This is a genomic window from Halomonas qaidamensis, assembly GCF_025917315.1.
Lineage (GTDB): Bacteria > Pseudomonadota > Gammaproteobacteria > Pseudomonadales > Halomonadaceae > Vreelandella > Vreelandella qaidamensis.
The window spans coordinates 1,095,758-1,326,443 of sequence record NZ_CP080627.1 but is presented as its reverse complement, the minus strand read 5'-3'; the positions used below and the strand labels follow the sequence as shown (position 1 = coordinate 1,326,443).

Sequence of the window (230,686 nt, the reverse complement as noted above, 5' to 3'; positions counted from 1 at the left end):
AATGGCCTATTTTAATGCTTGTTTTTAATATCTGTTTTTAATAAAAATTTAAACGTAAAAACGGCACCGTGTGGGTGCCGTTTTAAAAGCGAGTGCTTTGCGATTTAACTATATAGCGTGCTTATTTAAGACGTTCAAATACCGTCGCAACCCCTTGCCCCATACCGATACACATCGTTGCAAGACCAAGGGTGGTATCACGCTGTTGCATGACGTTAAGCAGTGTCGTACAGATGCGCGATCCCGAACAGCCCAGCGGGTGGCCAAGTGCAATAGCACCACCGTGTAAGTTTACCTTTTCATCCATAGCATCTAAGAAGCCAAGATCTTTCAATACGGGCAAACCTTGGGCTGCGAACGCTTCGTTAAGCTCGACTGTTTGAATATCTGCAGCCGATAAGCCAGCGGCTTTCAGTGCCTTTTTAGACGCAGGCACCGGGCCGTAACCCATAATAGAGGCATCACAACCTGCCACACCGGTGGAAAGCACTTTCGCAATTGGCTCAAGCCCTAACGCTTGAGCGCGCTCGTAGCTCATCACGGCCATGGCTGACGCACCGACCGACAATGCAGATGACGTGCCAGCAGTAACGGTACCGTTACGCGGATCAAACACCGGCTTAAGACTGGCCATTGATTCAAGACTCGCCTCAGGACGGATGACTTCATCATGCTTGAATAGCACTTTAAAGCCGCGCTGATCGTGACCTTCGACACCGATAATTTCGTTATCGAAATAGCCCTTTTCCATGGCGGCCTGGGCACGCTGGTGGGAACGCACGCCAAACTTATCCTGATCTTCACGGGAAATACCGTGCATTTTACCCAGCAGCTCAGCGGTTAGTCCCATCATCATAGCGGCTTTCGCGGCGTACTTACTGGCAGCGGGGTTAACGTCAACACCGTGAGCCATGGGCACGTGCTCCATGTGCTCTACCCCACCAATCACGTAAAAATCGCCCATGCCCGCTTTAATGTTAGCCGCCGCAATGTGTAGCGCGGTCATCGAAGATCCGCACAAACGGTTAACCGTTTGCGCAGGCACCGAGCGGGGAATACCAGTCATAATCGCCGCATTACGCGCGATGTTCATGGACTGCTCAAGGGTCTGGTTAACGCAACCCCAGATCACATCGTCCACTTCGGATGGGTCTAGATTGGCGTTACGATCAAACAGCGCCTGCATGACGGCTGCTGATAAGTTTTCAGCACGCACGTTGCGGAACGCACCATTTTTAGCTTTCGCCATGGCGGTACGTACACCGTCAACCACCACGATATCTCTTGGGTTCAAACTCATCTTCTATCTCCTATGCGTGGTGGTTAGGCCTGAGTGCCAGAATAAAATTGCTCATTATTTTGAGCCATCTGACGCAGTTTCTCAGTGGGCGCGTAAAGCGGGCCTAACTCATTGGCAAGGTTTTCGGCTAGCTTCACGAACTCGGCAACGCCCATCGCGTCAATGTAGCGCAGCGCGCCACCGCGGAAGGGAGGGAAACCAATGCCGTAGATCAGCGCCATATCAGCTTCAGCAGGGGTTTCCACAATGCCATCTTCAAGGCAACGCACCGTTTCCAGACAAAGCGGTACCATCATGCGAGCGATAATGTCTTCATCAGAAAACTCTTTCTGCTCTTTCACGACGTCTTTCACCAGCGCGTAGGCTTGTTCGTCGGTAACTTTCTTAGGTTTGCCTTTCTTATCTTCTTCATAGGCATAGAAGCCTTTATCGTTCTTCTGGCCCAGGCGCTTATTGTCGTACATCACCTGAATAGCGGTTTTGCCGTCACGCGCCATGCGATCCGGGAAGCCTTCCGCCATCACTTCGTTAGCGTGTACTGCGGTATCTAGACCCACTACGTCCAGCAGGTAAGCAGGCCCCATGGGCCAGCCAAATTTTTCCATCACTTTGTCAACGCGTTGGAAATCAGCGCCCTGCTCTACTAGGAAGCTAAAGCCACCGAAATATGGGAACAGTACGCGGTTGACCAAAAAGCCGGGGCAGTCGTTCACCACGATCGGAGTTTTGCCCATTGCACGTGCGTAGGCGACCGTTGCGGCTACCGCTGCATCTGAGGTCTTCTCGCCACGAATAACTTCCACCAGCGGCATACGGTGCACAGGGTTGAAAAAGTGCATACCGCAGAAGTTTTCAGGACGTTTAAGATTCTTAGCCAGACGATTGATAGAAATCGTTGAGGTGTTAGAGGTAAGGATGGTGTTTTCGCTCACCATGCCTTCCACTTCGGTCAGTACAGCGTCTTTAACCTTTGGATTTTCAACGACTGCCTCAACCACTAGGTCAACATTGCCGAAATCACCGTAGGAAAGCGTAGGTCGAATGTTGGTCAGTTTTTCGGCCATCTGCTCGGTGGTCAGCTTTTTACGCTCTACCTGCTTAGCAAATAGCTTACGCGCTTCCTTCAGGCCTAGCTCGATAGCCTCATCGTTAATATCCTTCATTACGATGGGCGTGCCTTTGCTGGCGCTCTGATAGGCGATACCACCGCCCATAATGCCTGCGCCTAGCACGGCGGTTTGCTTAACTGGCTGCGACTGCTTCTCGTACTTGCTACCTTTTTTCTTCACGACTTGGTCGTTAAGGAACAGGCCAACCAAATTAAAGGCAACGCTGCTGAGCGCTAGCTTCGCGAATGCTTTTGCTTCAATCGCCTGGGCACGGTCACGAGTTTCGCCAGCGCCTTTTTGAATCACTTTGATGGCTTCAACCGGCGCCGGGTAGTGAGGGCCAGCCTTGCCAGCGACGAACCCTTTGGCCGTTTCAAAGGCCATCATCTGTTCAATAGCGTTCAGCTTAAGGGGTGTTTTCTTCTCTTCGCGGCGTGCTTGGTAATCCAGCTCACCGGCATTGGCACGATCCAACATGTCCAACGCGGCTTCTTCAAGATGCTCGTGGCTTACCACTGCATCAACAGCGCCGACTTTTAGTGCAGCGTTAGCACGGTTTTCAGTGCCGCCCGCAATCCACTCAACGGCATTATCAGCACCAATTAAGCGGGGTAAACGTACACAGCCGCCCCAACCTGGCAAAATACCCAGCTTGGTTTCCGGCAAGCCAATTTTGGCTTTTTCACTCATTACTCGGAAATCAGTGGTCAGCAGTACTTCGCAGCCGCCACCAAGTGCTAAGCCATTAATAGCCGTCACGGTTGGAAAAGGCAGATCTTCAATCGCATTGAAAATGTCGTGAACCTTAAGGTTCATCTCGACGAGATACTCTTCACCTTTGTCAAAAAGGCTGTGAAATTCAGTAATATCAGCGCCGACAATAAACGCATCTTTACCGCTGCTAATTATCAGGCCCTGCAGGCCACTTTCCGCTTGAAGCGCTTTTACTGCTTCACCTAGCTCTGCCACAACGGCGCTGGATAGCTTATTAACGGACTCATCTTTCAGATCGAAAGTGAGCTTAGCGATGTCATTGCCACCTTGGGTGTCACGACGCTCCACCGTGATGGCATTGCCTTGATAGATCATCCGCGCTCTCTCCACAAGTTCGGGCTGGCGCCTTGAATCGGGCCCGCCACGCATTCATACGGTCGTTTGATTGCTTAAGCTTGGTTGAGATACAGCAGAACGTCAAGCCCTGACTTTTGGCTAATACGCTTATCTCATAAATGAACGTACACGATGAAACTAGGAACCGCCTAACTGCTCTCACATTTCTTGCGTATTTTTACGGCATAGTGGGCACACATCGACTTTGCCGATAAATCCAACCATCATGCCGTTTTCATTTATGAGCCAACATCGTTATGGGTAGTTTCTTTACTCCCGCTCGTATCTCGGCCCTACAAGTACGGGTTGAGAGTGCCGTCGAACGTCTAAAACCCTGGAGCTGGCTGTGGCCACCTATCGCTTTTGGCGCAGGGCTGGGTAGTTTTTTTCTAGTGGATCGCCAACAGTGGTTGGGCGCCGCATTGGCGTTAGGGCTACTTTTTGCCTGGCTGCTATTGCTCACTGAGAGCCTTATGGGGCGCTGGCTTGCTAAACGTGGCCACCCCACCTTGCCCCGCGGGGTCACCACCTTTATCGCCCAAATGATTCACCAGGAAACCCTGTTCTTTACGTTACCGTTCATTCTGGTTACTACCGTGTGGAATAGCGGGCAGACACTCTTTGCATTGTTAGTGATCGCAATGGCAATACTGTCCATCATAGATCCGCTCTACTATAAGCTCGCTGGGCGCTGGCGAAGTCTCTACTTCATTTTTCATGCTCAGTGTGTCTTTTTAGTGGTGCTGGTCATTCTGCCTATTATGCTGCAACTGACAACGGGCCAAAGCTTAATCCTTGCGCTGTTGATTACCGTATTTATCGCACTGCCTAGTTTTTGGCATTTATTAAAAAAGCGTTCGCTAGCGCGCTGGTGCGGTTTCTTTGGGCTCACTATTGTATTGGCCTATGCGGCATGGCTTGGCAAAATTTGGGTGCCTCCCGCCAGTCTATGGATGACAAATAGTGCACTCTCTCCAGCTCTAGATATTCAGAGCCGTGAACCGCAAGGGTCCATGGCGCTTACGCCAGACGCGATTCGCTCTAAAGGTCTTTACGTTTACACCGCTATTAGAGCACCCCGTGGATTAAGCGAGACGATTCATCATGTATGGCACCACAACGGTGAATTGTTAGATGAAGTAGAGCTTGCTATCAACGGAGGACGAGAACAGGGATACCGTGCGTGGAGCCATAAGCAAAATTTCCCTGAATCTCCGTCGGGAGAGTGGCGTATCGATATTATGACGGATAGCGGACAACGGCTGGGGCTGATCCGCTTTACTGTTTCGGAAGATTTGGAAAAAGCCACGATAGCGGACAGTAAGATCCAACCAAGCGGCTTGAGCGCGCTAAATTTGCGCCGCTTTGTACCTGGAAACAACAGCTCTGAAAACGATTCATCAACGGATGAATAACATAACGCCTTGCATTCAGCGCCGCAGCTTATGACAATTCGCCTACTTACACTTTTCGGTAGCTGTTTATTATGCCTTCAACAATTGGTTTTCGCATTGCACGCCTGCCCCACCTGTGGCGCTCTATTATTGACCGAAGGCTTGCCCCGTTAGGGCTAACCCAGACACGCTGGGTGACGCTTTATCATCTTTGGAAATTAGGCGAAGGCAACCCACAGTGTGATTTAGCAAGGGCAATTGGCGTAGAAGCTCCGTCATTAGTACGAACACTGGGACAACTCGAAGCGCAAGGGCTAGTCGAACGACGAGCCTGTGATAATGACCGCCGTAGCAAGCGGCTTTACCTAACGCCCGCTGCAATGCCGCTGCTTGAGCAAATTGATAGCGTTGTCCAAGCGGCGCGCAAAGAGATGCTGGCTGGGCTCAGCGAGAGTGATTTAGACCAGTTAGATAAGTGGCTAGCGCTAATAGAGTCTAATGGCATGGCGATTCAAGCAAGAGACCAAGACGGTCCCTCGGCATAAGATTTCCTATAGTGCCCTGCTGTTTTAATGCCCTGCTGTTTCGCCAGCCCCATTTAGCGGCCTTGCAGCAGGGCGGTCTGATAACCCACCTAGTGCTTCTTTTAGTGCCTGAAAATCTTTTATATAAGTAGAGAACCGCTCGGCAGCTTGCGACTCCCACCACCAAAGCGTTAGCGCCGTAGAGTTTGACTCAATCACCAATGCATCTTGTGGAAGGCGCTCTAGCAGGGCTTTCAAAGAGACGCTTGCCATTTCTGGCAGCGGCCGTAATGGCGCAATACGCCAACGCCACCCGGCATGATAAAGCTCCAGCGCTTCACTTGCGTTTGACTCACGCACCAACACAAAATCAGGCCCTGGCTGCTGCTGGGAAAAATACCAACGATAGGCGGGCATCGTTCCTCTAAAATGATGCAGCGGGGGCTTTTCCATCTTGATCGTTACCCCTTGTTTCGTGGCGCTAGTCCGCAGCGCCATTTGGCGCTTTTGCTGTGGGCTGGGTTTCAACCACATCACCGGCGCAATAACAAACATCAAAATAAAAATGATAATTAACCATTCCATCTAGGCAGCTCTCCTGATTCTAAATACGATTTGTAAACACGGGCTGTAAGTACGAACTATGAGCACCAGCATATAAGTGCCGGTATAAGTGCCGGGCGTAAATACCAGCCATCTTCATGAGCCATCAAAACGGGTTTAACTTAAAAAAGCATGACACAGATCGTTGTTAAGATTGCGCTTGCAACCTAAAGTAGAGGTCATCTAACAAAGCTTTTTGTTAACTATCACCAAGGAGATAAGCCATGAGCTATCACCACATCTTAGTCGCCGTTGATCTGACCAAAGACTCTCATAGAATCTTAGAGCGCGCAGTCGCTATTGCTGAACGTAATAACGACGCAAAGATTTCTATCATGCACACTCTCGAACCTTTGGGCTTCGCTTACGGCGGCGATATTCCGATGGATCTTACCAGTATTCAAGACCAGCTAGATGACCACGCTAAAAAACGACTAGCAGAAATTTCTGCACCCCACGTCGCCCCTGCCGACCAACACGTTGTGGTCGGTATGCCGGACACTGAAATTCACCGCTTTGCAGAAGAGCATAACGTCGATCTCATCGTGGTTGGCTCCCATGGGCGTCACGGCTTTGCTCTGCTGCTTGGCTCTACTTCTACCGGCGTACTACATGGCGCGCAGTGTGACGTTTTAGCCGTTCGGGTCGGCAAAAAAGGCGAAAAGAGCGACGAATAAGTCGTGAAGAAGGCACCCTAAGGGGTGCCTTAATTCATTGGCGACCGTCGCTATTCACCGTTGGCCATTGCTTCTAACTCCATCCAGCGCTCCATTGCTTCTTCAAGCGTCTTCTGTACTTCCTCCAGCGCTTGCAGCTTGGCATTTACCGCTTCGGCTTCTTGCTGATAGAAGGCTGGATCGCCAATTTCTTGCTCTAACGCCTCTACTTCATTCTCAAGGCGTTCAATCTGAGCGGGTAATGCGTCTAATTCCCGCTGCACTTTGTAAGAGAGCTTGACGGTTTTTTTAGCGGGCTCGGCAACCGGCTTCTCTGGCGTTTTTTCAACCGAAACGCTGGTCGGCTCAGTATTCTGGCGAGCAGCACCTTCCCATGGGGCAGGCGGTAACTTCCCCCCCTGACGAATCCAGTCCGTATAGCCACCCACATACTCACGCACACAGCCTTCGCCTTCAAAGGCCAGCATGCTGGTCACGACGTTATCCATAAATGTTCGGTCGTGGGAAACCAGCAGCAGCGTCCCATCAAAGTCCAGCAGCAGCTCTTCAAGCAGCTCTAGGGTTTCCATGTCCAGGTCGTTAGTCGGCTCATCCAGCACCAGTACGTTGGCCGGCTGGGTAAACAGCTTGGCTAACAGCAGGCGGTTAGACTCACCGCCGGAAAGTGCTTTTACCGGCTGTCGAACGCGGTCAGGGGTGAACAGAAAATCCTGAAGATAGCTCATCACGTGGCGATCTTTGCCGCCTACGGTTACCCGGTCACTGCCCTGAGCGACGTTGTCATAGACGGTTTTTTCAAGCTCCAGGCCAGCGCGTAACTGGTCGAAGTAAGCCACCTTCAAATTGGTACCCAGCTGAACACTGCCTTCGGTTGGGGCAAGCTCGCCTAGCAGAATTTTCAGCAGCGTTGTTTTACCGGCACCGTTGCGGCCAAGGAAACCGATGCGGTCGCCACGCATCACTTCAAGGTTCACATCACGCAGAATGACATCACTGCCAAAGCGCTGGGTGACACCTTTTAGCTCGACCACTCGCTTACCAGTACGCTCGCCGCTGTCGACAGTGAGGTTAGCAGTCCCTTGGCGCTCACGGCGCTGGCTGCGCTCTACGCGCATCTGCTCAAGTTCCCGCACACGCCCTTCGTTGCGGGTACGCCGCGCCTTAACGCCTTGCCGTATCCAAACTTCTTCTTGGGCCAGTTTTTTGTCAAAAAGCGCATGTTCACGGGCTTCTACTTCCAGCTCGTGCTGTTTACGCTCTTGATACTCGGCGTAGTTACCGGGGTAACGGCCTAGCTTGCCGCGGTCTAGCTCAAGGATCGTGGTGGCCAGTTTAGATAAAAAGGCCCGATCGTGGGTAATTAGTAATACCGCGCCGTTGAAGGCCAGCAGTTGCTCTTCCAACCAAGCAATGGTGTCCAGGTCAAGATGGTTAGTAGGCTCATCAAGAAGCAATAAGTCAGGTTCAGACACCAATGCTCGCGCCAATGCAACACGACGGCGCCAGCCGCCGGAAAGCGCGCTCATTTCGGCTTCAGGGGGCAAACCTAAGCGAGTAAGTACAACATCAATACTCTGATGGAAAGACCAGCCGTCGATGGCCTCGATGCGCGTTTGCAGCTTGGCCATGCGATTCATATCGGGGTCGGGGTCATTGATCAGGTGCTGGTATTCGGAAAGCAGCTCCCCCGCTTCCGGCAGCCCTTGAGCGACCATATCAAAAATCGTCATGCCTGAAGAGGATTCAGGCAGCTCCTGAGACAATACGCCGATCTTCAAGCCAGGCGCTCGCCAAATAGTGCCGTCATCAGCATGAATGTCACCCGCTACTAATTTTAATAGCGTTGACTTACCGGTGCCGTTGCGCCCGACCAGCGCCAGCCGCTCGCCTTTTTCAACCGTCAGGTCGGCGCGGTTAAGCAGTACTTGGGTGCCGTAAGCAAGTTGCAGCTGTTCTAGTCGTAACAAGGTCACGCAGTGTCCTCCTTCATCATGAGGCGCACAGTGTAACGCATGCGCTCGTGTTAAGGAGGCCCCTTATAGTGCCAAACGACACATCGTGCTAACGTCTCTTCATCACGTGATAATAACAAGGTAGTGCCAAGCTACACGTTTAGGGCTGACATCGTGACTGTTACCGTCTCAATGCACTTTGTGAACGAGCTATTATGTGGTTTACCTGCCACCGAACTCGCTCCTACCCGTTATTTAGAACAGGCAGGGATTTCTCCCTTTCTGCTGAGCGCGCCTAATGGGCGGGTCACGGTTGAGCAGTTTGCCGAGCTTTACCGCTTACTGGCCCTTGAGTTGGATGATGAAACACCGGGGTTTTTCTCCAGGCCGCTACGCTGTGGAACGCTAAAGCTACTGTGCCTAAGCTTGCTAGACGCGCCCACTCTGCAGATTGCGCTTCACCGCTATACGCAGTTTTTCCGCATTCTGTTAGATGATTTTAGCTATTGCTTTACGATTGAAGGTGAGTTGGCCCGCATGGCGCTAGAAGAACATGCGCCACTTCAAGGAAGCCGAATATTAATTCATGAGCTAATGTTGAAGCTTTTTCACGGTATCGCCTCATGGATGATAGCGCGCAAAATTCCACCTATTCTAATGGAATGTGGCTACGACCAACCCGCCCACAGCGCTGACTACCTCTACTTTTACCCTGGCAAAGTAAGGTTTGACCAACCACAAACGGCTGTTTATTTTGATAAAACGTTTCTAGACCATCCTATCCGTCAAACTAAACAGCATTTGGGCGCATTTTTACAGCGCGCTCCAGCGGATTGGTTTTATGTCTCTTTTGAGGATCGCTTGATCACCCATCGTGTTCGCGAACACCTTAGCCGCCACTTACCCACCTCATGTACTGTTCAACATGTCGCAGACGCTGTCCATATGTCCGTTCGTACACTCTCAAGACACTTGAAAATTGAAGGTACCCATTTCCAAGCGGTTAAAGACGAATACCGTCGCGACTATGCTATTCAAGCACTCACTCGCAGCACACAACCACTGACCACAATTGCAGAAAAACTGGGCTTTGAAGACCTAGCGTGTTTTAGCCGAGCGTTCAAACAGTGGACAGGGAACTCGCCCGCCGCCTACCGAAAGGCTCAAACGGCGGGCATTAAACGCTAGCGTTTAGATCTCAGTGCGAATACGTTTTTTATCCAGTTTACCCACACTGGTTTTAGGAATTTCATCTACAAAGCGAATCATCGATGGTATGCCCCATCGGTTGATACTGCCCTGCTCTACGAACTGCTCCATAAAATTCTGCACGTCTTCTGCCGTGGGTGGGTTATTTACATCGCTGGGGACGACGAGTGCCGCCGGCCGCTCGCCCCATTTATCATCCGCAACGCCAATCACCGCCACTTCCGCCACGCCTGGGCATTGGCTGATATAGCTTTCTATTTCTAGCGAAGAGAGCCACTCTCCGCCGGTTTTGATAACGTCTTTGATACGGTCGCTAATAGTCAGGAAGCCATGCTCATCAATCGAACCAACGTCACCGGTATGAAGCCAGCCATCCCGCCAAAGCTCTTCACTGCGCTTCTCTTCTTTGTAATAGGCTTGGGTTAGCCAAGGTGCCTGGGCACGCACTTCTCCCACGCTAACACCATCATGGGGTAACGGCTCTCCATTGGCATCAACCACCTGTAACTTCACCAGAGGCACGGGCAAACCAGCCTTACACCGCCAAGGAAGCTGTTCTTCAAAATTAGCTTCTGTGACATCCCGAGGTAAGATATCGGCCGTTAATAGTGGGCAAGTTTCTGACATGCCGTAGGCACTGCGCGTATCGATTCCGAGTGACCAAGCACGGCTGGCCAACGCCTGAGTAAGCGCACTTCCGCCCACCAGCACCTTCCAACCGGTTAAATCAATTTTTTTCGATGCAACGGCGTCAGCGCTCACCACCATATTTAACAGCGTTGGCACGCAGTGAGAAAAATCGACCTTTTCGTTTACCAGCAGCTTCACCAACATTTCCGGCTCATAGCGGCCAGGATATACCTGGGTCGCTCCCATCAAGGTGGCGGTGTAAGGCACGCCCCAGGCATGCACATGAAACATCGGCGTGATAGGCATATATACCTTGTCACGGTTGAGCAACTCAAAGCCCGGTGCTTGGAAGGTACTAGCTTCACCGAGTGTATGCAGGACTAATTGGCGGTGGGTAAAAAATACCCCTTTTGGGTTGCCGGTGGTGCCTGTGGTGTAAAACAGCGTGGCCACTGCGTTTTCATCAAACACAGGAAACTCGTAATGAGTTGGCTGCTCACTTAACAGCGCTTCAAACTCCCCCACTAACGGCAGCGACGTATTAACCGTGCTAGCCGTTTCTTGGCAAAGCAGATAACCGCGTATGTTAGGTAGTTGGTCAGCAAGTGGTTCTAATAGCGGCACGAAATCCTCATGCACCAGCACAAAGACATCTTCAGCGTGTTCCATCGTGTAGTGAATTTGCTCAGGTGCCAAACGCACATTGACGGTATGCAGCACGGCACCAATCATGGGAATGGCGAAAAAGCACTCTAAATAGCGATGGCTGTCCCAGTCCAACACCGCCACCACATCACCTGCCTGAACGCCTTGTGCGGTGAGCGCATGGGCAAGCTGGTGTACCCGCTCACGAAAACGCCGATAGTCATGACGGCTCTGGTCTCGATAAACAATCTGATTGTTTCCCGCCATTCGAACACCAGACTCCAGCAAGTCTCTGATTAACAGAGGCGAGTTCGTCGCTGACGGCGTAGAAGAAAGTATTTTTGGCGTTATCGTAGACATAAAACACACCTGTCGATTGTTATTGGAAACCGTTTGTTACTCGCGTTCGATTAACAACGCAATGCCCTGACCACCGCCGATACACAGCGTGATCAAGCCATAGCGGCCCTGGCATCGCTCCAGTTCATGCAAGGCTTTCAGGATCAAGATAGCACCGGTCGCACCGACAGGATGCCCAAGCGCCACCGCACCGCCGTTCGGGTTTAGTTTTTCCAATGGGAATCCTAGCGTATCGGCAACCGCCATTGCTTGTGCTGCAAACGCTTCGTTGGACTCAATCACATCAATATCATTGATCGTCAGCCCTGCCTGTTGGAGGCAGCGTTTCACCGCAGGGATTGGCCCTAATCCCATTACCGAAGGCTCCACACCGGCGGTGGTTGCCACACGAAGTCGCGCCCTCACCGTTAAATTGCGTTGCTGTGCTTCATCGGCATGCGCCAGCACCAAGGTCGCTGCGCCGTCGTTGATCCCCGAGGCGTTTCCTGCCGTTACTACTCCCTCTTTTTTAAAGGCCGGTTTAAGCCGGGCTAGATCACTTAACTCAACGCCTTCACGCACATGTTCATCACGGGCAAAGGAAACCGTCTGCTTACCTTTTGTCACTTCAACAGGCACGATTTGCTCGTCAAAACGCCCTTCTGCAATGGCTTTAGCCGCCTTACGGTGGCTATCCACCGCAAACTGATCCAGCTGCTCGCGGCTTAAGCCATACTGCTTGGCGATATTTTCAGCAGTCATCCCCATGTGCCCGCTGCCAAAGGGGTCACTAAGAATGCCGAGGGTAAGATCTTGGATATTGGCATCGCCCAGGCGTATGCCATTGCGTGCTTGGGGCGGCAGTAGATAAGCACCTCGTGACATCGACTCAGCCCCACCCGCCAATGCCAGTCGGCTGTCCCCCAGCGCGATTTGCTGCGCCGCCGATACCACCGCCTGCACGCCGGAACCACATAGCCGGTTAACATTAAAAGCACCCGCTTCTTTCGGCACGCCCGCATTCAGTGCGATATGACGGGCAAGGTAGGCATCTTCGGGGCCGGTAGTAATAATATGTCCATACACCGAGTGGTCGATATCAGCGCCAGTAATGCCCCCACGACGTAGTGCTTCCTGGGCCGTGATGGTGCCTAACTCATGGGGTGCGAAAGATGAGAGGGACCCACCAAACCCACCAATGGCGGTGCGAGCACCGCTTACAATCACAACGCTATCCAGCTGCATAGTCTCTCCTTAGTAATGGCACACGGCAGGTAAGAGCTTAAGAAACGGGCTTAAAAAAGCTTAAGCCACTTTGCCCAACAGCGAGCGTGCGACCACTTCTTTCATAATCTCAGAACTACCGGCGTAAATCGTCTGTACACGTGCATCTAAATAGAACCGTGAAATCGGGTATTCATGGGTGTAGCCATAACCGCCAAACAGCTGAAGGCACCGATCAACAGCGCGACACTGAAGCTCGCTGAGCTGTAATTTGAGTATCGCCGCATCGGTACTTGTCATCGTGCCCTGACGATACTTATTAACGCACTGATCAAAGTAGGCTCGCGCGACATCCAGCTGTGCCTTGATCTCAGCCAGCGTAAAGCGGGTATTTTGAAAATCGGCCACGCGCTGGCCAAATGCGTGACGCTGGGTGACATAATCAAGGGTTAATGCCAACGCGCCCTCTACTGCGCCAAGCGCTTGCGCACCTACGCCTAGGCGTTCCCGAGGAAGTTCTTGCATGAGATAGCGAAACCCAGCGCCCTCTTCACCTAGCAGTGCGCTCGCTGGCAGATGCAACTGATCAAACGCCAGCTCTGCTGTATCGCTGGCGTGCTGGCCAATTTTCTTAATCGGCTTGCCACGGGAAAAACCAGGGAGTGACGTATCGACCAAAAACAGTGAGACCCCTTTTGCACCGGCACTGGGGTCTGTTTTTGCACAGACAATCACGAGATCTGCTACTTGGCCATTGGTAATAAACAGTTTGCTGCCGTTGAGCATCCACCCATCGGCTGTTTTGGTGGCACGGGTTTTCATGGCTGCCAAGTCACTGCCAGCATGAGGCTCGCTCATGGCAATCGCTCCCAACCATTCACCGCTTGCCATGCGGGGTAGCCACGTTTCGCGCTGTTCATCAGTGCCTAAATTTTGCAGGTAAGGCATGACAATATTGGCGTGAATATTGTAAGCGCTGGCTAGCCCACCAAACCCTTGCCGAGACATCTCCTCCAGTGCCAGTTGGGTGATGGCAATATCGGCACCGGAGCCACCATAGGTTTCATCAAGGTCAATCCCCAATAGGCCAGCGGCACCCAACGCTTTCCATAAAGAGCGTGGTATTTCACCGGCCGCTTCCCACTGTTCGTAGAAAGGGGTCACTTCCTGCGCTAAGCAGCGGGAGATCATGTCATGAAATAGCGCCTGTGTTTGCTCGTCCATGCTCACTCCTTTAGGTCTTGGCGCAGGTGGCGTTTAAGAATTTTACCGGCGGTGCTCTTTGGCAGTGTCTCTGCGAATACCACGCGTTTAGGAACCTTGTAGGGTGCAATCAAGCTTTTTGCATGATGGATAAGCGCATCCTCACTCACCGCTTGCCCCTCTTTCAGCACCACCACAGCGGTAATCGCTTCAATCCACTTTTCATCAGGCAGCCCCACTACCGCCACTTCCGAAATGGCCGAGTGCTTAAACAGCGCCTCTTCCACTTCACGGCTGGCTACCAGTACTCCCCCCGTGTTGATAACGTCTTTAATCCGGTCCACAACATATAAGTAGCCAGCTTCATCGAAGTAGCCCACATCGCCAGAATGGAACCAGCCGCCCTGGAACGATTCAGCGGTCATCTCAGGCTTATCCCAGTAGCCCGTCATTAGCTGCGGCGAACGGTGAACAATCTCACCGTGCTCACCAGGGGCAACGTCGTTCATTTCCAAATCAACAATGCGCGTTTCTACCGTAAGTATCGGCCGCCCCGCCGATGCGGGACGTTCAGCATGCTCTTCTGGGCGTAACACCGTTGCCAAAGGAGCAATTTCACTCTGCCCATAGCAGTTATATAAACCCACGCCTAAGAAACGCTGCTGCATCTCTTCCAAAACAGGCACCGGCATGATTGAAGCGCCGTAGTACGCTTTCTTGAGCGTAGTCAAATCGAACTGATCAAAGTCAGCATGGCGCAGCAAGCTAATCCACACCGTGGGTGGTGCAAAAAACGATACGATTTTTTGTTCGGCAATGGCCGCGAGGCAGCTATCTGGCAGCGGCGCTTCCAGCAGGTGAACGGGAGCACCCAGTAGCAGAGCGGGCATTAAAAACACATGCATTTGTGCAGAGTGGTAAAGCGGAAGAGCAGCCAACATGGCGTCGCCTCCCTTGATATCCAACTCCACCATGCAGGCCATATATTCTGCCATCAGCGCTTGATGGCTCATCATTGCCGCTTTAGGTGCTGCCGTTGTGCCAGAGGTATAGAGCAGCTGTGCAAGACTGCTTCCCTCTAAAGCAACCGCTGGTTCACTTGTTGATGGCGAAGAACGTACACAAGTTAAAACATCGAAACTGCCTGATTGACTACCTTGTTGATCAGCATGCAGGGTTCCACTGACCGTTAATGCTAATCCTTGGGTTGCTTCCTCTACTTTGCCAGCTAATGCGATATCGCTTAGCAGCCCTTTCGCCCCAGATTGCTCAAGGATATAGCGCAGCTCGTCGCTACTTAGCGCGAAATTAATAGGCACATGTACTAAGCCTGCTTTGGTGGAGGCAAGCCAGGCGATGACATAAGCATCTGAGTTTTTACCGTATACCGCCAACCGGTCTCCAGGCGAAAGACCGGCCGCTAACAAGCCGTTGGCCACTCGGTTAGCAGCGTCATTAAGCGACTGATAGCTCCATGTTCGCTCACCAAACGTTAGCGCAAGCTGGTCAGAATATTTTCGGGCGCTGCGATTTAACGCAGCGCCAATCGTATTACGGTGAATGGTAGAGATGTGTTCCATGCCAAGTCCTTATTGTTATGTTTGTTGATAAGGCGTCAGCGTTTTATCCCTGGTTAACGAGTGGGCAGACGCTTTCAGACAGTGGCCGGAACGCTTCCTCGGCGGGAATAGTGCGCACAATTCTGAAAAGATCATCTTCATCAACAGATTCTTCTGGCGTTTTTACTTCCACGAGGTACATGTCATGCACCATACGACCGTCCTCACGGATATAGCCGCCCGTTGCAAACACGTCATTAATCGGGGTATCGACCATCTGCTGACGAACAGTTTGCGTATCGTCTGTTCCCGTTGCCTCAATGGCTTCTAGGTAGTGGCGGGTACTGGAATAAAGACCTGCGTGTACCATGGTAGGCATGCTGCCGGTACGCTCACGGAAACGCTCTGCCCACGCACGGGTCTCATCATTTAAGTCGTAATACCATGCTTTGGTGAACTGCAGCCCTTGGGCATTTTCGAGACCAATGCTGCGTATATCGGTGCTGAACAGCACCATACCCGCTAGAATCTGACCCGCTTGGGTAATACCGAACTCGCCAGCCGTTTGTACGGCATTGATGGTGTCTCCACCGGCATTATTGAGGGCAATTACATCAGCACCCGATGCCTGGGCTTGCAGCATGAAGGAGGAGAAATCGTTGTTCGGGAAGGGATGGCGCGCGCTACCGACTATCGTTCCACCATTTTCAGTGACCACACGTTCAACATCTGCTTCAAGCGCATGGCCAAATGAGTAGTCGGCACTGAGCAAATACCAATTTTTATGGCCTTCTTGCGTGATGGCTTTGGCCGTACCGTTAGACATCGCCCAGGTATCATATACCCAGTGAATATGGTTGGGAGAGCAGTGTTCGTTAGTAACGCTAGAGGAAACAGCGCCATTTACCAAACCAAGTTTATCCGCATCTTCTAGCAAGCCTACTGCTGCCAAAGTAACCGATGACGCCACTAGCCCCGTGACCATGTCGACATTGCGTTCATCAATCCACTCGCGCACAACGCTTGAGCCAACATCTGGGCTGTTACGATCATCCGCGCTAAAGACCACCACCTCAGCGCCGTGGACGCTGCCACCCATATCTTCAATCGCCATTTCAATGGCATCTTGCCCTAACGGCCCTATCGGATCACGATAAACGCCTGACATATCAGCCAGATAGCCAATACGAATCTCATTATCTGAAATACCATCATTGGCGGCCACGCTGGGTGCATAGCCAGCGGCAATAACCGCCGCTGCTAGTGTAGAAATAGCGAAATGACGTGATAGCTGCATATTTTTCACCCGTCTATTGTTGTTATTAAAAGAGCCTTTAGCCCGATTTATTGCATACTGCATCTTCATGTTAAGAGTAAAAACCGCATTGCTGTTTACCTTTCGAGCCAGTTTTTTTGCAATTCATGCCATTCGATTAAGCTACTCAACCAAGCCAGACCATTAGTTGTTGTTACTTACCGGCGTTACAATAGTGTTCTGCAGCTAGCTAACCCATTGACGAATGCCTGGCTGTTATCGATTATTTAATTGGCGCTGGAGGGTATGACGTTTGACAACAAGTGCTGTGGATAGCTTTTTACCAGAAGCGCTGCAATTTCGTTCCGGTGCTCCCTTAGTCGATATTGGAGCTAACCTGACTCATGAAAGTTTTCAGCGCGATTTAGTAGATGTCATTGCCAGAGCAAAAGCGGCTAATGTAACAACTCTTATCGTGACGGGTACTGATATTGAACATGCTGAGCTAGCCGTTAAGATGGCTCAGCAGGTCCCTGGCATATATGCCACTGCGGGGGTTCATCCGCATGATGCTAGCGGGTGGAATAGCGATGTGGCGAACCAGTTGAAAGCACTGCACCAACAACCCGAAGTGGTTGCCGTTGGCGAGTGTGGGCTGGATTTTAATCGCAATTTCTCGACACCTGCTGAGCAAGAACGAGCGTTTGAGGCTCAGCTGGCGCTCGCCATTGAAAGTGGCTTGCCGCTCTTTTTACATGAGCGGGACGCTGGACAGCGAATGCGTGAGATACTGCATAGCTGGCGCGATGATATCAGCGAAGCCGTTATTCACTGTTTCACCGCTGACCGAGAGACACTCCACGGCTATCTTGATTTAGATCTTCATATTGGTTTAACCGGCTGGATTTGTGATGAGCGCAGAGGCCACCACCTTCGCTCAATCGTGAAGGATATTCCCTTAGAAAGGCTCATGGTGGAAACCGACTGCCCCTACTTACTACCCCGCAACCTTCCAGCAAAGCTGAAAGGGCGCCGTCACGAGCCAGCCTTGCTACCATGGATTGTCAGAGAGATTGCCCAGTGGCATAACGTGACTGAAACCGAGCTGGGGGCCGCAACCACTCGAACTGCCCAGCGTTTTTTTCGCCTTGATGCGGAAACTTAAAAGGAGCACAGCGTGGCTGATTACCCAGGATTTATTGCCATTGAGACGGGCGAAGAAGACGGCTTGCCGCTGGCTATTGCCTGGTCGTTACCCGATGGGCGTATTAAGCAGACCCTTATTCAACCTGACGACAGCTGGATCACTGAAGATACCAACGTGATGGGGGCTTACAGCATTGAAGAGCTGGAAAGTCTGGGCGTCAGTCCTTTAGATGTCATACGTGAATTAGAAACCGATCACTTTTCAGCTACGTTGTACACTAGCGATAATGGTGAAGATGAAGCAGCGCTAGCCCGTCTGTTTGATACTTACGGTCTTGACCCTTTTGTGGAACTAGCACCTGCACAAGTGCTCTATGAAACAATTAGCGCAAATCAGTGGCACCGCCTGCGTAGCGATACGTTTAACGATTTAGGGTTCGAGCCGATGCGGCCTGAACATGAAATTGAGGTCATGCTGACGCTACACAAGCAACTTACCGAAAAAGACTAAGCCGTTTCGAGCGATACAACATCCAGTGCTTCCAGCCCCTGCTTAACGGCCTGTGCCAGAGTCGCTTGGTGCTGATAATAGTGTGTCAACGCCACTAAAAAAGCGTTGGCACGCAGCGGCAGCCCGATTTCCAAGTAGTTGTTAGCTTTGGCGGCGACGCTGTTAGCAAATGCCTCACGATCCACCTCAACGTTCCCACCCAAGTTATCCACACTTACGTGAAACGTGCGCCCACAGGCGTGGGTAAACAGCTGCTCCAGCGCCTGTGGTGCGATTTCCGCTTTTTCGAAGGCGAGTTGCTGCTGTGCGTCGCGTCCATCAGGTAGGTACCAGTAACCGTAATCTTCCAGCTGTCGACGCTTTTCACCAGCAATACACCAGTGGCTAATCTCATGCAAAGCACTGGCGAAAAAACCGCGCGCAAAAATCACTTGGTGATATGGCGTATCAACGTTGCTAGGGCGATAAACAGGCTCGTCTCCGCCCCTGATCAAACGTGTCTGGTAATGCTCAAAAAACACACCATCAAATAGCGCCGTAATATCGTTAAGCGTCCAGTGCTGCTGTTTATTTTTCACCATAGAACCAATTCACCAACTGTTTCACATAATCTATTGATGGGTAATGCCCAATCCTCACAGTATACCCGTAGCGCACCTGCGAACCAAAGAATAGCCTGCTTACTAAATGGCTACCGAAACAACAGTAACTCCTGCTATTCTAAAGGCTTTTCTTAGGTCTCTTTGCTGAATAGGAACCACACCTTGGGCGGCTTTACTAGCAATACCAAATCGATTTATTGGCCAGAAACACGCACGTTAATAGCGTTAGCGTTACCCATCTGCGGTGCTCAGTTAGCGCAAGCGGGTATGAGTGTGGTCGACGTTATTATGACCGGACGACACAACGCCACTGATCTCGCTGCAGTCTCGGTTGGTTCAAGCCTGTGGATGCCGCTGATGCTGTTTATGACCGGCACGTTAATGGGCCTTACCCCTATTGTGGCGCACCTGTTAGGTGGCCAACGAAATACTGACATCCGTCCTGCGGTTCACCAGGCATTGTGGGTTGCATTAGTGCTCGGGATTATTGCAGCTGTGCTGCTGTGGACAGTCGTCACACCGATATTCGAGCTTATGCAGGTGCCTCCTGCAGTCGCACGCGAGTCTGCTGCCTACCTAACTGCCGTTGCCTTTGGTATGCCGGGAATTGCTCTTTTTCAGGCACTTAGAGCCTTCTCAGATGGTATGAACCACACCCGCCCCGCCTTATGGATAAGCTTAGTAGGACTAGCCGTTAATATTCCTAGCAATTATTTGCTTATCTACGGTGGTGACGGACTTGTTAGTTTATTTGGTAACGGGCTGCCCGGCAGCCTGCAACAACTGCCTGCGTTAGGTGCATTCGGCTGTGGCATAGCCACTGCACTATCAATGTGGACAATGGCCGTTTCGATGGCGCTCTATACCCGTAAAGGCCGCACCTACCGTAGTGTTTCTATTTGGAAAACATTTACGCCACCAAAGCTATCCGGTATCCGCGAACTTGTGGTGGTGGGCGTGCCCATCGGGGTAGCCATTTTTGTCGAAGTGACACTATTTACGTTAATAGCCCTGTTTATTGCCAGCTTTGGAGAGGTCACAGTAGGGGCTCACCAAATCGCACTAAGCTTCACGACGATTCTGTTTATGCTACCTATGTCATTAAGCATGGCACTTACCGTACGTGTAGGTAATACATTAGGCCAACAGCGTTTCGCCATGGCACGTACCGTGGCTTGGAACGGTATTGTCATCAGCGTTATTGTCGCCGCCATTAACAGTACCTTGCTGTGGGTTACCGCGGTACCGGTGATTTCGCTGTACACCTCTAATGCTGACATTCAAGCACTAGCACTTACTATCATATCCCTAGCGGTGATTTTCCAACTCTCAGACTCACTTCAAGTCAACTTGGCAGGGGCGTTAAGAGGTTATAAAGACACAAGAATTGTGATGGTTATCACGGTGCTTTCTTATTGGATTGTCGGTTTAGGCGGTGGTCACTGGCTAGGAGCTCATGGGATTGGTAACCTGTCAGAACCAATGGGTGTGCACGGTTACTGGATAGGCCTGATTGCTGGACTCAGCACGGCCGCACTATTACTTGCTTGGCGGTTAACGTGGATCAGTCGACAGGAGTAATCAATGACACCCTACCCACAACGTCTGTTATGGCTGGCCGTTAGTGCCAGCTTATTCCTCGCGGGCTGCAATAATAGTAGTGCTGAACAACCCTGGATAGAGTATCACCAACAGCTTACCAGCGATCTTTCAATTGCTACTATTGAGCGTTACTCTCCATCTAATGTTGGTGAGTTTCCTGAACGTCGAGAGCGACTATTCGATATTCCAGAAACCCGTGAAGGCATGCTCAACGTATATGCATTACGTGAGTGTCAGATAACATCACTCATCGCAGCACGGAACAATCAATTAGGTCGTGTCGCTCCCCCTAGCCAACAGTGGCTATATGAGCGTGAATTATGGCAACGCTTAAGTGCTTGCTGGAACAGCGACGTGCCTGACAGCTTAAGTGATGACAATAAAGCTCGATTAGCCCAGTTAACTGAACTCAAAACTGAGCAGCTTCCAGCGGTCAGTTGGAATGCCATTTTTGATTCCGAAGAGTGGGAAAAAAGCTTTTCCAGAGCTAGCGATCCTTTAGATAGTGCCAGCCTACCCAATATCAATAAGCATTTAGCAGCGGTGGCTTATCTTGAACAGATGGTAGTTCACCAATTCAACAGCAACTGGCAACAAGATTCTGCGACGCTTGAAAACCACCTGAAGACACTACAAGAGCGCCCGTTAACAGCAGAAGTATTAAGGACTGTACTACTTGCCTACCAACGCCTGACAGAAGCCAATGAAGCTCTCGAGTCAACGCAGCCAAAAGCTAGTGTATGCTTGCAGGACGATTTTCCAGCATGGCTTGCTCCTGTCGAACAAATTTCTTTACAGTGGCTGACGGCGATTAATCAACTAATTAATATTCACGAAATAACGCCGCCAGAAGCGGTTAAAAACTATCAGAACACTTGGTTGTCGCTGCGCAATCCCCAGGCTCCCTGGCAGCAACTGCAACGAGTAAAAATTGAACACCAAGCGCTACGAGATCAATTTAATCGCTGTTCTGATAATTAAAAATCACATACCCTCTTAACCTTCTGAGCAACCTGTGCTATTGGTGAACTAAGTGGTGGGCAAGCATACGCTACTCACCGATGTCGTGACCACGCAGCACAAGGAGGGACATTATGGGCGCAACCCTGTCACCCCGCTCTGCCCAGGTCATCGACCTGGAAACCGTGCGTCAGCGTCAGCAGGCGCAGAAATGTTTAATCCGTTTAGCACCAGAGCTAGATGGCTTAGAGATGGTCTACCAGCTCGCTGCGAGTCCCGACACGTATTACGGCCTGCCTGTATTGGCCTGGGGGCTACAAGAGAATGGTAACGTGATTGGCTTGGTCCCGTGGATGGAGACACTCGCTGCTTGTCACGAACTTGACAGTCATGAAAATGGCCAATTTATTGGCTACCGTGATCCAGAAACAGAAGAGATTTTTGCCCTCCCCCCCGACCACAAATACGATGAACTGACTGCATCCGCTAGCTACTTCGAATATGAAGCGTCTGGGGAGATCACACTGATCCAGCAACTTCCAGATACTCTTGGTACTCATGCTTTGTGCATGAATCATCCCAACGCACCTTGGAATATGAAGCAGGTCTACGGATGGCGTCTCTATAGCGATGGCAGCGTTGAAGCAGTACTTGCCGATGAGCAACAAGCTACAATGTCCCCCATCCTTCTTGGAGATAAGTGCCTTTATGATGCTCATTCCAGACATCGCACGGTTTACTTTTTTCAACGACATATTGCTAGCCGCATAATGGATGAAGACCCTGCGACATTGGAAGCTCTGGCGATGATGGTTGTTCCAAACAAAGAGGATGATCTTAAATAAACACTTGCGAGGCGATCCACCAAAACCGAATCTCGGAGGGTTAGCCTCGCACAGCTGCACATTGTCACGCTAAGCGAATAAAATACACATAATGGTCACCGGACTCATCTTGCTGCAACAGTTGATGTCCCAAAAATTGACAAAATTTTGGGACATCCCGCGTCGTAGCAGGGTCGGTTGCTATTACTTTCAACACCTGCCCAGGCGTCATGTCACGCACCTTGTTATGCATCAGCATGATTGGTTCAGGGCAATATAACCCCGTAGTGTCTAACGATGTATCAAAGGCACATGGGTCATACGTATTATCAGTCATCTACAATCTCGTTTAGGAAACAGACAGCATGATCAAAGTAATCATTGAACGGCGTATTATGCCTGGCCTGGAAGAAGAGTATGAACTAGCTGCCCGCGAAGCTATGCGTGTTTCACTCGGCGTGCGAGGGTTTGTCGGTGGTGAAACACTTGTTGAACTCGGCCATACTGATCGCCGCCTTATGATTACTAAATGGCGCGATCTTCGCGCTTGGAAAGAGTGGCATTCAAGTGACGCACGTGCAACGGCCATGCAACGTATTCTACCTCTATTAACAGAAGACGAAACAATTCGTGTATACGAGCCTGGCTGTTAACACTGTGACGCTAGCTTAGCTGCCCTTAAATTAAGGCGCCATTAAATTAGTGATCAAGCCTCACATGCACCGTCACTTCTTCCCTATCGTGGTAGAGGTGACGACACGTGATCTTAGCCCTCACACCCGCCGCTTCCAACGCTTCTTCTAGGGTGTTAATACAGCGAGTAACTTCATCCCAGCGTTTCTTCATAGGTAGCTTTAGATTAAAAATTGCCTCTCGGCACCATTTGCGAGTTAACCACCTTTCTACCATTGCTAACACGCGCACAGGCTTATCGACGATATCGCAAACTAGCCAATCCATTCGTTGCGGCGGCTCCCAAACAAAACCGTCTTCTTTAAGATGGTCTATCTGCCCTGTAGCCATTAGCTGCTTGTCCATTGGCCCATTATCAATGGCATAAACATACATACCACGCTGCACTAACTGCCATGTCCAGCCACCTGGGGCGGCTCCTAGATCTGCTGCCTGCATGTGGGCGGAAAGCCGCGTATCCCACTCTTCTCGGGGAATAAATTCATGCCATGCCTCTTCTAACTTCAGCGTTGATCGGCTTGGCGCTCGAGAAGGAAAACGCAACCGGCGAATACCATTAAGCAGTTCACTCCGATTATCAGGAAAGCTCATGCCCAGTTGAACACGATCGCCATCTGTCCAGAAAATATGCAGCCGACGAGCCCCTGCTTTACCGCGCAGGGCACCACGTTTTTTTAACATACTCTGTAATGGTTTTGTCAGCGCTTTAATTAAGCCCGCTAATGCTTTGCCATCATTAGTATCTGGCGTTTCATGCCAGATTTCTTCAAAACTCCACCGACTTGCCTTCACCTGATCTAGAATAGCAGTAAGCCGATCGTCTCGGGACAATGTTAGAGCTGGCATAGCGGCTAAACTTTGACGAGCAAAAATAAGCCGCTTAAATGCCGCTTTACGATGCAAATCATTAATAGGTTCGTCATCCAAGCGCGTTAAGCTCGCCCACCCTTCCCCTTGCGCAGCTTCGCAACTTACCTCTTGCTGCTTAGCATGGTGCTGCATTTCAGCAAGTGCGTCACTTTCAAACCCTGGGCGGCAATAGACAAGCCACGACGTGGGTACTGTTTCACTCACCCTTTCACCTCTAAAGTAATTTCATGTCATAAGTGAACATATATTCAAAAGAAAATGCCCCCATTAATCGCCGCATCATAGCACTTTCTGTCTAATGCTTTCTAAGTAGTGAGAATAGTAGCGATAATTTATCTGCTTGATGCGCTTAAAACATTATCAGCGGCCAACAAAAAACCCCAGCTTCAACTGAAGGTGGGGTTTTTCTTAATAAATGCCTGACGATAACTCGCCCCAGCCCTCCGAGCCGCTCTTGTCATTCCCGCAGCCCCTTAGCGGGAACCCATGTTGAGTTGGGGTTTTGGGCTGCTGCAAGCCAAGGTCAAGGTGGATTCCCGATAACCTCACTCGGGAATGACGGTGCAGTGACTCGGCAATGACGTACGGTGCACGCGTCGGGAGGGGGCCACGTTGTTAGAGAAGGCTAGGGGTGTTTTTTCTTTCTGAACGCAAAAAACCCAGCCGGGTGGCTGGGTTTTTTGTTTAATAAGTGCCTGACGATGACCTACTCTCGCATGGGGAGACCCCACACTACCATCGGCGCTAAGCGGTTTCACTGCTGAGTTCGGCATGGGATCAGGTGGTTCACGCTCGCTATGGTCGTCAGGCGTAACAGGTAATGCATATCATGCTGACAGTGTTTTGTGGCGTCTCTTTCGTCTTAAGCCTGTCGTGTATCACGGTGGGCTTAATCCGCGTATCCGGTTTTCTAAGTGTTGTCACACTCGTTTCGTTATCACTACGACCAGACCCCTTGGGTGTTATAGGGTCAAGCCTCACGGGCCATTAGTACACGTTAGCTCAACGCCTTGCAGCGCTTCCACACCGTGCCTATCAACCAGCTGGTCTCGCTGGGCCCTTCAGGAGGCTCTAGGCCTCAGGGATGTCTCATCTTGAAGGGGGCTTCCCGCTTAGATGCTTTCAGCGGTTATCCCGTCCGCACATAGCTACCCGGCAATGCCACTGGCGTGACAACCGGAACACCAGAGGTGCGTCCACTCCGGTCCTCTCGTACTAGGAGCAGCCCTTCTCAAACATCCAACGCCCACGGCAGATAGGGACCGAACTGTCTCACGACGTTCTAAACCCAGCTCGCGTACCACTTTAAATGGCGAACAGCCATACCCTTGGGACCGACTTCAGCCCCAGGATGTGATGAGCCGACATCGAGGTGCCAAACACCGCCGTCGATGTGAACTCTTGGGCGGTATCAGCCTGTTATCCCCGGAGTACCTTTTATCCGTTGAGCGATGGCCCTTCCATACAGAACCACCGGATCACTAGAACCTGCTTTCGCACCTGCTCGACGTGTCTGTCTCGCAGTCAAGCACCCTTATGCTCTTGCACTCACTGCACGATGTCCGACCGTGCTGAGGGTACCTTCGTGCTCCTCCGTTACTCTTTGGGAGGAGACCGCCCCAGTCAAACTACCCACCACACACTGTCCTCGATCCGGATAACGGACCTGAGTGAGAACGCCAATGATGCCAGGCTGGTATTTCAAGGTTGGCTCCGCTCGAACTGGCGTCCGAGGTTCAAAGCCTCCCAGCTATCCTACACAGGCAACATCAGCGTCCAGTGTGAAGCTATAGTAAAGGTTCACGGGGTCTTTCCGTCTAGCCGCGGGTACACCGCATCTTCACGGCGATTTCAATTTCACTGAGTCTCGGGTGGAGACAGCGTGGCCATCATTACGCCATTCGTGCAGGTCGGAACTTACCCGACAAGGAATTTCGCTACCTTAGGACCGTTATAGTTACGGCCGCCGTTTACCGGGGCTTCAATCAAGAGCTTCGGCCGAAGCCTAACACCATCATTTAACCTTCCGGCACCGGGCAGGCGTCACACCCTATACGTCCGCTTGCGCGTTAGCAGAGTGCTGTGTTTTTACTAAACAGTTGCAGCCACCTGGTATCTTCGACCGGTTCGGGCTTGGAGAGCAAGTCTCGTCACCCTACGCCGGCGTGCCTTCTCCCGAAGTTACGGCACCATTTTGCCTAGTTCCTTCACCCGAGTTCTCTCAAGCGCCTTGGGATTCTCACCCTGACCACCTGTGTCGGTTTGGGGTACGGTCGCACATGATCTGAAGCTTAGAGGCTTTTCCTGGAAGCGTGGCATCAATGACTTCCTGACCGTAGTCAGTTCGTTTCGTGTCTCGGCCTTAGAGCATCCCGGATTTACCTAGGACACCAGCCTACTCACTTTCACCAGGACAACCAACGCCTGGCTCACCTAGCCTTCTCCGTCCCCCCATCGCAATCATGTCCGGTACGGGAATATTGACCCGTTTCCCATCGACTACGCCTTTCGGCCTCGCCTTAGGGGCCGACTCACTCTGCTCCGATTAGCGTCGAACAGAAACCCTTGGTCTTCCGGCGAGGGAGTTTTTCACTCCCTTTATCGTTACTCATGTCAGCATTCGCACTCGTGATACCTCCAGCGAACTTCTCAATTCACCTTCATTGGCTTACACGACGCTCCTCTACCGCTCATCCAGAGGATGAACCCGTAGCTTCGGTACCTGGTTTAGCCCCGTTACATCTTCCGCGCAGGCCGACTCGACTAGTGAGCTATTACGCTTTCTTTAAAGGATGGCTGCTTCTAAGCCAACCTCCTAGCTGTCTGAGCCTTCCCACATCGTTTCCCACTTAACCAGGATTTCGGGACCTTAGCTGACGGTCTGGGTTGTTTCCCTTTTCACGACGGACGTTAGCACCCGCCGTGTGTCTCCCACGCTTGCACTCGCCGGTATTCGGAGTTTGCCTCGGGTTGGTAAGTCGGGATGACCCCCTAGCCGAAACAGTGCTCTACCCCCGGTGGTGATACGTGAGGCGCTACCTAAATAGCTTTCGAGGAGAACCAGCTATCTCCGAGCTTGATTAGCCTTTCACTCCGATCCACAAGTCATCCAAATCTTTTTCAACAGATCCTGGTTCGGGCCTCCAGTTGATGTTACTCAACCTTCACCCTGCTCATGGATAGATCGCTCGGTTTCGGGTCTATATCCAGCGACTGTGTCGCCCAGTTAAGACTCGGTTTCCCTACGGCTCCCCTAAACGGTTAACCTCGCCACTGAATATAAGTCGCTGACCCATTATACAAAAGGTACGCAGTCACAGAACAAGTCTGCTCCTACTGCTTGTACGCACACGGTTTCAGGATCTATTTCACTCCCCTCTCCGGGGTTCTTTTCGCCTTTCCCTCACGGTACTGGTTCACTATCGGTCAGCCAGGAGTATTTAGCCTTGGAGGATGGTCCCCCCGTCTTCAGTCAAGGTTTCTCGTGCCCCGACCTACTCGATTTCACATGATCAGATTTTCGACTACGGGGCTATCACCCGCTGCGGCCGAGCTTCCCAGCTCGTTCGTCTAATCAGTCACATGCTTAAGGGCTGGTCCCCGTTCGCTCGCCGCTACTAGGGGAATCTCGGTTGATTTCTTTTCCTCAGGGTACTTAGATGTTTCAGTTCCCCTGGTTCGCCTCTTACGCCTATATATTCAGCGTAAGATACTCATCTTATGATGAGTGGGTTTCCCCATTCAGAGATGCCCGGGTCACAGGTTGTTTGCCACCTCGCCGAGCCTTATCGCAGGCTACCACGTCTTTCATCGCCTCTGGCTGCCTAGGCATCCACCGTGTGCGCTTCATTGCTTGACCCTATAACCCGAAGGAGTCTGGGGTTCGCAATGATAACGATTGCCGGATACGCTTGAGACGTATCACAAAACAATTACGTATAAACGTTTTAAAACGTTTATGTCAGCATGATATACATTGTTAAAGAGCGACTGCTATGCGCAGTGATAAGCGGTTGCTTTTTTCACGTTAAAAAAAGAAGGGTCTTTAAAACAAAGCTCTTTAAAAGAACTCTTTAAAAAAAGATCTTTTCTCTTTTTCCAATAGGAAGAAAACGCTTATCACTGCGTATCAACAGCATTCTGATCAGGTAATTCATTGTGAGCGCTTACCGCGAGGGATGATGCATCGTTTAAGGAGGTGATCCAGCCGCAGGTTCCCCTACGGCTACCTTGTTACGACTTCACCCCAGTCATGAACCACACCGTGGTGATCGCCCTCTTGCGTTAGGCTAACCACTTCTGGTGCAGTCCACTCCCATGGTGTGACGGGCGGTGTGTACAAGGCCCGGGAACGTATTCACCGTGACATTCTGATTCACGATTACTAGCGATTCCGACTTCACGGAGTCGAGTTGCAGACTCCGATCCGGACTGAGACCGGCTTTTCGGGATTAGCTGACTCTCGCGAGCTCGCAACCCTTTGTACCGGCCATTGTAGCACGTGTGTAGCCCTACTCGTAAGGGCCATGATGACTTGACGTCGTCCCCACCTTCCTCCGGTTTGTCACCGGCAGTCTCCTTAGAGTTCCCGGCATTACCCGCTGGCAAATAAGGACAAGGGTTGCGCTCGTTACGGGACTTAACCCAACATTTCACAACACGAGCTGACGACAGCCATGCAGCACCTGTCTCTGCGTTCCCGAAGGCACCAAGTGATCTCTCACAAGTTCGCAGGATGTCAAGAGTAGGTAAGGTTCTTCGCGTTGCATCGAATTAAACCACATGCTCCACCGCTTGTGCGGGCCCCCGTCAATTCATTTGAGTTTTAACCTTGCGGCCGTACTCCCCAGGCGGTCGACTTATCGCGTTAACTTCGCCACAAAGTGCGCTAGGCACCCAACGGCTGGTCGACATCGTTTACGGCGTGGACTACCAGGGTATCTAATCCTGTTTGCTACCCACGCTTTCGCACCTCAGTGTCAGTGTCAGTCCAGAAGGCCGCCTTCGCCACTGGTATTCCTCCCGATCTCTACGCATTTCACCGCTACACCGGGAATTCTACCTTCCTCTCCTGCACTCTAGCTTGACAGTTCCGGATGCCGTTCCCAGGTTGAGCCCGGGGCTTTCACAACCGGCTTATCAAGCCACCTACGCGCGCTTTACGCCCAGTAATTCCGATTAACGCTTGCACCCTCCGTATTACCGCGGCTGCTGGCACGGAGTTAGCCGGTGCTTCTTCTGCGAGTGATGTCTTTCCTAATGGGTATTAACCACTAGGCGTTCTTCCTCGCTGAAAGTGCTTTACAACCCGAAGGCCTTCTTCACACACGCGGCATGGCTGGATCAGGGTTCCCCCCATTGTCCAATATTCCCCACTGCTGCCTCCCGTAGGAGTTCGGGCCGTGTCTCAGTCCCGATGTGGCTGATCATCCTCTCAGACCAGCTACGGATCGTTGCCTTGGTGAGCCATTACCTCACCAACTAGCTAATCCGACATAGGCTCATCCGATAGCGGGAGCCGGAGCCCCCTTTCTCCCGTAGGACGTATGCGGTATTAGCCTGGGTTTCCCCAGGTTATCCCCCACTACCGGGTAGATTCCTATGCATTACTCACCCGTCCGCCGCTCGTCAGCATCTAGCAAGCTAGATCTGTTACCGCTCGACTTGCATGTGTTAGGCCTGCCGCCAGCGTTCAATCTGAGCCATGATCAAACTCTTCAGTTTAAAATCATTGTGATGCTTACTCGTCATCCAACAACATAATGTTGACGAACAACAAAAGCGCATCAAACTTGGCTCAAGGTTCAAACGAATTCATTTCAATTTACATTGTCATGACCGCTTGCCTTGATATTTGGTGATTTATCACCCTCATCGGCAAGCGCCCACATGAATTACCTGATCAAATTGTTAAAGAGCTGTTTCGCTGCGAGGCTGTCTTATCAGCCGGCTAACCGATGAACTGGTTTGCCTCAGCGAGGAAGGCGTATTCTACGCATTTCCTGGTGTTTGTCAATCACTGTTTTCAGTGAGTGAAGCGAGCGGGTTAAGAAAGCGAGATAACGATGCCTTCTCTTTTATTGCGCTAACTTCCTGACAAACCAAAGGTTTTCACCTTCCATCACCGCTGGTAACGCTGTGCGTCCCCGGCAGCGGATGCGTACTTTACGGATTCGCTGCCGTCTTGGCAAGAGGGTTTATCAAAAAAACATAAAAAAAGCGGCAGGCGTTGTTCATAGAACAATCCTGCCGCAAACCACCGATCAGAACGCCTGACCAGAGAGTGCTCGGTTACCCATACAGATTTATCTGTGTCACTGGAATTTCAAAAGCCGTATTTCTCACTGCGTACTTCGAAACCTAAATTTCAAATCCTAAGCCAAAGTCTTCACTCGACATCGCCATAAGACTTCCCGCACCGGACTGGATCATTTGCGCGTGAGCCTTTGTACGCGGCAGCAAGCGCTGATAGTAAAAGCGGGCAGTGTTCAATTTAGCGGCATAAAACGCTTTGTCATCACCCTCTAATGCCACCGATGCTTGCTTAGCTGCGCGGGCAAAGAGGTAGGCCAACGTGACATAACCGGAGTACATTAGGTAATCGACGCTTGCCGCCCCAACCTCTTCGCGATCCTGCATCGCTTTCATGCCCACGCCCATGGTCAACTCGCCCCACTCAGCGTTTAGCTTCGCTAGCGGCTCAACAAACTCTTTTAACGCAGGGTTATCAGCTTCCGTCTTACAGAACTTATGGATTTCTTTGGTGAACACTTTTAGCGACTCACCCTGGCTCATCAACACCTTGCGGCCAAGCAGGTCTAGCGCCTGAATACCAGTGGTACCCTCATAGAGACGGGTAATACGCGCATCACGCACTAACTGTTCCATCCCCCACTCTTTAATGAAGCCGTGCCCACCAAAAATCTGCACGCCTTCATTGGTGCACTCAAAACCGACTTCAGTGAGAAACGCTTTCACAATAGGTGTTAGTAGGCCGAGCAAGGTTTCAGCCTGCTCTTTCTCTTCGCCAGGCTTACCATGCTCAACAATGTCGAGCATCTGAGCGGTGTAAAGCACTAACATGCGGCCACCCTCGGCGAATGCCTTCTGGGTCAGCAGCATACGGCGTACATCCGGATGCACAATAATCGGGTCTGCTGGCTTCTCAGGGGCCTGGGCTCCAGAAAGCGCACGCATTTGCAACCGGTCTCGGGCGTAACTCAGCGAGTTTTGGAAACTGGCTTCAATTAAACCTAGCCCTTGAATACCTACCCCAAGGCGCGCTGCGTTCATCATAGTGAACATGCACGCCAAACCTTTATTGGGCGTACCAACCAAATAGCCCGTTGCAGCGTCAAAGTTCATCACGCAGGTAGCATTGCCATGGATGCCCATCTTGTGCTCAAGCGAACCGCACGTTACGCCATTACGCTCGCCTGGGTTACCTTGAGCATCGGGCATAAACTTGGGCACGACAAATAGAGAAATACCCTTCGAGCCTTCAGGAGCGTCAGGCAGTTTAGCCAACACAAGGTGTACGATGTTCTCTGCTAGATCATGGTCACCGGCAGAGATAAAGATTTTGGTACCAGTAATTGAATAAGCGCCGCTTTCATCAGGCACTGCACGTGTTTTAATCAACCCAAGGTCAGTACCACAGTGTGGTTCGGTGAGACACATCGTGCCTGTCCAAACACCCTCTACCAGCTTGGTAAGGTAAGTTTCTTTCTGCTCATCGGTACCGTGATGCCTAAGCGCATCGGCAGCACCATGAGAAAGCCCTGGATACATACCCCACGCTAAGTTAGTTGCGCAAATCATTTCAGAGAGCATCATCGCCAACGAATGAGGCAAGCCCTGCCCCCCCTGTTCCGGGTCTGCCGCTAGGCTTGGCCAGCCACCTTCTACATATTGCTGATAGGCTTCTTTAAAGCCCTTCGGTGCTTTAACGTCACCACCCTCAAGCAAACACCCCTCTTTGTCACCGCTTTGGTTAATCGGCAACAACACGTCGCGGGCAAAACGCGCGCCCTCTTCCAAAATCGCATTCACAACGTCTGGAGATGCATCATCGCCATTGGGTAGCGCAGCGTAATGGCTGGGGTAGTCAAACATTTCGTCCATAACGAAACGCATGTCACGTAGAGGGGCTTGATAGCTGGGCATGTCACTTCTCCTAAACAAGGGGCTGAAAGCAGTCATAAACGTCAATCACATTGAGTTTTAATAACCACTTTCAAACACATGTTTGAAAGTTAGCGCGCGCACCGCCTATAGTCAAGCGGTCGTTTTAATACACCCCCTAAAACAGCTACAACTTTGGTCGCCCATACAGTAGCTTTCTGATTTATAAAATAAAAAAACCTGCCAGCAAAAATGCTGACAGGTTAATAAACGACGCCTATGTCCCAACCCAATTACTGCATTCGAATGCCTCCATCCAGCCGAATCACTTCACCGTTCAACATTGGGTTAGTGATAATGTGTTCAGCCAGCTGGGCAAATTCACCAGGCTTACCCAATCGCTTGGGAAAAGGCACCGCAGCCGCTAACGCTTGGGCCGCTTCATCAGGAATCTCACTCATCATAGGGGTTTCAAACACACCCGGCGCAATCGCCATAACGCGAATAGCATGACGAGAAAGCTCTCTAGCCGCAGGCAAACTCATGCCCACTACGCCAGCCTTGGAAGCACTGTAAGCACACTGGCCAACCTGCCCATCGAATGCGGCTATAGAAGCCGTATTAATAATTACGCCCCTCTCGCCGCTTTCATTAGGGGCATTTTTAGCCATGGCTGCGGCCGCTAATCGCATCACATTAAACGTGCCGATTAGATTGATGTTGATCGTTTTTGCATAGCTTTCCAGGTCTGCAGGATTACCATTACGATCCACAAGCTTGGCTACACTTACCACGCCAGCACAGTGAATAACGCCAGAAAGACCGCTTTCACCACCCATTGCAACCGCTTCGTCAATCGCCTGCTGCATTTCATCAGCAGAAGTAATATCAGCCATGCAGGCCTTTGCACGATCACCTAAGCGCTTGGCGTGATCCACCACGCTGTTGTTCATATCGCAAAGTACAACCTTCCCACCGGCAGCCACTAAACGCTCTGCAGTTGCCGCACCTAAACCTGAAGCAGCCCCTGTAATTAAAAACGTACAATCCTTTACCTGCATTTCAACTTTCCTTTAATTATTTGTCGTTGCGTGCTTGCTCAGTGGCTTGGGCACGAAGTTTAAAGCGCTGAATTTTACCACTAGGCGTTTTTGGCAGCTCATCGACAAACTCAATTACCCTAGGGAACGCATGGGTGGAAAGACGCTCACGCACCTGCTGGCGGATTTCATCGGCAAGCGCCTCGCTAGCTTCATACCCATCACGCAGCACGATGTAAGATTTAATCACCTCACCGCGAATCTCGTCCGGCTGCCCAACCGCCGCAGACTCTGCAACCGCTGGGTGTGTCATCACGCTGTTTTCAACGTCCGTGGGGCCGACCCGATAGCCTGCAGTGGTGATAATGTCGTCATCACGTCCGGCAAATTGGAATGAGCCGTCTTCATTGCGAATAACCACATCACCAGTTAGGTAGTAACCATTTACAAAGGGGTCTTTTTCTTGCCAGGTATAACCCTGGAAGAAGTGGGCTGGTGAGTTTTTAATGTCAACCGCAAGCACACCCGGCTCACCAGGTGGCAGCTCGTTATACTCTGCGTCCAAAATGGCTAGACGGTAACCCGGCATCGGCACACCCATAGCGCCTACATGCTTGGGGTGATCAAGGGAGTGATGGTTATTACAGGTCATGCCGGTTTCTGTTTGGCCATAGTGATCCATGACCGGACAACCCAACGACTTCTCCACCCAGGTCACTACTTCCGTATTGAGCGGCTCGCCTGCTGAGCTTGCCGCGCGAAGCTCAAGCGTTTGGTGGGCATCATCGAACAGCCCTGATGCTTTCATTAAACGGTATGCCGTAGGAGCTGCCGCGAAATTAGTAATATGGTGGCGCTTCATAAACGCCAATGCACCTTCTGCACTGAAGCCCGCCTCGCAGAAGTGCGTGGTAACACCGAGCAGCAGCGGTCCGGCAATCGCATAATAAAGCCCGTATGCCCAACCAGGATCCGCCATATTCCAAAAGCGGTCATCGTCACGAAGATCGACTGCCAGCTCCATATAGAGAGCAAACGCTGTCATCCCGGAAAGCGGCACTGCCACGCCTTTTGGCTTGCCCACTGTGCCTGAGGTAAACATCTGAAGAAAAGGTTTTTCAGGGGCAAGCCGGGGTGGCTTTTCGCTCATTGACGTATGCGTCAATGCAGCCTGCCAGTCATGGTCATTAGGGTGTTCGCTGGTAGAACCACCTACCGCCAAAACAGGTGGGCACTGACTTAGCCCGTCAAACTTATAGCGGTTAGCGTGATCAGTAATCACCAGCTTGGTATCAGCGCGCCCCAAGCGATAATCCACCGCATCGGGGCCAAACGCGGTAAACAACGGCTGGTAGACCGCACCAATTCGCCAAGTAGCAAGCACAGCTACTAGCAGCGCTGGTGAGCGCGGCAGCATACAGGCTATGCGATCGCCCTCGCCAAGCCCCTGCGTCTTAAACCAGCCAGCAAGCTTGCCACTCTGCTCGTCTAGCTCTGCGTAAGTCAGGGTATGCGTTTCCCCATTGATATCTTCCTGTACCAGCGCAAGCACATCTCCCCGCCCCTGGCGCACATGACGGCCACAGCATGCTTCAAAGGCATTAAGGTAACCATCTTGATGGTCATCTAGCCTGGCAATCATACTGTCAACCGTAAAGCTTTCCAGGAAGGTCGAATAGGTGGGTAATGAGGCTGATGTTGCTGTCATGATGGCTCTCTTATGTTGTTAGTCGTGAGCAGTGGTACGCAAACAGACAGGCCAGGGTTCCGAGCTTACGCATTATTATTGTCCGTTTACGTTAACGGAAACCTTGCAGTTGAGCTAACGCTAAAAGCATTTACGCGGGAGCGCAAGCAATCAGCGTTCTAAATAGATTAGACGTTGGTCGATCGAAAGGGTTAACGCGCCATAATCATAGCGACCAGTTCATCGGCTAAATCGTCGGGGGTTCGCGGCCCGCTGGGGTCGTACCAACGCACCGTCCAGTTCAGCGCCCCCAAGATAAACCGCGACACCAGAAAGCGGTCACCGTGAATAAGCTCTGCTGCCAGCGCATCGTCAATAACGTCTACCCAGAGTGCTTCGTAGGCATCCCGCAGGTGGCTTAGGTGGGCACTCGCATCAGGATCTAATCGCCGCCATTCAAATAATGCGACCACATGGGCATTGCGATCAGCAAACAGCGTTTCCAAATGCGCTCGTGCCATAGCATGCAGGCGCGCCTCAGGATCATCGTCGCATTTCTGAAGCGCTGCTTTGGCAATGCTAAGCGCATTCTGAGTGCCCTCCTCTATCACCGCAGCCAATATCTCCTGCTTATCTTTAAAGTGATGAAACAGGCTGCCAGACTTAATGCCCATTTCTTGCGCCAGCATACGCACTGTGGTGCGGTCAAAGCCTTCTTGGACGAATAGCTGAGCGGCTAAACGTGTCAATTCCTTGCGGCGAGGAGATGCATTCATTACATTCATATTATTTACACTAGCGCTTGCTTGGTTACTTAGGAGAAGACCACAGCCCTGCCAACGGGTCAACGCATCCCTAGCCACTCTGCAAGATAATCACAATAAATCTGTCAGGAGACGTACCAATGAGTAATGCCACCGACGTTGTATTTTTATCCGCGACCCGCACGCCTATGGGCGGAATGATGGGTAGCCTTTCCAGCATGACCGCCCCAGAGCTTGCAGCCGTTGCAATCCGCGCAGCCATAGAGCGCGCCGGTATCGAGCCAGAGACTGTTGAAGAAGGCATCATCGGCTGTGTACTACCTGCTGGGGTAAAACAAGGACCAGCCCGCCAAGCTATGCGCCAGGCAGGCATTCCCGATGCCAATGGTGCCACCACCATCAATAAACTGTGCGGTTCTGGCATGAAAGCTACCATGCTGGCCCACGATTTGATTAAAGCAGGTACCGGCGAAATCCTGCTCGCGGGTGGCATGGAGTCGATGTCTAATGCCCCTCACGTACTCACTAAAGCACGCGGCGGCTACCGTTTAGGTCATGGTGAACTGAAAGACCACATGTTCCTTGACGGCCTAGAAGATGCCGAAACGGGCAAGTTGATGGGCGTTTTCGCCCAAGATGTTGCGTCAGAACGTGGCTACACCCGCGAACGTCTAGACGATTTTGCCATTGCGTCTTTAGAGCGCGCCATGGACGCCACCAATAAAGGCCACTTAGCGGCTGAAATGGCTCCCGTAACAGTGACTACCCGCCAAGGTGAAACGCTGGTCGAGCATGACGAACAGCCTTTCCAAGCCAAACTGGATAAAATTCGCCAGCTGCGCCCAGCATTTGCCAAAGACGGTACTATTACTGCTGCCAACGCCAGCTCCATTTCTGACGGCGCCTCGGCGCTTATTTTGGCCAGTCATGAAGCCGCTAAACGGCACGGCGTAAAGCCGCTTGCGAAAATGCTTGGCCATACCACCCACTCTCGTCATCCTAGCGAATTCACTATTGCGCCAGTAGGGGCCATTGAAAAGCTGATGAAAAAGCTTGGCTGGGGCGTTAACGACGTTGATCTGTTTGAGATTAACGAAGCGTTTGCTGTCGTCACGTTAATGGCAATGGATGACCTGGGGCTGCCCCACGAGAAAGTCAACGTGTTTGGCGGCGCTTGCGCCCAAGGGCATCCGATTGGTTCGACCGGTTCACGGGTAATTGCAACACTTATTCATGCCCTACGTACCAAAGGCTGCAAACGCGGTATTGCTAGTCTTTGTATTGGTGGCGGCGAAGCCACCGCAGTAGCGGTTGAGCTTATCGACTAATACGACTTACCAACCTACCCGCGTCTTGGCGCACTAATCATGCCAAGGCGCGATACTCATTCTGTACTTCACGCGCGTCTAAAGTTGCCAAGGTCTCCCAATCTGGTGATTTTACCGTCACCAAAGCCTCTGCTTCTTTTTTAAGCTCTTCAGCCATACGGAACTGACCGGCATATTCACGCATCTGCAAGGCTTCCTGCGCTAGCCCTTCGGCGCTTTGTGCTGCCTGATTAACAAGCCTTAACGTATCTTGGGTCGTCATATCAATTTGCGCCACAGCACTATTTACCTCGTCGATACCCCGTCGCTGCTCTTCAGAAGCACGGGCCATTTGCGCCATTAACTGCTCTACCTGAGTGGCCGCCTGCATAATATCGCGCGTATGCTCGCCCGCTTGATGGGACAGTTTGCTACCCTTTTCGACGCTTTGACGTGATGCTTCAATACGTGACCGGATCTCATGTGCAGCATTTGCACTGCGCGTTGCTAGCGCCCGCACTTCACTGGCGACTACCGCAAAACCTCGTCCGTGCTCACCCGCACGCGCTGCTTCAACTGAAGCGTTCAAAGCAAGAATATTCGTTTGGAAAGCGATGCTTTCAATCATTGAAATAATGCTTTGTATTTCTTCAGAATGGTCATTGATGGCCTGCATCGTAGCAATAAACTGGGCGATTATCTGGTCTCCCTGCTGTGCTTTGTATGAAACATCAGTGGTTGCATGATTCACATGCGCAGCACTCTCTGCATTCTGGCTTACCGTGGCGGTTAACTGCTCAAGACTTGCCGCCATTTGTATAAGCGCAGCCGCCTGGGAATCAGTTTGCCCTGCCAATTGCAGACTTTGGGCCTTCATTACCTGGCTATCGGTATAAACCTGCTGACTGCTGTTGTTGAGGTGGTTAACTGTCGTCTTCAACGCATTCTGCATACTTGCCAATTCGCTAAACAGGCGGCCGATTTCATTCGCAGCATGAGCTTCTACTGGCGTTGATAGGTCGCCCTTAGCGATACGCCTAAAATGTTGCGTTATGGTATTTAGAGGCCGAAGGACGTTTTTACGTACGCCCCACACCACAAACGCAACGGTTAGTAGCGCCAAACAAACAACCCCAAGCACTCCCCAAAAAAGTAGTGATGATACTTTTTGAAAACGATTGAGCAACCCAGCACCACGGGCAACGGAGTAATCATAAAAAGCATCGGCAGTACTCACGAATTTCTGGCTGCTCTCATCCACTCGGGATTCACCAGAAAGGAAGCCACGAACATCGCGCTCTTCCAACATCATCATTTGCAAACTTAAATTATTATTAACCAATGAGCGGAAATCATTCGCTAACTGATCCACTAGCTCAAGTCGCTCTTCCTCAGAAAAACTCGAGTGGAAAGCATTAAACCGGGCTGAAGCCGCACTCAATAAACTTTCTGCTTCTTCTAGTAAAGGTTCTGGACGATCAAACGATGGGGTGCGAATTAGTTCTGCAGCTCGGTTCATTTGTATGCGAGCACGCAGCAGCTGAGTATAGGCACCGTTCAGCTCGCGCACCTGCGCCATATCTCGCTGCTGTAATGATGTGAATGCCTCTCGGCCGAAATGATTGGCAAATAGGCCTAAGCTACCGATTGCTAGCACTAAAAAGCTAAAGGTAACTAATACCAGCGCCCAGCTCGCTTTAACGCTTAGATTATTGATCATGCGCATATAAGGCTCTCAACAAAAGCTTTCCAACTAAGGCTTTCCAACTAAGGCTTTTAACCACGTGATTGGCGGTTAGCGTGCAGTGGCAACCAAAGCTGCAGACGTCGACGGATCTCTAATAGCGCTTGTTCATATGCATCTAATTTACTAATTAACCTTGGATCACGAATATCCCAGAAGAGCACTTCTTCCGCATGCCCCTGCCAATCTCTACACACCTGTTGCGCCTTGTCGCAAAGCACAATAACAAAATCAAAGTACTCATCCTCAAACTCATCCAGTGACTTACTACGCAACCCTTCCGTAGAAAGCCCTTGTTTACGTAGCGCCTCTAACGTTAGCGCATGGGGTTCGTCTGGCTCGGAACCTGCACTAAAAGCATCAAAATGATCACTTGCCATCTGGCGAAGCAGCGCCTCCCCCATCAAAGACCGTGCAGAATTGGCATTACAAAGAAACAGCACGCGACGCTTTGGCATAAATAAAAGACCTCTTGATGAGTTTAATTTCAGCAATTTACGCTCTCAAGATGACGCATTTATTGCAGCCTACTGGTTACTAGTACAAATATACGAAAAAACATATATCATAAGTATTAATAATCACTCTTACGATGTAAAAGGAACACCACTAATGGCATTGCTTGATGACTTACCAAACGTGGACAGCAGTATGTTTAAAGCGCCTACTCCTGAAACATTGATGCTCCCTCCTAGCGACCAGCCTACGCCTAACATCTTATTGCTCTACGGTTCACTGCGAGCGCGTTCATTCAGCCGATTGGTGGTTGAAGAAGCCGCTCGGCTACTCACTGCAATGGGGGCTAATGCAAAAATTTTTGATCCTCGTGGCTTACCCTTGCCGGATGCGGAAGATGCAAGCCACCCGAAAGTGGATGAGCTGAGGACACTGGCACAGTGGTCTGACGGCATGGTGTGGTGCTCGCCTGAGCGCCACGGCGCAATGACTGGCATTATGAAAGCACAAATTGACTGGATCCCGCTTGCGCTAGGCGGCGTTCGCCCTACCCAGGGTAAAACCCTTGCCGTGATGCAAGTATGCGGCGGCTCCCAGTCATTCAACACGGTAAATCAGTTGCGCATTTTAGGTCGCTGGATGCGCATGGTGACGATCCCCAATCAGTCATCAGTGCCTAAGGCCTTTATGGAATTTGATGACAATGACCGTATGAAACCTTCGCCGTTTTATGACCGCATTGTTGATGTCATGGAAGAGCTGGTGAAATTCACCCTGCTGGTTCATGAGCGTAGCGACCTGCTAACCGACCGCTACTCTGAACGCAAAGAGAGCGCCGAAGAAGTCTCTAAACGCGTCAACCAGCGCGCCATTTAAGAAAGGAGTGATCTTATGACAACTCAGAGCAATGCTTCCCCCACTAGTGCTGATATGGGACTGTTTGAACGCTACCTTTCTGTATGGGTAGCGATTGCCATTGTCGCTGGGATTGCACTTGGGCAGTTCGCTCCTGCCGTGCCAGAGGTGTTATCGCGGTTTGAGTATGCCCAGGTATCAATTCCGATTGCGGTATTAATCTGGGCGATGATTTTCCCCATGATGGCACAAATTGACTTCAGCGCGATTGCAGGGGTGCGTCGCCAGCCAAAGGGCTTGACCATTACCACCACGGTCAACTGGCTAATTAAGCCTTTCACCATGTTCGCCTTAGCTTGGCTGTTTTTCATGGTGATATTTCGGCCCTTTATTCCTGAAGAACTGGCCAGTCAATATCTAGCGGGTGCCATATTATTAGGCGCAGCACCTTGCACCGCGATGGTATTTGTATGGAGCTACCTCACCCGTGGTGATGCGGCCTACACCCTCGTTCAGGTGGCTTTGAATGATCTGATCATGCTGTTTGCCTTTGCACCGCTGGTGGTTTTTTTACTCGGCATCTCGAATATCCAGGTACCGTGGGATACGGTTATTTTATCCGTGGTGCTATACATTGTGATTCCACTTGCGGCGGGCTATTTCACCCGTAAAACACTGATCACCAAGTATGGCACCGAGTGGTACGACAACGTGTTTATGAAGCGTGTCGGCCCTATCACGCCCATCGGGCTAATCATTACCCTGGTGCTGCTATTCGCCTTCCAAGGCGACGTCATTCTGAATAATCCGCTGCATATCGTGCTAATCGCCATTCCGCTGATTATCCAAACATTTTTGATCTTCTTTATTGCCTATGGCTGGGCTAAAGCGTGGCGTGTGCCACACAACATCGCAGCTCCTGGTGCAATGATTGGAGCCAGCAACTTTTTTGAACTGGCGGTCGCAGCGGCCATTGCCCTGTTTGGCTTACAGTCAGGTGCCGCGCTCGCTACGGTGGTGGGTGTTCTAGTAGAAGTACCACTTATGCTCGCGCTAGTGCGCATTGCTAACAAAACGCGTCAGCATTTTCCTGAAAACGCACCGTAAAGAGGCACTTGAATGGCCCATTACTTAATTTTCCTTGGTTCAACACGAACCTCCACACCGCCCGCCCCCGCCCGCTTAGGCGAGCGGGTATCCAAGGCGTGCAAACGTCTACTTAGCTCGCTACCCGATACAACGGCAGAGGTCATAGACCCGCTAACGTTAGATCTTAACGGCCCTTTTAAGCCGCATTTTGCTTACGCAAAAAAAGCGGTTCCCACAGACCTTGACGCCCTTGCGGGTAAAATTGAGCACGCCGATGGCTACGTGATGGTCAGTCCTGAATACAACCACACCATGAGCCCGGCACTAAGCCATTTGCTGAATCATTTTGGCGCGTCACTGTTTGCCTTTAAGCCCAGCGCCATCGTGACTTACTCCATGGGACAATGGGGAGGCGCGCGTGCTGCGGTTAGCATGCGCGCATTTCTCTCTGAGTTGGGGTGCCTGCCAGTGTCCGCCATGATTCATATACCCAAAGCCCAGGAAGCGCTGAGCGACGATGGGCAATTTGTACAGGAACAGGAGCGCTGGGAAAGCTATTTTGGCCGTACGTTAGGCCAATTAACCTGGTGGGCAGAGGCAGCCAAAGCGCAAAAAGCCGAGCAAGATCCTGCAACGCTATCGCCTACGTTTAATACGTCGCCCGCTCAGCGCAATGCACCTACGGAGTGAGCGATGAAGCATGTGATTGAAATAGACAGCGACGCCATCGACTTCATCAAACAACAAGGCAGCGCCGTCACTGTTCGTCTTTCCCCTCGCCACGGCTGCTGCGGAGGGCTTGCCAACCTAGCGGTAGCCGAAGCGCAATCCCCAAATGCCACCCAACACTACCAACATCATGTTCAAGAGAATATTTCGATCTACATTGCCCCTGAACTGGCTCATCAAGGGCTGCGCATTAGCGTTGAAGGCTGGTGGAAATTTCGCCATCTTTATGTGGATGGCACCGTTATTCAATCAAAATAGATGACACAAAACATAAAGGCAGGATTGCCTTAACGAAAGCATTGACTAGATAATATACGCATAAACATATATTGTTATAATCATATTTCATTTAGACCTATGCGAGGTATCCCGTGACGGAATCTAGTCCTACCTCAACTTCCTCCTTTGCCGGTCGCTTGCTTTATCTCGCCAAGGAGAACCCCAACCAAGTACGCTGGCTCGCTGCCGTAGTGGGAATTTTTCTGCTGATCTATTTCCTGCCCGCTGGAACAGCGCGCTTCGACAACGCCGTGTTGGAAGGCATTCGATTGACACACTGGTACGCACAGGAACACGTCATTCTCTGCCTACTGCCAGCCTTTCTGATCGCTGGCGCTATGGCTGCCTATCTAAACGAAGGCGCCGTGATGCGCTACCTAGGGCCTAACGCCTCAAAGCCTGTCGCTTTTGGCATGGCTTCGGTTTCTGGCACGCTGCTGGCCGTTTGTTCTTGCACCGTACTACCGCTTTTCGGCGGCATTTATCGTCGGGGCGCAGGTCTGGGGCCTGCCATTGCCTTTCTTTATTCAGGACCCGCCATCAATATTATGGCGATTGTGGTAACCGCCAAAGTACTTGGCTTGGAGCTGGGGTTAGCCAGAGCTATCGGCGCGATTGTATTTGCCGTGGTAATTGGCGTCATCATGCACCTAATTTACCGCCGCGAAGAGCAGGCCCGTGCCACTAAAAATAGCCGCGGCTTCAGTGGTGAGCTCTCTCGCCCTTTAAGCCAAATCGGGATGTTTTTTGGGCTGATGGTGGGCATCCTGGTCTTCGCTAACTGGGCGGCAGCCGACAGCGCTGTCTGGATGACCATTCATGCCTATAAATGGCATATCACTGCCGTACTTTCCGGGCTTTTCGCACTGCTACTGATTCGCCGCTGGAACTGGCCGCTTCATCAAGTAGCGGTACTGGCAAGTGCCGTCGCCATCGCCGCCGTACTAGTACCCAGCGTACCTGAACTGGCGTTCGCGGTCGGTATTATCGGCCTTATGCTGATTGCCACTCTGCGTGACGAAGACCGTGAATGGGCAGAGCAGAGCTGGGAGTTCACCAAACTGATCATGCCACTGCTACTGGTGGGGGTATTCGTGGCTGGTCTGCTGTTAGGCCGCCCCGGTGAGGAAGGCCTCATCCCTTCAGAGTGGGTGGTACTGGCGGTAGGAGATAACGGCTTGCGCTCTACCTTCCTTGCCTCGTTACTGGGCGGCTTTATGTATTTCTCGACCCTTACCGAAGTGCCCATCGTTCAAGGCCTGATTGGTAACGGGATGGGCAAGGGCCCAGCGTTAGCCCTGTTGCTGGCAGGGCCTGCCCTGTCGTTACCCAACATGCTAGTGATTCGCACCATCATAGGTACGCAAAAAACCCTGGTTTACTGCACACTGGTTGTCGTAATGGCAACACTATCAGGCTATTTATATGGCCAGTTTTGGCCTTAACTAACAAGTACTACCGCAACGATGTTGTGGTAAGAAAACGCTCAAACTGACAGGAGTGATGTCATGAAACTCAAGATATACGGTAGCGGCTGCAAAAAGTGCCAACAACTGACCGACAACGCACAGGAAGCGGCCAATGCCCTCGGCTTAACGGTGGATATCGAGAAAATTACTGATGTGAACGCCATTATTGACGAAGGCATTATGCGCACGCCTGCGCTAAGCATCGAGGACGATATCGTCATTGAGGGTAAAGTAGCCAGCGCAGAAGATATTCAGAAACTGCTCAAAGCATCATAATGTGTCGATGATACAATCCTACTGACTAGGCACACGGATAAGCAGTAACACTAGCGTCGCTCCGAGCATTAACAGTGCCGTCAGCCACAGCGCACTGGCACCACTGTGCTCAATCAGCAGGCCAAATAGCAGTGGTGCGAGTGCTTGAGACGCACGTGCGGGGGCAATAATAAGCCCTTGCCGCCGACCGAACCCTTTAGGGCCAAATAACGCTAGCGGCAACGTGCCGGAAGCAATGGTCATCATACCGTTGCCCGCACCATGCAGTAACGCAAAACCGGCAGCAGGCATACCAACGGCTGTTAACAGTGCGGCACCTAACGGATGCAGCGTTGTTGCCACGCGTGCCGCCACTAACGGATGGCAGTGCCTGAGCAGTATAAACTCTCCCATGCGCGCTGCTACCTGCGCAGGCCCCACAAGCGCGGAAGCAGCAATTGCGACTGAAAGTGACGCACCACTCTCCTGCAGAAGCCTTGGAAGATGCGCCGCCATCGCCGTCGACACAAACCACCCAGCCGCAAACACATAGGCTAGTAGCAGCATAGTTAAGCGGGGACGGTCTGGCCTTGGCGCTCGTTGATCGGCCTCACTAAAAACGGCGTTGCTAGCCACTTTAGGCAGGCTGAAATTCAAGGGCATACCGATCAACACATGCGCTAATGCCCAGCTAGCGCAGGCCACGCGCCAGCCCCATTCGTTTTCCAACCATGCGGTAAGCGGCCACCCCACCGTGCTGGCAAATCCAGCAACCAGCGTAACACCGGTAATCGATGCCCTCGCTTGACGCCCTAATAATCGGCCTAAGGTGGCAAAGGCAGCATCGTATAGCCCCATCGCCATCCCAATCCCCGTCACCAACCAAGCAAGTATTAGCGAGGGTAAACCCTGGGACACGGCCATTATGCCAAGACCCAGTGCCAATACCCCATTAGAGGCCATCAACACGCCTCGCCCGCCTTGCCTATCGATCCATCGGCCAACGGAAGGCCCGAGCACTGCCGTCAGCAGTAAGGCTGCTGAAAAAGCGCCAAATACCCAGCTAGTTGAGACACCTAACTCTTTTGCTATTGGGACTGCAAGAATAGCGGGCAGATAATAGCTGGAAGCCCAGGCGAGGGTTTGCGCACTGCCTAATGTGAGCGTTAAACCAACCCTGGGCGAGCGAATCATGCGGTTTGTTTAGGCAACGCCAGTGCCATCAATGAACTGGCTGCCACTAAGGCCGCCGATACCCAAAGACAGGCACTCAGCCCATACGCCATATATAGCCAGCCTGATAGCAAGGTTCCCACCAACCGCCCCATGGCATTGGCCATATAGTAGAAGCCAACGTCCATCGAGACGCCATCGGCACGGGCATAATGAACGATCAGGTAACTGTGCCAGCTGGAATTAATCGCAAACAGCACACCAAACGCTAAAAGCCCGACCACTAGCCAAGCCACCTGCTCTAGCGGTAGCAACGCCAATAAAATTGCCAACACTGCTAGAGCAGCTGCCCAGCCTGCGGTTAGCGCGCGAGCATCCCCCTTAATCAGCCGAGTTAGCTTAGGTGCCTGGGTTTGGACCCCGCCGTAGCCAATAATCCATGCTGCCAGTAATCCCCCCACCGTCCAGTGGGTCCAGCCGTGCTGGTCATATAAAAACACCGGCAACGCCACTACGAACCAGACATCCCTTGATGCAAACAGGCAAAAACGCGCCGCTGAAAGCACATTAATCGCGCGGGACTTGGAGAAAATTTCCGAAAACTTAGGCTTTACCTTCTGGCGCCCTAAATCAGCCTTCAAGCGCCAAAAAGAGAGTAAGAGCACCCCACTAAGCATAACCGCCATGGCAATCACCGCACCACGGAAACCAATCAGCGTTAGCAACACCCCGCCAATAAAAAAGCCGAGACCTTTCAATGCATTTTTAGAGCCGGTCAGCATCGCTACCCAACGGTAAAGCGCGCTATTGGCATTGGCACTCTCTTTAGGTACCAGCACTTTAACCGCACTTTTAGCGCTCATTTTGTTTAGGTCTTTGGCGATCCCAGACAACGCCTGAGCCGCCATGACCCAAACAACCGTAAGCATTCCTGCGGGCACCATCAGCATAGCAAGGGCGATAATTTGCAACCCAAGCCCCACATTCATCGTGCGGTTCAAGCCTAACCGCGCACCCAGCCAGCCGCCCACCAAGTTGGTCACTACGCCAAAGGCTTCGTAGAACAGAAACAGCATGGCAATTTGCAGCGGCGAGTAGCCCAACTGGTGAAAATACATCACTACCAACATGCGCAGCGCGCCATCGGTAATGGTAAATGCCCAGTAGTTACCGGTGATTAGCATGTATTGGCGCACCTCGAAAGGCAGCGCTCGAACCCGGCTCAGCAGGGAATCACTCACCCCCATCGGCTCCACCCACTTTCATAGCGAGTTCAGCGGTACGGTTGGCATAACCCCACTCGTTGTCATACCAGGCGTAAAGCTTAAGCTGGGTGCCGTTGACCACCATGGTGGAAAGCGCATCGATAATGGAGCTGCGTGGGTCAGTGCGATAATCAATCGATACCAGCGGGCGTTCTTCATAACCCAAAATACCGGCAAGCTCTCCCTCCGCGGCTGTCTTCAGCGCTAGATTAACTTCTTCCGCCGTGACCACGCGCTCAAGCTCAAACACCATATCAGTGAGCGATGCGTTGGCTAGCGGCACGCGAATGGCATGGCCATTTAGCTTGCCTTCCAGCTCGGGGAAAATTGCGGTAATCGCTTTCGCAGAGCCGGTCGTTGTCGGAATCAGACTCATGCCACAAGCACGAGCACGACGCAGGTCTTTATGCGGCGCATCCAGAATGGTTTGAGTGTTGGTAATGTCGTGTACCGTGGTCATCGAGCCATGGCGAATGCCAAAGGTTTCCTGAATCACTTTCACCACCGGTGCCAAGCAGTTAGTGGTACAACTAGCGGCGGTCACAATTCGATGCTGAGCAGGATCGTAAAGGTGATCATTAACGCCTACCACCACGTTCAGCACGCTGGCATCTTTAATTGGTGCACTCACCACCACCCGCGCAACCCCTTGGTCAAGGTATGCTTGAAGTGTGGCGGTTTCTTTCATTTTACCCGAGCACTCAATGACCACGTCACACGCCGACCAGTCACTGTCGGCAATCATTTTATTGGCACTAAATGAAACAGATTTACCATCTAAAACAATCGTATTGTTAGAGGTGGTGATCCCATTACCAGGCGACCAGTGACCATGTACCGAGTCAAATTCAAGCAGGTGGGCAAACGTTGCCGCATCGCCGCCGGGGTCATTAATACGGATAAGTTCTACCGCCCCAGTTTCAACCCCAGCCCAGAGACTGCGCAGCGCCAGCCGACCAATACGACCAAACCCGTTAATACCAATACGTAATGCCATGAGGCCTCCTGTTTAGTTAAACATATGGATGAATGGCTAGATAAGCGAATAGGTGAACAGTACAAAAATCGTAATGCAAACATACGAAAAAACATATATAAAAAACTAAAAAAATGCCTGCAGGTTAGCTTAGCGCTAGCTTGCAGGCAGTACTTAGTTAACCGTAGCGACCAGAGATATAGTCTTCGGTTTTCTTCTGTGCAGGGGTTGAGAACATTACTTTGGTATCGTTGTACTCGATGATTTCCCCTAAATGGAAAAACGCCGTGTAGTCAGCTACCCGTGCAGCCTGCTGCATATTATGCGTGACTGTCACGATGGTGAACTGCTCTTTCAGTTTATCCATCAGATCTTCAATCGTTGCTGTAGAGATCGGATCTAACGCAGAAGTAGGTTCATCCATTAAAATGACATCCGGCTGAACCGCAATTGCTCGTGCAATACACAGGCGCTGTTGCTGACCACCGGATAAGGAAGTACCTGGTTCCTGTAGCTTATCTTTCACTTCATTCCATAGGCCTGCATCGCGCAACGCTTTCTCAACAAGCTCATCTTGATCTGCTTTACGACTTACTAAGTCATGCATGCGCGGTGCGTAAGCAATATTTTCGTAGATCGACTTAGGAAAAGGATTCGGCTTCTGAAATACCATGCCGACGCGACGGCGCAACGCTACTTCATCCATCTTTGCGGCGTTAACGTCCCGGCCGTCCATTTCCACCAATCCTTCCGTACGAACACTAGGAATAAGATCATTCATGCGGTTAAGGCAGCGCAAGAAGGTCGATTTACCGCACCCCGAAGGGCCAATCAGCGCGGTTACATTCTTCTGAAAAAGATCAATATTCAATCCTTTTAACGCCTGGGTTTTGCCGTACCACAGGTTCAAATCACGAACTCGGATACTTAAATCATGGCAAGCCTTCTCATTACGCGTATAGGGCTGCCCCACGTCGGGCAGAGTCTGCTGGTTCATTACAGGTGCATGGCTATTCATAGTAATGTCCTCTATGACGTGCTGGCCTACCAGCGACGCTCAAATTTCTTACGTAGTACAACGGCAAAGGCGTTGAGTGAGATGAGTATGGTGAGCAGCACTAAAATACCACCGGCAGTTTTTTCCACAAACGCCTGCTCTGGCTCACCTGACCAAGTAAATATTTGAGCGGGCATTACTGTTGCTGCATTAGTAAATGAGGCTCCCACATCAGGAATAAATGCCACCATACCGACAATAATCAGCGGTGCTGTTTCACCCATTGCCTGTGCCAGACCAATAATGGAACCCGTCATAATGCCAGGCATCGCCAAAGGAAGAACATGGTCACGCACTACCTGCCAGCGTGAGCACCCTACTCCAAACGCCGCATGACGAATGGAATCCGGCACACTGCGTAGCGCTGTGCGGGTAGAGATAATAATCACCGGCAGCGTCATCAGCGCCAGGGTCATACCGCCTGCCAGTGGCGAAGAGCGCGGCACCCCAAAAAAGTTAATAAAAATCGCCAAGCCCAACAAACCGAATAGAATTGAAGGTATTGCCGCTAGGTTATTAATGTTGATTTCAATTGCTTGGGTAAAGCGGTTATCTGGGGCAAATTCTTCTAGATAGATCGCAGTCATTACACCGATGGGAAACGCAATCAATAGGGTGACAATCATTGTCATCACCGTACCGACGACAGCCGACAAAATACCAGCATTCTCGGCAATTTTTGAATCACCAGAACCGAAGAACGTTTTATTGAAGCGCAAATCAACCTGTCCGGCCGCGACACGCTCATCAATCTCAGCTTTTTCTTGCTCGCTAAGGCGATTACGGTGCCCTTTCAGGTATTGGTCCACCGCACTATTTGCCAGCATCCAACGCTGCTCTGATGTGCCGATTAATTCAGGGTTATCGCGCAACTGAAGCGGGATAACGCGTACCACGGTGCGACTAATCAGTGGGATCAAGTCTTCATCAAACGCTTGACGCCCATCGCGACTAGCTTCTTCTGAATAACGAATTTCGGTATTGATGTATGCTTGCTGAAAAGCTGGCAACCCTTTGCTTAACATATCAGCAAAGAACAGCACCAAAAACAGACCCGCTAATCCCAGCGCCCCCATGGATACCCACTTTAGGCGTGACGACTTACGGTGACGCCGCTTAAGCTGCTGGCTGATCTCGTCAAAAGTATGGCTCATCGAATCAGTTCCTCGGCGTTACAGGTTATTAACGCGGTATTTTTCACGGAAGCGGCGAATCATTAGCACTGACACCAGATTGAGCGTCAGCGTCACTGCGAATAGAACCAAGCCCAGAGCAAATGCTGAAAGCGTTTCGGCACTTTCGAATTCCTGGTCACCCGTGAGCGCCGCAACAATTCGAACAGTCACCGTCGTCATGTCCTCTAAAGGATTGGCGGTTAGGTTGGGTCGCATACCCGCTGCCATCACAACAATCATCGTTTCGCCCAGCGCCCGGGACATACCCAGTAATGAAGCAGAAATAATCCCAGGTAAGGCAGCGGGTATTACCACGTCACGAATCGTTTCGCCTTTGGTCATACCCAATGCGAGAGACCCTTGGCGCATGCTGTCTGGTACAGAGTTAATGACGTCATCAGAAAGCGAGGAGATAAACGGGATAATCATGATCCCCATTACAACCCCGGGAGCGACGGCATTGTTATAAGAGGCATCTAAACCAAAAAAGCCTGCGATATTGACAATAATGGGCGCAACCGTGATGGCGGCAAAGAAGCCATATACCACAGTTGGAATACCTGCCAACACTTCAAGTACAGGCTTAGCAATAGTGCGAACCCTGGTAGGCGCGTATTCCGACATATAAATAGCGGAGAGCAGTCCTACCGGCACTGCCACCAACATCGCAATAGCAGTGATCATAAAGGTGCCCGCAAATAGCGGCACTGAACCAAACTCTGCACCGCTGCCGTCACCACGGCCTGCCGATGCTAAAAAACTCGCCCCGGGATTCCAGTTGGTGCCAGTAATAAATTCCCAAAAGCTATGCATCTGAAAAAAACGCAATGCTTCTGAAATAATTGAAAAAAGTATTCCAAAGGTTGTGAAAATCGAAATCAACGCCGCGCCAGCTAGTATCCATCGAATAACGCGTTCAATGGCTTGGCGTGCATGGAACTCAGGTTTAACCTGGGTAATGCCCACAGCAAGGCCCGCGGCAGCCACCACCAGACTAGCAGCAAGTAAATATAGTGGCGGAATATCAGCGCCTAGCAACAGTAACAGCAAAGAACCGACGGCCCCCACTAACACTGCCGGCCCTGCCGTTGATAGAACCGCAAACCACGCATACTGGTCTGGCTGCGCAAACATTGCGGCTCCTGATGCGCGCACACGGGAAGCCTTTGCACGGCCAACAAAGTAAGCCACTAGCCCAAGCAGCAAGAGCACAGTGCAAAAGAGTAAAAGTAGCTGGTTAGTTTGCATCGAATTTCTCTCGCATCACTTAATGAGATCGTATTGGCGACCACTTTGGAGCAAAAACATGACAGTAATGTGACAAATGCCAAGATAAAGCCAACTCAAAATAAGAGGCCGGTAGCTTGTGGCTACCGGCCTCTTGTATCAAAAGTTGTTAACTTACTTCAGATCTTCGACCGTTAACTGTGCACGGTCAGCAACACGCTGACGAGCCTGTTCACGCTCAGCTTCAGGCAACGGAATCAAACCAATATCAACCAAATAGCCATCATTGCCAATCATCAGCTCTTCCATAAACATATTGGCATAGTCGTACATTGGTGGTACTTCGTCAGCATGCTGATTCTTGAGGTAGAACCACAGCGAGCGAGCAACCGGGTATTCGCCAGAACTAATCGCTTCAACTTCTGGTTCAACGCCACCAATAGAAGCACCTTGAATAGTATCCGGATTTTCCGTCAAGAAAGAGTATCCAAAAATACCGAACGCTTTAGTGTCTTCTGACAAACGCTGAACAATCAAATTATCGTTTTCACCTGCATCGATATAGACACCGTCGGAGCGAATTTCGGTATAACCTTCGCCACCGTAGACATCCATTTCTTCAGAGACAACTTCCATTACCAGCTCTTCAAACGCATCGCGGGTACCAGAGGTCGTGGGCGGCCCATAAATAGAAATCTCACGGTCCGGTAAAGAGTCGTCAATTTCGCTCCAGTTGGTATAGGGGTTATCAACCAACTCACCATCAACGGGAACCTGGGCGGCTACGGCAAGGAAAATATGTTCCAAGGTAAAATCTGCCGCATCGTTATCAACAGATTGTCCAAGGACGATACCGTCAGAACCGATTTTAGCTTCGGTGATATCAGTCACGCCGTTCTCTTCACAGCGCTCAAATTCAGACGGTTTCATACGACGTGACGCATTGGTGATATCGGGCGTGCCTTCGCCAACACCATTACAGAACAGACGCAAACCACCACCCGACCCTGTTGATTCAATAACAGGGGTAGGGTTACCGGTAGTGGCACCGAACTCTTCAGTAACGTAGCTGGCAAACGGGTAAACGGTACTGGAACCTACGATACGGATCTGATCACGTGCCTGGGCAACACCGGCAACGCTCATTACGGCAGCCGCGATCACGGTCGTTTTTAGAATACGGTTCATGCGAAATACTCCTGTCGATGTAAGGTTTTGGCCTTCGCAGGTCGTACTTTGCACCGCTTCGATGACAACTTTGTGACACAGCATGACTTAACAGAAAAATTTTAGTCCGAAATACCGCATACCCCGTACTAAATTAACAGCCCCAACGCCGCTAGCGTGCATAGCCCAAGCGAAGCTCCCTGCAACAATCGCCTATCCAACCGATGAGCAATCGTATCTGCCAACGCGTTACCAACTAGCACTGCAGGTAGAAATGTTAAAGCCAATTTAAAATGCCAAGCAGACACCTGACCTGCTAACCCTAGCGTTGCCAGCGTTAAAAGAGACGTCAAAATAAAGAAAGCAGCTAAATTGCCGCGTAGACGATCCGCTGGGAAGCCATGCATTAGCAGGACAATAGGAGGGCCACCGATGGCAGCCACCGTGCCGAAGATACCTGATAGAACGCCAGCTAGGAACAACGTCACACGGTTCACAGGGGGATGGAAACGAAACAGTGTTACTGCTACAGCAAACAGCACGATAGCAGCGATCAGCTTTTCCAATATTACTAACGGAGCAGCCAACAATAACCAAATACCCAATGCGTTCCCCGGCAAGCGGCCAATTAATGCAACGCCTATCGCATCAAGGCGTACTTCTTGCCAATAGTGGCGCACCATTAGTAATGAAACGGTGAATCCAAACAGCACTAAAACAACCGGCACCAAGCGAGGCTCTAGCATTAGTAGTAGCGGCGCCCCTACCACTGCCAAACCGAAACCTGTGGCACGCTGTACGAAAGCTCCCAGCATCAATACGGCTGAGCAAGAAAGCCATATATCAAGCGGCATATCCATCCATGACAACAGGTTATTCATTAAATCGACCATCTTGCCCTTACGCTAGAATCATTCAACAGAACAACATTAGTACGAAACATCGTACGTAGGCTTACTTGTCAGTTTTCTAACGCCGATGTTACCTAGCAGCGCGGCTCCCAACATTGTGAGCACCATTGGCCACAAGTGCTCTACTTGGAATAAGCCCACCATCACCCCAGCAATAGCCCCACAGCTAAACTGGATGCCGCCCAGCAAGGCAGTTGCTGTGGCACTAATATGTCCGAAATGATCGAGTAGCGCAGAGATGGCATTTGGCGTGATCAAGCCAATCATGCCGGTAAACAGCATGATCAGCGGAACCACTACATAAAGCGACGCGAGATTAAGGGCTGTCACTGTTACCAGCCCTAGCGCTGCAATGAGCTGAATGGTTAACCCAAGTCTTAAATTCTGCTGAGGCGAGCGCTTACGCAGCAAATGAATATTGACGCGATTAGATAACGCAATCACAAGGACATTGACGCCAAATACTAGTGGGTAAACGCTAGGCGATAACGAGAAGTAGTCTAAGTATAAAAATGGAGAAGCCGTTACAAAAGCAAACAGCCCAGCGAATGAGGCTGCGACGGCGCATATATAGCCCATCCCCTCTTTATGACGCAGCACGCTAGCGTAGTTACGTATAACTTGGCGCGGCGAAGCAGCGGGCAGGTTCGTATCTCGCGTCTCGGGTAAACGCGTGCCTAACAGCCAAAGCAAAAATCCTGCATAAGCGGCCAAAAATACAAAGATCAACCACCACCCGGCAACGTGTAGCAAGAGACTGCCCACCGCAGGAGCGACCAATGGTGCTAGCATCATAATCATCGCCATTGTTGACATGACCTTAGCGGCTTCACGTCCGCTAAAGCAGTCGCGCACAATCGCTGCTGAATTCACCACACAGGCACCGCCGCCCAGTGCTTGAATAAATCGCCATGCTAACAAGGAAGACAAACTATCCACGGTAGTGATCATTAGGCTTGCAAGCATAAACACCACCAAACCGCTGAGTAAAACAGGCTTACGCCCAATCCGATCTGACAGTGGTCCAAAGCACAGCTGACCTATTGCAAAACCAAATAAGAACATACTGATAGAGAGTTCAGTATGATGAATACTCGCATTGATATTTTCAGCCAGTATCCCCATGGCAGGTAAATAAGCATCAATTGCAAACGGCGCAAGCGCTGTATTGGCCGCCACCAACAGCGCCACCCGACGAGGATCAAGTTCCATAAATATCCTTGAAGTGGGCACTAAACAGCAGAGAATGCCGCTGAATAGATAGGACGCTAATTATAATCGATTTCAATTCGTTTGTCGGTCTCTGTTCGCTGAGCAATGGCCTTGCTAAAGTAGTCCGATGATTACTATTTCAACCATTACGATCTCAACGACAGCTATCTAAAAGACAACTAAGGAGCGGTGCATGGCTACTAGCCTACTAACTCAATTAAAAAAGATGACTACGGTGGTCGCTGACACCGGCGACCTTGAGGCTATCCGCCGTTTTCAGCCGCAAGATGCCACCACCAATCCATCACTTATCCTGCAAGCGGCTCAGCAAGAAGATCGACGCGCACGCCTGGCTAGCATTGCTAAAGAAAGCATCAATCTCGAAGATGCAGTAGATCGTGTCGCTGTTGATATCGGTAGCGAAATCAGCGAGCTGGTACCCGGCTATGTATCAACTGAAGTCAGTGCCCGACTATCGTTTGATCGTGATGCCACTATTGCCAAGGCGCACTCACTGATTGAGCGCTATGCACAGCATGGAGTGGGACCTGAGCGTATTTTGATCAAAATGGCCTCGACCTGGGAGGGCATCCAAGCCGCTCGTCAACTTGAGCGTGATGGTATTCGTACAAACTTGACCTTGTTATTTGGCTTTGCCCAGGCGCAAGCCTGTGCAGATGCTGGTGCAACGCTTATTTCACCATTTGTAGGCCGTATTCTTGACTGGCATAAAGCTAAACATCCTGACACTGATTTTAGCGGTGCCAATGATCCGGGCGTGCAGTCTGTTAAGCGTATTTATGACTACTACAAGAGTCACGGCTACCCCACCATTGTGATGGGCGCAAGCTTCAGAAACGTGGGGGAGATTCAGGCACTGGCAGGCTGTGATCGTTTAACGATCTCTCCTGCACTACTTAATGAACTAGATGAACTTCAGGGTGAGCTACCGCAACAGCTCATCGCCCAAACGGCCAGCAGCACGCCGAGTGAGGCATTAACACAGACAGATTTCCGTTGGGCGATGAACGAAGACGAAATGGCAACGGATAAACTGGCAGAAGGTATTCGCAAATTTATGGCTGACCAACGCAAACTTGAAGAGCTGCTCAGCACGCTGCGTAATGGCTAATGCACCTACTTGCTGTCTTGTGGAACTAGAAGCTACTGAGACAAAAATAGGCGACTGAGATAAAACAGAAGACAACAAAGTCAAAAAGGCCCTCTAGGAATATTTTCTTAGAGGGCACTTCCTTGATAAAGATCGCATTTTTGCAACATGTACGCTGATGACGTGTTAATGGGCTGTGGTGTTTTGCGCTTCGAGCATTTCCACAAGCGGTTGAAACTGTTCGCGGTTGTGCTCGTTCATATGCATCAAAATTCGATGGGCCTCTAAAATACGCTCACGCAATCCTTCCTCATCAGCTGGCTCAGCAGGCAAGTCTTCGAGTGCCGACGTTAATTTTGACGCTTGCTGCAAAGGTGCTTCCATCAACGTAAAAAAGCGTGCAAACCCCATCACATCAAGCATTTGCCGCACGTCAGGGTTATCAGCAATGATGGTGGGAGGTTGCTCTAAACGCCCTTTTACTGCCATTGCCACTTTGGCAAGAAAACCCAACGCTGTCGAATCAACATTCGTTGCTTCTCGCAGGTCAATTAGCACCGCCGTCAGCCCTGGCGTTTCCGCAAGGCGTTGAGCTTGGGTATCAAGGGTAGCGCACAGCGTTAAGCGTACATCACCGCATAATTTTAAAACAAAAACACCGGAATCGAACGCCGCTTTAATGCGGCCTTCTTCAATCAGCATGACCAAATCCGCTCACCATCATGATTGTCAGGTCATCGGGTAAAGCATCGCGGTCCTGGTTCGCCTCATCATCCGCATCGCCTTCTATAAGAAGCGAGTTGGTATTAGCTAACCGATCGCGCAACTGCTCAAGCGTGACACTTTCGCTTACTAATTGCTCAAGTTCCTTGAGCCGCGTGTCGAGCGTCTTACCCGGCAAGCATTCCAATACACCATCTGAACACAGCCATAAATGAAAATCGGCCGGTAAAGCACAGCTGAGCGAAGGATACTCTACATCTGGAAAAAGACCTACTGGCATTCCCTCACCTTCCAGACGCGCTAGTTTACCACCCGATACCAGCAACGGCATAGGAAGCTGCGCGCCAAGCGAATAGTGAAGCTTACGAGCCTCATGGTCAATAACACCAACAAATAAGGTCGCGTGTTTACCAATATCCGTGTCCTGCAATTCTCGGTTTAATGCCGCCAACCAATTTGGCGCCAGCTGTTCTGGCGATTGCCCATCCCACTCATTCAACCAACGGTTACACAGATATTTGAGCAGCACAGTAACGAACGCAGATGACGCGCCATGGCCTGACACATCGGCAAAATAAAACGCGCTGTAGCGGTCGTTATAACGCTGATAGTCAAGGAAATCACCTGATAAATACAGCGAAGGCGCAAACCAATAATCGTAATACACTCCGTTGATGACTTTGGGATGAATCGGCAGTAAACGCCGCTGAATATGTCCGCCGCTCTGCTGATCCATTCGCAGCAAGGCCAAGTGCGTTTCCAGGCTTTCGTTTAGTTCCGCCAACCGCTCTCGGTCTCGATCTCGCTCCTGAGCCAGAGTGTGAAGCTCAATGGCTTTGCGAATCATCCGACGCAACAGTTCCGCGTGACGTAGTGGATGAACAATATAATCCACTAAACCAACGTCAACTGCCTTAATCAAATCAGCATCTTGACGAGAATCGCTAACAACCAGAGTGGGCAAGCGATTGGTAAGCTGCGACCAGTGTTGGCGCGGCACTGCCCTTGCATGAGCAACAATCAGTGCAGTATCAGCGGGCAAATTATCAATATTCTCCGCTGCAAATACCCATAGGCCATCACATGTGATCGCTTCCGCTAACGCATCACGCTCTTGCCCCGGCTCATCGATCACCGCGATCAACTGCTTAGAATGATCCATATTAAGCCTCAATCGGCGAAATCGTCGTCACCAAAATCGGTATCATCGAATTCAAAATCGTCCATGGCAAATGGGTCATCCCCAAGTTCACCATCATTAATTTCAAATTGACGGCGTTGTAAGAAGGCATCGCGAATAAAGCGGTAACGGTCGCCACTAATCAATGCTTCTTGGTCAAGCAACCCAGCACGAATATGGATAATATCCAGTGCCGTCAAGCCAGCTCTAAGCGTATGGTCATCCATATAGGTAATAGGATGGGCAGCAATATCAAACGGCAACCCGGTGGTGTCTCTTAATGTGCGAGGACCTAGCAGTGGCAGCACTAAATAGCGCGAGTCCTCCCAGCCCCATACCGCCAGCGTCTGACCAAAATCTTCTTTATCAGCGTTGATTTCCATCAACGTAGCGTAATCTAACAGCCCGCCTATACCAACGGTCGAGTTAATTAAAAAGCGTGAAGTAGCTAAACCTGCATTAGCAGGCTTGCCCTGGAGCAAACTGTTTAATGCAGTGCGTACTTCACTTAGGTTAGAGAAAAAATTACCGACACCAGTTTGTATAGGGCCAGGAGTAACCGTTTGATAACCTTGTGCTAACGGCTTGAGTGTATAACGATCTAAAACGTCGTTAAAAACAAACACCCGACGGTTAAACCCTTCCCAGGGATCTTCGGGATGAGCTTGTTCACTAACATTAGGTCCTGAACTGGCGCATCCGCTCATGCTTAATATGGCTAGTAGCAAGACAGGCAATCCCTTGTAGCGCCAACTAAGTGCGCGTTTATGCTTTGCTAATAACCCAAGCATGACAATTCCTCTTTCAGCATATGGAGCGTGTTGTTGGTAGCGATTCACGCCTAAAACAATGAATAAAACACCACTATCAGTGACGACGTAACACAACGCTACCGGCACTGTAGCCGGCGCCAAACGAACAAATCACCCCAATATCACCGCTTTCAAACTGATCACGATGCAGGTGAAAGGCAATAATTGACCCCGCTGAGCTGGTATTAGCATAGCGATCCAGAATAATCGGCGCTTGTGCTTCACTGGGTTCAACGCCCAATACTTTACGCGCAATTAGGTCATTCATATGACGGTTAGCTTGGTGTAGCCACATGCGTTTCAAATCGCTTCCAGACAACTCTAGAGAAGCTAAATGACTTGAAATCAATTGAGCTACCATAGGGCACACTTCGCGGAAAACCCGTCGCCCTTCTTGTACAAACAGCTTATCTAGCGCCAGCGGATCACTGTCGGTAACGCGATTCAAAAAGCCCGCGTTGTTACGGATCGCGTTAGAGAACTTAGTCACCAAACGCGTACCCAATATTTCATACTGCTCATTTGCCACCGCACAGTCACTACTTTCTAGCACCATAGCTGTACAAGCATCACCAAAAATAAAGTGGCTGTCTCGATCTGTAAAGTTGAGATGGGCTGAACAAATTTCTGGGTTTACAATGAGTGCCCGTTTAACGCTACCTGATGCAATGGCATTGGCCGCTGTTTCCAGTGCAAAGGTGGCAGAACTACATGCTACGTTCATATCAAAACCATAACCACCTGCACCAAGCGCTTGCTGTACTTCGACGGCTACGGCTGGATAGGCACGCTCCAGGTTTGAACACGCCACAATAACAAGCTCAATATCAGCAGCATCAACTTTGGCTGCGGCCAACGCTTGACGTGCCGCTTGAATCGCCATATCACACTGCAGAGACGGCTCGTCATTACTACGCTGTGGCAGTTTAGGCCGCATACGCACCGGGTCAAGAATTCCCGAGGCGTCCAACACGTAACGGCTTTTTATACCGGAAGCTTTTTCAATAAACTCGCTGCTTGAATGTGACAACGGCTCTCGTTCACCACGTGCAATTGCATCAGCATAATGAGCATTCTGGCTGTCCACCCACGCGTTAAATGCTTTCACCAACGACGCGTTATCAATGGCGTGTTCCGGTGTGTAGAGTCCAGTACCGGTAATCACCACATGTGTCATGCCTTTCTCCTTTTAGCAGCTTGCTGAGAGTCGCTGGCTGTCAAACAATATTGCTATCTTGGTACATCAGCTTAATGCACAGCCCTATTATCGTATTACGGCAGGCGTTAAACGCTAACAATCTCTTCCCAACGCTTTTCAAGGCGTTTTACCGATACCGGCATTTTAGTGCCTAACTGCTGAGCAAATAGAGACACTCTTAACTCCTGAATCCACCAGCCGAAGGCCACTAACTCAGGGTCTTCCGCATCGCCTCGACGTTCGCTTTTACGGCGCGCATCAAAGCGTGTTTCTAATGCTTGGACATCATGCATTAACATTTGGTCGCGCCCTCGCTCTCGTGCTGCTTTTTCAAGCCGGATCAACGCAGCCTCGGTATAGCGAGGATACTCCGTTAACCACTCGCCTGCATCGCGAATAAAACCAGGGTAAACCAAGCGCTGCATCTGCGCGCTGACATCACTGTAAACAAGCGCCAACGCAAAGTTGAGCTTGCCTTTTAAAATTTTAGTTACTGCCAGATGCCCTTTAAGCGCTGCCTCGACATGGGTCAACAACATCTGCGCATGCGCTAGCAAACTTGCTTCTGAAGCTTGCATACGTTCTTTAAGAGCTCTCTCAGAACGTGGCAGGGGATGTTGAGCCACTACTTGAGTAAACACTGCTAGCAGAAGATCATCAACCAACGCGTTCTTGCTTCCTACCTTGGCAAACAACAATGCGCATTTTTCCACGCCAGGCAAGCGTTTAATCGCTTTAACCTGATCCGGCTGTTGTGCGATCGCTAAACGTGCCACACCCATTTGATGGGCCGCCGCAGCTTTCGCAGGATGGTCAAAAAGCGCTACTTTGAAACGCGACTCTTCAGCCACCAGCGCCGGGTAAGCTTCAACACGTATACCCGCCTGGGTCGTCACTCGAGATTCAGGCAGCGGCTCACTAGGCAAACCTTCAAGCGTCGGGGCCTGATTAGCCTGCTCTGCTAACGCCTGGGCCCCCATACTGGCGGCTTCTTCAAAGCGTCTTTCCAGGGCGCGCACGTCACGCCCCTGGCCTAGCGTTTTACCAGCGTGATCGACAACGCGCACATTCATGATTAAATGGGGTGCTAGCAGGTCTAAGCGCCAGTCATCAGGGTGTACCCGTGTGCCCGTTCGACGCCGAATAAACTCACCCAATGCCTCAGTTAGCGGGCGCTGGTCCGGTGTCAGCGTCTCCAGCGCAGCATCCACCCAATCGGGAATAGGCACCACCTGCCGACGGATGCTTTTTGGCAGTGATTTAAGTAGTGCAATACACTTTTCGCGCAGCAGCCCGGGCACTAACCATTCAAGGGCATACACAGGCAACTGCGGCAACATGGCAGCGGGCACTGTCAGCGTCACCCCGTCATCTTCTGCATCAGGATCAAAGTGATAGCTGACTGGGTAGGCAACACCTGCCAGTGTTAGATGATCGGGATATTGCGCCTGAGTAACGTCGTTAGCATCGCGCGCTTTCAGCGCCTCGATATCAAATTTTAGTAAATCTGGAGACTCACGCTCTGCCTGCTTACGCCAGTGTTCAAACCCTTTGCCATTAACGATATCGTGAGGAATGCGTTCGTCATAAAAAGCAAACAACGTCTCTTCATCGACCAGAATATCGCGCCGACGTGCACGATTCTCAAGCGCCTCAACTTCTTCAACCAGCGCTCGGTTATGGGCAAAAAACTCTCCCTTTGTCTGAAATTCGCCCTCCACTAGCGCTCGGCGAATAAACAGCTCCCGCGACTCTTGAGGCGCAATAGGGCCGTAATGCACCCGGCGGCGAGCAACAATGGGTAGGCCGAACAGCGTTACTTGCTCGAACGCAACTACCTGGGCACGTTTCATTTCCCAGTGAGGCTCGCTGTAGCTGCTTTTCACTAAGTGTTGGGCTTGAGGCTCAATCCACTGGGGGTCAATTTTCGCCACTGTACGGGCGAACAATTTAGTAGTTTCAATCAGTTCAAACGCCATTATCCACTTAGGCGTTTTTTTCGCCAGCCCTGAACCGGGGTGAATCATAAACTTACGATTACGCGCCCCCAAGTACTCGCGGTTTTCCAGCAGCGTACCCAGGTTAGACAGCAGCCCAGATAGCAGTGCTTGGTGCAGCTTGCCAGACGTTTTGCGACGCACTTGCTTGGCCTGCTCTTCACTTTCGTCTTCATCTTTGGGTGGCGGAGCAGGTACCACAATCTCCATATCGCGCAGCAGCTGTCGCAACTGACGGAACGTATCATGCCATTCGCGCATACGCAGGTAGTTAATATAGTGCTCACGGCACCAGCGACGCAGTTGGTTACCCGAAAGCGTCTCGCGGGCATTTTCGATGCCGTGCCACAGATTGAGTAGCGCGACAAAATCAGAATCCGGGTCATGCCAGCGCTGATGCGCCTGATCTGCCGCTTGGCGTTTGTCGGCCGGTCGATCCCTAGGATCTTGTATCGCCAGGGCTGAGACCACAATCAGCACATCCCGCAGGCTACCCCGCTCAGCACCCGCCAGCACCATGCGCGCTAGGCGTGGGTCAATGGGTAGCTTAGCTAGCTTGCGCCCCAGCGGGCTCAGGCGCTGCTGGTTGTCTACCGCCCCTAGTTCAAACAGCAAACGAAAGCCATCTTTTACGAACCGGCTATCGGGTGGGTCAACAAAGGGGAATGCTTCAATACTACCAAGCTTCAGCGCCAGCATAGAAAGAATGACCGACGCTAAATTGGTGCGCTGAATTTCTGGGTCGGTAAACCCTGGCCGCGACAAGAAGTCTTCTTCATCATAAAGACGAATGCACACTCCTTCCGCAACACGGCCGCAGCGCCCTTTACGCTGATTGGCACTGGCCTGGCTAATCGGCTCAATCGGCAAGCGCTGTATTTTTGCACGGTAGCTATAGCGGCTGATACGCACCAAGCCTGGGTCAATCACATAGCGAATCCCCGGCACAGTGAGTGACGTTTCAGCCACATTAGTAGCCAACACAATGCGCCGCCCACGATGGGAAGCGAAGACGCGATTTTGCTCTTCATTAGAGAGCCGAGCGTATAGCGGCAGAATTTCAGTACCGGTTAAGTCAGCCCGTCGCAGGGTATCGGCGGTCTCACGAATTTCCCGCTCCCCTGGTAGAAACACCAGCACGTCCCGTGGGCCATGCAGCCAGCCTTTTTCACGTTCAATGGATTCGATTTCACGCACTGCATGCAAAATGCCCTCTTGCAATGTGCGATCCTCTTCATCCTCTTCGCTGCGCGCCAGCGGGCGGTAGTGAACCTCTACAGGAAAGGTACGCCCGGAGACTTCTACCACTGGTGCAGGCGTCTTAACACTGCCAAAGTGGGCGGCGAAGCGGTTCACATCAATGGTGGCAGAGGTAATAATGACTTTTAAATCTGGACGTTTCGGCAGCAGGCGCTTTAGATAACCTAACAAAAAATCGATATTAAGGCTGCGCTCATGCGCTTCATCAATAATCAGCGTGTCATAACGCAGCAGCAAGGGATCATGCTGGGTTTCTGCTAGCAAGATCCCATCCGTCATCAGCTTGACGAGCGTATTAGGAGAGCTTTGGTCATTAAAGCGCACTTGGTAGCCCACCTGCTCACCAAGCGCTACGCTCATTTCTTCCGCTAACCGTCCGGCCACACTGCGTGCCGCCAAGCGCCGGGGCTGAGTATGTCCAATAATGCCTTTTCGCCCACGTCCAAGCTCTAGGCACATCTTAGGCAGCTGAGTGGTTTTCCCTGAGCCCGTTTCCCCCGCCACGACCACTACCTGATGGTCGCGAATGGCCGTTAAGATATCCTCACGCCGCTCTACCACGGGCAGTTCTGCAGGATAATCCAGCGCCACCTTCAATGCTTCACGATTAGCCAGCAGACGTTTAGCTTTCTCTAGGTCACGCTGAATCTCCTGTACGCCGCGGTCAATCGGCTTGTTATCCCGCTGACGCCTTTTAAGGCCATCCACACGGCGTGCTAACCGCTGAGCGTCACGCAGCATCACCTCACTTAGCGCTTTTTCTAAAACAGCGTTTTCTAAAAAAGCAAGTTGGGGCACTGGTTGGCTTTCAGCATGTTGTTGGGTTTCTGCGTGGGGAGAGTGCGTGTCGGTGGTCACGTTAGGCTCGGCTTCCATCTCAGAATAAAATCGGCCCACTGCATGAGTGGGCCGACCATTGTAACGCTTTCACTAACAGGACACCTAACCGCAGCGATTAGCCAGTGCAACAGGTGCTTAAGCGTCGTTAGTTTCCTGATCGCGGAGCTGGCGACGCAGCACCTTACCAACGTTGGTTTTAGGAAGCTCATCACGAAACTCGACAAACTTCGGCACTTTGTAGCCGGTCAGCTCTTTTTTACACCACTTACGCAACGTCTCGGCGTCTAACTCACTGTTTTTGGAAACAACAAACAGTTTAATCGCTTCTCCTGAATCTTCATCCGGCACGCCAACTGCCGCAGATTCCAGAATGTCAGGGTGAGCAGCGACCACATCTTCTACTTCATTTGGGTATACATTAAAACCAGATACCAGAATCATATCTTTTTTGCGATCAACAATTTTGATGTAACCGTCGTCTTGCAATATGGCGATATCACCTGTGTGAAACCAGCCATCTTCATCAATGGAGTTACGCGTTTCATCTTCCCGCTGCCAATAGCCTTTCATCACCTGCGGCCCTTTCACGCAGAGCTCACCGGGTTCACCTAACGCCAACACATCATTTCCATCCGCATCAACCACTTTAACAGCAGTACCTGCAACAGGCTTACCGATGGTGCCAAGCTGGATAGCGTTGGTCGGATTAAAGCTAACAATGGGCGATGTTTCCGTTAGCCCGTAGCCTTCCGCAATTGGACAACCTGTCGTTTCTTCCCAGCGTTTAGCAGCCGCTTTGGTAAGCGCCATGCCGCCTGAAATGGTCAGCTTTAGCTTTGAAAAATCGAGCTGTTTAAAGTCATCTCGGTTACACAGCGCATTAAACAGCGTATTCAGACCAATAAAACCGGTAAATGGCAACCCCTTAAGCTCTTTAACAAAGCTCGGTAAATCGCGAGGGTTAGTAATCAATAGCGAGTGATTGCCTGTTTCCATGAGGAACAAACAGTTAACGGTAAACGTATAGATGTGATAAACCGGCAATGGTGCAACTACGAGTTCTTCACCGTCAGTTAAGTGTTCACCAATGGCGGCACGGGCCTGAAGCATATTGGCCACTAAGTTACAGTGGGTCAGCATAGCGCCTTTAGGCATGCCGGTGGTGCCACCAGTGTATTGCAGTGCTGCTACATCATCCATGGTGCGTTGCACCTCGGTATGGTGTAACGACGCGCCTTTTTTCAGTGCATCACGAAAGCCAACAGCGCTAGGTAACGAATAGGCAGGCACCATTTTTTTGACGTGTTTAACAACGGCGTTGATTAGCCAACGCTTCGGCACGTCGTGCAGATCGGCAAGTTGAGTCACCAATACGTGTTGGAGATCTGTTCTATCCAACACTTTCTCAAGTTTATCTGCCATGTTGGCTAAAATCACAATGGCCTTGGCATTTGAGTCTTTAAACTGGTGCGCCATCTCACGCTCAGTGTAAAGCGGGTTGGTATTGACAACCACTAGGCCCGCTCTTAATGCACCAAACACCGCCACTGGAAACTGCAGCACATTAGGCAGTTGAATAGCTATCCGATCCCCAGGAACCAGATCGGTTTCATGCTGCAACCAAGCTGCAAAATTGGCAGAAAGTCGATCAAGATCGGCAAATGTTAAGGTTTTTCCCATGCAGCTAAAGGCTGGTTTGCTGGCAAAACGTTTAACCGCTGAGTGAAAGACATCCGTAACTGAATTGTACTGTTCCAAGCCTTCAAGCGCTGGACCACGTAGTACGTGGGCATTGGCGTGTTCGCTCATGGGCAATCTCCGCTATCCGTGTCGATATTTGACCGACTTGTTATTGTTACGTGACAAAGTGGCAAGCCTAAAAAAGCCAACCATATACGACAGGCAGCATGCTGTAAAACGATCGATTGAAACTGGCGTTTCAACTTTAGCTTAAAACGTACCTTCGCTACTGTCGCTCACGCTGTGTCGACCTCCTATTTGCTATGACCATAACGCGCGTAGATTTCTCCTTCACGCCATACCAATAATTCACCAGGCACCATACGCTGCCACGCTTCATTTTGAGTAAGCGGCTCAGTGGCGATCACAGAGACAATATCGTTAGGCGTCGTATGTTCGATAAAGTTAACCGTCAACTCCGCATCAGATAGCTCTGCCTCACCAAAGGGCGCGCGGCGGGTAATGTGTGCCAGTTTGGTTGAGCAATAGCTGTATAGGTAAACCCCATCAGATAACAGTAGGTTAAAAACACCTAACCCGCGCAACTCTTCGCACAACTCGTGCAGCCGCGACCATAATAGTTGTGGAGACGCTGGCGGTATGGGAAAGCAGCGACGTAGCTCCCCCATTAGCCAGCAAAAAGCGTGCTCACTGTCAGTAGTACCTACCGGGGTATACACGCCTAGCGGCAGCTGTTGCCAATCACTTAACTGGCCATTATGAGCGTAACACCAGGGCCGCCCCCACATTTCACGAGTGAACGGATGCGTATTTGCCAGCCGCACACCACCTACATTCGCTTGGCGAATATGGCTGATCACTACATTAGATTTGATAGGATATTCACAGATTAAGCGGGCAATTGGAGAGTCAACAGAAGGATGAGGATCACGAAATTCCCGGTAACCTCCCTCTTCATAAAACGCAATACCCCACCCATCGCGATGGGGGCCTGTACCCCCACCACGATGCAAAAATCCGGAAAAGCTGAAACAAATATCGGTAGGCACATTGGCGCTCATGCCCAGTAACTCACACATCGGCTGGCTCCACCATCGCGCCTTGAACACGCATTAGTTAATGACTGGTTCTCGGCGGCGAGTCGGTTGCGGATCTTCTTCTACATCGCGACGTGAATTGGCCTCTTCAACTAACTGGGGCCTACGCCACCACCACAGAGCAACCCCCACACATCCACCTAAACCAACACCCAGAATTAACCAAAGCAAACCACCGCGTAACGCACTCATGCTACCCTCTAAAAAGGCAACTGCAGACACCATGGCTGCCGGCGCCCAGCCGGTATAAAACTCACCCTCTTCTATCAATGGCAACCGATATCCTGCTGGTATCCACATCGCCCCCGCCACACACCAGGTGATGAGCAAGCGTGGTAGACGAGGCAAGAACGCCATCGCAAAGTAAACAGCGACTAGCACTAGCAGTGAAAGGACGTAATAACTTAACCACAACAGTGACATTGAGTCTTCAAACAGCATAATACCCCTCATGTGGGTGGAGACACCCGACGTTGATTTCCCGCTATGGTACCTATCAATTTATGAAAGCACAGCCTGGTATGCACGAAGGCTCGCCTGTCGCACATTATTATCGCGCTAATTCTCCAGAATGGCACTGGCTTGAAGAGCGTGAAACGCCCGATGTAAGACTTTTTTTGGACGCTGCAAACCATCAGCATGCTGAATGGTTTGCTCCTTTACGGCCGCTTGCTGAAACACTTTATCAAAGCCACTTAGAGCGCCGCGAGCTAGCGATCACCAGTCTTAAGACAGCGCTGGACCATTTTACGTTCTGGAACAACACTGCCGCCGAGGATGATTACCCTTGCTGGTGGCGACATCCTAACGGCCAGCCTGATGCACACGAGTGCTTTCTTGACGTGCGCGATCGTGCCGCTGACCAGCCGTTTTATGATATGGGCGATATGGCGCTTTCTCCTGATGAGCAATGGCTCGCCTGGACAGAAGACACTCAAGGAGATGAGCGCTTTACCCTGTGGCTAAAAGCATTGCCAAGCGGAAAACCACAACAGTTACTTAGTGACATCGGCGCAAGTGTTTGCTGGGCTGAAGACCAGGCGGCTAATGGTGCAACATTGCTATTTACCCGTTTTGACGATACTCAGCGACCAGACTCTATCTGGCGTGTATGGATACCGTTTTCAACGCCAGAGCGCCTTGCCGAACCAACCTTAATCATGCGAGAAAACGATCCAGAATTCTGGATTGGGATTGGCAAAACGCGTTCGAAAGCATGGCTTCTGATTGAAAGCGGTTCAAAAGATACAACAGAAATTCATGCGGTGCCTGCAAACCAACCCCAGGCTTCACCACTATGCTTACACGCCCGCCAAGCAGGTGTTGAAGTAAGCATTGAACATCGCCCTGGTACGTTTTATCGCTTACAAAACCTTGCAGGCCCTCATTTTCAGCTCGACTTCATGCATATTACCCAGCACAGTGCCGATGCTCCTGAGTGGCAGCCACTGATAGCCCACCGTGAAGCTACCACCTTAGAAGGAATCGATGCGTTTGACTGGGGTTTAATCATCGCCGAGCGAAGCCATCACGATGCCCAGGTCATGTTACGTCGCTTAGTGCTAGATAAAGATCACAACCTCTCACTGGATAAGCATATAGAACTACCTGAAACACCCTGCTCGCAGCTGCTAGAAGATTCGCCACACTTCAATGCAAATACAGTACATCTACGTGAAGAGTCATTCACTCGCCCCCCCAGCTGGTATGCGCTAAACCTTGATAGCGGTGAACGCACGCTGCTAAAGCAAGTCCCTGTTTACGGCCAACTGCTGCCTGAACAACTAGTCAGCCAGCGCATATGGGCAACCAGCGCTGACGGCGAACGCGTACCGGTATCCATCGTTATGCGTGCTGACTTAATTGGCCAACCACTCCCAACGCTGCTGTATGGTTACGGCGCTTATGGTGAAGCGCTTGACCCCTGGTTCTCAATTGCCCGGCTTGAACTACTCGAACGTGGCGCAGCATTTGCAGTAGCCCACGTACGCGGCGGCGGTGAGCGAGGCGAACCGTGGTATCTCAACGGCAAAATGGCCCACAAAGAGAACAGTTTTAATGACTTTTTAGCGGCCCGCGATGCGTTAGTAAACGCAGGATTTAGTCGGCCAGAAAGGATCGTGGCCTGCGGAGCAAGTGCAGGCGGCTTGTTAGTTGGCACCTGCATCAATCGCAGGCCTGAGGCGTTTTGCGCAGCGGTGTTAGAGGTGCCATTTTTAGATGTATTACGTACCATGCAGAACCCAGAATTACCCCTAACTACCGCCGAATATAGTGAGTGGGGTAACCCTGAAGACCCAGAAGTGGCCGAACGTATCCGTGGCTACTCGCCTATCGACAACATTCGCTCTCAGCACTACCCAGCGCTGTGGATAGAGGGCAGTTGGTTTGATACTCGCGTCAGTTACTGGGAGCCCGCTAAATTTTATGCCCGCGTTACCGAGGCACAGCAAGGCAGCTCGCCTGTATTGCTACATACCGACATGACCAGCGGCCACGGTGGTGCATCAGGTAGGTTCAAAGCTTGGCGAGATACTGCCCGCCAAGACGCGTTTATTCTCTGGGCTCTTGGGTTAGCCTCTGTGGATACGACACACCAGCAACCCTAACGCTGTTCCAAAGCGCCACAGGTATTTGACCTAGCGGAGGCCTTTAGCACTAGAAAAATATCAAGACTTAACCTAGATAACGTGTAAAGCAGCGCTTAGGCGCTGCTTTTTTGTCAGCAAATTATTTTATGGAAATACTTTCCATAAAATAATTTTTACGCCATACTACCCATATGCTCATTAGACAAATGTCTAATGCACAATTTGATCTAACACGTAATTAGGAGAACACCATGAACTATAAAGAACAGTTTCCAACGATTTGGGATACTTCGCCAAAAACACGCGCGTCTACACAGCAGCTGGCTACGTTAAAAACAGCAAAAGCACCACAGCCTTTGCCGTTTAAAGAAGCATTTTTAACCATTTGGGATAGCACAAAAACCAAAACCGCCAGCTAACATGTTGGTTAGCCAGCGGTCAGACACGTGCCAGGGAGGGCGACTTATGGATTTAAGTCATCGGCAACACTGCGATAATATGATCTTCTAGTTGGCGCTCAGGTACATCGTCCTGGGAAACCGCAAAGCTTCTTACGCTAACGCCTTTTCTGTGAACGCGCTCCGCATCATTACTAAGTAATGGATGCCATCCTGCTAGTTTGCGCCCTTCAGCAACACGCCGATAGCCACATGTGTGCGGCAGCCAAGTAAACTCTTTGACAAGTTCAGGCGTCAGTTGCGTACAGTCGGGTACGCTATCGAAGCGATTTTCATAGTCACTGCACTGACAGCTGTGAATATCCAGTAACCGACAGGCAACGTTAAGCACTGCCAATTCTTGCGTTTCATCGTCGTGGAGCTTCAACAAGCAACATTGGCCACAGCCATCGCATAACGCCTCCCACTCTTGGGGCGTTAATTCTTCTAGCGAGTATCTTTCCCAGAAGCGCTCACGCATAGCCGCCACCATCATTGATTCCCTTTACTTTCACCATCTTTAAATAATCTCCACCCTCCGTAGTACCACCACTGCTGGTTAGCGTGGCACGGCACTCTTGCCATAACACTGAGAAGTCGGCTGCTAAGCATGGGTAGTCTTCGTAAAGCCAAGGCACTAACTCTGCTAAACGGTTAGGCCCCGATAGCCGTTGACCAACGCCTGCTACTGCACGACAGGTAAAGTCAAAATCAGCGTATCGGTGCAACCAGTCATGCTTAATCATGAGTGGCATCATGGTAGACAGGCGTTGCGGCGCAGGCCAAGCCTGTAACAGCTGATAGCAGCGCTCAATTAACTGATGCTGCTGCTCTCCCGCCTGTTGACGAGCAAGAAAATGATCCCACACGATATCTAACGCGATACCAACATAACGCCGCTGAGCGCTTGGCGCGCGCCGCTTTGCCTTTAAAACGTTTGGGTGCCGGTCAATCCAAGCATCCACGCGGCGATGATGACGTATGCCACTAGCAACTTCTGGCGACCAAGCCGTGAGGTCTTGCCCCTTCACACCGTCAGCAATCAGATTTCCGTAAAGGAACTCATCACTTCCAGCATGGGCAAGCCAAGCATGGGCAAGAAAGTTCATAACAAAAGGTTCATAACAAAACGTTCATAGCAAAACATTCATTCGCGGTTAGCCGCTTGCGCACGGTGAACATCCAGCAAATAGGCTTCTTTCGCAGGCGGCATTTGTAGATAAAAGCCTTGCTCTTGGATGGCGGACATCACATCGGCTGCGTTCACCCGAGCCAGCTTTTTGTCGGCGGTCAATATCATTGTCAGTACCGGCACTGGCTTACCAAAGGTTTCCATTAGCGCCTCGGGTACGGATGACAACCCTTTCTGCTTGTCTATATAGAGGTACATCTCGTCTTTACGTGAGCTTTTTAAAATTTCACAAAGCAGTTTCTCGCTCATTGCGATGACTCCTCAAGCGCCTGATAAATTTCTTGAGTTAGGTAAGTATGACGCCAGCCACCAGGAGGCGTTAGCGGCTGATTAGCGAGCCGCTGCATCACCAGCCCCTCAATATCTCGCCGCCGCAATAGCATTTCCGGCGCTATTTGCAATTCAGCCGCCTTATCAACCACCACTTTTTTTAGTGCTTTAAAGCGCCGCTTAAACGCAGGATGCATTGGATCTGGCCAACGCGCAGGCAGATTATCTTCAGGGCAGTGCTGAGCCTGCTTCACCAGCGCTAACAACGTGTCGCCCTCTTTTTTAATCAGCGGCGGTTTGACTCCCTCAATCTCGGCCAACTCATAGCGGTTTTTGGGCATTTTTTCCGCTACCGCAAACAATAGTTTATCGCTGACTAACCAGTTACGCGGTAAATCACGGCGCCGGGTTTCCCCTTCCCGCCAAATGGTCATTAAACGGTAGGCCTCAAGCTGATGGGGATCAAGACGCCATAACTGCCGCTGGCGCGTATACCACTGGCCGTCGCTTTCAACACTGCGTCCCGCCTGCTCAATCAGGCTGGCACACTCATCGTCAAGCCATTCACGTCGACCTAGTTGCTCAAGCTTTTCAGCTTGTAATCTCCACACTTTCAGCAAATAAATAACATCTAACGCCGCGTATTCACACTGAGAGGGCGTCAAGGGACGTTCTAACCAGTTGGAACGCGTTTCTTCTTTAGGCAGCGTTTCTCCCATCCAATGCTCTACCAGTTTTTGATAGCCCATGCCGGGGGTTTCACCTAAAAAAGCCTGCGCAACCTGTGTATCGATAAGTGGTGTTGGTAATACGCCTGCCCAATGCTGGAAAACCTCTAAATCTTCACTGCACGCGTGCAGTAGTTTAATGGCGCTATTTTGCAGCAAGTCACGAAAGGCAGCAGTACAGGGCGTGCTCAACGGATCGACTAAATAAGCCGTATCACCCGTGGTGAATTGAACAAGCGCTGGCACCGGAAAAAATGTATTTTCGCGGAAAAATTCAGTGTCGAGGGCAATGACACTGGCACCGGCGACTTGCTCGCAAGCAGCATCTAAGGCGTCAGCACTATCAATCCATTGATACAACGGGGGGGCTAAAGAGGACAAAGCACACTTCCGGGTTGGCACAAGCGCATAAGCGTTTGCGTTTTTTGTAAGGGTCAATCGCTGGCAAAAGGCTGGCGACCATTAAAGGCGCGGCTTAGCGTACCACCGTCGACATACTCAAGTTCCCCCCCCATGGGCACACCATAGGCGAGCCGAGAGAAAGAGACACCGTAATGAGAAAGTTGGGCAGCAATAAAGTGTGCTGTCGCCTCGCCTTCCACAGTGGGATTGGTGGCAAGCACTACTTCACGGATGTTGCCCTCTGCGATGAGGCTTTCCAATAAATCTAAGCCGATGGCATCAGGGCCAATACCATCCAGAGGAGAGAGATGGCCATGTAACACAAAATAACGACCATGGAAGCCGCCCGCCTCCTCAATAGCAAGTTGATCAGCAGGTGACTCCACAACGCACAGGAGTGAATCATCACGACGGCTACTTTCGCACAGCACGCAGATATCCGCTTCGGTCAATGTACGGCAGCGCTGACAATAACCTACTTCTTCAATGGCCTGCTGAATTACCGCCGCCAACCGCTGTCCACCTGGGCGTTCGCGCTCTAGTAAATGCATAGCCATACGTTGAGCCGTTTTCGGCCCAACGCCTGGCAATACGCGAAAAGCGTCCATCAGTTGCTCAACAAGCGGGGAAAAACGCATGGTTTAGAACGGCATCTTAAAGCCGGGTGGCAAGTTTAAGCCTGCCGTTGCTTCTTCCATCTTCGCCTTGGAATTTGCTTCTACTTTGCGAACAGCGTCATTCACGGCCGCGGCAAGCAAATCTTCCAGAAGCTCTTTATCTTCTTCAAGAACACTGGGGTCAATGTTGACATCGATGACATCATGGCGACCATTCATGGTGATTTTCACCATACCCGCGCCCGCTTCGCCATGTACTTCTGCTTTCGCAGCTTCTTCTTGAACCTGCTGCATCTTCTCCTGCATTTCTTGGGCTTGCTTCATTATGTTGCCCATTCCACCTTTAAACATGCGCTTATCTCCTTAAGGAACAAAAATATGAACATTGCGAGTCAACCATCGCGGCTAAGCACGTTTGTCAGACGCAGGTTTAACGGTTGACTCAATGAGCGTAGCCCCAAATGCCTGCTGTAGCTTATGTATATTGGGGTCGCGGTGTAATAGATCAACTGCTAATAAGTGACGCTCTTTCTGCTGACGCTCTTCCTGCTGACGTGGCGTTTCAAGCTCTGGCGCCAAATCAGCCACTGTAAATTCGACACGCCGCGGTAACCCATAGCTGCTTAGCGCGCGCTCAATACGGCTATTGTGTACATCAGCTTGCATAGCAGACTGACTGGGATCAAGCCGTAGCACTACCTTCTGACCATCATCACTTTCAAGCTGACAGTGTGCTGCCAAATTACGCGTAAGACCGCCCAACCCAAGCGCACTAAAGCATGCCAGCCACCCAGCATGATCGAGACAATCACCATCCGTATCCTGGGAATTGGCAGCATTAACAGGTACATCAGAGGAAACTGGCTCTGGCTCTGGCTCTGGCTCTGGCTCTGGCTCTGGCTCTGGCTCTGGCTCTGGCTCTGGCTCTGGCTCTGGCTCTGGCTCTGGCTCTGGCTCTGGCGCAAGCATAGCCGCACTCTCTACCTCATCAAGCGACCATGGCGGCGCCTGGTCTGACGAAAGAGCATCTAGCGCGCTGGATGCCTCATCAGTGGCTGGCTTATCAATGTCTGATTCAGCATTCGCCTGCGCAGCAGCGGGGTCAGGTGCGTTAACCTGACCCATTGGCGACGCAGGCTCAAACTTTTTTGCCACAGGCTCTGCAGCAGCACTTGCCTGTGTCGCAGGAGGGACATCCGACACGTCAGACGCTGGCGGCTCGCGACGCAGCGGTAGCGGTGTGGTAGGCGGTTTTGGCACTCCCTGAGGACGAAATGCCAACATACGCAGTAAGGTCATCTCCAAGGCACTACGTAGATCAGGCGCATGCACCATATCGCCACGCCCCTGAATACCAATCTGGTAGTAAAGCTGAATATCTTCAGCGGTAAAACGGTTTGCTAACTGTTGAATAAGCGCTCGATCACCGTGGCTATTATCCACGGCATCAGGCACCATCTGCGCTACCGCCAAACGATGCAATACCGCGCTTAACTCATCCAATACGGCTGCAAAATCAGGCCCTTGCTCCGATAACTGCGCAACCTCAGCTAGCAGTCGCTGAACATCCACATCTGCCAAGGCTTCCACCAGTGCCAATACGTGGCGATGATCCAAGGTACCCAGCATGGCAGCAACATCTGCATGGCGAATCGCACCTTGGCCAAAGGCAATAGCCTGATCGGTTAAGCTCATGGCATCGCGCATTGAACCTTCTGCGGCTTTACCTAACAGCCACAAAGCACTTTCGTCATACTCAACGCCTTCCTCACCCAGAACATAGGTTAGGTGTTCCACCACCCGCTCTGGGGGCATATGTTTCAAGGTGAATTGAAGGCAGCGTGAGAGTACGGTGGCAGGCAACTTCTGCGGATCAGTAGTGGCCAGCAAGAACTTCACATGGGGCGGCGGCTCTTCCAACGTTTTTAACAGCGCGTTAAAACTACTGGTCGACAGCATGTGTACCTCGTCAATCAGGTACACCTTGTAGCGCCCTTGAGTTGGCGCATACTGCACGTTATCAAGCAACTCGCGGGTATCTTCAACTTTTGTTCGCGAAGCAGCGTCAACCTCAATCAAGTCAACAAACCGACCTTCATCTATCGCCTGGCAGCTGTCGCACTGACCGCAGGGCGTCGAGGTAATGCCTTCATCGCCGCGACCATTAGCGGTGCAGTTGAGGCATTTAGCAAGAATACGCGCAAGGGTTGTTTTACCCACACCTCGGGTGCCGGTAAATAGATAAGCGTGGTGAAGACGGCCCTGGTCAAGGGCATTGACTAAGGCGCGTTGAACATGGGCCTGGCCCACGAGCTCGTGGAATGTACGCGGCCGCCATTTGCGGGCCAGAACCTGATAGCTCATTGAGCACTACTTCCTTTGGCGGGCTAACTGTCGATGCGAAAAGAGCACCATTCTAGCGGCTGCGCTGCAGCCCGCCAACCGCCCAGCTTATAGACTGGTAAACCAACAGTCTCATAGACTAGCAGCTCTAACGACTGAGCGGCATGGGGCACTAATCGTTAAGCGTTGTCGCCGCTCTCAGCAGCGCCAACGCGTTGGGCAGCTTCTTTAATCAGCTTCTCAAGTTCACCGCTTTGATGCATCTCGACTACGATGTCGCAACCGCCTACCAGCTCGCCTTCGACCCATAGTTGCGGAAAGGTTGGCCAGTTAGCAATTTTCGGCAGTTCAGCGCGAACGTCTGGATTATCCAACACGTTAACAAAGGCAAAACGTTCGCCGCAGCTCATCAACGCCTGTACTGTTTGCGCGGAAAAACCGCACTGCGGTAGTTGTGGCGTGCCCTTCATGTAGATGAGGATAGGGTTTTCGCTAATTTGGCGCTGAATATTTTCGGCAGTCGTGCTCATGATGTGCTCCTAGAAACAAGGAATGTTATGGCGCCAGTTTACGCAATTCGTTAACTGGCTTTAACCCTTTAGCCGAAGATTACCTTTTATTGCTGTGCAAGTTAATACTTGAGCAAACTACTCGGCCTTACATATAGCGACTCATTCTACGCATGCCAGGCGCGTTGCGCATCCCCCCTAGCATCGCTAGGATAGTGTTTTTGCGCGGAGAGATACCATCATGGCGACACGCCATTTCTTAACCTTGCTGGATTTAACCCCAGATGAGCTGGCGTACCTGATTCAGCGTGCGATTAAGATCAAAACCGAGCTAAAGGCTAACGGCCCGGTGTACACACCGCTGCCTAACCGCACGCTGGCGATGATTTTTGAAAAATCATCCACCCGCACCCGCGTATCGTTTGAAACCGGCATGGCACAGTTCGGCGGCCATGCGCTCTTTCTCTCCCCCCGCGACACACAGTTAGGGCGCGGCGAGCCTATCGAAGATACTGCCCGAGTGCTGTCTGAAATGGTCGATGCGGTAATGATCCGCACCTTCTCCCACGCGGGACTAGAGGCTTACGCAAGCGCCAGCAGCGTGCCTGTCATTAATGCCTTGAGTGACGACTATCACCCCTGCCAACTATTGGCGGATGTGATGACCTGGACCGAACTACGCGGCAGTGTAAAAGGGCGCACGGCGGTTTGGGTGGGGGATGGCAATAACATGTGCCACTCTTGGATTAATGCTGCTCGCCAATTTGGCTTCCATCTGCGCATTTGCTGCCCGAAAGGGTATGAACCTCGCGCTGACATCATGGAAGCGGCCAGCGACTGCATCACACTGCTGCACGACCCACAAGAAGCCGTCAAAGGGGCCGACTTGATTACTACAGATGTGTGGGCATCCATGGGGCAGGAAGAAGAACAGGCTAAGCGTGAAACCGATTTTGCCGGATTCCAAGTCACCGAAGCGATGCTCGACAGCGCACAACCTGACGTGCTTTTCCTACACTGCTTACCTGCTCACCGCGGTGAAGAGATTAGCACCACTCTGCTAGATGACCCGCGCGCTGTCGTATGGCAAGAAGCAGGCAACCGTCTGCACGCTCAAAAAGCCCTGATTGAGTTTTTACTGCTCGGTAAAATTACTGACGAATAGCCAGAAAACCCAAACGTTCATTTGACGAATAAATAGTTAAAAAAAAGCGCCCATTACCATGGGCGCTTTTTTGGATTCTATCAACAATGTCAGTAATGCCAACAATATTATTAACAATAACAAATTGGTGGAGCCTAGCGGGATCGAACCGCTGACCTCAACACTGCCAGTGTTGCGCTCTCCCAGCTGAGCTAAGGCCCCACATACTTTTAAGCGACGTTTTCAAATCGCTTCCTATAACGGCGAAAAATAGTACGCTGACAGATCGCTTAACGTCAAGCTAATGATGAACAACGATCAACTAAATTCTCCTTTGATAAGAGCTGTGGCACTCTATACCTTGCAACCGTGGCTTTCGCCCACCACTACGATGATTTTATGCAGGAGCCAGCACCTTGATCAAAATTTTAATCGCCGATGATCATCACCTGGTGAGAACCAGTATTGCTCACCTGCTTAACGAAGAGTGCGATATCAAGATCGTAGGCGAAGTTGACGATGGTGAAAGCGCAGTCACTGAATGCCGTCGCTTAAAACCTGACATTGTTGTGATGGATATTCGCATGCCTGGCATCGGAGGCCTTGAAGCAACTCGACGTATTCATAGAACAATGGAAGACGTTAGGGTACTGATCTTAACCGCGCATATGGAAGATAGCGCATTACGACTTATGCTAGAAGCAGGAGCAATCGGCTTCCTTAGCAAAGGCGCTGACGCAACTGAAATGACCGATGCTATTCGTCAAGTCTTTCACGGAAGGCGCTATGTTAGTAAAGAGATCGCTCAGCGACTGGCGCTTTCCCATTTTACTGATGAGGACAACCCCTTTCAGCACTTGTCGCACCGAGAGCTACAAATTGCCCTTATGATTGTAAATTGTCAGCGCGTTCAGGATATTTCTGACCGTTTGCACCTTAGCCCCAAAACGGTTAACACTTACCGCTATCGGCTATTTGACAAACTACAGGTAGCCACTGATGTAGAGCTTACCCACTTGGCACTGCGCTATGGTTTAGTCGAGGGCTTTGACGCCATCATGGGATAGTCCTACCATCGCAACTTCTGTTGATTAGAAGCGCCGATGCCAGCTATGACTTTTGATGCTAAGCAGTTTTTAAGTTCTGTTAGCACCTCCCCAGGTGTTTATAGAATGCTGGATGAGCACACCAACACCTTATACGTTGGTAAAGCTAAGCGCCTAAAAGCGCGCCTTGCTAGCTATTTTCGCGGCCAGCTTAACGCCAAAACTCAGGCAATGGTGGCACGCATTGCTGATATCCAAATCACTGTTACTCGCAGCGAAACCGAAGCATTGCTTCTAGAGCAGACGCTCATAAAGGAACTACGCCCACCGTATAACATCCTGTTAAGAGACGATAAGTCATACCCTTTCATCTTTGTTACTGATCGGCACGCCTACCCCGCACTTGAATACAAGCGAGCACGGCAGCGCAAGGGAGATGGACGCTATTTAGGGCCCTATCCAAGTAGTGGGGCAGTGAAAGAAAGCCTAGCGCTCATGCAGAAAATCTTCCGCATCCGCAACTGCGAAGACAGCGTATTTGCCCACCGCTCTCGCCCTTGCCTGCAATACCAAATTCAGCGCTGTAGCGCGCCTTGTGTCGACTACATTTCGGAAGCGGATTACCGACGCGATGTAGAGCATGCCGTTATGTGCCTTGAAGGCAAAAGCGAACATGTCACCCAACTACTTAGCGAGGAGATGGAAACAGCCAGCCGTGCCTTAAATTTTGAAGAAGCAGCAAGGTTACGTGATCAGATACAGCAGCTGCGCCAGCTGCAGCAACGGCAGTTTGTCGATAATGAACATGGCGATGCCGACGTTTTTGCACTTGCCCAACGTCCTGGCGTGCTTGGCATATCAATCCTTAGCGTACGCGATGGACGTTTACTGGGCGCTCGCCATCATACGCCCAAAAACGACCTAGATTTGCCGCCTGACATGCTGTTGACAGAGGTCGTTAGCCAGTACTACTTCGGACAGCCTCATAACGTACCAAGTGAAGTTATTACCAGTCATCCACTTGAAGACAGCACACTGATTGCTGAAGCCCTTTCTCAGCAAGCAGGAAAACGCGTTCGCGTTACCAGCCAAGTTAGGGGCCATCGCGCTCAGTGGCAGCACCTAGCAATGACTAATGCTGAGCAACAGCTTTCTTCGCAGCTGGCTAATAAAACCCAACTTACTCAGCGATTTGAAGCCCTTCAGAAAGCTCTCTCACTAGACAAAATACCCGAGCGCCTAGAGTGCTTTGACATCAGCCACAGCCATGGGGAAGCAACCGTGGCTTCCTGTGTAGTGTTTGACCATCAGGGTCCACGCAAGAGCGATTACCGTCATTTCCGCATAGAGGGCGTTGCCGCAGGCGATGACTATGCAGCCATGCAGCAAGCCTTAACACGTCGACTCAAACGTGTGAAAAGTGGCGAAGCCGTGGCACCTGACATTTTAATCATTGATGGGGGCAAAGGTCAGCTCAACATGGCCCGCGGCGTACTAACCGACCTAGCGGTTACCAATGTCATTTTGCTCGGCGTTGCCAAAGGCACTACTCGTAAAGCAGGCCTTGAAACGCTCTTTCTGGAAACCACCGACAACCCACTCCCCCTTGACCCAGCTTCGCCGGCACTGCACCTGATTCAGCATATTCGTGACGAGTCACACCGCTTTGCTATTGCCGGCCATCGGGCCCAACGTGACAAGGCACGACGCACCTCAACACTTCAGGATATACCCGGCATCGGCCCTAAAAGACGGCGCGAACTGCTACGCTTCTTCGGTGGCTTACAGGGCGTTCAAAAGGCCAGTCGCGATGAACTAGCACGTGTACCCGGCATTAATGCCTCGCTTGCCGAGACTATTTACCAATCTCTCAACGGATAAACCTGTTGTTAACGTGGATGCTAGGCACTAAGGGGGATAGAATGTTCTCCACTACTTCGTCTTCTATGATTCTCCGGCAAGGATCGCGCCCTGCGATGAATATACCTAACATACTGACTCTGGCAAGAATCGCCTTCATTCCACTACTGGTAGTACTTTTTTACTTACCTTTTAGCTGGAGCATGCCTGTGGCTGCAGGCCTATTTGCGCTAGCCTCCGTAACTGACTGGCTGGATGGCTACCTAGCCCGCCGCTGGAATCAATCCACGCCATTTGGCGCGTTTCTCGATCCCGTGGCTGATAAGTTAATGGTCGCGGTTGCCTTAGCGCTGCTTATCGAGCGCTTTGACACTCTGGTATTAACTCTACCCGCGCTGGTCATTATTGGTCGTGAAATCGTCATTTCAGCACTTCGCGAGTGGATGGCGGAAATGGGCAAGCGCGGAATGGTCGCGGTTTCTTGGATCGGCAAGCTTAAAACAACGCTACAGATGGTTGCTCTCCTCATACTATTGGCCTTCCCACCAGGGCATGAGCTTGCACTCATTGGCGTTGTTGTTCTCTACGCCGCCGCCATTCTTACGCTTTGGTCAATGGCCCAATACCTCAAAGCAGCCTGGCCACACTTGAGTCGCTCTATGTAATGACTTGTTGCATAACAGAGGCTTCAGATAAATTCATTAATTGACAAGTGCGCAGCAATGCGTATAATTCGCCCTCGAGTCAAGCGGGAATAGCTCAGTGGTAGAGCATCGCCTTGCCAAGGCGAGGGTCGGGAGTTCGAATCTCCTTTCCCGCTCCAACTTGGATAATGTGGTAAAGCAAGAGAGGGTCGTGAGCTGGAACGCCAGTCCGATCAAATCTACTTTTCCGCTCCAATGACTTGTAAGGCTGGATGGCAGAGTGGTTATGCAGCGGACTGCAACTCCGTGTACGCCGGTTCGATTCCGACTCCAGCCTCCATTTTAAGTGTGACGACGAATAGCAATCTTTCATCGATACACTGCCCGGATGGCGAAATTGGTAGACGCAAGAGACTTAAAATCTCTCGGAGGTAACTCCGTGCCGGTTCAAGTCCGGCTCCGGGCACCATATACTGCAACACCCCTTCCTACTTGTTTCCAGTTTATTTATTCATCGCACGTTTGGTCAGCCTATTAGGCGATAGCAAACTATCAGTTGTCTTAGCCTATAAAGAACGTATCCAGTAGCTTCTATTGGTCACTTTTTAGCATCTGTTAGCCAGGCTGGTAGCTCTGCCTCATAAGCCCATCCCCCTATCTATTGCATGCCAGTCTTTCGCCTCTATCTATATGCACTGAAAGCAATTTTTCGCGCCCACTCATCGCCAAGCGAAAGCAGTCACGCTATGATGCCACTTCTGTTATCTATCGCGTAAAAGGCGTTTAGCGTTTAGCACCTACCGCGTTATGAATGTGAAAAGAGGATCGGGTCCCATGAGCACGCCAACATCCGACGTACTTATTATCGGCGGCGGCGTCGCCGGCCTAACCCTAGCACTTGAAGTTGCCGATCATCTCTCGGTGACGTTAGTGAGACCCGCCCTGGACGACCAAGGAGCCAGCCGCTGGGCGCAAGGGGGAATAGCCGCCGTTCTCTCACCGGATGACGACCTAGAGGCACATATACGAGATACACTCATTGCTGGCGATGGCCTGTGCGATGAAGATGCAGTCCGCTTTACTGTCACTCATGGCCCAGACGCCATTCAGTGGCTAATCAACAACGGCGTACCCTTTACTCCAGACCCAGACCCCAGCGCTCGCTACCCCTTCCATTTAACCCGCGAGGGAGGCCATAACGCACGCCGCATTATTCATGCGGATGACGCGACTGGTCGCGCGGTAGTCGATACGTTATACGAAAAAGTAGCTGCACATCCCAACATTATTCAGCGCAGTGACTTGACCATCTTGCATTTGATTAGCGATACCGAAGGACGCTGCATTGGCGCGGAAGGCGTCGATCGACAGCAGCACCAACAGATGCTGTTTGCTAAGCACGTTGCTCTGGCAACCGGTGGTGCAAGCGGCCTTTATCGCCATACCACTACCCCCTCGCCAAGTAGTGGAGAAGGTATGGTAATGGCGGCTGAGTTGGGCGCGAAACTAATGAATCTTGAGTTTCAGCAGTTTCATCCTACTTGCCTGTTTGACCCAGAAGGGCCTGCTTTTTTGATTAGCGAAGCCGTTCGAGGAGAGGGTGGGCGTTTGCTAAATGAAGCTGGGCATCGGTTTATGCCCGATATCGATTCTCGCGCCGAGCTAGCCCCTAGAGACGTGGTTGCCCGAGCTATCGATTCACAAATTCAACAAAGTCACCAAGGGCATGTCTGGCTAGACATCAGCCACCTTGGAGAAACGGCTATCCGTCATCACTTTCCTACCATTTTGGCTCATTGCGCCTCTCGGGGAATTGATATTACCTGCCAGCCCATTCCAGTCGTCCCTGCTGCTCATTACAGCTGTGGTGGTGTTGCTACCGATCATCACGGCGCAACTCACGTCACCAATCTCTATGCTGTTGGTGAAATTGCTTATACGGGACTGCATGGCGCCAATCGTATGGCCAGTAATTCATTACTAGAATGCCTGGTGTACGCAAGAAGCTGTGCAAAGCACTTGCTAGCACAGTCACAGAAAACACAGACACAGAAAACTCAGTGCAAAAATTTGCCAGGCGATCACACTGATGCATCACAACGATCAGAGCAGTTGCCAGACCAGCAAGAGATCTCAATTCCAATGTCAGCACTCACTGCTTTACGCAGCGAGATGCGCGCCATTATGAGCCAATATGTTTCAATTGTTCGTAGCAATCACGGTTTAAGTATCGCTTACGATAAGCTAAGCGACCTTGAAATGCAGCTTGACGATATAGATGAAAAGCGCAGACATCCGGAAAGTGTGCGCTTGCAACAAGCGCTCTGGCTAGCGCAGTTAACGGTATTAGCAGCGCTTCAAAGGCATGAATCACGTGGGTTGCATTACTCAATTGACTGGCCTAAACACCAACAAGACACCATGGCATCCGAGTCGTCACTTAAGCAACTATCGCCCAGGACGATGGCATAAGCGCCTCAGCGCTCGTTGGCTATGGGCTGGCAAGCTATCAGGCCATAGCCAAAGTCTCTGTGGCCCAACTCGAAGTCCGATTAACCAAGGTCCTACGTAGTCCGCATTAACCGGTTGTTCGTTTTCAAGCTCACCTTCTTCTGACAACCACTGAGCACTAAGTTGATAGTCGCTTTTTACAACCCTCAGCCCGCCCGTAGGTTGATAGCGATACTCTCGGCTTAGCAACAGCAAGGCGACTAAAGCCGATAGTATCGCGACCCATAAGCCTATCAGCCATGCCGCCATTGCACATAACCCAACAGCCAGCAAAGCGTGGAAAGCGCTCTGTATTTTAGAGCGTGCGATAAGCAGAGTTATCGGTAGTTTCTGCATGGTCCACAATCATCTTCACGATGCGCTTTAACGATGGCTCCTCGGGCCACTCACGACGCATCAGCCATCCAAAGAGGTCTTGATCCTCTTCTTCAATTAAACGCTGATAGGCTAGCTGTTCGTCCTCACTCAGCCCATCAAAACGGTGCTCGAGAAAAGGAATCAGCAATAAATCTAGCTCCCACATGCCACGACGGGAATGCCAATAAAGGCGCTTGCGCAGTATGGCTGCAGGGGAAGTATCGTCGTTCAACGTCAGCCTCTCCAGTTACAAAATGAGTTGTCAGTATACCTAAGCCACGGGGTCGCGCCAGCGCCTTGCTTCGCCTATGCTGATATTCATTCTAGTACCTTGTTTTATCTGAATTGTTTTATGCTGCCATGCGCAGTATGCTGACCTTGCTGTTATCGAGGTCGCACGTGCGTCACGGCCTTTAAAGTTCGCAGGGAGCCAACCGATGACCAAATCTGAATTAATCGAACAAATTGCGATGCGTCAACCGGAGCTATCCGCCAAAGAAGTGGAAACGGCGGTGCGTATTATTTTAGACGACATGACCGATGCGCTTGCAAGTGGAGGGCGTGTTGAAATCCGAGGGTTCGGCAGCTTTTCATTACACTACCGAGAGCCGCGTACTGGGCGCAACCCAAAAACGGGAGACCCAGTCGACTTGGATGGTAAGTACGTGCCGCACTTTAAACCTGGCAAGGAGCTTCGTGAGCAGGTAGATGCTAGCCGAGCACTAGGCTATTAGTAAGCTTACCAAGGTTATGCAACGTTGGCGTCGTCAATAGCAAGAGTGTTGATATGATCGGGCTATCCTACTTTATGCGGGATGACGCCACGCCACGACTAATACACAATAGAGCCATTATGAATGTCACTGACTAGGAAACTCTCATGCGTTGGATCAAAGGGCTGATTCTGGCCATCATATTGCTGGTTGTTCTGCTGATAGGTATTTTATTTGCCGTCAACAACCAACAAACTATCGCCTTAAACCTGATCTGGGCAGAACTACCGCCTGTGTCCCTCTCGGTTTGGTTACTGGCTACGTTAGCTCTTGGCGTCATTTTAGGCATGCTCGCCATGCTAGGCGTTTATATACGGCTTAAAGCGCAATTAGCTCGAAGCGAGCGCCATAATAAGCAGCAGCAAAAAGAGCTGGATCGCTTGCGTACCCAGGAGCTTAAGGAACTGGCATAAATGTTCGATGTCGTGCTGCTAAGCGTTCTATTGGCAGCCATCGCCATCGGTTTTGGCCTGGGTGTTCGTTATACATCCCGCCGCTTGCGCCCCCCTTCCTCGCGCACGATAGGCTTATCGAAAGAGTACTTCGTCGGGCTTAACTATCTGCTTAACGAGCAGCCCGACGAAGCGATCAACACGTTCATCAACGCACTAGATGTCAACAGCGACACGGTAGAAACCCATATCGCGCTAGGCAAGCTGTTTCGTGCACGTGGTGAAGCCGACAAGGCCGTAAGGATTCATCAAAACCTGCTGGCTCGCCCTGCCCTTTCCACTATAACGAACGAACATGTGCAGCTTGAACTAGCGCGCGATTTTATGGCGTTAGGCGTTCATGACCGTGCCCAGCGACTGCTGAGAGCGCTTCTCGACAAATCACTCAGTGACCTCTATCGTCAGGAAGCCAAACGATTATTGATTGATTTACTTGAGCGCGAAAAAGAGTGGCAAGAAGCCTTCGACGTGGCGCAATCATTGATAAAGCAACAACCTGGCATGCGTCGCCCGGCTGCTCACTGGCTATGTGAGCTCGCTCAGGAAGAGATACAACAAGCAAGTAGAGCGCTCGCCCGCAAACACTTAAAAAAAGCACTACAACTCGATGAGCGATGCGTCCGCGCAACATTACTGCTTGCCGAGCTAGAGATGGATAATGGGCATTACACGCGTGCCATTGAACGACTGAGCCATATTCCCCAACAGGATATTGCTCACATTCCCACCATGCTACCCGCCCTTCAGCATGCCTATGAGCGTAATAACGACATTCAGGGCTTTGAAACGCATCTTTATCGGCTGCTGGGGCAAGCACCGTACACCAGCATCATTATCGCTTTAGGAGAACTCGTTCATCAACGAGATGGCGTAGATAGCGCTATTGAACGAACGGGCGAATGGTTAAGGGAGGCACCCAGTCTAGGAGGGCTCGATTACTTAATCGACCTTTATCATGAAAGCCAACGTCTAAGTGGAAAAACACCGCCAGACACCCGCTTATTGCTTTTAAAGCACCATACCGACGCTCTTTTAGAGGGCAAGCCTCGCCATCGTTGCCGCCGATGTGGCTTTGCAAGCGATAACTTGGCTTGGCAGTGCCCGAGCTGCCGACGCTGGGGCACCATTAAACCTATTACAGGTGTCGATGGCGAGTAATGAATCAGCCCTCCAGCTCAGCTTCTATAGCTGCAAGCGCCACCATAGGTTCTTCTGCTTGAGTGACTGGCCGTCCAATCACTAAGTGAGTACTGCCAACGCGCATTGCATCACTGGGTGTCATAATTCGCTGTTGATCATTAGCCGCAGCAAAGCTAGGCCGAATACCTGGCGTTACTTTCAAGAAATCGTTACCACAAAGCGACTTAATTTGCGCCGCCTCTTGAGCTGAACACACTACCCCACCTAATCCGCTCTGCTGCGTTAAGGATGCTAAACGTAAGACATGCTCTTCTGGCGTATCATCGATGCCCGTCTCACTTAAATCCTCAGCTTGCATACTGGTAAGCACAGTAACGGCAATAAGATGCGTGTTTAAGCCATGGTCATCTAAGCGCTTAGCGGCCGCCTCCATCATTTTACGGCCACCGGACGCATGCACGTTAACCATCCAGACACCTTGCTCTGCCGCTGCCTGTACCGCACCTGCTACGGTATTCGGAATATCATGAAATTTTAAGTCTAGGAAAATTTCAAAACCACGGCCATGCAAGGCTTCTAACACCGCAGGGCCACTACGCGTAAACAGCTCTTTACCGACCTTCACCCGGCAGCGCTTAGGATCAAGCTGATCTGCCATGCACAAAGCCGCGTCAAGAGAGCAGTAATCCAAAGCAATAATCAAAGGGGAATCAGTAGACACTGCGTTTAACTCCATTTTTCATTTCCCAACATTATAACAGCCAATTTCACCTTGCTGTGTAGGCGATTGACCATTATCAGATAGCAAAAATCTTACAAAAATCATCGTTAATGTCTTACAGCACTCATCCTATAAACGTATTAATTTAGTCAAGGCAAAGAGAACTAGAAGTAACAGGAAATAGATGGGATAGGAAATAGATGGGATAGGGAATAGAAGCAACAGGGAATGTTTTGCGTATGCAAACCACCGCAACATTTCACTGCCTAACATAATTACCTATGGTAAGGCGACTCCAGGGAAAACAAGAGGATACTAATAATGCCAATAACTCTCAAAGGACTATTCGCTGCTCTATTTTTGAGCTTAAGCTTAAGCTTAGGCATATCAAGCCTTGCTTTAGCACAGGATATAACGCCCATTAATGTGAACACGGCAGATGCGGAGCTGCTGGCTGAACTACCTGGTATTGGCCCGAGCCGTGCGGCAGCCATTATAGAAGAACGCGAGAACAATGGAGCGTTTGCAGATGCAGATGACCTCACCCGGGTTAGCGGTATTGGCCCTGCCACCGTTGACCGCATGCGTGATCAAGTGACAGTTACCGAGTAATTTACGTACGAGTAATTAACGTAATAGCTATTATAAGCAATGGTTGAAGCCGCTTGGGAGACCCAAGCGGCTTTTATCATCAAGGCTGCATAGCCACTATCTCTTAACTGCTATCTCTTAACTGCTATTTCTTAACCACTACATCATGCCAACACATTACTAGTGCTTAAGCACTGCTTAAAAGCGATATTAAAAACTATCGCCTGGTATTCGTACCGCTCCTTCCATCAATACCCGTGCGCTACGGCTCATCACCGCTTGATCTATCTGCCAACGCCCGTCCGTTAGGCTTGCCTTGGCCCCGACTCGCAAGGAGCCGGAAGGATGGCCAAAGGTAACCGCTTCCCGCTCATCTCCGCCTGCTGCTAAGTTCACCAGCGTGCCTTGAATAGCGGCAGCTGCACCAATCGCCACCGCTGCAGTGCCCATCATCGCATGATGCAGCTTACCCATTGAAAGCGCTCTCACCACCAGATCGATATTTTCTGCACTCACCGCTTTACCACTGGAGGCGGTATAGCTAGCCGGTGGGGCAACAAAAGCCACCTTCGGCGTATGCTGTCGGCTGGCCGCTTCATCAACGTGCTTAATCAATCCCATACGCACCGCGCCGTGGGCACGAATAGTCTCGAACATAGCAAGCGCCTTGGCATCGCTGTTAATCGCTTCTTGTAACTCACAGCCGGTATAGCCGATGTCCTGAGCGTTAACAAACACGGTGGGAATACCTGCATTAATCAGCGTCGCTTTTAAAACGCCAACCCCAGGCACTTCCAACTCATCTACCAAGTTGCCAGTGGGGAAAATGGCCCCCTCACCGTCAGCAGGGTCCATAAAAGCCACGGGGATTTCTGCAGCAGGAAAGGTCACGCCATCCAGCTCAAAATCGCCGGTCTCTTGCACCTGACCATTCACAATAGGCACTTGAGACACAATGGTTTTACCAATATTGACCTGCCAAATACGCACTTCAGCCACACCGTTTTCCGGCACCTTGGCGGGATCAATTAACCCATTAGCAATTGCATAGGGGCCGACAGCTGCTGACAAGTTGCCACAGTTACCGCTCCAATCTACAAACGGCTTATCAATAGACACTTGCCCAAATAGATAATCCACATCGTGATCCGCGGACTCGCTCTTGGAAAGAATAACCGTTTTACTCGTGCTGGATGTCGCCCCACCCATCCCATCAATCTGTTTTTCATAGGGGTCGGGGCTTCCAATCACCCTCAGGAGCAGCTTATCCCGCGCCTCTCCTGGCACTCTCGCTGCCTCGGGCAAGTCGTTTAGGGTAAAAAACACCCCTTTACTGGTGCCGCCTCGCATATACGTGGCGGGAATACTAATTTGCGCAACATGAGACATAAACAACGCTCCCTAACCATTTTCGATGACGATGCCTAATGACCATGCTCAATGTCGTTTTCCAATGACCATGTTCACTAACCGCATGCCGAAAAAAGAGCCCGACGCTTAGCGACGGGCTCTTTCATTAATCGCCTTGGCGCTACACGTTACACGCCTGCTTGGCTACGCCGTGGTGGATTCAAGAAAATCCTGGGCGAAACGCTGCAATACCCCACCGGCAGAGTAGATCGTGACCTCTTCAGCAGTATCAATGCGGCAGATCACTGGCACACGTTCAGTGGTACCACTTTGACGATGAATAACCAACGTCAGCTCTGCGCGAGGCTGAGGAACACCTTCTACGTCGAAGACTTCCGTACCGTCCAGCGCTAGGGTTTTCCGTGTGGTGCCTTCTTCAAACTGCAGCGGCATCACACCCATACCAATTAAGTTGGTGCGGTGAATACGCTCAAACCCTTCAGCTACAATCGCCTCAACACCCGCTAGCGCAACACCTTTCGCCGCCCAGTCACGCGAGGAACCCTGACCATAATCCGCACCAGCAATAATGATCAGCGGCTGTTTACGTGCCATATACGTTTCAATGGCTTCCCACATCCGCGTCACAGTGCCTTCTGGCTCAACCCGTGCCAGCGACCCCTGCAACACTTTACCCTGCTCGTCGTGCACCATTTCATTAAACAGCTTGGGGTTGGCCAAGGTCGCCCGCTGAGCCGTCAAATGGTCGCCGCGATGGGTCGCGTAGGAGTTAAAGTCCTCCTCAGGCAAGCCCATCTTGTGCAGATACTCGCCAGCCGCACTGTCCATCATGATCGCGTTAGAGGGCGACAGATGGTCAGTGGTGATATTGTCCGGCAAGATCGCCAGCGGACGCATGCCTTTCAAGCCACGCTCGGCAGCCATGTTGCCTTCCCAATAGGGCGGGCGACGAATATAGGTGCTCTGGGGCCGCCATTCGTAAAGCGGGCTCACCTGGGTGCGTGCGCTCTTGTCGAGGTCAAACATTGGGATATAGGTTTGACGGAACTGTTCCGGCTTCACGGAAGCCTTCACAATCGCATCGATTTCGCTATCGTCGGGCCAGATATCTTTCAGCGTTACTGGGTTACCGTCTTGGTCGGTGCCCAGTACGTCTTTCTCGATATCAAAGCGAATCGTACCCGCAATTGCGTAAGCAACCACTAAGGGCGGCGATGCCAAAAATGCCTGCTTCGCATAGGGGTGAATGCGCCCATCGAAGTTACGGTTACCGGAAAGTACTGCCGTGGCATATAGGTCACGATCAATAATTTCTTTCTGGATCACCGGATCTAACGCACCGGACATACCGTTACAGGTAGTACAGGCGTATGCCACGACACCAAAGCCAAGTCCTTCCAGCTCATCCATCAAGCCAGCGTCTTCTAAGTACATCTTGACGGTTTTCGAACCCGGCGCCAGCGACGACTTTACCCACGGCTTGCGGGTTAACCCTAAGCGGTTAGCATTACGGGCAATTAAGCCTGCTGCCACCATGTTACGCGGGTTAGAGGTATTGGTGCAGCTGGTAATAGCGGCGATAATGACCGCGCCATCCGGCATTCTGCCCGCTTGCTCGTCGGCCCGCGCTTTATCCAGGTCAATCGCTATACCGCGCTGGGCAAGCTCCGAAGTGGGCAAATGCGCATGGGGGTTGGAAGGCCCTGCCAAGGTGCGGGTAACGCTGGAAAGATCAAAGCGCAGTATCCGCTCATACTCAGCAGTTTTTAAACTATCGGCCCACAGCCCTGTGTGCTTGGCATAGGCTTCCACCAAGGCCACCTGCTCATCTTCACGACCTGTGAGTTTGAGGTAGTCAATGGTTTGGTTGTCGATGTAGAACATCGCCGCCGTAGCACCGTACTCTGGTGTCATGTTGGAAATGGTCGCCCGGTCACCGACGGTCAGCGCATCGGCACCTTCACCGTAAAACTCCAGGTAGGCACCCACCACGCGCTCTTTGCGTAGAAACTCGGTAATCGCCAGCACCATATCGGTGCTGGTGATGCCCGGCTGCAGCTTGCCGGAGAGTTCTACACCGACGATATCCGGCAGGCGCATCATCGAAGCACGGCCCAGCATCACACTTTCAGCTTCAAGACCGCCCACGCCGACGGAAATGACGCCCAGCGCATCGACCATTGGCGTGTGGCTATCGGTACCTACACAGGTATCCGGGTAAGCAATATGCACGCCTTGTTCATCAGGGCGGCACTGCACCACCGGTGACATTTTCTCCAGATTAATCTGGTGCATAATGCCGTTACCCGGAGGAATAACATCGACGTTCTCAAAGGCCACTTTGGTCCAATTAATAAAATGGAAGCGGTCGTCGTTACGGCGATCTTCTACCTGACGATTTTTTTCGAACGCGTCTTTCTCAAACCCTGCGTGCTCAACGGCCAATGAGTGGTCAACGATCAGCTGCGTGGGCACCACAGGGTTTACTTTCGCTGGGTCACCACCCTTTTCAGCAATCGCATCGCGTAGGCCTGCAAGGTCTACCAACGCGGTTTGCCCAAGAATGTCGTGACATACCACCCGCGCCGGGTACCAGGGGAAGTCCAAGTCTTGTTTACGTTCAATGAGCTGCTTTAGGGCATCGGTTAGCAACGCTGGGTCGCAGCGACGAACCAACTGCTCGGCCAACACCCTGGACGTATAGGGTAGCGTCGCGTAGGCGCCAGGCTGGATATCCTCAACGGCTTGCTGCGTATCGAAGAAATCTACCGGCGCACCTTCTGCCGTTACGCCTGGCAGCGGCTTGCGATAATTCGTGTTCATAATGCCTCTCACTTAATCACGGCCCGTTAAGGGTTAGTCACGCGCTTCGATGGGCACCCACTCGCTCTTCTCAGGGCCAGTGTAGTCGGCGCTGGGGCGAATAATGCGGTTATTGGCGCGCTGCTCGAACACGTGGGCCGCCCACCCTGTCAGACGGGACATAACGAAGATCGGCGTAAACAACTTGGTCGGAATATCCATGAAGTGATAAGCGCTGGCATGGAAAAAGTCCGCGTTGCAGAACAACTTCTTCTCACGCCACATGACTTCTTCACAGCGTACAGACACGGGGTAAAGCACGCTGTCGCCCACGTCTTCGGAAAGCTTCTGCGACCACTCTTTGATGATTTCATTACGCGGGTCGGACTCGCGGTAAATCGCATGACCAAAGCCCATGATTTTCTCTTTGCGCTCAAGCATACCGAGCATTTCACGCTCAGCTTCTTCTGGCGACGTCCAGTTCTCAATCATCGCCATTGCTGCTTCGTTAGCACCGCCGTGCAGCGGGCCACGCAGCGAACCAATCGCACCGGTAACACAGGAGTGCATATCGGAAAGCGTCGAAGCACACACACGCGCCGTGAATGTAGACGCATTAAACTCGTGCTCAGCATACAAAATCAGCGATACGTTCATGACGCGCGCATGCAACTCAGAAGCAGGCTCGCCACGCAGCATATGCAGGAAGTGGCCGCCTACCGAGGCATCGTCGGTTTCAGTATCAATACGAACGCCGTCGTGGCTGAAACGGTACCAGTAGCAAATAATGGAGGGCAGCACCGCCAGCAAGCGATCAGAGACATCTTGCTGCTGGTCGAAACTCTCTTCTGTTTCCAGATTACCCAGCATGGAGGTACCAGTGCGCATCACATCCATCGGGTGCGCGTCTTTAGGAATTTGCTCCAGCACGGTTTTTAGAGCGTCGGGTAAACCACGCAGCCCCTTCAGCTTGGTGATGTAGCTATCAAGCTCGGCTTGGTTAGGCAGCTTGCCTTTCAACAACAAGTAAGCAACTTCTTCAAACTTGGCCTTCTCAGCCAGCTCTTTAATATCAAAACCACGGTAGGTTAGACCAGATCCCGTTTTACCTACGGTACACAGGGCAGTGCTCCCGGCGCTTTGCCCACGAAGTCCTGCGCTGTTTTGCGGTTTGTCAGCCATGATGTGTCTCCTGTTAGCTCTTTTTATAGGTTTTAATTATCTAAATGGGTAAGCAGTCATTAAGCGTCTTTTTGCTCAACGAATAGCGCGTCCAGCTTTTGCTCGAAATCGTGATAATTCAAAAAGTCGTACAGCTCATCTCGGGTCTGCATAATGTCCACGACCTCTTTTTGATGACCGTTATCCAGAATGCTTTGATACACCTTCAGGGCGGCGGCGTTCATTGCACGGAAGGCAGAAAGCGGATAGAGCACCATACGGCAGCCCACCTCACCTAACTCCTGCTGAGAGAACAGCGGCGTCGCACCAAATTCAGTAATGTTAGCCAGAATCGGGGCGTTTACGCGCGTGCAGAATGCGCGATAGTCATCTAACGTGTGCACCGCCTCAGCAAAGATCGCATCAGCACCTGCTTCCACGCAGGCATTAGCACGTTCGATGGCCGCGTCTAGGCCCTCTTTCTGGAATGCATCGGTACGCGCAATCAGATAAAAATCAGGATCTAACTTGGCATCCGCTGCGGCTTTAATACGGTCGACCATCTCCTGCTGGGACACAATGGCCTTATTCGGGCGATGTCCGCAGCGCTTTTGAGCCACTTGGTCTTCAAGGTGAACGGCAGCAACGCCTGCGCGCTGCATCTCTTTAACGGTACGCGAAATATTAAACGCGCCGCCCCAGCCTGTATCAATATCTACCAGCAAAGGAACATCAGTGGCACCGCAGATACGATGCGCATCTTCCACCACGTCGTTCATACTGGTCATACCCAAGTCCGGCAAGCCAAAAGACGCGTTAGCCACGCCACCACCAGACAGATATATCGCTTGATGCCCTACCCGCTCGGCCATCATCGCAGTGTATGCGTTAATCGTGCCTAAAATTGGTAGAGGGCGGTTCGCTTCTAGCGCAGCACGAAAGCGAGCACCTGGCGTGAGAATAGATGAAGTGGACATTGACGTTGCTCCTTTGAAAAGCCTGGCGGATAGGCGTATCGAACTAATCCGCTGATGACGTTGTTTGTTGTTCAAGAATAGCGGCATAGCGGTCGGCGACGTTTGCGCGAGAAGCACTAACGTGACGACGCATCAGCAGCTCAGCGAGTTCGGCATCCCCGGCCTCAATCGCATCGACGATGCGATGGTGCTCTACAAAAGCGCGCTGAGGGCGTGAACCACTAGCACTAAACTGGGTGCGGTAAAGACGTACTAAATAGTAAAGATCATCACACAGCAGGTTCATCAGCATTTTATTGTGGCTGCCTTGAACAATGCGGTAGTGAAAATCGAGATCGCCTTCACGCTGGTAGTAGGCTTCACCACGCTTGAGATCTGCCTGTCCCTCATGGAGCGCAAGCACTTCTCGCAGCCCCTTGATCTCGTCGGCAGACATATGTTCCGCCGCCAAACGTGCAGCCATGCTCTCCAATGCTTCACGCACATCGAAAAGCTCAAGCAGCTCTTTCATAGAGAGTTTGACAACACGAGCGCCGACGTGGGGAACACGTTCAATAAGACGATGTGCTTCTAAACGCCGCATAGCTTCCCGCAGTGGGCCGCGAGAAATACCATACGTTTTAGAAAGCCCCGGCTCAGTAATTTTGCTGCCTGGCGCCAGTTCTCCACGTACAATAGCGTCTTGCAACTGATGAAATACCCGCTCAGCCAGCGTTCGAACTTCTGGCGAGACCTGATCATTGGGCGTATCAGCGGTTGATCGAGAAAGCGTAGTCAGTGAGGTCATGGCTAATTGTCGACAATTATGGGGTAGGAGAACTTTAGCCTGCCCTATTTGTGCCGTCAACTAGTCAAAATGCTCGATTTTATTCATCTTTCGTGTAACCCAGCATTTCACAACCACCTTAATGTCAACAATCACCCCTGCTTCGTTAATCAAATTTTACCCATCGTGAGAAATGCGTCGGCGTGTTCTGCTGGTGTCATCGATTAACGACCTCTAAAATGCACTGCCTTTCACTGGCCAGGCGATTGCTTCATGACATCGGCGTTGACCATTAAAGCCCTGCCCTACTCTCCTAACCCCTTGGAGACTTTTTCTTGTCTGCGACAACGCCCTGGGGCGGTACTACTTGATAGCGGCCGTCCTAAAGCAAGCGGACGCTATGACATTATTAGCAGCGACCCACTAGCCACGCTAGAAGTGTTGCCTAACGGCAAGACCGAGTTTCATTCAGCCCACATGCGACTTCCTGAAGCGCTGACAGGTGATATGGCGGCACAGCAGCAATGGATGCTTGAACAACTGCCGCGCACTGATATGAGCTGCGATCTGCCATTTTTAGGCGGCCTAATGGGTTACTGGAGCTATGACCTGGGTCGCAACCATCTTGCAATTCCCAGCCGTCATCCAAGCGTTACCCAACTACCGTTGGCACGCCTAGGGCTTTACGACTGGTGCATTACCATTGATCACGAAACCCAAACCGCTTGGCTCGTTGCTTGCGCTACTCGTCAGCAGCAGGTGCTGGAGTGGTTGGCATGCTCTCCTTCAACTACCGGTGAAGATTTCATACTCACCCAGCCATTTCAGGCCGAACTTAGCCAAGCGGATTACACCGAACGCTTTAATGCTGTTCAACGCTATATTCGTGCAGGGGATTGTTATCAAATCAACCTTGCCCAGCGCTTTACAGCGCGCTATCAAGGCGATGAATGGCAGGCCTACCTGCGCCTGCGTAAGGCAACGCCAACGCCTTTCTCAGGCTTTATGGCATGGAAAAACCAAGCTGTGCTGTCGCTTTCTCCCGAACGCTTTCTTCAGTGCAGAGAAGGCGTGGTGGAAACGCGCCCGATCAAAGGCACACGACCAAGGGGGCAAACACCGGAAGAAGACCAGACGCTTGCCGAGCAGTTATTGAACAGCACCAAAGACCGTGCGGAAAATGTCATGATTGTTGACTTACTGCGCAATGATTTAGGCCGGGTATGTGCACCAGGGTCTATTCGTGTGCCACAGCTATGTCAGCTAGAGAGCTATCCTAACGTGCATCACTTGGTTAGCGTGGTCCAAGGGCAGCTTGCCAAGCATCGCTCGCCGCTCTCACTGCTCACTGCCGCTTTCCCCGGTGGCTCTATTACTGGCGCACCTAAAATACGCGCCATGCAAATTATCGACGAGCTTGAACCCTGCCAGCGCAGTGTCTATTGCGGAAGCCTAGGCTACATAGATATCCGGGGCAGTATGGATACATCGATTGCAATACGAACCATGGTAGCTGATGCAGGTACGCTGCATGTTTGGGGCGGCGGGGGCCTGGTCGCCGACTCAAAAGCAGAAGAAGAGTACATCGAAACACTGGATAAGATTCGTCATCTCATTAGCGCATTGGAATAACCAGCAAATTTTTTAAATCAAAAAGAAATATAAAAGCCAAACCAAACGGTATTGGGGCTAAGCACCCTCTCTTTGATAGCCTAGTGTCATACTTGACCTTATGACAGGAGGCAGCATGTCTTCAGCGCTTGATGGCATTAACCGTGATTTTGCCAATAACCCCCAAGACCTTATTGAATGGGCGTTTAACCAAGGCAAACGCCCTATTTGCACCACCAACTTTCGTCCGTTTGAAGCGGTAATTCTGCATATGGTGACTCAGGTACGCCCAGATATACCGATCGTATGGATGGATAGCGGTTACAACACAGCGGCCACCTATCAGTTTGCCGATGCACTCATTCAGCGCCTCAATTTAAACATGGTGAGCTTTATTCCCAAGAGAACCCGTGCTCACCGAGAAGCACTTGAAGGGCCAATGCCAAGTATTGACGATCCACGCCACGCGGCTTTTACCCAAGAAGTAAAAATTGAGCCGTTTGAGCGAGCGCTGAGAGAAATGCGACCTGACGTCTGGTTTACTGCACTCCGAGCAGAAGACACCCCAGAACGGGCCAAAATGCAGCCTGCCAGCCGTAACAGCGATGGCCTTTTAAAAATCGCCCCGCTATTACAATGGACAGCAAAAGAAATGTACTACTACCTTGAAGCTCACGGCCTGCCTAACAACTTTGACTACTTCGACCCCACCAAAGTGGAAGATAAGCGCGAATGCGGCCTGCATTTACAACACTGAAAATGAAAGGTAGGTGGTAAATGGTGAATAGCGCGCAAGCTTCTTGCAGCTGGCGTGCTATCCATCTCATCATCTAATGCTCTTGTTGGTGCTCTTGGTATTCTTAGTGCTCAGGAAGATCGATCTCTTTAAACAGCTCATGTTCAAAACGTGGGCCTGCTAGCAGCGCTTCATCGACTAAATCACGGGTAAGGTGAGGCGCAAAGCGGGTTAGGAAGTCGTACATATAGCCGCGCATGAAAGTGCCACGACGGATTCCAATTTTAGTCGTTGAGCTAGCAAACAGATGACTTGCATCCAGCGCTACCAAGTCTTCATCTAGCACTGGGTCAACTGCCATGTGGGCGACAATGCCAACGCCCATCCCCAGGCGCACATAGGTTTTAATCACGTCAGCATCGGCGGCGGTTAATACCACATTAGGCGTTAACCCCTGTGCTTTAAACGCATCATCTAACTGCGAACGACCGGTAAACCCAAACACATAGGTTACCAGCGGGTGTTCAGCCAACGCTTGGAGCGTCAGCGGCTTATCAATTGATGCAAGTGGATGATTTTTGGGCACCAGTACACAGCGATTCCAACGATAGCAAGGCAGCAGTATCAGATCAGTAAATAGCTCTAGTGATTCTGTAGCAATAGCAAAATCGGCTTGGCCTTCACTGACCATTTGGGCAATTTGCTTCGGCGTACCCTGCTGCATATGTAACGCCACATCAGGATACTTAAGCGTGAATTCACTGATGATGGGGGGCAGCGCATAACGTGCCTGGGTATGGGTGGTAGCAATCGACAAACTGCCCCGCCGCTCGTCACTGTGTTCTTGGGCAACTTGTTTGATATTCTCGGTCAGCTTTAACACCTGCCCGGCCAACTCGATGATTGAAAGCCCCGCAGGGGTGACACGAGTAAGGTGCTTTCCACTGCGTGCAAAAATCTCGACGCCTAGCTCATCTTCTAACAAGCGTATTTGCTTAGAAATTCCAGGCTGCGAGGTAAACAAACTCTGCGCGGTGGCTGACACATTCAGATTATGTCGATTGACTTCCCAGATATAGCGAAGTTGCTGTAGCTTCATATCCCTCACCTTATTATCTATGCAGGAAGCACATTGACGCGCATCCTCACGCTACTGTCGATTTGCCTCACCCAAAAAGTATTTTGGATAACACGCCTCATGCATACAATTTTGAATAAAAAATCTTCTTATAATTCACTTATAGTATAAAAAATAGACGTTACGAACACCCCTTAATTTTTAATCATTGTTGTCAAAACGGCATAGGAAATTTGCCAGCACTCTCCGCGCCCGCTAACATCTGCCAACTTGGCGCGGTGAAAGTGCGCTAGTAAAACGCGTAATGACCGTTGCTCCATTTGAGGCAACGAAACAGTAAGAGCAACGCAAACAGGAGAAACACATGGCTAACAATGTTGATGTCACCAACGCCAATTTTGAGCAAGAAGTCCTCAACGCCGAACAGCCAGTCCTGCTGAAGTTTTGGGCCCCCTGGTGCGGTCCCTGTAAAGTAATGGCACCTGTGGTTGATGAAGTTGCTGCAGAACGTGGTGATAACTTAAAAGTGGTTAGCGTGAACGTTGACGATGCGCCTGAAATTGCAGCAGAACAAGGCGTGCGCGGCGTTCCTACCGTGATGCTATTTAAGTCCGGCACGAAAGTAGCTTCGCTAGTAGGCGCCCAATCTAAATCTCAGCTAACCCAGTTTATCGATCAAAACGCCTAACCCGCGCTAAGGTTACCGCTGGCACAGCCAGCGGTAACCCTTTTGTATCCCTATCAATTCTTATATCCCTATCAATTCTTATATCCCTATCAATTCTTATATCCCTATCAATTCTCGTATCCCTATCATAAACACAGCCCATTTGTTGCGTACTTTTTATTTTCTGCGCATTGGCAGGGGCAAACGCTTTTTCAGCAGGTATTTAAACAGCATTACTGCTTACTAGTGGCTACTCCTGTCGCCGCTTCCAAGGTGGGAGTCGCGCATCACCAAAACGTTTTCGGCGCTGCCCTCCCGGCCCCAATAAATGGGCAATCCAGCGAGTTTGGGGGTGGCTATCTAAAGCAATTTTCAACGTCATCGTCAATACTACCGACAACAGCATCCCCGCAGCCCCAAAGATCCATCCCCATACAACCAACGAAAGAAACGCAACAAACGTCGACAACCCCAACGCTTGCCCCATCACTCTTGGTTCAATCAAGTTACCTAAAACAAAGTTAATTACCAGATAAGCCGAAGCGAGTAAAATTGCCTGCAATGCTCCACCATCTTGAGATACCAGCAATAGTAGTACGGGAGGAATCGCCGCCAAGGCTGAACCGATATTGGGGATAAAGTTGAGCGCAAAAGCCAGCACCCCCCACAACAGCGGGAACTCTACCCCCACCATTAAGCAAGAGAGCCACACCAACACCCCAGTGGCTAAGCTAATCACTGTTTTCACCGCCAAGTAGCGCTTCAGCGTTAAGCTAAACTCGCTAAATCGCTTTAGGCTTGGGGCAGGATTCTCAAGCGCGCGCGATACTTTATCTCGAAAGTTCAGCGTTTCAAACAGCATGAAAATTACCAACAACCCAATAATACTACCCTGCATAAATAGGTTGCCAATCTCGCCTAATAATGCGGTCACCCATGACCCATCGTCTTCCATTGCAAACATATTACTGAGCTGATCAGGATCAATAGCGAGCCCACGACTAGAGAGCGCATTCAACAAATCCCAATAGTGCTCATACAGACGCGACTCAATATCCGGCAATGCCTCTACAAAGGTGCTAAAGCTGTTCACTACCAGCAGGCCAATTAAAGAAATAAAGCCCAACAGCACCATCAAAGTCAAAAAAGCAGAGGCCCGCATGCTTAGGCCAACACGGTGAAGCCACTGGACAGGTGACGTACATACAACGGCAATAAATACTGCCAGCAAAAGAGGCACCAACAGATCAGCCCCTGCTTTCATACCCGCAACAATCACCACCAGCGCGGCAAGCGCCAAGGTCGCATTTAAGGGAATACTGCGATAATCCTCGTCCGACAACTTCGACATAGCCTTTTCCTTAGCATGTTATCCCTACATCATGGCTGCTTGGGCAATATTGCACAAACCATGACAACATTAAGCAACTGTTTTTCGTCTACTCTTAGTCACTGAACTTTATTGCACTTCACCCTTCCAAGCATCGTCATAACATAAGTTAGTTAACTCTAATCATTGGCTCTCTCAGCAAGGAAGTGACCTATGTCTTCAGTTCCCCACTCTCTCAAACGTTTGCGCTATGGCGTGATTGGCAGTGCCCTTTTCGCGCTATTAGCAACATCTACAGCTAATGCTGCTCCTGCCACACCGCCCAGCTTAAATGTTCAGGCCCAGTCATGGGTGGAAGTAGAGCCCGACAAAGCCACTCTCTCGGCACGATTGTGGGAAAACACCCCAGCGGTCTCTACTCTGGAAGACACCGACAGTGACGAGCTAAGCAATGCCCGCGAACGACTTGAAAAGCGTGCCAGCGAGCTAATTAAAGCTATGGAGGAGATCGGCATTGAACAGCGTGCTATCAACGCTGGGTCGCTTAACATCTACCCTGAACATGTCGCAGGCCCGCGCAATAATAACGACGAACAAGAAACGTTAATACGCACCCGTTTAGAGCGTCCTTTCAGTGTTGAGCTTACCAATATAGGCCAGTTAGGCGAGGTATTTGACGCCCTGATAGGTGCCGGTGTAAACACACTGGATGGCGTTCAGTTTGACCTGCAAGACCGCGATGCGGCTACCGATGAAGCGCTTACAAAAGCACTTGAAAAAGCCCGCCATAAAGCAGATTTGATGGCCAGCACACTGGGCGTAAGACTTGGTCAAGTACAGCGCATTGAAGAAACCCAAGCCCCCATCTTCCAGCCCCGCATGATGGCCATGCGCGCCGAGAGCGATTCGATGGGTAGTGGTTCAGCTAGCGACTACCGCCCCGGCACCATTCGCATTGATGCCGGGGTCAACGTCGAATGGACGCTTAGAGGGCAAGACGCTCGAGCCCGCCCAGGTAGGATCGCAGGGGAGCAGGAACAGCAATAGAGCCATCTGCCTGCTGGTGGTTTTCAAGTACCGCCAGCAGGCAACGCCCCACCGCCAACCCAGAGCCGTTCAATGTATGCAGTAACTGTGGCTTTTTGACATCAGGATGACGGAAGCGCGCTTGCATACGTCGTGCCTGGAAATCTTCACAGTTAGAAATAGAAGAAATTTCCCGGTACGTTTCTTGACTAGGCAACCACACTTCCAAATCGTAGGTCTTCGCCGCCCCAAAGCCCATATCGCCGGTACACAGCGTAACTACGCGGTAAGGTAATTCCAGCGCCTGCAAAATTGCTTCAGCATGGCCGCGCATCTCTTCCAGCGCTTCATAACTCTTTTCTGGCTCGACGATCTGCACCATTTCTACTTTATCGAACTGGTGCTGGCGGATCATGCCTCGGGTATCGCGCCCGTGAGAGCCTGCTTCACTGCGAAAGCACGGTGTATGGGCAGTCAGCTTCATTGGCAAGGCTGTCTGATCGACAATTTCATCACGCACGAAGTTGGTTAACGGCACTTCCGAGGTCGGAATAAGATGATATTCCCGCTCGTCATTAAGCTTAAATAAGTCTTCGCCAAACTTCGGCAACTGCCCAGTGCCCATCAGCGAATCACGATTCACCATATACGGCACGTAACACTCTTCGTAACCATGCTGCTCGGTTTGAGTATCCAGCATGAACTGCGCCAGCGCGCGGTGCAGGCGCGCAATCGGCCCACGCATCACTGCAAAGCGCGCTCCGGTCAACTTAGCCGCTAGCTCAAAATCGAGATAGCCGGACCTCTTACCAAGATCCACATGGTCCAGCACCTCAAAATCAAATTCACGCGGTGTGCCCCAGCGGTGAAGTTCAACATTATCGTCTTCGTTCTTGCCTTCCGGCACACTCTCATGGGGAAGGTTAGGAATGCCGCTAATCGCGTCGTCCCACTCTTCCTGCACTTCGGCCAGTTCTTTCTTGGCGTTATCTAAACGCTCGCCTAAATCGCTCACTTCATCCAGCAACGGCTGAATATCTTCACCGTTAGCCTTCGCCTTACCAATCGCTTTTGAGCGCATATTACGCTCGTTTTGCAGCTGCTCGGTCTGGGTCTGCAACTCACGACGGCGCGATTCCAGCGCTTGTAATGCCGCTTTATCGAGTTCGAAGCCCCGCCGGGCCAGTTGTTGCGCAGTCGCATCAAGATCACCGCGCAGCAGTTTCGGATCGAGCATGAGTTATCCCTTGGCCTGAAATCAGTGGAACACGGCAGCACCGCCCGTGATGTAAGACGACTATTGTAGGCAAAAGCACAAGGCACGGCTATGGGGAGAATACCGGGGAGTTATTAACTGAAACAGCACATTACAAAAAGTAGATTGGAAAACGATACCAAGGGTTAGTTTGCTCAATAAAAGCATCTTCTAGGACATATGCTCCCCCTCACCACACTGTATGTGCTATTACCAATCGGCATAAAAACATTGGTTCACTAGTCAAAACTGATAGAGTGCCCGCCAATCTGTAGCGCGAAACACTGATAATGGACGTTAAACAGGAGAAACATAGTGCAAGAAACAGCGAAAAAGGGAAAATTTGCTTGGTGGCGTAGAATCGCGCTGTGGAAAAAAATTTTGGTGGGGTTGGCACTAGGGGTATTAGCTGGGGCACTACTAGGTGAAACCGCTAGCATCTTTAAGCCACTCGGCGATATTTTCATTAATGCCATAATGATGCTGATTGTCCCCCTAGTGTTCTCGACGCTGGTAGTGGGCATTACCTCAATGCGTGACCCGCAAAAAATGGGACGCATTGGTGCGCGTACCATTACGCTGTATTTGATCACCACCGCCTTTGCTATCAGCATTGGTCTACTGCTTTCCACCCTGTTACAGCCAGGGGTTGGCGTCAATTTAAGCTTTGATACAGAAGTGGCTGCAAACGAAGCTCCCTCCCTAATCTCTATTTTAGTTAACTTGGTGCCACGCAACCCTCTCGACGCCCTGGCTAATGGCAACATTATGCAGATCATTGTATTTGCCATTGGCTTAGGTATTTCGCTAACGCTGATTGGCGAAAAAGGCGAGCCGGTTATGAAGGTTTTCGATAGCTTTGCTGAAGCTATGTACAAGCTTACCGGGATTGTCATGGCCTTTGCGCCTTTTGGTGTATTTGGCTTAATCGCTCACGTTTCAGGCCAGTACGGCTTAGAAATTCTGTTGCCACTGGCTAAACTGATCGGTGTGGTGTATCTCGCCAGCATTCTGCATGTGCTAGTGGTTTATTCTGGCTTTATTTCACTCCTTGGCCGCTTAAACCCGGTGCGCTATTTGCAAGGCAGCTTGGACGCCATTGTGGTGGCATTCTCCTCTGCCTCGTCTGCAGGCACGCTGCCGGTGTCGATTCGCTGTGCGCAAAAAAACTTAGGGATTTCAGAAGGGGTATCTGGCTTTGTGCTGCCAGTGGGCGCAACGATTAACATGGACGGCACCGCCCTTTACCAAGGCGTAGTAGTGCTGTTTATTGCCCAAATGACCGGCACCGATTTAACCATGATGGATTACGGCATGATTGTGGCCACCGGTACGTTGGCCTCGATTGGTACCGCGGGCGTTCCTGGCGCAGGCCTGATAATGCTGTCGATTGTAATGGCACAAATTGGCCTGCCCCTGGAAGCCATTGCAGTGGTTGCCGGTATTGACCGAATTCTAGATATGGCCCGCACCAGCGTAAACGTGGCGGGTGATTTGATGGTCACAACTCTCGTGGGCAAAAGCGAAGGTGAACTAAACGAAGAGGTTTATAACAACAGCCGCGCATAGACTCACTATCAATATTACTTAGCGCCTGCGTTCTTTTGTGCGGCAGGCGCTTTTTTTATGGCCTGCTACTATCCTGTTAGCATGTTGGCAATACCCACTCACCATGCGAACCCTTATGCCAACTGCCTTTGAACAAACCCTAACGGCCATTGATGCGCTTCACGCTCAAGATCCGCGCCAAACCACTCTTGTCGATGACACTACCCTGCCCCAGGAACTTGCCTACGCCCAGCGTATGAGCCATTGGCTTGATCCGCTGCAAAACAACCCCAATGAACTGCTGCGTTTGGCGGTACGCGCCCAGCATCTCCAACGCTGGTTGGTGCCGCGCAGCGATTACCCTGAAGGGCGCATTGGCTATTTGTCCTGGCGTCGCGATCAGAGCGAGCGCGCTGGCAACACTACTGCCCAACTGATGCGCGACGCTGGTTACAGCGTTGCAGACGCCGAACGAACCGCAACCATTATCCGTAAGAAAGGCCTAGGTCGCGACGCCGATGTGCAAGCACTGGAGGACTGCGCCTGCCTGGTATTTTTAGAAAACTACTTTGCAGATTTCTCGCGCAAGATTGACCAACAGCACATGGTGCGCATTGTGCAAAAAACCTGGGGCAAGATGTCTCCTCAGGCACATACACTTGCCTTGGCGCTGCCTATGAACGAGCCCTGTGCTGCGCTGGTAAAAGAAGCGCTGGGCGATGCATAAACCTCACCTCCAGGATGCAGAGCCGTGGTAGCTGCGGTAAAGTAGCGCAATCCCCTATCCGCTCCCAGCAGTGACGGCTTGATCAACTATGATTGCATCTTTGGATTCGCGTACGGCCCCGTTTAAACGCCTGAGCACGCATTACGTGCGTTTTCTAGACGCCTTGCGCGCTCGTGGCTTTGAAGGCGAAATTGCCCCGGACTATGCCAACCGCACGGTGCTGGCAACGGATAACTCGATTTACCAGCGCTTGCCCCAGGCTGCGGTGTTTCCTAAACATGCGGAAGACCTTGAGCGCCTCGCTAAATTGGCTGCTGAGCTGCCCCATCGCGATATCGTGCTCACGCCTCGGGGCGGCGGCACGGGCACTAACGGCCAGTCGTTGACCGACGGTATCGTGGTGGATGTGTCCCGCCATATGAACCAGATTTTAGAGATCAATGTAGAGGCACGCCGGGTACGCGTTCAGGCGGGCGTGGTGAAAGATCAGCTCAACGCGGCATTGAAGCCCCACGGGCTGTTTTTTGCACCGGAGTTATCCACTTCTAATCGCGCCACCATCGGCGGCATGATTTCCACCGATGCCAGCGGCCAGGGCAGTTGTGAATACGGTAAAACCCGTGACCACGTGCTGGAACTGGACACGGTTTTGCTGGGGGGCCAGCACTTGCACAGCCGTGCGCTTAGCGCTGACGAGGAGCAGCAGGCTGTTGCGCAATCCGGCATTCTTGGTCATGTGCATACCACCGCCGCTGAGATTATTGACCAGCAGCGCGAGTTGATTGAAGCGAAATTTCCGCCGCTCAACCGCTGCTTAACCGGCTACGATTTAGCTCACCTGCGGGAAGCGCAAGGCCAACTGAACCTGAACAGCCTGCTGTGTGGCTCGGAAGGCTCGTTAGGCTTTTTGAATGAAGCAGTATTGAACGTACTGCCGATCCCGAAGCACTCAACGCTAGTGAATGTGCGCTATGCCAGTTTTATGGAGGCGCTGCGTGATGCCAAAGCCCTCATGACCGCCAGCGCTCGCCCTACCTCGATTGAAACCATCGATGACACCGTGCTGCAGCTGGCCATGGAAGACTTTGTCTGGGACAGCGTGGCAGAGTTTTTCCCCGCCACCGGCCACACGCCAATTCGGGGCATTAACCTGATCGAGTTTAATGACGATGATCCTGAGCGTTTGGCGGAACGGGTTCGCTCCTTTACCGAGCACCTTGGCCGCGATGTGACCGTCGAGCGCTTAGGCTACACCCTGGCCGAAGGCCGTCCTCAGATTCAAAAAGTCTACGCTATGCGTAAACGCTCGGTGGGTTTGCTGGGTAACGTGCAGGGCGAAAAGCGCCCGATTGCGTTTGTGGAAGACACCGCCGTCCCGCCGGAACACCTAGCTGACTTTATCAGCGAGTTCCGCGCCGCGCTGGATGCTCGGCAACTTTCCTACGGGATGTTTGGCCATGTGGATGCGGGAGTGCTGCACGTGCGCCCGGCACTGGATATGAAAGATCCCCAACAGGAAAAACTGATTCGTGAGATTTCCGATGAAGTGGCGGCTCTCACTCAGAAGTACAGTGGGCTGTTATGGGGCGAACACGGCAAAGGCGTGCGTTCTGAGTATGGCCCTAAGTTCTTTGGTGAACTCTACCCCAGCCTGCAGCGCGTCAAAGCCGCGTTTGATCCTCATAACCAGCTGAACCCTGGCAAGATTGCATCGCCTTCTGACAACACTACATTAATCGCCAAAGACAGCGACCCTGATCTGTTAACGGTCGATGGCGTCACTATGCGCGGCCAGTTGGATCGCACCATTGATGAACGGGCGTGGCAGGCCTATGACGCCGCGGTGTACTGCAACGGCAATGGTGCCTGTTACAACTACGATGTTGATGACCCCATGTGCCCTTCCTGGAAGGCCACCCGCGACCGCCGTCACTCTCCCAAAGGCCGTGCCAGCTTGATGCGTGAGTGGCTGCGCCTGCAGTCTCAAGCGGGCATCGATGTGGTGGAAGAGTCGCGCAAGAAGAAAGCCGAAAACGGCTGGGGCTTTGTTAAAAGCTTCCCCCGCCGGGTGATGAACACCGTTAGTAAACAGCAACACCACGACTACTCTCACCAAGTTTACGATGCCATGGCGGGCTGCTTGGCGTGTAAATCCTGTGCGGGCCAGTGTCCGATTAAGGTCAACGTGCCGCAGTTCCGTTCGCAGTTTTTAGAGGTCTACCACGGCCGCTATTTACGCCCGCTGCGCGATTACATCATCGGCGGCACCGAATTCATGTTGCCCACCCTTGCCAAGGTCGCGCCGCTATATAACGCCCTACTCAACCAGCGCTGGGTAGACAGTCTGATGCGCAAAGGGTTGGGAATGAGCGACTCCCCGCAGCTTTCACGTGCCAGCGTAAAGAAACAGCTAAGGGCTTGGGGCGTTGCGGAAGCCACTCCCACCTCGCTGGTACTGCTTACCGAGCAGCAGCGCGCCAACAGCGTGATTATTGTCCAGGACGCCTTCACCAGCCACTTCGAAGCCAAGCTGGTGATGGACGTGGTGGAACTACTGTCGCGGTTGAATCTGCGGGTGTTTGTGATGCCGTTTTCTGCTAACGGCAAACCGCTGCACGTGCAGGGCTTTTTAGGTGCCTTTGAGCGCACGGCAGAAAAACAGGCCAAGCGCCTGCGGGCGTTGGCAGAGTTTGAAGTGCCGATGGTGGGTATCGACCCTGCCATGACGCTGACCTACCGCCAGGAGTACATCAAAGCGCTAGGGGTAGAGCAAGTGCCTAACGTGCTGATGCTACAAGAGTGGCTAGCCACCCGCATTAACACGCTAGCGCCTAGCCAACTGAACTTAACCGACCCAGGCTTTAAGCTGCTGTCTCACTGCACCGAAAAGACTAACGCACCAGGCAGCCCCAAAGCCTGGCAACAGGTGTTTGCGGCGTTTGGTTTAGAGCTGGAGTTAGCCACCACGGGCTGTTGCGGGATGTCCGGCACCTACGGACATGAAACCCGTAATGTCGACACTTCTAAGAAGATCTACGCCCAGTCCTGGCAGCCCCAGGTGGAAGCCGAGGAAAACGCGGGCAAGCTACTCGCCACCGGCTACTCCTGTCGTAGCCAGGTGAAACGCTACTCAGCACAAACGTTGCACCACCCGCTTCAAGCGCTGCTTGGGTGCTTAAAGCGGGCAGGCTAGTGCATGCTATTAACGTTTCAAACAACTAACGTTTCAAACAATGTCAGTTAAAAGAAGAGACGCTTGAGGGCCTGACCCGGGTCCTCTTCGCGCATGAAGGCTTCACCGACGAGGAAACCATTCACGTCATGGTCACGCATAAGTTCCACGTCATCCCGAGTTTGGATGCCGGATTCCGTGATGATCGTGACGCCTTCAGGGATTCGCGGCAGAAGATCTAAGGTGGTGTTAAGGCTGGTATCAAAGGTATGCAAATTGCGGTTGTTAATACCCACCAGCTTTAAATCCAGCGCCAGGGCTCGCTCAAGCTCAACAGCGTCGTGCACCTCGACGAGTACATCCATGCCTAACGCATTGGCTTGCTGATGCAGATCACGCAGCTGGGCGTCGTCTAGGGCAGCGACAATCAGCAAGATGCAGTCTGCACCGATAGCTCGCGCCTCGGTCACCTGGTAGCCATGGGTAATAAAATCTTTACGAATCACGGGCAGATCGCACGCATCGCGGGCGGCGATCAGAAAGTCTTCATGACCCTGAAAAAAGTCTGCATCGGTCAATACGGATAGGCATGCTGCGCCGCCTTCGGCATAGCTTTTGGCAATATCCGCAGGATGAAAATCTTCACGCATGACGCCTTTAGAAGGCGAGGCTTTTTTAATTTCAGCGATGACTGCTGCGTCGCCTGCGATAATGCGGGCATTCAGCGCGTCGATAAAACCACGGGGAGCACTCTGCTTTTCAGCCAGCGCCAGCAGGTCTGCCTCGGTTACCGCCTGCAGGCGCTCTGCGACTTCTTCGTCCTTTCGGGCCAAAATGCGCGTTAAAATAGTTGGCGTTGCCTGGTCAGTCATTGGATTTTTATCCTTTAAAGACGCTAGTAAAGTGCGAAAGCTCTTTTAGCTTTTCAAGCGGCAGTTTAGAGGCTTGAGCATCCTGCGCGACTAATACGCCCTCATTTAAGTTATCCGCTACGCCTGCGCAATAAAGCGCCGCGCCAGCATTGAGCGCCACCATATCAGCAGCCGCTCCTTCACCACTTAGCGCAGATTTTACTAACCGCAGGCTGTCTTCTGCACTGGTCGCTTTTAGCGCGGCAAGGCTTTGGCGCTCAATACCCAACTCTTCTGGGGTAATGGTGTATTCAGTAATGTTGCCATCTTTCAGTTCAGCCACCCGCGTGGGTGCAGCCAACGAAATCTCATCTAAACCATCTTCAGAGTGCACCACCAGCACGTGACGACTGCCAAGCTTTCGAAGCACTTCCGCCATTAACGGCACTAGCTCAAGCGAGTACACGCCCAGCACTTGATTAGGTGCTCCGGCAGGATTAGTTAAAGGGCCAAGGATGTTAAACAGCGTGCGCACGCCCATCTCCCGGCGCGGACCAATAGCGTAGCGCATGGCCGGGTGATGGTTGGGGGCAAACATAAAGCCCACACCGACCTGCTCAATACAGCGCGCCACTTGCTCAGGTTTGAGATCAAGGTAAATACCGGCGATATCGAAAAGGTCTGCACTGCCCGAGGATGAAGAAACGCTGCGGTTACCATGCTTAGCCACATGAGCGCCCCCAGCGGCCGCCACAAAGCTAGCCGCCGTAGAAACGTTAAACAGGTTCGCACCATCACCGCCGGTACCGACAATATCTACTACGTTATCGGTATGTAGCTCTACCCGCTTCATTAGCTCGCGCATAACCTGGGCCGCCGCGCTAATTTCCTCGGCGCTCTCGCCTTTCATGGCCAGCCCCACCAGCAGGCCACCAATTTGCGCATCGGAGGCTTCGCCGGTCATGATCTGGCGCATTAGCGCGTGCATTGCATCGAAAGAGAGGTCTTCGCGGCGCATTACCGCATTAATTGCATCTCGCATTTGCATGAACAGAAAAGCCCCTAAAGCGTATAAATTTGGCAGTTAGCCGCGTGTTAAAAAATTGGCCAATAACGCATGGCCTTGGCGCGTGAGAATCGACTCAGGATGAAACTGTACCCCTTCAACATCCAGGGTACGATGACGAAAGCCCATTATCAGCCCTGGCGTAACATCATCGTCTGCGGTCCAGGCGGTGACTTCAAAACACTCCGGCAAGCTTGCTTTATCTACCACTAACGAGTGGTAACGGGTCACTTCTAGCGGGTTTTCAAGCCCGTTAAATACCCCTTGCCCACCGTGCACAACAGCAGACGTTTTGCCATGCATCACCTGGGGTGCACGCACTACCCTACCACCGTAAACCTGGCCAATCGCCTGATGCCCAAGACAAACGCCCAAAATAGGCAACTTACCCGCAAAGTGAGCAATCGCTGCCAGCGATACTCCCGCTTCATTAGGGGTGCATGGCCCTGGTGAAATAACTAAATGGGTAGGCGCTAAGGCGTCAATTTGTTCAAGGGTAAGCTCATCATTACGGTAGGTCACCACCTCGGCTCCCAGCTCGCCGAGGTACTGGACGATATTGAACGTGAAGCTGTCGTAATTATCGATCATCAACACACGTTGCACTGCCTGCACTTGTGCCATCGCCCCGCTTACTCCATCACATGAATCAAACCACTTTGCAGAGATGATACCCCAACCCAGGCACCACTTGCAGGGACAAGGGGCGTATGACGCATTCACATTTTATTTAGAGGGTACTAACTAGGAGCTCACTAGAGGTGCTAACCGACACGCCGCGTATTTGAACTCCGGTATTTTGCCGTAGGGATCAAGCGCTGGGTTGGTCAGCAGGTTGGCTGCCGCCTCTGCATAAGCGAACGGCACAAACACCATGCCATCAGGAATTTTTGAGTCCATTCTGGCGGTTAGCGTAATCGTGCCGCGTCGCGTTGTGATCGTCAGCTTTTCTCCTGGTACAACGCCTAAGCGATTTAACTCGCCTGGGGAAAGACTGGCCACAGCGTCTGGCTCCAGGGCATTTAATACGTGGCTGCGCCGAGTCATGGAGCCGGTGTGCCAATGCTCTAGTTGCCGACCAGTGGTTAATACCGTGGGGTAAGCGTCATCTACCGGTTCGTCTGGCGGTAACGGGCGCGTAGGGGAAAATTTAGCTAACCCACCTTTGCGTGGAAAGGCGTCGCTGAACACCACATCCTGGCCAGGTAAATCTTCCGCTGGGCAGGGGTACGTTACCGAGCCTTCCCGCACCAGCCGCGCCCAGCTGATGTGATTAAACGACGCCATACTCTGCTGCATCTCTACGAACACTTCCTGAGGGTGGGCATAGTTCCAGCCAAGCTCAAAGCGCTTGGCAATCTCCTGGATAATCCACCAATCGGGCTTGGCATCTCCCGGTAGCGGCAGCGCCGCGCGGCCTAACTGCACCTGGCGGTTGGTGTTGGTCACAGTGCCGTCTTTCTCAGGCCAGGCGGAAGCTGGCAGAATGACATCGGCAAACTGGGCGGTTTCAGTGACGAACAAATCCTGCACCACCAGATGTTCAAGTTTGCCAAGGGCGGCTCTGGCATGAGTCAGGTCTGGATCAGACATAGCGGGGTTCTCACCCAGGATGTACATACCGCGCACACTCCCCGCGTGGATAGCATCCATGACTTCGACCACCGTCAGCCCTGGTTCGGCACTGAGCGGGGTATTCCACAGCTCTTCAAAAGCAGCCCGCAATTGGCGATCCCCCACCGGCTGATAGTCGGGCAACACCATGGGAATAAGCCCCGCATCGGATGCGCCCTGCACATTATTTTGTCCGCGCAGCGGGTGCAGACCAGTGCCTGGGCGGCCTGTATGACCGCACGCCAGCGCCAATGAGATCAGACAGCGCGCGTTGTCGGTGCCATGGGTATGCTGAGAAATGCCCATGCCCCAGAAGATCATCGCTTTCTCAGCGCTGGCGTAGCGCCGCGCCACCTCGCGAAGAGTCTCTGGCGCGACGCCACACAGCACGCTCATGGCTTCAGGAGTGCTATGGGCAACGCTGTTTTTCAATGCCTCAAAGCCTTCGGTATGCGCTTGAATATAGGCGTTGTCATACAGCTCTTCGGCAATAATGACGTGGAGCAGCGCGTTGAATAACGAGACATCGCCGCCTGGCGTAAAGCGAACGCTCAGGCTAGCGTAAGCATCTAATGCCTGCCCGCGAGGGTCGAGAATAATAATCTCAGTGCCGCGTTTGGCAGCTTGCTTGAAGAAGGTGGCCGCGACAGGATGGTTTACCGCTGGGTTACAACCCGTCAGGATCACCACGTCTGCTTCCAGAGCCTGCATAAACGATGCCGTTACCGCCCCAGACCCCAGGCACTCCATCAGCGCAGCGACAGAACTGGCGTGACACAGCCGGGTGCAGTGATCAACGTTATTGCTGCCAAACCCCGTACGCACCAGCTTCTGGAATAGCCAGGCTTCTTCATTGGAGCATTTAGCGCTGCCAAAGCCCGCCAAGGCTTCTGGGCCATGGGCGGCCTTGAGGTTCCTTAAGCCGCTGGCGGCCACGTCGAGTGCTTCTTCCCAACTGGCCTCGCGGAAATGACTGAGCGGCTTGGCAGGGTCAAAGCTTGGGTCGAGACCTTTAGCCACTCCCGGTTTGCGCAGCAGCGGCTTGGTTAGCCGTGCCAAATGGCTAACGTAGTCAAACCCAAAGCGCCCTTTCACGCACAGACGACCCTGGTTAGCAGGGCCGTTGCGCCCTTCTACATACGCCAGGGCGTCGTTATTCATATGGTAGGTAAGCTGGCAGCCCACGCCGCAGTAAGGGCAAACGGAATCAACCTGTCGCTGACTGTGTGAATCGCCGTGGCCAGCCGAATTCACCAACGAGGCAGGCATCAGCGCTCCCGTCGGGCACGCCTGAACACACTCGCCACAGCCAACACAGGTGCTATCGCCCATCGGGTCGTTAAAATCAAACACCACCGTGGCTGCCGCGCCGCGCTGAGCCAGGCCAATCACGTCGTTGCTTTGCACCTCACGGCAGGCGCGTACGCACAGGTTGCAGGTAATACAAGCGTTTAAATTAACCTGCATGGCGGGATGGCTGGTATCTGGCTGTTGAACTGACGGCGCCACCACCGCGTGGCTAACAGGGGTTTTCCGGCGCGGTGGCAGCCATGCCTTAACAGCATGTTCATCCACTGAAAGCTGCTCGGCAGTCTTCCAAAAATGGCTGGAACGGTCGGGGCTTTCCGCTCGACTGGGCTGATCCGCCATGAACAGCTCCAGCACGGTTTCACGGGCCTGCACCGCGCGGTGAGAGCTTGCGCTGCGCACCACCATGCCCGGCGCTGCTTCACGTATACAGCTGGCCGCCAAGGTGCGCTCGCCGTCAATCTCGACCATGCAAACACGGCAGTTACCATCGGCACGGTAACCTGGAGCCTCTTTGAAACAGAGATGGGGGATGGTTTCTCCTGCGCGCTTGGCCACCTGCCAGAGGGTTTCACCGGCATAAGCAGTCACTTCGTGACCATCCAGCGTTAGCGCAAATTCAGTACTCATGGCGCGCCCCCTTCCACCGCATCGCTGACAATAACCTGCTGCTGGGCAAGCGCCGGTCGAAAATCTTTTAGCAGCCCAAGCACAGGATTCGGTGCAGCCTGGCCTAACCCGCAGATCGACGCGTCCTGCATTACTTGGGCCAGCCGAGTCAGCGCCTGTACATCCCAACGCTCGCTTTCAAGCAGGCTCAACATCTTTTCAGTGCCTACCCGACAGGGCGTGCACTGGCCACAGGATTCATCTGCGAAAAAGGCCAACAAATTAGTCGCAACGGCCTGTAAATTATCGTGCTCAGAGAGCACGATAATCGCCGCCGAACCGATGAAGCAGCCGTGAGCATTCAGGGTATCGAAATCCAACGGAATATCCGCCTTGCTGGCGGGCAAAATCCCCCCAGATGCGCCGCCAGGAAGGTAAGCGGCAAGGGTGTGCCCTTCTGCCATGCCACCGCAATACTCATCAATCAGTTCACGCAGGGAGATTCCAGCAGGCGCGAGATACACACCCGGCTTGTTGACTCGACCGGAAACGGAAAAACTGCGCAGGCCACTTCGCCCATTGCGCCCGTGCTCAGCAAACCATGCTGCCCCCTTTTTCCAAATGCGTGGTATCCAGTAAACCGTTTCAACGTTATTGACCAGCGTCGGGCGGTTGAACAGCCCTTGCTGAGCCACATAGGGCGGCCGATGGCGAGGCTTGCCAGGTTTACCTTCTAGAGACTCAATCAGCGCCGACTCTTCCCCACATATATAAGCCCCTGCACCACGGCGCATGACGATAAGCCCTGGCTGTACGAGCTTGGCCTCTTCAAGCTCGGCAATCGCTTCATGCAGCACGCGGTGAAGCCCAGGGTATTCATCGCGCAGGTAAATATAGAGTCGCTCGGCATCTATTGCCCAGGCGCTAACCAGCGCACCTTCCAGAAATTGGTGGGGGGCTTTTTCAAGGTAGAAACGATCTTTAAAGGTGCCGGGTTCACCCTCATCAGCGTTAATCACACAGTAACGCGGCCCTGCCCCTTGGCGCACCGCCTGCCACTTCTTAAAAGTGGGGAAACCCGCGCCGCCAAGTCCACGCAGCTGAGATTGCTATAAGAGTGTGCTCAGTGCATCGACGCTTACTTGGCCGCTGCGGCACTGGGCCAGCAGTTGAAAGCCGCCGGCTTGCTGATAAGCCGTTAGACGCTGCCACACAATCGCTTCTGGATGAAAGTGGCCGGTATCAACCACCGCCTCGACGCCATCTGCCGTGGCGTACAGCACGTGGTGATGGCCAACTTCAGCTACTGGGGCGTGGTTACAGCGGCCCATGCAGGGCGCACGTATGATCCGCACGCCGTCAGGGTCGACGCGCTCCTCAAGCGCTTGTTGTAACGCACTGGCGCCTGCCAGCTGGCAGGAGAGCGAATCACACACGCGAATAGTCGTAGCAGGCGGTGGCGCTTGGTGGTCGTGTACCACATCAAAGTGAGCGTAAAACGTCGCTGTCTCGTACACCGCTGCCATCGGCAGGTTCATGTAGGAGGCGAAGGCGCGTAGCTCGACCAGTGATAAATAACCGTGAGCATCCTGAATAGCGTGCAAGTGTTCTATTAATAGGTCGCGGCGTTTAAGCGTGGGGTTGCAGCGCTCATCTCCCAAGAGGTCGCGTAGCGCTACTAGCGCCACAGGTGCCACAGCGCGCCCCTGAGGGAAACCACGACGTCGGCGTGAAGTCATACCAGTTTGTGAAGTCATTACACACTATCCAAAGGAGCTGTCTATAAACGCTGGGCTAGGCCATATAATGGCTAAGCTTTGGCTGAATATACAAAGTAACTAACCCTATTATCGACCATGTTTATTTTGCGTATTTTGCAGCCTGTTTTAACAGCATAGAGGCTAACCCCACAGGACGAAACCCGTTGTTGCATCAACGCTACGGTGCCGAGAAGTCAAACGGCCTGGCAACAGAATGAAACTGGCAACGTGCCTGTACTATCTTTATTATCTGCCGACTTTTTAATGCGTTAGGAGCGTGACATGGACAATCGAGCACCTTGGATAATCACGCTCGTATTGATGACGACTGTCAACAGCACTCACGCGCTGGGCGACACCTCGTTTAACGTTATCGCTTCGTTTTCAGTCATTAAAGATTTAGTGAAGCGTGTGGCGGGCGACAGCATCAACATTACCACTATTGTGCCAACAGGTGAGGATGTGCACCGCTGGGAGCTTCAACCGCCAAATGCCTTGGCCGTTGAAGAAGCTGACATTGTTTTCTATAACGGATATGGATTAGAACCATGGATACGCCATATCGAAGCCATGGCAAATGATTCACTAACGCTGATAGCCCTTGCAGAAAGCGCCAATTACGAGACGCTAGCAATCCCAGTAGGCCACTATAAGGACAGCACTGATCCGCATATGTGGATGGACCCGAAAGGGGCGGCCGCTTATGTTGATGTGATAGAAAAAACGCTTATTGAACACTATCCCGAGCAAGCTGATGCGTTTACCACGCGTGCCGATGAAACTCGTGAAGCACTAGCGCAGCTCGATCATCAACTTAGTGAACGCTTGGAAGGCATTCCGCACACAAATCGTATGCTCACCACTAGCGAGGCCTCTATGGCCTATTTTGCCCGCGCGTACGACTTTGAGTACGCGGCCATTTGGGGCATTGGCAGTGAGACGATTGGCAGCGCACAGGCAATGGAAGCCATGAGTATGCGACTTTCACAAAAGCGCCCGCCTGCACTTTTCTATGAAAGTACATCGCCCTACATCCACATGGATGCGCTTGCCCGAGAAACTGAGCTTGCGCTGGCAGGGCCTTTATATATAGATACTTTAAGTGATGCCGATGGGCCTGCCTATAACTACCCTGCTATGTTGCGCCATAACACAGAGTTACTACATGAATATTTAGGCGGTGCACGGGCTGAAGAGTAGCCCTAGCACCGCTTAACTTATTCCGTTAGCGCTAGCAATGAGTCAATAATCAGATCCGGCTGGCTATGCTCAATTGGTTCGCCATGGTTATAGCCGTAAGGTAGCGCCACGGTGGCAAAGCCAGCAGCCTTGCCAGCATCAATATCGTGGCGTGAATCTCCTACCATGACACATGCTGAAGATGGAATATCCAGCTGTTGGGCCACATGAAGTAGCGGTAGCGGGCTGGGTTTTTTCTCGGCAAGCGTGTCGCCGCCAATGCAATATGTAAAAAGTGTTAACAGACCAAAATGGCTCAAAATTGGCGCAATAAAGCGCTCTGGCTTGTTGGTAATCAGCACCAGTGGATAGCCTGTCTTATGCAAATCGTGTAGCGCTGTTTGCACGCCTGGATAGAGCTGAGTTAGCGCATTAGGAGCAGCACCGTAATAGCGCATAAAAGCTTCATAGGCGGTGGTTTGCAATACCTGCCCTGGCGCTTCTGCTAACGCCCAGGTCAGCGCTCTTTCGACTAGCACCTGAGCACCATTACCCACCCAGTCTCGCACGCGCTCTTCACCAGGTAGAGGCAGTCCAACATCACCAAGCGCATGCTGAACCGCTACCGCCAGGTCTGGCACTGAATCAATCAACGTGCCATCTAAATCAAACGCAATTAATCGCTTACCCTGCAAAATGGCGTGCACGTGGCTCTCTCCCTAAACTATTGCCATTAGAATATTCCAATACAGATCAGACGCATCCGCTGTTAACTTTTATTATCTTACCTGCTTAGCGCGTCGTCAGACACGCGAGAAAGTTCTATGCTGTTGCTATCTTAGGCAAGGAGAAAGTAATGGCCATTCCTCGAATTGTGATTGTGGGCGGCGGTGCCGGTGGACTTGCCCTAGCAACACGCTTAGGGCGCACGCTCGGCAAAAAAAGGCGCGCCGAGATTGTGCTGCTCGACCGCAATGCTACTCATGTATGGAAACCACTGTTACATGAACTCGCTACCGGCGTGCTGAACTCCAGCATGGATGAAGTGGATTATCGCGGCCACTCTTCCGCACACCATTACCGCTACCAGCGTGGTTCTTTAAATGGCCTTGATCACGCACAAAAAATCATTCACCTAGCGCCAATTAAAGATGAGGACGGCATTGAAGTACTTCCAGCCAGGGAGCTTAGTTATGACTACCTCGTATTAGCGCTGGGCAGTGTTTCCAATGACTTTGGCACCACAGGCGTTGCTGAGCACTGCCATTTTATTGATTCACCCCAGCAGGCCAAGGCGTTTCAGCGCGATATGATCAATACCTTTTTGCGCTATACCGATCCAGAACTGCGCCAGCATAAAGAGCTGACCATTGGCATAGTCGGCGGCGGCGCAACAGGCGTCGAGCTTTCCGCAGAACTTCTAGATGCTTCGCGCTTGCTTAACGCCTACGGCGTAACCGCGATAGACCACCAAACGATTAGCGTACACCTCATCGAAGCGGCGCCACGCCTGCTGCCTGGCTTATCAGAACGTATTAGCGAAACCGTGCAAAAAGAGCTCGAAAATATGGGCGTAAACGTCCATGTCGGCACCGCTATTCAGGAGGCTGAGGAGTATCGCTTAGTGACAGGCGATGGCGAGATTATCGAAACTGACCTAAACGTGTGGGCGGCGGGCATCAAAGCGCCGCCATTTCTGGCAGAACTTGGCCTGACAACTAATAAAAAGCATCAGCTTAGCGTTCATCAGACGCTGCAAAGCGTGGATGACCCGCATATTTTTGCCATGGGTGATTGCGCTAACTGCCCTCAAGGCGAAGAGGGCTCCGTTCCACCCAGGGCCCAGGCAGCTCATCAACAAGCCAAGGTGCTTGCTAAAAACTTAGTTCGGTTATTGGATGACAAACCACTTAACGACTTTGTCTATCGCGACCACGGCTCGCTAGTGTCGCTTGCCCGTTACGATGCGGTGGGAAACCTAATGCGCAGCTCTGCGTCTCGTGGACTATTTTTGGAAGGCTGGCTGGCGCGCCAAGCCTATGCATCGCTTTATCGAATGCATCAGCTGTCTATTCATGGCGCACCCAAAACGGGACTCGCGTGGCTGGTTGATAAGCTAAATCGCTACTTAAAGCCCCGTATGAAATTGCATTAAGTTGTACGCTTAGCCATTAACCTTTGCCAACTCAGCGCGCATTTGTTGAATAACCGTGTTGTAACCGTGCGGATCACTTGTTTGGTGAGCGTTGAAGATAGCCGAACCAGCTACAAAGGTATCGGCACCCGCAGCGGCAATGTCGGCGATATTCTCTACTTTAACGCCACCGTCGATTTCTAATCGGATCGGGCGACCCGACGCATCAATACGTGCCCGCGCTTCGCGCAATTTATCTAGCGTACCGGGGATAAACGACTGGCCGCCAAAACCTGGGTTAACGCTCATCAACAGCACCATATCGATTTTGTCCATGACATAATCGAGGTACGAAAGCGGCGTCGCTGGATTGAAGACCAGCCCTGCTTTGCATCCACTATCACGAATCAGCTGTAGCGAGCGATCAACATGCTCAGAGGCTTCTGGATGGAAAGTAATATAACTCGCCCCAGCCGCACTAAAGTCGCTAATCATACGATCTACGGGTTTGACCATTAGATGCACATCGATGGGCGCTGTCACGCCATGGTCGCGCAGCGCTTTGCACACCATCGGCCCGATGGTCAGATTCGGCACATAGTGATTATCCATGACATCGAAATGGACAATATCGGCCCCAGCAGCCAACACATTGTCGACCTCTTCACCAAGTCGCGCGAAATTAGCGGAAAGAATCGAAGGGGCAATCAGAAAGTCCTGCTCGGCGCTCATAATGCGTTCCTAGGTTAACAGGGGAAAAAGAAGGTATATCTTACCAGAGCCACCTAGGAAGCCCACCGCCCTGTCGTTAAAGCTCAGCCGTCAAAGAATGAATATCTTTAAATACATATTCCCAAATAGAATATAAAACATAATTGTAATTCCACAATCACAGGTTTAACCTTAGCATCATTGCGATTAAATCGCCCCCAGATGTAAGGAGCCTGTTGTAATGACGCGATCTACTTTTTTCCGTACTGGCCTGCGCCGCAGCCTGATAGCCACCGCTGTTGGCGCTACTATGGCTGCCACCGCTGTTTCTAACACTGCGATGGCTCAAGAGCGCGAGTTACTGAACTCCTCTTACGATATTGCCCGTGAACTGTTTTCAGCTATCAATCCGGAATTCCAAGCGTGGTGGCAAGAAGAGCACGGTGAAGAGATTGCCATTAGTCAGTCTCACGGCGGCTCTTCAGCGCAAGCGCGCGCGATTATGCAAGGAATGCGTGCGGATGTAGTTACTTTCAACCAGGTAACTGATGTTCAAGTGCTTGCGGATGCGGGCTTAGTAGCAGAAGACTGGCAAGACGCATTCGACAATAATGCATCTCCCTACTACTCCACTACTGCGTTTTTGGTCCGTAAAGACAATCCAAAAGGCATCGAAAGTTGGGACGACTTAGTGAAAGAAGACGTGCAAATGGTCTTCCCGAACCCTAAAACGTCCGGTAACGGTCGCTACACCTACTTAGCTGCCTGGGGCTTCGCCGATAACCAGTTTGACGGTGATGAAGAAAAAATCCAGGACTTTATGCGCACCTTCCTGCGCAATGTTGCGGTGTTTGATACCGGCGGCCGTGGTGCCACCACAAGCTTTATCGAGCGCGGCATTGGCGACGTATTAATCAGCTTTGAATCAGAAGTGAACAATATCCGCAGCGAATACGGCAGCGACGACTACGAAGTCATCGTGCCGCCGGTCAGTATTCTGGCAGAGTTCCCCGTTGCGGTGGTGGGTGAAAATGCTGAGCGTAATGGCAATAGCGACCTTGCTCAGAGCTATCTTGAATACCTCTACCGTGAAGATACTCAGCGCTTGCTGGCAGGCTTTAACTATCGCGTTCACGACGAAACGGTTGTGGCTGAATTTGCTGACCAATTCCCCGATACCGAACTCTTTGAAGTTGAAGATGTGTTTGGCAGCTGGGAAGAAGCAATGGAAAACCACTTTGAAGGCGGAGCCCTACTTGATCAACTGCAACGTCGTTAACGGAATCTCATGAGCCAGCTAGCAATATGGCGGTCCGGCAGTGCTCGCGTGCTGCCGGGCTTTGGCCTGTCTATGGGGATCAGCGTCCTCTTCATTTCGCTGGTACTCCTTCTCCCGATCACTGGTCTATTTGGTCAGTTAGCAGGGCTGAGCCTTGCCGAATACTGGGCCATTATTACCGAAGGTCGTGTGGTGGCCAGTTACATGGTCACCATAGGAGCAGCGGCTGTCGCGGCGCTGGTTAACGCGGTATTTGGCTTACTACTTGCTTGGGTACTGGTTCGTTATGAGTTTCCTGGCAAGCGTCTTCTAGATGCCTTAATGGATTTACCTTTTGCACTCCCCACAGCGGTAGCAGGTATTACTCTAGCCACACTGTATGCGGGTAATGGCTGGATGGGCAGCTTATTAGAGCCGCTAGGGTTCCAAGTAGCCTACACCTGGGTAGGCATTGCACTGGCCATGGCGTTTACCAGCATTCCGTTTGTGGTACGCACTGTGCAACCGGTGCTGGAGGATTTACCCGCAGAAGTTGATGAAGCCGCGATGTCTCTTGGCGCAACCGATGGCGTAGCGTTTCGACGAGTGATTATGCCGCACCTGTGGCCAGCTCTCGTTACTGGCACCGGGTTAGCCTTTGTACGCTCACTAGGTGAGTTCGGGGCGATTATTTTTATCGCAGGTAATATGCCCTACGAAACCGAAATCACTGCGCTGATGATTTTCGTCAAATTGCAGGAGTATGACTACGCTGGCGCTTCTGCAATTGCCTCCGTTGTGCTCTTTGTGTCACTGGCGCTGCTATTGGCGATCAACATTTGGCAAGGTCGCTTTGTACGCCGCTTGCATGGAGGAAAAGGCTAATGCGCCGGATTGGTGATGCACCCGCTGTGCGGCGTTTACTCATTGGCACCGCCCTGTTGCTATCAGCGTTGTTTTTACTGCTTCCGCTAGTGGCCATTTTTGCCCAGGCGTTTTCCCAAGGTGTGATGGTCTTTTGGGCCAACGTTAGCAATACGTTCACCCTACATGCCATTGGCCTAACGCTTGTTATTGCGTTATTGACCATACCGGTATGCCTGGTGTTTGGTGTCGCTCTAGCGTGGCTAGTGACCCGCTTTAGTTTCCCAGGTCGGCGTATTTTGCAAACGCTGATCGATATTCCCTTTGCCGTATCACCCGTAGTGGCCGGGCTTATTTACCTATTACTTTATGGCCGCAATGGTTGGATTGGTGGCTGGCTAGACACCCACGATATTCAACTAATGTTCGCTTGGCCCGGTATTTTAATGGTGACTATTTTCGTGACCTGCCCGTTTGTGGCACGTGAACTAATTCCGCTCATGCAGGCCCAAGGTTCCCGTGAAGAGGAAGCCGCCGTGACCCTCGGCGCGGGTGGTTGGACTACCTTCCGGCGTGTCACGCTACCTAACATTCGCTGGGCGCTGCTCTACGGGATCATCCTCACCAACGCGCGTGCGGTGGGTGAATTTGGCGCTGTGTCGGTGGTCGCCGGGGCTATTCGTGGGAAGACAAACACCTTACCGCTGCACCTAGAGCAGCTTTATCAGGATTACAACGCGGTGGGCGCATTTGCTAGCGCCGCGCTGCTGGCCCTTATTGCCCTGTTAACCCTTGCGGCCAAGGCAGGCCTGGAATGGCGCGCAGCGCGCCAGGAGGCATATTTATGAGTATTCGCCTACAGAACATCGCCAAGCACTTTGCCAACACCCAAGCGCTTGAGCCGATCAATCTGGATATCCATGAAGGCGAACTAGTCGGCCTACTTGGACCGTCTGGCTCAGGAAAGACGACACTTCTACGTATTATTGCCGGTTTGGAGAGCGCTGATCGCTCTCCTCAACCCGGTAAAATATTGTTCGGCGATCGCGATGTAACTAACGTTCACGTGCGCGATCGTCGCATTGGGTTTGTCTTCCAGCACTACGCGCTATTTCGCCATATGAGCGTTTACGACAATGTGGCCTTTGGCTTAACCGTAATGCCTAAAAAGCGCCGTCCTTCCAACGGTGAGATACGCGCTCGCGTATTTAGGCTGCTGGAAATGGTTCAGCTGCAGCATTTAGCTAACCGCTTACCTGCGCAACTCTCAGGTGGCCAACAGCAGCGCGTATCACTAGCCCGCGCCCTGGCCGTTGAGCCTGACGTATTGCTATTGGATGAGCCGTTTGGTGCGCTGGATGCTAAGGTACGCCAGGATCTGCGACGCTGGCTGCGTCGACTGCATGAAGAACTTAACTTTACCAGCGTATTTGTGACCCACGACCAAGAAGAAGCGCTTGAGCTTTCTGACCGGGTGGTGGTAATGAGCAACGGGCGCATTGAGCAAATTGATACGCCTGAAACGCTCTATCGGTCCCCCAAAAACCGTTTTGTATTTGAATTCCTTGGCGACGTTAACCACTTAGAAGGCAAAGTACACCAAGGTATACTTACCTGTGGCGACGCTCATCTCAATGTTGACTTACCTGATGGTGACGAAGAGTTATTGCTACGCCCTCATGAAGTGCGCCTTGCCCAGCAGCCTAGTGCAGAGAGCCACTTACCGGTAACGATTACCGCCATTTCACCGGTAGGTGCTGAAGTACGTGTTGAGCTAGAAGCCGACTGGCTAGCTAAGCCATGGCTTGCAACAGTGCGCCATGCTGATTTTGAGCAGCTTCAGATGCGCCGTGGACAACGCTTGTTCGCGCATCCACGTCAGTGGCACCGTTTTAAAGAAGAAACGGAAAAGCCGAAGCAGCAGACCCGCGCGGCCTAAGCGTTGGTAGCACCTTACGCAAACGCAGCGCTATACTGGCAGTTAACTAAGCCTTTTGTTTGGCTGTCGTATTCGGTCAGTCAAGGGCATGCTTGTAAAATACTGAGCGTAGGCTCAGCGTTTTGATACCTACTAGTAGTTTGTCACCTATTTTCGGTTACAGCGGAGAATTGTATGCGTCGGCGCCATTTTTTACACCTCACTGGTGCGTTGCTTACCAGCATTTTGCTAGCGGGCTGCGCTAGCCCTCAATACCTTCAGCTAAGCCCAGAGCGTAGTGCCAGTGTCCCGCAAACAGGCGCTGGCCAACAGGTCACTGTCATCGCTACCGATGCTCGGGAAAGCGAAGTTATTGGGACCCGCGCGGGTGGCAGTATGTCTACTTCGCAGATTACCGTGAGTAGTCATGAGTTAATTCCACAGCTCCAAGCTGAAGCAGAACGCGCTGTGCGTGATATGGGCTTTAATCCCACACGCGAGGCTGCTCAAGGTCGTCCAAGTATTACGCTTGAGCTGGCAAACCTTAACTATGCCAAAGGTGATAGCGGCCAGCCGTTGATTGACGAAGCGCGCCTTGAAGGGGTTTTCCGGGCAATTGCTCAGAATAAGGGCACAACCTATACGGGCACGTACACATCACGCCGCACCCAGGGCTATGCCATTAAACCCGGTGAAGATGCTAATACACGTATGTTAAACGACTTGTTAAGCGATGGTTTAAACCGTGCGTTTAGTGACCCTGAGCTTGGTCGCTTGCTCGCCCGTTAAACAGTTCATACCGACGGTTTATACTGAGAAAAACTGCCCGCTTGGCGGGCAGATTCATATGCGTGGCCCACGACGCTCTAGCGCCCAAACGCTTTCACTGCGCCCCCGCTCGTCTGCCGGTTTGTTCTCAACCAGCTCAATGCGAAAGTTGGGCACAAACAAACGCTCAATTTCACTATTGGGCACGCTGTAAGGTGGGCCGGCATTACCATCATCATGGGTTAACCCAACTAGCAGCCCCCGGGCTCCTGGGGGCACTAACTGAGCAAGATGAAAGGCATAGCGTTCTCGGGTGGCGGGAGGCAGCGCAATCAGTGAGGCTCGGTCATAAAACGCACCCACTTCTGCCGCCTGTTTGATGTGCAAATGAAAAAAATCACCGCACCACAATTCAACGCTACCCTGGCGTGAGACATTGAACCCTGCTTGGGTATAGCGTGAGACGCCTGCGTTTCGCTGCGCCAGAAACTGCTCTATGGCTTCCGGTGCCAACTCAATACCTAGAACGGGGTGGCCTTCATCTGCTAACCAACGCATATCAAGGCTTTTACCACATAACGGCACAAGCACTTTGGCCCTAGGCGTTACGTTAAGCGCGGGCCAATGCTGCACCAACGCTGGATGCGTATCAGACAAATGAAATCCGATACGTCCTTCCTGCCAACGTTGACGCCAGGGATTTTCCATTGGACCTACCTCACACTCAAAATTTACCCGTAACGCTTGCTGTAGAAACCACTTTAAAACCAGCGGTCTCTCTTTTTACGACGACGTGGTAAATGGGGAACAATCAGGCCGACTAACAAACCAGCACCGGCCACCCCACCGCCGTACATGAAATAGCGCATCAATAAATCTTCTTCTTGCGTATCTAAACGCGCCTGCAATGCGCGCACCTGCTGGCGAGATTGCTCAGCTTCGTTATCTAGCTCGCGATTACGCGCTTCTAAATCAACGATACGCTGCTCACGTACTTCGAGCGTTTCTGTCATTGAAGAGACACGCTGCTCCCACGTATTGTTGATTCCGTCCAGCTCTTGTGTCAGTTGATCTACTTGCGTTTGCAATACAGGCAGCTGCTCACGGGCGCTGGGAGTTTGTTGTAACTCACTGCTCAGCACCCATACAGCATCGCCGCCGTCGCCACGGACGCGAGTATAATCCCCGCTCCTTTCAAGAACTTCAACTTGCTCGCCCGCATTCAGCGTGCCAACAATGCGGTAACCATCCGTTGGGCCGCTACGCACGTAGGTGCTTAACTCATCGCTGACCCAGGCCTGGCTATCAGACTGGGCAAATGCAGGGGCTATCCCAGCGCTCAGCAACACACCAACGGCGGCGGCGTAACAACTATTACGAAGTTTATTTACTTGCATGACGTCATGTCCTGATCATAAAACGCGCGTAGCCGACGAAGCCAATCGCGCGTATCGCTCAAAGCGGTGCGCTTGTCTTAGGCGCTTACCCTTCCCCACGAGGCGGTAACGGGAAGGGACGAGGAAACTCTGCGACGCGGGCATCACTCTTGACAGCTTTTAAAGGGCCTTCACGTTCAACTTCATCAATGCGCACAATAGCGTTAAGCGGCAGGTAACTGCGCTTAACACCTTCAAAGGTGCGCTGTAATTTTTCTGCCCCTGGATCGACAACAACCCGCGACGCATCGTCAAAGACAAACTCCTCGACTTCAATAAAGCCCCAGAGTTCGCTTTGAAAAATTTCTCTGACGTATAAATCCCAGATTTCACCCTGCTGGTGAACCACCACACGGTAGATCGGCTTGGCCGCCATCTTGGCCTATTCCTCTTGCCACTTGAACATAATGTTGAGGCGCCTAGCCTAACATACTCAGGGGTTTGCTCTTTACTACACACCATGAAAAGCACTTATTTTTAGCCATTTTCACCTTCAGAGGCTGCTAATTAGCCGTCGGGAGGCCCTATCGTGTATGGTGAAGTAAGTGGTATGGCAACTTTATTCACTCACCCACAGGAGTCACCATCATGCAAAAGGATCCCAATAAGGGCTATATCGCCCTACTAGGTTGGAGCCTCAATGCGATCGAAGCGGCAGAGAATTTTGACCGCCGCTACATCGTGGTTGCACCCGACTGGGCCGAGGATTACTGCCAAAAACATGATATTCCCTACGTTCCCTGGAATTTTGAGCGTCTCAACGATCGTTCTATCGAAATTGCTGAAACGTTAAAAGAGAAAGGCGTCGATGTTGCAATCCCACTTTATGAAGAGACCGTAGAGTGGGCGGGCGCAATTAACTCTGTCTTGCTCGATAATCCGCGCATTTATGGCCAGTCGTTACTACTTCGCGATAAAGCGCTAATGAAACGCCGCGCACAGCTTGGCGGCATTCGCGTAGGCATTTTCGAAGAAGCCCACGATAAAGATGACGTTGTCCGCTTCCTTAAACGTGTTAACCAAACGCTACTCAAGCTGGATGGCGATCCTAACGACCCTATCCACCTCAAAGCGTTTGATAAGGCAGGGTGTCTTGGTCACCGGGTGATTCGTACACCGGATGAAGTTGATACGATTCCCGATGAAGAGTTCCCAGTGTTGATGGAATCACACTTGGATGGTTGGGAATTTGCCGTTGAAGCGTGGATCCATGACGGTAAGATCGCTTTTCTGAATATTTCAGAGTACGTGACACTTGGCTACTCGGTATTTGTGCCCGCGTCTCCTGAGCTTGAAAAATACCGCGAGCAGATTACAGCGCAAATTGAAAAACTGATCAAAGCGTTTGATATTGAGTTCGGCCTTATTCACCCCGAGTACTTTGTGACCAGCGATGGTGAGATGTACTTTGGCGAAGTGGCCTATCGTCCACCCGGCTTTAAAGTATTTGAACTTCTTGAGCGGGTGTATGGCTTCAACGCCTACCAAGCTTCGATGCTGGTCTTCGACCCCAAAAGCACCAAAGAGGAAGTTGCGGCTTTCTTTCCCAAAGAAGTGGTGGACGCAGATGGGTTCGCGGGCTGCTTTGGCGTGTATCCCCGCCGTCGGGTTGTTAGCCGCTTAGAGATCCCTGAAGAAACAGAGGATCACCCGTACTTTGAATCTCACGAACTGACATCACCGGTTGAAGAAACCGTCACTAAACGTACAGCGTTTGGTACCCATTGGGGCTTGGTCTACTTTAAAGGCGAAGATGCGCACACACTACGCGATCTTCTTAAACGCCAAGAAGACCTCGACTTCTATGTATAATCCCCGTTACGGCTGGGATAAGGAGTCAACGTGACGACCAATCAAGAGGCATCTTCTTATGAAGATGGCAAGCTTAACGGACTTTTGAAAAAATTTGATGAAGCGGTGCGCCTGCTTATGCAGGCTCCTGCTTTTTCTAAACCGGCAAAGCTGCCTCGCGTAATGGATACTGCGCGCAGAATCTTGATGCAAGAGGGTGGCTGCGCCGCCCTCGAATCTCGCGCGGCGGATTTTGAATCCGCCGGAGTGTTTGCAGGTTCAGACTGGGAAACACCGCAGTTTCTAGTACCTACACTAACTACTTTTTCACTTAGAAGTGCTGACCCCAACGTGGTGGTAATTGAAGCTCTGAGTGAATTGAGGCTTTTAGCAGTTGCCAAAGGTGATTACCTTCACGCACTGGTATCTCAAGAGCACGCTCACCACTATTTAACCCAAGTAATGGCCATTAATTTATGGCTGTTATTTAACGCACCAAGTGAGGCTGAACGAGAAACTCAGGGACGCTTAGCGACTATCCCTAGGCAATTGTTCAAACATTTAGCCGAGCGCATTGGTTACGAACATGTGATTGATCAACTTATTGATGAAATATGGCGCATTTTAAAGCAGCGCCCAATTCAAGTTGATGCCATCAAACAGATGATTACTCAAATTGCGCTGTGCCAAGTCAATCCAGAAATTGATTTAGGCGCAAGTGGCCAAGGGGCTGACAGACTGGTCAGTTCACTTTTTGGGCCAACGCAAGCTTGCCGTGAAGACCCTGGCGTAGCTCTTTATCGTGAACGACTGGAACGTATGGATAATGCTGCTTTACAAGCAGAATCTACCGGCTTCGCCCGAGCCATGCACGACACAGGGTTAGTATCACCCTACCATACGGTTCTTATGCGTTATTTGTTGGAAGAGGGAGACCACCTGCTATCAGAAGCCCTAGGCCTCTCATCAACAGGACGAGATTGCCTTCTGTGCTATCGTGAGTTGGTACATGCCCTGATTCGCAGCGGTGTTTACCCAGCTACTGCGCAGGCGGTCTATGGCTTGGCACTGCTACTTGAGCGGGGCATTCTCTATCAGCCTCCGGTTGCCCCAGCGATGTGGCGACAGCTAAATTTAAAACTTTCAGAATGGTCAGAAGCGCGATTGAACCTTGCCTATGGAGTCGACGCATCACCTCGCGCACGTCTCATTGAAGGTGTGCTATGCATGCTGGGGCTGCCGTTAGGTGTAGGCCAAGGCAACAACCCAACTTGCCAGTCAGCAAGAGCGCTCTCCATGTGGGCCTACAATGATCCGGACTATTTGTTACAAATGGTCGCCTGGGCAGCACGGGATGACGAAATCATTATGCATTTTGAAGGTCAGGCAATCTCTTCAATGGAGAGTGCATCTGGCGTTGCATCTGAACTGCCGATGGATCTAGACCCTGCTTCGTTGATTGTTGTGCCCCATTTGGATCGCATCTATGCAGAGATGGGTAGACGCTGCATTGGCCGTGAAGGCGACCCTCACCGTTGGGTCAACCCAGAGTTCCATGGTTGGTGGTCAGGCCGTGGATTTAGCATTAACGTTGATGTTGCCACCGGCCAACTAAGTGGCGTAGATAACTTTATTCGTCACTTTTATGCCAGCTATCATCCCTATTACAATGGTAACCAACCGCTGATTCATCCTCAGCCAGCAGGCATCGCCGTAACTGACAGTGCCGCTCGGTTTATTGGTTGGCATGCAATAACGATTTTACGCGCGTCTTTAGATCCAAACGATGTCATGAGGATCTATTTTTATAATCCCAACAACGACAGCGGCCAAGATTGGGGAGATGGCGTTAAGGTAAGTACGTCTGGTAACGGAGAGCGCTTTGGCGAGGCTTCTTTACCCTTTGAACAATTTACCTCTCGGCTATATATCTACCATTATGACCCATTAGAGCGAGGCGAACTGGCTACCGTAACGGATGATGAACTTGAGTCTGTAAAAAGCTACCTGCATCGCAGCTGGGGAGCTAGCCGCTTGCCGCCGACAGAGCTTCAGGCAGACGAAGGGCCACACACACCGTAGCCAAGGACTCGCCAGACGCGCTGAATAACTGCCACATTGACGACAATGACTCAATTGACACGATTAGACCAACTACTGGTCAGCCAAGGGCTGGTCAGTTCTCGCACCCGTGCGCAGCGATTAATTCGTAACGGACGTGTGTCGCTTCAAGATGGCACGCTACTCGCTAAACCGTCTGAAAAATGGCCGCAAGATACTTTATTGCATATCGATGAAGACCCTGAAGAGCGCTATGTTTCCCGTGCTGGTTTGAAATTAGAGGGCGTCCTTAACGCACTGGATAGGCGCCTGGAAGAGCTTATTGTGTTAGACGTTGGCCAATCAACGGGGGGGTTTACCGACTGCGCATTGCAGTTTGGTGCCCGTCATGTGATTGGCGTAGACGTTGGTCATGCCCAGCTAGCCGAGCGCTTACGTGACGACCCGAGGGTCACTTGTCTTGAAGGCTTAAATGCCCGTTATATGACGTCCTCGACAGAGCTTCAACAAACCGTGGCTAAACATCCTATCGACATCGCCGTAATGGACGTTTCGTTCATTTCTCAGACACTGATTTTGCCAGAGATTGCCTCCCTTCTTCCCACTGGGGGGCAACTGCTTTCATTGGTAAAACCACAGTTTGAGTTAGAACCAGGCGCACTAGATAAGCGCGGCATTGTGCGTGACGCTAGCCGTTATAGCGACGTAGAGCAAAAGATACGCGATGCTTGTACTGAGTGCGGCTTAGTCATTAGCCACTGGCAGGAAAGCCCGATTACCGGCAGCGATGGTAATCGGGAGTTTTTACTGCTCGCGAGTAAATATGAAAAACCAAGCGCTTAAAACCAACGCTGATGCTAATCTTAAACCTATCGATTAATGGTAATTAGCGGTTAGCAGAAGGCAGTTGGTTAGCTGACTGCACTTTAACAGACTCACCTGGGTCACGGTGCAACCACACGTCCATTTGTTCGAAGGCCACCCGTACCCCTGCTTCACGGAACAGCTCGTCAACTCGGCAGTTAACTTCGTCAGCAGCAAACAGGCGGTCAAGCAAATCGTTAACGAAAATACGCACCTCAAAATTCAAGCTGTGCGGACCGTAGTTCAGACAGAAAACCTGAGGCTCTGGATCTTCTAGCACGCGAGGGTTTTCATCGGCAGCTTGACGCAGTAGTGCGTGCACTAAAGGCAAATCAGAGCCATGAGCAACCCCATAAGTTAGCACCACTCGGGTCACATTATCTGACAACGACCAATTGATGAGCTGATCCGTTACAAACGTTTTATTTGGAATGATGATTTCTTTTCGGTCAAAGTCAGTCACGGTAGTGGCCCGTATGCGAATTCGGCTCACCGTGCCATGAAGATTACCGAGCGTGATAGTGTCGCCAATGCGAATTGGGCGTTCAAATAGAATAATCAAGCCGGAAATAAAGTTGGCAAATATCTCTTGAAGCCCAAAGCCTAAGCCGACACTTAGTGCAGCCACCAGCCACTGCAATTTATTCCATGAAACGCCCAGCGTCGCCAACGCCATCACAACCCCCGTACCCACAATGGTATAAGAGAGTAGTGAACTGATGGCATAAGCGCTGCCCTGCTTTAATGACAGGCGTGAAAGCACCATCACTTCCAACAAACCAGGCAAGTTACGCGCCATAATAAAGGTAATAGCAACTACCAGCAGCGCCGTAAATACATCGGAAAGCGATAGCGCGTCACCGACTAAATCACCCTCTTCCGCATCCCATATGGCTACTTGATCCAAATACCCCAACACTGCCAGCAGGTCTGACCACACAAGATACAGCAGGGCACTGAAGCCGATTAACAAAATCAACTTTGATAAGCGTAAGGATTGCGAGTTGATCTTTTCCATATCTAAAGGTGGCTCTTCAACGACCTCCAACCCACCTTCTGCCCCCTCTTGCACTTGAGCACGACGCCTGGCAAGCGCACGTCGATACGCTAACCGGCGGGCCGCCACTGCTAGGCTACGAACAACGGTAGCCTCAACCACGACCCACAAGCCCAACAGGTAAAGCGTTATCGCAAAGCGAGCCACCAGTTGCAAAGCCGTATACTCATAGCCCCAGAGCACCAGCCCTAGCAGCACAAGCGGTACCGACGCCATGGCAAGCCCTAACACCAACCGAAAGAGTCGCACACCGAAAAACGGTACATGAGCTAGGATTAACAGTGCCAGCCACCAGCTCATGGCTATTAAACCTGCGGCAAAGAGACCGATCGCCACCGGGCGTAACGCTAGCGTTGTTTCCATTTGCCCTGAAAGCGCAGCAATAGCAACCACCGGAACTAACGCTACCCCCAATCCACCCAGCAGTTTACGCAACCGCGATGTATAAGCTGGCGCCCAAGTAAAATGACGCTCTGCAACACCATCGTGGACAAGAAGACGACGCCCTAAAGCCACAACCGCCCAGCTTAGCGCCAGCTGCATTAGCGCGGGTGAAACGCTACTTGCTAATGCTCCTTCAGCTTCACTTAGAGCAACACCAATCCCTGCCAAACCCAGTGGGCCTGGCGATGCCAATAGCACGTTTAAAAGCACAGCCTTTGTTGTATGTAACTGAGTATCACTTTTCAGCCGGCCTATTTGTGAATGAATTAGCTCAAGCCGTGACTTAATCCGTCGGCGCAGCCCAATCAGCATTACGCCAAGTAAAACAACCGGCGCGCCACTTAGCATTTGCCAGGAGAAGCCTTGCCATTGAGAGGGCAAAATTGCCCGCCACTCACCTTCTCGCCACTCCAGTTGAAGGTTATGGGGAATTTGTCGTAACCAATTGAAATCCAGAGGACGGCTATTCGCTACCCAGAATAGCTGCTCATCGATAGTTGCCCGTAAATCTCGCGTTGTTGTTAATAACTGTTGTTGATTTAGCTGTAGCTCAATCGCGGCACTGAGCAGACTGCCATAGGACTGTTCAAGCTGCTCTACTAATTCACGGCGCGACTGATAAAGCCGCGTTAGGGAGTCCACTAGCCCTGGCGTGACATCTACCCCTGCTTCCTGCAAGCGCTGAGCCGCCAAACGATCGCTTTGGCGTAGCTGATCACGCTGTCGAATCAAGTCAAATTGCTTGAGACGCAGATCGGCAATCTCATCCTGCAAATTACGCTTTGGCGCAACCAGAGGTAATGACTGTCGCTGCTCCCTTAGAATACGTGATAACAGCTGGCTACCACGAATAGCGTCAATTTGCTCATTAAGGCTGCGCTGAAGTTGCCGCACATGATCTAACTGGCGCTGGGCCTCAATATTTTCACGTATAATGCCATTCGCTCGATCCGTGGCCCGCAGCAATTCAAGACTCAGTGCTTGGTTAGTTTGCTGGGCATTGAGCACCACTGGATGCCCTTCTGCGATCAGCGGATCATTTTTTGCTGCATCCGCAATGGCCTGCTCAGAAAGCAGCCGCCGCTGGCGGTCAATGACACCTTGCAATAAGTTAAGCTGCTGTTCCTGCTGATCTATTTGTAGTTCAATAAGCTCCCGCCGCTCTTGTGCCAGCTCACGTAACCGACTATTAGCACTCAGTTCGCGTTGATTGAGGCTAACCTCCTGCTCAGCAAGGGCACGCTCAATGCGCCACTGAATTAATTGTGCATCGTTGCGCGCTGACAGCTGCCGATCGCCTAGCAGCGCTTCTCGCTCATCCGCTTGGCGCCGTAAACTTTCAGCGCGTTGCAGCGCATCTGAAATGGCTTGCTGAGCACGCTCAGGCAGCGTTTGTGCTGCCAATAGCTGCGAGTTAACTTCAGCCAATTGGCTTTGCAACTGCTGAAGCTCTACCACAGCTTCTGCTTGCTGTGCTTCTAGCTCCTCCAGCGGCATGTCACTAAGGTTACCTAGCGACAACTGCTGGCTTTCCTCTTCAGCGGCATTTAGCTCGCGTTCTAGGCGGAGCAGTATTTCAGGTGCCTGAGCAACCCGCTCTTCTAACGCGCTAAGGCGTTCTTCAACCGCGTGGAGACGCTCGTAGCTTTGTAATGCAGCAGACAAGGCTTCTTTAACCTGGTTCTGCTCTGTGGTCAGCTCACTTTCTTGAGACTCAAGCTCAGCTAATCGTTCAGATAACTGTGCCTCAGAGGGGACTTGCTCAAGCAGCGGTGTTTGCGCGTATCCGGCACCAGTAAATATTAACAATAAATAAACACAGAAAAGCTTAGAGAGGTGCTTAGAAAAGTGCTTAGAGAAGTGCTTAGAGAGTACCTTCAGCGCGTTTATAACCACGTTACCTATGCCTCATCGACATGAATACTACCCCAACTAAGAAGCCTAACCACGAAGACCATTTGTAAGGTGATCATTGTCAGGCGTTCTGGCGTCTTACGCAATCTAACGCGCTTGCTGAACAGGATATATTGACTTACACGATGGGCGTGTTAGAAGAGACTGTGATAATTGCCTTCTATTTTTTTGCGAGCCATGTTGATGGTCATTCGAAAACTGCTGTTAGCTAGTTTAATTGTACTACTAGGCACTGAAAATGCCTTTGCAGAGTCACGCGAGGAAATTGAAGCGCGCATCCGCGCACTCAATACCGAGCTTTATCAGCTGCGCCAGCAGCTACAACACGTTGAAGAACCAACAGCAAACGAGTTCACTTTCCGCCCCCAGCTACTTCCCGAAGAAGAGGCACTTGAGGACCTCAGTGATCGCCGTCAGCTAGAGCAGGAATCATCACGCAACCCGTTTGCGATTACGACTCACCGTACCAACTATCTTTTGCCCGTTAGCTATAACACCAATCAGAATACCGAAAACTTTCGCAGCATTTCTGAAGACTCCGCACCTAATGATGTCGAAGTGAAATTTCAGTTTAGTGCCAAGTTCAACCTAGCTCAGGATGTGTTTGGTGATATTGGCGACGTCTATTTTGCTTACACACAGCGTAGCTGGTGGCAAGCCTATAACACCGATGCCTCCTCCCCCTTCCGGGAAACCAATTACGAACCTGAAATTTTTATTGATTTTGATAACGCGTGGAGCGCGTTGGGCTGGGTCAATACACGTAATCGCTTGTCCTTTATCCATCAATCCAATGGCCGTTCAGACCCGCTTTCACGCAGCTGGAATAGAGTCTATTTGGAAAGTACGTTTCAGCGCGGTGATTGGGCACTTTCATTAGCGCCACATTGGCGTGTCCCTGAGTCTGAAAGCGACGATGACAACCCAGACATTGATCGCTTTGTTGGCTATGGCGACCTACGTTTGGCAAAACGACTTAATCGTAACCACGAAGTAGCTGGACAACTGCGTGGCAACCCGAGCGCTGGCAATTACGGCACCCAGATAGACTACAGCTGGCCTGCGTTCAACAATGTCCGTGCTCATGTGCAGTATTACTACGGTTATGGAGAAAGCATGATTGATTACAACAATCGCGTCCATCGCCTTAGCATCGGCTTTAGTTTGAATCCCTTGTTCAGTGCGACTGGGCTGAACCGTTAGCGCTTGAGGTTGTCTTATAGTTAACGGCTGCTATGCTTGAGCTGTACTTATTTATATTCACTCGTCAAAGGATGACATCATGGCCAAACGTAATACTGATACTTCTGCTCGTGCTGACCAGCTGAAGGAAGACCTCCGCCACCTGAGTGAAACTGTCGAAGAGTTGATGAACGCTACGTCCAAAGATGCCAGTGGCGAAATGCGCGACCTTCGAGAGCGTGCTGAAAAGCGCTTGAAAGATACACGAGCGCGCCTAGAAGCACGTGGTGAACGACTTTATGAGGACACCCGTGAAACATTATCTCAGCAAGTTGACTGCTGTGATCGTTACGTACATGAAAACCCATGGGCTAGCATTGGTATTGGTGCTGCCGCGGGCTTAGTAGTGGGTATGCTTCTCGGTCGTCGCTAATGGCGTTAGGGCCTACACAACGCGTCTTCTCTGCTGCCAAACGCCTGCTGAAATCATTAATTGCCAATGGTGAAACTCGGCTCCGTTTGGCGGTTCTAGAATTAGAAGAAGAACGTGCTCGTTTACTCACCCTGCTCTTGCTGGCAGGGGCTAGCTTATTGTTACTGCTATTAGGCGTCGCGACACTCACTGCGCTGGTGGTAGTGCTGTTTTGGGATACCTATCGGCTTACTGCGATCGGCGTTAGCGCAGGCGTGCTTATTGCCATCAGTTTTTTGTTGGCAGTAGCAGCCATGCGTCAAGCGAAGCAGCATACGCTACTAAAAGAAACACTTAAGCAACTTGCTGCTGACCGTGCTCTGCTGGAGATTAATGACGATGACTCGTCCCAACACCGTCAATAAGCCTCTTAGCCGAGCAGAACGTAAAGCTTTGCTGTTAGCTGAATTAGAACAGCAACGTATCGATATTTTAGTGGATAGCGATACGCTGACGAACGCTGCTTCACCCTTAGACAGTAACTGGCGTAGGCTCAAGCTGCCCTTGTATATAATCGGTGGCGTTGCTGCCGTGCGTATTTTTCGCCATCCTGGTGGCGCAATGGCCGTTGGCAGAAAAGCCCTAGCAAGCTATATGCTGATACGTAAGCTGAAGTTATTAGCCAAAGTGGCGGGCTAGCTATTTACTGTCAACACACTCCGCTATTAGCTCGTTGAAAGGCGTTAAGCTGGGCCGTTTTATAAGCGTTTTTTTATACGCTATTCAGTCACGGCCCAGTTTTCTTTGCTTATTAGCATGATTGCCCACAAGCGACACCGCTCGCCCAAGCCCACTGAAAGTTATATCCTCCCAGCTCCCCCGTTACATCTAGCACTTCACCGATAAACCTAAGTTGTGGAAGGTCTTTTACTTCAAACGTTTTTGATGAAATGGTTTCCGTGCTTACCCCTCCCATGGTCACCTCTGCTGTACGCCACCCTTCCGTGCCGGATGGTTTTAACTGCCATCGGTTTAATCGCTGTGCCCAACTATCAAGCGCATCGTTGCTGTACTCTGCTAAAGGGTTGGCAAGATTGGCATCCGGGTACCATTCCAACAGCGCTTGTGCAAAACGCTTTGGAAAACGCTCCCCCAGCCAAGTGGACAGCTGACGTTTAGGCGCCGTACGGCGTGCGTAGCGTAATGCGTCAGCCGCCTCTTCACTGGGCAGTAAATTAATATCGATAGCATCGCCTGGTTCCCAAACGCTGGAAATTTGCAGCATCGAAGGGCCTGACAAACCACGATGAGTAAATAGCATTGGTTCATTAAAGCGTCTTCCGTTACAGCTAACCTCGCACGGCACACTAACGCCAGAAAGGATTGCCGCTCGCTCTTTCCAACTATCGCTCAAGGTAAACGGCACCAATCCAGGGCGAGTAGGCAAAATCTCTAATCCAAACTGACGGGCGATCTCATAACCGAACCCTGTCGCCCCCATCGTGGGTATCGACAACCCCCCGGTAGCTACCACTACCGTACCCGCATCAATACTTCCCATCGAGCTAGTTAAGCGCATGCTATCCCCAACCCTTTCTACTTTAGAGATTGAGGTACTAAGCGACACTTTAACGCCTGCCCATTCACATTCGGTGAGGAGGACGCGAACTATTTCTTTAGCAGAGTTCTCACAAAAAAGCTGCCCTGGGGCTTTTTCCACATACTCGACGCCATGTCGCTCCACCAGCGATACAAAATGCTCAGGGCGATAACGTTTTAATGCGGAAATGCAAAAATAGGGGTTTGAAGAGTAAAAGTGCTGAGGCGTGGTATCCAGATTGGTAAAATTACAGCGACCGCCCCCAGACATCAAAATTTTCTTGCCTGGCTTATTGGCATGATCCACGACCAGCACACGACGCCCTGAATACCCTGCTTGAGCAGCACACATTAAACCAGCGGCACCTGCACCAATAACGACGACGTCGTAGACCATATATTAGGCTCCCAGGATAAAAAAGAGAGGCATCTTAACAGGTAAATAGCGCTCAATTGCTGTACATTAAAAAGTAGATGTACAGATAACGTACATTTATTTAAGAAAATAGCATCGCCTGCCCTTTTACGCTCTGACGCGGCAGAGTTCTAAGTGATACTACTACGCACTTTTGATAATGCTGAGACGCCTATGTTTGTTTGTAAACGTATCTTTTCTGTTTTGTTAGTTACCTTGTTAGGGACTAGCCCTTTATTGGCACAATCCCCCCCCAGCGTTATCGGTCACTACGCCGCCATAACCACCTGGTCTGATCCACTTGAAGCGTTAGGCACTCTAAATGCTGATGAAAGCGTGACACTTTCCGCTACGGTGACTGACACGATTGCTGAAATAAATTTTGAAGATGGTGAGCAAGTAGAACGCGGAAGGCTGTTAATTCGTCTGGAAGATGCTGAAGAGCAGGCTCAATTAAGGGCTGCCCAAGCGCTTAATGATGAACGTCGCAATGCATTGGGCCGAGCAACCCAACTGCAACAACGTAACCTTGCCCCTCGTGCTGATGTAGAAGATACCCAGGCTCGTTTACGCCAATCGCAAGCCGACGCACAAGCGTTAGAAGCCAGATTGTCAAATTATCGCTTACATGCCCCGTTTAGCGGGCGTGTTGGCTTTCGCAACGTTAGTGTCGGTGCGTTAGTGACACCCGGTATGGCGCTTGTCACACTTGATAAATTAGATGTCATGAAACTCGACTTTACAGTGCCTGAAGTATTTTTGGGACGTTTGTCCACTGGCCTCAAGCTAAGTGCTACGACGGCAGCATTCCCTGAAGAAATCTTTAGCGGTGAAATTTCCAGCATTGGCACTCGTATTGATCCCATAACCCGCAGCGTTAGCGTTCGTGCTGAAATGGTAAATCCAGGGCTTCGTCTGCGGCCTGGTATGTTAATGGAAGTCGTGGTTCAACAGCGTGTTCGCGATACGCTTGTTCTACCTGAAGCAGCGATCGAACCCAGTGGCAACCGTCACTTTGTTATGTTAATCGAGCGACCTGACGATGTGCCCCGGCTAGAGCGTCGAGAAGTCATGATCGGTGAGCGAAGAAGCGGTGACGTAGAAATACTTGAGGGTATTAGCGCAGGCGATTTGATAGTGATTCATGGGTTACAGCTCGCTCGAGATGGTCAAGAAGTCCGTTTATTAGGCATCGCCGATGAAGAAACGGGTATTCGCTCGCTGTTAGAGGCTGACCGCTAATGCGTTTATCCGACATTTCAGTTCAACGCCCAGTGCTGGCAATGGTGATTGCTGCTCTGATTATCGCGTTTGGTTTACTGGCACTGAACCGGCTGCCGCTACAAGAATATCCAACGGTTGATCCTCCCATCGTTAGTATTGATACCCGTTACCCTGGCGCATCAGCAAGCGTTGTGGAAACACGCATTACTCAAGTGTTAGAGGACCGTATTGCCGGGGTAGAAGGCATTGAGTTGATTACTTCGCAAAGCGAGGATGGTCGTTCGCGAATTGAAATTGAATTCGCTATCACTATGGATATCAACGCTGCTGCCAATGATATCCGCGACCGTATCTCAGGGGCGCTGCGCAACCTGCCAGATGATGCTGATAACCCTGAAGTCACCAAAGCTGACAGTAGCGAAACGATTGTTATTTGGCTCAGTCTCTCCGGAGCGGATTACTCCATTACCGAACTGACAGATTATGCAAATCGCTTTCTGGTAGACAGCCTATCGGTGCAGCCCGGCGTGGCAAGGGTACGTGTCGGCGGCGGACGTGATTACGCAATGCGCGTTTGGCTGGACCGCAACGCGCTAGCAGCTCGAGGACTGACCGTAGGAGATATCGAAGATGCTCTACGTGCTGAAAATGTTGAGCTACCCGCAGGGTCAATTGAGTCTGAAGATCGCCAATTTATCGTACGTTTGCCACGTAGCTTTGCGACCGCTGATGATTTTCAGCAGATTGCGTTAAATGAGGGTGCCGATGGCTACCTAGTACGATTGGGCGATGTCGCTCGCGTCGAGATAGGCTCGGTAGAGGATCGGTCTGTATTTCGTGCCAATGGAGTCCCTATGGTGGGATTGGGCATGATCATGCAATCAACCGCAAATGTAGTGGAGTTATCTGAAGCTGTACAACAAGAGCTTGAACGGCTCCAAGGTACGTTGCCTGAAGGCATGTCATTAAGTCTCAACTTCGATGCCTCAGTGTTTGTTTCCGGTGCCATCGAGCAGGTAGTAATGACGCTGTTTATCGCCATGGGCCTGGTCGTTGTGGTGATGTTTATGTTCTTAGGAAATCTACGCACCACGTTGGTCCCTGCCGTGACAGTGCCTATTGCTGTCATTGGGGCTTTTACCGCCCTGGCCGCCATGAATTTTTCGATTAATCTACTCACGCTATTGGCGTTGGTGCTGGCGATTGGACTGATTGTTGATGATGCCATTGTAGTGCTTGAAAACATCAATCGGCGGATGCACGACTATGGAGAAACTCCCCTAGTCGCCGCATTTAGAGGCACACGCCAGATCGCCTTCGCGGTTATCGCTACCACGCTAGTTCTAGTGGCCGTTTTTGTCCCCCTCAGCATGCTGCAGGGGGATATTGGTCGGCTATTTTCAGAGTTCGCACTTACCATGGCGGCAGCGGTTGTTGTCTCAACACTGTTAGCCCTTACCCTTACGCCAATGATGGCTTCTAAAATACTCAAGCCAGGCATGCACGATAGCCGCATTGGTAAAGCCGTTCAGTGGTTGCTAGCGGGCACCCAGCGTCGGTACCAGCGCGCATTAGAAATCGTACTAACACTTAAGTGGCTAGTCGTCGCACTATTTTTCCTATTAATAGCAGCCACTGCTTGGCTAGCAACCGAGCTGCCTAATGAATATACCCCACAAGAAGATCGTGGCAATTTCATTGTTCTTGTCAACGGTCCTGAAGGTGCAACATTCGACTACATGATGGACTACATGGATGAAATAGAGACTAGGCTGACCCCCTTTGTAGAAAGTGGTGAGCTTGAACGAATCGTGGTTCGTGCACCACGCGGTTTCGGTAATATCGAAAATTTTAACAGCGGTTTTATTATCGTTAACATGGCCGACTGGGGCAGCCGACGTAGCGCTTGGGAAATCATGGCCGATATTCGCCAACAACTACGTTCGCTACCGGGTGTCCAAGCCTTTCCCGTTATGCGTCAAGGCTTTGGACAACGCACACAAAAACCTGTGCAATTCGTACTTGGAGGTGGCACTTACGAAGATTTAGCACGCTGGCGAGACACATTGATTACCCACGTTCGTGAAAACAACCCACGCATTACCGCGATCGAAAGTAATTACGATGAAACACAACCTCAGTTACGCGTAGATATCAACTACGAACGCGCTGCAGCGTTAGGCGTTACTGTCACTGAAATAGGCCGCACGCTTGAAGTACTGCTAGGAGGGCGTAACGTTACTCGCTACGTGGATGACGGCGAAGAGTATGATGTCATTCTTGAGGGCGACCGCAGTGGCCAAAACAGCCCAAGTGCGCTGAACAACATTCAAGTGCGCTCAGCGCGTTCAGGAGAACTGATTCCACTGGCAAGCCTAGTAAGCCTGTCTGACTTCGCTGGTGCTAGCACATTGAATCGCTTTGATCGTGTTCGCGCCATTACCATTGAAGCCAACTTAGCGGATGGTTACCCGCTAGGTGAAGCGCTTGAGTACTTACAGCAAGCTTCTGACAGCGTACTGCCTGAAGAGGTACAAACAAATCTTGCAGGCCCTTCCCGCGACTTCCAACAGGCCAGTGGTGCCACTATGTTTTTATTAGTGCTCGGTGCTGTGGTGGTTTTTCTGGTACTCGCTGCTCAGTTTGAAAGCTTAATTCACCCCTTTGTCATTATGCTGACTGTTCCACTCGCTATGAGTGGTGCGCTGCTTGCGCTGCTGCTTAGCGGGCAGTCACTTAATATATATAGTCAGGTAGGCTTAGTACTGCTCATTGGCCTTGCCGCTAAAAATGGCATCTTAATTGTTGAGTTTGCCAACCAGCTACGCGATGAAGGACAGGCGTTTCGCTCTGCCTTAATTGAGGCATCAGTAACACGCCTAAGGCCAATCCTAATGACAGCGGTAACCACCATGGCAGGCGCAATACCGCTGATATTATCAAGCGGCCCAGGCGCAGAATCACGGTTGGTTATCGGCACAGTTATTATGGCAGGTGTCGGCTCTGCGACCGTGTTTACTCTGTTTGTAGTCCCCGTCGCTTATGACCTTCTTGCACGCTACTCAGGCTCTCCAGGGGCAGTTAAACGCCAGCTAGAAGAAGAGATAGCCAGCGCCCCCACTGCTCATCATAGGCCGCTTGATACTCCCGAGCGTTAACGCAAGACCATGCCAAGATGGCAAGCTCCCTCGCCTACCCTCAACACACAAAAGGCGCCACACAGGCGCCTTTTTAGATCATGAAGATAAGCTAACTGACGTATTAGTCACAGTCACCAATACGCTCACCCTCAATGACGGTCTTCATGCTCAGCTCACCCATTGGCGACTGTGTGAATATATCCACATTGCCTTCAATCTGCTCACCCATAAAACGCATTTCGCCATCGATAGTCGCTTCACCGCCATCGGCACGGCATACCATGCTGTAGGAAAGACCATCGGCATTCATATCCTGGTTGAGCAGCTCGCAGCCCTCTTCCTCTTCAATGAAGCCAAACTCAGCGCTGTCTAGCTCTTCTTGGGTGATGCACTGACGCTCGGTCTCTGTTTGATCTGGGATTTGCATGTCGCCACTCATGCTGGTCACGCTGACAAACTCCCACTCGCCAGGCGTGACGTTAGGGGTTTCTGCCTGAGCAACCATCGGGAAGGCCAAAAAGGCCGCTACTGCCATGTATCGTTTCATCATCGCACTCATCTCTAGGTGGCTTTAAGGAATACGTTATTATCCTACCTGATTCATTACTCACATGCCCTACCGAGCAGGCACGCTGCTACACTATTACCTTATGACTTATTATTGTCGGGAAGGTTATTCTCAGGCCCCGAATACTCGTCACTGCACGCTGCCAACCGCCACGCCCAGGACAATGGCGCTTGAACCAACCCATTACTATTTCACTTCAGCGCTTTTCACAGACTGAACCTTTCATAGACACAGACTGAACCTTTCATAGACTAAGCATTAACGATCACATCAAGGGGAAATAGCCATGCAAGATGACGCGCTTGTAAATCATGACTTTTACTGCCCCTACTGCGACACACCCCTGACGTTTGTGATTGACACCTCTCAAGGTAGTCATGACACATGGGAAGACTGTCATCAATGCTGCGCACCGATTCAATTACACATTATTGTTTCGCTGATGACCGGTGAGCTAGAAGCAGTACTCACCGGTCGAGACGACGATGTGCTTTAGTTTGAATACTCTAACGCTAGTACCTAAGCGCTATCGGCTTGGCGCAGTAGCGCTTTACGTTTTGCTTCACCACGACGCATGAAGTACCACGCAATAAATGTCGCAAGCGATACCGCCAGAATAATCAGTGTTGCCAGCGCATTGATCTTAGGCGATACCCCCATGCGCACCGATGAAAACACCACCATTGGTAACGTATTCGCTCCTGGGCCTGACACAAAGCTGGCAATTACTAGATCATCTAATGAAAGGGTAAATGCCAATAACCATCCTGCTGCTAATGCAGGTGAAATAACCGGCAGCGTAATAAAGAAGAAAGTCTTCACCGGCGGCGAGCCTAAGTCCATAGCGGCCTCTTCAATTGAGCGATCAATTTCACGCAACCGCGCTGCCACAACCACCGCCACATAAGCACTACAAAACGTCGTATGCGCGATCCAGATAGTCGCCATACCGCGATCCGCCGGCCAGCCAATCAATTGTGCCATCTGCACGAATAACAATAATAGCGATAGCCCCGTAATAACTTCCGGCATTACAAGCGGCGCAGTCACCATACTCGACAGTGCCGTCTTTCCCCTGAAACGGCCATAACGCGTCATTACAAACGCGGCTACCGTCCCCAAACATACCGCCATACTGGCCGCGAAGAAGGCAATTTTTAGGCTCGTCCATACGGCAGAAAGGATCTGCTTATCACGGAATAATTCGCCATACCATTGCGTGGAAAACCCAGCCCATACCGTCACTAACCGTGAGGAATTGAAGGAGTAAACCACTAACACAACCATCGGCAAATAGAGAAACAACAGGCCCAACACCAACATCACGGAAGAGAAGCTTGGGCGTCGACGCAGTCTCATCATTATTCAAGCTCCCGTGATTGATAGCGATGGAACCAAACAATGGGAATTAACAATAGCAATAGCATCACCATGGCTAACGCCGAAGCCACAGGCCAATCGCGATTTAAGAAGAACTCTTCCCACAGCACTTTGCCGATCATCAACGTATCGGGCCCCCCTAGCAGCTCAGGGATAACAAACTCTCCCACTGCAGGAATAAACACCAGCATAGAGCCTGCAATAATTCCGCCCATAGAGAGAGGCAGTGTGACCTTAATAAAGGTATTCAACTTACGCGACCCTAAATCAGAAGCGGCTTCTAACAGTGAGTTATCCAACCGCGTTAGATGGGCATAAAGCGGTAGTACCATAAACGGCAAGTAGGCATACACAATACCGATGATGACAGCAAACTGGGTGTTCATCATGCGTAATGGTGAGTCGATCACCCCTATTCCCATTAATAGGTTATTAATCAATCCGCTATTACTTAAAATACCCATCCATGCATAGACGCGAATCAAAAACGAGGTCCACGACGGCAGCATCACTAACAGCAACAAAATAAGCTGCCAGCGCCCAGGAGCACGTGCCATCGCGTACGCCATTGGGTAACCAATCAGCAAACAGGCGACTGTTGCTACAAACGCGGTTTTTATCGACCCCCAGTAGGCCGCCACATAGAGAGAATCTGACAACAAAAACAGATAGTTGCCCAGATTCAAAAAGATATTGAGCGTTTGGTCAGCATACTCAACGAGCGGCCCATAGGGAGGGATAGCAATTGCCGCTTCTGAAAGGCTTATCTTGAGGACTAGCGCAAACGGCAGTAAAAAGAACAGCGTAAGCCACAAAAGAGGCAGCGCGATAACGGCGCGGCGTCCTAGTTGCAGCCGCTTTACGAAGCCTGTAATGCGAGCTGGCATCATGATAGGCGATCTCCTGTCAGCCACTGAGACATTAGCGATTCAGCACAATAGCGCTGTGGTCTTCCCAATAGACATAAACGCTATCCTCCCAGGTTGGGCGATCACCACGTCGCTCCGTATTGGCCATACTCACTTTTATCATTTGCCCAGAAGCGGTACGCACGTAGTAAAGCGAGTAACCTCCCAAGTAAGCAATATCATCCACTTTACCTGCTTCCCAGTTGTACGCAGCGGATGGCTGCTCACGGGTTAGCCAGATTTTCTCTGGGCGCAGTGCCGCCCATACGCGTCGATCTACCGCCTGCGTTGTAATGCCATGATCAATGTAGATCGGACGAGATAAGGCGGGTGATGCAATACGACAGTGATCCGCAGCGTCTTCGACGATCTCACCTTCGAAGATATTTACCGTACCGACAAATTCCGCCACCATTCGACTCGCCGGACTTTCATAAATATCTACTGGAGAACCCACCTGTTCGATCCAGCCGTCAGCCATAATCGCGACTCGATCAGCCATGGTCATGGCCTCTTCCTGATCGTGAGTCACCATGATGCAGGTAACACCCACTTGCTCAATAATCTCGACGACCTCGAGCTGCATTTCAGTGCGTAACTTTTTATCAAGCGCCCCCATCGGTTCATCCAGCAACAGTAATTTGGGACGTTTGGCCAGCGAGCGTGCGAGCGCTACCCGTTGACGCTGGCCGCCAGACAGCTGGTGCGGCTTGCGCTTAGCGAAGCGCTCCATATGCACCAGCTTGAGCATTTGCGCCACACGTGCGTCGACTTCTGAAGCGGTTAGCTTGTCCTGCTTGAGTCCAAACGCGATATTTTGAGCTACCGTCATATGAGGAAATAACGCGTAGGATTGGAACATCATATTGATTTGACGCTTATGTGGCGGCATAGAAGTGATCTCTTCACCACCTAGCAGAATCCGCCCTTCGCTGGGCGTTTCAAACCCCGCGAGCATACGCAACAACGTCGATTTACCTGACCCAGACCCACCTAGCAAGGCGAAAATTTCACCGCGCTTTACCTGCAAATTAACATCATCAACTGCAAGCGAATCGTCGAAGCGCTTACTTAAACGCTTTACCTCAAGCACGATATCTTCTGCAAACCGTGGTGTTTTTCCCTGGGCGCGCTGAGCGGCAGCAGGAATCACCGAAGGAGAAGATGACGACTCGTTCGACAGGGGCGTAGTGACCATTCGCCACTCCCATCAAAGGGCCCGGAAACCGGGCGTTAAAAAATGACAGCGAGCCTCGCAGACGCTTGGCTCGCTGTTAGATGCTGGCTAAATTAACGGCCTGATTTGACGCGGTTCCAGATACGCGTACGCGCGCGCTGAACGTCTTGAGGCTTCTCTACCGCAACGTAGAGGTTCTGCATGACATCCGTTTCAGGATATACGGCAGGATCATTTAGCAACTCGTCAGACAGGTACTCATTTGCCGCTGCATTAGGGTTGGCATAGCGCACATATTCACTAATTTCAGCCGCAATTTCTGGCTCTAAAATAAAGTTGATAAACGCGTGGGCATTTTCAGTATTCGGCGCATCTGCTGGAACGGCCATCATATCAAACCACAGCGCAGCGCCTTCTTTGGGAATGCTGTAAGCAATGGTGAAATCACGTCCCGCTTCTTCAGCACGGTCGGCCGCCTGGAAAATATCGCCAGAATAACCTGCTGCTACGCAGATATCGCCATTTGCTAGGTCGGAAACATAACGAGACGAGTGGAAATACGTAATGTTGTCGCGGATGTTAGCGATTAGTTCGCCAGCCGCTTCAAGATCTTCAATGTTTTCACTCAGTGGGCTAAGGCCAAGGTATGCCATAGCGGGAGAAAGCATTTCATCACCAGAGTCTAGCATGGCTAATCCACAGCCAGCATCGCTAAGCTGTTTAGTAATGTCTGGATCGAATAACAGTGCCCAGCTATCCACGGGCGCATCATCACCTAAAATGTCGGTGACACGATCAACATTGTAACCAAGGCCATTGGTGCCCCACATATAAGGCACAGAGTACTCGCTACCGCTGTCGATACCTTCCAGGTTACCCATTAACTCAGGATTAAGGTTGTCCAGGTTGGGTAACAGCTCATGGTTCAGCGGCTGATAAACGCCAGCTTTTAACTGACGCGTAAAATAATGTGTAGAAGGAACCACTACATCATAGCCAGAACGACCCGATAAAAGTGCCGCATCTAGGATTTCATTGCTGTCATACACATCGTAGATCACCTCAATACCGGTGCGCTCGGTAAACGTTTCAAGCGTTTCAGGGGCGATATAGTCAGACCAATTATAAACTCGCACTTCATTCGCTTGGGCACTGGCAGCCGCTACGGCAAAAGAGAGGGCCGTAACGGCCACTGAAAGTTTGTGAATATTCCCCATCTCACTACTCCTTATAAAAACCGATATCATAAAAATAGTTGTGGATTGCCACATCGTTCAGATGTTCAGCTTATGCCAAAACGCCTAAACAGCTATGGCGACTATGCCAGACGAGCGAATTCTGCGGTGCAGCGACGCCTATCGCAAGTCCATGTGAAAAATTCTTGTGATCGGCTCACTGCACCCCCACTTGTAAGGTAGCTAAATATTAATAATGCACACACATAGCCTTAAGCTATTGCATGTATTTATTTTTACAATTTTAGCTATTAGTCGTAGTTGGTTAAAATAAAACTCAATCTTTTCCACTGTCATTCACTTATTTTGGAGACGTTATAGATGTCCTTGATCAATACTGAAGTAAAACCGTTTAAAGCGACTGCTTATCTGAACGGCGAATTTATCGACGTTACTGAAGCAGACATGAAAGGTCAGTGGTCTATTTTCTTTTTCTACCCAGCTGATTTCACCTTTGTTTGCCCGACAGAGCTTGGCGATCTGGCTGACAACTACGCTGAATTTAAAAAGCTAGGTGTTGAGATCTACAGCGTGTCTACTGACACCCACTTTACTCACAAAGCTTGGCATGACAGCTCTGAAACCATCGGTAAACTGCAGTACCCGATGATCGCCGACCCGACCTTGCAAATTTCTCGCAATTTCGACGTATTGATCGAAGAAGCGGGTCTTGCTGAGCGCGGCACCTTTGTTGTTGATCCTGACGGTAAAATCCAGATCGTCGAAATCAACGCTGGTAACATCGGTCGTAACGCTGAAGAGTTGCTGCGCAAAGTGAAGGCCGCTCAATACGTTCGTGAGAATCCGAACGAAGTATGTCCGGCTAAATGGAAAGAAGGTGAAGAGACACTTGCTCCTTCTCTAGATCTCGTAGGCAAAATCTAAACCGCCTACTGCTGCCGATACAGGGTAGCCCTTAAGGCAGCGCGACACCCGGGCGACCCCGGGTGTCTTTCTTTGAGTACCCGTGTTAACGCAACCATCGTTTTCCCTATCGCTCTTTCTCATGATGCTGTCTTTCATTTCAACAGCAGCGAGCGTTTTAGGTTGAGAACTCATTACTGCTGACTGCGAGGAAGCCACTGTCATGCTGGACGCCAATTTAAAAAATCAGTTGAAAGCTTATTTAGAAAAAGTGACTCAACCGTTCGAGATCGTTGCGTCCCTCGATGACGGCGCCAAGTCACGTGAGTTGCTAGGCTTGCTCGAAGACATCAGCAGCCTAAGCGACAAGATTACACTGCAAACTGACGGCCAGGATAATCGCACGCCGTCATTTGCCATTAACCGCCCCGGCGAAGAAACCGGCGTGGTATTTGCGGGCATCCCGATGGGGCATGAGTTCACCTCGTTGGTGCTGGCACTGCTACAAGTGGGTGGACACCCCCCCAAAACGTCCGAAGAACTGCTAAATCAAATCAAGGCACTCGACGGTGAAATGCTGTTCGAGACGTATTACTCACTCTCCTGCCAGAACTGCCCAGATGTTGTTCAAGCGCTCAACTTGATGGCAATTTTCAATCCGAACGTTCGCCACGTCGCCATCGACGGCGCGCTGTTCCAGGATGAAGTCGAAGCCAGGGAAATCATGTCGGTTCCCAGCATCTACTTAAATGGTAAGCCATTTGACCAGGGCCGCATGACCCTAGAACAGATTCTCGCTAAAGTGGATACAGGCGCTGCTGAGCGTGAAGCCAAAAAGCTAAGTGAAAAAGCGGCTTTTGATACGCTAGTGATTGGTGGTGGCCCGGCGGGTGCATCCGCTGCGATTTACTCAGCTCGTAAAGGCATCAACACCGGTGTCGCTGCTGAGCGTTTCGGTGGCCAAGTAGCAGACACCATGGGCATTGAAAACTTTATTTCAGTCAGCCATACCGAAGGTCCCAAGCTAGTTAGCGCCCTGGAAGAACACGTCAAAGAGTATGAGGTTGACGTAATGAATCTTCAGCGCGCGACGACATTTAAAGCAGCTGAAACCGAAGGTGGTTTACACGAAGTAATCTTCGAGTCAGGCGCTAAATTAAAGAGTAAAACGCTCGTGCTGGCGACCGGTGCGCGCTGGCGCGAAATGAACGTACCCGGCGAGCAAACGTATCGCAACAAAGGCGTTGCTTACTGCCCCCACTGCGATGGCCCGCTCTTCAAGGGTAAACGCGTAGCAGTGATTGGTGGCGGCAACTCTGGTGTTGAAGCGGCGATCGATTTGGCCGGCATTGTGGGCCACGTCACTCTTGTCGAGTTTATGGGTGAAATGCGTGCAGACGCCGTGCTGCAGAAAAAGCTTAAGAGCCTGCCCAACGTAGACATTATTTTAAACGCTGAAACCACAGAAGTGACGGGGGACGGTAGCCGTGTTAACGGCTTAACGTACAAAGATCGCAACACTGACGAGCTTAAGACCATCGCTCTGGAGGGCATCTTTGTACAGATTGGTCTCGTGCCTAATACCGAGTGGCTGAAAGGCTCCCCTATTGAAATGACACCGCGCGGCGAAATCATTGTCGATGCTCATGGCATGACATCAGTACCTGGCGTATTTGCCGCAGGTGACGTTACCACCGTGCCGTACAAGCAAATTATTATCGCCATGGGTGAAGGTGCAAAAGCATCACTTGGTGCGTTTGACTACTTGATTCGCCACTAACCTGATTCGACATTAGCTAGCCTGCTGGGCGGATCCCCTACCGCCCTTTAGGTTGTTCCTTTGACGTAAAGACCGTGACGTCACGCCCGCTGCTCAGCGGGCGTTTTTTTACCCGTATGGCTAACCAGCGCGACCACACACGGGGCAAGCAGGATCGCGAGGCACTTGGAAGTGGCGCCACTGACCACTCAGGCCTTCAAAAGTGGAAAGGCCTTGATGCGGCTTCCCTGTGCCGCTCAACAGCTTAAAAGCCTCTATCGCTTGAAAACAGCCGATCAATCCAACCAGTGGTGCCATTACCCCGCTTTCAGCACAGCTCAAGGCTTCATCTTCGCTGTCCCCTGGCGGGTATAGGCACGCATAGCAGGGGCATGTAGGGTTACGAGGATCAAAAACCGCTAACTGCCCAGAAAAACGAATGGCCGCTCCAGAGACCAGTGGTACGCCGGCCTGATGAGCGGCAGCGTTAATCGCATAGCGGCTCGAAAAACGATCCGTGCAATCCAACACCACATCTACCGCTGCGACCAGCGCCTCAAGCGCCTGGCCATCAACGTGCTGTTCCAAAGCGATAACATGGCACTCAGAGTTAAGCGCCTGCATGCTCGCTTTTGCTGAACGCGCTTTATTAGAGCCGATACTTGCCTGTTGGTGAGCAATCTGGCGCTGCAGGTTTGACACCTCTACAGTGTCGGCATCCGCAATGGTTATCTTGCCAACGCCAGCGGCCGCTAAGTAAAGAGCCACTGGGGAACCAAGCCCACCCGCACCAATAATGAGAGCATGAGCGCTTCTAAGGCGTTCCTGCCCCTCAATATCAACCTCAGGCAGCATAATTTGGCGGCTATAGCGTAGCAGCGCCTGATCATCCATCATTAGGCTACTTATCCTCAAATTCCTCGAAATCAGGTACGTGTAAGCTGAAGCTCTCTTTCACTTCCTCCATTACCACGTAACTTTTAGACTCTTTTACTCCCGGCAATGTCAGTACTACGTCGCCTAGTAACTGTCGATATGCCGACATCTCAGGAATTCTACATTTTAAAATGTAGTCAAATTGGCCGGACACCAAGTGACACTCTTGGATTTGCGGCAGTTTCTCAACCGCCCGACGAAACTCATCAAATACAGCAGGTGACTGAGTTTCCAGGCTAATCTCCACAAACACCAACAAATTGGCTTTCAGTGCTTGTGGATCAAGTATAGCTTGATAGCCGCGAATGATGCCCGCACGTTCAAGGCGTTTAACACGCTCTAAACAAGGGGTAGTGGATAAGCCGACTTCAGCGGCAAGATCGACATAGGAAATTCGCGCGTTTTCCTGCAAACAGCGCAAAATTTTAAGATCGATTCGGTCCAGCGTTCTATTTTTTGGTTTCATGGCAGGATCCAATACTGATGAATCAGGCAGTTATTAAAGGTGCCCTAGAGTAACCCGTTCATGACCTCCAACGTCTTGCATACTTTCAACGTTTTGAAAGCCTGCACACGCTAACGCATGACGCACGCTGGCCGCTTGTGTATACCCGTGCTCTAGAGCTAGCCAGCCGCCTTGAGAAAGGTACTCGCGGGCCGTGGTAATCAAGTGCAGTAAATCAGCCATGCCATCAGCACCCGCCACCAGCGCAGATCGTGGCTCAAACCGCACATCCCCCTGACACAAATGCGGGTCGTCAGCAGCAATATAGGGTGGATTACTCACAATAATGTCAAATACAGTCATTTGAGTAGACGGTGCAAGCTCACTAAACCAATCGCTAACCTTGAACTGAGTATTAACGATTTTAAGTGCTTGTGCGTTGCGTGTGGCAAGCGCCACCGCTTCTGGGCGAATATCTACTCCCATTACCTGCCAGTTGGGTTTTTCACTGGCAAAGGCAAGTGCAATAGCACCCGTACCGGTGCCCAGATCAAGAAACCTTCCTTCTGATGCCTGGGCACGCGCTAACACCGCTTCTACCAGAGTTTCTGTATCAGGCCGTGGAATCAGCGTATCTGGCGATGTTGCCAATCGCAGCCCCCAAAACTCACGCTCGCCGGTCAAATAAGCAATCGGCATTCCCTGAGCACGTGCAGCTACTAATGCAGCGAATCTTGCATGCTCCCAGACAGGGCAATGGCGGTCACCCCAAGTATATAGCCACGTACGGTCATGGCCCGTAACGTGGCTGAGCAGCACTTCGGCATCAATTCTAGGGGAAGGCGAACCTACCGCCTGCAGTCGAGTCGTCGCTTGTCGCAAAAGCACATCGAAAGTCAGCACATCAAAGCTCATTAAGCGTCCTGAAGGGCCGACAACTGTTCTGCTTGGTATTCATGAATCAGCGGTTCAATCACATCATCAAGCTGCTCACCGGTAATGACTTCCGTTAGCTTATAAAGCGTCAGATTAATACGGTGATCGGTAATACGACCTTGGGGGAAATTGTAGGTACGAATGCGCTCACTACGATCTCCTGAGCCTACTAAGGAGCGGCGAGCGTCGGCTTGCTCTTGGCGCTGTGAGTCAACCGCATTACGTTTTAGCTTCGCTGCCAGCAACGACATCGCCTTTGCGCGGTTTTTGTGCTGACTGCGCTCCTCCTGACACTCCACCACCACGCCGGTAGGTAGGTGAGTAATACGGATAGCGGAGTCTGTAGTGTTAACGTGCTGCCCCCCCGCGCCGCTTGAACGGTAGGTATCAACGCGCAGGTCTGAAGGGTTAATATCAATATCCCCCACGTCGTCCACTTCAGGCATCACGGCTACCGTGCAGGCAGACGTGTGTATCCGGCCTTGCGATTCTGTCGCAGGCACCCGCTGTACGCGGTGCGCGCCAGACTCAAACTTCAAGCGTGCATAAACTCCATCGCCTTTCACCCGAGAAATAACTTCTTTGTAGCCGCCCTGCTCACCGTGGCTTGCGCTGACCACCTCAACGCGCCAGCCGCGCTTTTCAGCATAGCGGGAGTACATACGAAACAAATCGCCAGCAAAAATAGCCGCTTCATCTCCCCCCGTTCCTGCACGCACTTCTAAGAAAACGCCGCGGCCATCATCGGGGTCTTTAGGTACCAGCAAGCGCTTCAGCTCGGTGTCCAGCGCTTCTAGCTGCTCTCGCCCGTCACTGATTTCCATTTCCGCTAGCTCGCGCATATCTGGGTCGCTATCGCGGCTTAACTGCACGGCTTCTTCGATGCTTTTTTCCACCGCACCGTAACGCTGCCAGGCGGCCACCAGTTCTTCTAATTCAGCGTACTCTCGGGAGTAGTCGCGAAAACGCTGCTGGTTATTAATCACCTCAGGATCAGACAGCAGCATTGCCAGCTCTTCGAAGCGGTCGGCAAAGCTATCTAGGCGTTGGCGCAAAGTTTCTTTCATGCGGGTGTATCATCCTTCTGGCGTTTTACCGCGGCCACTGGTTGCTCAAAAGCAGGCTTAGCAGGCAGTAGTAGATTGGGCGCGGCATTCAGCAATTCGTTATTTTCTTGGGATGCAGCGTCGCGCAGGGCAAGTGTAGGCTGGTGCATCAAACGGTTCGCCAGCTGGTGGGCTAAGCGTTCAATCACCTTGGCAGGATCTTCGCCCTTTGCTAACCGCTCAAGGGCTTGCTCGCGAGAATGGTTACGAATGGCCTCACCGTGACGTCGATAGTCGCGAATGATTTCACCGCCATTACGAATTCGTCGTTCGTGCTGCCAGCTGCCCACCCCATGCTCTATGAGTGATTCGGCCTGATCGGCGGCGACCTGACGGTGACGACGGTTCTCCTCAATGACCTCTTGTAAGTCATCAACGGTATAAAGAAAAACATCTGCCAGTTCACCCACTTCGGGCTCAATATCACGAGGTACTGCAATATCGACCATAAAGACCGGGCGATGGCGGCGCTTCTTCAGCGCACGCTCCACCATCCCCTTTCCAAGAATAGGCAGTGGCGAGGCAGTAGAAGAAATGACGATGTCCGCCTGCTCTAACGCCTCTGGTATTTCTGGCAGCGTAATAGCGGTCCCCCCAAGTGGGGAAGATACTTGCTCAGCGCGCTCACGGGTCCGATTGGCTACCGTAAGATGTCGCACGCCCGCTTCATGAAGATGGCGCGCGACCAGTTCAATGGTCTCTCCTGCGCCGATCAAAAGCGCTTTGGCACGGCTAAAGTCATCAAAAATACGGCTCGCCATACTGACAGCCGCATACGCGACTGAGACCGGGTTTTTACCGATACCCGTTTCCGTGCGTACTTGCTTGGCCACCGCAAACGTGTGCTGGAATAACCGCTCTAGTTCGCCCCCCAGCCCGTTGGCTTGGCGGGCCTGCTGATAAGCATCCTTTAACTGGCCAAGTATCTGTGGTTCACCCAGCACCATAGAGTCCAGGCCAACGGCAACACGCATTAGATGGCGCGCAGCATCGTTGTCAAGATAATGGTAAGCGCAGCGGGTGAGGTCTTCGACGCGCAAGTTATGAAAGCGCCCAAGCCAATCCAGCACGGCGTGCTCACCAGCGGCATCCGTCACACAATAAAGTTCGGTACGGTTACACGTCGAAAGCACTGCCGCTTCGCTAATTTGTGGCAGGTTGCGCAGTTCCGTCAACGCGCTTTCTAGCTGCGTTGGCGTAAAAGCCACCTGCTCACGTACGGCCACACTGGCAGTACGATGATTTATTCCCAGGGCAAGAAGCGTCATGCGTTATGCGTCTTCGCTAGTGGATCGGTCGTCACGTCACTTATCGGTCTAAAGGTCCGAAACTTGCTCAAGCAAGTTTGAGGAGTGGGTAAATACTAGGGTAAATACTAGGATAGATACTATGAACAGGTACCATGGATTGCACCACCCTACTTCGTTTTCAAAGTGAAATATTCTATCACAGCACAGCATGTTCTGGCGCACACCACTTTGCCGCAGGCAACCAAGCCGCTATGCTGAGCATTCGGCCACCTGATCGAGAGACGCATGCCCCTTCGCGCGACACTACTGGGTCACCCCCTATCATTACTGGGTTTACCCCTACTGCCTTTGGCCGCAACGCTATTATTGAGCGGCTGCCAGCTGTCACCCTCTTCTCAGGAGAACGGGTTTCAGAATAGTGCTTACGATCCCATGCACTCCGCACCGCCAATTACACGTGGGCTGGACGCTGAAGGACTCGGTTCGCTGCTGGCAGCAGAACTTGCCGGACAGCGGGGTGATTATCGCTATGCCAGCCAAGGCTACTTGGAAGCTGCTAGGCGCTATAGCAATGCCGCACTGGCCGAACGTGCTACCTTTGCCGCACGCTTTGGTAATGATGTGGCATTAATGGAAGCCTCAGCGATACGCTGGCGTGAACTAGCACCCCAAGCAGAACTTCCAAACAGATTGCTGGCAACGCTCTCGTTACAACGAGGCGATTGGCTGGATAGCCTAGAGCAACGTTTAGCAATTACTCAAGCAGGAGGCAACGGCGAAATAGCCGCTTTTTCTGAGGCTGCCGTGGCTGAAGAGGCACCGCTGGACCTGTTAGTTCAGCCACTGCGCGATTATCTTGCTAAGCCTGGCGCTCAGCAAAATGAATTCCATAGTGATGTTTTGCTTGGCGCTGCATTGATCGAGTCCGTCCTGGGGCAAACGCGTCAAGCGCAACAGTATCTAGATCAAGTAACCCTGCACTCACCCGCTTCTGCCGCTCTGTGGCTGGCTAAGGCACGTCTGGCACTAGAGACAGGCGATCATCGCGATGCTAAACGAGCCGCTCAACAAGGGTTAGATTTAGCACCTGATGATGTCCGTTTTATATTAATGCTCGCCCAGGCCGAAATTCGTCTGAACAATATTGCTGCTGCAGAAACACAAACCAACACCCTGCTAGAAACACATGGTGGTAATGAAGAGTTGCGCATTGCTCTCGCCCAACTTTACCTGGAAGAAGGCCATAGCGAGCCCGCGTATCGGCTACTACAGCCCCTTATTGGCCAGGACCGCGTGCCCGACATAGCCTACTTTTTACTGGGAGCTATCGCTCAATCCCAAGGTGAAGTTGATAACGCGCTGCTTTATTATCGGCAAGTACAAGGTGGCAACGAGTTTCTACCGGCCAGGGCCACTGCCGCACGCATGCTGATTGAAAATGATCGCCTGCTAGATGCTCGCGCTATGCTGCGCATTGAGCGAATGCGCTATGACAACTACTTCGGCGATCTGGTAATGCTAGAAGTACAGCTACTCGATGAACTTAATCTGCAAGAAGAAGCAACGGCATTGCTCGATAGAGAAATTACCCGCACACCAGACGACACTAGCCTGCTTTATTTAAGGGCAATGCATGCATGGGAAAGGGGCGATGTACAGGCCATGGAGAACGATCTACGTCAAATATTGCGTACTGAGCCTGATAACGCCGAAGCATTAAATGCGTTGGGCTATACGCTAGCCGACCTTAACCTCCAAGGGCGTCTTGAAGAAGCCCGTGAGTTAATAGAGCGCGCTTATGAAGCAGACCCTAACAACCCAGCAGTTCTCGATAGTATGGGCTGGGTTTATTTTCGGCTTGGTAAGCCAAACGATGCACTTGCCTGGCTAGAAAGCGCCTATGCGCAAATGCCAGACCAAGAAATTGCTGCTCATTTAGCGGAAGTACTTCACGCACTAGGGCGCAGTGAAGAAGCGCGCCAACTCATTGAACGATTTCTTCAGCAGGCAAGCTATCACCCGCAAATCGATGACTTACTTAAGCGTCATCCTGAACTAACGCCGTTAAGCACGCCCTAATACGACATTCTTATATAAAGACAGTTTACGCAGTACTGACATGGAGCCAGTTTATGTTGATCAATTCTCTGCCCGCGAGCCGCTTAGCCATATACCGTCGCTCAACCCGTTTGCTAATGGCCAGTATTGCTCTGTTTGCGCTTGCAGGCTGCGCCACTCAAGCGCCTGTAGATGATGGCGGACGCCAGGCTGGGCAATGGGAACGCCAACAGCCAGACGTTGAAGCCTTCGACACCTGGACACTGGTGGGCAAAGCAGGGCTCCGCACCCCCCAGGAAAACACCAGTGCTAACCTCGATTGGAATCAACATCCTCACTATTTCCGCATGCTGATCAGTGGCCCCTTCGGCGGCGGACGCAGTGTACTCGAAGGACGCGAAGGACGTTTTTCGCTAACCACTAGTGATGGCCGCTTTGAAGCAGAAACGCCGGAAGCATTAATGGAAGAGCAACTCGGCTGGGCACTGCCAGTTCGCGCTATGCCTGATTGGGTACGCGGCCTGCCAGGCAAGCACGCCAGCTATCAGTTGGAAACAGACGAACTCGGCTTCCCTAATCACTTGCAGCAAGACGGCTGGGAGATTGATTACCGTGACTGGGAGCAAGTAGAGGGCATATGGCTACCTCGTCGACTAGTAATGAACTACGGCGACCTACGGATTACGTTAGTCGTAAATCAGTGGCAGTCCACTGACCAGGATAACTAGGCCAGCAGAGAGATCATATGTCTGCAAAAATCTCGTCGCTGACCCTGCCTGCGCCCGCTAAGCTAAACCGTATGCTACGTATCGTGGGCCGTCGCCAAGACGGCTACCACGAGCTGCAAACGCTTTTTCAGTTTATCGATTTATGCGATTACCTTACCTTCACGCCACGCGCTGACAGCGTGATTACGCTTTCAAATGCGCTTAGTGGCGTTGCCCATGACGATAATTTAATTGTACGAGCAGCACAATTACTGCAACAGGCAAGTGGCGTTCAGCAAGGAGTCTCTGTTGCCATTGAAAAAAAGCTACCGATGGGAGGCGGCCTTGGTGGTGGAAGCTCCAACGCAGCGACTACCTTAGTCGGGTTAAATCATCTGTGGCAGCTCGGGCTAAGTAAAGAAACACTTGCGGAGCTGGGGTTGACGCTAGGTGCCGACGTCCCGGTGTTTATTCACGGCCATAGCGCTTGGGCGGAAGGGGTTGGCGAAAAGCTTACTCCTGTCACACTAGATATGCCCTGGTTTGTAGTAATCCATCCAGCTGTTAGCGTCTCAACACCTGCAATCTTCCAAGACCCAGAATTGACACGCGACAGCCTCCCCATTACTATGGCGCGCGCACTGCAGGGGGGAGCGCCGGAGTGGCGTAACGACTGCGAAGCTATCGTCAGAAAACGCTATCCGCCAATTGCGGAAGCACTAGACTGGCTCACGCAGCATGCACCTAGTCGGTTGACCGGTACCGGCGCCTGTTTGTTTGCGGCTTTTGATTCACAACAAGCCGCGCAAACCGTCGCACATATGGCAAGTCAACATTGGCATTCATGGGTAGCGCGCGGACTCAACACCTCTCCCCTACAAGATGCTCTGGGCCGCTGAAAGCGCCCGGTCATCGCATTAGGTTTATTGCTGGGGTATCGCCAAGTGGTAAGGCACCGGTTTTTGGTATCGGCATTCCCAGGTTCGAATCCTGGTACCCCAGCCAACCTAATTATGATCTGCGTTTTCTCCCCTGATCCCCAACACTGCAAAGGTGGCTGCGCGTGTCAAAATTGATGGTTTTCACCGGGAATGCCAATCCCGAACTCGCTCAAAAGATTGCCGAGAGCTTAGACAGCCGTATGGGTAATGCTACGGTCGGTCAATTTAGCGACGGCGAAATCGCGGTCGAGATCAATGAGAACGTGCGTGGTAAGGATGTATTCATCCTGCAATCCACCTGTGCCCCCACGAACGATAACCTGATGGAACTGATTCTGATGGTGGACGCCCTGCGTCGCGCCTCAGCTGCCCGTATTACGGCAGTCGTTCCCTATTTTGGCTATGCACGCCAGGATCGTCGTGTCCGCTCTGCTCGCGTTCCCATCTCAGCAAAAGTAGTCGCTGATATGATGGTAAAGGCAGGCGTTGATCGCGTCATGACGATGGACCTACACGCTGACCAAATTCAAGGTTTCTTCGACGTGCCGGTTGATAACGTTTACGGCTCGCCCATCTTGCTGGATGACATTGAGCGTCAGAACTATGACGACCTTGTTGTCGTTTCCCCTGATGTAGGCGGCGTTGTGCGCGCCCGAGCTATCGCCAAACAACTCAACGCTGATCTTGCCATTATTGATAAGCGTCGCCCCCAGGCCAATCAGGCCCAGGTGATGCACATCATCGGTGAAATCGAAGGCCGCACCTGTGTGGTTGTTGATGACATGATTGATACCGCTGGCACGCTCTGCAAAGCTGGCGAAGCGCTGAAAGATCACGGCGCAGCACGCGTTGTCGCTTATGCAACACACCCGATATTGTCTGGCCCTGCAGTCGACAATATTACCAACTCGGTGCTGGACGAGGTTGTCGTGACCGACACCATTCCGCTTTCCGACACTGCCCGTCGTAGCGGAAAAATTCGCCAGCTGAGCGTTGCTGGACTCATTGCGGAAGCTATTCGCCGGGTCAGCAACGAAGAATCCGTTAGCGCGATGTTCCATTAATCGCCTAACGTCATAGCCCCCTACTGGGGCCCTGGAGACGTCGTCGTCTGGTCGCGGACGGCGGCGTTTCCTTACTTAAACCAAGAGGCAAATTAAATGTCTGATTTTATCCTAAAAGCCAGCGTTCGTAACGACCTGGGGAAAGGTGCGAGCCGCCGCCTGCGTCGTGCGAACCAACAAGTACCGGCCGTTGTTTATGGCGGTGAGAAAGGCGCTCAGTCTATCTCTGTAGAAAAAACTGCTTTCTACAAAGCGATTGAAGACGAGTCCTTCTTCTCTTCGGTGATCAAACTGGTCATCGACGGTACTGAAGAGCAAGTGGTTGTTCGTGACCTACAGCGCCACCCCTTCAAGCCGTTGCTAACTCACGCTGACTTCTTGCGTGTTGACGCCACTCACGAAATCACCATCAACGTGCCGCTGCACGTCATTGGTGAAGAGAAGTGTGTTGGTATCAAAGATCAAGGTGGCGAACTGCATACCCTGGCCAACGAAGTCGCGATCAGCTGCTTGCCGAAAGATCTTCCGGACTACCTGGAAGTTGACATCAGCAACGTCGAGCTAGGCACTACCCTTCACCTATCTGACCTGACCTTGCCAGCAGGCGTTACGTCTGTTGACCTGTCTCATGGTGAAGAGCATGACAACGCTGTTCTGAGCATCACCAAAGTGAAAGTACGTGGTGGTGATGACGAAGATAGCGAAGGCGAAGGCGAAGAAGAGCCAAGCGCTGAGTAAGCGTTAGTCACGGTGTTGCTAGCTGATGCTTTTCAGCACCGTCTGGGCCATGCCTGCATGGCCCAGGGATGATAAAATCAAGCGCTTCGGCGCTTGATTTTTTTTTTCAGTCAGACATACGTCGAAAATTTCGTCTAGAAATTTTTTATGAGGTGGGACAATGAGCCAGGTAACGGCCATTATTGGCCTGGGCAACCCCGGTGCAGAATACGATGCAACTCGCCATAATGCAGGCTTCTGGCTGGTAGATGCTATTGCACGCAGCGCACATACAGAGCTTCGTCCGGAAAAGAAGTTTTTGGGCCTATACGCCAAAGCGCGGGTTGGCGACCATGAACTGCACCTTCTCAACCCCACTACGTTTATGAATCGCAGCGGCGCTGCCGTCGCAGCGCTCACACAGTTTTTTAAACTAACGCCTGACAATTTACTGGTCGCTCATGATGAGCTAGACCTTCCGCCAGGACAGGCACGCTACAAGACCGGCGGTGGCCATGGCGGCCATAACGGCCTGCGAGACATTATTAGCGCGTTAGGCAACCAGAAACAGTTTCATCGGGCAAGAATTGGCATTGGCCACCCTGGTGAAGCACATCAGGTCGTTAACTATGTGCTTGGCCGACCCGGCAAAGCTGAACGGGAAGCCATTGAAAGCGCCTTGGATGAGTGTCAGGCCACGTTGCCACTTGTACTCTCTGGCGACTGGGCTAAAGCCATGAACCGCCTTCATAGCGTAAAATAGCAGCACACTTTATAAGCAACCTTAAAATCAGGCGTTCTAGCACGCCCTTTTTCAATATTGGCAGGCGCTTCCCTTGTTGCGCTGCCCTAGCGGCCAGGAAGTAATTTATGGGTTTTAACTGCGGTATCGTCGGCCTACCTAATGTAGGCAAATCCACACTTTTTAATGCGCTAACAAAATCTGGTATTGATGCAGAAAACTTCCCGTTCTGCACCATTGAGCCGAATGTAGGCATTGTACCGATGCCTGACCCGCGTCTTGATAAACTTGCAGAGATTGTTAAGCCGCAAAAAGTGCTGCCGACAACAATGGAATTTGTCGATATCGCAGGCTTGGTTGCAGGCGCCTCCAAAGGCGAAGGTTTGGGCAACAAATTCTTGGCCAATATTCGCGAAACCCAGGCGATCGCCCATGTGGTGCGCTGCTTTGATAACGACAACGTAATCCACGTTGCCAACCAGGTAGACCCACGGGCGGATATTGAAACGATCAACCTGGAATTGGCGCTTGCCGACCTGGATACTGTCGAAAAGGCCAGCCAACGTCTTGTTCGCTCAGTGAAAGGCGGCGACAAAGACGCCACTGCTACCAAGGCAATTCTTGACCGTATCCAGCCACACCTCGCTGAAGGGATGCCGCTGCGCAGCTTTGGTCTTGATGAAGACGAGAAGCGCCAGATCAAGAGCTTCGGCTTCTTAACGCTCAAGCCCACCATGTACATTGCCAACGTTAATGAAGACGGCTTTGAAAACAACCCTTACCTGGACATCGTAAACGAGATTGCGGCAGAAGAAGGTGCCGCCGTCGTGCCGGTATGTAACCAGCTAGAAGCTGAAATTGCCGAGCTGGATGACGAAGAACGCAGCATGTTCCTCGCTGAAATGGGTATGGAAGAGCCAGGGCTTGATCGCGTCATTCGCGCAGGCTATGCCCTGCTTGGTCTACAGACATATTTCACCGCGGGTGTTAAAGAAGTCCGCGCTTGGACAGTAAAAGAAGGCGCCAGCGCACCAGAAGCGGCAGGCGTAATTCACACCGATTTCCAGAAAGGTTTTATCCGCGCCGAGGTGATTGCTTACGAAGACTTTGTCTCACTCAATGGCGAACAAGGGGCTAAAGACGCAGGCAAATGGCGCTTAGAAGGCAAGGATTACATCGTGAAAGATGGCGATGTTATCCACTTCCGTTTTAACGTCTGATTAAGCAATCGTTTGACACAAACGAAAGAAACACTTGACGGGTGGCGAGTCACTGAGTAATATTCGCCCCCGTTGAATGGCTACGTAGCTCAGCTGGTTAGAGCACATCACTCATAATGATGGGGTCCCCTGTTCAAATCAGGGCGTAGCCACCACACGAATATTAAAGGCCCGCTGACACAGTCAGCGGGCCTTTTTCGTTAACGGGCCTTTTTTGTTAGTAAGCAGCCATGCTCAGCGCAACTCAGCACGGTTCAAAAACACCGTCAACGCCCGAGTCAAATAATCCACGTCTCGGGTACCTGCTGTTTCACGCACAGAATGCATTGCCCACTGAGGGAGGCCCACATCAATTGTCGGCACGCCCACCTCAGTAGCAGTAATCGGCCCAATAGTGCTACCACAGCCCATGTCTGCACGAGTAACAAACGACTGCACGGGAACCTCTGCCTCGCGGCATACATCTCGAAACAGCGCCCCCGTCACACTATTAGTGGCATAGCGCTGATTGGCATTCACCTTAATAACCGGGCCACCATTAATCGCAGGACCATGACGCTCATCGTGTTTATCCTGGAAATTAGGGTGTAACGCGTGAGCATTATCACAGGAAATCATAAGCGACGATTGAATCAACTGAATCAGCGACTCTTCAGTAGCGCCACCCACCTGAACATTCAAACGTTTCAGCACATCGCCCAAAAATGGCCCCTGCGCACCACAGGCGCTGGCACTACCTACTTCCTCATGATCATTGGCGACTAGCAAGGCACCTTGGCTCGCATCGCAGGCTAGCAGTGCTTCAAGGCCGACAAAGCATGACAACAGATTGTCTAGCCGCGCACTAGCAACCAACTCCTGACGTAGACCTACCAACGATGGCGGTTGTACATCGTAAAATCCCAGCTCAAAGTCGACCACCTCCACAGCGCGCAAGCCGTGCTGCTCTTCTAACCACTCAGCCAACACGTCGCTTAGCTGTGCACTGTCGCTCTGCATCACGACGGGCGACATTTGCGTTTGCGGGTTAATCTCCCGACCAGCATTCACGTCACGGTCTAGATGAATCGCCAGACTAGGCACTATAGCAATCGGCCGATTGACGTTTAGTAGCACGCTTTCTAAACGACCATCGGCATGGCGCACATGCACGCGACCTGCCAATCCCAGGTCACGATCAAACCAAGGGGCCAATAGCACCCCCCCATACACCTGCACCCCAAACTGTAACCAGCCTGCTGCGTATTGAGTAGCATTGGGCTTTAATCGTAGCCCCGGGCTATCCGTATGAGCACCTAACATACGCAGGCTGGTTAACGTTTTAGCCGGCAGTTGAAAGGCAATGAGTGACGAATCATTGCGTGTCACGTAATAGCGCTTACCTGGCTCAAGCTGCCAGCTTGCCGTCTCTTCAAGGCGCATAAAGCCCGCCTGCTCCAAACGCTCCGCCATGCAGCGTGTCGCATGCCATGGCGTGGGCGACTGGTGCAGAAAATCACATAGCCGCGTTACACGATCCGCGTTGAAAGCTTCGGACATAGAAATCCTCATAACAGTAATGATTGAGTATCACAGGGTAAATGACCTGCTACAATGCTCCCTCGGCCTACGCAACTCATAGGCTATCTGCGGGTCTAGGGAAGAATGAGTGTACACAAATCCGGGAGAGCTTGACTGATGAGCTTGTTTGCAACGCTTTCGCGCTCGGTCGCCTTTGCTGTGATGCTGGCAGTTGCCAGCCCAGCAGCGCTGGCGCAACTTGAGCCGACCGACGAACAACGCCAAGCGGCAGTGGAAATAGCTGATTCACTTCGCTACGGGCATTATGCCGATATTAACTTCGACGAGCAGTGGTCAGCGGAAGCTTTCCAACGCTATCTAGATATTCTGGACGGCCAGCGCTCCTACCTATTGCACCGCGATATAGAGCCTTATCGCCATTTAGAGCGCGATATGGCGCAAGCGCTGTTCGATGGCGACCTTGACGATGCGTTTGCACTTTATAATCGCCTAAGCGAACGCCATACCGCACGCCTTGAGTGGTTACTAGAACGTCTTGATGAAGGACTTTCATTCGAGTTCGATAGCGACGAACGCTTAGAGGTCGATCGCGAAGAGGCCCCATGGGCAACTCGGGAAAGTGAATTGGACGAACTGTGGCGCAAACGGCTTAAAAACGATGCGCTAACACTTGCCCTGACTGACCAAGATGACGAGCAGATCGAAGACAATCTGCGCCAGCGCTACGAAGGTCAACTTTCCCGTCTGCGCCAATCAGAGTCTGAAGACGTGTTCGGACTAATTATGGCAGCCGTCTCTAGCACTATCGACCCTCACACTGGCTACCTCTCCCCTCGCCAAAGTGAATCATTTGATATTCAAATGAGCCTTTCACTTGAGGGTATCGGCGCACTGCTTCAAGCCGACAGTGAGTACGTCAAAGTTTCTAGCTTAGTTCCCGGCGGGCCAGCTGACCGTGCCGGCGTGCTTGAACCTGCCGATCGCATTATCGCTGTAGGCCAAGAAGACGGTGAAATGGTCAACGTAGTAGGAATGCGCCTAGACAACGTCGTTGACCTGATTCGCGGCCCGAAAGGCTCTGTTGTTCGCCTAGATGTGGTGCCGGCTCAAGCTGTAGACATGACTCGCTCACAAATCGTCGAGATAACCCGCGATACGGTTAGTCTAGAAGATCAGGCAGCCAGCAGCGAGGTGATTAATATTGAGCGAGACGGAAAACCTCATCGTATCGGGGTGATTGATATTCCAACGTTTTACGTTGACTTCGATGCCTGGCAGGCAGGCGAAGATGAGTACCGCAGCACCACCCGAGATGTTGCTAGAGAAATTGAAAATCTCAAGAAAGAAGGCGTGGAAGGTATCGTTCTGGATCTACGCAACAATGGTGGTGGCGCACTGCAAGAAGCCAATTCACTCATCGGCCTATTTATTGATCGCGGCCCCACCGTCCAGGTTCGCGACGCCCAAGGGCGCATCCAGCTCTATGGCGACACTGAAGCAGGCACAGTTTATGATGGGCCACTGACCGTACTGGTCAACCGCCTCTCTGCCTCAGCATCAGAAATCTTTGCAGGCGCTATTCAAGACTATGGCCGCGGCATTGTGGTTGGCACCCCTACCTTTGGCAAAGGCACCGTGCAAACGCTGAACGATCTTAGCCATGGTCAAATCAAACTGACCCGCGCTAAGTTCTACCGTATTTCGGGTGACAGCACCCAAAACCGCGGCGTTGAGCCAGATATTATTTTCCCTAGCCTGATCGACCCTGAACGCATCGGCGAAAGCAGCCTCGATAACGCCCTTGCTTGGGACACCGTGCAGAACGTTCAGTACCGCCGCTATGGCTCTCCTGAGAACGCGCTAGCCGCACTCTCCTCCCAACACGAAGAGCGCGCCAAGGAGAACCCTAACTTTCGCTACCTAGAGCGCCAGTCTGCCTTAGCCCGACAGCTACGCGAACAGCACACCAGCGTTAGCTTGAACCGCGATCAGCGTCAACGAGAGCTGGAAGCTCAAGAAGCAGAGCAGCTTTCTCTCGAAAACCAACGCCGCCGCGCTTTAAACTTACCTGAGCTAGAAGAGTGGATGGATGCCCGCGGCGATAACTCTCAGTCCGAGGGTAGCGAAGCAGACGAGGCTAACGAAGATGATAAAGAGGAAGATATGCCAGCTGATCGCGCCCATGTGCTAGAAGCTGCTGAAATCTTACTCGACTATGCCCATCTTCAAGGCACACAGCGGATGGCTAAACGTTAAGCGAACGGCTAAGCGCTAAGCTGTCATTACTAAAAACGCCGACTTTTGGGTCGGCGTTTTTTTATTGGCTAACAATTAGCACAATGCAGCTCGCCGCGCCGGTCGGTCGCCCATTTTAGCTAGCCGCAGAACTAACGCCTGAAGGCGCGTAGCACTGCCTTCAGCACCAGCGTCAATAATAGCCTGCGCCCACCCAGGCAGCCTAGGCGACAAACGATAGTAAACCCACTGCCCTTCCCGCTGATCGACAAGCAACCCACATTGGCGAAGCTGGGCTAAATGACGCGATACTTTAGGCTGCGACTCTTCCAGCGCATAGGTCATTTCGCACACACACAGCGATTGCTCTTTCGCAACCAAGAGCACCAGCATTAAACGCGTTTCGTCGCTTAGACACTTAAAGACCTGTAGCGCATGCAAACTGGCAGCTTTTCCCACGGGCACCTTCCCAAATAGTAAGTATCCGACACAGTCTATATGCCTCTAACCGTTAGGCACAAAAAATCACCCAAAATGCCATGGCACACTGAGTATTATCACCTACAAGGTATTATCAACGGATAACAAAAAGATGAGGCTGTCGACTTCAGCTGTAAGACTTCAACTATAAATTTCGCGAGAAATCTTATGCAATAAGCGAAGCATACGGAAGATAAATAGAGGGAATAAAGAGAATAGAAAAACTAAATGGCTCCCCGAGCAGGACTCGAACCTGCGACCCAATGATTAACAGTCATTTGCTCTACCAACTGAGCTATCGGGGAACGTTTACCGCAAACGGCAGTGACAGCAGAACAGCAATTTGGCTCCTCGAGCAGGACTCGAACCTGCGACCCAATGATTAACAGTCATTTGCTCTACCAACTGAGCTATCGAGGAACATTATAATTTGCTGCTGTGTTTAGAGCGGAGCCACTGAAATCAGAATAAAACCTGCTTCAGTATGTTGGCTCCTCGAGCAGGACTCGAACCTGCGACCCAATGATTAACAGTCATTTGCTCTACCAACTGAGCTATCGAGGAACTGCTCAAACACGGTGCGTAGTATACTGATAGAAACGCTCGGGTCAAGTATCGATTATAGGTGAACGCTAGCCCCAGGTTTCTTGTATCCGTATAATGCGGTCATTCAACGGCGACGCGTTACACTGCGCTAAGCTGCACCCATGTTTTCATTCATCCCTCGTCCCCCGACGACTCATAGATGACAGGTACCGATGGCGAAGAAGCTCTTTATCAAAACGCACGGCTGCCAAATGAACGAGTACGACTCCTCGCGTATGGCAGATCTGCTCGGCGAATCTCACCAGCTGGAATTGACTGATAACGAAAAAGAAGCTGACGTTATCTTGTTAAATACTTGTTCTATTCGCGAAAAAGCGCAGGACAAGGTATTTCATCAATTGGGTCGCTGGAAAAAGCTCAAAGACGCCAATCCAGACCTCGTGATTGGTGTTGGCGGCTGTGTAGCAAGCCAAGAAGGTGAAGCGCTACGTAAGCGCGCGCCTTTTGTCGATATGATTTTTGGCCCACAAACGCTTCACCGCGTGCCAAAAATGTTGGACGCACGCAATAACAATCAGATTGCTGCGGTCGATGTCACTTTTCCAGAAATCGAAAAGTTCGATCACCTGCCGCAGCCAAAATCTGATGGCGCAACCGCCTTCGTTTCTGTCATGGAAGGCTGCTCGAAATACTGCACATTCTGTGTCGTGCCTTATACCCGCGGTGAAGAAGTCTCCCGCCCCTTTGAATCAGTTATTGATGAAGTGATTCACTTGGCCGATCAAGGGGTGCGAGAAATTAACCTACTTGGTCAAAACGTGAACGCTTACCGTGGTGAAAACGACGATGGCGATGAGATCGACCTCGCAGAGCTGATCGCCTGCGTTGCCGCAGTGGATGGCATTGATCGCGTCAGGTTTACGACCTCTCATCCGGTCGAGTTCACCGATAGTCTCGTAGACGCCTTTGCCGATATCCCGGAGTTGGTGAGCCATTTACATCTACCGGTACAATCTGGCTCTGATCGTATTTTAAGTGCCATGAAGCGTGGCCATACCGCTGAAGAGTATATCGAGAAGATGGAGCGTATTCGTGCCAATCGCCCGGACATTAGCTTCTCTTCTGACTTTATCATCGGCTTCCCTGGCGAGACGGAAGAGGATTTCGAAGCAACGATGGACCTGATTCATCGCATTGGCTTTGATCACTCGTTCAGCTTTGTTTACTCGGCACGCCCAGGCACGCCAGCGTCTGGCCTACCGGACGAAACGCCAGAAAGTGTCAAAAAACAGCGGCTTGCCATTTTGCAGGAGCGAATTCTTCAACAAGCAGCGCAGATCAGCCGACGCATGGTAGGCACTACTCAGCGCGTTTTGGTATCCGGTTTCTCACCGAGAGACCCCGGCCAACTTTCAGGGCGCACCGAAAATAACCGTGTGGTTAACTTCCGTGCAGCCAACCCTACAGAGCTGATCGGCTACTTTGTTGACGTGGAGATCACCGAAGCGCTGCCCAACTCGTTGCGTGGCGAACTCGCTTCTCCCGAGCGTTATTAACTGCTCGCTTATCCTAGGTAATTGCCCCGGCGAGGCCGGGGCAGTAAGCTGAGTCTCACACACATCAACTAACGGGTTTTTTACTCTTGAGCCAGCCATCACCTCAGGCCAATCGCATTATCACACTAAGCCTTGAACCCAATGACCCGCAGCGACTAGCTAGCCTGTGCGGCCAGCAGGACGAGCACCTAAAGCTGATTGAAAGCCGCCTGGACGTGACCTTGCGCAATCGCGGCAATGTGTTTCAGCTGGCCGGGGCCGCTAACCGCATCAAAGCTGCCGCCAATGTGCTTGAGCATCTTTACCGTGAAACAGCGGCAGAAGAGCTTGACGCAGACACGGTTCACTTATTCCTTCAGGAATCTGGCTTAGAAGCGCTAGAAGAAGATGATGATAGCGAAGGCAGCAGCGACGACGTGATCATGCGTACTCCGCGCACAATGATTAAGCCCCGTGGTCTTAATCAGCAGCGCTACGTACAAAGCATTCGCGAACACGATATCAATTTCGGTATTGGGCCTGCGGGTACGGGCAAAACGTACTTGGCGGTTGCCGCGGCGGTAGAAGCGCTAAATCAACAGGAAGTGCGACGTATTCTGTTGGTACGCCCAGCGGTAGAAGCCGGTGAAAAGCTTGGCTTCTTACCCGGCGACCTTGCCCAAAAAATTGACCCTTACCTGCGCCCGCTTTACGACGCACTGTACGAGATGATCGGTTTTGAGCAGGTCGCCAAACTCATTGAGCGCCAAGTAATCGAGATTGCCCCGCTCGCCTATATGCGTGGGCGTACGCTGAATAACTCTTACATCATTTTGGATGAAAGCCAAAACACCACGCCGGAGCAGATGAAGATGTTCCTGACGCGAATTGGCTTTGGCTCAACGGCGGTGATCACCGGCGATATTACCCAAGTGGACCTTCCACGCGGACAGCGCTCTGGTCTTTCGCAGGTGCTGGATGTTCTTAAAGAAACCCCTGGCATCGGCGTCACTCACTTTGCTGCAAAAGACGTCGTGCGTCACCCGCTGGTTCAGCGCATCATCGAAGCCTATGATGAGTTTGAATCGGAGCAGGAAGTGCAGGAACGCGCTCGGCGTGAAGCGCGCCAGCAGGAGCGTGAGGCCCGCATGCAAGCGCTTGAACGCGCAGGAGAGGCACCACGATGAGTGACATCGTGATTGATCGCCAGGCGGCCATCAACGAACCGCTACTTCCTTCCTTAGAACAGCTCACCCACTGGGTGGGCTGTGTCTTTTCACGACATCCTGATGACGAGCGTCTAGAACTGACAATTCGCTTTGTGGATGAAGCAGAAAGCCAAGCTCTCAACAGAGATTACCGTGGTAAAGATAAATCAACCAACGTGCTCTCATTTCCTTTTGAGAACCCACCCGGTGTCTCTTTACCATTACTGGGCGACTTGATTATTTGCCATGCCGTTGTTGCCCATGAGGCCAGCGAGCAGCAGAAGCCTATTGAACATCATTACGCGCACATGGTGGTACACGGCACGCTGCACTTAATGGGCTATGACCATATTGAAGAGCAGGAAGCAGAAGAAATGGAGCAATTAGAGCGTGAGCTTCTAGCTACTCTCGATATTCCTGATCCTTATCATGAGTAAGCTGTTACCCTGGCCGATAAATTGCTTTTAGGGTGGTGTAACCCTTCACTCAGTGATAAAACGACAGACTGTTTAGTCGCTGCCATCTTCACATAGCTATTTTTAAGTGCTGCATTGACGTACTGTTTGCACACAACGATTTGCATATAACTGTTCGCACGTAATAGAGAGATTAGACGCAATGAGCGAAGACCGATCGAGCAACTCAAATCAAAAATCCTGGCTCGAGAAACTCTTTGGCGCCCTTTCCGGAGACAGTGACGAACCTAGCTCGCGCGATGAGCTGATGACATTTTTACGCCACACCGCAGGGAAACTGAAGCTCGATCAAGACGCCATTATGATTATCGAAGGTGCGCTTGAAATCAGTGACCAACAGGTGCGTGAAATATTGATCCCACGTTCACAAGTCTCAGCCATTACCCTTGATCAAACCAGCGATGGCTACCTGCCATTAATTCAGGAAACAGGGCACTCCCGCTACCCGGTCATTGGCGAAAACCTTGACGATGTAAAAGGCATCCTACTTGTTAAAGACCTGCTCCCCCTGCTCTCGCAAACGCAAGAAAGCCGCGATGCCTTTAAGCTAGAAGACGTACTGCGTCCAGCAATGTTTATTCCAGAGTCCAAACGCTTAAACAGCTTGCTGAAGGAGTTCCGTGATACCCATAACCACATGGCAATTGTGGTAGATGAGTACGGCGGCACAGCCGGTATTATTACCATTGAAGATATTCTGGAACAGATTGTTGGGGATATCGAAGATGAACATGATACCGATGAAGAGGACGATATTCGCACGCTGGAAAACGGCCACTTTGCGATTCGTGCTCTTACCCCGATTGAGGACTTCAACGAGCGCTTCGGTACCGAATTTTCTGATGATGAATTCGATACTGTGGGCGGCCTTGTGATGCAACAGTTTGGTCACTTACCCGGACGTGGTGAACATACGAGTTTAGGTGGCTGGCGCTTCATCATCCTTAATGCTGATAATCGGCGTATTCGATTGTTGGAAGCTTATCGCGACGATGAGAGCAATAAGGCCACCGATGGCGATGATAACGACGACAGCTAGCCAACTGACTACTTCAACCTGCTGATAGGATATCACCATGGGGTTGACGCCCACCTTTGCACTTCAACTGCTGGCTGCACTCGTAGCCGGCGGTTTTACCACGCTTACCGCTTCACCATTTGAATTATGGTGGCTAGGCCCAGTCGCCATCGGGCTTCTTTATGCTGGTTTGCATTCATTAACTCCTTCGCAAGCGGCGCTAAAAGGCTGGCTATACGGCATAGCGCTATTCGCCAGCGGCACATCTTGGGTATATGTATCCATCCATGATTATGGCTACACTGGTGTTCCTCTCGCTGTCTTCCTCACCGCTCTGTTTGTCACGGTATTGGCGCTCTTTTTCGCTGGCACTTTTTGGCTTTATCGACGTTTTTGTAGCCCGCGCTTGGCCTTTCTCACCTTCGTGGGTGCTTGGGTGCTGGGCGAAGTGCTGCGCACTTACCTGTTTACCGGCTTTCCTTGGCTGCTGGTCGGTTCCAGCTATGTTGACTCGCCACTCGCCAACTGGGCACCAGTAGGCGGCGTTTACCTGCTTTCTCTACTGGTCGTGCTCACTGGCACCTTAGGCGCTGAACTGCTACGACGCCAATGGTGGGCAGCACTACCATTAGCCGTCATTTGGCTGCTCCCTTTGGCACTGCCAACACTTTGGACAACGCCAGCGCGCGAGCCTACCCGCGTTGCGCTACTTCAAGGTAATTTGCCCCAGCTATTAAAGTGGACCCCTGAAGGCCAGCGCGTAGCAGCAAATACATACAGCGATTTAACCCGCCGCGTCGCTGATGAGGCAGATCTTATTTTATGGCCCGAAACCGCTCTGCCAATGATAGATAACCAAGCTCGCCCGGTGTTGGAACGCGTACAAGCCAGCTTACCGCCCAGCACCGCGCTATTAACCGGCATTGTCCAACTTGATGAAGACGACCGTTATTTCAATAGCGTAATTGGTGTTGGCAACGTCGAGGGCAGCTACCAAAAAGAGCACCTAGTGCCGTTTGGTGAATACCTGCCGCTTGAAAGCGTGTTGCGTGGCGCTATCGACTTCTTCGATCTACCGATGTCGAGTTTTTCTAAAGGCGCCTCCGAACAAACGCCAATGCAGGCAGCTGGCGTCACGATTGGCAACGCTATTTGTTATGAGATTATCTACCCACAGTTGGTGGCACGCCGCGCAGCAGACAGCGACGTGATTGTGACGGTATCTAATGACACTTGGTTTGGCGCGTCCATTGGCCCTCATCAACACTTGCAAATGGCCCGTCTGCGCGCGCTAGAGAATGGTCGCTATGTTGTGCGCGCTACCAGTAACGGCATTACCGCGATTATTAATCCTCGTGGCGAGCTAGTAGATAGCGCAGCGCAATTTGAAACCACCTACCTCATTGGCGAATTTTACGCCATGGAAGGGCTAACACCGTTTAACCGCACTGGCAGCTGGCCTGCGTGGCTATTCGCTGGCCTACTACTGTTACCGGGCTTGATACGCAGGCGTTAAAGACAAGGAGGAAGCTTTTAGCAAGCGATGTCGACATAGCCGCCCTTACTCATCAGTAAAATTATCGCGAGCTAAAGTTTCCTCCAACAGAAAGCAGAAGTTTTAAGTATTATCTATGGTGTTTTTATAGCTGATCCTTATAAACACGACCACCTTTCATAATCATACGCAAGTTGCTCTCTGGATCATTCAGAAAGTCAAGGTCACTGCTTGGATCACCATCTACGACTAGGAGGTCAGCTAGGGCTCCTGGCTCAATGCGCCCAAGAACACCAGGATAGGGATTACGCGGTCCTGAAAGTGACAATAAATCACCGTTATGTCCCGTTGCCATTGCCAGCACTGTTAGCGGATCATAAAAGCGCGTTAACTTTGCCAAATGCCGAAGTTGGTTCGGGGTGTTTTTAGGGCTAAAGAGTATGTCAGTGCCCCAGGCAGTTTTCACATTAAACCGCTGTGCCATTTCGTAGGCGCGAACAGTACCTTCAGCCACTTGGCGCTGAGATTCTCGACGTGCCGCATCAGGATAAACGTTGGCATCTTCATCTTGCAGGAAAGGCTGTAGGCTCCACCACGCGCCCTCCCCAGCCATCATTCTTACCGATTCTTCATCAGCCAATTGGCCATGCTCAATAGACTTAACACCAGCCCGCAAAGCGCGCTGTATACCTCGCGGCGTATAGACATGCACCATCACATAAGTGCCCCAATCATCAGCAGCCTCGACCGCGGCGCGTAATTCTCGCTCCGTAAATTGGGTGCTATCTAAAGGATCATAAAGCGACGCTACGCCTCCACCCGCCATCAGTTTGATCTGTGAAGCACCTAGCATTAGCTGCTCACGTGTGCGTCTGAGCACTTCAGCTTCGCCATCCGCAATCACTGCAACCCCCTGACGCTCTGCTTCACTTAGCGGTGTTGTGCTGCCCCGTGGAATGTCGTGACGCATTCTGAAGTCACCATGTCCCGACGTCTGGGAAATCATTGCGCCTGCGGGAAACACTCTAGGGCCGTTAACAATGCCTTCATCAATAGCACGCTTTAACGCAAACGATGGCCCACCCACGTCCCTAACTGAGGTAACACCACGCATTAAGGTTCGCTCTGCTTCCCGTGCTGCCACCAAATGCACGTAGCCAATATCAGCGGTCATGGCTTCCATTTGGGAGATAGCCGCTAAGGTGGTGTGCCAATGGGCATCAATCAAACCAGGCATCAGTACACGACCGCCACAATCAATGACATCAACACCTTCTATCTCGCCACTGCCATCAAGAATAGCGTCGATACGGCCACTTTCTACTCTGATTGATACACCATCACGCAGTGGGCCACCGCTCCCATCGAATAGCCTTAAATTCGTTAATAGTAACGGCCCATCATGCGCTTTCGGCTGCTGCCCAACAGCAAAGGGCACATGCAGTCCTGCAAATAGAGCCATCACCGCCGCCGTTCCTCCAATCATTTGTCGACGGGTTATTTCTGCCATAACGCGTTCATGGAAGCGTTGTAAAATCGGAGACCCACAGCAACAAGCACCATGACTATGATGCGTATGAGGCTCTGTCAGCATCGGCGAAAATAAAGAACGAGCGTTAGGTGGCATGGCTATAGCCTCGGTTAACAGTAAAAGGACAAGCAACTTTATTACTCTAAGTCGACTTACCATCAGTTAGCAGTGATTAATATATACCAAACTGATTAACGAGCAATTACATAACAGTCTCTTTATCGAAAAACCGCAATAAAATTTAGCTCGCTAATATAAAAACGATTATTCCAAAGCCGGCACAACGAACCACCCACCCAATAAATTATCTACAAACCATTTTTGGCTTATTGCACTTAACACCTAAACTATGGTTTAACCCTTATAATAAATAAAAAGAGGTGGTGAGTTGTGAAAAGCTCAAGCATGTTTTTATGGGCATCATTACTTATGGTAGCCATAGCGTTACCTAGCCAGCACGTTCACGCGCAGCCACTAGCTCTGGAAGATGCTTGGCAACAACTCCGCAGCCAAGACGATGACGTTGCAGCAGGCCAAGCTGCCCAGCAGCGCGCGGTTGCGCTTCTTTCTAACCGCAATAATTTACTACTCCCTCAAATAGATCTAATTGGCTCTTATACCCACCTAGATAACCCAATTGAAGTGGATGCACTTGCTCTCAACCCGCTTAGTAGCGTCGCTGACTCCCTGCCAGGCCAGCGATTAGTCGATCTTATTGGCGGCCCTAATGCCTTTCGTACACCGGTCACTAACCGCAACGTTGCCCGAAGCTCGTTAGCGATGTTTTGGCCGCTCTATACAGGTGGAAAAATCAGCTCTGCACGGGAACTATTAACATTAGAAGAGAGGGCAGCATCGCTACTGCTTGAAGACGTTTACCGAGCCCGTTTTATGGATTTAGTAACCGCTTATTACGGGCTAGTAATGGCTGAGCGAGCGCTTACTACTCAACAACAAGCTGAAAACACCCTTGCCCACCATTACCACTCTGCCCAAGCGCTTGAAGACCAATATCAAATTGCGCGGGTGGAGCGCTTAGCCGCTGAAGCAGCCTATGACCGTTCACGTATCACTACGCGCGCCATCCGCGAGCAGCGTGATAGCGCCCAACAAGCATTAGCCTCTTTGGTTCACTATACGCCTTCCAATGCGCCAGGGTCTGGCGGTCATTCATCAGGCCCTACGCCTACATCTCCCCTGTTTACGCTCGCATCGCTGCCACCGATTGGGCATTTTCAACCAGGGCTAGCCGACCACCCTGTCCTTAGATTATTAGCAAATAAACAGGCTCAGGCGGAAAGCGTCGTTGATGCAAGCCGTGGGCTTTACCATCCGAATGTCTTCATGTTTGGCAGTTACAACCTCTATGAAGATGACTCGTTAGCTAGCGATCTCACACCCGACTGGTTGGTTGGCGTTGGTGTCAGTATGCCACTGGTAGATCGCAGCGGACGGAGTGGCAAGGTACAGGCAGCGGTGAGCACAGTATCGGAATTACGGTATCGCCAGCAGGCCGCTTCCCGCAAGCTAGAGCTATTGCTTGACCAGCAGTATCGCGATGCCAATCAAGCGCTTGAAGAGTATAGCGACCTCGCAAGTACAGTGGCGCTGGCAGAAGAGAGCCTACGCCTGCAAACGCTGGCTTTCTCAGAAGGAATTGGGCGAGCGCTTGATGTGATTGATGCCCAAACCTTTCTATCCACGACCCATACGCGCCGTGATGCTGCCGCTTTCCGGTTCGTCATGTCGTTTGCCCAATTACTCAGTATTACAGGTCAGCAAGAATCACTATTTGCTTATCTTAGCGAAGGGGACCCCATCCCGTGACCACGCGCAGATTTCTCATCCTGGCCATATTGGCAGGGGTCGCCATCGCAGTATCTGTTGTTTTCTGGCGCACCTATAGCACGCCTCCTCTTCGCCTACAGGGCCAGATAGAAGCCCGACAATATATGGTGTCTTCAAAAGTCCCAGGACGGCTTGCCGAAATTGAGTTTCGCCGCGGTGATAGTGTAAATGCCGGAGATGTCGTATTTCGAATCGACAGTCCTGAACTTGAAGCTAAACTGACGCAAGTCGATGCACTCGATACGATTAGCCGCTCACTGGCGCAGGCGGTTGAAGGCGGCACCCGTGAGGAGAAAATAGCCGCAGCACGCAGCGAATTTCAGAAAGCTCAGGCGGCTGAGACCATGGCAAGAACCACCTATGAACGTACCCGCGTATTAGCCGAACAAGGCGTTGTGGCCCGTCAACGGCTTGATGAGGCTTTTACACTGCTACGGGTAGCGGAGCAGACGCGGGTAACCGCCGCAGAGGTGCTTAGATTAGCAGAGGCAGGCCCTCGTGAAGAAGCACGTACCGCCAGCCGCGCTGGCGAAGATATAACGACTAGTCTACGTGATGAAATCACTGAACTACTTGAGGACTCGCTAGCAATTGCACCTCATAAGGGCATTGTCAGTAATGTATTACTAAACCCAGGTGAGCTCGTCCCCCAAGGCTTCCCAGTGGTTATGATCACCGACCTAGACGAAGCATGGGCTCTGTTTAATGTTCGTGAAGATCTGCTACGGCACTTTTCGCCAGGTACAGAGATCGACCTCGATATTCCCTCTCTTGGTCATCAGGCACGCTTTAAAGTCAGCCACATCGCAGCGCTTGGCGACTTTGCCACTTGGCGTGCCACGGTGCCCGGTCGTGGCTTTGATATGCGCACGTTTGAAGTGGAAATGCACCCCATTGAGCCAGTACCTGGCCTAAGGGCAGGCATGAGCGTATTGCTTGATTTACCTTCTGAGGAAGCGCTGACAGGTAGCCAGCATGGAACCGACTAGACTGAATGGCTGGCAGGCGCTACGCAGCCAGCCGTGGCTGCTCGCTCTGGTAGGATGGCTGCCCCCTCTGCTGGCTCTGCTATTTATTGCCGTGTTTGAAACAGGCACTCCACGATCACTTCCCGTAGGCGTTGTCGATTTAGACCATACCTCTGAGTCTCGTTCACTGCAGCGTTATTTAGATGCCAGCCCAGCATTAGATATGCTTCACCCTTACCCTTCGGCAAGCGAAGGGGCCGAAGCGCTACAACGTGGTGAAGTCTTAGCACTATTGATCATCCCACGTAACTTTGGCCGCGACTTGCGTCTTTCTCTCAGCCCTGAGGCCGTGGCTTTTTACAATAGCCAATACCTGCTAGCCGGAAAATTCATTTCCTCCGCACTAACCCAATCAAGCATGAGTTTTGCCGCCGAAGCGGGCGTTGTATTACGGCTTGGTCAAGGCTATGCATTACCACAAGCAGTAGCAGCGGCGGCCCCTGTGCGGCCACAAATCACCTCCCTTTATAACGCGGGAATGAGCTATGCGCGTTTCTTGGTGACAACAATCACACCCGCCCTATGGCAAATTGTAATCGTCGTTGCAACGCTGCTGACGCTTTGCTGGCGGCTCGAAAAAGCGCCGCTACCCACCACTTTCTCCGCCAGAAGTGTTTCACTCTGGCAACTACTAACACCCATTTCGCTGCTGCTATGGCTGCAAGGCGTCATCCTGCTTGGCATGTTTTACTATTTTCTTGGCTGGTCACCAGAGGGCAGCGTGGCTTGGCTAATGGTTGGTATGGCGCTAATGGTAATTGCCGTTCAAAGTATGGCGACGTTGATTCTAGCTACCGTTGCTAACAAAATCCGCGCGCTAAGCTTATGTGCTGCTTATCTAGCACCAGCCTTTGCCTTTATGGGAATTACTTTCCCAAGAGGCGATATGAATATACTGGCGCGAACCTGGGGCAACTTAATGCCCTCCACTCACTATATTGAACTCCAGGTAGCGGTGGCTGACCATGGGGCACCGCTGGCTACTCTGCTACCGCCCTTATTAATATTGCTGCTGTTCCTGCTGCCTTTACCCTTCGCCATTCATGCCTTGCCAAAACAATTAAACATCAACCCTGCTGAACAGGTGTCCTCATGAATGCCTGGCAACGATGTTGGCAAGCGTGGCAGGTAGAGATTGCGAATATATTTGCTGATCGGGCCGTGCTGCTCGTAATTGTCGGCGGCTTACTATTTTATGCCGTTCTTTACCCTCTTCCCTATCATAAGAGCGTGCCGGGAGAACAAGCAGTGGCGGTGGTGAATCATGATCACACTCATCTGGCCCGGCAACTTATCCGCATGGCAGATGCAGCCCCTCAAATTCGAGTCGCCGCCCAGCCGTCCAGCATGGCAGAAGCAGAAGCCTTACTGGCCAGCGATGCTGTTCATGGGCTATTAATTATTCCTTCCGGTTTCGAGCGTGATATTTATTTAGGACGCCCAACCAGCCTCTCTTTTGCTGGGGACGCCAGCTATTTTCTAATTTACGGCAATGTGGTTGAGGGCTTGCTGACAGCCGCGACGACACTCAGTGTGCAAACCCAACTCGTTGGTAGCTTAATGAAGGGAGAAAGTCCTGCACAGATTCCTGGACAAATTATGCCGATGCGGCTCATCACTAAGCCCGCGTTTAACCCCACGTCGGGCTACATTAATTACATTGTGCCCGCTGTCTTTGTATTAATTCTGCACCAAACGCTACTCATTGCCGCAGGTAGCGTAACCATCAAAGATCGCGCGCGCAGGCGTCTGGGGCAAACCGCGCCATCGCTCGCATTAGCGCTGCCGCTTCGCCTCTTCACCTTTCTGCTTATCTACCTATTATTTGCCATGCTCTACTTTGGCTTTTTCTTCCAGCTTTATGGTGTTCCCCATGCGGCTGCGCCTAGTGAATTACTCGCCTTCAGCGTGCTATTTTTCATAAGCGCCACGTTATTCGCCATTTGGCTTGGTTATCTGCTTCCGCGACCAGAACAGCCCACTGTGCTGGTTCTTCTTTCGTCACTACCGATTGTCTTTACCGCTGGTTTTGCCTGGCCTGCCGAAAGTCTACCCAAATGGCTAGATATCCTAACCCTACTGATTCCAGTTAAACCTGGCATACAAGGTTTTTTAGCGATGAATCAAATGGGTGCCCCGCTTCTCAGCATTGGGCGCGAAATTAGCGTACTGATTGGATTATGTATTCTGTATGGCGGATGGCTTTGCTGGCTCGCTTGGCACCAACGCAAGCAGTCACATTGCTGAAAGGGTGGTTTGAAAGTTAGCTTGAAAGGTAATAACGCAAATGGCGGTGATGCCTTATTAGATCACTCCTAATAGGACATCACCGCCATTTTCTACTGCTCTAACTGTTAACGACAAACGCAACGTTTGTTCGTTAGCCTATCATGCCATGGTGGCAAATCATTCTGCGGCGGGAATTTCGCCCAACACCTCAGGAATCGTCATTTTCACATAGCGCCCGGGCGCGCTTTCAATCACGCTTAGTTCACCTTCTCCAGGCTGACGCGCGGGCACCATTTTTTCCGGGTCAGGATCAGCATAGCCGTTCTCCGTTACCCATGCCTGCCAGTGTGGCCACCAGGAGCCTTCGTTAAAGGTGGAGCCTTCTTGCCATGCTTCATGGGTGTCGGGCAGCGCATCGTTGGTCCAGTAGCCGTATTTATTCTTGTGGGGAGGGTTCACAATGCCCGCGATATGGCCAGAACCACCCAATACAAACGTCACCGGCCCTTTGGGTAACAGCGCGCCATAATACGTACTGTTCCACTTAGCGATATGATCTTCTTTCGTCGAAACGAAGTAGCACGGCGTCGAGATTTTACGAAGGTCAATCTTCACCTCGTCCAGCTCGATACCACCTGGTTCTACTAAACGGTTTTCCAAGTACATATGGCGCAGATACCAGGCATGGGTACCAGCAGGCAGGTTAGTCCCATCAGTATTCCAGTACAGCAGGTCAAACGCGGCGGGCGTTTCGCCTTTCAGATAATTATTGATGTAGAACGACCAGAAAAGATCATTCTCACGCAATAAATTAAAGGTGTAGGCCATCGAGCGGCCGTCTAAATATCCTTTCATTTCCAGCGTATTTTCAATTCCCTCAACCACCCGTTCGTTAAGGAATACGCCAATATCACCAGGATCACGAAAGTCCTGCAGCGTCGCCATATAGGTCACTGACTTCACTTTTCGACCACGCCGAGTGCTTGTCAGATAGGCCACCGTAGAAGCAGTTAGTGTGCCGCCCACACAGTAACTCAACAGATTGACTGACTTCTCACCACAGGCTTGCTCAATGGCCTCCATCGCGCTGACGGGGCCCATTTGCATGTAATCAGCCCAGGTAATATCGCGCTGTTCTGGGCCAGGGTTACGCCAAGAAATCAGAAATACCGTGTGCCCTTGGTCTACCATCCACTTAACCAGCGAATTGTCTTCTCGCAGGTCGAGAATGTAGTACTTATTGATCCATGGGGGCACGATCAACAGTGGCGTTTTAAAGGTTTTTTCCGTGGTGGGGGTGTATTGAATTAACTGAATCAGCTCATTTTCATACACCACGGCACCTGGGGTGACAGCAATGTTATCGCCAACACCAAAGGCACTTCGATCGGTCATGCGTACGTTAATACCCTCGGCGGAATTCGCCAGGTCTTCTCGCAGGCGCGTCAGGCCATCTACTAGGTTTTGTCCACGCGTCTCAATTGTACGACGCATGACTTCGGGGTTAGTCGATACAAAATTAGTAGGCGACATGGCGCTTACTAATTGCCGAGCATAAAACGCTAGATTGCGTTTCTGTGTCGGGTCTAAGCCATCCAGATTTTCAATAAGCTCCTCTACCATCTGCGAAAACAGTAAATATTGCTGCATAATCGCTAAGTAGTAAGGCTCTTGTGTCCATGCTTCATCTTTAAAGCGGCGGTCGCCTTTTGCAGGCGTTATCAATGGCGTCACTTGCTCACCAGACATCGCCCGCACACCCTGCTGCCAAAGTAGCCACTGATCTTGCAGTAGGCGGGACTGAGTTTGCCACAGCAGGTTAGGGTTACTCATGAGCGACTGTGCGGCGGCTTCAAAGCTTTCACGCATATCACTGTAAACGGAGTCAGCAGCTTCGCTGGGTGCTATCCGTGACAGTAAATCCTCAAGCAGGCCTTTGTACTGTTCACCAACATCGCTTAGCTGCACTTTCCATGCTTCAAGCTCTTCTTGAGAAACACCTTGAGACGGCATTTTCCACCCTGACAGCATACTCACTCTCCCCTCACCTGCTTGGCATTGTCTGCCCAGGCACATCATCCAAAAGAACGCGGCGCCTTCAAGGCGCCGCGAACATCGTTACGTTTAGCTTTTACGTGAAGATTGGCTAGTCGATTTCGCAGGCTGTTCACTTTTCGCAGCAGAGGTGGCTTGCTCGCTCATTTTCTGCCCAGCTTCGCTGAACAGCTTTTCCATTTCGGATTTGAACTGCATGCTCATCTCGCCCATGACGCGGGCATCTTCCTGCATCTGCTGAGAAAGCTCATTCATCATTTCGGCTTGTTTCGTACCAAAATCACGCAGGCTTTCAGCATCGTTAATTTCCGTCGCACTGCGAATGCGCTCGGTGCCCATCTGGCTGTAGCGTTTCATTGCTTCCAGCTGATACTGGGTCATTTTTTCCATATTGTTGAGCATCAGCGAGTTCATCTTGCGCATTGGCTCGAACATTTGGCGCGTTTGGGTACTAAAGGCGTCCATCATTTTATCTTGCATAGTGTCTGCTCCTATCTCTCATTCCTTGGCATGAGCCTGGAGTGGCTCATCACACGGCAAATTGCTGCACTGCAAAAAGAGTAAACGCTGCATTGCTGCTTTGCAACATTCTTAGCAGCACGCTCAACAACGCTACACATTTCACATGACAGTTCTACCCTTTAGCGCGAGAGCGCGAAGAAGCTGTTGCTTTCGCTTTGGAACTTCTCGCACTTGATGCGCTTTTACCTGACGCTGCATTGGCAGCCTCTTGGGAGTCATCCTGATTCGCGTCGCCAGCCTGGTCGGCACTGCCACCTGAGGTTCCTGCTTTACGCAACATATCCAACATCATCTGCTGATACGTACCGAAATTAGCTAGCCCCTGAGAAAGTCCTTGTTGCATCATCGGCTGCTGCAGGAAAGGACGCATTAGACTCATAGGGTCATAACCATCCACCCCAGATTCCATTTGCCGCTGAATATTTTCCAGCAGGCTTTGCTGAAACGCCTCAACATCCGGCAGCCCTAATGATTGGCGAAACTCATCCGGTGTCAGGTCAAATTCAACGTTAATTTTCATAGGCGACTCCTTAACCATCTTCCTAAGAGTGTAGCAGCGTTACGCTAAGCGCACCGTGCTGTTATTGTTGTTCTAAACGCGGTGTATCAACGCTAACATCGCCATTCTGTCCACGATGACGTAGCCAATGGTCTAGCAGCGTGATTGCCATCATTGCTTCAGCGATAGGCGTCGCGCGAATACCGACACAGGGGTCATGGCGACCCTTTGTTATTACCTCAACTGGTTGGCCATGTACATCAATTGAACGCCCGGGCGTAGTAATACTTGACGTTGGTTTCAACGCTAGGCGGGCAACGATCGGCTGCCCACTGGAAATTCCGCCTAACACGCCACCAGCATGGTTTGACAAGAAGCCCTCTGGGGTCATCTCGTCACGGTGTTCACTACCCCGCTGGGCAATGCAGCCAAACCCTGCACCTATCTCTATCCCTTTTACCGCATTGATGCTCATTAAGCCATGCGCCAGATCAGCATCTAAGCGGTCAAAAACCGGCTCACCCAGCCCAACCGGCACACCGTCGGCAATCACGGTAACTTCCGCGCCCACCGAGTCTTGGTCACGACGCAGCTGATCCATATAGGCTTCAAGCTCAGCCACTTTGTCCGGATCGGGGCAGAAAAAGGCATTTTCGCTCACTGCATCCCAGGTTTTGAAGTCGATTTTAATTGGCCCCAACTGGCTCATATAACCACGAACTTGTATCCCTTTTGCGGCCAGCACCTTCTTAGCGATCGCGCCAGCGGCAACGCGCATCGCGGTTTCCCGTGCGCTAGAACGACCGCCGCCCCGATAATCGCGATGACCATACTTGTGATGGTAGGTGTAGTCTGCGTGGGCAGGCCGGAATTGATCTTTGATTTTAGAGTAGTCTTTGGAGCGCTGGTCGGTGTTCTCAATTAGCAGACCAATGGACGAACCAGTGGTTTTACCTTCAAACACACCAGAAAGAATCCGCACCTGATCCGGCTCTTTACGCTGGGTGGTATGCCGAGAACTGCCTGGGCGGCGGCGATCTAAATCGTGCTGAAGGTCCTCTTCACTGATCGGTATGCCAGGCGGACAGCCGTCAACAATCGCGCCTAAAGCAGGGCCGTGGCTCTCACCAAATGTAGTAACGGTAAATAGCTTGCCAAAGGTATTGCCAGACATGGGCGTTAGTTCCTCACGCAAAAGACGCCGCATGGGCGTCGAGTTCAGCGGCGCTCAAGGCAAAAACACCCTGGCCGCCACGCTCGAATTCAAGCCAGATAAAAGGCACTTCAGGAAAAGCAGCCTCTACATGGCGGTCGGAATTGCCAACTTCAACAATCAGCCATCCCTCGTCGGTTAAGTGCTGGCGCGCCTCGCACAGAATGCGTCTCACGATATCTAACCCATCGTTACCAGCCCCCAGCGCCAAGGCAGGCTCGTGGCGAAACTCGGCGGGCATGGTGGCCAGATCACGTGCATCGACATAAGGCGGGTTTGATACGATCAGATCAAAGCGCTGGCCTTTCAAACCATCAAACACGTCGGACTCGACGGCCCGTACGCGATCACCAACGTCATGACGCGTGATATTTTGACGCGCAACCGCTAAGGCATCCTGGCTAATATCCGCCAGGGCGACCTCACTGGTCGGCAGCACCAACGCGGTGGCAATGCCGATACAGCCAGAACCGGTACATAAGTCCAATACTCGGGCAGGCGGTTCTTCTGGGAACCATGCTGCAAAGCCATCTTCAATCAGCTCGGCAATAGGCGAGCGCGGAATTAATACGCGTTCGTCAACGTTGAACGGGAACCCGGCAAAAAAAGCTTCACCCAGTAAATAAGGCAGCGGGCGGCGAGTAGTTACCCGCTCTCGCGCTAAACGAATAATGCGCTCGCGCTCTATTGGCAACAGGCGTGCGTCTAGCACAGCAGGATCGACGTTCCACGGAAGGTGCAGTGCGCCTAAACACAGCGCAACGGCTTCGTCCCAAGGCGATTCGGTGCCATGCCCATAATGCAACCCCGCCAGATAAAACTCACTGGACACCCAGCGTAAATAATCGCGTAATGTAAAAAGCTCGCTCACCACTGCCGACTCCGGCAGCGAAAGCATTGAGTGGGAGGTCTCATCATTAAGGTGCGTGGTCACAGCGGCTCCTGGCGTATAAAGATTGATGAAAAGATTGTACCTTTGACGCCGTCTGGTTCACAGCACGCGGTTCACAAGCGTGCGTTTCACAACAACATTCAGCTCGCTATCCTGTGTGTTTCTCAATTATGCTTGTTTATTGACACTTTTCTTAACATTTAACTTCTCGATTTGAGCTAATCATGACGCGACACCTGCCCAACGACGACGATATCAGTGCCTTTCGCCAAGCGCTGCAGGCAGCAGGCGTACGCCGTATTGCCAGCAACCAAGCCAACCCAGGCAAGCCCAAACGTAACGATGATGCCCAACAGGCACGCCGGCGAGCTGCGGTAGAAAGCAACACGCTACAAACCAGCGGTCGCACATCTGACGGCCGAGTAGAGGCAGTACGCCCTTCAGAGTATCTGGAGTTTAGCGTTCCGGACCTGCCCTGGCGCACCTTTAGCCAGCTAAAGCGCGGCCAAACCGCTTGGCAGGCTGGGCTGGATTTACACGGCTATACCCTAGAAGAAGCTCGGATTGAGCTTGAAAGTTTTTTACGCGACGCTGCTGCACAAGGCATGCGCTGCGTTCTGGTAGTTCACGGTAAGGCCTGGGGTACCACATCGGACTTTCCGGTACTTAAAAGCCATACCAACGCATGGTTAAGAGAGTGGCCCGGCGTCTTGGCGTTCTGCTCCGCCATCGATATCGATGGCGGCACAGGGGCGGTGTATATTCTGCTGCGCAAGCGCGGGCAGTAAGCAGCTATTTCACTACGCTTACTCGGTGGCATCAGAGGCAATACCAGGCATCCGTCGCTCCAGTGCTTCATCGGCAAGATGCCGACCCAGCCGAATTAATTCGTTGGCTCGGTGAAACTCATAAGTGCTGCAAACAGTTTTGGGAATTTCAATCAATACATCTGGCGGATAGCCTGCGATTTTATACTTCGCGAGCGCCGCCTGGGTGATATCAAACGACTCTAAAATCATATCGAGCTTGCCCCATTCACGCTTACCACGCAGATCAACGGTTTCATCAACGTCACTCTCTTCACCATTGCTACCCCCCAGCCCGTCCCACAGCCGCCGTGTGGTGGCACGAACGTCATCCATCCAACCGCCAATATTAGCATCGCGATCGCGTTCTAACGCGGTGCGGCTATCGCTCTTATCTTCGTGGGGTAACAGCTCCTCTAACGTGATGGGTTGCGGACTGTGCGCCGTCACGTTAACCGCTACAACAAAGTCCGCTTCATGGGCGGCTAATATCGGCATCATCGGCAGTGGGTTCAGTAAGCCGCCATCAACGAGCACTTGGTCCCCCACATGCACTGGGGTAATAACGCCAGGCACGGCAATAGAGGCTCGAATTGCCTGAAGCAAGGAGCCGTTTTGAAACCACACTTCACGCTGACGAACCAGATCCGTTGCGACGGTTGTTACCGGAATAGGCAGCTCTTCAATCAACCTTTCGCCAACCAGCTCTTCTAACTTGTTCATGACCTTATTCGCCCGCATGGCCCCCATCGGACTCCAGGTCACATCGACCAGCTTTAGCACGTCTAAATAATCCAGCGTACACACCCACTCGCGGTACTCAGGCAGTTTTCCAGCCGCATAGATACCGCCAATAAGCGCGCCCATGGAACAACCCGCAATCGAGATAATCTCAAAGCCACGTGCTTCTAATGCTTCGATAACACCGATATGGGCGTAGCCCCTAGCTCCTCCACTCCCCAATACCAACGCAACCTTATTGCCATTATTTAAAGGAAGGTTTCCCAAAGGTGTATCAGCAGTTTGCGTCACTTTTTTCATTGTCATCTTCCTAATGCTGAACAACAGATAACCGTTACACTTGTTGCCGGATTATCTCAGCCACGTGCTCAACCGCCTGGGGTTCAAGGTGCAGATGATGGCCACCCGCTAGTACATGGCGCGTTAACTGGGGCACCGCTTGGCGTGCTTTTTCCGCCCAGTCCCGCTCGCCTAAAATACCCCGCTCCCCTTCTATCAATAGCACCGAGGTTTGAATCTCCGCCAGTAGTGCCAACACCTGCTGGGGTGTAAAGCGCACCAAAGAAGGCTTTAACAAACGGCTATCAGTGCGCATTTGCACATGCCCATCGGCGGTAGCTTGCGTGTTACGTTCGACAAGTGGTGTAGCGGTGATGCTGTCCAGCGGCGTGACGCCTCCGGCTACCCGCGCAGCGACTGCGCTCTCAATATCCGGATAACGAGGGGGCCGGGAAAGCGGCCGCCGATAGGCTATCAACCCTTTACGCAGTTGGCTGGCTGTCTCTTCAGCCGGTGTGTTTAACGCACCTAAACCATCTAGCAAAATAAGCTTATTCACCCGCTCGGGGAACGCTGCGGATATGAGGCAAGCCACGGCGGCCCCCATCGAGTGAGCAAGTAGCGTTGTCTTTTCGAGCGCTAATGCTTCCAAGGTATCCAGCACATCATGAGTGTAGTCCCATAGTGCATAGTCGCTTCCTACAGGTGCATGGGCCGAATGCCCGTGACCACGAAAGTCGATCGCCACAATACGAATATCCAATGCTTTTACTAACAGCGGCGCTAGCCGTGTAAAGCTTGCAGCGTTGTCTAACCAACCGTGCAGTGCCACCCAAGTAGGCGCAGTGCTACGCCCCCAGCTAAGTGCTGCCAGCCGCCCATTCGCCAGGGAAAGCGGCTGCGCAGCGGTACCGACATGAGTCGATTCATTCATAAACAGGATCTCTTTAAAGCCGGATAACCAAGCAATATCATATTCGTCAGATGACGCTCTAAGGCGTAAACGTTACCATGCTAAGCGCAGCGCTTCTGCCGCTTTTATGGGGAGTTCGCTGCTTGCTACTACTTCGTAATGTGTTGAATAACGATGACCAACAGGAAAATGGCTATGAAACCACGTCGTGATACCCGTGCTCGCAATCTTGTGTTCTTAATTACCGTGATAAGTGCACTGGTGGTTGGCATGTGGCTCGCTCGCTAAGCCAATAGCACCCGCTAAACCAATATTCCCCTGGTACCCTGCGCTGAGCGTCGCTTGCAATTTTTTCCCCATGAATAAATACTGCCTATATACTGTATATAAACACACTATTTATTCATGAGGATGCCGACGATGCCGTCTCAACCCACTTATTGTGCAACAACCATGGTTGCGACAGCCCTGCCGTTAACCTCTCAACCGCTGCCCTTTCCAATGCTCTACGGCCGCGCTGGGTTTAGCGGCTTCCCTTCACCTGCCCAGGATTACGAGCCACGCACACTAGATCTCAATGAGCGGTTGATTAAACACCCCAACCACACGTTCTACCTCACCGCCACAGGCGACAGCATGGAAGGCTGGGGGATATTCGAAGGTGATTTGCTGGTGGTAGATCGCAGCATACCGCCCCGTTTAGGGCATATCCTGGTCGCCATGTTTGAAGAGGAAGTACTGATAAAGCGTTATGCGCTCTATCAAGGCACGCCACATCTTTGTTCGGCACATCCTCACTACCCACCACTCCCCCTAGCAGAGACGGACTGCCAGCTATGGGGTGTGGTACGCGCTGTGGTGCATGAGTATTTGCCATGATTGGCCTTGTTGATGCCAACAACTTCTACGTGTCATGCGAGCGGGTGTTTAATCCTGCGCTTGAAGGCAAGCCCGTTGGCGTGATGTCGAATAACGATGGCTGTGTGATTGCCCGTTCGGCCGAAATGAAAGCGCTGAACATCCCCATGGGCACTCCCTCTTTCCAACTAGAAGGTTTGCGTCGGCGGGGCGTAATTCACCTGCTGTCCTCTAACTACGAGCTGTATGGCGACATGTCCGCACGACTCGCCCAGCTACTGCGGGATGCCTGCCCCGACATCGCGCCTTATTCCATTGATGAAATGTTTATCTACCTGGATGGTTTCAGCGACGCTCAATGCCAAACGCTCGGGGAAGTCTTACGCCGCCGCATTCGCCGCTATTTAGGGCTGCCTGTCTGTGTAGGGCTAGCACCTACCCATACGCTAGCCAAGCTCGCTAATCACGTTGCCAAAAAGCAGCCTCACTACCAGGGCATCTGCCTGCTCACCGCCAATAGCCCAACCACGGCTGCGCTGCTTAAACAGCTGCCGGTGAATGACGTATGGGGCATCGGTAGACGCCTAGCAGAACGGCTTGCGGTGAGTGGTATTCGCACGGCGTGGCAACTGCGGGAGTGCGATCCAAAGCAACTTCGCAAACGATTTTCAGTGGTGCTTGCGCGTACAGCACTAGAGCTACGTGGTATCTCCTGCTTGGAAATGAACGCAGTCGAGCAGCCGCGTCAGCGTATTATGACGTCGCGCTCTTTTGGTCAAGCAACCGGCGTAAAAGCGGAATTACACGCAGCACTGCGCCGCCATGCCCAGCGTAGTGCCGAAAAACTGCGCCAGCAGAAAAGCCTTACCCGCGCCGTGCTGCTGTTTCTGAACACCAACCGCCATCGTAAAGACCAGCCTCAACTCTCGCCTAGCGCGATGATTCCCCTGGCATCGCCAAGCGACGATACCCGCGTCATTTTAGAAGCTGTACGCGAAGGGCTTGAACAGATGTACCGGCCAGGTTTTCAGTTTATGAAAGCCGGCGTCATGTTATTGGACTTAGTGGATGTGCAGCAGTATCAACTTTCACTGTTGCAGCCCTCACCCAAGGCGCACCCGCACTTGATGAACACCGTCGACGCCATTAATCAGCGTATGGGGCAAGGCACCATTCGTTTTGGAATGACAGAGGCGGAAGCACCGTGGCAGTTGCGCTGTGCGCACCGCTCCAACCGTTACACCACCTGCTGGGACGAACTCATGGAGGCAGGCACTCACCCTGGCGCCATTGCGGCCGCCAGGGTGAAGCGTGAACAACAGCAGCTAGCGCGAGCGCAGCGCTTGGCGCAGCCGCGGGCTTAATGCCTCTCCGATCAGCGCAAATATCACTAAGATCGCCAGCAGTATCGGCCAGTGAACAGCAAAAGACACTGGGTAAAGGCCCAACGCATCGACAAAAATGACCAAGATACCCAGCGGACTCACGTAACGCACCATGGCTAGCCACAGTGCATAAGGCAACGGCGCAAGGCCCAGCTCGTCGCGGAAGGTTTCACTTTTCAGCACAAACCCCGCCAGCAGCACCATGCCCAAACCTCCCAGCGGCATCATCCAGCGCGAGGTCAAATAATCCAGCCAGTCAAAGAAGTGTTTACCCGCGAGTGTCCAATCAGCGCCCAGGTTAAACGACAGCATAGCCAGCGTGCTGATCAGCCATAGCACGATGCCCGTCGCCCAAGAGGCCGACTTACGGGTCATGCCTTTGTTATCGCATAACCACGACACCGTAGCTTCCACCATCGAAATAGACGAGGTCAGCGCTGCCATTGAGAGCATTAAGAAAAACAGAATGCCAAATAGCGTGCCCATTGGCATCGCCTGGAAAGCCAGCGGCAAGCTCATAAAAATAAGCCCAGGCCCTTCACCAGGATTCATACCGTTAGCAAAAATGACCGGGAAGATTGCCAACCCCGCCATGAGTGCAACCACGGTGTCAGCAATGGCCACGCTTACCGTGGTACGCCCAATCGAAGCACCTTTGGGCAAGTAGCTACCGTAGGTAAGAATCGCACCGGATGCCAACGACAGTGTGAAAAAGGCATGGCCCAACGCCGCGAGCATCCCTTCACTCGAGAGACTTCCTGCGTTAAACGAGAACAAGAAGCTCACGGCCTCGCCAAACCCACCAGAAAACACCCCGAAGATAATCAGTAGAACGAGCATGAGCACTAGCCCGGGCATCATCCAACTGACATTTTTCTCGATACCTTCCTGAACGCCTTTGCCCACAATTACCATGGTCAATACTGCCACCAGGGTACTCCAACCACCCAGGATGAACGGGTTGGCGTTATTCGCGCTAAATACGGCGGCCATATCGTCAACGCTGCTGCCAGCCAGTCCGCCGGTGAGCATTTTCCATAAATAGGAGAACGACCAACCTGCGACCACGACATAAAACGACAGAATCATAAAGCCGCAAAGCATCGCCATCCAACCAATCAGCGACCAAACAGAAGAGCGACCAGACTCATTGACGACACGCCGTATCGCATCGATAGGGCTGCCGCGCCCACGGCGACCAAAGGCAATCTCGGTCATCATCACCGGTACGCCGACGGCTAGAATGCACGCCAGATACACCAGCACAAAAGCTCCGCCGCCATACTCCCCGGTGATATAGGGAAATTTCCAAATATTGCCCAGCCCCACCGCCGAACCGGTGGCTGCCAGCATAAAGCCCCAGCGGCCCAGCCACTGAATGCGAGGTTGCCCAGAAGACGCCATGACCTTCCACCTTGTCAGAAAAAAGCGCCTATCCTAGAGGATTTTGTCGACAAAGCCCAAAACTCTTGCAGGCATCAACCAACTATTACGCCACCGATAGCGCTTTGGCCTGGGCATCTAGCCGCTGGGCGGTTTGGTCTACCTGACGTAGCCAAACTAAAAGCAGCGCCCCTAACGTGACAAAGCCGCCCGCCAGCCATAAGCCCAAGTAGTAATTGCCAAAAGACTCCGCCAACATGCCGGTCAGCGCAGGGGCAACAATTTGGGCGGCACCATAAGCCAGTGTCATCTGCCCCATTAATCGGGCAGGGCTTGATGGGTATAGCCTACCCGCCATGGTGAGCACCAAACTGACACAGCCCAAGAAGGTACCTCCATAAAGCACTGCACTTAACAGCACACCTATTAAGCTTGATGTCATCGCAGGCAATACAATGCCCACCACCTGAACCAGCATGGCCACAATGAGTGCGCCTAAATAACCAATACGTCGCGCCACTAGGTCCCATAGCATCACCGCAGGAGCCGCGGCCAACCCTACCAGGGCAAATGTCCAGTTTCCTGCGCCAGCCAGTAGCGGTTCACGCTCGACAATCGTCACAATAAACGTCGCACTAATCACATAGCCATAACCAGCACAGAAATAGGCCGGTAGCATAAGCCGCATAAAGGTACGACTGGGTGGCTTGGCCGGTGCATCATGATGAGCCGCGCTACCAAGTACCGGCTTAACAGGCCGTGGCAGCCATCGCCAAGCAGGCACTAACAGCACTGCGGCTAAACCACTAAACCCCCACCACTGGGCCTGCCAGTTAAGCGACAGTGCGAGCATTAGCTCAACCGCCAGCGCCGCCACCACAATACCAATACCCACCCCAGCAAAATGAATGCCTAATTCACCCCGCTGTCGGTGCTGAATCAGCCAGTGCAAAATCAATCCCGAAGCCAGCAGCATAGAACCGCTACTCGATAGCCCCGCAAGAAAGCGAAGCCCCGCCCATAGCCAGAAGTGATCGGTCAGCGCCATACCGGCAGTGGTTAACACCGCAAGCACCAGGCCAATTCGAAACAGCGTGTCTTTGAGATACACCGAGCGAATTGATGCTGCCAGCACCGCGCCTAACATGTAGCCCGCATAATTAAGCGCAGCCAGCCAACCACCGTCGGCGTCGTTAATCCAGCTCTGCTGCTGCATTACCGGCAGTAGTGGGGTATAGGCAAAGCGCGCAATACCAATACATAAAATTTGGCTAAAAATGCCCGCCAACAGCACTTTAAAGCGCTGCGATTTAAGGCTAGCGGTACTCATGAACACTCCCCCGTCAAGGTACTTTCGTTTTTATCGTCGTCGTTGTTATATTCATTTTTAATGAATCAATCATACGCCGAAACGTCCATGGCACCATCGCCCAAACGTGGCATGCCCAAGCAGCGCATCTGCTTCAAGAATCTGGCAGACTAGTAAGCGGTAAACACCACCCAACGGAGAGTGCTTAACATGAGTAACAGCGCCAAACCCTGGACGCAGCCAATGCCCGACGCGCAGTTCAATATTATGCGTGACATTCTTGCCGCCCCTAGCCCAGTAGGCCTGGAAGGCGCAATGACTTACGGCGTTCTAAAGCCTTACTTTGAAAGCTTCGCGCCAAGTGACTGGCATCTTCATCAATTTAAAGGCAATGCTGGCGTGGTGCTGGACACACATCCTGGCCGCGATGACATGTTCAAAGTCATGATCATCGGCCATGCAGATAAAATCCGCATGCAAGTTCGCTCGATTGGCGACGACGGTAAGATCTGGATCAACACCGACTCCTTCTTGCCTACTGTACTTATCGGCCATGAAGTGAAGCTGTTTAGCGAAGACCCCAACGCCCCCGGCAGCTACCGCTGCATCCAGGGCGGCACGGTAGAAGCCCTGGGCGCTATTCACTTTTCTGACCCCGCCCAGCGCGATGGCAGTAAAGGCATCAAAAAAGAGCAGATCTACTTAGACTTGCAGATTCATGGCGAAAATAAAAAGCAGCAGGTATTAAACCTTGGCGTTCGCCCTGGCGATTCGATTATTTTCGACCGCCCTATTCGCCCTGGCTTTAGCCCCAACACGTTCTACGGCGCTTACCTGGATAATGGCTTAGGCTGTTTTGTCACCGCAGAAGTGGCGAAGTTAATCGCAGAAATGGGCGGCACCAAAAAAGTACGCGTACTATTTGCCATTGCTAGCTACGAAGAGATTGGCCGTTTCGGCAGCCGCGTATTGGCAGGCGAACTCAAGCCAGACGCACTGATTGGCGTAGACGTTAACCACGACTACGTGGCCGCCCCAGGCATTGGCGACAAGCGTATGCAGCCGTTGGAAATGGGCAAAGGCTTCACCATGGCGGTCGGCTCTATTGCCAGCGAACAGCTCAATCGCATTATTGCCAGTGCCGCCAAAGAGCAGGATATTCCCCTACAGCGAGATATCGTCGGCGTTGATACCGGCACTGACGGCATGGCGGGCGTGCTGGCCTCTATTGATAGCGCAGCGACCTCGATTGGCTTTCCGATTCGCAACATGCATACCATTTCCGAAACCGGCAACACCCAGGATGTGCTCGCTGCGATCCATGCTTTGACCCACACGCTCAAAGCGCTGGATGCCCTACCTGATCTGGAGCGCGAATTCCTGGACAACCACCCACGGCTTGACCAAGCTAACCCGCTTAGCCACCAAGGCAGTGACAAGCCTGAAAGCGACAAGCCTGAAAGCAGCGAAGACAAAAAACACGCGAAGTCAAAAAAGACCAAGAAGAAGTAGGTTCAAGAAAAGTAATATAAAAAAACCCCGGCCAATAATGGCCGGGGTAGCAGTATTTCCTCCGTAATCCTTCTCCACAAACCTCCTTGTTTGTGCATCCCTGGTATTAAAAGCCTTCCTTGCTTACTCCTGCTCCTTACACCTTTCCTTGTGTTACTGCCTACCATGACGCTTATATGTGTCAAAAACATTAACCTGAGATAAAAAAAAGGTTTTTTTTATTAAAAAGGCAATGCTCCGCTGAACCCCACTCCTGCAACGGCAACAATCACAACAACGATAACAACAATAGTAGTAGTCGATGGCATTTTTCTCTTCCTTTGAGAATTGAGTGTCGTTAAAGCGTAGTCGTCATTGGCGTATTTCGCACATCCAACATTTTATAATGGGTCCTCTTTGCTGAGCGCTTTCCCTAAACTGGCAAAATAGTCACTGAAACACGCATTAATGCGTTCGCGCTGTTCGCCTTGCGGATACAGACCGCGTGCTGCCTCCGGTGAGGCTTTGGTGCCTTTGACTAGAAAATGGTTTTTTATGCTGGCGTCTTGCACGAAGGCTTCAAACGCCCGAGCGCATAGCTCTTCTGGCTTGCTGTAATAAAGCTGGCCATGCGCTTTATCAATGGCTGCTGAATCATTGAAAAGCGCGCTAGGCTGCTGACCGTCGGGATGTAGCAGAATAGCGTGGAAACAGGCGAGTAGACGTTGATTAAGTGGGTGATTAAGCGGCGCTGCATTCGCTAGCCATGCCACCGAGGCAAAGGTACTAGCAGACACATTGTTAAAACACTTCTGGGCAATATAGTGATCAAACGCGTGAAACCATTCATGAGCAATACTACCAGGCCCGGCATTCTTGGCGAGCGAAAAGCTGCGCTGACTGGGATCGTAATGCGCAGAAACGCCAGGCCTGCCGCCGCTGCCGTACTGTAGTGCTAACGAGCCACGCAGCGAAATCAACGCTTCATTGCCGTGCAATATCAGCATTAAATCGCACAGCGCATCGTGAAAAAGCTCTGCGGCACGGTCGCGTTCGGAGCGGGACACCCAACGACCTATCTCAATTGAACGAAAATCGAACTGGCGGCGAATCAGTGCAAAGCTGCTCGCACCCTCGCGGCGATGCATTGGCCCTTGGCGGTAAAACTCTCGTGCGTCAATGCTCACGGCGTGCTCGCTAACCTAAAAATGAAGTTCACCGCACTATTTTATCGAAGGCAAAGAACAAGCGCCAAAGGCTATTCGGCAAGTTTATCTAAGGTGTCTACCCTGATACATAAGCAGTAAAAGTTCAGTTGTACTTTATTGCACACCGGTTGCACAACAGGGAGGAAATATGGCGACGGCACATGTTTATCGTATGAAAACGGATGCACACCAGTGTCCCTTTGGGTTGAAAACCGTTTCATTGCTGCAGCGTAAGGGCTACGAGGTACACGATCACCCGTTAACGTCCCGCGAAGAAACGGATGCCTTTAAAGCGAAAGAACAGGTTGATACAACGCCGCAAACCTATATTGACGATGAGCGTATCGGTGGCTATGAAGAGGTACGCGAACATTTAGGCTTAAGCGTGCCTAGCGCTAAAGAAACGTCTTATCGGCCGGTTATTGCCATTTTTATCACCGCGTTATTAATAGGCTTAGCAGTTAGTTGGCTAGCTCATGGCACGTTATTCGCCACACGGTTGCCTGAATATGCAGTGGCCACGGCCATGGTGTTGCTTGGATTACAGAAGCTTCAAGACGTGGAAAGCTTCAGCACCATGTTTCTCAACTACGACTTGCTGGCCAAACGCTATGTACCGTATGGGTATGTTTACCCCTATGCGGAAACCCTGGCAGGGATCTTGATGCTGGCAGGTGCGTTAATTTGGCTAGCAGCACCGCTGGCGCTGTTCATCGGTACGGTAGGGGCCGTATCGGTGATTAAAGCGGTTTATATCGATAAGCGAGAACTCAAGTGTGCCTGTGCAGGTGGTAATAGCAATGTGCCACTGGGCTTTGTGTCGCTGACAGAAAACCTTGTGATGGTCGCCATGGGGCTATGGATGCCGCTGAAGAGTTTGCTATAACGCGAAAGGATATCAATGCAGACAGATAGACATACAAGCGCGCCTTGTAACCCGAAAAGCACGCCCCAAGGTAAAGTAAGTAACGCAAGAAGCTATCGCACTCTTCACGATTAGGAGTAAGAAGATGAGCAAGCGTATTTTGGTTGTGCTGACATCACACGATCAGCTAGGAGATACCGGCGAAAAAACCGGTTTTTGGTTAGAAGAGCTAGCCGCGCCGTATTATGTTTTTAAAGATGCGGGTGCTGAGGTCACGCTTGCCTCGCCAAACGGTGGCCAGCCGCCGCTTGACCCAAAAAGTGACGTAGACGATAGCCAAACCGACGAAACGCGGCGCTTTAAGCAAGACGATGAAGCGAACGCAGCGCTAGCCGCAACGCATCGCCTTAGCGACATGAGTGCTGATGATTTTGATGCGGTGTTCTATCCCGGTGGTCATGGCCCACTATGGGACTTAGTCGACGATAAAGACTCTATCCAACTGATTGAAAACTTTATTGCCCAAGGTAAGCCAGTAGCGTCAGTGTGCCATGCGCCGATCGTATTGATTAACGCAAAAAACAGCAGTGGTGAACCACTGGTAAAAGGGCGTCAAGTGACAGGCTTTACCAATGGTGAAGAGGATGCAGTTGGGCTAACCGATATCGTGCCGCATTTGGTAGAAGATGCGCTGCAGCAGTGTGGCGGCATTTACAGCAAAGCTGATGACTTCACACCGTACGTGCGTGAAGACGGCCAGTTAATTACCGGCCAAAACCCGCCTTCCTCTGCGGCGACCGCTGAAGCACTGATGACATGGCTGGCACGCTAAGCAGAGCGTTTGTTCAACGTAAGACATCATTTAACGTAAACAATCAACGCGGCGGGCATATTGCCCGCCGTTTTTTTAATCAAAAACGATAGCTTAGCGAAACGCCTGTGAGCGTTTGCCAGTCGCTGCCCAGCTCATCAACAATTGGGCTATCCGCAGCACTGCCCGTTAGGTGCGTTGTGCCCACGAAACCGGTGGCTGTCCATTCAGGCGTTAAGGAGTAACTAAGGCTGGCATTCACCCCCATTCGCCAATAACCACCATCGGGTGTGTAGGCAGCCACACCACTTTGCGCACTGTCCTGCACTGAAACACCAAACAGCGATTCGGTCCACTTTTCATTTGAATAGGTAACACTGGGCGTTAGCGTGAAGAGCGTGCGTTCGCTAATCGGCATGCGCAAGGCAGCGTTAGCCGAAAATTTAGCGCCTTCTACATCGCCGCTCACCGACGTGCTACCTGCGACGCTGTAACGCCAGAAGCCTTGCTGATAGCTAACCCGCAGACCTAACGTTGCCCCACCATCTACTTTTTCAAATTGGCTGATATCACCTTCATTATCTCGCCCAAAGGTATAACCAATAAATGGAGAAGCGGTCCAATTACCGTTGCGGATAGCGTGCCACTCAATACCGTTGCGGACGTTGATCGAGAGCTGGTCGCCATAGGTCAAGTTAACAACCGGCCACGCTTGTGTATCGTAGTCGTCGCTGCCTAAGTAATCAGGCGAGTAGGTGACGCCTGCACCTATGCTACCTTCCCAACTGTCTGCCAAGGCTGGTGTGGTTAATACGATGCAGAAAGCAGCCCCCAACAATGGGGTAAGGCGCTTGCGGGTAGAAAAACGTGAAGTAGCACGAGCAGGGAGTATTGTCACAGAAGGCATCCTTTTATATAGCAAACGTGCGTGATTGTATGTTTTTGAATCAAGCCACTGCAAGCGAATAAGGAGCCACTGTGCCCCATTGCACGAAACTTTTTTCTGTTTCATATCCCAGGTTAGATAACTCAGCGGCTATAGGGCGCACTGTGTGCACATAGCGCAGGGAAAGCGTTACAAGGAAGTGCAGGCAAGGAGTGCTTGTGGTGCACAAGGACGCATGAACAGGATGTTCGTGAAGTAGGATTAAGGAGGACCTGATAAAACCCCGACCAGAGATGGACGGGGTTTTTTTATGGACAACTGCCACGTCTTTCTAACAAGCGTGATGATAAAACAGTGCGCTGAGCTTGCTCATCGGGGTAGATACCGCCGTTTGACAAGTTAAGCAACGCAGCATAGCGCTATCTTTTCCAGTGCCTTCCAGGCGAAACCGTTTTAAGTAGGGTGTTGTCGAGAACTCTGCATTACCACAATGTCGGCAGATAATATCCACACCACGCACTGTCGGGCTGATCATGATATGTCGCACGCTGACCTCCTACCACAAGGGAGTTAATGGGTTCAGTCGTGGTAACGTCCGTGTAGAAGTGCATCCGTGACGATGCGTTAAAAAGTATAAACAGCAAATAGCCAGTCTGCCATTTATTATCAGGCTTAGCGTAAACCACGCAGGATATGCGCCACTTGAAGCCTTGCCTGTTGCTGGGTAGCGCCACTTTTTAACAGCATGCGCAGCCCAGACATCGAGAGCGTTAGAAAGTAGCCTAGGCTTTGAGGATCACGCTCGCTGGGGATAGCGCCCTCTTTCTGCGCTTGCTCAACAACCGCTGCAAAAAATTGAGTGATCGCCTCAACACTTTGCGTCGCAACGTCTGCTTCTGGAGAGCGACGACTACCCAGCTCAGTAGCCGAATTAAAAATAAGGCACCCAAGCGCCGCTTGTTCGCTCTCTGCTTGCTCAGCCGTACGTATAAGAAGACGCTCAATAAAACACCAAGCACTCTGCTCTTGCGCTAACGACGCAGTAAGATGAGCCAGCAGCTGTTCGCGATAACGAGTCAGCGCTTTGGTAAACAGAGCCTCTTTGTTGCCATAGCTGTGGTAGAGGGTGCTACGTGAAATCTTCATGGTGTCTAATAAATCACGCAGCGATGTGTGGTGATACCCTGAACGCCAAAATGCATGCATCGCAGCGCTTAGCGCTGCTTCTGGTTGATGCTGAATAGGCCGACCAACGCTCATTTTGACCCCTCACTACCTGTATTAATGGTTAGCGGCCTAATATAACATATCGCTAACGCTCGTCGCAGGCATGCTAAAACGCCCGCAGGGATGAGTTCGATCCTCGCGGACGCTAATAAATATAAGCGTATTAATTCAACAGCTCGCGCACCTGCTTGATCCCTTCACGAGCAAACTGAACAGGACGTGAGTCGCTAATTGTCCAGGCCGCCATTGAGCCATCGTACATGGCAATATTGTCAAAGCCTGCTACTTCGCTTAATACAAACCAATCGGTCGCAGCCCAATGCCCTGTATTACAAAAAGCAATGGTGCGTTCACGGCTATCTAAATCAGCATCATTAATACGTGATTGCAAACCATCAACGTCAAGATAATAAGCGCCGTTTTGAACGTTCAAGTGGCTCTGGTGAGGAAGGCTACGCGCCCCCGGTATGGTACCCGCCACCCTCGCGGCTGGAGACTTTGTCTCACCAGCAAAGTAGTCAGAGGGGCGCGCATCGACTAACTGTGCCTGTGTTTCACGGGCGGCCTCAACGTCTTCCGTACTCGCCACTAAATACTCACGCAGGCTCGCTTCGAAGCGTGTTGGTTCAAACGATGCTGGCGCATCGCTGGCAATCTCATACCCCTGCTGCTGCCAACCTGAAAAACCGCCGTTTAGAATGGCTACGTCATCATGACCAAGTACTTTCAGAGTCCAATAAACCCGCGCTGCGCTGCCAAAATCGGTTGGCCCTGTACCAGCAGGTACGATCACTACGTCGCTATCGTTGCTAATTCCCAAGCTGCCTATCAGCGCTTCCAGAGAACTGACCTCAGGCATTAACCCCGCCACGCTGTCACGGGTTTCACGCCAGCCATCATCGGTGTAGCTGGTGTAACGGCTACCTGGAATGTGAGCTTGCAAAAAGCTCTCTCCATCTCCGCCATTATCAATTGAAGACCGCACATCCAAGACCACCAACGATGGCGCGTCGAGGTGCTCGTCAAGCCACTGCGCATCAACCAACGGCGTCATTTCCAACGCCTGAGCCTGGGAAGCCATACCCAACACACCGACAGTCACGATAAATAAGCGTTTCATGCAGGCAACTCCTTCTTAGCGGAGGAACGATTGGTACAATAATCGCATGATGCGCTATAAAGAGAAATACTGACAATACGCATTGGCTATATCTGTATAGCGAACACAATGGGATCACGATATTTTTTTGCAGCGTCGGTGTAAGTATTTCCAAAGCAGCCCCACTGAACAGTAGAACAATGACTTAGGAGACCCGCCATGCCTACCTCTGCTAACCACCCAACTAACGCATCAACAAGGTTTTGGCTAAGTGGTAAACGGCATAACGAGCAGGACCACTTTTTCCGCCACACCTTGGAAGCCCAAGGGTGGAAAGAAGGAGATGAGCAGGAGTGGCAGGCAGCTTGGGTGACGGGCATGCCACCCAAGCAAGCGTTTAAACGCACCTCTCCATTTATCAAAATGAACCATATTCCAGGCAATGCCGCTTTAACGGTGAAAAGCCGCTTACATGCTAGTTTAAGTGCTCTACAAGAAAGGACGCGTCACGCGTTTGGCACTCATCATGAGTTAGTGACACGGCTCGACTTCTTTCCTCACTCTTACGTAATGCCCCATGACTACCCCGCCTTGGTAGAAGCCGCATCCGCGCACCCCGATAAAAAGTGGATATTAAAGCCAACCAACGCCTCTAAAGGGCAAGGTGTTCAGGTGCTGAGCGACCCAACCACTGCCCCCCTGGCACCCAACTGGCTAGTGCAAGAGTACGTGGCTAACCCCCACACGATCCGCGGTCATAAGTATGTCTTGCGTCTATACATGTTGATTGCCGGGATAGATCCCGTACGGATTTATCTTTATGACCAAGGCTTTGCCAAGCTTGCCTCTGAGCCGTGGGACCCAAACGATATCGACAACCCGTTCAGCCAGCTAACTAACCCCGATATTAATGCGCTGAATGTTGATGCTGAGATCCCAGTAGAGTTTATCGACTTAGCGCGTTATCGCTGCTGGCTGCAAGAGCAAGGCCATGACGATGAAGCACTGTTCGCAAAGCTGCATGATCTAGCCACGTTAACAGCGCTTTCGGCGGTTGATACGATGCGTGAACGCACTCGCGAAGATGGCGCTCACCCTCTCGGCTGTTACGAGCTAATCGGCCTTGATTGTCTTATAGATGATCAGCTCAAACCTTGGATTCTTGAGTGTAATTTAAGCCCCTCGCTAGGCATCTGCGCTAAACCAGAACATGGTGGCGTGATTGAAGAGAGCGTTAAAGGGAGCTTAGTGCAAGACATGCTGTCACTCGTGGGGCTGGCCCCCTACGACGCGCCCGAGACATTTGATGCCGAAGCACTCGTTGCTGAACAACAGCGCTCCGGCGGTTTTGTGGCTCTCTACCCTTCGGCCTCCCCCGAAAACGCATTGGCTTATTTACCTTATTTAGGCCTGCCTAGCCTTGCAGATTATCAACTCGCGCCTTCTCATGTTAAACACGCCATTGCCTTTCGTGCTAATGGTGTTAGCGAACTTATTGAAGACGATCAGATAGCGCTTTATCACTACAAAAGCGGGCTGTATTACCAGCTAAACGATAGCGCTGCGCTCATGTGGTTATTGGTCAGCGAAGGCGAAACGATTGAAAGCTTACTAGATCACTTAACTGCCGCCAGCGGTGGGCAGGTTGATCGCGAGCAATTAGCCACCGACTTGTGGGCAACGCTTACTCCATGGTGGCAACATGGCTTGCTGACAGTGAATCACGCCCCTCTAGCAGATCTTAATCGTGCTGAAAAACTAAACACGCAGCCAACCATATGGCGTGGTGTGTTCACGCTTGCACAGCGCCGTTGGTCCTTATCAGCCCCTAGCGGTATCGTTGCTGATCAGTTAGCTCGCGCTTTAGCGCCTTTAAGTGTTCACGAAGATGCGGATAACGATCAATACCAACCGCCTGAATCGCTACATCTGCTAGCGAGTGCGAACGGGTATTGTCTGACAACCGATAGTCACGTCATCAATTCACGCCTGCAACTACACGATATTCTGCCTGCGATAGCGCGCTACTGCATGACACAAACAGCCCGCCCTGGCCACGTGGCATTAGATATTGCTCTATTAAGTAAACCGCAACAGCTTATCGCCTGCGTACTTCCCACTCCCTTAACCACGCAGATGCTAACCGCGCTGAACGCAGTGGCAAACCAGCATGAATTTAACCTTTCTCGTGGCGCACACCTCTCCATGCAGGCTCCTACTGATCTAATTCCTCTTAATTTACCACTGACCGACAGCGCGTGGCGGCCCACAAACCAACAGTTCTGTACGGCGGTGGTTTGGCTTACCCCTGACACCCCAGAGCAACAAGCACCGCTATCAGCCCTATCACTACTGGGCGCGCTATTAGCGGTTGCCTATGAAGGAAAACAGGGCCTCAGTCCTGAAGCACTACAAACGCTGGAAGCTTTTTGTCAGCAGTCACAACGCAGCACGCTACCCTTAGATAAGCATGGTCATCAACTAGACCAATGGTTGTTCCAGCACATGCTTACACCTGCTTCCCATGCCGCTGTATAGCGGTTGGAAGATGCGCCATTTGGCGCGATAACTCGCGATGACAGGAGAAACACCATGTCTCAACACGAAGCAAAACGCCGCTTATTGAGCCGTCTAAGCCGTCAGTTTGGCTACACCGCACCTGCGCTTGCCCTGGTGGCCAGCGGTTTAGCGTTCCAAGCCCATGCCGATGAGCCAACAGAAAGTTTCGTTAACACTCAGCAAGCACCGATGATGCTGGCAGAAGGTGGCGCTGAAGGTGCAGGCGAAGGCGAGAAGCCCGAAGCAGAGGGAGAAGCAGAAGGCGGCGCTGAAGCTGGTTAACGAGGCGCACGCTTACTTTTTTGTTGTGTTGTGCTGAGCTGGTGTTGTCGCCAGCTCAGCGTATTAGGAGCTTTCGTTATGCCCGCCACCTCGTTGTCAGCTGCTGTGCCCTACTCTACGAGTCAGAAGCTGGTGGACGAAAACATCCACTCGCTTCATCAGCTCAGCGATTTACTCGTCATAATGCCTAGCACACTGTATCAGCAGCAGTTTGAAACCCAAACAGTGGGTAAGCACGTACGCCATGTGCTAGCGCACTATCAAACGTTACTGGCAGGACTCGAAGGCAGCGTCCAAACAGGTAGCATCGATTATGAGCAGCGTCATCGTCAGGCGGCACTAGAAGGAGAACCCCACGTTGCACTACATACCTTAGGCACACTCCGAGCTGAACTTCACGCAGTGTCTTCATACCCTATAGAGACACCCATCGTGCTTCACTATCCAGTCGAACCATCGGGAAATAGCCTCCTCCCTTTGCCCTCGAGCCTAGGGCGTGAGCTAGCATTTCTAACGAGCCATACCGTACATCACATGGCGCTTATCCGGTTGTTGTGCGAAGCAATGAATATGTCATTACCGAGCGATTTTGGTGTTCACCCTTCCACACTTCGCTTTTGGCAACAGCACAGCTAAGCCATTCATTCAAAAAGGAGAAATCGCAATGAATCAATTTATTAAACAATCACGTCACTACCTTGCTGCGCTGATAGTGGCAGGAGCAAGTAGTTCGTTTACTCAGGTATCCGCGAGTGAATCTGTTGATTGGCCAGATGAAGGTTGGACAGTCATCTCGTCAGAGAAAAGTTACGCAACGCTACTTGATGATCTGCACCAAGCTGTTGCAGATGTGGGTATGGCAGTCGTGACAGAAGCGGGTCCTACCGAGGCCGCTGCAGAGCGCGGTGAAATCATCCCTGGCAATCGGGTTGTCGGTGTATTTCGTAATGATTTTGCCGTCGCAATCATTCGTGAAAGCGTACCAGCGATGATTGAAGCGCCACTTCGGTTTTACGTCACTGAGGATTCCTCCGACAGCGCGACACTATCATGGAAAATACCTAGCCATGTCTTTGCTCCTTACATCAACCAAAAAACGCCCACTTTAGCCGATCAAGCACAAGCGCTAGACGCACTCTTTCAACAAATTGGTGAAAGCGCTGTATCGCCTTAAAGGTCGTGAAACGTCGCCATGACATAACAGCGCCATGGCGGACGTGATTTTTATCGAAACAAGCGGCTTTCAGGCAAGACTCATTTCAGAAAAACACAGAAAAAAGGTGCCAAACGCCACTTAGTGCTTGGTAATAACTGGGTTAACTATCGCAATGACCGTCTGCCTCACCGACAAAGCGCTGACGGGCATTAACCACATACGCCGCAAGCGCTGCTAACTCCTCGGACTCCCAATCCAATGGGGCAGCAGCCATCGGGGCGACCATACAGAGCTGCACCATTTCATCCGCGTGAACCGTTGCCATGCCAAACATAGTGGTACCCATGGCAACCGAATGAGGAAACGACTGATTGAAGGTTGCTTGATACCCCTGCTGCCCATCACTGCCATGGCAACTGGCGCAGGAGAGCCCGTTTGTACTGAGTGATGGATCATTGAATAGCGCTTCGCCGCGTTCAATCAGTGCGCTGGGGTTGTCACCGTTTTCATCATAAGCGGGTACGTAACCTTGGGGACGAGACACCAGCGATGTGCGTTCATTAGGCTGCACACTACCCTCTGCCGCTCCCTCAGCCTGTGCTTCTCCCTCTGCTTCTCCCTCTGCCGCTCCCTCAGCCTGTGCTTCTCCCTCTGCTTCTCCCTCTGCTTCTCCCTCTGCTTCTCCCTCTGTTTCTGCCTCACCTTCCGCGTTTATTTCCCCTTCTGGCTGCGCTTCTGCCTCAGCATGGTTGCTCGCCAGCATTACTTCATTTTCAGCCAATGGAGCATTAGCCAAAACGGTTTGGTCATTGGCAGAGACGCTTAGCACAACGCCACCTGCCACTAATATCAACACAGGGGCGCTGTAACGCACCTGACGACGAAGTTTATCCAATAAATCACTGCGTTTTTGAGTAGTTAGCGACATTGAGATCACCTTTATGTGCAAGCATTTTATTTTTTGTTTCGCTGTATGAGTGAGTGTTGCGCCTGTCTCCTTACACACTTTTAGCTTTTTTTGATGCCACATTGTCAATTATGAACCACTTGTTCCATAATCACTCAAGGTTGACGCAACAACGCCGATCATCACTGCGCGATCACAAGGAGTTTGAAATGACAGATTTTCCATTACATACCACGGCGACTGCGCCTAAAGACGCGCAAGCGAATCTACAAGCCGCTGAAAAGAAGATGGGCTTTCTGCCTAACATTTTTGCCAAAATGGCAGAAGCACCGGCGCTGCTCGACGCCTATCTAACGCTTGATGGTATTTATGCCAACACCAGCTTAAGCCCTGTCGAACAACAAGCGGCTTTGCTTGCCATCAGCGCTGATAACCGCTGCGAGTTTTGTGTAGCTGCGCATACCGGTGGCATTAAAAAGGCCGGTGCCGATGATGAAATCATCAAAGATTTACGCGCACGAACATCACCTAACGACGCTAGACTTGCCGCCGTTACGCGCTTTGCCCGTCATCTAAATACACAACGCGGCTGGGCGGAACAAGCAGAGCTAGATGCTTTTTTGGCGGCCGGTTTTACCCAACAGCAAGTGCTTGAGCTAGTTATCGCCTGCGCCCTAAAAACACTCTCCAACTACACCAATCACGTTGCTGGCACGCCGCTTAATGAAGAGCTTAAGCCCTTGGCCTGGGAAGCACCGGCGTCATAATGGCTATATATCCACTATGACCTATGGCAGATGAATGAAACGAACCTGACGCCTGCGTTGTTCGTTTAATGCCAATGAATGGATATGATGGCTACTCAACGTTGCCCATAAGGACGCTGCCGTGACGGACGCTACGCACTCAACTGAACAGCATATCGCTTCACTGCGGCCCAAACTTATCGCCTTCGCGCGCTTACAATTGCGTGATAGCGCTGCCGCTGAAGACACGGTGCAAGATACGCTGGTCATCGCCCTAGAGAAGCACCAAACCTTCTCGGGGCGCTCGGCGTTTGAAACGTGGATGTTTGGCATTTTAAAAAATAAAATACTTGAGCGATTCCGCCATGAGCGGCGCTACTTCTCTTGGCAGGAAGATGAGCTAAGCGATGAAGATTCGTTTGAAAAACTGTTTCAAGAGAACGGCCGATGGCAAGCAGCGAGTAAACCCGCACACTGGGGCGACCCCGACCAAATACTCGAAAATGCCGCGTTTTGGCGTGTGCTCGACACCTGTTTACTCGTGCTACCCGATAACATTGCACGGGTCTTCACAATGCGTGAATTTATGGGGCTAAACACCCAAGAAATTTGTGAAGCGCTTACCCTTAGCGAAGCCAACTGCTGGGTGATCTTACACCGCGCGCGCTTGCGACTTCGTGCCTGTATTGAAAAAGGCTGGCTGACATAGTGAACCAACCACGCACTAGGGTTAGCCAACCATCGATATCGCACATCGTCTTCACGCCGTTTGTAAGGAAATGCAGGTAAACAGCACCAATGATTAAGGCGATATAGCATTTATGGATATTTCACCCATCAATAGACTGAACGCCTACCCATCGCTGTGAAAGGGCCACCCTATGATTATGTGCCGCGAAGCAACACGCTTAATGTCACTCAAGCAAGATAGAACGCTCACCTTTCGTGAAAACACCGCCCTACGGTTTCATCTTTCAATGTGCGGTGCCTGCCGCGCCTGCATGCGCCAATTCGACCTTTTACACAAAATTGCTAGTCACCACCCCTCTTTACCAAACGACGCGACTGAAAGGGGTGACCATCATGGCTCGCATTAACCGTTTCAAAGTGGTATCAGCGATTGTCATTAGTCTATGCAGCACGCCACTATTAGCGGGCACGGCACTAGGTCAGGAAATACATTTCACCCCCGATCAAATCATGACCTGGGCGACTCGCAGCTTTGAAGGCGACACCCGCTATGCGGTTGTTGAAAAATCCGGGCGTCGGGTGCTAGAAGCGGAGTCTCAAGGACAAGCATCAGCGCGCTACCTTGAACGTGAAATTGACCTGACTAAAACCCCCTACCTGCACTGGTGCTGGCAAGTGAGCAACACCTACCCTGGTCTTAACGAAACCACCAAGTCAGGCGATGACTACCCCGCGCGCGTGTATGTCGCCCATAAAACCGGGCTGCTGCCTTGGCAAGTAGAGTCTGTGAACTATGTATGGGCCTCTGCTCAACCCAAAGGTGCCACATGGCCAAATGCCTTTACACAGCGGGCACAGCTGATGGCGCTACAGAGTGGTGAAGAGCGTGTAGGTGACTGGGTCGCAGAGGTGCGCGATGTACGCGCGGACTTCACTGCCCTGTTCGGCAGCGCCCCGCGCCATATTGATGGCCTTGCGTTAATGAGCGATGGCGATAATGCAGGTGTGAATGCAACCGCCTGGTTTACCCATTTAGGCTTCTCAAGCACTAACGAAGCCCCCTCCTGCCCGCAGTAACGGTAGTGATGAGCCTACCATTCGGCAAAAGCCCGTTCGTAAAATGCCCGATGTGCGAAACACGCCAATGACAGCCACGCTTCAATAACACTCATTTCTCAAAGGAAGAGAACAATGCCATCGACTACTACCATTTTCGTTATCATTGTTGTGATCGTCGCCGTCGCTGGGATAGGTTTCAGCGGCGTATTTCCCTTTTAACGGGAACTGACACCAGCCCACCGCGGCCACCTCATCGCCGATTGCGGGGTGATCGAGGGCTGCGGTGGGTGTGTGAAGCTATTTGTAGCAGTTAAGCGTCGCCAACGTATGGCTATCGCTCATTCCTGCAGGGGCCATATCGTGAACTATTTAATCAGGTATTACAGCCAGGTTAGGCCTTACCAGCATAACAGGGGCATGAGTCCGAAACAGGCAGAGGAAAAGTACTGGGCTAACTATAAAGCGGTGTCCAGTGTTACTTAACCACTACACTTGCTAGGCTCTCCATTAAATATACAAAGTATCTTTGACTGTGGTTCGCCACTCTTTATAAGAAGTTCTGATATCTTGAGTGAAAGACATCATCTCTTGAACCAATGAATTATATTTCGGCCCATCTTCCCAATTTCCTGCGCGGTCACAGTTTAATTGTGGAGCCAAGCACATCTTGAAATTTATCACTCCCTGTCCATAAGGGTACTCGTCAAAGTTCCTGCTAGTAAATATAATAAATTCACTAAGTGCGGATGTGAGTTTTTCAGTGCTAATTTTTAATTTTAGCGTTATAAAAGAATGCCCAGCTTCGTTCGCAAGCAGTATAAAAGACTCAATTTTTCGATGATCATCCCATCTGAGGGCATCCTCAGTTTCGATGTAGTCAATTAAGCTATTCAGGTATTCTTCCGGCAATAAATTAGTTAGTTTCATGAATAGTGCGCCATCATGCTCTTGAATTTTCTGATTTTTTTCTTTGGTATTTTGCGCAATCAAAAATTCGTGCATTCCTGTTATGGCTAAATGATATATAAGACCGGTCACACAAAGTAAGAAGCCCCAAGCCAGATCGGATTCACCTGTTATGGAAAATTCAAAACTCTTTTCAATAAACTCACTCAGAAGCAAAGTCCATACTGGCGTCGTCATTAAAGACAATCCTGCTATGACGATAACCCAGGTAAGCCTGTTATAAAACTTAGGCCTTAACATTTCTAATATTTTAATGGTTAATGACATAAATCGGTTCATCAAGACTCCATAGCGCTTGCCTTAATCGGCGCATTTGTAGTGAGCGGGCGGCTCGAACGAAAAATACCTCCAAGTTGACGGCCTTGTTACCTGCTTACTCGACCGCCATAGGAACGCACTAGCATTCGAAGCTCTTCAATGGAAAGAACCTGCTTATTCCGATGAAGCATCGAATGACAGTTGGGACAAACCGGGCGCAGGTCTTCCTCAGGGCTGATTTCGTATTCTTCCTTTATTTCGGATAAAGGCTTCAGATGATGAACGTGTACATAACCCTTGCCGAGTTGCCCATAAAATAACTCGAAATGGAAATTGCACACGGCACAACTTAGCCCCCATTTCCTGATGCAGCGCTCTCTGGCCTCGGGGTTGCGCTCGTAAGCGTTAACTAGCACTCTCTTGGTGGCACCCTCTTTAACTGAACTATCTTCTGGAAATTCATCAGCATAAGGAATTTCCACGCCCCCCGTTCTTTCCAGCCACAGTTCTTCAAGTTTTGAAGCTGCTTCTTCTGGTATTATTTTTCCAGAGCCTTGAGAATCCCAAACCTTCGGATGGAAAGCTTCCAGTTCCGAACGATCAATTTTTATTTCTGATTGCGGATCATATAGCAGATCGAAATCCACCATTACATAGAGCGACGTTTTACCCGCTTTTTCCTTTTCTTCGTTGAAGTGTGGTTCTTCAAACGGTTCTTTCGTTACGTGGCCTGAACCAAAGATACCTTTGTAACCTTTACCTTGCTTGGCAAGAAATACTCTCGAACCCACCGGAATATTCTTTGTGCTACCGCAACTCCAACGTTGCTCGACTTCGCCAGACGCATATTCTTCCAAACGCTCTTGGAGCTTCTCATAGCCCCATTCATCTGGCTTCCATGTAAGGAGAAATGTGCTCATATGTTCCTTATGCAGCTTAAAACTCGCCACATAACCTGAATGAAACCGACGGTGCATTCAGGTTATACCGCCTTGCATTTACGCCCTATCCCAATGAAATCAAAATAAGCTAAATATAAATAGGCATCATAACATAGATTATCGTGCCGGCTGCAGAACACTGCTGAACCAGCATGCCGCTTCTGCCGGAATGTCCGCTCAGGGTAGCTACCAGTCAATAGCTAGTACTCATAATTCTTAAGATTACAGTATCTGAATGAAGAGTGGCTGTCACTTCTCACGGGCGTGCACACTTAAATCTTTTAATGAAATGTGCTCAGAAGACAGGGAAGAGACTCAGCGTCCAGAAAGGTTTAATCACGCTCAGTGAGCGCCAAAACACAAGTGCGGGTTAGAATGTGGGGCAGAAACATGCAGACACAAAAAAGCCCGCTGATTGCTCAGCGGGCTTTTTCTATATTCTGTGGCGGAGAGGGAGGGATTCGAACCCTCGAAGCCTTTCGACTTACACACTTTCCAGGCGTGCTCCTTCGACCACTCGGACACCTCTCCACTTTTTTGCTCGGTTGTGAAGGCGTTGCCTTTCCCAACAGAACGGCGCATATTCTATGGTCTAAGGCCTAAAATAGCAAGCCTTTTAAAGATTTAAGCACCAGCTAACACGGCGTAGCGCCCACTCGCTTCCAAGCAGAGCGTGTCGCCACAGTAGAGCTGCTGAGTGAGTGCAATGCTGCCCTTCCCCCGCGTGTGCAACTTTTCTGCTAGCTGTTCTGGGCCTTGGGGTTCGCTGGGGGTGCAAATAATGCGGTAGTCGCTAGTGACTGGCGCAATAAAGCGCTGGCTGGCTTCGGCTACCACCACATCTTGCGCCCGCCCCTGGGCACGCAACCATAGCGTTACCCAGCACCAGCCCTGCAGCGTGGTTTGTGCCGTTAGCGCACCGCCAAAGCCTGTGCCTTTGTCGTTTAGGTTCGGGCTAAGCGCCAGCTGCCACGTCAATGCGACACCCTCTTGGGCGGCGCTTTGGGTCACGCTTTGAATCCCCAGCGCGCCCACCATGGGAATCGCTTCCCCTAGCCACTGCTGAAAAGCGACAAGGTCTTCCTGGGTCTCAGGGAGTGGCAAACGGGGGTAAGGCACTCCCGGCTGACGTGGCTGGGCCATCACGCGCTCCTTATTAATCCCAACGCTCTACAAAGTCGTCCACCTTGTGCTGAGGTAGCGGCTTATGGCGACCTGCCAGGCTGCCCAGATAGATAAAAGCAACTACCTCGTCATCTTCATCTAGCGATAGGCCTTTTCGCACCACAGGATCAAAGGCGTACTTGCCGCTGCGCCACATGGCACCCAACCCTAAGGCGTGGGCGGCCAGCAGAATGCCGTGGGCGGCGCATCCGGCAGAAATCACCTGCTCGATTTTCGGCACTTTCGGAATATCTGGGGTGACCTTGGCAATCACGGCAATAATCATCGGCGCACGCAGCGGCTTTTTACGCGCGGAATTGAGCGTGTCGTCGCTAGCACTGGGGTCTTCTTGAAACTCCGCTTCCGCGAACAGCTCGCCCAAGCGTTCGCGCCCTTCGCCGCTAAATTCAATAAACCGCCAGGGGCGCAGCTCTTTATGGTCTGGGGCGCGCAGCGCAGCTTGGTAGAGGGCGCTGAGCTGGTCAGCAGTGGGCGCAGGCTCGGTGAGTTTCCCCATAGAGCTACGTTCGTGAAGCAGCGTGAGTGCGTCCATTAGACTCCCCTGGTGTTGATGGTTGGGCGTTACTTTAGCGCAATGGGTTACTGCCTTGCTAGGCGTAAAGGGCTGGGCGGCGTTAGCCCAGGCGTTGCACGCCATGGGCTGATATCAAGCCCACCACGGCGTACATAGCGGGCCAAAACCAGCAGCTTTTCAGGCTTGAGCTGCATCAGGTCGGTAAAAATATGCTCGACACAGTGCTCGTGAAAGTCTTGGTGCTGTCGATAACCGATGAGATAGCGCAGCAGCCCTTCCCGGTCAATTTTAGGGCCTTTGTAGCGAATTAATACGCTGCCCCAGTCGGGCTGACCGGTCACCGGGCAGTTAGATTTAAGCAGATGGGAGTACAGCGTCTCTTCGACGATCTCTTCGCCTACCACCAAATGCGCGGCGCTGGGGGTGTAGTCGCTGATGTCGATATCCAGGTCATCCAGGCATTCGCCCGGTAAACGCTGCGGGTTAAGCTCGCTGTCGTCTACACCCAATAGCGCTACGCTCACGGCAGCACCCGCCGCGGCAGCTAAGTCGCGAACAAGCACACGTTGCACCGCTTCTTGGCTTTCAAAGCGCGTTTGGTTAAGGCTATTGAGATAGAGCTTCCAGGATTTGGACTCAATCAGATTGGGTGAATCAGCAGGCAGGCGAAAGCGGGCAACCGCCACAATGGGTTTACCACGGCTGTTCAGCCAAGAAACCTCAAACGCGTGCCACTCATCTTCCCCTACAAACGGCAGATTATTGTCCTCAATGCCCAATGGTGCACGGTTCGCCGCACGGGGAATAGAATACAACAGCCCAGCGTCATACTGCTCTGGGTAAGCGGAATCGCGCCCCAGGGGCGCGTGTTCTAAGGTATCGGGGCGATTTGCCATGACGTGTTGCTCTCTTGATTAATAGCGTCTACTCAGCGCCCTTTTAATAGGCGCCGTTATATCATTAGCTGCGTATGCCTTTGCCGCGCTCTAGCATAGCGAGCGCCACCATAAACAAAGCAGTAATAAAGGCAACAATGGCGGCCAGTGCCCAGCCTACTGGAATATCGGAAACGCCCAAAAAGCCATAGCGGAAAACGTTCACCATATACAGTATCGGGTTAAGCATAGAGACGCCCTGCCAGAAATCGGGCAGCATTGAAATCGAGTAAAACACCCCGCCTAAATACGTTAGTGGCGTCAGAATAAACGTTGGCACAATGGAAATATCATCGAATTTATTAGCAAATAACGCATTAATAAAACCGCCAATGGAAAACAGCGCCGAAGTAAGCACTACCACCAACACCGTGAGTAGCGGATGTTCAACTGTTAAACGGGTAAAGAACAGCGATACCAGCGTGACAATTAACCCCACGCCCAAGCCTCGGGCCATACCACCCAAAATAAAGCCCGATAAGATTACCCAGTTGGGCATGGGTGAGACCATCATCTCTTCAATAGAGCGCTGAAACTTGTTCGAAAAGAAGCTCGACGCCACGTTGGAGTAGCTGTTGGTGATCACCGACATCATAATCAGCCCTGGCACGATGAAGTCCATGTAGCTGAAGCCGTCCATATCGCCAATGCGCGAACCAATTAAGTTACCGAAGATGATGAAATACATCGCCATGGTGATTGACGGCGGTAGCAAGGTTTGCGGCCAAATCCGCGTAAAGCGCTTAATCTCTTTAAGTACTAGGGTCCACAGCGCGATGAGGGTTTGCGTTGCATTCATGCCCGCGCCTCCTGCCGCTCGCGCTGGTCAATGGCTTGCTGACTGCTTTCCACCATGGAAACAAACATCTCCTCTAAGCGGTTGGCGCGGTTGCGCATGGAAACCACGGTTAGTCCCTGCTCACTTAAGGCACTGAACACATCATTAAGCTGCTGACCACGATGAATCACTAACGCCAGCTGGGAAGGCTCGATCTGCTGAATTTCAAACCCTTCAATAACGGGAGCTTGCGCAACCGGCGCGGCAAGGTCGAGCAAGAAGGTTTCAGTATTTAGCTCTGCCAGCAGCTTGCGCACGCTGGTGTTGCGCACAATTTCGCCGTGATTAATGATGGCAATATTGCGGCACAGGCTCTCAGCTTCTTCGAGGTAGTGCGTCGTGAGAATAATGGTGGTGCCTTCATCGCGATTAATACGCCGCATGTATTCCCACATACTGCGGCGCAGTTCGATATCCACGCCTGCAGTGGGCTCATCAAGAATCAGCAGTTTTGGGCGGTGCATTAGCGCACGGGCGATCATCAAACGACGCTTCATACCGCCAGAAAGCATACGCGCACTGCCGTTGCGCTTGTCCCATAACCCAAGGTCAGTGAGCAGTTGTTTAGCACGGGGCAAGGCTTCTTTGCGGGTCATTCCGTAGTAGCCCGCCTGGGCCAGAATGATATCAATGACCTTTTCAAACTGATTGAAATTGAATTCCTGGGGCACCACGCCAAGCTGGTACTTGGCTTTGGCGAAGTCTTTATCAATATCGATGCCAAAAATCGACACCTTACCCGCCGACTTCTGCACTAGCGAGCAGACCACCCCCAGGGTGGTCGACTTACCCGCACCGTTGGGTCCTAACAAGGCAAAAAAATCGCCCTGCTGGACGTCTAAATCAATACCTTTTAACGCTTGAAAGCCGTTGCCATACACTTTTGTAAGGCCACGGATAGACAGTGCCGGTTCGGCCATGAATATGTCCTGTCAGCAAATGGGAAGCATGAGAAACGAGCTAGATAGGAAGATATCGGGGCAATCGTGTATTTTTTCAAGCCGCTTGAACGACAGACACGCAGAAATACCGCCACTTAAGGTGCGATGCGGTGTTTAAACAGTAAGGGAGGGATGAGCAAGACGTTTGTTTGGAGCGGGAAAAGAGATTCGAACTCTCGACCCTCGCCTTGGCAAGGCGATGCTCTACCACTGAGCTATTCCCGCTTATAACAAACAGTACTATTAACGAACCATACTACAAAAATGCGAGATGGCGTCCCATAGGGGGTTCGAACCCCTGTTACCGCCGTGAAAGGGCGGTGTCCTAGACCACTAGACGAATGGGACGCTGTAAGCATATTGAATGCTTGGAGCGGGAAAAGAGATTTGACCGGGCTGGCGCTCCAGCTCTCGACCCTTGACTACTTTGCCACGCTTCACAAGCTGGAGCGGGAAAAGAGATTCGAACTCTCGACCCTCGCCTTGGCAAGGCGATGCTCTACCACTGAGCTATTCCCGCTTAACCTGTGTTACTCGCAAATCGGATTGGCGTCCCATAGGGGGTTCGAACCCCTGTTACCGCCGTGAAAGGGCGGTGTCCTAGACCACTAGACGAATGGGACGCTGTAAGCATATTGAATGCTTGGAGCGGGAAAAGAGATTCGAACTCTCGACCCTCGCCTTGGCAAGGCGATGCTCTACCACTGAGCTATTCCCGCAATTCCGATACCTTAACGACTTTCTATCTAAAAAAACAAGTGGCGTCCCATAGGGGGTTCGAACCCCTGTTACCGCCGTGAAAGGGCGGTGTCCTAGACCACTAGACGAATGGGACGTTTCATTGCCTCGTCGAGGTGGCGCGTATATTACTCAGCCCTTAATGTGCTGTCAAGCACTCTGAAATCGAAACGTTTTTACCTGCCATCAACAGCACTTTCTTAACACCCTTTGCACGCTCAAAAAACGCTCAAAGAGAGTGCTTCGTTTGTGCAATACGCCTCTTTTAGGTGCATATAAATACATACTTCACGGCTTACTAATGCGGTGTGAGTAGTTGTTCTGCCATTACGGAGGCCGACAAACCGTCTAAAAATCTTTTATTTACTATAAAATCGATTTTATGGCATACCCTTTGCTACCTCATAACTGATCTCACGGTTTCTTTCTCCTAGTCTCTTCCCCTAGCTATGAGGTGTTATATGTCCTTTACCCGTCGAAAGTTTCTTACCACCGCCGCCCTCTCTTCCACTGCTGGCTTGGTGCTGGGTGCGCCTGCTATCGCTAAGGCACAGCCCGCAGAGCGTTTTAACTGGCGTATGACGAATGCTTACAGCCCAGGCTCGCCGTTTTATGTGGAAGGCCCTGGCAGCCCCACCGATGTCATCGCCAAAATTAATGCCATGTCCGGCGGACGCTTAACGATTCAGCACTTCTCTGCGGGCGAGCTGATTCCCGCACTGGAAGGCTTTGAAGCCGTACAGAGCGGCACTATTCAGATGAACGCTGCCAACAGCTATTTCTGGTCTGGCACCACCTTTGCTGCGCAATACTTCACTACAGTGCCATTTGGCATGAGCTTTATGGGCCATATGGCATGGCTTTACCACGGCGGTGGCTTAGAGCTATGGGAAGAAGTCTACGAGCCTTACGGCATGATCGCCCTTCCCCTAAACAATACCGGTGTGCAAATGACCGGCTGGTTTAGAGAACCTATTGAAGATATTGGCCAGCTAAACGGTCTTCGCATGCGCGTGCCGGGGCTAGCTGGCAAGGTGTACTCGGCTCTTGGCGTGGATGCACGAGTACTACCCGGTGGCGAGATTTTCCCTGCGTTAGAGCGTGGAGTTATCGATGCCGCTGAATTTGTTGGCCCTTACCAAGACCGACGCATGGGGTTACAAAATGCGGCCAAGTTCTACCACACCACTGGCTGGCACGAACCTTCCACTACCGGTGAGTTGCTAATTTCCAAACAGCACTGGGACACCCTGCCAGACGACCTGAAGATGATTGTAAAAAGCGCCTGCATGGCTGCGTGTTTAGAGAGCGTGACGTGGTCAGAAGCCGTTAACGGCGAAGCCATGACCGACTTGGTTGATAACCATGGGGTAACGGCCAGCATGCTGCCTGAGCCAGTCGTCAACGCGCTGCGGGAAGCCACCATGGATACGTTAGCTAGCGAGGCTAATGCCGACCCAATGGTGCGCAAAGTGCACGATAGCTACATGGCATTCAAAGCGAACCATGATCGCTGGGCAGGTGCTAGTGAGCGCGCTTGGTTAAACGACATCATTGGAGTCTGATATGCAAACCGTGGAACGTATTGTCCACGGGATCGAGGCGGTGGTCCGGCTATTTGGCGGGATCGCTGCCTGGCTCTGCGTGGTGCTGGTTGCGTTAGTGGCTGGCGATGTGGTGATGCGCTATTTGTTCAGCGTTGGCGCAGTATGGCTGCAAGAACTTCAGTGGCATTTAATTTCGCCCATTGCGCTGTTTGGTATGTCATATCTGCTGTTTGTTGGTGAACAAGTACGTGTGGATGTCTTTTACGAGCGCTTCCCTATCATTTTGCAGCGAGTCATTGAAGTGATTGGCGGCCTGTTGCTGCTCATGATGGGGCTTTATATTGCTTGGTTAACACTGCCCTGGGTAGAGCAATCTTTCTTACGCGGCGAAGCCTCGCCCAACCCTGGCGGCCTGCCACTACGCTGGCTGCTTAAAGCCCTTATCCCGTTTGGTTTTCTTTTGCTTGCGCTACAAGGCCTAGCCCATGCGCTACGACAAGGGTTTGCCCTTCCTAGCCGAGGTGAATAATACATGTCTCCTAACGAATGGCTTGCGATCGGCATGATCGCTGCCTTTTTTGTACTGCTCTTAATCGGTATTCCCGTCGCTATCAGCATTGCCGTCACCGCCTTTATATTTGGCTATATAGGCTTTGGCCCGATGCTGTTTAACCTACTGCCTTCACGAATCTACGGCGTGGTAACCAACTACACCTTTATGGCGATACCGCTGTTTGTGTTTATGGGAGTGATGCTTGAAAAGTCGAAGCTTGCTGAAGAGTTGATTGATGTGATCGGCCATCTGTTTGGAGGACTTTCTGGCGGCATGGGTGTGGCGATTATTTTTGTCGGCGTACTACTGGGAGCCGCAACCGGCATTGTTGGAGCAACCATTGTGACGCTTGGCCTGCTCACGCTGCCCACCCTACTGCGACGCGGGTACCCTAAGACGTTGGCCACCGGCATGATCTGTGCTTCAGGGACGTTGGGGCAAATTATTCCGCCCAGCCTAGTGCTGATTTTGTTAGCGGAAATTTTAGGTGAGTCAGTGGGTACTATGTTTGCTGCCGCCATGGTGCCGGGGTTAGCACTGGCAGGTATTTATATTATTGCTATTTTAGTGGTTGCTCAGCTGTACCCTGGCATGATGCCTCCGATTCCTGCGGAAGAGCGCGCCCAACTGAGTAAAAAACAGCTGCTCATTAAAGTAGTCACCGTTGTGGGTCCGCCGGTTGGTCTGGTATTTGCCGTGCTTGGTTCGATTATTGGTGGTATTGCAGCACCGACCGAAGCCGCCGCCATGGGTGCACTTGGTGCTTTACTGTTCGTGGCCTGTTCAGGCCGCTTGACGTTAACATTGCTTACCGATGTCGCTAAGGCAACCCTGGTTATCTCTGCCATGGTGTTCTTTATTTTGATCAGCGCACAAGTGTTTGGTCTCGCCTTTCGCGGCTTGGGCGGAGAGCACTTAGTTGCGCGTATGTTTGATTGGGTACCCGGCGGCGAGCTAGGCGCACTACTGTTTATGCTGCTATTGATGTTCGTGCTTGGTTTTTTCCTGGAATGGATCGAAATTAGCTATATTGCCCTACCTCTTTTTCTTCCCTTTTTTGTACAAATGGGAGTCGATATGGTGTGGCTGGGCATATTGGTGGGCTTGGTACTGCAAACGTCGTTTCTTACCCCGCCGTTTGGCTGGTCACTCTTCTTTTTGAAGGGCGTCGCACCCAAAGAAGTCTCTACGCTGGATATTTATAAGGGCGCACTCCCCTTTATAGCTCTGCAGTTTTTAGCCGTTGCACTGGTATTTCTATTTCCAAGCATTGCCACTTGGCTACCTGACGCCATTGGCTGGTAATCCTAATCAATAACAAAGGAAGGACGATGCTCCACACTCAACGTAGTTATGGCGGCAGCTGTGTTGCCCCCCACCATCTTGCTGCAAGCGCAGGGCGTGATGTGTTGAAACAAGGCGGCAACGCAGTAGAGGCGATGGTCGCCGCAGCGGCTGCGATTGCCGTGGTGTACCCGCATATGAATGCGCTAGGGGGTGATGGTTTCTGGCTGATTCACGAACCCGGTAAAGCCCCTATCGCTATTGATGCCTGCGGCCCCGCTGCGGGGCTTGCTAATAGCGATTTTTATGCTGGCGAAGCAAGTATTCCTGAACGTGGCCCAAAGGCCGCGCTAACCATGGCGGGTACTATTAGTGGATGGCAAGAGGCGCTAAAAGTAGCGGCTAGTTGGGGAGAGTCGCTCCCCCTTTCCACGCTGCTCGGCGATGCCATTCGTCATGCAGATGAGGGTGTGGCCGTCACCCAGAGCCAGGAAACACTGACTGCCAAGCACCTGGAGCGCCTAAGCCAAAGCCCTGGCTTTAGCGATGCTCTGTTGATTGACGGCCAGGTCCCCCGTGAAGGCCAGCGTCTTCGACAGCCACGTCTTGCCGCCACGCTAAAACGGTTGGCAAGCGCGGGGCTGGATGATTTCTACCGCGGTGAGCTGGCCACCAGCATGGCACGGGATTTAGAAACACTTGGCAGTCCACTGCGCTTAGACGATTTCCACGCCTACCATGCTCAGCAAGTCACACCTCTTCACGTACGCCTGCAAGACGCTACGCTGTATAACCTGCCCGCCCCTACCCAGGGTATGGCGTCGCTGATGATTTTAGGTATTTACGAACGTATTAAAGCGGCTGAGCCAAACGGCTTTGACCACCTGCATGGCCTTATTGAAGCTACCAAGCGTGCCTTTATGTTGCGTGACCGCTACGTAACCGACCCTCGTCGTGTGCCGGTTCCCTTGCAACAGTTGTTGAGTGAGGAGCGCATTAGCGCAGAGGCCGCTGAAATCAGTGCCGAACAGGCGCTACCCTGGCCCCATGAACCCGCACCTGGCGATACTATTTGGATGGGCACCGTCGATAGCGAAGGTCGCTCGGTCAGTTTTATCCAAAGCATCTATTGGGAGTTTGGCAGCGGCGTGGTGCTACCAGAAAGCGGCGTATTGTGGCAAAACCGCGGGATTAGCTTTTCACTTAACCAAGATGATTTACGTGGCCTTGCCCCAGGCCGCAAGCCCTTCCATACCCTTAACCCGGCACTTGCCACCTTTAATGATGGCCGCACCATGGTTTATGGCACCATGGGCGGCGAAGGACAGCCACAAACCCAGGCGGCGGTTTTCTCTCGCTATGCCCTGCATGGCATGCCGCTACAGCAAGCGGTAACTGCTCCGCGCTGGCTACTGGGCCGTACCTGGGGAGACTCTAGCACCAACCTTAAACTTGAAGACCGCTTTGATGACCGTTTAGTCGCTGCACTTGCGACGGCTGGGCACGATGTCGAAGTATTACCTGACTCATTTAGCGACACCATGGGCCATGCAGGAGGCATTGTTCGGCACCCAGACGGCTTAATTGAAAGCGCCCACGATCCTCGCAGCAACGGCGGCGCGGCTAGCGTGTAAACAACCAACTGGCGGTTTTCTTACTGTTCACACATGCTGAATCTAGGCAGGCTATCGATTCGTTACGTTATTGTCACTCTACCTAGTGATACGCTAGCCTGCTTAGTAAGCCTCTGTTTAACGGTAACCAGAGGGAGAGGAGACCCCCATGGCGAAAATAGAAAAATCCCCCGACGAATGGCGCAAGCAACTCACTCCAGAACAGTACCGTGTAGCGCGTGAAAAAGGCACCGAACGCCCCTTTACCGGTGATTATCAAGTCAGCGACTCCCAAGGTATCTACCACTGTGTGTGCTGCCATGCCCCGCTATTTGAAAACGAGCATAAATTCGATGCGGGCTGCGGCTGGCCAAGCTTTGACCGCCCACTGGGAACACGTTGTGTTGAGGAGCACAGCGACACCTCTCACGGTATGCGGCGCACTGAAGTAGTGTGCTCGCACTGCGATGCCCATCTAGGCCACGTATTTCCTGATGGCCCACCAGATACCACCGGGTTGCGTTACTGCATTAATTCAGTGTCGCTGGAATTTCATCCTGACGAGTAATTATCACTAAATCCTCGATCAACCCCAGCAAGGCGGGCGCCATCTGCTAGAATGGCAGCCCGCTTTTTTTATGCCCAATTTTGCTTGTATTTGTTTTGCGCTCATTAGGAGAGACTCATGCTCGGCTGGTTCCCCGGACATATGAACAAGGCCCGCCGCCAGATTAAGGACGCGCTGCCCGAAATTGATGTCGTCATCGAGGTCCTTGACGCGCGTCTGCCCTACTCCAGCGCCAATCCGATGCTGGCCGAGCTAACGCGTCATAAGCCCGTCTTGAAGATTTTGTCGCGGGCAGATCTTGCCGACCCTGAACGTACCGCAGAGTGGGTAGCGTTTTTTGATGCTCAAGAGGATACTCGCGCACTGGCAATCACTACTACTAATGTCCGCGAACTAAAGAAAATTCCTAAACTGTGCCACGAGCTGGCAGGTGCAGTGCGTGCTGACAGGGATGTACGCGTGATGGTTATGGGTATTCCCAACGTCGGGAAATCAACACTGATTAACGGACTGGCAGGCCGCAAAATTGCCAAGACGGGAAATGAACCCGCCGTCACTAAGCGCCAGCAAAAGGTGCGCATTGATGGTCGCGTCGCGCTGATCGATACCCCAGGAGTGCTGTGGCCAAAAATCGAAGACCAGGCCAGCGCCTACCGTCTAGCTGCCAGTGGTGCCATTCGTGATACCGCAATTGAGTATACCGATGTGGCCATCGTTACCAGTGCCGAGCTTGCCAAGCGCTATCCAGCAGAGCTAACCGCTCGCTATAAACTGAAAGCGTTGCCCAGCTACGAAGCCCCCATCACCCAAGAGATAGATGCTGATGGCCCACAAAAACCGGATTTCTTAGCCATTGCCGGTTTTGACGGCCACGCCATTTTGAAAGAAATTGCTGGCAAACGCGGCGGCTTACGCCCTGGCGGCGAGGTTGACATACACCGCGGTGCCGAGGTTTTGCTTCATGAACTACGCGATGGAAAGCTCGGTCGGCTTACCCTAGAAACCCCAGACGATATTCCACCGCCGCCGATACAAATCGACGAAGACAGCCACCTACCATCCGACGCATAATGGGCAAATTATTGGTAACACTAACGGCCACAGGAAATTTTGGATAATAAACCCCATGGACACCCCGCAGCCTAAAGAATCGCACACACTTAAAAAATCACACAAACTGCATAACGTCTGCTATGACATTCGTGGCCCAGTACTCGACCATGCCAAGCGCCTGGAAGAAGAAGGCCAACGGATTTTAAAGCTGAATATTGGCAACCCTGCACCGTTTGGCTTTGAAGCGCCGGAAGAAATCCTGCAAGACGTGATGCGCAACCTGCCCACTGCCCAGGGCTACTGTGATTCTAAAGGCTTGTACTCTGCGCGAAAGGCGATCATGCAAGAGTGCCAGCGTAAACAGATACCCAACGTCGGCATCGAAGATATCTATATCGGCAATGGTGTCTCTGAGTTAATTGTGATGGCTATGCAGGCGCTGCTCAACGATGGCGATGAGGTGCTTATCCCTGCGCCCGATTATCCGTTGTGGACCGCTGCAGCGCATTTATCTGGTGGTCACGGCGTTCACTATCTGTGCGATGAACAAGCTGACTGGGCGCCAGACATGGCAGATATTCGCGCAAAAGTTACCAGCCGCACCCGAGCCATTGTGATTATTAATCCTAATAATCCCACTGGCGCGGTTTACCCGCCAGAGGTAGTACGGGAAGTGCTGGAGATTGCCAAAGAGCATAACCTGGTGGTGTTCTCCGATGAAATCTACGACAAGATTCTTTATGACGGCGTAGAGCACACCGCCACTGGCGCATTAGCGGATGATGACCAGTTAGTCATCACTATGAATGGCCTATCGAAAAGCTACCGCTGTGCAGGCTTCCGCTCTGGCTGGATGACCATTTCCGGCACGTTAGCAAAGCAGCGCGCGCACGATTACATTCAAGGGCTAACCATGCTGGCTTCGATGCGCCTGTGTGCCAACGTGCCCGCCCAACATGCTATCCAAACCGCGCTGGGTGGCTACCAGTCAATTAACGACTTAATTCTTCCAGGCGGGCGGCTACTGGCTCAGCGGGATATCACGGTAGAAAAGCTCAACGCCATACCCGGGGTTTCCTGCGTGACACCTAAAGGCGCGCTTTATGCCTTTCCCCGCCTGGACCCGAAAGTGTTCAATATAAAAGATGACCAACAGCTAGTGCTGGACTTACTGCTCCAGGAGAAAATACTGCTGGTGCAGGGCACCGCGTTTAACTGGCCAGAACCGGATCACGTGCGCATCGTCACCTTACCGTGGGCAGATCAGCTTGGTGATGCACTTGACCGTTTTGCCAATTTCTTGTCCCGTTATCGTCAATAAAACAGCCGTCGATAAAAACAGCCGCCAATAAAAACGGCGTCTTGAAACTGACGTTAACAGCACGTATCTAAACTGTCATTCCACTAACGCTTTTTTAATGACCTTTGAGGGAGAACCTGCACCATGATGCGAATTGTGCTGTTTTTAGCCACTAACTTAGCGGTGTTGCTGGTTGCCAGCTTAACGCTGCGCCTGTTTGGGGTGGAAAGTTACCTAAGCAGTCAGGGCATCAACTTTACTAGCCTGCTGATTTTCTGCTTTATCTTCGGCATGGTCGGCTCGCTGATATCGCTGTTTATTTCCAAGTGGATGGCAAAGCGTTCAACTGGCACCGTAATTATTGAAACACCGTCCAATTCAACTGAGCAGTGGCTGTTGGATACGGTGGCCGAACTTTCCCGCGAAGCGGGTATTAAAACGCCAGAAGTGGGTATTTTTCCGGCTCAGCAGTCCAATGCATTTGCCACCGGCTGGAATAAAAACGATGCACTAGTCGCTGTATCTGCTGGACTACTAAACCGTATGCGTCCTGAAGAAGTGCGCGCGGTGCTGGCCCACGAAATTGGCCACGTAGCCAACGGCGACATGGTGACACTGGCGCTGATTCAAGGCGTTGTGAACACCTTTGTGATGTTCTTTGCCCGTGTGGTGGCACAGTTAGTTGACAACTTCTTAAAAAGCCGCAGCGACGGCGAAGGTGGCCTTGGTTTTATCGGTTACTTTGCCGTAGTGATCGTGGCAGAAATTGTCTTTGGTATTGTCGCTTCTGCAATCGTTGCTTGGTTCTCGCGCTATCGCGAATACCGTGCCGATGAAGCAGGTGCACGCTTGGCAGGCACCGGTGCAATGGTGAATGCGCTGGCACGCCTGAAAGCGGAAACTGAAATGCCTGACCAAATGCCTGACACGCTGCGCGCAATGGCTATTACCAAAGGCCAGACGCGCTCTCTGTTAGAGCAGCTATTTGCCAGCCACCCGCCGCTAGATGATCGCATTCGTGCTTTAAAAGAAGCGGCTTACCGTCAGTAACACATATTCGCCGCATAACCCACAAGGCCCGCAAATGCGGGCCTTGTGCTTTCTAAATCACCTCACTACCAATACCACCGCCACCGCACACCTATGCGCACTGGACTTGAAAACCAGCCGCTAGCAATGGCGCTTCCAGCACCGTTGCATCGTTTTCTAGCAACACGCGCAGCGTGGCAAACTCTCGACGCAGGGGATAGTTTGATCGACAATCATCAAAGCCCTTTTTGATTCCCTGATGAAACACGTGCCGCTGCAGCATATCGTGGTCACGGCGCACATCGTATACCGCTCGCACACAAAGCCGCAGCGCATCTTCTACTGGCAAAGCCTGCTGCAACGTTAGCTCAGCAAGCGCTGGTAGCGGGCAAAGTTCACTAAAACGTAACGGACTGGGCTGACCTATATGCTCAGCGAACGCTTGTTGAATCATCCACGTTCCGCGCAATTTGCCATCAAGGCTATGCCCTGCAATATGGGGGGTCGCCAACGCGACTAAATCACGCAACCCAGCATCTATCTCCGGCTCATCTTCCCAAACATCGAGAATAGCCGTGATATCACCTTTACCCGCCAAACGACTACGTAGCGCTAAGCCGTCAATACAGTCGCCACGTCCAGCGTTCAGCAACACAGCCCCTGGGGCTAGGTCGTTAATGCGCTCGGCGTTAAGCAGCTGATAGGTAGTATGGGGACCATCTTTTACTAGTGGCGTATGCAGACATAGCACATCACAGCGCTCGATTAGAGTATCAAGTGAGAAAAACTCGCCCAGCGCACCTGTTGCTTCTTCCTTCGGTGGATCACACACTAAAGTAGCCACACCCAGTGCTTGTAAGCGCTGCTGTAGGCGCCCACCTACATTGCCAGCACCCACAATCCCCACCGTGCGCGTCAGCAACGACCACCCTTCACGTTCACTCACCAGCAACAGGCTGCTAAGCACATAATCCACCACGGCATCGGCATTGCAGCCAGGAGCGCTAGCAAAACCAATACCACGCTCGTTTAATAGCGCATGGTCGATATGGTCAGTGCCAATGGTGCAGGTACCCACGAAACGAACAGGGCTTTTTGCCAGCAGCGCCTGATTTACCTGAGTAATCGAGCGTACGATCAGCGCGTCGGCATCGGCTACATCGACAGGACGAATCTCACGCCCAGACAGACGCTGCAGTGTGCCAAACGGTTCAAAACACTGATCAGCAGCGGGGATATTCGCATCGATAACAAGTTTCATAGGCGTTTTCGTATCCGGGCTTTACAATACGCCCGCAACGGCTTGCTGTGCAGGCGTGATCAATAAGCAGTTAAGGAGATGGGTGTGATCGTACGCTGGGAAACCGACCATGACTATGTGTTGGTTCATATTCACCAGGATATGTTTGGCGACTGGATTTTCAGCCGCGCCTGGGGGCAAATCGGCACCCAGTTTGGCGGACTAAAGCACCAGTTGGCAGATACTCTGGAACAAGCGCAAATGTGGATGGAAGATGAGGCCACTATCCAGACCTCGCGAGGATTTCGCAAGGTGCTAGAAGCAGCCGATCATACGCCTGAAGGACAGGAAGCTATGCGGCAGCTGTCACTACTTGATGCACTGTAATGCACGCTTCCTGCCTGAGCCATTACGTTTAACCTAAATAACGCCGCCCGCTGCGCTGGTGCGCCCCAATGGGTGGCGCACTTTCGGGCGGGGTGGTGAGCGCTGCAAGAGACGCCTCGTCCAGCCAACCGCGCGCTTGTAACCATGCGCTCAGTCGTTCGATATCAAAGCCTCTGTCCAGCTCTTCTCCGTTACCATCCATCAAGACCGGAATGCGTACGCCATAACGTTTTACCAGGGCGTCGTCGTCGCTAATTTCGATGCGATGAAGCGACACTTCTTGGTTAGCCATCGTCACCAGCAGTGATTCTAGCTGGACGCATAAGTGGCAGCCTAAAGTTGTGTAAATCGATAGCTGAATCATAACCGGTGCGTTATTTCTCTCTACTGTTTATGCCGTAATACAAACACATGGTGCAGGTTGGTTCGACGCTGAAAATCCGGGTCAAAGGTGCGCGACGTTATGTCCTCCACTGCGTAACGCTCACTGAGTTCTTCGGCCAGCTTAAAACGCCGTTGGTTGTTTGAGAAGACTAAAGTACCGCCCGGCGCTAGGCGCGCCATGGCAAGCTCCACTAACCGAGGATGGTCACGCTGCACGTCTAGGGTGTCGCGCATTTTCTTGGAGTTAGAGAACGTCGGCGGGTCCATAAAGATCAGGTCAAATTCGGCATTCGCAGTTTCAAGCCAGCGGAAACAGTCATCCCGCACCACGCGATGCAGCCTCGGGTCGAGTTTATTCAACGCAAAGTTATCTTTCGCCCACTCAAGGTAGGTATTGGACATATCGACGCTGACGCTGTCGCTTGCCCCCCCTAAGGCTGCCTGCACAGTGGCTGTGGCGGTATAGCAAAATAGATTCAAGAAGCGCTTACCGCTAGCCATCTCGTTAAGCATGCGACGTACGGGACGATGATCCAAAAACAAACCGGTGTCTAAGTAATCACGCAGGTTTACCCATAGCCGCGCATCGCCTTCGCGCACTTCAAATCGTTCGCCGCTGGCATCGCGCTTTTGGTACTGAGCAGTGCCAGTTTGGCGCTCACGACGCTTGATATAAATCTTACTTGGGTCAACGTCGAGGGCCTCAGGCATCACTTCCAAGGCGTCAAACAGGCGCTTTTGAGCCTGAGCAGGGTTAATGGAACTAGGCGCTGCGTACTCTTGAACGTGCACTCTGTCACCGTAACGGTCGACGGCCAGCGCATACTCCGGCATATCGGCATCATAAACGCGATAGCAGGTCTCACCGCTCTTCTTTAGCCATTTTTTCAGACGTTTTTGATTTTTCGCCAAACGATTGGCAAACATCTGGGCATTTTCCGACACCGCAGGCTTGGCACTGGCGGTTACTGCCGACACCATTTCACCGCTGTCTGAAGCAGATGAGGCGCTTTCACTGTCTGCCTGGCTGGCCGAGCTTGCTGTGTGATGGGCAATCTCCATCAGTAGCAATTTGGCATCCAGCGCACCGTTTTTCAGCGCATACTGCTTATGAGCCCGTAGCCCCAGGCGATGGCCCAAATCGGGATTGCCGGTAAAAAGCGCCAACGTCCAGCCAGGAAACAGTGCTTTTGCCTTTTCACCCAGCTGGGCATACAAACGCACCAGCTCAGGTAATTCGCCTAAGCGCTCGCCATAAGGCGGGTTAGTAATTAATAACCCACGTTCAGCAGTAATAGTCTCTGGCCTAGTTAGCTGGCTAAGGCTCTGCCCATGCAAGGTAATTAGCGCAGGAATGCCAGCACGCATGGCGTTGGCTTTTGCCGCCGTCAGTGCCGCCGGGCTCTGATCAAAGCCCACTAGCGCCGTTTTACAGCGTTTACGGCCTATCGAAGCCCGCGCCTCGGCTTCGCGCTTTAGCTCTTTCCACACTGGCTCTTCGTGCCCTGCCCAGCCTTGAAAACCGAAGCGCTCCCGATTGAGATTGGGCGCTTGATCAGCGGCCATTAGCGCCGCTTCAATCAATAGTGTGCCTGCGCCACACAGTGGGTCTAACAGCGGCTCACCGGCTTTTGCGCGCTCAGGCCAGCCAGCACGTACTAGCAATGCCGCTGCCAAGTTCTCTTTCAGCGGCGCATGGCCCACATCGCGGCGGTAGCCACGACGGTGCAAACTTTCGCCTGAAAGATCAATTCCCAGGCTTAAATTAGCACGGTGTAGGTGGGCATAGATGCGCAAATCGGGCGTTTTGGTATCAACATTGGGGCGCTCCTGACCTGCTAACTGTAGCGAATCAACAACGCCATCTTTCACCGTTTGGGCACCAAAGCGGGTATGGCGAATGTGATCGCTACGACCATGGAAATCGACTGCCAGCGTTTTGCCTGGCGTTAAATGCTGTGTCCAGGGCAGTCGGGCAACCACGTCACGTACCTGCTCGGCAGTATCGATCATCGACTCCCGAGCCAACAGCAAAATAATGCGGTTAGCTAACCGTGACCACAGGCATATGCGATAGGCGGTTTCTAGATTAGCGGAAAAATAAACGCCCGCCACGGTCGTTTTACCTGGCTCGGCTCCTAGCGCTGACAGCTCATCAGCTAAAAGGCTTTCAATGCCTTTAGGACAGGTGGCAAGGAGGTTTAAAGGGGCAGTTTGGCTCGACTCGGTCATGTTTATCGCCGCGCGTAAGAGCGCGATATTCCTATATATGGCAAATGAGTTTACGTCTTATGACAATTTGATGGTCGACAAGTGACCCCATAATGAGCTAACAATAGGAGTGTAGCTACTGAAAAACGCATGCGTTGTTTGTCAGGGGTCTATTAGCAAACTTGCTTTCAAGATCTCTAGCTTGTCGAGTCTGCCGCTTTGCCCGTTCAGCACGTGAGTGCTAGGCACTAGCGTTGAGTGGCGGCTTGCTGAAGTTATCTATCGAAATAGCGCTGATGCAAAGATGACATTTTTGCCCAGTTTGCTTTTCTTATCAAAGGCTTTCGTGAAAAGAGGTTAGCCAATGAAACGACAAAAACGTGATCGCTTCCAACGGGCTTATGTTCACGGCTATAAAGCGGGCATTACGGGTCGCTCCCGAGATGACTGCCCCAGTCAAGATGTTAATTTACGCGAGTATTGGATGAGTGGTTGGCGTGAAGGTCGCGGTGATCAGTGGGATGGGATGACCGGCGTCTCCGGTATCCATAAAAACCCCTTGGTAATGACCTAGTTATTTTACCTTTCAAACATGACATTCGGAGTACGGAGCCCGCTGACAAGCGGGCTTTTTTATTGCCATCGCGCCCCTTGCGAGCACTGGCTGACCTATCACCTTAACGATGCTGCTTAAGCGCCAAGGCGCACGTTTTTACTAACCCAGGCCCTTGGTAGATCAACCCCGAGTAGAGCTGCACCAGATCTGCACCAGCAGCAATTTTTGCAGCGGCGGTCTCACCACTATCAATCCCTCCGACACCTATAATAGGTAACGTTGGCAGCTGTGCACGCAGCAGACGAATGACCGTATTTGACGCTTCAAAAACGGGTTTTCCAGACAATCCACCTGCCTCTTCTGCCTGCGGATCACTTTTTACCGCCTCGCGAGATATCGTGGTATTGGTCGCAATCACACCATCCAACCCGTTACGCGCGATACTACCCGCCACCAACGCCACCTCTTCTTCGCTCATATCTGGGGCGATTTTAACCAGTAGCGGCACCTTGCGGCCTAACGCATCATCCAGCGCTTGGCTGCGCGAACGAATAGGACCTAGCAGTGCATCCAGCTGCTCACCGAACTGCAACGTTCGCAGCCCTGGTGTGTTAGGCGAGGAAATATTCACTGCAATATAATCAGCCACACCGTGCACCGCATCTAAGCAAAGCAGGTAATCATCAAGCGCGTTTTCCACAGAGGTGGCTAAGTTTTTACCAATATTAATGCCCACCACGCCCTTGTAGTGGCGCTTTTTCACCTGGGCGACAAGGTGCTCAACCCCTTTGTTATTGAACCCAAAGCGGTTAATGATCGCCTCGTGACCTGCAAGCCGGAACAGGCGCGGTTTTGGGTTTCCTGGCTGCGCTTTGGGGGTAACGGTACCTACTTCTACAAACCCAAAGCCCAACGCGCCCAACGCATCCAAATGATCGGCGTTTTTATCTAGCCCTGCGGCTAACCCTACCCGATTACTAAAACGCAGCCCCATTAGCTCAACAGGGTCACTCACAGGCTCACCATATACCCGCTGCACACCGCCAACCCGATGCAGAGTATCTAACGCACCCAGCGCCAACCCATGAGATGTTTCAGGGTCGAGTCGAAATAGCAGCGAACGGGCGAAGTTATACATCAGCGAGGTTCTCCAGAGCAGTGGGCATGAAGCAGGCGAACGAGCACGCTACTTGTGAACAAATAGACAGCATAGCGCGCGGCGCGCAGAGTATAGCGTAAATCAAGTTATCTTCGCAGCGCTGAGCAGCGAGAAAGGCGATGCAGTGGAAAAGCGGTCTCAAGAGCGGTCTCAAGAGCGGTCTCAAGAACAGTCTCAAGAACAGTCTCAAGAACAGTCTCAAGAACAGTCTCAAGAACGGTCACAAAAAACCGCGCCCTGATTAGGGGCGCGGTAGGTGGTGTTACTCATCGAGCAAGTGGATAGCGAGCTTGTGACTTACGCTTCGCTATCACTTTCAGCAAGATCGACCAATTCACGCACGGCAACGGCAAATAGTGCAAAGCCAACTTCACTACCACCGCGCACTTCATCAATCAAACGACACCAACGACGGTGTAGCTCTGCGTGCTGTTCAAGCCACTGGGCGACCCGCTCTTGGGTGTCGCGGCTACCCGCTTCCAACTTCAAGACACTGGTGGTTAGGGCCAGCTGCTGACGGTCAATGTCATCACGGAAGGTTTCTCGCGCTTGTGCCTGCCATGCATCGCGCACTTCAAGCTGGGTCACCTGCTGGATCATCCAGGGTAGCTCTAGACGACTACCGATTTCATAGAATACTTCAGCCACACGCTGAGGCTTCTCATTGGCGACCCGCGCTGCGTGAATAATTCCCAAACCTGCGTAGAGACTGGGCGCCGCAGCTACGGTAGAGGCCAGCGCTTCCGGCACCCCGGCCTCTAGCAGCTCGTCACACCGCTTACGCCATGCAGACTGCTCTTCTCCGCTAAGCAGTTCACCAATACCTTCTTGCAGTTGAGCAAGACGAGGACCGAAATACTCAATTGTATCTTGAGTGGACAGCCCCAAATGCTGACGCAGGAACCAGCGCGTTGCACGGCGAATCATGCGCATTAGGTCAAGCATCATCGAGTACTGAACACGGTTCGGCACTTGGTTATCCAGCGCCTCGATTTGCTCCCACAGAGACGTGAGGTTAAACGCATCTCGAGCGACCACATAAGCGCGAGCAATATCAGCACGCCCTGCGCCAGTTGAGTCCATTAGGCGACGAACAAACACAATGCCCATATGATCGACTAAATCGTTGGCTACCTGAGTAGCCACTATTTCACGCTTTAGGCGGTGGTCATACATTTCTGTCTGATAGCGCTGCGTCAATACGTCAGGGAACAAGCGCTCTAGGTGACGGTGAATGTAGAGATCATCTGGCACCTCAGAGTTGATCAGATCGCCTTTAAGGGTGCTCTTAGCGTAAGAAATCAGCACCGAGAGCTCAGGCAACCGCATGCCTTGGTCGTGACTGGCACGCTCTTTAAGCACGTCATCGGCAGGCAAAAATTCTAGTTCACGATCAATTTGGCCGGCTGACTCAAGCTCACTAATAAAGCGACGGTATGGCCCCATGCCTTGGTGAGACAGTATTTCTGACAGATCCAGCGCTTGGGTTTGACGATAGTTATCGAGAATTACCAGGTTGGCGACTTCTTCGGTCATATCGGCTAACAGCTGATTACGCTGCTTGTCGGTCATATCGCCACGTTTAACTACTTCATCGATCAATATCTTGATATTGACCTCATGGTCAGAACAGTTAACGCCACCGGCATTATCGATAAAGTCAGTATAAACGCGCACCCCTTTTGCAGCCGCTTCCATACGACCACGCTGGGTCAAGCCCAAGTTGCCGCCCTCACCAACAACGCGGCAGTTCAACTCGGCGCCATTAATGCGCAGCGCGTCATTGGCTTTGTCACCTACGTCTGCGTCGGTTTCATCGGAGCTCTTCACATAGGTACCGATACCACCATTCCACAACAGATCGACCTTAGCCATCAGCATGGCACGGATCAGGTCATTGGGTGAAAGGCGCGTCTCTTCGATACCAAACACTTGCTGCATTTCCGGAGATATTGGAATGGATTTAGCACTGCGGCTAAAGACACCGCCACCCTGGGAGATCAGTTCAGCACTGTAGTCTTCCCAGCTGGAGCGAGGGAGGTTAAACATACGCTTACGCTCAGCGAAGGCAGCTTCTGCGTCAGGGTTTGGATCGACAAAAATATGCAAATGGTTGAATGCGCCTACTAGCTGGATTTTGTCCGACAACAACATACCGTTGCCGAAAACGTCGCCAGCCATATCGCCAATGCCAACCACAGTGAACAAATCTTGCTGGGTGTTTACGTCGAGATTTTTGAAATGACGCTTGACGGACTCCCAGGCACCACGCGCGGTAATCGCCATTTTCTTGTGGTCGTAACCGTTAGCACCGCCAGAGGCAAAAGCATCACCGAGCCAGTGGCCATACTCTATGGATATCTCGTTTGCGATGTCCGAGAAAGTTGCGGTCCCTTTATCGGCAGCTACCACGAGGTAGCTATCGTCGCCATCATGGCGCACCACATTTTGCGGTGGCACAACCTCTCCACCCACCAGGTTGTCAGTGACATCCAGCAGTGCGCGAATAAAGATTTTGTAACAAGCGATGCCTTCTTTCTGTTGGGTTTCACGATCAGCATTTTCTGGCATGCGTTTGCATACGAAGCCGCCTTTAGCACCCACTGGCACGATGACTGCGTTTTTCACCTGCTGGGCTTTCACTAGGCCTAGCACTTCGGTGCGGAAGTCTTCGTGACGATCTGACCAACGTAAGCCACCGCGAGCGACTTTGCCGCCACGCAGGTGGACACCTTCTACACGTGGCGAGCAAACAAAGATCTCAAACGCCGGGCGAGGCTTGGGCATGCCGGTGACTTTCGACGGCTCCAATTTATAGGCGATGTAATCTTTGAAACGACCGCCATCAGCTTTCTGGTAATAGTTAGTGCGCAAGGTCGCTTGAATAAGCTCCATAAAACGGCGCAGCAACTGATCGTCGTTTAGGCTAGCAACACCTTCTAGGTGCTCGTTTAAACGCGCAAGGCAGTCATCTAAACTGCTTGGCTGACGCGCGGGATCGAAACGTAGCCGGAAAAGCTCAACGAGCGCTTGGGTAATAGCCGGGTAACTAGCCAAAGTGGCTGCGATATAGTCCTGCGACATACCAAAGCGAATTTGCTTAAGGTAACGGGCGTAACCGCGCAGCATGGCCACTTCGCGCCAATCAAGACCAGCACCAATAATTAGACGGTTAAAGGCGTCGTTATCGGCCTCTCCTGCCCATATGCGCTTAAATGCTTCGCTGAAGGTGTCACGCATTTCGCTTAAATTCACACCTTCACGACTATGCTCCAGCTCGAAATCATGAATCCAGTAACGTTGCTGCGGGGCATTAATGTCGTAGGGGCGTTCACCAATAACGCGCAGTCCCAAGTTTTCCATCATTGGTAGCACATCAGACAGCGGAATCTGTGTTTCACGATGGAAAAGCTTAAGGTTCATGCCACCTGCTTGCTCTTCCAGGGGGCGATAAAGCGACAGCGAGAGGTCATCACCACTATCTAGGGTCAGTAAATGCTGAACATCAAACACCGCGGTGCGAGCAT

204 protein-coding genes, 16 tRNA genes and 3 rRNA genes (2 of these 223 cut by a window edge) are annotated in these 230,686 nt (G+C 51.7%); 102 read left to right on the top strand and 121 right to left on the bottom strand.

Annotated features, from left to right (window positions below; all coding sequences use genetic code 11):
* Positions 1–15, top strand: partial view of a flavodoxin family protein gene (locus tag K1Y77_RS06210; RefSeq protein WP_264430867.1) — the 3' portion only. It extends 447 nt beyond the left edge of the window; 15 of the gene's 462 nt are visible here — the last part of the coding sequence; the start codon falls outside the window, past its left edge; its stop codon occupies positions 13–15.
* 106 nt (positions 16–121) lie between these two features.
* Here K1Y77_RS06210 and fadA read toward each other — a convergent pair whose 3' ends face one another.
* Both fadA and fadB read right to left on the bottom strand, forming a co-directional pair.
* Positions 122–1,300 (bottom strand): acetyl-CoA C-acyltransferase FadA, encoded by a 1,179-nt coding sequence (fadA, locus tag K1Y77_RS06205; protein ID WP_030068872.1) that lies wholly within the window; start codon positions 1,298–1,300, stop codon positions 122–124.
* Positions 1,301–1,323: 23 nt separating this feature from the next.
* Positions 1,324–3,498: a fatty acid oxidation complex subunit alpha FadB gene (fadB, locus tag K1Y77_RS06200; protein WP_030068870.1), complete on the bottom strand. Its 2,175-nt coding sequence runs from the start codon at positions 3,496–3,498 to the stop codon at positions 1,324–1,326.
* A gap of 278 nt (positions 3,499–3,776) precedes the next feature.
* Here fadB and K1Y77_RS06195 point away from each other — a divergent pair, with 278 nt between their 5' ends.
* A complete protein-coding gene (locus tag K1Y77_RS06195) occupies positions 3,777–4,934 on the top strand; it encodes a DUF5924 family protein (RefSeq protein ID WP_030068868.1) in 1,158 nt (385 codons plus the stop codon).
* A 71-nt stretch (positions 4,935–5,005) separates the two neighbouring features.
* Positions 5,006–5,458: a transcriptional regulator SlyA gene (gene slyA / locus K1Y77_RS06190; protein ID WP_030068865.1), complete on the top strand. Its 453-nt coding sequence runs from the start codon at positions 5,006–5,008 to the stop codon at positions 5,456–5,458.
* A 24-nt stretch (positions 5,459–5,482) separates the two neighbouring features.
* Here slyA and K1Y77_RS06185 read toward each other — a convergent pair whose 3' ends face one another.
* Positions 5,483–6,022 (bottom strand): preprotein translocase subunit YajC, encoded by a 540-nt coding sequence (locus K1Y77_RS06185; protein WP_264430862.1) that lies wholly within the window; start codon positions 6,020–6,022, stop codon positions 5,483–5,485.
* 242 nt (positions 6,023–6,264) lie between these two features.
* On the opposite strand from K1Y77_RS06185, the gene K1Y77_RS06180 reads away from it, so the two are divergent.
* Entirely contained in the window at positions 6,265–6,717 is a 453-nt protein-coding gene (locus tag K1Y77_RS06180) for a universal stress protein (RefSeq protein WP_030068860.1), read from the top strand.
* A gap of 50 nt (positions 6,718–6,767) precedes the next feature.
* Here the strand turns inward: K1Y77_RS06180 and K1Y77_RS06175 are convergent, their stop codons facing one another.
* Positions 6,768–8,690, bottom strand: a complete 1,923-nt coding sequence (locus K1Y77_RS06175; RefSeq protein WP_264430859.1) for an ATP-binding cassette domain-containing protein — start codon at positions 8,688–8,690, stop codon at positions 6,768–6,770.
* Positions 8,691–8,843: 153 nt separating this feature from the next.
* On the opposite strand from K1Y77_RS06175, the gene K1Y77_RS06170 reads away from it, so the two are divergent.
* A complete protein-coding gene (locus tag K1Y77_RS06170; RefSeq protein ID WP_030068858.1) occupies positions 8,844–9,857 on the top strand; it encodes an AraC family transcriptional regulator in 1,014 nt (337 codons plus the stop codon).
* Between the two features lie 3 nt (positions 9,858–9,860).
* On the opposite strand, the gene K1Y77_RS06165 is transcribed toward K1Y77_RS06170, so the two are convergent.
* Genes K1Y77_RS06165 through K1Y77_RS06145 form a run of 5 tightly spaced genes read right to left on the bottom strand, consistent with a single transcriptional unit; the run spans position 9,861 to position 16,775 of the window.
* Entirely contained in the window at positions 9,861–11,513 is a 1,653-nt protein-coding gene (locus tag K1Y77_RS06165) for a fatty acid--CoA ligase (RefSeq protein ID WP_264430857.1), read from the bottom strand.
* A 36-nt stretch (positions 11,514–11,549) separates the two neighbouring features.
* Positions 11,550–12,737 (bottom strand): beta-ketothiolase BktB, encoded by a 1,188-nt coding sequence (gene bktB, locus K1Y77_RS06160; RefSeq protein ID WP_264430856.1) that lies wholly within the window; start codon positions 12,735–12,737, stop codon positions 11,550–11,552.
* Positions 12,738–12,797: 60 nt separating this feature from the next.
* Positions 12,798–13,940 carry an acyl-CoA dehydrogenase family protein gene (locus tag K1Y77_RS06155; protein WP_264018470.1) on the bottom strand — a complete coding sequence of 381 codons (1,143 nt, stop codon included), beginning with the start codon at positions 13,938–13,940 and terminating at the stop codon, positions 12,798–12,800.
* A 2-nt stretch (positions 13,941–13,942) separates the two neighbouring features.
* Positions 13,943–15,499 carry a fatty acyl-CoA synthetase gene (locus K1Y77_RS06150; protein WP_030068851.1) on the bottom strand — a complete coding sequence of 519 codons (1,557 nt, stop codon included), beginning with the start codon at positions 15,497–15,499 and terminating at the stop codon, positions 13,943–13,945.
* 43 nt (positions 15,500–15,542) lie between these two features.
* Complete coding sequence (locus K1Y77_RS06145) at positions 15,543–16,775, bottom strand: ABC transporter substrate-binding protein (protein ID WP_264430855.1); 1,233 nt, start codon at positions 16,773–16,775, stop codon at positions 15,543–15,545.
* 271 nt (positions 16,776–17,046) lie between these two features.
* Between K1Y77_RS06145 and K1Y77_RS06140 the strand changes: the two genes are divergently transcribed.
* Both K1Y77_RS06140 and K1Y77_RS06135 read left to right on the top strand, forming a co-directional pair.
* Positions 17,047–17,898: a TatD family hydrolase gene (locus K1Y77_RS06140; RefSeq protein WP_030068849.1), complete on the top strand. Its 852-nt coding sequence runs from the start codon at positions 17,047–17,049 to the stop codon at positions 17,896–17,898.
* 12 nt (positions 17,899–17,910) lie between these two features.
* Complete coding sequence (locus K1Y77_RS06135; RefSeq protein ID WP_030068848.1) at positions 17,911–18,390, top strand: hypothetical protein; 480 nt, start codon at positions 17,911–17,913, stop codon at positions 18,388–18,390.
* Here the strand turns inward: K1Y77_RS06135 and K1Y77_RS06130 are convergent.
* Positions 18,387–18,971 (bottom strand): elongation factor P hydroxylase, encoded by a 585-nt coding sequence (locus K1Y77_RS06130; RefSeq protein WP_030068847.1) that lies wholly within the window; start codon positions 18,969–18,971, stop codon positions 18,387–18,389. The two genes, K1Y77_RS06135 and K1Y77_RS06130, sit on opposite strands and share 4 nt — an antisense overlap.
* 183 nt (positions 18,972–19,154) lie before the next feature.
* Here K1Y77_RS06130 and K1Y77_RS06125 point away from each other — a divergent pair, with 183 nt between their 5' ends.
* The 3 genes from K1Y77_RS06125 to K1Y77_RS06115 all read left to right on the top strand — a co-directional run bounded on the left by K1Y77_RS06125 (position 19,155) and on the right by K1Y77_RS06115 (position 22,399).
* Positions 19,155–20,573 carry an MATE family efflux transporter gene (locus tag K1Y77_RS06125; RefSeq protein WP_264018473.1) on the top strand — a complete coding sequence of 473 codons (1,419 nt, stop codon included), beginning with the start codon at positions 19,155–19,157 and terminating at the stop codon, positions 20,571–20,573.
* A 3-nt stretch (positions 20,574–20,576) separates the two neighbouring features.
* On the top strand, positions 20,577–21,575 hold the full coding sequence (locus K1Y77_RS06120; protein WP_030068843.1) for a DUF3080 family protein: 999 nt from the start codon (positions 20,577–20,579) through the stop codon (positions 21,573–21,575).
* A 113-nt stretch (positions 21,576–21,688) separates the two neighbouring features.
* Complete coding sequence (locus K1Y77_RS06115) at positions 21,689–22,399, top strand: hypothetical protein (protein WP_264430850.1); 711 nt, start codon at positions 21,689–21,691, stop codon at positions 22,397–22,399.
* 64 nt (positions 22,400–22,463) lie between these two features.
* On the opposite strand, the gene tusA is transcribed toward K1Y77_RS06115, so the two are convergent.
* Entirely contained in the window at positions 22,464–22,715 is a 252-nt protein-coding gene (gene tusA / locus K1Y77_RS06110; protein ID WP_030068839.1) for a sulfurtransferase TusA, read from the bottom strand.
* A gap of 28 nt (positions 22,716–22,743) precedes the next feature.
* Between tusA and K1Y77_RS06105 the strand changes: the two genes are divergently transcribed.
* Complete coding sequence (locus tag K1Y77_RS06105) at positions 22,744–23,031, top strand: antibiotic biosynthesis monooxygenase family protein (protein ID WP_009724920.1); 288 nt, start codon at positions 22,744–22,746, stop codon at positions 23,029–23,031.
* A gap of 46 nt (positions 23,032–23,077) precedes the next feature.
* Here the strand turns inward: K1Y77_RS06105 and rlmM are convergent, their stop codons facing one another.
* The 8 genes from rlmM to K1Y77_RS06065 form a co-directional block, all read right to left on the bottom strand.
* Positions 23,078–24,145: a 23S rRNA (cytidine(2498)-2'-O)-methyltransferase RlmM gene (gene rlmM / locus K1Y77_RS06100; RefSeq protein WP_030068832.1), complete on the bottom strand. Its 1,068-nt coding sequence runs from the start codon at positions 24,143–24,145 to the stop codon at positions 23,078–23,080.
* A gap of 489 nt (positions 24,146–24,634) precedes the next feature.
* Positions 24,635–24,750, bottom strand: a 5S ribosomal RNA gene (rrf, locus tag K1Y77_RS06095).
* A gap of 157 nt (positions 24,751–24,907) precedes the next feature.
* Positions 24,908–27,800, bottom strand: a 23S ribosomal RNA gene (locus K1Y77_RS06090).
* Between the two features lie 332 nt (positions 27,801–28,132).
* A 16S ribosomal RNA gene (locus K1Y77_RS06085) occupies positions 28,133–29,665 on the bottom strand.
* Together the 16S, 23S and 5S rRNA genes form the textbook arrangement of a ribosomal RNA operon.
* 636 nt (positions 29,666–30,301) lie before the next feature.
* Positions 30,302–32,107 (bottom strand): acyl-CoA dehydrogenase C-terminal domain-containing protein, encoded by a 1,806-nt coding sequence (locus K1Y77_RS06080; protein WP_264018475.1) that lies wholly within the window; start codon positions 32,105–32,107, stop codon positions 30,302–30,304.
* Between the two features lie 251 nt (positions 32,108–32,358).
* Positions 32,359–33,126, bottom strand: coding sequence for an SDR family NAD(P)-dependent oxidoreductase (locus K1Y77_RS06075; protein WP_264018476.1), 768 nt, complete (start codon positions 33,124–33,126; stop codon positions 32,359–32,361).
* 16 nt (positions 33,127–33,142) lie between these two features.
* A complete protein-coding gene (locus tag K1Y77_RS06070) occupies positions 33,143–34,813 on the bottom strand; it encodes an AMP-binding protein (protein WP_030070342.1) in 1,671 nt (556 codons plus the stop codon).
* 191 nt (positions 34,814–35,004) lie between these two features.
* Positions 35,005–35,568, bottom strand: a complete 564-nt coding sequence (locus tag K1Y77_RS06065; protein ID WP_030070341.1) for a TetR/AcrR family transcriptional regulator — start codon at positions 35,566–35,568, stop codon at positions 35,005–35,007.
* A 128-nt stretch (positions 35,569–35,696) separates the two neighbouring features.
* Here K1Y77_RS06065 and K1Y77_RS06060 point away from each other — a divergent pair, with 128 nt between their 5' ends.
* Positions 35,697–36,884, top strand: a complete 1,188-nt coding sequence (locus K1Y77_RS06060) for an acetyl-CoA C-acyltransferase (RefSeq protein WP_264430847.1) — start codon at positions 35,697–35,699, stop codon at positions 36,882–36,884.
* Between the two features lie 37 nt (positions 36,885–36,921).
* Here the strand turns inward: K1Y77_RS06060 and K1Y77_RS06055 are convergent, their stop codons facing one another.
* Together K1Y77_RS06055 and K1Y77_RS06050 are read right to left on the bottom strand one after the other, a co-directional pair.
* Positions 36,922–38,589, bottom strand: coding sequence for a methyl-accepting chemotaxis protein (locus tag K1Y77_RS06055; protein WP_030070339.1), 1,668 nt, complete (start codon positions 38,587–38,589; stop codon positions 36,922–36,924).
* A gap of 50 nt (positions 38,590–38,639) precedes the next feature.
* Positions 38,640–39,065, bottom strand: coding sequence for an arsenate reductase ArsC (locus K1Y77_RS06050; protein WP_030070338.1), 426 nt, complete (start codon positions 39,063–39,065; stop codon positions 38,640–38,642).
* 154 nt (positions 39,066–39,219) lie between these two features.
* Here K1Y77_RS06050 and arsH point away from each other — a divergent pair, with 154 nt between their 5' ends.
* The 6 genes from arsH (at position 39,220) to K1Y77_RS06020 (ending at position 43,760) form a co-directional block, all read left to right on the top strand.
* Complete coding sequence (arsH, locus tag K1Y77_RS06045; RefSeq protein WP_030070337.1) at positions 39,220–39,939, top strand: arsenical resistance protein ArsH; 720 nt, start codon at positions 39,220–39,222, stop codon at positions 39,937–39,939.
* A 15-nt stretch (positions 39,940–39,954) separates the two neighbouring features.
* Entirely contained in the window at positions 39,955–41,025 is a 1,071-nt protein-coding gene (gene arsB, locus K1Y77_RS06040) for an ACR3 family arsenite efflux transporter (RefSeq protein ID WP_264430844.1), read from the top strand.
* Between the two features lie 12 nt (positions 41,026–41,037).
* Positions 41,038–41,697, top strand: coding sequence for an NADPH-dependent FMN reductase (locus K1Y77_RS06035; protein ID WP_030070335.1), 660 nt, complete (start codon positions 41,038–41,040; stop codon positions 41,695–41,697).
* A gap of 3 nt (positions 41,698–41,700) precedes the next feature.
* Positions 41,701–41,994: a CC/Se motif family (seleno)protein gene (locus tag K1Y77_RS06030; RefSeq protein ID WP_264430842.1), complete on the top strand. Its 294-nt coding sequence runs from the start codon at positions 41,701–41,703 to the stop codon at positions 41,992–41,994.
* 113 nt (positions 41,995–42,107) lie between these two features.
* Entirely contained in the window at positions 42,108–43,460 is a 1,353-nt protein-coding gene (locus K1Y77_RS06025; RefSeq protein WP_264430840.1) for a permease, read from the top strand.
* A 63-nt stretch (positions 43,461–43,523) separates the two neighbouring features.
* The gene (locus K1Y77_RS06020; RefSeq protein WP_030070332.1) at positions 43,524–43,760 is read left to right on the top strand and encodes a thioredoxin family protein; all 237 of its coding nucleotides are present in this window, start codon (positions 43,524–43,526) and stop codon (positions 43,758–43,760) included.
* 18 nt (positions 43,761–43,778) lie between these two features.
* On the opposite strand, the gene K1Y77_RS06015 is transcribed toward K1Y77_RS06020, so the two are convergent.
* The 9 genes from K1Y77_RS06015 to K1Y77_RS05975 form a co-directional block, all read right to left on the bottom strand.
* Positions 43,779–44,933 (bottom strand): MFS transporter, encoded by a 1,155-nt coding sequence (locus K1Y77_RS06015; protein ID WP_030070331.1) that lies wholly within the window; start codon positions 44,931–44,933, stop codon positions 43,779–43,781.
* Positions 44,930–46,096 (bottom strand): organoarsenical effux MFS transporter ArsJ, encoded by a 1,167-nt coding sequence (gene arsJ, locus K1Y77_RS06010; RefSeq protein ID WP_264019188.1) that lies wholly within the window; start codon positions 46,094–46,096, stop codon positions 44,930–44,932. The genes K1Y77_RS06015 and arsJ overlap by 4 nt, the downstream gene beginning before the upstream one ends.
* A gap of 49 nt (positions 46,097–46,145) precedes the next feature.
* Positions 46,146–47,174, bottom strand: coding sequence for an ArsJ-associated glyceraldehyde-3-phosphate dehydrogenase (locus K1Y77_RS06005; RefSeq protein ID WP_264430836.1), 1,029 nt, complete (start codon positions 47,172–47,174; stop codon positions 46,146–46,148).
* A 157-nt stretch (positions 47,175–47,331) separates the two neighbouring features.
* Positions 47,332–48,171, bottom strand: coding sequence for a phosphate ABC transporter ATP-binding protein PstB (gene pstB, locus K1Y77_RS06000; protein ID WP_264430834.1), 840 nt, complete (start codon positions 48,169–48,171; stop codon positions 47,332–47,334).
* A 26-nt stretch (positions 48,172–48,197) separates the two neighbouring features.
* Positions 48,198–49,364, bottom strand: a complete 1,167-nt coding sequence (gene pstA / locus K1Y77_RS05995) for a phosphate ABC transporter permease PstA (RefSeq protein ID WP_264430832.1) — start codon at positions 49,362–49,364, stop codon at positions 48,198–48,200.
* Between the two features lie 18 nt (positions 49,365–49,382).
* Entirely contained in the window at positions 49,383–50,633 is a 1,251-nt protein-coding gene (pstC, locus tag K1Y77_RS05990; RefSeq protein ID WP_264430829.1) for a phosphate ABC transporter permease subunit PstC, read from the bottom strand.
* A gap of 153 nt (positions 50,634–50,786) precedes the next feature.
* Complete coding sequence (locus tag K1Y77_RS05985; protein WP_264430827.1) at positions 50,787–51,800, bottom strand: substrate-binding domain-containing protein; 1,014 nt, start codon at positions 51,798–51,800, stop codon at positions 50,787–50,789.
* Between the two features lie 128 nt (positions 51,801–51,928).
* The gene (locus K1Y77_RS05980) at positions 51,929–52,660 is read right to left on the bottom strand and encodes a sulfite exporter TauE/SafE family protein (protein WP_030070324.1); all 732 of its coding nucleotides are present in this window, start codon (positions 52,658–52,660) and stop codon (positions 51,929–51,931) included.
* A 48-nt stretch (positions 52,661–52,708) separates the two neighbouring features.
* Positions 52,709–53,902: a Bcr/CflA family multidrug efflux MFS transporter gene (locus K1Y77_RS05975; RefSeq protein WP_264430826.1), complete on the bottom strand. Its 1,194-nt coding sequence runs from the start codon at positions 53,900–53,902 to the stop codon at positions 52,709–52,711.
* Positions 53,903–54,095: 193 nt separating this feature from the next.
* Between K1Y77_RS05975 and tal the strand changes: the two genes are divergently transcribed.
* Positions 54,096–55,034 carry a transaldolase gene (gene tal / locus K1Y77_RS05970; RefSeq protein ID WP_264430825.1) on the top strand — a complete coding sequence of 313 codons (939 nt, stop codon included), beginning with the start codon at positions 54,096–54,098 and terminating at the stop codon, positions 55,032–55,034.
* 165 nt (positions 55,035–55,199) lie between these two features.
* Here tal and K1Y77_RS05965 read toward each other — a convergent pair whose 3' ends face one another.
* The 8 genes from K1Y77_RS05965 to K1Y77_RS05930 all read right to left on the bottom strand — a co-directional run bounded on the left by K1Y77_RS05965 (position 55,200) and on the right by K1Y77_RS05930 (position 66,262).
* Positions 55,200–55,715: an STAS domain-containing protein gene (locus K1Y77_RS05965; RefSeq protein ID WP_264018519.1), complete on the bottom strand. Its 516-nt coding sequence runs from the start codon at positions 55,713–55,715 to the stop codon at positions 55,200–55,202.
* On the bottom strand, positions 55,705–56,898 hold the full coding sequence (locus K1Y77_RS05960; protein WP_030070320.1) for a PP2C family protein-serine/threonine phosphatase: 1,194 nt from the start codon (positions 56,896–56,898) through the stop codon (positions 55,705–55,707). Before K1Y77_RS05960 ends, K1Y77_RS05965 begins: the two co-directional genes overlap by 11 nt.
* 8 nt (positions 56,899–56,906) lie before the next feature.
* Entirely contained in the window at positions 56,907–57,707 is an 801-nt protein-coding gene (locus K1Y77_RS05955) for an MlaA family lipoprotein (RefSeq protein WP_030070319.1), read from the bottom strand.
* A gap of 76 nt (positions 57,708–57,783) precedes the next feature.
* Complete coding sequence (locus K1Y77_RS05950; RefSeq protein ID WP_030070318.1) at positions 57,784–58,905, bottom strand: beta-ketoacyl-ACP synthase III; 1,122 nt, start codon at positions 58,903–58,905, stop codon at positions 57,784–57,786.
* A gap of 107 nt (positions 58,906–59,012) precedes the next feature.
* A complete protein-coding gene (gene hrpA / locus K1Y77_RS05945) occupies positions 59,013–62,924 on the bottom strand; it encodes an ATP-dependent RNA helicase HrpA (RefSeq protein WP_264019189.1) in 3,912 nt (1,303 codons plus the stop codon).
* Positions 62,925–63,158: 234 nt separating this feature from the next.
* Positions 63,159–64,832, bottom strand: coding sequence for an AMP-binding protein (locus tag K1Y77_RS05940; protein WP_264430822.1), 1,674 nt, complete (start codon positions 64,830–64,832; stop codon positions 63,159–63,161).
* Between the two features lie 185 nt (positions 64,833–65,017).
* Positions 65,018–65,803 (bottom strand): class II glutamine amidotransferase, encoded by a 786-nt coding sequence (locus K1Y77_RS05935; RefSeq protein ID WP_264430820.1) that lies wholly within the window; start codon positions 65,801–65,803, stop codon positions 65,018–65,020.
* Between the two features lie 33 nt (positions 65,804–65,836).
* On the bottom strand, positions 65,837–66,262 hold the full coding sequence (locus K1Y77_RS05930) for a hypothetical protein (protein ID WP_030070314.1): 426 nt from the start codon (positions 66,260–66,262) through the stop codon (positions 65,837–65,839).
* Positions 66,263–66,324: 62 nt separating this feature from the next.
* Between K1Y77_RS05930 and K1Y77_RS05925 the strand changes: the two genes are divergently transcribed.
* Both K1Y77_RS05925 and K1Y77_RS05920 read left to right on the top strand, forming a co-directional pair.
* The gene (locus K1Y77_RS05925) at positions 66,325–68,430 is read left to right on the top strand and encodes a S9 family peptidase (RefSeq protein ID WP_264430817.1); all 2,106 of its coding nucleotides are present in this window, start codon (positions 66,325–66,327) and stop codon (positions 68,428–68,430) included.
* Between the two features lie 233 nt (positions 68,431–68,663).
* A complete protein-coding gene (locus K1Y77_RS05920; RefSeq protein WP_198023690.1) occupies positions 68,664–68,831 on the top strand; it encodes a hypothetical protein in 168 nt (55 codons plus the stop codon).
* A gap of 52 nt (positions 68,832–68,883) precedes the next feature.
* On the opposite strand, the gene K1Y77_RS05915 is transcribed toward K1Y77_RS05920, so the two are convergent.
* From K1Y77_RS05915 to grxD, 8 genes are all read right to left on the bottom strand, one after another.
* Positions 68,884–69,342, bottom strand: a complete 459-nt coding sequence (locus K1Y77_RS05915; protein WP_030070312.1) for a YcgN family cysteine cluster protein — start codon at positions 69,340–69,342, stop codon at positions 68,884–68,886.
* Positions 69,323–69,958, bottom strand: coding sequence for an acyl carrier protein phosphodiesterase (locus tag K1Y77_RS05910; protein ID WP_264018523.1), 636 nt, complete (start codon positions 69,956–69,958; stop codon positions 69,323–69,325). Before K1Y77_RS05910 ends, K1Y77_RS05915 begins: the two co-directional genes overlap by 20 nt.
* Positions 69,959–69,996: 38 nt before the next feature.
* Entirely contained in the window at positions 69,997–70,290 is a 294-nt protein-coding gene (locus tag K1Y77_RS05905) for a YcgL domain-containing protein (protein ID WP_030070310.1), read from the bottom strand.
* Complete coding sequence (rnd, locus tag K1Y77_RS05900) at positions 70,287–71,420, bottom strand: ribonuclease D (protein ID WP_030070309.1); 1,134 nt, start codon at positions 71,418–71,420, stop codon at positions 70,287–70,289. The genes K1Y77_RS05905 and rnd overlap by 4 nt, the downstream gene beginning before the upstream one ends.
* A 53-nt stretch (positions 71,421–71,473) precedes the next feature.
* Positions 71,474–72,079 (bottom strand): recombination mediator RecR, encoded by a 606-nt coding sequence (gene recR, locus K1Y77_RS05895; RefSeq protein WP_030070308.1) that lies wholly within the window; start codon positions 72,077–72,079, stop codon positions 71,474–71,476.
* Between the two features lie 3 nt (positions 72,080–72,082).
* Positions 72,083–72,409: a YbaB/EbfC family nucleoid-associated protein gene (locus tag K1Y77_RS05890; protein ID WP_030070307.1), complete on the bottom strand. Its 327-nt coding sequence runs from the start codon at positions 72,407–72,409 to the stop codon at positions 72,083–72,085.
* A 54-nt stretch (positions 72,410–72,463) separates the two neighbouring features.
* A complete protein-coding gene (dnaX, locus tag K1Y77_RS05885) occupies positions 72,464–74,422 on the bottom strand; it encodes a DNA polymerase III subunit gamma/tau (RefSeq protein WP_264430813.1) in 1,959 nt (652 codons plus the stop codon).
* Positions 74,423–74,580: 158 nt separating this feature from the next.
* Positions 74,581–74,931: a Grx4 family monothiol glutaredoxin gene (grxD, locus tag K1Y77_RS05880; RefSeq protein WP_030070305.1), complete on the bottom strand. Its 351-nt coding sequence runs from the start codon at positions 74,929–74,931 to the stop codon at positions 74,581–74,583.
* 220 nt (positions 74,932–75,151) lie between these two features.
* Here grxD and argF point away from each other — a divergent pair, with 220 nt between their 5' ends.
* The gene (gene argF, locus K1Y77_RS05875; protein ID WP_030070304.1) at positions 75,152–76,075 is read left to right on the top strand and encodes an ornithine carbamoyltransferase; all 924 of its coding nucleotides are present in this window, start codon (positions 75,152–75,154) and stop codon (positions 76,073–76,075) included.
* A gap of 125 nt (positions 76,076–76,200) precedes the next feature.
* Here argF and K1Y77_RS05870 read toward each other — a convergent pair.
* A tRNA-Ala gene (locus K1Y77_RS05870) sits at positions 76,201–76,276 on the bottom strand.
* Positions 76,277–76,470: 194 nt separating this feature from the next.
* Here K1Y77_RS05870 and uvrY point away from each other — a divergent pair.
* From uvrY to nadB, 7 genes are all read left to right on the top strand, one after another.
* Entirely contained in the window at positions 76,471–77,121 is a 651-nt protein-coding gene (uvrY, locus tag K1Y77_RS05865) for a UvrY/SirA/GacA family response regulator transcription factor (protein WP_264430812.1), read from the top strand.
* 45 nt (positions 77,122–77,166) lie between these two features.
* A complete protein-coding gene (uvrC, locus tag K1Y77_RS05860) occupies positions 77,167–78,981 on the top strand; it encodes an excinuclease ABC subunit UvrC (protein ID WP_264431431.1) in 1,815 nt (604 codons plus the stop codon).
* Between the two features lie 95 nt (positions 78,982–79,076).
* A complete protein-coding gene (gene pgsA, locus K1Y77_RS05855; RefSeq protein WP_030070301.1) occupies positions 79,077–79,625 on the top strand; it encodes a CDP-diacylglycerol--glycerol-3-phosphate 3-phosphatidyltransferase in 549 nt (182 codons plus the stop codon).
* 83 nt (positions 79,626–79,708) lie between these two features.
* Positions 79,709–79,783: transfer RNA gene (locus K1Y77_RS05850), tRNA-Gly, on the top strand.
* An 87-nt stretch (positions 79,784–79,870) separates the two neighbouring features.
* Positions 79,871–79,944, top strand: a tRNA-Cys gene (locus K1Y77_RS05845).
* A 42-nt stretch (positions 79,945–79,986) separates the two neighbouring features.
* Positions 79,987–80,073, top strand: a tRNA-Leu gene (locus tag K1Y77_RS05840).
* 365 nt (positions 80,074–80,438) lie between these two features.
* The gene (gene nadB / locus K1Y77_RS05835; protein WP_264430810.1) at positions 80,439–82,076 is read left to right on the top strand and encodes an L-aspartate oxidase; all 1,638 of its coding nucleotides are present in this window, start codon (positions 80,439–80,441) and stop codon (positions 82,074–82,076) included.
* Here nadB and K1Y77_RS05830 read toward each other — a convergent pair.
* The gene (locus tag K1Y77_RS05830; protein WP_264430808.1) at positions 82,053–82,451 is read right to left on the bottom strand and encodes a hypothetical protein; all 399 of its coding nucleotides are present in this window, start codon (positions 82,449–82,451) and stop codon (positions 82,053–82,055) included. The genes nadB and K1Y77_RS05830 overlap by 24 nt on opposite strands.
* The gene (locus K1Y77_RS05825) at positions 82,411–82,704 is read right to left on the bottom strand and encodes an FAD assembly factor SdhE (protein ID WP_030070298.1); all 294 of its coding nucleotides are present in this window, start codon (positions 82,702–82,704) and stop codon (positions 82,411–82,413) included. The genes K1Y77_RS05830 and K1Y77_RS05825 overlap by 41 nt, the downstream gene beginning before the upstream one ends.
* A gap of 205 nt (positions 82,705–82,909) precedes the next feature.
* On the opposite strand from K1Y77_RS05825, the gene K1Y77_RS05820 reads away from it, so the two are divergent.
* The 3 genes from K1Y77_RS05820 (at position 82,910) to lapB (ending at position 84,855) form a co-directional block, all read left to right on the top strand.
* A complete protein-coding gene (locus K1Y77_RS05820) occupies positions 82,910–83,206 on the top strand; it encodes an integration host factor subunit beta (RefSeq protein ID WP_030070297.1) in 297 nt (98 codons plus the stop codon).
* Between the two features lie 146 nt (positions 83,207–83,352).
* Positions 83,353–83,658 (top strand): LapA family protein, encoded by a 306-nt coding sequence (locus tag K1Y77_RS05815; RefSeq protein WP_264430806.1) that lies wholly within the window; start codon positions 83,353–83,355, stop codon positions 83,656–83,658.
* Complete coding sequence (lapB, locus tag K1Y77_RS05810) at positions 83,659–84,855, top strand: lipopolysaccharide assembly protein LapB (RefSeq protein WP_264018528.1); 1,197 nt, start codon at positions 83,659–83,661, stop codon at positions 84,853–84,855.
* A gap of 4 nt (positions 84,856–84,859) precedes the next feature.
* On the opposite strand, the gene pyrF is transcribed toward lapB, so the two are convergent.
* A complete protein-coding gene (gene pyrF, locus K1Y77_RS05805) occupies positions 84,860–85,558 on the bottom strand; it encodes an orotidine-5'-phosphate decarboxylase (protein ID WP_030070294.1) in 699 nt (232 codons plus the stop codon).
* 321 nt (positions 85,559–85,879) lie between these two features.
* Here pyrF and K1Y77_RS05800 point away from each other — a divergent pair, with 321 nt between their 5' ends.
* Positions 85,880–86,170: a ComEA family DNA-binding protein gene (locus tag K1Y77_RS05800; protein ID WP_264430804.1), complete on the top strand. Its 291-nt coding sequence runs from the start codon at positions 85,880–85,882 to the stop codon at positions 86,168–86,170.
* A 189-nt stretch (positions 86,171–86,359) separates the two neighbouring features.
* On the opposite strand, the gene prpF is transcribed toward K1Y77_RS05800, so the two are convergent.
* The 5 genes from prpF to K1Y77_RS05775 all read right to left on the bottom strand — a co-directional run bounded on the left by prpF (position 86,360) and on the right by K1Y77_RS05775 (position 93,247).
* Positions 86,360–87,538, bottom strand: a complete 1,179-nt coding sequence (gene prpF / locus K1Y77_RS05795) for a 2-methylaconitate cis-trans isomerase PrpF (protein ID WP_264018530.1) — start codon at positions 87,536–87,538, stop codon at positions 86,360–86,362.
* 165 nt (positions 87,539–87,703) lie between these two features.
* Positions 87,704–90,343 (bottom strand): Fe/S-dependent 2-methylisocitrate dehydratase AcnD, encoded by a 2,640-nt coding sequence (acnD, locus tag K1Y77_RS05790; RefSeq protein WP_264430802.1) that lies wholly within the window; start codon positions 90,341–90,343, stop codon positions 87,704–87,706.
* A gap of 33 nt (positions 90,344–90,376) precedes the next feature.
* Complete coding sequence (gene prpC, locus K1Y77_RS05785; RefSeq protein WP_264430800.1) at positions 90,377–91,504, bottom strand: bifunctional 2-methylcitrate synthase/citrate synthase; 1,128 nt, start codon at positions 91,502–91,504, stop codon at positions 90,377–90,379.
* Positions 91,505–91,563: 59 nt separating this feature from the next.
* Positions 91,564–92,460 carry a methylisocitrate lyase gene (gene prpB / locus K1Y77_RS05780; protein WP_030070289.1) on the bottom strand — a complete coding sequence of 299 codons (897 nt, stop codon included), beginning with the start codon at positions 92,458–92,460 and terminating at the stop codon, positions 91,564–91,566.
* Positions 92,461–92,503: 43 nt separating this feature from the next.
* Positions 92,504–93,247 (bottom strand): GntR family transcriptional regulator, encoded by a 744-nt coding sequence (locus K1Y77_RS05775; RefSeq protein ID WP_030070288.1) that lies wholly within the window; start codon positions 93,245–93,247, stop codon positions 92,504–92,506.
* A gap of 252 nt (positions 93,248–93,499) precedes the next feature.
* Between K1Y77_RS05775 and pabB the strand changes: the two genes are divergently transcribed.
* The gene (gene pabB / locus K1Y77_RS05770; protein WP_264430797.1) at positions 93,500–94,858 is read left to right on the top strand and encodes an aminodeoxychorismate synthase component I; all 1,359 of its coding nucleotides are present in this window, start codon (positions 93,500–93,502) and stop codon (positions 94,856–94,858) included.
* Between the two features lie 115 nt (positions 94,859–94,973).
* Complete coding sequence (locus tag K1Y77_RS05765; RefSeq protein WP_030070286.1) at positions 94,974–95,594, top strand: phosphoadenosine phosphosulfate reductase domain-containing protein; 621 nt, start codon at positions 94,974–94,976, stop codon at positions 95,592–95,594.
* Positions 95,595–95,697: 103 nt separating this feature from the next.
* Here the strand turns inward: K1Y77_RS05765 and cysB are convergent, their stop codons facing one another.
* On the bottom strand, positions 95,698–96,672 hold the full coding sequence (gene cysB / locus K1Y77_RS05760) for an HTH-type transcriptional regulator CysB (protein ID WP_030070285.1): 975 nt from the start codon (positions 96,670–96,672) through the stop codon (positions 95,698–95,700).
* 343 nt (positions 96,673–97,015) lie between these two features.
* On the opposite strand from cysB, the gene trxA reads away from it, so the two are divergent.
* On the top strand, positions 97,016–97,339 hold the full coding sequence (trxA, locus tag K1Y77_RS05755) for a thioredoxin (RefSeq protein WP_016914369.1): 324 nt from the start codon (positions 97,016–97,018) through the stop codon (positions 97,337–97,339).
* Between the two features lie 229 nt (positions 97,340–97,568).
* Here the strand turns inward: trxA and K1Y77_RS05750 are convergent, their stop codons facing one another.
* Entirely contained in the window at positions 97,569–98,669 is a 1,101-nt protein-coding gene (locus tag K1Y77_RS05750; RefSeq protein ID WP_030070284.1) for an AI-2E family transporter, read from the bottom strand.
* 192 nt (positions 98,670–98,861) lie between these two features.
* Here K1Y77_RS05750 and K1Y77_RS05745 point away from each other — a divergent pair, with 192 nt between their 5' ends.
* The gene (locus K1Y77_RS05745) at positions 98,862–99,695 is read left to right on the top strand and encodes an SIMPL domain-containing protein (protein ID WP_030070283.1); all 834 of its coding nucleotides are present in this window, start codon (positions 98,862–98,864) and stop codon (positions 99,693–99,695) included.
* Here the strand turns inward: K1Y77_RS05745 and serS are convergent.
* A complete protein-coding gene (serS, locus tag K1Y77_RS05740; protein ID WP_030070282.1) occupies positions 99,634–100,911 on the bottom strand; it encodes a serine--tRNA ligase in 1,278 nt (425 codons plus the stop codon). The two genes, K1Y77_RS05745 and serS, sit on opposite strands and share 62 nt — an antisense overlap.
* Before the next feature lie 333 nt (positions 100,912–101,244).
* Here serS and K1Y77_RS05735 point away from each other — a divergent pair, with 333 nt between their 5' ends.
* From K1Y77_RS05735 to ydiJ, 3 genes are all read left to right on the top strand, one after another.
* Positions 101,245–102,498, top strand: a complete 1,254-nt coding sequence (locus tag K1Y77_RS05735; RefSeq protein ID WP_030070281.1) for a dicarboxylate/amino acid:cation symporter — start codon at positions 101,245–101,247, stop codon at positions 102,496–102,498.
* Between the two features lie 115 nt (positions 102,499–102,613).
* Positions 102,614–103,204: a DUF4202 domain-containing protein gene (locus K1Y77_RS05730; RefSeq protein WP_030070280.1), complete on the top strand. Its 591-nt coding sequence runs from the start codon at positions 102,614–102,616 to the stop codon at positions 103,202–103,204.
* Between the two features lie 88 nt (positions 103,205–103,292).
* Complete coding sequence (gene ydiJ / locus K1Y77_RS05725) at positions 103,293–106,397, top strand: D-2-hydroxyglutarate dehydrogenase YdiJ (protein ID WP_264430776.1); 3,105 nt, start codon at positions 103,293–103,295, stop codon at positions 106,395–106,397.
* A 47-nt stretch (positions 106,398–106,444) separates the two neighbouring features.
* Here the strand turns inward: ydiJ and trpC are convergent, their stop codons facing one another.
* The 6 genes from trpC to K1Y77_RS05695 all read right to left on the bottom strand — a co-directional run bounded on the left by trpC (position 106,445) and on the right by K1Y77_RS05695 (position 113,581).
* Positions 106,445–107,248 (bottom strand): indole-3-glycerol phosphate synthase TrpC, encoded by an 804-nt coding sequence (gene trpC / locus K1Y77_RS05720; protein ID WP_030070278.1) that lies wholly within the window; start codon positions 107,246–107,248, stop codon positions 106,445–106,447.
* Positions 107,249–107,255: 7 nt separating this feature from the next.
* Entirely contained in the window at positions 107,256–108,275 is a 1,020-nt protein-coding gene (gene trpD, locus K1Y77_RS05715) for an anthranilate phosphoribosyltransferase (RefSeq protein WP_264430773.1), read from the bottom strand.
* Between the two features lie 36 nt (positions 108,276–108,311).
* A complete protein-coding gene (locus tag K1Y77_RS05710) occupies positions 108,312–108,917 on the bottom strand; it encodes an anthranilate synthase component II (RefSeq protein WP_264018537.1) in 606 nt (201 codons plus the stop codon).
* Positions 108,918–109,037: 120 nt separating this feature from the next.
* Entirely contained in the window at positions 109,038–111,845 is a 2,808-nt protein-coding gene (gene fdhF, locus K1Y77_RS05705) for a formate dehydrogenase subunit alpha (RefSeq protein WP_264430771.1), read from the bottom strand.
* Entirely contained in the window at positions 111,842–112,924 is a 1,083-nt protein-coding gene (locus K1Y77_RS05700; RefSeq protein ID WP_264431428.1) for a complex I 51 kDa subunit family protein, read from the bottom strand. The genes fdhF and K1Y77_RS05700 overlap by 4 nt, the downstream gene beginning before the upstream one ends.
* Positions 112,925–112,933: 9 nt before the next feature.
* Positions 112,934–113,581: an NADH-quinone oxidoreductase subunit NuoE family protein gene (locus K1Y77_RS05695; RefSeq protein WP_264430770.1), complete on the bottom strand. Its 648-nt coding sequence runs from the start codon at positions 113,579–113,581 to the stop codon at positions 112,934–112,936.
* A gap of 285 nt (positions 113,582–113,866) precedes the next feature.
* Between K1Y77_RS05695 and K1Y77_RS05690 the strand changes: the two genes are divergently transcribed.
* On the top strand, positions 113,867–114,784 hold the full coding sequence (locus K1Y77_RS05690; protein ID WP_264430768.1) for a metal ABC transporter solute-binding protein, Zn/Mn family: 918 nt from the start codon (positions 113,867–113,869) through the stop codon (positions 114,782–114,784).
* 17 nt (positions 114,785–114,801) lie between these two features.
* On the opposite strand, the gene K1Y77_RS05685 is transcribed toward K1Y77_RS05690, so the two are convergent.
* A complete protein-coding gene (locus K1Y77_RS05685) occupies positions 114,802–115,470 on the bottom strand; it encodes a phosphoglycolate phosphatase (protein ID WP_264430767.1) in 669 nt (222 codons plus the stop codon).
* A gap of 149 nt (positions 115,471–115,619) precedes the next feature.
* Here K1Y77_RS05685 and K1Y77_RS05680 point away from each other — a divergent pair, with 149 nt between their 5' ends.
* Positions 115,620–116,918 carry an NAD(P)/FAD-dependent oxidoreductase gene (locus K1Y77_RS05680; protein WP_264430765.1) on the top strand — a complete coding sequence of 433 codons (1,299 nt, stop codon included), beginning with the start codon at positions 115,620–115,622 and terminating at the stop codon, positions 116,916–116,918.
* Between the two features lie 9 nt (positions 116,919–116,927).
* Here the strand turns inward: K1Y77_RS05680 and rpe are convergent, their stop codons facing one another.
* Positions 116,928–117,629, bottom strand: a complete 702-nt coding sequence (gene rpe / locus K1Y77_RS05675) for a ribulose-phosphate 3-epimerase (protein WP_264018542.1) — start codon at positions 117,627–117,629, stop codon at positions 116,928–116,930.
* A 220-nt stretch (positions 117,630–117,849) separates the two neighbouring features.
* On the opposite strand from rpe, the gene cysP reads away from it, so the two are divergent.
* The 5 genes from cysP (at position 117,850) to K1Y77_RS05650 (ending at position 122,437) form a co-directional block, all read left to right on the top strand.
* On the top strand, positions 117,850–118,887 hold the full coding sequence (cysP, locus tag K1Y77_RS05670; RefSeq protein WP_030070269.1) for a thiosulfate ABC transporter substrate-binding protein CysP: 1,038 nt from the start codon (positions 117,850–117,852) through the stop codon (positions 118,885–118,887).
* Positions 118,888–118,896: 9 nt separating this feature from the next.
* Positions 118,897–119,751 carry a sulfate ABC transporter permease subunit CysT gene (gene cysT, locus K1Y77_RS05665; RefSeq protein WP_264018543.1) on the top strand — a complete coding sequence of 285 codons (855 nt, stop codon included), beginning with the start codon at positions 118,897–118,899 and terminating at the stop codon, positions 119,749–119,751.
* Positions 119,751–120,578, top strand: coding sequence for a sulfate ABC transporter permease subunit CysW (cysW, locus tag K1Y77_RS05660; RefSeq protein ID WP_030070267.1), 828 nt, complete (start codon positions 119,751–119,753; stop codon positions 120,576–120,578). Before cysT ends, cysW begins: the two co-directional genes overlap by 1 nt.
* Positions 120,575–121,669: a sulfate/molybdate ABC transporter ATP-binding protein gene (locus K1Y77_RS05655; RefSeq protein WP_264018544.1), complete on the top strand. Its 1,095-nt coding sequence runs from the start codon at positions 120,575–120,577 to the stop codon at positions 121,667–121,669. Before cysW ends, K1Y77_RS05655 begins: the two co-directional genes overlap by 4 nt.
* A 174-nt stretch (positions 121,670–121,843) precedes the next feature.
* Positions 121,844–122,437, top strand: coding sequence for a YajG family lipoprotein (locus K1Y77_RS05650; protein ID WP_030070265.1), 594 nt, complete (start codon positions 121,844–121,846; stop codon positions 122,435–122,437).
* A 54-nt stretch (positions 122,438–122,491) separates the two neighbouring features.
* Here K1Y77_RS05650 and K1Y77_RS05645 read toward each other — a convergent pair whose 3' ends face one another.
* The 3 genes from K1Y77_RS05645 to K1Y77_RS05635 form a co-directional block, all read right to left on the bottom strand.
* Positions 122,492–123,124, bottom strand: coding sequence for a thiopurine S-methyltransferase (locus K1Y77_RS05645; RefSeq protein WP_030070264.1), 633 nt, complete (start codon positions 123,122–123,124; stop codon positions 122,492–122,494).
* Between the two features lie 53 nt (positions 123,125–123,177).
* A complete protein-coding gene (locus K1Y77_RS05640) occupies positions 123,178–123,813 on the bottom strand; it encodes a TIGR04211 family SH3 domain-containing protein (protein WP_030070263.1) in 636 nt (211 codons plus the stop codon).
* 85 nt (positions 123,814–123,898) lie between these two features.
* A complete protein-coding gene (locus tag K1Y77_RS05635) occupies positions 123,899–124,228 on the bottom strand; it encodes a DUF1820 family protein (RefSeq protein WP_009100748.1) in 330 nt (109 codons plus the stop codon).
* A 212-nt stretch (positions 124,229–124,440) separates the two neighbouring features.
* On the opposite strand from K1Y77_RS05635, the gene K1Y77_RS05630 reads away from it, so the two are divergent.
* Genes K1Y77_RS05630 through K1Y77_RS05620 form a run of 3 tightly spaced genes read left to right on the top strand, consistent with a single transcriptional unit; the run spans position 124,441 to position 128,547 of the window.
* The gene (locus K1Y77_RS05630) at positions 124,441–125,664 is read left to right on the top strand and encodes an ATP-grasp domain-containing protein (RefSeq protein WP_030070262.1); all 1,224 of its coding nucleotides are present in this window, start codon (positions 124,441–124,443) and stop codon (positions 125,662–125,664) included.
* Between the two features lie 30 nt (positions 125,665–125,694).
* The gene (locus K1Y77_RS05625; RefSeq protein ID WP_030070261.1) at positions 125,695–127,725 is read left to right on the top strand and encodes a hypothetical protein; all 2,031 of its coding nucleotides are present in this window, start codon (positions 125,695–125,697) and stop codon (positions 127,723–127,725) included.
* Between the two features lie 54 nt (positions 127,726–127,779).
* Complete coding sequence (locus K1Y77_RS05620; RefSeq protein WP_264431427.1) at positions 127,780–128,547, top strand: TlyA family RNA methyltransferase; 768 nt, start codon at positions 127,780–127,782, stop codon at positions 128,545–128,547.
* Positions 128,548–128,590: 43 nt separating this feature from the next.
* On the opposite strand, the gene mscK is transcribed toward K1Y77_RS05620, so the two are convergent.
* On the bottom strand, positions 128,591–131,965 hold the full coding sequence (gene mscK, locus K1Y77_RS05615) for a mechanosensitive channel MscK (protein ID WP_264430752.1): 3,375 nt from the start codon (positions 131,963–131,965) through the stop codon (positions 128,591–128,593).
* A 201-nt stretch (positions 131,966–132,166) separates the two neighbouring features.
* Between mscK and K1Y77_RS05610 the strand changes: the two genes are divergently transcribed.
* The 4 genes from K1Y77_RS05610 (at position 132,167) to K1Y77_RS05595 (ending at position 134,276) form a co-directional block, all read left to right on the top strand.
* Positions 132,167–133,186 carry a phospholipase A gene (locus tag K1Y77_RS05610; RefSeq protein WP_030070258.1) on the top strand — a complete coding sequence of 340 codons (1,020 nt, stop codon included), beginning with the start codon at positions 132,167–132,169 and terminating at the stop codon, positions 133,184–133,186.
* 79 nt (positions 133,187–133,265) lie between these two features.
* Positions 133,266–133,598 (top strand): DUF883 family protein, encoded by a 333-nt coding sequence (locus K1Y77_RS05605; RefSeq protein ID WP_030070257.1) that lies wholly within the window; start codon positions 133,266–133,268, stop codon positions 133,596–133,598.
* On the top strand, positions 133,598–134,002 hold the full coding sequence (locus K1Y77_RS05600) for a phage holin family protein (protein WP_264430746.1): 405 nt from the start codon (positions 133,598–133,600) through the stop codon (positions 134,000–134,002). Before K1Y77_RS05605 ends, K1Y77_RS05600 begins: the two co-directional genes overlap by 1 nt.
* Positions 133,971–134,276: a YqjK-like family protein gene (locus K1Y77_RS05595; RefSeq protein ID WP_264430745.1), complete on the top strand. Its 306-nt coding sequence runs from the start codon at positions 133,971–133,973 to the stop codon at positions 134,274–134,276. Before K1Y77_RS05600 ends, K1Y77_RS05595 begins: the two co-directional genes overlap by 32 nt.
* 112 nt (positions 134,277–134,388) lie before the next feature.
* Here the strand turns inward: K1Y77_RS05595 and K1Y77_RS05590 are convergent, their stop codons facing one another.
* Positions 134,389–135,573, bottom strand: coding sequence for a BaiN/RdsA family NAD(P)/FAD-dependent oxidoreductase (locus tag K1Y77_RS05590; RefSeq protein ID WP_030070254.1), 1,185 nt, complete (start codon positions 135,571–135,573; stop codon positions 134,389–134,391).
* Between the two features lie 192 nt (positions 135,574–135,765).
* Between K1Y77_RS05590 and K1Y77_RS05585 the strand changes: the two genes are divergently transcribed.
* Both K1Y77_RS05585 and K1Y77_RS05580 read left to right on the top strand, forming a co-directional pair.
* On the top strand, positions 135,766–136,833 hold the full coding sequence (locus K1Y77_RS05585) for an efflux RND transporter periplasmic adaptor subunit (protein ID WP_264018548.1): 1,068 nt from the start codon (positions 135,766–135,768) through the stop codon (positions 136,831–136,833).
* Positions 136,833–139,973, top strand: coding sequence for an efflux RND transporter permease subunit (locus K1Y77_RS05580; protein ID WP_264018549.1), 3,141 nt, complete (start codon positions 136,833–136,835; stop codon positions 139,971–139,973). The genes K1Y77_RS05585 and K1Y77_RS05580 overlap by 1 nt, the downstream gene beginning before the upstream one ends.
* Positions 139,974–140,076: 103 nt before the next feature.
* Here K1Y77_RS05580 and K1Y77_RS05575 read toward each other — a convergent pair whose 3' ends face one another.
* Positions 140,077–140,505: a DUF3617 domain-containing protein gene (locus K1Y77_RS05575; protein ID WP_030070251.1), complete on the bottom strand. Its 429-nt coding sequence runs from the start codon at positions 140,503–140,505 to the stop codon at positions 140,077–140,079.
* A 304-nt stretch (positions 140,506–140,809) separates the two neighbouring features.
* Here K1Y77_RS05575 and K1Y77_RS05570 point away from each other — a divergent pair, with 304 nt between their 5' ends.
* Positions 140,810–141,019: a CPXCG motif-containing cysteine-rich protein gene (locus K1Y77_RS05570; RefSeq protein ID WP_264018550.1), complete on the top strand. Its 210-nt coding sequence runs from the start codon at positions 140,810–140,812 to the stop codon at positions 141,017–141,019.
* A 23-nt stretch (positions 141,020–141,042) separates the two neighbouring features.
* Here the strand turns inward: K1Y77_RS05570 and K1Y77_RS05565 are convergent, their stop codons facing one another.
* From K1Y77_RS05565 to K1Y77_RS05550, 4 genes are all read right to left on the bottom strand, one after another.
* Complete coding sequence (locus tag K1Y77_RS05565; RefSeq protein WP_264018551.1) at positions 141,043–141,885, bottom strand: ABC transporter permease subunit; 843 nt, start codon at positions 141,883–141,885, stop codon at positions 141,043–141,045.
* The gene (locus K1Y77_RS05560) at positions 141,885–142,793 is read right to left on the bottom strand and encodes an ABC transporter permease subunit (RefSeq protein ID WP_030070248.1); all 909 of its coding nucleotides are present in this window, start codon (positions 142,791–142,793) and stop codon (positions 141,885–141,887) included. The genes K1Y77_RS05565 and K1Y77_RS05560 overlap by 1 nt, the downstream gene beginning before the upstream one ends.
* A gap of 31 nt (positions 142,794–142,824) precedes the next feature.
* Positions 142,825–144,009 carry an ABC transporter ATP-binding protein gene (locus K1Y77_RS05555; RefSeq protein WP_030070247.1) on the bottom strand — a complete coding sequence of 395 codons (1,185 nt, stop codon included), beginning with the start codon at positions 144,007–144,009 and terminating at the stop codon, positions 142,825–142,827.
* Between the two features lie 92 nt (positions 144,010–144,101).
* Positions 144,102–145,205 carry a polyamine ABC transporter substrate-binding protein gene (locus K1Y77_RS05550; protein ID WP_030070246.1) on the bottom strand — a complete coding sequence of 368 codons (1,104 nt, stop codon included), beginning with the start codon at positions 145,203–145,205 and terminating at the stop codon, positions 144,102–144,104.
* Between the two features lie 339 nt (positions 145,206–145,544).
* Between K1Y77_RS05550 and ahpC the strand changes: the two genes are divergently transcribed.
* Positions 145,545–146,108, top strand: a complete 564-nt coding sequence (ahpC, locus tag K1Y77_RS05545; protein WP_030070245.1) for an alkyl hydroperoxide reductase subunit C — start codon at positions 145,545–145,547, stop codon at positions 146,106–146,108.
* A 202-nt stretch (positions 146,109–146,310) separates the two neighbouring features.
* On the top strand, positions 146,311–147,867 hold the full coding sequence (gene ahpF / locus K1Y77_RS05540) for an alkyl hydroperoxide reductase subunit F (protein ID WP_030070244.1): 1,557 nt from the start codon (positions 146,311–146,313) through the stop codon (positions 147,865–147,867).
* A gap of 120 nt (positions 147,868–147,987) precedes the next feature.
* Here the strand turns inward: ahpF and K1Y77_RS05535 are convergent, their stop codons facing one another.
* From K1Y77_RS05535 to hemA, 5 genes are read right to left on the bottom strand one after another with little or no spacing between them, the layout of a single operon-like run.
* The gene (locus tag K1Y77_RS05535) at positions 147,988–148,743 is read right to left on the bottom strand and encodes a HesA/MoeB/ThiF family protein (protein WP_030070243.1); all 756 of its coding nucleotides are present in this window, start codon (positions 148,741–148,743) and stop codon (positions 147,988–147,990) included.
* 4 nt (positions 148,744–148,747) lie between these two features.
* Complete coding sequence (locus tag K1Y77_RS05530) at positions 148,748–149,248, bottom strand: Lrp/AsnC ligand binding domain-containing protein (protein ID WP_030070242.1); 501 nt, start codon at positions 149,246–149,248, stop codon at positions 148,748–148,750.
* 33 nt (positions 149,249–149,281) lie between these two features.
* A complete protein-coding gene (gene prmC, locus K1Y77_RS05525) occupies positions 149,282–150,127 on the bottom strand; it encodes a peptide chain release factor N(5)-glutamine methyltransferase (RefSeq protein WP_030070241.1) in 846 nt (281 codons plus the stop codon).
* A 14-nt stretch (positions 150,128–150,141) separates the two neighbouring features.
* The gene (gene prfA, locus K1Y77_RS05520; protein WP_030070240.1) at positions 150,142–151,230 is read right to left on the bottom strand and encodes a peptide chain release factor 1; all 1,089 of its coding nucleotides are present in this window, start codon (positions 151,228–151,230) and stop codon (positions 150,142–150,144) included.
* The gene (gene hemA, locus K1Y77_RS05515; RefSeq protein WP_264430737.1) at positions 151,227–152,537 is read right to left on the bottom strand and encodes a glutamyl-tRNA reductase; all 1,311 of its coding nucleotides are present in this window, start codon (positions 152,535–152,537) and stop codon (positions 151,227–151,229) included. Before hemA ends, prfA begins: the two co-directional genes overlap by 4 nt.
* Positions 152,538–152,804: 267 nt before the next feature.
* Between hemA and K1Y77_RS05510 the strand changes: the two genes are divergently transcribed.
* From K1Y77_RS05510 to K1Y77_RS05470, 9 genes are all read left to right on the top strand, one after another.
* Entirely contained in the window at positions 152,805–154,598 is a 1,794-nt protein-coding gene (locus K1Y77_RS05510; protein ID WP_264430735.1) for a tetratricopeptide repeat protein, read from the top strand.
* 53 nt (positions 154,599–154,651) lie between these two features.
* On the top strand, positions 154,652–155,305 hold the full coding sequence (lolB, locus tag K1Y77_RS05505; protein WP_030070237.1) for a lipoprotein insertase outer membrane protein LolB: 654 nt from the start codon (positions 154,652–154,654) through the stop codon (positions 155,303–155,305).
* Between the two features lie 17 nt (positions 155,306–155,322).
* Positions 155,323–156,183 (top strand): 4-(cytidine 5'-diphospho)-2-C-methyl-D-erythritol kinase, encoded by an 861-nt coding sequence (gene ispE, locus K1Y77_RS05500; RefSeq protein WP_264430734.1) that lies wholly within the window; start codon positions 155,323–155,325, stop codon positions 156,181–156,183.
* A gap of 31 nt (positions 156,184–156,214) precedes the next feature.
* Positions 156,215–156,289: transfer RNA gene (locus tag K1Y77_RS05495), tRNA-Gln, on the top strand.
* Between the two features lie 58 nt (positions 156,290–156,347).
* Complete coding sequence (locus K1Y77_RS05490) at positions 156,348–157,289, top strand: ribose-phosphate pyrophosphokinase (protein ID WP_009722639.1); 942 nt, start codon at positions 156,348–156,350, stop codon at positions 157,287–157,289.
* 96 nt (positions 157,290–157,385) lie between these two features.
* On the top strand, positions 157,386–158,027 hold the full coding sequence (locus K1Y77_RS05485) for a 50S ribosomal protein L25/general stress protein Ctc (RefSeq protein WP_030070235.1): 642 nt from the start codon (positions 157,386–157,388) through the stop codon (positions 158,025–158,027).
* Between the two features lie 160 nt (positions 158,028–158,187).
* Positions 158,188–158,769, top strand: coding sequence for an aminoacyl-tRNA hydrolase (gene pth / locus K1Y77_RS05480; RefSeq protein WP_030070234.1), 582 nt, complete (start codon positions 158,188–158,190; stop codon positions 158,767–158,769).
* A gap of 107 nt (positions 158,770–158,876) precedes the next feature.
* A complete protein-coding gene (ychF, locus tag K1Y77_RS05475) occupies positions 158,877–159,968 on the top strand; it encodes a redox-regulated ATPase YchF (protein ID WP_030070233.1) in 1,092 nt (363 codons plus the stop codon).
* A 78-nt stretch (positions 159,969–160,046) separates the two neighbouring features.
* Positions 160,047–160,123, top strand: a tRNA-Met gene (locus K1Y77_RS05470).
* Positions 160,124–160,202: 79 nt separating this feature from the next.
* On the opposite strand, the gene K1Y77_RS05465 is transcribed toward K1Y77_RS05470, so the two are convergent.
* Entirely contained in the window at positions 160,203–161,507 is a 1,305-nt protein-coding gene (locus K1Y77_RS05465) for a M18 family aminopeptidase (protein WP_264430731.1), read from the bottom strand.
* Between the two features lie 138 nt (positions 161,508–161,645).
* On the opposite strand from K1Y77_RS05465, the gene K1Y77_RS05460 reads away from it, so the two are divergent.
* Positions 161,646–163,745, top strand: a complete 2,100-nt coding sequence (locus K1Y77_RS05460; protein WP_264430729.1) for a carboxy terminal-processing peptidase — start codon at positions 161,646–161,648, stop codon at positions 163,743–163,745.
* Positions 163,746–163,820: 75 nt separating this feature from the next.
* On the opposite strand, the gene K1Y77_RS05455 is transcribed toward K1Y77_RS05460, so the two are convergent.
* The 4 genes from K1Y77_RS05455 to K1Y77_RS05440 form a co-directional block, all read right to left on the bottom strand.
* Positions 163,821–164,183 carry a metalloregulator ArsR/SmtB family transcription factor gene (locus K1Y77_RS05455; RefSeq protein WP_030070230.1) on the bottom strand — a complete coding sequence of 121 codons (363 nt, stop codon included), beginning with the start codon at positions 164,181–164,183 and terminating at the stop codon, positions 163,821–163,823.
* Between the two features lie 250 nt (positions 164,184–164,433).
* Positions 164,434–164,509 (bottom strand) — tRNA-Asn (locus tag K1Y77_RS05450).
* Positions 164,510–164,548: 39 nt separating this feature from the next.
* Positions 164,549–164,624, bottom strand: a tRNA-Asn gene (locus tag K1Y77_RS05445).
* 68 nt (positions 164,625–164,692) lie between these two features.
* A tRNA-Asn gene (locus tag K1Y77_RS05440) sits at positions 164,693–164,768 on the bottom strand.
* A 194-nt stretch (positions 164,769–164,962) separates the two neighbouring features.
* On the opposite strand from K1Y77_RS05440, the gene miaB reads away from it, so the two are divergent.
* The 5 genes from miaB (at position 164,963) to lnt (ending at position 170,503) form a co-directional block, all read left to right on the top strand.
* The gene (gene miaB, locus K1Y77_RS05435) at positions 164,963–166,306 is read left to right on the top strand and encodes a tRNA (N6-isopentenyl adenosine(37)-C2)-methylthiotransferase MiaB (RefSeq protein WP_030070229.1); all 1,344 of its coding nucleotides are present in this window, start codon (positions 164,963–164,965) and stop codon (positions 166,304–166,306) included.
* Positions 166,307–166,392: 86 nt separating this feature from the next.
* Positions 166,393–167,472 carry a PhoH family protein gene (locus K1Y77_RS05430; protein ID WP_030070228.1) on the top strand — a complete coding sequence of 360 codons (1,080 nt, stop codon included), beginning with the start codon at positions 166,393–166,395 and terminating at the stop codon, positions 167,470–167,472.
* Positions 167,469–167,930 (top strand): rRNA maturation RNase YbeY, encoded by a 462-nt coding sequence (gene ybeY, locus K1Y77_RS05425; RefSeq protein WP_030070227.1) that lies wholly within the window; start codon positions 167,469–167,471, stop codon positions 167,928–167,930. Before K1Y77_RS05430 ends, ybeY begins: the two co-directional genes overlap by 4 nt.
* A gap of 181 nt (positions 167,931–168,111) precedes the next feature.
* Positions 168,112–169,008, top strand: coding sequence for an HlyC/CorC family transporter (locus K1Y77_RS05420; protein ID WP_030070226.1), 897 nt, complete (start codon positions 168,112–168,114; stop codon positions 169,006–169,008).
* 37 nt (positions 169,009–169,045) lie between these two features.
* Entirely contained in the window at positions 169,046–170,503 is a 1,458-nt protein-coding gene (lnt, locus tag K1Y77_RS05415) for an apolipoprotein N-acyltransferase (RefSeq protein ID WP_264430725.1), read from the top strand.
* A gap of 124 nt (positions 170,504–170,627) precedes the next feature.
* On the opposite strand, the gene K1Y77_RS05410 is transcribed toward lnt, so the two are convergent.
* Entirely contained in the window at positions 170,628–171,992 is a 1,365-nt protein-coding gene (locus K1Y77_RS05410) for a metal-dependent hydrolase family protein (RefSeq protein ID WP_156963041.1), read from the bottom strand.
* 411 nt (positions 171,993–172,403) lie between these two features.
* Here K1Y77_RS05410 and K1Y77_RS05405 point away from each other — a divergent pair, with 411 nt between their 5' ends.
* Genes K1Y77_RS05405 through K1Y77_RS05390 form a run of 4 tightly spaced genes read left to right on the top strand, consistent with a single transcriptional unit; the run spans position 172,404 to position 177,136 of the window.
* Complete coding sequence (locus K1Y77_RS05405; RefSeq protein ID WP_156963040.1) at positions 172,404–173,840, top strand: TolC family protein; 1,437 nt, start codon at positions 172,404–172,406, stop codon at positions 173,838–173,840.
* Positions 173,837–174,850: an HlyD family secretion protein gene (locus K1Y77_RS05400; RefSeq protein ID WP_264430722.1), complete on the top strand. Its 1,014-nt coding sequence runs from the start codon at positions 173,837–173,839 to the stop codon at positions 174,848–174,850. Before K1Y77_RS05405 ends, K1Y77_RS05400 begins: the two co-directional genes overlap by 4 nt.
* Positions 174,837–175,985 carry an ABC transporter permease gene (locus K1Y77_RS05395; protein WP_264430720.1) on the top strand — a complete coding sequence of 383 codons (1,149 nt, stop codon included), beginning with the start codon at positions 174,837–174,839 and terminating at the stop codon, positions 175,983–175,985. Before K1Y77_RS05400 ends, K1Y77_RS05395 begins: the two co-directional genes overlap by 14 nt.
* A complete protein-coding gene (locus K1Y77_RS05390; protein WP_264430719.1) occupies positions 175,982–177,136 on the top strand; it encodes an ABC transporter permease in 1,155 nt (384 codons plus the stop codon). The genes K1Y77_RS05395 and K1Y77_RS05390 overlap by 4 nt, the downstream gene beginning before the upstream one ends.
* A 159-nt stretch (positions 177,137–177,295) precedes the next feature.
* On the opposite strand, the gene phaC is transcribed toward K1Y77_RS05390, so the two are convergent.
* From phaC to prmB, 5 genes are all read right to left on the bottom strand, one after another.
* On the bottom strand, positions 177,296–179,149 hold the full coding sequence (gene phaC / locus K1Y77_RS05385; RefSeq protein ID WP_264018561.1) for a class I poly(R)-hydroxyalkanoic acid synthase: 1,854 nt from the start codon (positions 179,147–179,149) through the stop codon (positions 177,296–177,298).
* A gap of 93 nt (positions 179,150–179,242) precedes the next feature.
* Entirely contained in the window at positions 179,243–179,653 is a 411-nt protein-coding gene (locus K1Y77_RS05380) for a phasin family protein (protein WP_030070218.1), read from the bottom strand.
* Between the two features lie 154 nt (positions 179,654–179,807).
* The gene (locus K1Y77_RS05375; protein WP_264018562.1) at positions 179,808–180,215 is read right to left on the bottom strand and encodes a hypothetical protein; all 408 of its coding nucleotides are present in this window, start codon (positions 180,213–180,215) and stop codon (positions 179,808–179,810) included.
* A gap of 61 nt (positions 180,216–180,276) precedes the next feature.
* A complete protein-coding gene (gene aroC / locus K1Y77_RS05370; RefSeq protein WP_030070216.1) occupies positions 180,277–181,368 on the bottom strand; it encodes a chorismate synthase in 1,092 nt (363 codons plus the stop codon).
* 13 nt (positions 181,369–181,381) lie between these two features.
* Complete coding sequence (gene prmB, locus K1Y77_RS05365; protein ID WP_264430716.1) at positions 181,382–182,341, bottom strand: 50S ribosomal protein L3 N(5)-glutamine methyltransferase; 960 nt, start codon at positions 182,339–182,341, stop codon at positions 181,382–181,384.
* Between the two features lie 182 nt (positions 182,342–182,523).
* On the opposite strand from prmB, the gene K1Y77_RS05360 reads away from it, so the two are divergent.
* A complete protein-coding gene (locus tag K1Y77_RS05360; RefSeq protein ID WP_030070214.1) occupies positions 182,524–183,087 on the top strand; it encodes a Smr/MutS family protein in 564 nt (187 codons plus the stop codon).
* 18 nt (positions 183,088–183,105) lie between these two features.
* On the opposite strand, the gene K1Y77_RS05355 is transcribed toward K1Y77_RS05360, so the two are convergent.
* Positions 183,106–184,146, bottom strand: a complete 1,041-nt coding sequence (locus tag K1Y77_RS05355; protein WP_051690108.1) for a patatin-like phospholipase family protein — start codon at positions 184,144–184,146, stop codon at positions 183,106–183,108.
* 34 nt (positions 184,147–184,180) lie between these two features.
* Complete coding sequence (locus tag K1Y77_RS05350; RefSeq protein ID WP_264430715.1) at positions 184,181–185,059, bottom strand: alpha/beta fold hydrolase; 879 nt, start codon at positions 185,057–185,059, stop codon at positions 184,181–184,183.
* A 399-nt stretch (positions 185,060–185,458) separates the two neighbouring features.
* On the opposite strand from K1Y77_RS05350, the gene K1Y77_RS05345 reads away from it, so the two are divergent.
* Both K1Y77_RS05345 and K1Y77_RS05340 read left to right on the top strand, forming a co-directional pair.
* Positions 185,459–185,917 (top strand): LexA family protein, encoded by a 459-nt coding sequence (locus tag K1Y77_RS05345; protein WP_030070211.1) that lies wholly within the window; start codon positions 185,459–185,461, stop codon positions 185,915–185,917.
* On the top strand, positions 185,914–187,260 hold the full coding sequence (locus tag K1Y77_RS05340) for a Y-family DNA polymerase (RefSeq protein ID WP_264430713.1): 1,347 nt from the start codon (positions 185,914–185,916) through the stop codon (positions 187,258–187,260). The genes K1Y77_RS05345 and K1Y77_RS05340 overlap by 4 nt, the downstream gene beginning before the upstream one ends.
* On the opposite strand, the gene K1Y77_RS05335 is transcribed toward K1Y77_RS05340, so the two are convergent.
* Entirely contained in the window at positions 187,222–188,685 is a 1,464-nt protein-coding gene (locus K1Y77_RS05335) for a sodium-dependent transporter (protein WP_030070209.1), read from the bottom strand. The genes K1Y77_RS05340 and K1Y77_RS05335 overlap by 39 nt on opposite strands.
* Positions 188,686–188,770: 85 nt before the next feature.
* Entirely contained in the window at positions 188,771–189,994 is a 1,224-nt protein-coding gene (locus K1Y77_RS05330; protein WP_030070208.1) for a YbfB/YjiJ family MFS transporter, read from the bottom strand.
* Positions 189,995–190,183: 189 nt separating this feature from the next.
* Here K1Y77_RS05330 and K1Y77_RS05325 point away from each other — a divergent pair, with 189 nt between their 5' ends.
* Positions 190,184–191,485, top strand: coding sequence for a M20/M25/M40 family metallo-hydrolase (locus K1Y77_RS05325; RefSeq protein ID WP_030070207.1), 1,302 nt, complete (start codon positions 190,184–190,186; stop codon positions 191,483–191,485).
* A 380-nt stretch (positions 191,486–191,865) separates the two neighbouring features.
* Here the strand turns inward: K1Y77_RS05325 and K1Y77_RS05320 are convergent, their stop codons facing one another.
* On the bottom strand, positions 191,866–192,651 hold the full coding sequence (locus tag K1Y77_RS05320; protein ID WP_264430710.1) for a CLCA_X family protein: 786 nt from the start codon (positions 192,649–192,651) through the stop codon (positions 191,866–191,868).
* A gap of 169 nt (positions 192,652–192,820) precedes the next feature.
* Here K1Y77_RS05320 and K1Y77_RS05315 point away from each other — a divergent pair, with 169 nt between their 5' ends.
* Together K1Y77_RS05315 and K1Y77_RS05310 are read left to right on the top strand one after the other, a co-directional pair.
* Positions 192,821–193,558 (top strand): MauE/DoxX family redox-associated membrane protein, encoded by a 738-nt coding sequence (locus tag K1Y77_RS05315; RefSeq protein WP_030070205.1) that lies wholly within the window; start codon positions 192,821–192,823, stop codon positions 193,556–193,558.
* Positions 193,559–193,682: 124 nt separating this feature from the next.
* Positions 193,683–194,369: a type 1 glutamine amidotransferase domain-containing protein gene (locus K1Y77_RS05310; RefSeq protein ID WP_030070204.1), complete on the top strand. Its 687-nt coding sequence runs from the start codon at positions 193,683–193,685 to the stop codon at positions 194,367–194,369.
* A 79-nt stretch (positions 194,370–194,448) separates the two neighbouring features.
* Here the strand turns inward: K1Y77_RS05310 and K1Y77_RS05305 are convergent, their stop codons facing one another.
* The 4 genes from K1Y77_RS05305 to K1Y77_RS05290 form a co-directional block, all read right to left on the bottom strand.
* Positions 194,449–195,255, bottom strand: a complete 807-nt coding sequence (locus K1Y77_RS05305) for a MipA/OmpV family protein (RefSeq protein WP_264430708.1) — start codon at positions 195,253–195,255, stop codon at positions 194,449–194,451.
* Between the two features lie 310 nt (positions 195,256–195,565).
* A complete protein-coding gene (locus K1Y77_RS05300) occupies positions 195,566–195,781 on the bottom strand; it encodes a hypothetical protein (protein WP_156963039.1) in 216 nt (71 codons plus the stop codon).
* Positions 195,782–195,906: 125 nt separating this feature from the next.
* Positions 195,907–196,494 carry a TetR/AcrR family transcriptional regulator gene (locus K1Y77_RS05295; protein ID WP_264430706.1) on the bottom strand — a complete coding sequence of 196 codons (588 nt, stop codon included), beginning with the start codon at positions 196,492–196,494 and terminating at the stop codon, positions 195,907–195,909.
* A 130-nt stretch (positions 196,495–196,624) separates the two neighbouring features.
* On the bottom strand, positions 196,625–197,581 hold the full coding sequence (locus K1Y77_RS05290) for a sulfurtransferase (protein ID WP_264430705.1): 957 nt from the start codon (positions 197,579–197,581) through the stop codon (positions 196,625–196,627).
* Between the two features lie 198 nt (positions 197,582–197,779).
* Between K1Y77_RS05290 and K1Y77_RS05285 the strand changes: the two genes are divergently transcribed.
* The 4 genes from K1Y77_RS05285 to K1Y77_RS05270 all read left to right on the top strand — a co-directional run bounded on the left by K1Y77_RS05285 (position 197,780) and on the right by K1Y77_RS05270 (position 201,575).
* Positions 197,780–200,098 (top strand): PqqD family peptide modification chaperone, encoded by a 2,319-nt coding sequence (locus K1Y77_RS05285; RefSeq protein ID WP_264430703.1) that lies wholly within the window; start codon positions 197,780–197,782, stop codon positions 200,096–200,098.
* A gap of 54 nt (positions 200,099–200,152) precedes the next feature.
* Complete coding sequence (locus tag K1Y77_RS05280) at positions 200,153–200,401, top strand: hypothetical protein (protein WP_264430702.1); 249 nt, start codon at positions 200,153–200,155, stop codon at positions 200,399–200,401.
* 78 nt (positions 200,402–200,479) lie between these two features.
* Entirely contained in the window at positions 200,480–201,037 is a 558-nt protein-coding gene (locus K1Y77_RS05275) for a hypothetical protein (RefSeq protein WP_264430700.1), read from the top strand.
* Positions 201,038–201,065: 28 nt separating this feature from the next.
* Entirely contained in the window at positions 201,066–201,575 is a 510-nt protein-coding gene (locus K1Y77_RS05270; protein ID WP_264430699.1) for a DUF302 domain-containing protein, read from the top strand.
* Positions 201,576–201,717: 142 nt separating this feature from the next.
* Here the strand turns inward: K1Y77_RS05270 and K1Y77_RS05265 are convergent, their stop codons facing one another.
* Positions 201,718–202,485, bottom strand: coding sequence for a hypothetical protein (locus K1Y77_RS05265; protein ID WP_264430698.1), 768 nt, complete (start codon positions 202,483–202,485; stop codon positions 201,718–201,720).
* Positions 202,486–202,673: 188 nt separating this feature from the next.
* Between K1Y77_RS05265 and K1Y77_RS05260 the strand changes: the two genes are divergently transcribed.
* The 4 genes from K1Y77_RS05260 to K1Y77_RS05245 all read left to right on the top strand — a co-directional run bounded on the left by K1Y77_RS05260 (position 202,674) and on the right by K1Y77_RS05245 (position 204,977).
* A complete protein-coding gene (locus K1Y77_RS05260; protein ID WP_264430696.1) occupies positions 202,674–203,231 on the top strand; it encodes a carboxymuconolactone decarboxylase family protein in 558 nt (185 codons plus the stop codon).
* A 121-nt stretch (positions 203,232–203,352) separates the two neighbouring features.
* Positions 203,353–203,919 (top strand): sigma-70 family RNA polymerase sigma factor, encoded by a 567-nt coding sequence (locus K1Y77_RS05255; protein WP_264430695.1) that lies wholly within the window; start codon positions 203,353–203,355, stop codon positions 203,917–203,919.
* A 172-nt stretch (positions 203,920–204,091) separates the two neighbouring features.
* Positions 204,092–204,307 carry a zf-HC2 domain-containing protein gene (locus tag K1Y77_RS05250; RefSeq protein WP_320055277.1) on the top strand — a complete coding sequence of 72 codons (216 nt, stop codon included), beginning with the start codon at positions 204,092–204,094 and terminating at the stop codon, positions 204,305–204,307.
* Positions 204,294–204,977 carry a DUF3047 domain-containing protein gene (locus tag K1Y77_RS05245; protein ID WP_264430694.1) on the top strand — a complete coding sequence of 228 codons (684 nt, stop codon included), beginning with the start codon at positions 204,294–204,296 and terminating at the stop codon, positions 204,975–204,977. The genes K1Y77_RS05250 and K1Y77_RS05245 overlap by 14 nt, the downstream gene beginning before the upstream one ends.
* 489 nt (positions 204,978–205,466) lie before the next feature.
* Here K1Y77_RS05245 and K1Y77_RS05240 read toward each other — a convergent pair whose 3' ends face one another.
* The 14 genes from K1Y77_RS05240 to K1Y77_RS05175 all read right to left on the bottom strand — a co-directional run bounded on the left by K1Y77_RS05240 (position 205,467) and on the right by K1Y77_RS05175 (position 212,372).
* Positions 205,467–206,204 carry a hypothetical protein gene (locus K1Y77_RS05240; RefSeq protein WP_264430693.1) on the bottom strand — a complete coding sequence of 246 codons (738 nt, stop codon included), beginning with the start codon at positions 206,202–206,204 and terminating at the stop codon, positions 205,467–205,469.
* A gap of 86 nt (positions 206,205–206,290) precedes the next feature.
* Positions 206,291–207,103 (bottom strand): HNH endonuclease, encoded by an 813-nt coding sequence (locus K1Y77_RS05235; protein WP_264430690.1) that lies wholly within the window; start codon positions 207,101–207,103, stop codon positions 206,291–206,293.
* 464 nt (positions 207,104–207,567) lie between these two features.
* A tRNA-Ser gene (locus K1Y77_RS05230) sits at positions 207,568–207,655 on the bottom strand.
* Positions 207,656–207,748: 93 nt separating this feature from the next.
* Complete coding sequence (locus K1Y77_RS05225) at positions 207,749–208,267, bottom strand: thioesterase domain-containing protein (RefSeq protein ID WP_264430689.1); 519 nt, start codon at positions 208,265–208,267, stop codon at positions 207,749–207,751.
* A 13-nt stretch (positions 208,268–208,280) separates the two neighbouring features.
* Entirely contained in the window at positions 208,281–208,841 is a 561-nt protein-coding gene (locus K1Y77_RS05220) for a nitroreductase family protein (protein WP_264430687.1), read from the bottom strand.
* Between the two features lie 47 nt (positions 208,842–208,888).
* Positions 208,889–209,719: an NADPH-dependent 7-cyano-7-deazaguanine reductase QueF gene (gene queF / locus K1Y77_RS05215; protein WP_264430685.1), complete on the bottom strand. Its 831-nt coding sequence runs from the start codon at positions 209,717–209,719 to the stop codon at positions 208,889–208,891.
* A gap of 64 nt (positions 209,720–209,783) precedes the next feature.
* Positions 209,784–210,557 (bottom strand): ABC transporter permease, encoded by a 774-nt coding sequence (locus K1Y77_RS05210; RefSeq protein WP_264018578.1) that lies wholly within the window; start codon positions 210,555–210,557, stop codon positions 209,784–209,786.
* Positions 210,554–211,516 (bottom strand): ABC transporter ATP-binding protein, encoded by a 963-nt coding sequence (locus tag K1Y77_RS05205; RefSeq protein ID WP_264018579.1) that lies wholly within the window; start codon positions 211,514–211,516, stop codon positions 210,554–210,556. Before K1Y77_RS05205 ends, K1Y77_RS05210 begins: the two co-directional genes overlap by 4 nt.
* A gap of 171 nt (positions 211,517–211,687) precedes the next feature.
* Positions 211,688–211,762: transfer RNA gene (locus tag K1Y77_RS05200), tRNA-Gly, on the bottom strand.
* 47 nt (positions 211,763–211,809) lie between these two features.
* A tRNA-Glu gene (locus K1Y77_RS05195) sits at positions 211,810–211,885 on the bottom strand.
* Positions 211,886–211,982: 97 nt separating this feature from the next.
* Positions 211,983–212,057: transfer RNA gene (locus K1Y77_RS05190), tRNA-Gly, on the bottom strand.
* Positions 212,058–212,084: 27 nt separating this feature from the next.
* Positions 212,085–212,160, bottom strand: a tRNA-Glu gene (locus K1Y77_RS05185).
* Between the two features lie 21 nt (positions 212,161–212,181).
* Positions 212,182–212,256, bottom strand: a tRNA-Gly gene (locus K1Y77_RS05180).
* Between the two features lie 40 nt (positions 212,257–212,296).
* Positions 212,297–212,372 (bottom strand) — tRNA-Glu (locus K1Y77_RS05175).
* Positions 212,373–212,736: 364 nt separating this feature from the next.
* Between K1Y77_RS05175 and K1Y77_RS05170 the strand changes: the two genes are divergently transcribed.
* The 8 genes from K1Y77_RS05170 to htpX all read left to right on the top strand — a co-directional run bounded on the left by K1Y77_RS05170 (position 212,737) and on the right by htpX (position 221,243).
* Positions 212,737–213,840, top strand: coding sequence for a TRAP transporter substrate-binding protein (locus K1Y77_RS05170; RefSeq protein WP_030070194.1), 1,104 nt, complete (start codon positions 212,737–212,739; stop codon positions 213,838–213,840).
* Between the two features lies 1 nt (position 213,841).
* Positions 213,842–214,351, top strand: coding sequence for a TRAP transporter small permease subunit (locus K1Y77_RS05165; RefSeq protein ID WP_030070193.1), 510 nt, complete (start codon positions 213,842–213,844; stop codon positions 214,349–214,351).
* A gap of 3 nt (positions 214,352–214,354) precedes the next feature.
* Positions 214,355–215,680 (top strand): TRAP transporter large permease, encoded by a 1,326-nt coding sequence (locus K1Y77_RS05160; RefSeq protein WP_264018581.1) that lies wholly within the window; start codon positions 214,355–214,357, stop codon positions 215,678–215,680.
* A 26-nt stretch (positions 215,681–215,706) separates the two neighbouring features.
* A complete protein-coding gene (locus tag K1Y77_RS05155; protein ID WP_030070191.1) occupies positions 215,707–217,293 on the top strand; it encodes a gamma-glutamyltransferase family protein in 1,587 nt (528 codons plus the stop codon).
* A gap of 148 nt (positions 217,294–217,441) precedes the next feature.
* Positions 217,442–217,840, top strand: coding sequence for a peptide-methionine (R)-S-oxide reductase MsrB (gene msrB / locus K1Y77_RS05150; RefSeq protein ID WP_030070190.1), 399 nt, complete (start codon positions 217,442–217,444; stop codon positions 217,838–217,840).
* Positions 217,841–217,957: 117 nt separating this feature from the next.
* Positions 217,958–218,911 (top strand): ribosome biogenesis GTPase YlqF, encoded by a 954-nt coding sequence (ylqF, locus tag K1Y77_RS05145; protein ID WP_030070189.1) that lies wholly within the window; start codon positions 217,958–217,960, stop codon positions 218,909–218,911.
* A gap of 55 nt (positions 218,912–218,966) precedes the next feature.
* On the top strand, positions 218,967–220,214 hold the full coding sequence (locus tag K1Y77_RS05140; RefSeq protein ID WP_030070188.1) for a pyridoxal phosphate-dependent aminotransferase: 1,248 nt from the start codon (positions 218,967–218,969) through the stop codon (positions 220,212–220,214).
* Between the two features lie 123 nt (positions 220,215–220,337).
* A complete protein-coding gene (gene htpX / locus K1Y77_RS05135) occupies positions 220,338–221,243 on the top strand; it encodes a protease HtpX (protein ID WP_009722583.1) in 906 nt (301 codons plus the stop codon).
* Positions 221,244–221,334: 91 nt separating this feature from the next.
* Here htpX and pdxB read toward each other — a convergent pair whose 3' ends face one another.
* A complete protein-coding gene (pdxB, locus tag K1Y77_RS05130; RefSeq protein WP_030070187.1) occupies positions 221,335–222,483 on the bottom strand; it encodes a 4-phosphoerythronate dehydrogenase PdxB in 1,149 nt (382 codons plus the stop codon).
* Positions 222,484–222,567: 84 nt separating this feature from the next.
* Between pdxB and K1Y77_RS05125 the strand changes: the two genes are divergently transcribed.
* Entirely contained in the window at positions 222,568–222,849 is a 282-nt protein-coding gene (locus K1Y77_RS05125) for a WGR domain-containing protein (RefSeq protein WP_030070186.1), read from the top strand.
* 28 nt (positions 222,850–222,877) lie between these two features.
* Here K1Y77_RS05125 and K1Y77_RS05120 read toward each other — a convergent pair whose 3' ends face one another.
* Positions 222,878–223,213 (bottom strand): glutaredoxin family protein, encoded by a 336-nt coding sequence (locus K1Y77_RS05120; RefSeq protein WP_264018584.1) that lies wholly within the window; start codon positions 223,211–223,213, stop codon positions 222,878–222,880.
* 20 nt (positions 223,214–223,233) lie between these two features.
* Entirely contained in the window at positions 223,234–225,465 is a 2,232-nt protein-coding gene (rlmKL, locus tag K1Y77_RS05115) for a bifunctional 23S rRNA (guanine(2069)-N(7))-methyltransferase RlmK/23S rRNA (guanine(2445)-N(2))-methyltransferase RlmL (protein WP_030070184.1), read from the bottom strand.
* Between the two features lie 343 nt (positions 225,466–225,808).
* Between rlmKL and rmf the strand changes: the two genes are divergently transcribed.
* Positions 225,809–226,018 carry a ribosome modulation factor gene (gene rmf / locus K1Y77_RS05110; RefSeq protein ID WP_030070183.1) on the top strand — a complete coding sequence of 70 codons (210 nt, stop codon included), beginning with the start codon at positions 225,809–225,811 and terminating at the stop codon, positions 226,016–226,018.
* A 103-nt stretch (positions 226,019–226,121) separates the two neighbouring features.
* Here the strand turns inward: rmf and K1Y77_RS05105 are convergent, their stop codons facing one another.
* Positions 226,122–227,138 (bottom strand): quinone-dependent dihydroorotate dehydrogenase, encoded by a 1,017-nt coding sequence (locus K1Y77_RS05105; protein ID WP_264430677.1) that lies wholly within the window; start codon positions 227,136–227,138, stop codon positions 226,122–226,124.
* 318 nt (positions 227,139–227,456) lie between these two features.
* Positions 227,457–230,686 carry the 3' portion of an NAD-glutamate dehydrogenase gene (locus K1Y77_RS05100; RefSeq protein WP_264430675.1) on the bottom strand. It continues 1,594 nt past the right edge of the window, so 3,230 of the gene's 4,824 nt are visible here — the last part of the coding sequence; the start codon falls outside the window, past its right edge; its stop codon occupies positions 227,457–227,459.

What these genes read in the sequence shown, in the direction of transcription:
- fadA (WP_030068872.1), bottom strand. Translation starts at nt 1,300, where the DNA reads ATGAGTTTGAACCCAAGAGATATCGTGGTGGTTGACGGTGTACGTACC.
- fadB (WP_030068870.1), bottom strand. Translation starts at nt 3,498, where the DNA reads ATGATCTATCAAGGCAATGCCATCACGGTGGAGCGTCGTGACACCCAA.
- K1Y77_RS06195 (WP_030068868.1), top strand. Translation starts at nt 3,777, where the DNA reads ATGGGTAGTTTCTTTACTCCCGCTCGTATCTCGGCCCTACAAGTACGG.
- slyA (WP_030068865.1), top strand. Translation starts at nt 5,006, where the DNA reads ATGCCTTCAACAATTGGTTTTCGCATTGCACGCCTGCCCCACCTGTGG.
- K1Y77_RS06185 (WP_264430862.1), bottom strand. Translation starts at nt 6,022, where the DNA reads ATGGAATGGTTAATTATCATTTTTATTTTGATGTTTGTTATTGCGCCG.
- K1Y77_RS06180 (WP_030068860.1), top strand. Translation starts at nt 6,265, where the DNA reads ATGAGCTATCACCACATCTTAGTCGCCGTTGATCTGACCAAAGACTCT.
- K1Y77_RS06165 (WP_264430857.1), bottom strand. Translation starts at nt 11,513, where the DNA reads ATGTCTACGATAACGCCAAAAATACTTTCTTCTACGCCGTCAGCGACG.
- bktB (WP_264430856.1), bottom strand. Translation starts at nt 12,737, where the DNA reads ATGCAGCTGGATAGCGTTGTGATTGTAAGCGGTGCTCGCACCGCCATT.
- K1Y77_RS06155 (WP_264018470.1), bottom strand. Translation starts at nt 13,940, where the DNA reads ATGGACGAGCAAACACAGGCGCTATTTCATGACATGATCTCCCGCTGC.
- K1Y77_RS06150 (WP_030068851.1), bottom strand. Translation starts at nt 15,499, where the DNA reads ATGGAACACATCTCTACCATTCACCGTAATACGATTGGCGCTGCGTTA.
- K1Y77_RS06145 (WP_264430855.1), bottom strand. Translation starts at nt 16,775, where the DNA reads ATGCAGCTATCACGTCATTTCGCTATTTCTACACTAGCAGCGGCGGTT.
- K1Y77_RS06130 (WP_030068847.1), bottom strand. Translation starts at nt 18,971, where the DNA reads ATGGTGAAAAATAAACAGCAGCACTGGACGCTTAACGATATTACGGCG.
- K1Y77_RS06120 (WP_030068843.1), top strand. Translation starts at nt 20,577, where the DNA reads ATGACACCCTACCCACAACGTCTGTTATGGCTGGCCGTTAGTGCCAGC.
- K1Y77_RS06115 (WP_264430850.1), top strand. Translation starts at nt 21,689, where the DNA reads ATGGGCGCAACCCTGTCACCCCGCTCTGCCCAGGTCATCGACCTGGAA.
- tusA (WP_030068839.1), bottom strand. Translation starts at nt 22,715, where the DNA reads ATGACTGATAATACGTATGACCCATGTGCCTTTGATACATCGTTAGAC.
- K1Y77_RS06105 (WP_009724920.1), top strand. Translation starts at nt 22,744, where the DNA reads ATGATCAAAGTAATCATTGAACGGCGTATTATGCCTGGCCTGGAAGAA.
- K1Y77_RS06080 (WP_264018475.1), bottom strand. Translation starts at nt 32,107, where the DNA reads ATGCCCAGCTATCAAGCCCCTCTACGTGACATGCGTTTCGTTATGGAC.
- K1Y77_RS06075 (WP_264018476.1), bottom strand. Translation starts at nt 33,126, where the DNA reads ATGCAGGTAAAGGATTGTACGTTTTTAATTACAGGGGCTGCTTCAGGT.
- K1Y77_RS06070 (WP_030070342.1), bottom strand. Translation starts at nt 34,813, where the DNA reads ATGACAGCAACATCAGCCTCATTACCCACCTATTCGACCTTCCTGGAA.
- K1Y77_RS06065 (WP_030070341.1), bottom strand. Translation starts at nt 35,568, where the DNA reads ATGAATGCATCTCCTCGCCGCAAGGAATTGACACGTTTAGCCGCTCAG.
- K1Y77_RS06060 (WP_264430847.1), top strand. Translation starts at nt 35,697, where the DNA reads ATGAGTAATGCCACCGACGTTGTATTTTTATCCGCGACCCGCACGCCT.
- K1Y77_RS06055 (WP_030070339.1), bottom strand. Translation starts at nt 38,589, where the DNA reads ATGCGCATGATCAATAATCTAAGCGTTAAAGCGAGCTGGGCGCTGGTA.
- K1Y77_RS06050 (WP_030070338.1), bottom strand. Translation starts at nt 39,065, where the DNA reads ATGCCAAAGCGTCGCGTGCTGTTTCTTTGTAATGCCAATTCTGCACGG.
- arsH (WP_030070337.1), top strand. Translation starts at nt 39,220, where the DNA reads ATGGCATTGCTTGATGACTTACCAAACGTGGACAGCAGTATGTTTAAA.
- arsB (WP_264430844.1), top strand. Translation starts at nt 39,955, where the DNA reads ATGACAACTCAGAGCAATGCTTCCCCCACTAGTGCTGATATGGGACTG.
- K1Y77_RS06035 (WP_030070335.1), top strand. Translation starts at nt 41,038, where the DNA reads ATGGCCCATTACTTAATTTTCCTTGGTTCAACACGAACCTCCACACCG.
- K1Y77_RS06030 (WP_264430842.1), top strand. Translation starts at nt 41,701, where the DNA reads ATGAAGCATGTGATTGAAATAGACAGCGACGCCATCGACTTCATCAAA.
- K1Y77_RS06020 (WP_030070332.1), top strand. Translation starts at nt 43,524, where the DNA reads ATGAAACTCAAGATATACGGTAGCGGCTGCAAAAAGTGCCAACAACTG.
- K1Y77_RS06015 (WP_030070331.1), bottom strand. Translation starts at nt 44,933, where the DNA reads ATGATTCGCTCGCCCAGGGTTGGTTTAACGCTCACATTAGGCAGTGCG.
- arsJ (WP_264019188.1), bottom strand. Translation starts at nt 46,096, where the DNA reads ATGCTAATCACCGGTAACTACTGGGCATTTACCATTACCGATGGCGCG.
- K1Y77_RS06005 (WP_264430836.1), bottom strand. Translation starts at nt 47,174, where the DNA reads ATGGCATTACGTATTGGTATTAACGGGTTTGGTCGTATTGGTCGGCTG.
- pstB (WP_264430834.1), bottom strand. Translation starts at nt 48,171, where the DNA reads ATGAATAGCCATGCACCTGTAATGAACCAGCAGACTCTGCCCGACGTG.
- pstA (WP_264430832.1), bottom strand. Translation starts at nt 49,364, where the DNA reads ATGAGCCATACTTTTGACGAGATCAGCCAGCAGCTTAAGCGGCGTCAC.
- pstC (WP_264430829.1), bottom strand. Translation starts at nt 50,633, where the DNA reads ATGCAAACTAACCAGCTACTTTTACTCTTTTGCACTGTGCTCTTGCTG.
- K1Y77_RS05985 (WP_264430827.1), bottom strand. Translation starts at nt 51,800, where the DNA reads ATGAACCGTATTCTAAAAACGACCGTGATCGCGGCTGCCGTAATGAGC.
- K1Y77_RS05980 (WP_030070324.1), bottom strand. Translation starts at nt 52,660, where the DNA reads ATGAATAACCTGTTGTCATGGATGGATATGCCGCTTGATATATGGCTT.
- K1Y77_RS05975 (WP_264430826.1), bottom strand. Translation starts at nt 53,902, where the DNA reads ATGGAACTTGATCCTCGTCGGGTGGCGCTGTTGGTGGCGGCCAATACA.
- tal (WP_264430825.1), top strand. Translation starts at nt 54,096, where the DNA reads ATGGCTACTAGCCTACTAACTCAATTAAAAAAGATGACTACGGTGGTC.
- K1Y77_RS05965 (WP_264018519.1), bottom strand. Translation starts at nt 55,715, where the DNA reads ATGCTGATTGAAGAAGGCCGCATTAAAGCGGCGTTCGATTCCGGTGTT.
- K1Y77_RS05960 (WP_030070320.1), bottom strand. Translation starts at nt 56,898, where the DNA reads ATGGATCATTCTAAGCAGTTGATCGCGGTGATCGATGAGCCGGGGCAA.
- K1Y77_RS05955 (WP_030070319.1), bottom strand. Translation starts at nt 57,707, where the DNA reads ATGCTTGGGTTATTAGCAAAGCATAAACGCGCACTTAGTTGGCGCTAC.
- K1Y77_RS05950 (WP_030070318.1), bottom strand. Translation starts at nt 58,905, where the DNA reads ATGACACATGTGGTGATTACCGGTACTGGACTCTACACACCGGAACAC.
- hrpA (WP_264019189.1), bottom strand. Translation starts at nt 62,924, where the DNA reads ATGCTGCGTGACGCTCAGCGGTTAGCACGCCGTGTGGATGGCCTTAAA.
- K1Y77_RS05940 (WP_264430822.1), bottom strand. Translation starts at nt 64,832, where the DNA reads ATGAGCGAACACGCCAATGCCCACGTACTACGTGGTCCAGCGCTTGAA.
- K1Y77_RS05935 (WP_264430820.1), bottom strand. Translation starts at nt 65,803, where the DNA reads ATGTGTGAGTTACTGGGCATGAGCGCCAATGTGCCTACCGATATTTGT.
- K1Y77_RS05930 (WP_030070314.1), bottom strand. Translation starts at nt 66,262, where the DNA reads ATGCTGTTTGAAGACTCAATGTCACTGTTGTGGTTAAGTTATTACGTC.
- K1Y77_RS05925 (WP_264430817.1), top strand. Translation starts at nt 66,325, where the DNA reads ATGAAAGCACAGCCTGGTATGCACGAAGGCTCGCCTGTCGCACATTAT.
- K1Y77_RS05920 (WP_198023690.1), top strand. Translation starts at nt 68,664, where the DNA reads ATGAACTATAAAGAACAGTTTCCAACGATTTGGGATACTTCGCCAAAA.
- K1Y77_RS05915 (WP_030070312.1), bottom strand. Translation starts at nt 69,342, where the DNA reads ATGGTGGCGGCTATGCGTGAGCGCTTCTGGGAAAGATACTCGCTAGAA.
- K1Y77_RS05910 (WP_264018523.1), bottom strand. Translation starts at nt 69,958, where the DNA reads ATGAACTTTCTTGCCCATGCTTGGCTTGCCCATGCTGGAAGTGATGAG.
- K1Y77_RS05905 (WP_030070310.1), bottom strand. Translation starts at nt 70,290, where the DNA reads ATGAGCGAGAAACTGCTTTGTGAAATTTTAAAAAGCTCACGTAAAGAC.
- recR (WP_030070308.1), bottom strand. Translation starts at nt 72,079, where the DNA reads ATGCGTTTTTCCCCGCTTGTTGAGCAACTGATGGACGCTTTTCGCGTA.
- K1Y77_RS05890 (WP_030070307.1), bottom strand. Translation starts at nt 72,409, where the DNA reads ATGTTTAAAGGTGGAATGGGCAACATAATGAAGCAAGCCCAAGAAATG.
- dnaX (WP_264430813.1), bottom strand. Translation starts at nt 74,422, where the DNA reads ATGAGCTATCAGGTTCTGGCCCGCAAATGGCGGCCGCGTACATTCCAC.
- grxD (WP_030070305.1), bottom strand. Translation starts at nt 74,931, where the DNA reads ATGAGCACGACTGCCGAAAATATTCAGCGCCAAATTAGCGAAAACCCT.
- argF (WP_030070304.1), top strand. Translation starts at nt 75,152, where the DNA reads ATGGCGACACGCCATTTCTTAACCTTGCTGGATTTAACCCCAGATGAG.
- uvrC (WP_264431431.1), top strand. Translation starts at nt 77,167, where the DNA reads ATGACTTTTGATGCTAAGCAGTTTTTAAGTTCTGTTAGCACCTCCCCA.
- pgsA (WP_030070301.1), top strand. Translation starts at nt 79,077, where the DNA reads ATGAATATACCTAACATACTGACTCTGGCAAGAATCGCCTTCATTCCA.
- nadB (WP_264430810.1), top strand. Translation starts at nt 80,439, where the DNA reads ATGAGCACGCCAACATCCGACGTACTTATTATCGGCGGCGGCGTCGCC.
- K1Y77_RS05830 (WP_264430808.1), bottom strand. Translation starts at nt 82,451, where the DNA reads ATGCAGAAACTACCGATAACTCTGCTTATCGCACGCTCTAAAATACAG.
- K1Y77_RS05820 (WP_030070297.1), top strand. Translation starts at nt 82,910, where the DNA reads ATGACCAAATCTGAATTAATCGAACAAATTGCGATGCGTCAACCGGAG.
- K1Y77_RS05815 (WP_264430806.1), top strand. Translation starts at nt 83,353, where the DNA reads ATGCGTTGGATCAAAGGGCTGATTCTGGCCATCATATTGCTGGTTGTT.
- lapB (WP_264018528.1), top strand. Translation starts at nt 83,659, where the DNA reads ATGTTCGATGTCGTGCTGCTAAGCGTTCTATTGGCAGCCATCGCCATC.
- K1Y77_RS05800 (WP_264430804.1), top strand. Translation starts at nt 85,880, where the DNA reads ATGCCAATAACTCTCAAAGGACTATTCGCTGCTCTATTTTTGAGCTTA.
- prpF (WP_264018530.1), bottom strand. Translation starts at nt 87,538, where the DNA reads ATGTCTCATGTTGCGCAAATTAGTATTCCCGCCACGTATATGCGAGGC.
- acnD (WP_264430802.1), bottom strand. Translation starts at nt 90,343, where the DNA reads ATGAACACGAATTATCGCAAGCCGCTGCCAGGCGTAACGGCAGAAGGT.
- prpC (WP_264430800.1), bottom strand. Translation starts at nt 91,504, where the DNA reads ATGGCTGACAAACCGCAAAACAGCGCAGGACTTCGTGGGCAAAGCGCC.
- prpB (WP_030070289.1), bottom strand. Translation starts at nt 92,460, where the DNA reads ATGTCCACTTCATCTATTCTCACGCCAGGTGCTCGCTTTCGTGCTGCG.
- K1Y77_RS05775 (WP_030070288.1), bottom strand. Translation starts at nt 93,247, where the DNA reads ATGACCTCACTGACTACGCTTTCTCGATCAACCGCTGATACGCCCAAT.
- pabB (WP_264430797.1), top strand. Translation starts at nt 93,500, where the DNA reads ATGACATCGGCGTTGACCATTAAAGCCCTGCCCTACTCTCCTAACCCC.
- K1Y77_RS05765 (WP_030070286.1), top strand. Translation starts at nt 94,974, where the DNA reads ATGTCTTCAGCGCTTGATGGCATTAACCGTGATTTTGCCAATAACCCC.
- cysB (WP_030070285.1), bottom strand. Translation starts at nt 96,672, where the DNA reads ATGAAGCTACAGCAACTTCGCTATATCTGGGAAGTCAATCGACATAAT.
- trxA (WP_016914369.1), top strand. Translation starts at nt 97,016, where the DNA reads ATGGCTAACAATGTTGATGTCACCAACGCCAATTTTGAGCAAGAAGTC.
- K1Y77_RS05750 (WP_030070284.1), bottom strand. Translation starts at nt 98,669, where the DNA reads ATGTCGAAGTTGTCGGACGAGGATTATCGCAGTATTCCCTTAAATGCG.
- K1Y77_RS05745 (WP_030070283.1), top strand. Translation starts at nt 98,862, where the DNA reads ATGTCTTCAGTTCCCCACTCTCTCAAACGTTTGCGCTATGGCGTGATT.
- serS (WP_030070282.1), bottom strand. Translation starts at nt 100,911, where the DNA reads ATGCTCGATCCGAAACTGCTGCGCGGTGATCTTGATGCGACTGCGCAA.
- K1Y77_RS05730 (WP_030070280.1), top strand. Translation starts at nt 102,614, where the DNA reads ATGCCAACTGCCTTTGAACAAACCCTAACGGCCATTGATGCGCTTCAC.
- ydiJ (WP_264430776.1), top strand. Translation starts at nt 103,293, where the DNA reads ATGATTGCATCTTTGGATTCGCGTACGGCCCCGTTTAAACGCCTGAGC.
- trpC (WP_030070278.1), bottom strand. Translation starts at nt 107,248, where the DNA reads ATGACTGACCAGGCAACGCCAACTATTTTAACGCGCATTTTGGCCCGA.
- trpD (WP_264430773.1), bottom strand. Translation starts at nt 108,275, where the DNA reads ATGCAAATGCGAGATGCAATTAATGCGGTAATGCGCCGCGAAGACCTC.
- K1Y77_RS05710 (WP_264018537.1), bottom strand. Translation starts at nt 108,917, where the DNA reads ATGGCACAAGTGCAGGCAGTGCAACGTGTGTTGATGATCGATAATTAC.
- fdhF (WP_264430771.1), bottom strand. Translation starts at nt 111,845, where the DNA reads ATGAGTACTGAATTTGCGCTAACGCTGGATGGTCACGAAGTGACTGCT.
- K1Y77_RS05695 (WP_264430770.1), bottom strand. Translation starts at nt 113,581, where the DNA reads ATGACTTCACAAACTGGTATGACTTCACGCCGACGTCGTGGTTTCCCT.
- K1Y77_RS05690 (WP_264430768.1), top strand. Translation starts at nt 113,867, where the DNA reads ATGGACAATCGAGCACCTTGGATAATCACGCTCGTATTGATGACGACT.
- K1Y77_RS05680 (WP_264430765.1), top strand. Translation starts at nt 115,620, where the DNA reads ATGGCCATTCCTCGAATTGTGATTGTGGGCGGCGGTGCCGGTGGACTT.
- rpe (WP_264018542.1), bottom strand. Translation starts at nt 117,629, where the DNA reads ATGAGCGCCGAGCAGGACTTTCTGATTGCCCCTTCGATTCTTTCCGCT.
- cysP (WP_030070269.1), top strand. Translation starts at nt 117,850, where the DNA reads ATGACGCGATCTACTTTTTTCCGTACTGGCCTGCGCCGCAGCCTGATA.
- cysT (WP_264018543.1), top strand. Translation starts at nt 118,897, where the DNA reads ATGAGCCAGCTAGCAATATGGCGGTCCGGCAGTGCTCGCGTGCTGCCG.
- cysW (WP_030070267.1), top strand. Translation starts at nt 119,751, where the DNA reads ATGCGCCGGATTGGTGATGCACCCGCTGTGCGGCGTTTACTCATTGGC.
- K1Y77_RS05655 (WP_264018544.1), top strand. Translation starts at nt 120,575, where the DNA reads ATGAGTATTCGCCTACAGAACATCGCCAAGCACTTTGCCAACACCCAA.
- K1Y77_RS05650 (WP_030070265.1), top strand. Translation starts at nt 121,844, where the DNA reads ATGCGTCGGCGCCATTTTTTACACCTCACTGGTGCGTTGCTTACCAGC.
- K1Y77_RS05645 (WP_030070264.1), bottom strand. Translation starts at nt 123,124, where the DNA reads ATGGAAAATCCCTGGCGTCAACGTTGGCAGGAAGGACGTATCGGATTT.
- K1Y77_RS05640 (WP_030070263.1), bottom strand. Translation starts at nt 123,813, where the DNA reads ATGCAAGTAAATAAACTTCGTAATAGTTGTTACGCCGCCGCCGTTGGT.
- K1Y77_RS05635 (WP_009100748.1), bottom strand. Translation starts at nt 124,228, where the DNA reads ATGGCGGCCAAGCCGATCTACCGTGTGGTGGTTCACCAGCAGGGTGAA.
- K1Y77_RS05630 (WP_030070262.1), top strand. Translation starts at nt 124,441, where the DNA reads ATGCAAAAGGATCCCAATAAGGGCTATATCGCCCTACTAGGTTGGAGC.
- K1Y77_RS05610 (WP_030070258.1), top strand. Translation starts at nt 132,167, where the DNA reads ATGGTCATTCGAAAACTGCTGTTAGCTAGTTTAATTGTACTACTAGGC.
- K1Y77_RS05605 (WP_030070257.1), top strand. Translation starts at nt 133,266, where the DNA reads ATGGCCAAACGTAATACTGATACTTCTGCTCGTGCTGACCAGCTGAAG.
- K1Y77_RS05600 (WP_264430746.1), top strand. Translation starts at nt 133,598, where the DNA reads ATGGCGTTAGGGCCTACACAACGCGTCTTCTCTGCTGCCAAACGCCTG.
- K1Y77_RS05595 (WP_264430745.1), top strand. Translation starts at nt 133,971, where the DNA reads ATGACGATGACTCGTCCCAACACCGTCAATAAGCCTCTTAGCCGAGCA.
- K1Y77_RS05590 (WP_030070254.1), bottom strand. Translation starts at nt 135,573, where the DNA reads ATGGTCTACGACGTCGTCGTTATTGGTGCAGGTGCCGCTGGTTTAATG.
- K1Y77_RS05585 (WP_264018548.1), top strand. Translation starts at nt 135,766, where the DNA reads ATGTTTGTTTGTAAACGTATCTTTTCTGTTTTGTTAGTTACCTTGTTA.
- K1Y77_RS05580 (WP_264018549.1), top strand. Translation starts at nt 136,833, where the DNA reads ATGCGTTTATCCGACATTTCAGTTCAACGCCCAGTGCTGGCAATGGTG.
- K1Y77_RS05575 (WP_030070251.1), bottom strand. Translation starts at nt 140,505, where the DNA reads ATGATGAAACGATACATGGCAGTAGCGGCCTTTTTGGCCTTCCCGATG.
- K1Y77_RS05570 (WP_264018550.1), top strand. Translation starts at nt 140,810, where the DNA reads ATGCAAGATGACGCGCTTGTAAATCATGACTTTTACTGCCCCTACTGC.
- K1Y77_RS05565 (WP_264018551.1), bottom strand. Translation starts at nt 141,885, where the DNA reads ATGATGAGACTGCGTCGACGCCCAAGCTTCTCTTCCGTGATGTTGGTG.
- K1Y77_RS05560 (WP_030070248.1), bottom strand. Translation starts at nt 142,793, where the DNA reads ATGATGCCAGCTCGCATTACAGGCTTCGTAAAGCGGCTGCAACTAGGA.
- K1Y77_RS05555 (WP_030070247.1), bottom strand. Translation starts at nt 144,009, where the DNA reads ATGGTCACTACGCCCCTGTCGAACGAGTCGTCATCTTCTCCTTCGGTG.
- K1Y77_RS05550 (WP_030070246.1), bottom strand. Translation starts at nt 145,205, where the DNA reads ATGGGGAATATTCACAAACTTTCAGTGGCCGTTACGGCCCTCTCTTTT.
- ahpC (WP_030070245.1), top strand. Translation starts at nt 145,545, where the DNA reads ATGTCCTTGATCAATACTGAAGTAAAACCGTTTAAAGCGACTGCTTAT.
- ahpF (WP_030070244.1), top strand. Translation starts at nt 146,311, where the DNA reads ATGCTGGACGCCAATTTAAAAAATCAGTTGAAAGCTTATTTAGAAAAA.
- K1Y77_RS05535 (WP_030070243.1), bottom strand. Translation starts at nt 148,743, where the DNA reads ATGATGGATGATCAGGCGCTGCTACGCTATAGCCGCCAAATTATGCTG.
- K1Y77_RS05530 (WP_030070242.1), bottom strand. Translation starts at nt 149,248, where the DNA reads ATGAAACCAAAAAATAGAACGCTGGACCGAATCGATCTTAAAATTTTG.
- prfA (WP_030070240.1), bottom strand. Translation starts at nt 151,230, where the DNA reads ATGAAAGAAACTTTGCGCCAACGCCTAGATAGCTTTGCCGACCGCTTC.
- hemA (WP_264430737.1), bottom strand. Translation starts at nt 152,537, where the DNA reads ATGACGCTTCTTGCCCTGGGAATAAATCATCGTACTGCCAGTGTGGCC.
- K1Y77_RS05510 (WP_264430735.1), top strand. Translation starts at nt 152,805, where the DNA reads ATGCCCCTTCGCGCGACACTACTGGGTCACCCCCTATCATTACTGGGT.
- lolB (WP_030070237.1), top strand. Translation starts at nt 154,652, where the DNA reads ATGTTGATCAATTCTCTGCCCGCGAGCCGCTTAGCCATATACCGTCGC.
- ispE (WP_264430734.1), top strand. Translation starts at nt 155,323, where the DNA reads ATGTCTGCAAAAATCTCGTCGCTGACCCTGCCTGCGCCCGCTAAGCTA.
- K1Y77_RS05485 (WP_030070235.1), top strand. Translation starts at nt 157,386, where the DNA reads ATGTCTGATTTTATCCTAAAAGCCAGCGTTCGTAACGACCTGGGGAAA.
- pth (WP_030070234.1), top strand. Translation starts at nt 158,188, where the DNA reads ATGAGCCAGGTAACGGCCATTATTGGCCTGGGCAACCCCGGTGCAGAA.
- ychF (WP_030070233.1), top strand. Translation starts at nt 158,877, where the DNA reads ATGGGTTTTAACTGCGGTATCGTCGGCCTACCTAATGTAGGCAAATCC.
- K1Y77_RS05465 (WP_264430731.1), bottom strand. Translation starts at nt 161,507, where the DNA reads ATGTCCGAAGCTTTCAACGCGGATCGTGTAACGCGGCTATGTGATTTT.
- K1Y77_RS05460 (WP_264430729.1), top strand. Translation starts at nt 161,646, where the DNA reads ATGAGCTTGTTTGCAACGCTTTCGCGCTCGGTCGCCTTTGCTGTGATG.
- miaB (WP_030070229.1), top strand. Translation starts at nt 164,963, where the DNA reads ATGGCGAAGAAGCTCTTTATCAAAACGCACGGCTGCCAAATGAACGAG.
- ybeY (WP_030070227.1), top strand. Translation starts at nt 167,469, where the DNA reads ATGAGTGACATCGTGATTGATCGCCAGGCGGCCATCAACGAACCGCTA.
- K1Y77_RS05420 (WP_030070226.1), top strand. Translation starts at nt 168,112, where the DNA reads ATGAGCGAAGACCGATCGAGCAACTCAAATCAAAAATCCTGGCTCGAG.
- lnt (WP_264430725.1), top strand. Translation starts at nt 169,046, where the DNA reads ATGGGGTTGACGCCCACCTTTGCACTTCAACTGCTGGCTGCACTCGTA.
- K1Y77_RS05410 (WP_156963041.1), bottom strand. Translation starts at nt 171,992, where the DNA reads ATGGCAGAAATAACCCGTCGACAAATGATTGGAGGAACGGCGGCGGTG.
- K1Y77_RS05395 (WP_264430720.1), top strand. Translation starts at nt 174,837, where the DNA reads ATGGAACCGACTAGACTGAATGGCTGGCAGGCGCTACGCAGCCAGCCG.
- K1Y77_RS05390 (WP_264430719.1), top strand. Translation starts at nt 175,982, where the DNA reads ATGAATGCCTGGCAACGATGTTGGCAAGCGTGGCAGGTAGAGATTGCG.
- phaC (WP_264018561.1), bottom strand. Translation starts at nt 179,149, where the DNA reads ATGCTGTCAGGGTGGAAAATGCCGTCTCAAGGTGTTTCTCAAGAAGAG.
- K1Y77_RS05380 (WP_030070218.1), bottom strand. Translation starts at nt 179,653, where the DNA reads ATGCAAGATAAAATGATGGACGCCTTTAGTACCCAAACGCGCCAAATG.
- K1Y77_RS05375 (WP_264018562.1), bottom strand. Translation starts at nt 180,215, where the DNA reads ATGAAAATTAACGTTGAATTTGACCTGACACCGGATGAGTTTCGCCAA.
- aroC (WP_030070216.1), bottom strand. Translation starts at nt 181,368, where the DNA reads ATGTCTGGCAATACCTTTGGCAAGCTATTTACCGTTACTACATTTGGT.
- K1Y77_RS05360 (WP_030070214.1), top strand. Translation starts at nt 182,524, where the DNA reads ATGACGCGACACCTGCCCAACGACGACGATATCAGTGCCTTTCGCCAA.
- K1Y77_RS05355 (WP_051690108.1), bottom strand. Translation starts at nt 184,146, where the DNA reads ATGAAAAAAGTGACGCAAACTGCTGATACACCTTTGGGAAACCTTCCT.
- K1Y77_RS05350 (WP_264430715.1), bottom strand. Translation starts at nt 185,059, where the DNA reads ATGAATGAATCGACTCATGTCGGTACCGCTGCGCAGCCGCTTTCCCTG.
- K1Y77_RS05345 (WP_030070211.1), top strand. Translation starts at nt 185,459, where the DNA reads ATGCCGTCTCAACCCACTTATTGTGCAACAACCATGGTTGCGACAGCC.
- K1Y77_RS05340 (WP_264430713.1), top strand. Translation starts at nt 185,914, where the DNA reads ATGATTGGCCTTGTTGATGCCAACAACTTCTACGTGTCATGCGAGCGG.
- K1Y77_RS05335 (WP_030070209.1), bottom strand. Translation starts at nt 188,685, where the DNA reads ATGGCGTCTTCTGGGCAACCTCGCATTCAGTGGCTGGGCCGCTGGGGC.
- K1Y77_RS05330 (WP_030070208.1), bottom strand. Translation starts at nt 189,994, where the DNA reads ATGAGTACCGCTAGCCTTAAATCGCAGCGCTTTAAAGTGCTGTTGGCG.
- K1Y77_RS05325 (WP_030070207.1), top strand. Translation starts at nt 190,184, where the DNA reads ATGAGTAACAGCGCCAAACCCTGGACGCAGCCAATGCCCGACGCGCAG.
- K1Y77_RS05315 (WP_030070205.1), top strand. Translation starts at nt 192,821, where the DNA reads ATGGCGACGGCACATGTTTATCGTATGAAAACGGATGCACACCAGTGT.
- K1Y77_RS05310 (WP_030070204.1), top strand. Translation starts at nt 193,683, where the DNA reads ATGAGCAAGCGTATTTTGGTTGTGCTGACATCACACGATCAGCTAGGA.
- K1Y77_RS05305 (WP_264430708.1), bottom strand. Translation starts at nt 195,255, where the DNA reads ATGCCTTCTGTGACAATACTCCCTGCTCGTGCTACTTCACGTTTTTCT.
- K1Y77_RS05295 (WP_264430706.1), bottom strand. Translation starts at nt 196,494, where the DNA reads ATGAGCGTTGGTCGGCCTATTCAGCATCAACCAGAAGCAGCGCTAAGC.
- K1Y77_RS05290 (WP_264430705.1), bottom strand. Translation starts at nt 197,581, where the DNA reads ATGAAACGCTTATTTATCGTGACTGTCGGTGTGTTGGGTATGGCTTCC.
- K1Y77_RS05285 (WP_264430703.1), top strand. Translation starts at nt 197,780, where the DNA reads ATGCCTACCTCTGCTAACCACCCAACTAACGCATCAACAAGGTTTTGG.
- K1Y77_RS05280 (WP_264430702.1), top strand. Translation starts at nt 200,153, where the DNA reads ATGTCTCAACACGAAGCAAAACGCCGCTTATTGAGCCGTCTAAGCCGT.
- K1Y77_RS05275 (WP_264430700.1), top strand. Translation starts at nt 200,480, where the DNA reads ATGCCCGCCACCTCGTTGTCAGCTGCTGTGCCCTACTCTACGAGTCAG.
- K1Y77_RS05270 (WP_264430699.1), top strand. Translation starts at nt 201,066, where the DNA reads ATGAATCAATTTATTAAACAATCACGTCACTACCTTGCTGCGCTGATA.
- K1Y77_RS05265 (WP_264430698.1), bottom strand. Translation starts at nt 202,485, where the DNA reads ATGTCGCTAACTACTCAAAAACGCAGTGATTTATTGGATAAACTTCGT.
- K1Y77_RS05260 (WP_264430696.1), top strand. Translation starts at nt 202,674, where the DNA reads ATGACAGATTTTCCATTACATACCACGGCGACTGCGCCTAAAGACGCG.
- K1Y77_RS05250 (WP_320055277.1), top strand. Translation starts at nt 204,092, where the DNA reads ATGATTATGTGCCGCGAAGCAACACGCTTAATGTCACTCAAGCAAGAT.
- K1Y77_RS05245 (WP_264430694.1), top strand. Translation starts at nt 204,294, where the DNA reads ATGGCTCGCATTAACCGTTTCAAAGTGGTATCAGCGATTGTCATTAGT.
- K1Y77_RS05240 (WP_264430693.1), bottom strand. Translation starts at nt 206,204, where the DNA reads ATGAACCGATTTATGTCATTAACCATTAAAATATTAGAAATGTTAAGG.
- K1Y77_RS05235 (WP_264430690.1), bottom strand. Translation starts at nt 207,103, where the DNA reads ATGAGCACATTTCTCCTTACATGGAAGCCAGATGAATGGGGCTATGAG.
- K1Y77_RS05225 (WP_264430689.1), bottom strand. Translation starts at nt 208,267, where the DNA reads ATGGCCCAGCCACGTCAGCCGGGAGTGCCTTACCCCCGTTTGCCACTC.
- K1Y77_RS05220 (WP_264430687.1), bottom strand. Translation starts at nt 208,841, where the DNA reads ATGGACGCACTCACGCTGCTTCACGAACGTAGCTCTATGGGGAAACTC.
- queF (WP_264430685.1), bottom strand. Translation starts at nt 209,719, where the DNA reads ATGGCAAATCGCCCCGATACCTTAGAACACGCGCCCCTGGGGCGCGAT.
- K1Y77_RS05210 (WP_264018578.1), bottom strand. Translation starts at nt 210,557, where the DNA reads ATGAATGCAACGCAAACCCTCATCGCGCTGTGGACCCTAGTACTTAAA.
- K1Y77_RS05205 (WP_264018579.1), bottom strand. Translation starts at nt 211,516, where the DNA reads ATGGCCGAACCGGCACTGTCTATCCGTGGCCTTACAAAAGTGTATGGC.
- K1Y77_RS05170 (WP_030070194.1), top strand. Translation starts at nt 212,737, where the DNA reads ATGTCCTTTACCCGTCGAAAGTTTCTTACCACCGCCGCCCTCTCTTCC.
- K1Y77_RS05165 (WP_030070193.1), top strand. Translation starts at nt 213,842, where the DNA reads ATGCAAACCGTGGAACGTATTGTCCACGGGATCGAGGCGGTGGTCCGG.
- K1Y77_RS05160 (WP_264018581.1), top strand. Translation starts at nt 214,355, where the DNA reads ATGTCTCCTAACGAATGGCTTGCGATCGGCATGATCGCTGCCTTTTTT.
- K1Y77_RS05155 (WP_030070191.1), top strand. Translation starts at nt 215,707, where the DNA reads ATGCTCCACACTCAACGTAGTTATGGCGGCAGCTGTGTTGCCCCCCAC.
- msrB (WP_030070190.1), top strand. Translation starts at nt 217,442, where the DNA reads ATGGCGAAAATAGAAAAATCCCCCGACGAATGGCGCAAGCAACTCACT.
- ylqF (WP_030070189.1), top strand. Translation starts at nt 217,958, where the DNA reads ATGCTCGGCTGGTTCCCCGGACATATGAACAAGGCCCGCCGCCAGATT.
- K1Y77_RS05140 (WP_030070188.1), top strand. Translation starts at nt 218,967, where the DNA reads ATGGACACCCCGCAGCCTAAAGAATCGCACACACTTAAAAAATCACAC.
- htpX (WP_009722583.1), top strand. Translation starts at nt 220,338, where the DNA reads ATGATGCGAATTGTGCTGTTTTTAGCCACTAACTTAGCGGTGTTGCTG.
- pdxB (WP_030070187.1), bottom strand. Translation starts at nt 222,483, where the DNA reads ATGAAACTTGTTATCGATGCGAATATCCCCGCTGCTGATCAGTGTTTT.
- K1Y77_RS05120 (WP_264018584.1), bottom strand. Translation starts at nt 223,213, where the DNA reads ATGATTCAGCTATCGATTTACACAACTTTAGGCTGCCACTTATGCGTC.
- rlmKL (WP_030070184.1), bottom strand. Translation starts at nt 225,465, where the DNA reads ATGACCGAGTCGAGCCAAACTGCCCCTTTAAACCTCCTTGCCACCTGT.
- rmf (WP_030070183.1), top strand. Translation starts at nt 225,809, where the DNA reads ATGAAACGACAAAAACGTGATCGCTTCCAACGGGCTTATGTTCACGGC.
- K1Y77_RS05105 (WP_264430677.1), bottom strand. Translation starts at nt 227,138, where the DNA reads ATGTATAACTTCGCCCGTTCGCTGCTATTTCGACTCGACCCTGAAACA.